Annotated in this window: 213 protein-coding genes, 1 tRNA gene and 1 riboswitch (2 of these 215 running past the window's edge); of the genes, 107 read left to right on the top strand and 107 right to left on the bottom strand. The window is 63.9% G+C overall.

Annotation, left to right across the window (positions count from 1 at the left end; all coding sequences use genetic code 11):
• Positions 1-885, bottom strand: partial view of a GGDEF domain-containing protein gene (locus tag HF690_RS05555; RefSeq protein ID WP_168608745.1) — the 5' portion only. The gene continues 99 nt to the left of window position 1, outside the view; 885 of the gene's 984 nt are visible here — the first part of the coding sequence; its start codon is at positions 883-885; its stop codon lies beyond the left edge, outside the window.
• 553 nt (positions 886-1,438) lie between these two features.
• Here HF690_RS05555 and HF690_RS05550 point away from each other — a divergent pair.
• The 4 genes from HF690_RS05550 (at position 1,439) to HF690_RS05535 (ending at position 4,443) form a co-directional block, all read left to right on the top strand.
• Positions 1,439-2,245, top strand: coding sequence for a hypothetical protein (locus HF690_RS05550; RefSeq protein WP_168608744.1), 807 nt, complete (start codon positions 1,439-1,441; stop codon positions 2,243-2,245).
• A 71-nt stretch (positions 2,246-2,316) separates the two neighbouring features.
• The gene (locus tag HF690_RS05545; protein ID WP_168608743.1) at positions 2,317-2,754 is read left to right on the top strand and encodes a hypothetical protein; all 438 of its coding nucleotides are present in this window, start codon (positions 2,317-2,319) and stop codon (positions 2,752-2,754) included.
• Positions 2,755-2,886: 132 nt separating this feature from the next.
• Positions 2,887-3,444 carry a DUF3228 family protein gene (locus tag HF690_RS05540; protein WP_168608742.1) on the top strand — a complete coding sequence of 186 codons (558 nt, stop codon included), beginning with the start codon at positions 2,887-2,889 and terminating at the stop codon, positions 3,442-3,444.
• A 261-nt stretch (positions 3,445-3,705) separates the two neighbouring features.
• On the top strand, positions 3,706-4,443 hold the full coding sequence (locus tag HF690_RS05535) for a hypothetical protein (RefSeq protein ID WP_168608741.1): 738 nt from the start codon (positions 3,706-3,708) through the stop codon (positions 4,441-4,443).
• 219 nt (positions 4,444-4,662) lie between these two features.
• Here the strand turns inward: HF690_RS05535 and HF690_RS05530 are convergent, their stop codons facing one another.
• Complete coding sequence (locus HF690_RS05530; RefSeq protein WP_168608740.1) at positions 4,663-4,869, bottom strand: Rossmann-fold NAD(P)-binding domain-containing protein; 207 nt, start codon at positions 4,867-4,869, stop codon at positions 4,663-4,665.
• A 470-nt stretch (positions 4,870-5,339) separates the two neighbouring features.
• On the opposite strand from HF690_RS05530, the gene HF690_RS05525 reads away from it, so the two are divergent.
• Positions 5,340-5,660 carry a hypothetical protein gene (locus HF690_RS05525; RefSeq protein WP_168608739.1) on the top strand — a complete coding sequence of 107 codons (321 nt, stop codon included), beginning with the start codon at positions 5,340-5,342 and terminating at the stop codon, positions 5,658-5,660.
• 163 nt (positions 5,661-5,823) lie between these two features.
• Positions 5,824-6,615 (top strand): M91 family zinc metallopeptidase, encoded by a 792-nt coding sequence (locus HF690_RS05520; protein ID WP_113064271.1) that lies wholly within the window; start codon positions 5,824-5,826, stop codon positions 6,613-6,615.
• 140 nt (positions 6,616-6,755) lie between these two features.
• Here HF690_RS05520 and HF690_RS05515 read toward each other — a convergent pair whose 3' ends face one another.
• The 3 genes from HF690_RS05515 to HF690_RS05505 all read right to left on the bottom strand — a co-directional run bounded on the left by HF690_RS05515 (position 6,756) and on the right by HF690_RS05505 (position 8,772).
• Positions 6,756-7,658 carry a M91 family zinc metallopeptidase gene (locus HF690_RS05515; protein ID WP_113064272.1) on the bottom strand — a complete coding sequence of 301 codons (903 nt, stop codon included), beginning with the start codon at positions 7,656-7,658 and terminating at the stop codon, positions 6,756-6,758.
• 345 nt (positions 7,659-8,003) lie between these two features.
• Positions 8,004-8,315: an HPF/RaiA family ribosome-associated protein gene (locus tag HF690_RS05510; RefSeq protein ID WP_168608738.1), complete on the bottom strand. Its 312-nt coding sequence runs from the start codon at positions 8,313-8,315 to the stop codon at positions 8,004-8,006.
• A 55-nt stretch (positions 8,316-8,370) separates the two neighbouring features.
• Complete coding sequence (locus tag HF690_RS05505; protein WP_113064274.1) at positions 8,371-8,772, bottom strand: host attachment family protein; 402 nt, start codon at positions 8,770-8,772, stop codon at positions 8,371-8,373.
• A gap of 273 nt (positions 8,773-9,045) precedes the next feature.
• Here HF690_RS05505 and HF690_RS05500 point away from each other — a divergent pair, with 273 nt between their 5' ends.
• The 3 genes from HF690_RS05500 (at position 9,046) to HF690_RS05490 (ending at position 12,467) form a co-directional block, all read left to right on the top strand.
• Complete coding sequence (locus HF690_RS05500) at positions 9,046-10,818, top strand: phospholipase D-like domain-containing protein (protein WP_168608737.1); 1,773 nt, start codon at positions 9,046-9,048, stop codon at positions 10,816-10,818.
• Between the two features lie 399 nt (positions 10,819-11,217).
• Positions 11,218-11,970 carry a hypothetical protein gene (locus HF690_RS05495; protein ID WP_168608736.1) on the top strand — a complete coding sequence of 251 codons (753 nt, stop codon included), beginning with the start codon at positions 11,218-11,220 and terminating at the stop codon, positions 11,968-11,970.
• A 221-nt stretch (positions 11,971-12,191) separates the two neighbouring features.
• Entirely contained in the window at positions 12,192-12,467 is a 276-nt protein-coding gene (locus HF690_RS05490; protein WP_168608735.1) for a hypothetical protein, read from the top strand.
• 230 nt (positions 12,468-12,697) lie between these two features.
• Here HF690_RS05490 and HF690_RS05485 read toward each other — a convergent pair whose 3' ends face one another.
• Both HF690_RS05485 and HF690_RS05480 read right to left on the bottom strand, forming a co-directional pair.
• Complete coding sequence (locus HF690_RS05485) at positions 12,698-12,886, bottom strand: hypothetical protein (RefSeq protein WP_168608734.1); 189 nt, start codon at positions 12,884-12,886, stop codon at positions 12,698-12,700.
• 194 nt (positions 12,887-13,080) lie between these two features.
• On the bottom strand, positions 13,081-13,599 hold the full coding sequence (locus HF690_RS05480) for a hypothetical protein (RefSeq protein ID WP_146742276.1): 519 nt from the start codon (positions 13,597-13,599) through the stop codon (positions 13,081-13,083).
• A gap of 300 nt (positions 13,600-13,899) precedes the next feature.
• On the opposite strand from HF690_RS05480, the gene HF690_RS05475 reads away from it, so the two are divergent.
• The 3 genes from HF690_RS05475 (at position 13,900) to HF690_RS05465 (ending at position 16,494) form a co-directional block, all read left to right on the top strand.
• Positions 13,900-14,856: an alpha/beta hydrolase gene (locus tag HF690_RS05475; RefSeq protein ID WP_168608733.1), complete on the top strand. Its 957-nt coding sequence runs from the start codon at positions 13,900-13,902 to the stop codon at positions 14,854-14,856.
• Between the two features lie 82 nt (positions 14,857-14,938).
• The gene (locus HF690_RS05470; RefSeq protein ID WP_168608732.1) at positions 14,939-15,511 is read left to right on the top strand and encodes a LemA family protein; all 573 of its coding nucleotides are present in this window, start codon (positions 14,939-14,941) and stop codon (positions 15,509-15,511) included.
• Positions 15,512-15,579: 68 nt separating this feature from the next.
• On the top strand, positions 15,580-16,494 hold the full coding sequence (locus HF690_RS05465; RefSeq protein ID WP_168608731.1) for a hypothetical protein: 915 nt from the start codon (positions 15,580-15,582) through the stop codon (positions 16,492-16,494).
• Positions 16,495-16,528: 34 nt separating this feature from the next.
• Here the strand turns inward: HF690_RS05465 and HF690_RS05460 are convergent, their stop codons facing one another.
• The gene (locus tag HF690_RS05460; protein ID WP_168608730.1) at positions 16,529-17,527 is read right to left on the bottom strand and encodes a M91 family zinc metallopeptidase; all 999 of its coding nucleotides are present in this window, start codon (positions 17,525-17,527) and stop codon (positions 16,529-16,531) included.
• Between the two features lie 184 nt (positions 17,528-17,711).
• Here HF690_RS05460 and HF690_RS05455 point away from each other — a divergent pair, with 184 nt between their 5' ends.
• Positions 17,712-18,341, top strand: a complete 630-nt coding sequence (locus HF690_RS05455) for a TIGR00645 family protein (RefSeq protein ID WP_113064282.1) — start codon at positions 17,712-17,714, stop codon at positions 18,339-18,341.
• A gap of 45 nt (positions 18,342-18,386) precedes the next feature.
• On the opposite strand, the gene HF690_RS05450 is transcribed toward HF690_RS05455, so the two are convergent.
• Together HF690_RS05450 and HF690_RS05445 are read right to left on the bottom strand one after the other, a co-directional pair.
• The gene (locus tag HF690_RS05450; RefSeq protein WP_168608729.1) at positions 18,387-19,040 is read right to left on the bottom strand and encodes a peroxiredoxin; all 654 of its coding nucleotides are present in this window, start codon (positions 19,038-19,040) and stop codon (positions 18,387-18,389) included.
• Positions 19,041-19,261: 221 nt separating this feature from the next.
• A complete protein-coding gene (locus tag HF690_RS05445; protein WP_168608728.1) occupies positions 19,262-20,128 on the bottom strand; it encodes an AraC family transcriptional regulator in 867 nt (288 codons plus the stop codon).
• A 326-nt stretch (positions 20,129-20,454) separates the two neighbouring features.
• Between HF690_RS05445 and HF690_RS05440 the strand changes: the two genes are divergently transcribed.
• On the top strand, positions 20,455-20,850 hold the full coding sequence (locus HF690_RS05440) for a carboxypeptidase-like regulatory domain-containing protein (protein WP_168608727.1): 396 nt from the start codon (positions 20,455-20,457) through the stop codon (positions 20,848-20,850).
• Between the two features lie 133 nt (positions 20,851-20,983).
• Here the strand turns inward: HF690_RS05440 and HF690_RS05435 are convergent, their stop codons facing one another.
• A complete protein-coding gene (locus HF690_RS05435; protein WP_113064286.1) occupies positions 20,984-22,600 on the bottom strand; it encodes a hypothetical protein in 1,617 nt (538 codons plus the stop codon).
• Positions 22,601-23,416: 816 nt separating this feature from the next.
• Here HF690_RS05435 and HF690_RS05430 point away from each other — a divergent pair.
• Positions 23,417-24,982, top strand: a complete 1,566-nt coding sequence (locus HF690_RS05430) for a hypothetical protein (RefSeq protein WP_168608726.1) — start codon at positions 23,417-23,419, stop codon at positions 24,980-24,982.
• Between the two features lie 81 nt (positions 24,983-25,063).
• On the opposite strand, the gene HF690_RS05425 is transcribed toward HF690_RS05430, so the two are convergent.
• From HF690_RS05425 to HF690_RS05390, 8 genes are all read right to left on the bottom strand, one after another.
• On the bottom strand, positions 25,064-26,674 hold the full coding sequence (locus HF690_RS05425; RefSeq protein ID WP_168608725.1) for a hypothetical protein: 1,611 nt from the start codon (positions 26,672-26,674) through the stop codon (positions 25,064-25,066).
• 271 nt (positions 26,675-26,945) lie between these two features.
• Positions 26,946-28,031: a threonine aldolase family protein gene (locus HF690_RS05420; protein WP_168608724.1), complete on the bottom strand. Its 1,086-nt coding sequence runs from the start codon at positions 28,029-28,031 to the stop codon at positions 26,946-26,948.
• Between the two features lie 104 nt (positions 28,032-28,135).
• Positions 28,136-29,452, bottom strand: a complete 1,317-nt coding sequence (locus HF690_RS05415; protein ID WP_168608723.1) for a GGDEF domain-containing protein — start codon at positions 29,450-29,452, stop codon at positions 28,136-28,138.
• Positions 29,449-30,243, bottom strand: a complete 795-nt coding sequence (locus tag HF690_RS05410) for a substrate-binding periplasmic protein (protein ID WP_168608722.1) — start codon at positions 30,241-30,243, stop codon at positions 29,449-29,451. The genes HF690_RS05415 and HF690_RS05410 overlap by 4 nt, the downstream gene beginning before the upstream one ends.
• Positions 30,244-30,455: 212 nt before the next feature.
• Positions 30,456-31,961, bottom strand: coding sequence for a tryptophan halogenase family protein (locus HF690_RS05405; RefSeq protein WP_168608721.1), 1,506 nt, complete (start codon positions 31,959-31,961; stop codon positions 30,456-30,458).
• Positions 31,962-32,138: 177 nt separating this feature from the next.
• Complete coding sequence (locus tag HF690_RS05400) at positions 32,139-33,176, bottom strand: hypothetical protein (protein ID WP_205300798.1); 1,038 nt, start codon at positions 33,174-33,176, stop codon at positions 32,139-32,141.
• A gap of 395 nt (positions 33,177-33,571) precedes the next feature.
• Complete coding sequence (locus HF690_RS05395; protein WP_168608720.1) at positions 33,572-34,792, bottom strand: MFS transporter; 1,221 nt, start codon at positions 34,790-34,792, stop codon at positions 33,572-33,574.
• 276 nt (positions 34,793-35,068) lie between these two features.
• Entirely contained in the window at positions 35,069-35,659 is a 591-nt protein-coding gene (locus HF690_RS05390; protein WP_168608719.1) for an NADPH-dependent FMN reductase, read from the bottom strand.
• Positions 35,660-36,037: 378 nt separating this feature from the next.
• On the opposite strand from HF690_RS05390, the gene HF690_RS05385 reads away from it, so the two are divergent.
• Complete coding sequence (locus HF690_RS05385) at positions 36,038-36,859, top strand: dimethylarginine dimethylaminohydrolase family protein (protein WP_168608718.1); 822 nt, start codon at positions 36,038-36,040, stop codon at positions 36,857-36,859.
• A gap of 34 nt (positions 36,860-36,893) precedes the next feature.
• On the opposite strand, the gene bla is transcribed toward HF690_RS05385, so the two are convergent.
• Both bla and HF690_RS05375 read right to left on the bottom strand, forming a co-directional pair.
• Positions 36,894-37,790 carry a class A beta-lactamase gene (gene bla, locus HF690_RS05380; protein ID WP_168608717.1) on the bottom strand — a complete coding sequence of 299 codons (897 nt, stop codon included), beginning with the start codon at positions 37,788-37,790 and terminating at the stop codon, positions 36,894-36,896.
• 224 nt (positions 37,791-38,014) lie between these two features.
• Positions 38,015-38,305 carry a helix-turn-helix domain-containing protein gene (locus tag HF690_RS05375; RefSeq protein WP_113064296.1) on the bottom strand — a complete coding sequence of 97 codons (291 nt, stop codon included), beginning with the start codon at positions 38,303-38,305 and terminating at the stop codon, positions 38,015-38,017.
• Positions 38,306-38,498: 193 nt separating this feature from the next.
• Between HF690_RS05375 and HF690_RS05370 the strand changes: the two genes are divergently transcribed.
• On the top strand, positions 38,499-39,050 hold the full coding sequence (locus tag HF690_RS05370; RefSeq protein ID WP_168608716.1) for a hypothetical protein: 552 nt from the start codon (positions 38,499-38,501) through the stop codon (positions 39,048-39,050).
• Positions 39,051-39,172: 122 nt separating this feature from the next.
• Positions 39,173-40,300, top strand: a complete 1,128-nt coding sequence (locus HF690_RS05365; RefSeq protein WP_168608715.1) for an acyltransferase family protein — start codon at positions 39,173-39,175, stop codon at positions 40,298-40,300.
• Between the two features lie 289 nt (positions 40,301-40,589).
• Here the strand turns inward: HF690_RS05365 and HF690_RS05360 are convergent, their stop codons facing one another.
• Positions 40,590-41,015, bottom strand: a complete 426-nt coding sequence (locus HF690_RS05360; RefSeq protein ID WP_113064299.1) for an organic hydroperoxide resistance protein — start codon at positions 41,013-41,015, stop codon at positions 40,590-40,592.
• A gap of 73 nt (positions 41,016-41,088) precedes the next feature.
• Positions 41,089-41,538, bottom strand: coding sequence for a MarR family winged helix-turn-helix transcriptional regulator (locus tag HF690_RS05355; RefSeq protein WP_168608714.1), 450 nt, complete (start codon positions 41,536-41,538; stop codon positions 41,089-41,091).
• 119 nt (positions 41,539-41,657) lie between these two features.
• On the opposite strand from HF690_RS05355, the gene HF690_RS05350 reads away from it, so the two are divergent.
• From HF690_RS05350 to HF690_RS05330, 5 genes are all read left to right on the top strand, one after another.
• Entirely contained in the window at positions 41,658-42,047 is a 390-nt protein-coding gene (locus HF690_RS05350; RefSeq protein WP_168608713.1) for an MAPEG family protein, read from the top strand.
• Positions 42,048-42,057: 10 nt separating this feature from the next.
• Positions 42,058-42,762 carry an SDR family NAD(P)-dependent oxidoreductase gene (locus HF690_RS05345; protein ID WP_168608712.1) on the top strand — a complete coding sequence of 235 codons (705 nt, stop codon included), beginning with the start codon at positions 42,058-42,060 and terminating at the stop codon, positions 42,760-42,762.
• A gap of 61 nt (positions 42,763-42,823) precedes the next feature.
• Positions 42,824-43,021, top strand: coding sequence for a CPXCG motif-containing cysteine-rich protein (locus tag HF690_RS05340; protein ID WP_113064565.1), 198 nt, complete (start codon positions 42,824-42,826; stop codon positions 43,019-43,021).
• 27 nt (positions 43,022-43,048) lie between these two features.
• Positions 43,049-43,708, top strand: a complete 660-nt coding sequence (locus tag HF690_RS05335) for a dienelactone hydrolase family protein (RefSeq protein WP_168608711.1) — start codon at positions 43,049-43,051, stop codon at positions 43,706-43,708.
• A gap of 9 nt (positions 43,709-43,717) precedes the next feature.
• A complete protein-coding gene (locus HF690_RS05330; RefSeq protein WP_113064304.1) occupies positions 43,718-44,131 on the top strand; it encodes a hypothetical protein in 414 nt (137 codons plus the stop codon).
• Here the strand turns inward: HF690_RS05330 and HF690_RS05325 are convergent.
• A complete protein-coding gene (locus HF690_RS05325; protein WP_168184672.1) occupies positions 44,116-44,655 on the bottom strand; it encodes a cytochrome b in 540 nt (179 codons plus the stop codon). The genes HF690_RS05330 and HF690_RS05325 overlap by 16 nt on opposite strands.
• Positions 44,656-44,884: 229 nt before the next feature.
• On the opposite strand from HF690_RS05325, the gene HF690_RS05320 reads away from it, so the two are divergent.
• Entirely contained in the window at positions 44,885-45,175 is a 291-nt protein-coding gene (locus tag HF690_RS05320) for a hypothetical protein (RefSeq protein WP_113064306.1), read from the top strand.
• Between the two features lie 99 nt (positions 45,176-45,274).
• Here HF690_RS05320 and HF690_RS05315 read toward each other — a convergent pair whose 3' ends face one another.
• Entirely contained in the window at positions 45,275-45,955 is a 681-nt protein-coding gene (locus tag HF690_RS05315; RefSeq protein ID WP_168608710.1) for an energy transducer TonB, read from the bottom strand.
• A 174-nt stretch (positions 45,956-46,129) separates the two neighbouring features.
• Positions 46,130-46,954, bottom strand: a complete 825-nt coding sequence (locus HF690_RS05310; protein WP_146742280.1) for a universal stress protein — start codon at positions 46,952-46,954, stop codon at positions 46,130-46,132.
• A gap of 146 nt (positions 46,955-47,100) precedes the next feature.
• Here HF690_RS05310 and HF690_RS05305 point away from each other — a divergent pair, with 146 nt between their 5' ends.
• Positions 47,101-47,538, top strand: coding sequence for a hypothetical protein (locus HF690_RS05305; RefSeq protein ID WP_168608709.1), 438 nt, complete (start codon positions 47,101-47,103; stop codon positions 47,536-47,538).
• A 118-nt stretch (positions 47,539-47,656) separates the two neighbouring features.
• Complete coding sequence (trhA, locus tag HF690_RS05300; RefSeq protein WP_113064310.1) at positions 47,657-48,352, top strand: PAQR family membrane homeostasis protein TrhA; 696 nt, start codon at positions 47,657-47,659, stop codon at positions 48,350-48,352.
• Positions 48,353-48,357: 5 nt separating this feature from the next.
• Here trhA and HF690_RS05295 read toward each other — a convergent pair whose 3' ends face one another.
• Both HF690_RS05295 and HF690_RS05290 read right to left on the bottom strand, forming a co-directional pair.
• Positions 48,358-48,837: a DUF456 family protein gene (locus HF690_RS05295; RefSeq protein ID WP_168608962.1), complete on the bottom strand. Its 480-nt coding sequence runs from the start codon at positions 48,835-48,837 to the stop codon at positions 48,358-48,360.
• A gap of 77 nt (positions 48,838-48,914) precedes the next feature.
• On the bottom strand, positions 48,915-49,691 hold the full coding sequence (locus HF690_RS05290; protein WP_113064311.1) for a ferredoxin--NADP reductase: 777 nt from the start codon (positions 49,689-49,691) through the stop codon (positions 48,915-48,917).
• Between the two features lie 119 nt (positions 49,692-49,810).
• On the opposite strand from HF690_RS05290, the gene dusA reads away from it, so the two are divergent.
• From dusA to HF690_RS05270, 4 genes are all read left to right on the top strand, one after another.
• Complete coding sequence (gene dusA, locus HF690_RS05285) at positions 49,811-50,848, top strand: tRNA dihydrouridine(20/20a) synthase DusA (RefSeq protein ID WP_168608708.1); 1,038 nt, start codon at positions 49,811-49,813, stop codon at positions 50,846-50,848.
• Positions 50,849-50,934: 86 nt separating this feature from the next.
• Positions 50,935-51,231 (top strand): PepSY domain-containing protein, encoded by a 297-nt coding sequence (locus HF690_RS05280; RefSeq protein WP_113064312.1) that lies wholly within the window; start codon positions 50,935-50,937, stop codon positions 51,229-51,231.
• A gap of 13 nt (positions 51,232-51,244) precedes the next feature.
• Positions 51,245-51,940: a response regulator transcription factor gene (locus HF690_RS05275; protein WP_113064313.1), complete on the top strand. Its 696-nt coding sequence runs from the start codon at positions 51,245-51,247 to the stop codon at positions 51,938-51,940.
• Between the two features lie 73 nt (positions 51,941-52,013).
• The gene (locus tag HF690_RS05270; protein WP_113064314.1) at positions 52,014-53,393 is read left to right on the top strand and encodes an ATP-binding protein; all 1,380 of its coding nucleotides are present in this window, start codon (positions 52,014-52,016) and stop codon (positions 53,391-53,393) included.
• A gap of 21 nt (positions 53,394-53,414) precedes the next feature.
• Here HF690_RS05270 and HF690_RS05265 read toward each other — a convergent pair whose 3' ends face one another.
• Complete coding sequence (locus HF690_RS05265; RefSeq protein ID WP_240151596.1) at positions 53,415-53,786, bottom strand: hypothetical protein; 372 nt, start codon at positions 53,784-53,786, stop codon at positions 53,415-53,417.
• A 200-nt stretch (positions 53,787-53,986) separates the two neighbouring features.
• Here HF690_RS05265 and HF690_RS05260 point away from each other — a divergent pair, with 200 nt between their 5' ends.
• The 4 genes from HF690_RS05260 (at position 53,987) to HF690_RS05245 (ending at position 57,198) form a co-directional block, all read left to right on the top strand.
• Positions 53,987-54,949 (top strand): biotin--[acetyl-CoA-carboxylase] ligase, encoded by a 963-nt coding sequence (locus HF690_RS05260; RefSeq protein WP_168608707.1) that lies wholly within the window; start codon positions 53,987-53,989, stop codon positions 54,947-54,949.
• Positions 54,946-55,701 (top strand): type III pantothenate kinase, encoded by a 756-nt coding sequence (locus HF690_RS05255; protein ID WP_168608706.1) that lies wholly within the window; start codon positions 54,946-54,948, stop codon positions 55,699-55,701. Before HF690_RS05260 ends, HF690_RS05255 begins: the two co-directional genes overlap by 4 nt.
• A gap of 40 nt (positions 55,702-55,741) precedes the next feature.
• On the top strand, positions 55,742-56,410 hold the full coding sequence (locus HF690_RS05250; RefSeq protein ID WP_168608705.1) for an SPOR domain-containing protein: 669 nt from the start codon (positions 55,742-55,744) through the stop codon (positions 56,408-56,410).
• A 287-nt stretch (positions 56,411-56,697) separates the two neighbouring features.
• Complete coding sequence (locus HF690_RS05245; RefSeq protein WP_240151595.1) at positions 56,698-57,198, top strand: hypothetical protein; 501 nt, start codon at positions 56,698-56,700, stop codon at positions 57,196-57,198.
• A gap of 28 nt (positions 57,199-57,226) precedes the next feature.
• Here the strand turns inward: HF690_RS05245 and HF690_RS05240 are convergent, their stop codons facing one another.
• The 9 genes from HF690_RS05240 to HF690_RS05200 all read right to left on the bottom strand — a co-directional run bounded on the left by HF690_RS05240 (position 57,227) and on the right by HF690_RS05200 (position 68,144).
• The gene (locus HF690_RS05240) at positions 57,227-57,682 is read right to left on the bottom strand and encodes a very short patch repair endonuclease (protein WP_168608704.1); all 456 of its coding nucleotides are present in this window, start codon (positions 57,680-57,682) and stop codon (positions 57,227-57,229) included.
• A complete protein-coding gene (locus HF690_RS05235; protein ID WP_168608703.1) occupies positions 57,633-58,490 on the bottom strand; it encodes a hypothetical protein in 858 nt (285 codons plus the stop codon). Before HF690_RS05235 ends, HF690_RS05240 begins: the two co-directional genes overlap by 50 nt.
• On the bottom strand, positions 58,487-59,662 hold the full coding sequence (locus tag HF690_RS05230) for a DNA cytosine methyltransferase (RefSeq protein WP_240151593.1): 1,176 nt from the start codon (positions 59,660-59,662) through the stop codon (positions 58,487-58,489). The genes HF690_RS05235 and HF690_RS05230 overlap by 4 nt, the downstream gene beginning before the upstream one ends.
• A 430-nt stretch (positions 59,663-60,092) precedes the next feature.
• Entirely contained in the window at positions 60,093-62,414 is a 2,322-nt protein-coding gene (locus tag HF690_RS05225) for a DotA/TraY family protein (protein WP_168608702.1), read from the bottom strand.
• 42 nt (positions 62,415-62,456) lie between these two features.
• Positions 62,457-65,099 carry a MobF family relaxase gene (mobF, locus tag HF690_RS05220; RefSeq protein ID WP_168608701.1) on the bottom strand — a complete coding sequence of 881 codons (2,643 nt, stop codon included), beginning with the start codon at positions 65,097-65,099 and terminating at the stop codon, positions 62,457-62,459.
• Positions 65,100-65,102: 3 nt separating this feature from the next.
• Positions 65,103-67,184: a type IV secretion system DNA-binding domain-containing protein gene (locus HF690_RS05215; RefSeq protein WP_168608700.1), complete on the bottom strand. Its 2,082-nt coding sequence runs from the start codon at positions 67,182-67,184 to the stop codon at positions 65,103-65,105.
• Positions 67,181-67,642 (bottom strand): hypothetical protein, encoded by a 462-nt coding sequence (locus HF690_RS05210; RefSeq protein ID WP_168608699.1) that lies wholly within the window; start codon positions 67,640-67,642, stop codon positions 67,181-67,183. The genes HF690_RS05215 and HF690_RS05210 overlap by 4 nt, the downstream gene beginning before the upstream one ends.
• On the bottom strand, positions 67,639-67,911 hold the full coding sequence (locus tag HF690_RS05205) for a hypothetical protein (RefSeq protein WP_168608698.1): 273 nt from the start codon (positions 67,909-67,911) through the stop codon (positions 67,639-67,641). The genes HF690_RS05210 and HF690_RS05205 overlap by 4 nt, the downstream gene beginning before the upstream one ends.
• A complete protein-coding gene (locus HF690_RS05200; RefSeq protein WP_168608697.1) occupies positions 67,908-68,144 on the bottom strand; it encodes a hypothetical protein in 237 nt (78 codons plus the stop codon). Before HF690_RS05200 ends, HF690_RS05205 begins: the two co-directional genes overlap by 4 nt.
• Before the next feature lie 363 nt (positions 68,145-68,507).
• On the opposite strand from HF690_RS05200, the gene HF690_RS05195 reads away from it, so the two are divergent.
• Together HF690_RS05195 and HF690_RS05190 are read left to right on the top strand one after the other, a co-directional pair.
• Positions 68,508-68,696, top strand: a complete 189-nt coding sequence (locus HF690_RS05195) for a hypothetical protein (protein WP_168608696.1) — start codon at positions 68,508-68,510, stop codon at positions 68,694-68,696.
• Positions 68,693-69,211, top strand: coding sequence for a hypothetical protein (locus tag HF690_RS05190; protein WP_168608695.1), 519 nt, complete (start codon positions 68,693-68,695; stop codon positions 69,209-69,211). Before HF690_RS05195 ends, HF690_RS05190 begins: the two co-directional genes overlap by 4 nt.
• Here HF690_RS05190 and HF690_RS05185 read toward each other — a convergent pair.
• The 3 genes from HF690_RS05185 to HF690_RS05175 form a co-directional block, all read right to left on the bottom strand.
• The gene (locus HF690_RS05185; RefSeq protein WP_168608694.1) at positions 69,177-69,518 is read right to left on the bottom strand and encodes a hypothetical protein; all 342 of its coding nucleotides are present in this window, start codon (positions 69,516-69,518) and stop codon (positions 69,177-69,179) included. The two genes, HF690_RS05190 and HF690_RS05185, sit on opposite strands and share 35 nt — an antisense overlap.
• Before the next feature lie 86 nt (positions 69,519-69,604).
• Entirely contained in the window at positions 69,605-69,787 is a 183-nt protein-coding gene (locus HF690_RS05180; protein ID WP_168608693.1) for a hypothetical protein, read from the bottom strand.
• Between the two features lie 45 nt (positions 69,788-69,832).
• On the bottom strand, positions 69,833-70,657 hold the full coding sequence (locus HF690_RS05175) for a DUF4190 domain-containing protein (protein ID WP_168608692.1): 825 nt from the start codon (positions 70,655-70,657) through the stop codon (positions 69,833-69,835).
• Positions 70,658-70,783: 126 nt separating this feature from the next.
• On the opposite strand from HF690_RS05175, the gene HF690_RS05170 reads away from it, so the two are divergent.
• On the top strand, positions 70,784-71,068 hold the full coding sequence (locus HF690_RS05170; protein ID WP_168608691.1) for a helix-turn-helix domain-containing protein: 285 nt from the start codon (positions 70,784-70,786) through the stop codon (positions 71,066-71,068).
• A 66-nt stretch (positions 71,069-71,134) separates the two neighbouring features.
• On the opposite strand, the gene HF690_RS05165 is transcribed toward HF690_RS05170, so the two are convergent.
• Together HF690_RS05165 and HF690_RS05160 are read right to left on the bottom strand one after the other, a co-directional pair.
• Entirely contained in the window at positions 71,135-72,709 is a 1,575-nt protein-coding gene (locus HF690_RS05165; protein ID WP_168608690.1) for a DNA primase family protein, read from the bottom strand.
• 53 nt (positions 72,710-72,762) lie between these two features.
• Positions 72,763-73,056 (bottom strand): hypothetical protein, encoded by a 294-nt coding sequence (locus HF690_RS05160; protein ID WP_168608689.1) that lies wholly within the window; start codon positions 73,054-73,056, stop codon positions 72,763-72,765.
• 501 nt (positions 73,057-73,557) lie between these two features.
• Between HF690_RS05160 and HF690_RS05155 the strand changes: the two genes are divergently transcribed.
• Positions 73,558-75,024 carry a type 4 pilus major pilin gene (locus tag HF690_RS05155; RefSeq protein ID WP_168608688.1) on the top strand — a complete coding sequence of 489 codons (1,467 nt, stop codon included), beginning with the start codon at positions 73,558-73,560 and terminating at the stop codon, positions 75,022-75,024.
• A 164-nt stretch (positions 75,025-75,188) separates the two neighbouring features.
• Here HF690_RS05155 and HF690_RS05150 read toward each other — a convergent pair whose 3' ends face one another.
• Positions 75,189-75,674, bottom strand: coding sequence for a JAB domain-containing protein (locus HF690_RS05150; RefSeq protein ID WP_168608687.1), 486 nt, complete (start codon positions 75,672-75,674; stop codon positions 75,189-75,191).
• A 476-nt stretch (positions 75,675-76,150) separates the two neighbouring features.
• Here HF690_RS05150 and HF690_RS05145 point away from each other — a divergent pair, with 476 nt between their 5' ends.
• On the top strand, positions 76,151-76,864 hold the full coding sequence (locus HF690_RS05145; protein ID WP_168608686.1) for a DUF6988 family protein: 714 nt from the start codon (positions 76,151-76,153) through the stop codon (positions 76,862-76,864).
• 3 nt (positions 76,865-76,867) lie between these two features.
• Here the strand turns inward: HF690_RS05145 and HF690_RS05140 are convergent, their stop codons facing one another.
• Positions 76,868-78,229: a tyrosine-type recombinase/integrase gene (locus HF690_RS05140; protein ID WP_168608685.1), complete on the bottom strand. Its 1,362-nt coding sequence runs from the start codon at positions 78,227-78,229 to the stop codon at positions 76,868-76,870.
• 125 nt (positions 78,230-78,354) lie between these two features.
• Here HF690_RS05140 and HF690_RS05135 point away from each other — a divergent pair.
• Positions 78,355-78,430 (top strand) — tRNA-Thr (locus HF690_RS05135).
• Positions 78,431-78,510: 80 nt separating this feature from the next.
• On the opposite strand, the gene HF690_RS05130 is transcribed toward HF690_RS05135, so the two are convergent.
• Positions 78,511-78,708 carry a hypothetical protein gene (locus HF690_RS05130; RefSeq protein WP_168608684.1) on the bottom strand — a complete coding sequence of 66 codons (198 nt, stop codon included), beginning with the start codon at positions 78,706-78,708 and terminating at the stop codon, positions 78,511-78,513.
• 163 nt (positions 78,709-78,871) lie between these two features.
• Between HF690_RS05130 and rocF the strand changes: the two genes are divergently transcribed.
• Positions 78,872-79,792: an arginase gene (gene rocF / locus HF690_RS05125; RefSeq protein WP_168608683.1), complete on the top strand. Its 921-nt coding sequence runs from the start codon at positions 78,872-78,874 to the stop codon at positions 79,790-79,792.
• Positions 79,793-79,858: 66 nt separating this feature from the next.
• Here the strand turns inward: rocF and HF690_RS05120 are convergent, their stop codons facing one another.
• Complete coding sequence (locus HF690_RS05120) at positions 79,859-80,188, bottom strand: YegP family protein (RefSeq protein WP_113064321.1); 330 nt, start codon at positions 80,186-80,188, stop codon at positions 79,859-79,861.
• A gap of 119 nt (positions 80,189-80,307) precedes the next feature.
• Here HF690_RS05120 and HF690_RS05115 point away from each other — a divergent pair, with 119 nt between their 5' ends.
• A complete protein-coding gene (locus HF690_RS05115) occupies positions 80,308-81,669 on the top strand; it encodes a tryptophan--tRNA ligase (RefSeq protein ID WP_168608682.1) in 1,362 nt (453 codons plus the stop codon).
• Positions 81,669-81,983 (top strand): hypothetical protein, encoded by a 315-nt coding sequence (locus tag HF690_RS05110; protein WP_113064323.1) that lies wholly within the window; start codon positions 81,669-81,671, stop codon positions 81,981-81,983. Before HF690_RS05115 ends, HF690_RS05110 begins: the two co-directional genes overlap by 1 nt.
• A 108-nt stretch (positions 81,984-82,091) precedes the next feature.
• On the opposite strand, the gene HF690_RS05105 is transcribed toward HF690_RS05110, so the two are convergent.
• The 4 genes from HF690_RS05105 to pdhA all read right to left on the bottom strand — a co-directional run bounded on the left by HF690_RS05105 (position 82,092) and on the right by pdhA (position 89,159).
• Complete coding sequence (locus tag HF690_RS05105) at positions 82,092-85,448, bottom strand: S41 family peptidase (protein ID WP_168608681.1); 3,357 nt, start codon at positions 85,446-85,448, stop codon at positions 82,092-82,094.
• A 230-nt stretch (positions 85,449-85,678) separates the two neighbouring features.
• Positions 85,679-87,022 (bottom strand): dihydrolipoamide acetyltransferase family protein, encoded by a 1,344-nt coding sequence (locus tag HF690_RS05100; RefSeq protein WP_113064325.1) that lies wholly within the window; start codon positions 87,020-87,022, stop codon positions 85,679-85,681.
• Between the two features lie 61 nt (positions 87,023-87,083).
• On the bottom strand, positions 87,084-88,064 hold the full coding sequence (locus HF690_RS05095; RefSeq protein WP_113064326.1) for an alpha-ketoacid dehydrogenase subunit beta: 981 nt from the start codon (positions 88,062-88,064) through the stop codon (positions 87,084-87,086).
• A gap of 3 nt (positions 88,065-88,067) precedes the next feature.
• Positions 88,068-89,159: a pyruvate dehydrogenase (acetyl-transferring) E1 component subunit alpha gene (gene pdhA / locus HF690_RS05090; protein ID WP_168608680.1), complete on the bottom strand. Its 1,092-nt coding sequence runs from the start codon at positions 89,157-89,159 to the stop codon at positions 88,068-88,070.
• 407 nt (positions 89,160-89,566) lie between these two features.
• Here pdhA and HF690_RS05085 point away from each other — a divergent pair, with 407 nt between their 5' ends.
• The gene (locus tag HF690_RS05085) at positions 89,567-90,415 is read left to right on the top strand and encodes a tryptophan 2,3-dioxygenase (RefSeq protein WP_168608679.1); all 849 of its coding nucleotides are present in this window, start codon (positions 89,567-89,569) and stop codon (positions 90,413-90,415) included.
• Between the two features lie 66 nt (positions 90,416-90,481).
• Positions 90,482-91,954: a peptide MFS transporter gene (locus tag HF690_RS05080; protein ID WP_168608678.1), complete on the top strand. Its 1,473-nt coding sequence runs from the start codon at positions 90,482-90,484 to the stop codon at positions 91,952-91,954.
• A gap of 22 nt (positions 91,955-91,976) precedes the next feature.
• Here the strand turns inward: HF690_RS05080 and HF690_RS05075 are convergent, their stop codons facing one another.
• The gene (locus tag HF690_RS05075; RefSeq protein WP_113064330.1) at positions 91,977-92,411 is read right to left on the bottom strand and encodes a MarR family winged helix-turn-helix transcriptional regulator; all 435 of its coding nucleotides are present in this window, start codon (positions 92,409-92,411) and stop codon (positions 91,977-91,979) included.
• Between the two features lie 119 nt (positions 92,412-92,530).
• On the opposite strand from HF690_RS05075, the gene hppD reads away from it, so the two are divergent.
• Positions 92,531-93,625 (top strand): 4-hydroxyphenylpyruvate dioxygenase, encoded by a 1,095-nt coding sequence (hppD, locus tag HF690_RS05070; RefSeq protein WP_113064331.1) that lies wholly within the window; start codon positions 92,531-92,533, stop codon positions 93,623-93,625.
• A 51-nt stretch (positions 93,626-93,676) separates the two neighbouring features.
• Here hppD and HF690_RS05065 read toward each other — a convergent pair whose 3' ends face one another.
• The gene (locus tag HF690_RS05065) at positions 93,677-94,045 is read right to left on the bottom strand and encodes a DUF5362 domain-containing protein (RefSeq protein ID WP_113064332.1); all 369 of its coding nucleotides are present in this window, start codon (positions 94,043-94,045) and stop codon (positions 93,677-93,679) included.
• Positions 94,046-94,195: 150 nt separating this feature from the next.
• Here HF690_RS05065 and hmgA point away from each other — a divergent pair, with 150 nt between their 5' ends.
• The 5 genes from hmgA to tpx all read left to right on the top strand — a co-directional run bounded on the left by hmgA (position 94,196) and on the right by tpx (position 99,008).
• On the top strand, positions 94,196-95,509 hold the full coding sequence (hmgA, locus tag HF690_RS05060; protein ID WP_168608677.1) for a homogentisate 1,2-dioxygenase: 1,314 nt from the start codon (positions 94,196-94,198) through the stop codon (positions 95,507-95,509).
• A 34-nt stretch (positions 95,510-95,543) separates the two neighbouring features.
• Entirely contained in the window at positions 95,544-96,527 is a 984-nt protein-coding gene (locus HF690_RS05055; protein ID WP_168608676.1) for a fumarylacetoacetate hydrolase family protein, read from the top strand.
• 103 nt (positions 96,528-96,630) lie between these two features.
• Entirely contained in the window at positions 96,631-98,031 is a 1,401-nt protein-coding gene (gene hemN / locus HF690_RS05050; RefSeq protein WP_168608675.1) for an oxygen-independent coproporphyrinogen III oxidase, read from the top strand.
• 196 nt (positions 98,032-98,227) lie between these two features.
• Positions 98,228-98,389 carry a SirB2 family protein gene (locus HF690_RS05045; RefSeq protein WP_168608674.1) on the top strand — a complete coding sequence of 54 codons (162 nt, stop codon included), beginning with the start codon at positions 98,228-98,230 and terminating at the stop codon, positions 98,387-98,389.
• Between the two features lie 118 nt (positions 98,390-98,507).
• Positions 98,508-99,008: a thiol peroxidase gene (tpx, locus tag HF690_RS05040; RefSeq protein WP_113064337.1), complete on the top strand. Its 501-nt coding sequence runs from the start codon at positions 98,508-98,510 to the stop codon at positions 99,006-99,008.
• A gap of 19 nt (positions 99,009-99,027) precedes the next feature.
• Here tpx and HF690_RS05035 read toward each other — a convergent pair whose 3' ends face one another.
• The 6 genes from HF690_RS05035 to HF690_RS05010 form a co-directional block, all read right to left on the bottom strand.
• Positions 99,028-99,450: a group III truncated hemoglobin gene (locus tag HF690_RS05035; protein ID WP_168608673.1), complete on the bottom strand. Its 423-nt coding sequence runs from the start codon at positions 99,448-99,450 to the stop codon at positions 99,028-99,030.
• Positions 99,451-99,514: 64 nt separating this feature from the next.
• The gene (locus HF690_RS05030; RefSeq protein ID WP_168608672.1) at positions 99,515-100,693 is read right to left on the bottom strand and encodes a lipase/acyltransferase domain-containing protein; all 1,179 of its coding nucleotides are present in this window, start codon (positions 100,691-100,693) and stop codon (positions 99,515-99,517) included.
• A 24-nt stretch (positions 100,694-100,717) separates the two neighbouring features.
• A complete protein-coding gene (locus HF690_RS05025; RefSeq protein WP_113064340.1) occupies positions 100,718-101,596 on the bottom strand; it encodes an SEL1-like repeat protein in 879 nt (292 codons plus the stop codon).
• 111 nt (positions 101,597-101,707) lie between these two features.
• Positions 101,708-102,721 (bottom strand): type I glyceraldehyde-3-phosphate dehydrogenase, encoded by a 1,014-nt coding sequence (gene gap, locus HF690_RS05020; RefSeq protein ID WP_113064341.1) that lies wholly within the window; start codon positions 102,719-102,721, stop codon positions 101,708-101,710.
• A 121-nt stretch (positions 102,722-102,842) separates the two neighbouring features.
• The gene (locus HF690_RS05015) at positions 102,843-103,289 is read right to left on the bottom strand and encodes a protein tyrosine phosphatase family protein (RefSeq protein WP_113064342.1); all 447 of its coding nucleotides are present in this window, start codon (positions 103,287-103,289) and stop codon (positions 102,843-102,845) included.
• A 25-nt stretch (positions 103,290-103,314) separates the two neighbouring features.
• Positions 103,315-103,635: an ArsR/SmtB family transcription factor gene (locus HF690_RS05010; RefSeq protein ID WP_113064343.1), complete on the bottom strand. Its 321-nt coding sequence runs from the start codon at positions 103,633-103,635 to the stop codon at positions 103,315-103,317.
• A gap of 213 nt (positions 103,636-103,848) precedes the next feature.
• On the opposite strand from HF690_RS05010, the gene HF690_RS05005 reads away from it, so the two are divergent.
• From HF690_RS05005 to HF690_RS04965, 9 genes are all read left to right on the top strand, one after another.
• Positions 103,849-105,129 (top strand): NAD(P)/FAD-dependent oxidoreductase, encoded by a 1,281-nt coding sequence (locus tag HF690_RS05005; protein WP_113064344.1) that lies wholly within the window; start codon positions 103,849-103,851, stop codon positions 105,127-105,129.
• Between the two features lie 23 nt (positions 105,130-105,152).
• Complete coding sequence (locus HF690_RS05000) at positions 105,153-105,359, top strand: YgaP family membrane protein (RefSeq protein ID WP_168608671.1); 207 nt, start codon at positions 105,153-105,155, stop codon at positions 105,357-105,359.
• A 54-nt stretch (positions 105,360-105,413) separates the two neighbouring features.
• The gene (locus HF690_RS04995) at positions 105,414-106,496 is read left to right on the top strand and encodes an efflux RND transporter periplasmic adaptor subunit (RefSeq protein ID WP_240151592.1); all 1,083 of its coding nucleotides are present in this window, start codon (positions 105,414-105,416) and stop codon (positions 106,494-106,496) included.
• Positions 106,493-109,756: an efflux RND transporter permease subunit gene (locus HF690_RS04990; protein ID WP_168608669.1), complete on the top strand. Its 3,264-nt coding sequence runs from the start codon at positions 106,493-106,495 to the stop codon at positions 109,754-109,756. Before HF690_RS04995 ends, HF690_RS04990 begins: the two co-directional genes overlap by 4 nt.
• Positions 109,757-109,758: 2 nt before the next feature.
• Positions 109,759-110,211, top strand: a complete 453-nt coding sequence (locus HF690_RS04985; RefSeq protein ID WP_168608668.1) for an OsmC family protein — start codon at positions 109,759-109,761, stop codon at positions 110,209-110,211.
• Between the two features lie 71 nt (positions 110,212-110,282).
• Entirely contained in the window at positions 110,283-111,143 is an 861-nt protein-coding gene (locus HF690_RS04980) for a S1/P1 nuclease (protein ID WP_205300797.1), read from the top strand.
• 65 nt (positions 111,144-111,208) lie between these two features.
• Positions 111,209-112,675: a pyruvate kinase gene (gene pyk / locus HF690_RS04975; protein WP_113064349.1), complete on the top strand. Its 1,467-nt coding sequence runs from the start codon at positions 111,209-111,211 to the stop codon at positions 112,673-112,675.
• Between the two features lie 79 nt (positions 112,676-112,754).
• Positions 112,755-113,192 carry an energy transducer TonB gene (locus HF690_RS04970; protein ID WP_168608667.1) on the top strand — a complete coding sequence of 146 codons (438 nt, stop codon included), beginning with the start codon at positions 112,755-112,757 and terminating at the stop codon, positions 113,190-113,192.
• Positions 113,193-113,340: 148 nt separating this feature from the next.
• Positions 113,341-114,345, top strand: a complete 1,005-nt coding sequence (locus HF690_RS04965) for a class I fructose-bisphosphate aldolase (protein ID WP_168608666.1) — start codon at positions 113,341-113,343, stop codon at positions 114,343-114,345.
• An 84-nt stretch (positions 114,346-114,429) separates the two neighbouring features.
• On the opposite strand, the gene HF690_RS04960 is transcribed toward HF690_RS04965, so the two are convergent.
• The 4 genes from HF690_RS04960 to HF690_RS04945 all read right to left on the bottom strand — a co-directional run bounded on the left by HF690_RS04960 (position 114,430) and on the right by HF690_RS04945 (position 117,526).
• Entirely contained in the window at positions 114,430-115,041 is a 612-nt protein-coding gene (locus tag HF690_RS04960; protein ID WP_240151591.1) for an outer membrane beta-barrel protein, read from the bottom strand.
• 188 nt (positions 115,042-115,229) lie between these two features.
• Entirely contained in the window at positions 115,230-115,844 is a 615-nt protein-coding gene (locus HF690_RS04955) for a porin family protein (protein WP_168608957.1), read from the bottom strand.
• A 195-nt stretch (positions 115,845-116,039) separates the two neighbouring features.
• Positions 116,040-116,624, bottom strand: a complete 585-nt coding sequence (locus HF690_RS04950) for an outer membrane protein (RefSeq protein WP_168608665.1) — start codon at positions 116,622-116,624, stop codon at positions 116,040-116,042.
• Positions 116,625-116,935: 311 nt separating this feature from the next.
• The gene (locus HF690_RS04945; RefSeq protein ID WP_113064354.1) at positions 116,936-117,526 is read right to left on the bottom strand and encodes a porin family protein; all 591 of its coding nucleotides are present in this window, start codon (positions 117,524-117,526) and stop codon (positions 116,936-116,938) included.
• A 255-nt stretch (positions 117,527-117,781) separates the two neighbouring features.
• Between HF690_RS04945 and tkt the strand changes: the two genes are divergently transcribed.
• Complete coding sequence (gene tkt / locus HF690_RS04940; RefSeq protein WP_168608664.1) at positions 117,782-119,782, top strand: transketolase; 2,001 nt, start codon at positions 117,782-117,784, stop codon at positions 119,780-119,782.
• Positions 119,783-119,818: 36 nt separating this feature from the next.
• Here tkt and HF690_RS04935 read toward each other — a convergent pair whose 3' ends face one another.
• From HF690_RS04935 to HF690_RS04910, 6 genes are all read right to left on the bottom strand, one after another.
• Entirely contained in the window at positions 119,819-120,157 is a 339-nt protein-coding gene (locus tag HF690_RS04935) for an FmdB family zinc ribbon protein (RefSeq protein WP_168608663.1), read from the bottom strand.
• 9 nt (positions 120,158-120,166) lie between these two features.
• Positions 120,167-121,093 carry a dTDP-4-dehydrorhamnose reductase gene (gene rfbD / locus HF690_RS04930; protein WP_168608662.1) on the bottom strand — a complete coding sequence of 309 codons (927 nt, stop codon included), beginning with the start codon at positions 121,091-121,093 and terminating at the stop codon, positions 120,167-120,169.
• Positions 121,090-121,647: a dTDP-4-dehydrorhamnose 3,5-epimerase gene (rfbC, locus tag HF690_RS04925; RefSeq protein WP_168608661.1), complete on the bottom strand. Its 558-nt coding sequence runs from the start codon at positions 121,645-121,647 to the stop codon at positions 121,090-121,092. Before rfbC ends, rfbD begins: the two co-directional genes overlap by 4 nt.
• Positions 121,644-122,531 (bottom strand): glucose-1-phosphate thymidylyltransferase RfbA, encoded by an 888-nt coding sequence (gene rfbA / locus HF690_RS04920; protein WP_168608660.1) that lies wholly within the window; start codon positions 122,529-122,531, stop codon positions 121,644-121,646. The genes rfbC and rfbA overlap by 4 nt, the downstream gene beginning before the upstream one ends.
• Entirely contained in the window at positions 122,528-123,589 is a 1,062-nt protein-coding gene (gene rfbB / locus HF690_RS04915; RefSeq protein WP_168608659.1) for a dTDP-glucose 4,6-dehydratase, read from the bottom strand. Before rfbB ends, rfbA begins: the two co-directional genes overlap by 4 nt.
• 116 nt (positions 123,590-123,705) lie before the next feature.
• Positions 123,706-124,890, bottom strand: a complete 1,185-nt coding sequence (locus tag HF690_RS04910; RefSeq protein WP_168608658.1) for a phosphoglycerate kinase — start codon at positions 124,888-124,890, stop codon at positions 123,706-123,708.
• Positions 124,891-125,064: 174 nt separating this feature from the next.
• Between HF690_RS04910 and maiA the strand changes: the two genes are divergently transcribed.
• Entirely contained in the window at positions 125,065-125,727 is a 663-nt protein-coding gene (maiA, locus tag HF690_RS04905) for a maleylacetoacetate isomerase (protein WP_113064363.1), read from the top strand.
• 54 nt (positions 125,728-125,781) lie between these two features.
• Here the strand turns inward: maiA and HF690_RS04900 are convergent, their stop codons facing one another.
• Positions 125,782-126,894, bottom strand: coding sequence for a PilT/PilU family type 4a pilus ATPase (locus HF690_RS04900; RefSeq protein ID WP_113064364.1), 1,113 nt, complete (start codon positions 126,892-126,894; stop codon positions 125,782-125,784).
• A 202-nt stretch (positions 126,895-127,096) separates the two neighbouring features.
• On the opposite strand from HF690_RS04900, the gene HF690_RS04895 reads away from it, so the two are divergent.
• The 5 genes from HF690_RS04895 (at position 127,097) to glmS (ending at position 132,546) form a co-directional block, all read left to right on the top strand.
• A complete protein-coding gene (locus tag HF690_RS04895; protein ID WP_168184674.1) occupies positions 127,097-127,504 on the top strand; it encodes a DUF4398 domain-containing protein in 408 nt (135 codons plus the stop codon).
• Positions 127,505-128,467 (top strand): OmpA family protein, encoded by a 963-nt coding sequence (locus HF690_RS04890; RefSeq protein WP_168184675.1) that lies wholly within the window; start codon positions 127,505-127,507, stop codon positions 128,465-128,467.
• A 312-nt stretch (positions 128,468-128,779) separates the two neighbouring features.
• Complete coding sequence (locus tag HF690_RS04885; protein ID WP_113064366.1) at positions 128,780-129,007, top strand: HP1242/YdcH family protein; 228 nt, start codon at positions 128,780-128,782, stop codon at positions 129,005-129,007.
• 234 nt (positions 129,008-129,241) lie between these two features.
• Positions 129,242-130,612, top strand: a complete 1,371-nt coding sequence (locus HF690_RS04880) for a pyridoxal-phosphate dependent enzyme (protein ID WP_113064367.1) — start codon at positions 129,242-129,244, stop codon at positions 130,610-130,612.
• A gap of 104 nt (positions 130,613-130,716) precedes the next feature.
• Positions 130,717-132,546, top strand: a complete 1,830-nt coding sequence (glmS, locus tag HF690_RS04875) for a glutamine--fructose-6-phosphate transaminase (isomerizing) (RefSeq protein ID WP_168608657.1) — start codon at positions 130,717-130,719, stop codon at positions 132,544-132,546.
• A gap of 75 nt (positions 132,547-132,621) precedes the next feature.
• Here the strand turns inward: glmS and HF690_RS04870 are convergent, their stop codons facing one another.
• Entirely contained in the window at positions 132,622-133,974 is a 1,353-nt protein-coding gene (locus HF690_RS04870; RefSeq protein WP_113064369.1) for an MFS transporter, read from the bottom strand.
• Positions 133,975-134,206: 232 nt separating this feature from the next.
• On the opposite strand from HF690_RS04870, the gene cyoA reads away from it, so the two are divergent.
• The 8 genes from cyoA (at position 134,207) to HF690_RS04830 (ending at position 142,678) form a co-directional block, all read left to right on the top strand.
• Positions 134,207-135,178 (top strand): ubiquinol oxidase subunit II, encoded by a 972-nt coding sequence (cyoA, locus tag HF690_RS04865; RefSeq protein ID WP_168608656.1) that lies wholly within the window; start codon positions 134,207-134,209, stop codon positions 135,176-135,178.
• A 23-nt stretch (positions 135,179-135,201) separates the two neighbouring features.
• Entirely contained in the window at positions 135,202-137,211 is a 2,010-nt protein-coding gene (cyoB, locus tag HF690_RS04860; protein ID WP_168608655.1) for a cytochrome o ubiquinol oxidase subunit I, read from the top strand.
• A complete protein-coding gene (cyoC, locus tag HF690_RS04855) occupies positions 137,208-137,825 on the top strand; it encodes a cytochrome o ubiquinol oxidase subunit III (protein WP_113064371.1) in 618 nt (205 codons plus the stop codon). The genes cyoB and cyoC overlap by 4 nt, the downstream gene beginning before the upstream one ends.
• Positions 137,822-138,208: a cytochrome o ubiquinol oxidase subunit IV gene (gene cyoD / locus HF690_RS04850; protein ID WP_113064372.1), complete on the top strand. Its 387-nt coding sequence runs from the start codon at positions 137,822-137,824 to the stop codon at positions 138,206-138,208. Before cyoC ends, cyoD begins: the two co-directional genes overlap by 4 nt.
• Complete coding sequence (locus HF690_RS04845; RefSeq protein WP_338042877.1) at positions 138,205-138,990, top strand: SURF1 family protein; 786 nt, start codon at positions 138,205-138,207, stop codon at positions 138,988-138,990. The genes cyoD and HF690_RS04845 overlap by 4 nt, the downstream gene beginning before the upstream one ends.
• 250 nt (positions 138,991-139,240) lie before the next feature.
• Complete coding sequence (locus tag HF690_RS04840; RefSeq protein WP_168608654.1) at positions 139,241-140,407, top strand: cystathionine gamma-synthase; 1,167 nt, start codon at positions 139,241-139,243, stop codon at positions 140,405-140,407.
• Positions 140,408-140,493: 86 nt separating this feature from the next.
• Positions 140,494-141,318, top strand: a complete 825-nt coding sequence (locus HF690_RS04835; RefSeq protein ID WP_168608653.1) for an ABC transporter permease — start codon at positions 140,494-140,496, stop codon at positions 141,316-141,318.
• Entirely contained in the window at positions 141,308-142,678 is a 1,371-nt protein-coding gene (locus tag HF690_RS04830) for an ABC transporter ATP-binding protein (RefSeq protein ID WP_168608652.1), read from the top strand. Before HF690_RS04835 ends, HF690_RS04830 begins: the two co-directional genes overlap by 11 nt.
• A 26-nt stretch (positions 142,679-142,704) precedes the next feature.
• On the opposite strand, the gene HF690_RS15075 is transcribed toward HF690_RS04830, so the two are convergent.
• On the bottom strand, positions 142,705-142,995 hold the full coding sequence (locus HF690_RS15075; RefSeq protein ID WP_240151674.1) for a hypothetical protein: 291 nt from the start codon (positions 142,993-142,995) through the stop codon (positions 142,705-142,707).
• Between HF690_RS15075 and HF690_RS04825 the strand changes: the two genes are divergently transcribed.
• The 6 genes from HF690_RS04825 (at position 142,879) to HF690_RS04800 (ending at position 149,699) form a co-directional block, all read left to right on the top strand.
• Positions 142,879-145,983 carry a glycosyltransferase gene (locus HF690_RS04825; protein ID WP_240151643.1) on the top strand — a complete coding sequence of 1,035 codons (3,105 nt, stop codon included), beginning with the start codon at positions 142,879-142,881 and terminating at the stop codon, positions 145,981-145,983. The genes HF690_RS15075 and HF690_RS04825 overlap by 117 nt on opposite strands.
• Positions 145,984-146,003: 20 nt before the next feature.
• Positions 146,004-147,008: a GHMP family kinase ATP-binding protein gene (locus HF690_RS04820; protein ID WP_240151590.1), complete on the top strand. Its 1,005-nt coding sequence runs from the start codon at positions 146,004-146,006 to the stop codon at positions 147,006-147,008.
• Positions 146,993-147,592 (top strand): D-sedoheptulose-7-phosphate isomerase, encoded by a 600-nt coding sequence (locus tag HF690_RS04815; RefSeq protein ID WP_275690253.1) that lies wholly within the window; start codon positions 146,993-146,995, stop codon positions 147,590-147,592. Before HF690_RS04820 ends, HF690_RS04815 begins: the two co-directional genes overlap by 16 nt.
• On the top strand, positions 147,579-148,292 hold the full coding sequence (locus HF690_RS04810; RefSeq protein WP_168608649.1) for a nucleotidyltransferase family protein: 714 nt from the start codon (positions 147,579-147,581) through the stop codon (positions 148,290-148,292). The genes HF690_RS04815 and HF690_RS04810 overlap by 14 nt, the downstream gene beginning before the upstream one ends.
• Positions 148,293-148,294: 2 nt before the next feature.
• Positions 148,295-148,834, top strand: coding sequence for a D-glycero-alpha-D-manno-heptose-1,7-bisphosphate 7-phosphatase (locus HF690_RS04805; RefSeq protein WP_168608648.1), 540 nt, complete (start codon positions 148,295-148,297; stop codon positions 148,832-148,834).
• A gap of 91 nt (positions 148,835-148,925) precedes the next feature.
• Complete coding sequence (locus HF690_RS04800; protein ID WP_168608647.1) at positions 148,926-149,699, top strand: class I SAM-dependent methyltransferase; 774 nt, start codon at positions 148,926-148,928, stop codon at positions 149,697-149,699.
• Between the two features lie 854 nt (positions 149,700-150,553).
• On the opposite strand, the gene HF690_RS04795 is transcribed toward HF690_RS04800, so the two are convergent.
• From HF690_RS04795 to HF690_RS04745, 11 genes are all read right to left on the bottom strand, one after another.
• Complete coding sequence (locus tag HF690_RS04795) at positions 150,554-151,273, bottom strand: sulfotransferase family 2 domain-containing protein (RefSeq protein ID WP_168608646.1); 720 nt, start codon at positions 151,271-151,273, stop codon at positions 150,554-150,556.
• Positions 151,274-151,289: 16 nt separating this feature from the next.
• On the bottom strand, positions 151,290-152,861 hold the full coding sequence (locus HF690_RS04790) for a hypothetical protein (protein WP_168608645.1): 1,572 nt from the start codon (positions 152,859-152,861) through the stop codon (positions 151,290-151,292).
• Positions 152,858-153,799 (bottom strand): glycosyltransferase family 2 protein, encoded by a 942-nt coding sequence (locus HF690_RS04785; protein WP_168608644.1) that lies wholly within the window; start codon positions 153,797-153,799, stop codon positions 152,858-152,860. The genes HF690_RS04790 and HF690_RS04785 overlap by 4 nt, the downstream gene beginning before the upstream one ends.
• Positions 153,800-153,837: 38 nt before the next feature.
• Positions 153,838-155,793, bottom strand: a complete 1,956-nt coding sequence (locus tag HF690_RS04780; RefSeq protein ID WP_168608643.1) for an acetoacetate--CoA ligase — start codon at positions 155,791-155,793, stop codon at positions 153,838-153,840.
• A gap of 289 nt (positions 155,794-156,082) precedes the next feature.
• Positions 156,083-157,063 (bottom strand): lysylphosphatidylglycerol synthase domain-containing protein, encoded by a 981-nt coding sequence (locus tag HF690_RS04775; protein ID WP_168608642.1) that lies wholly within the window; start codon positions 157,061-157,063, stop codon positions 156,083-156,085.
• Positions 157,060-157,857, bottom strand: a complete 798-nt coding sequence (locus HF690_RS04770; RefSeq protein ID WP_168608641.1) for a class I SAM-dependent methyltransferase — start codon at positions 157,855-157,857, stop codon at positions 157,060-157,062. Before HF690_RS04770 ends, HF690_RS04775 begins: the two co-directional genes overlap by 4 nt.
• Positions 157,835-158,995: a glycosyltransferase gene (locus tag HF690_RS04765; RefSeq protein ID WP_168608640.1), complete on the bottom strand. Its 1,161-nt coding sequence runs from the start codon at positions 158,993-158,995 to the stop codon at positions 157,835-157,837. The genes HF690_RS04770 and HF690_RS04765 overlap by 23 nt, the downstream gene beginning before the upstream one ends.
• A 34-nt stretch (positions 158,996-159,029) precedes the next feature.
• On the bottom strand, positions 159,030-159,974 hold the full coding sequence (locus HF690_RS04760) for an electron transfer flavoprotein subunit alpha/FixB family protein (protein WP_168608639.1): 945 nt from the start codon (positions 159,972-159,974) through the stop codon (positions 159,030-159,032).
• Between the two features lie 88 nt (positions 159,975-160,062).
• Positions 160,063-160,809 (bottom strand): electron transfer flavoprotein subunit beta/FixA family protein, encoded by a 747-nt coding sequence (locus HF690_RS04755; RefSeq protein WP_168608638.1) that lies wholly within the window; start codon positions 160,807-160,809, stop codon positions 160,063-160,065.
• Between the two features lie 118 nt (positions 160,810-160,927).
• Positions 160,928-162,169: an MFS transporter gene (locus tag HF690_RS04750; RefSeq protein WP_168608637.1), complete on the bottom strand. Its 1,242-nt coding sequence runs from the start codon at positions 162,167-162,169 to the stop codon at positions 160,928-160,930.
• Between the two features lie 43 nt (positions 162,170-162,212).
• Positions 162,213-163,814, bottom strand: coding sequence for an electron transfer flavoprotein-ubiquinone oxidoreductase (locus HF690_RS04745; RefSeq protein ID WP_113064391.1), 1,602 nt, complete (start codon positions 163,812-163,814; stop codon positions 162,213-162,215).
• A gap of 181 nt (positions 163,815-163,995) precedes the next feature.
• Between HF690_RS04745 and HF690_RS04740 the strand changes: the two genes are divergently transcribed.
• The 6 genes from HF690_RS04740 (at position 163,996) to HF690_RS04715 (ending at position 170,116) form a co-directional block, all read left to right on the top strand.
• Positions 163,996-165,408 (top strand): amidase, encoded by a 1,413-nt coding sequence (locus tag HF690_RS04740; protein WP_168608636.1) that lies wholly within the window; start codon positions 163,996-163,998, stop codon positions 165,406-165,408.
• A gap of 15 nt (positions 165,409-165,423) precedes the next feature.
• Positions 165,424-166,035 (top strand): alpha-ketoglutarate-dependent dioxygenase AlkB family protein, encoded by a 612-nt coding sequence (locus HF690_RS04735; protein ID WP_338042876.1) that lies wholly within the window; start codon positions 165,424-165,426, stop codon positions 166,033-166,035.
• 70 nt (positions 166,036-166,105) lie between these two features.
• On the top strand, positions 166,106-167,206 hold the full coding sequence (gene gcvT / locus HF690_RS04730) for a glycine cleavage system aminomethyltransferase GcvT (protein WP_168608635.1): 1,101 nt from the start codon (positions 166,106-166,108) through the stop codon (positions 167,204-167,206).
• Between the two features lie 66 nt (positions 167,207-167,272).
• Complete coding sequence (gene gcvH, locus HF690_RS04725) at positions 167,273-167,668, top strand: glycine cleavage system protein GcvH (protein WP_113064393.1); 396 nt, start codon at positions 167,273-167,275, stop codon at positions 167,666-167,668.
• 369 nt (positions 167,669-168,037) lie between these two features.
• The gene (metJ, locus tag HF690_RS15185; protein ID WP_168608634.1) at positions 168,038-168,817 is read left to right on the top strand and encodes a met regulon transcriptional regulator MetJ; all 780 of its coding nucleotides are present in this window, start codon (positions 168,038-168,040) and stop codon (positions 168,815-168,817) included.
• A gap of 294 nt (positions 168,818-169,111) precedes the next feature.
• Positions 169,112-170,116: an energy transducer TonB gene (locus HF690_RS04715; protein WP_240151589.1), complete on the top strand. Its 1,005-nt coding sequence runs from the start codon at positions 169,112-169,114 to the stop codon at positions 170,114-170,116.
• Positions 170,117-170,185: 69 nt separating this feature from the next.
• Here the strand turns inward: HF690_RS04715 and HF690_RS04710 are convergent, their stop codons facing one another.
• Positions 170,186-171,421: a serine hydrolase domain-containing protein gene (locus HF690_RS04710; RefSeq protein ID WP_113064576.1), complete on the bottom strand. Its 1,236-nt coding sequence runs from the start codon at positions 171,419-171,421 to the stop codon at positions 170,186-170,188.
• A gap of 51 nt (positions 171,422-171,472) precedes the next feature.
• Between HF690_RS04710 and HF690_RS04705 the strand changes: the two genes are divergently transcribed.
• The 3 genes from HF690_RS04705 to HF690_RS04695 are packed head-to-tail and all read left to right on the top strand — an operon-like array spanning position 171,473 to position 175,404.
• Positions 171,473-172,060, top strand: coding sequence for a LemA family protein (locus tag HF690_RS04705; RefSeq protein ID WP_113064396.1), 588 nt, complete (start codon positions 171,473-171,475; stop codon positions 172,058-172,060).
• A 46-nt stretch (positions 172,061-172,106) separates the two neighbouring features.
• The gene (locus HF690_RS04700) at positions 172,107-174,098 is read left to right on the top strand and encodes a M48 family metallopeptidase (RefSeq protein ID WP_113064397.1); all 1,992 of its coding nucleotides are present in this window, start codon (positions 172,107-172,109) and stop codon (positions 174,096-174,098) included.
• A gap of 16 nt (positions 174,099-174,114) precedes the next feature.
• Positions 174,115-175,404, top strand: coding sequence for an NTP/NDP exchange transporter (locus HF690_RS04695; protein ID WP_193568416.1), 1,290 nt, complete (start codon positions 174,115-174,117; stop codon positions 175,402-175,404).
• A gap of 30 nt (positions 175,405-175,434) precedes the next feature.
• Here the strand turns inward: HF690_RS04695 and HF690_RS04690 are convergent, their stop codons facing one another.
• From HF690_RS04690 to mtgA, 3 genes are all read right to left on the bottom strand, one after another.
• The gene (locus tag HF690_RS04690; protein ID WP_168608633.1) at positions 175,435-175,863 is read right to left on the bottom strand and encodes a CBS domain-containing protein; all 429 of its coding nucleotides are present in this window, start codon (positions 175,861-175,863) and stop codon (positions 175,435-175,437) included.
• 63 nt (positions 175,864-175,926) lie between these two features.
• On the bottom strand, positions 175,927-176,901 hold the full coding sequence (locus HF690_RS04685) for a glycosyltransferase family 2 protein (protein ID WP_168608632.1): 975 nt from the start codon (positions 176,899-176,901) through the stop codon (positions 175,927-175,929).
• Positions 176,902-176,928: 27 nt separating this feature from the next.
• Positions 176,929-177,672, bottom strand: coding sequence for a monofunctional biosynthetic peptidoglycan transglycosylase (gene mtgA / locus HF690_RS04680; protein ID WP_113064400.1), 744 nt, complete (start codon positions 177,670-177,672; stop codon positions 176,929-176,931).
• 113 nt (positions 177,673-177,785) lie between these two features.
• On the opposite strand from mtgA, the gene hslO reads away from it, so the two are divergent.
• Positions 177,786-178,685 carry an Hsp33 family molecular chaperone HslO gene (hslO, locus tag HF690_RS04675; RefSeq protein WP_168608631.1) on the top strand — a complete coding sequence of 300 codons (900 nt, stop codon included), beginning with the start codon at positions 177,786-177,788 and terminating at the stop codon, positions 178,683-178,685.
• A gap of 9 nt (positions 178,686-178,694) precedes the next feature.
• On the opposite strand, the gene HF690_RS04670 is transcribed toward hslO, so the two are convergent.
• Positions 178,695-181,526, bottom strand: a complete 2,832-nt coding sequence (locus HF690_RS04670; RefSeq protein ID WP_338042875.1) for a bifunctional diguanylate cyclase/phosphodiesterase — start codon at positions 181,524-181,526, stop codon at positions 178,695-178,697.
• 311 nt (positions 181,527-181,837) lie between these two features.
• Here HF690_RS04670 and HF690_RS04665 point away from each other — a divergent pair, with 311 nt between their 5' ends.
• A complete protein-coding gene (locus HF690_RS04665; RefSeq protein ID WP_113064578.1) occupies positions 181,838-182,827 on the top strand; it encodes a hypothetical protein in 990 nt (329 codons plus the stop codon).
• A 30-nt stretch (positions 182,828-182,857) separates the two neighbouring features.
• On the opposite strand, the gene HF690_RS04660 is transcribed toward HF690_RS04665, so the two are convergent.
• The 5 genes from HF690_RS04660 to HF690_RS04640 all read right to left on the bottom strand — a co-directional run bounded on the left by HF690_RS04660 (position 182,858) and on the right by HF690_RS04640 (position 187,566).
• Positions 182,858-183,754, bottom strand: coding sequence for a DUF4097 family beta strand repeat-containing protein (locus HF690_RS04660; protein WP_168608629.1), 897 nt, complete (start codon positions 183,752-183,754; stop codon positions 182,858-182,860).
• Between the two features lie 42 nt (positions 183,755-183,796).
• Positions 183,797-184,222 (bottom strand): hypothetical protein, encoded by a 426-nt coding sequence (locus tag HF690_RS04655; protein ID WP_168608628.1) that lies wholly within the window; start codon positions 184,220-184,222, stop codon positions 183,797-183,799.
• Complete coding sequence (locus tag HF690_RS04650; protein ID WP_113064405.1) at positions 184,219-184,767, bottom strand: RNA polymerase sigma factor; 549 nt, start codon at positions 184,765-184,767, stop codon at positions 184,219-184,221. Before HF690_RS04650 ends, HF690_RS04655 begins: the two co-directional genes overlap by 4 nt.
• A gap of 109 nt (positions 184,768-184,876) precedes the next feature.
• Complete coding sequence (locus HF690_RS04645; protein WP_113064579.1) at positions 184,877-186,664, bottom strand: phosphoenolpyruvate carboxykinase (GTP); 1,788 nt, start codon at positions 186,662-186,664, stop codon at positions 184,877-184,879.
• A 323-nt stretch (positions 186,665-186,987) separates the two neighbouring features.
• Positions 186,988-187,566, bottom strand: a complete 579-nt coding sequence (locus HF690_RS04640) for a TetR/AcrR family transcriptional regulator (RefSeq protein ID WP_113064406.1) — start codon at positions 187,564-187,566, stop codon at positions 186,988-186,990.
• Positions 187,567-187,799: 233 nt separating this feature from the next.
• On the opposite strand from HF690_RS04640, the gene HF690_RS04635 reads away from it, so the two are divergent.
• Together HF690_RS04635 and HF690_RS04630 are read left to right on the top strand one after the other, a co-directional pair.
• Positions 187,800-188,597 (top strand): alpha/beta fold hydrolase, encoded by a 798-nt coding sequence (locus HF690_RS04635; RefSeq protein ID WP_338042874.1) that lies wholly within the window; start codon positions 187,800-187,802, stop codon positions 188,595-188,597.
• An 84-nt stretch (positions 188,598-188,681) separates the two neighbouring features.
• The gene (locus HF690_RS04630) at positions 188,682-191,168 is read left to right on the top strand and encodes an acyl-CoA dehydrogenase (RefSeq protein WP_168608627.1); all 2,487 of its coding nucleotides are present in this window, start codon (positions 188,682-188,684) and stop codon (positions 191,166-191,168) included.
• A gap of 73 nt (positions 191,169-191,241) precedes the next feature.
• Here the strand turns inward: HF690_RS04630 and HF690_RS04625 are convergent, their stop codons facing one another.
• The 3 genes from HF690_RS04625 to HF690_RS04615 all read right to left on the bottom strand — a co-directional run bounded on the left by HF690_RS04625 (position 191,242) and on the right by HF690_RS04615 (position 195,074).
• The gene (locus HF690_RS04625; protein ID WP_168608626.1) at positions 191,242-192,147 is read right to left on the bottom strand and encodes a CPBP family intramembrane glutamic endopeptidase; all 906 of its coding nucleotides are present in this window, start codon (positions 192,145-192,147) and stop codon (positions 191,242-191,244) included.
• A 72-nt stretch (positions 192,148-192,219) separates the two neighbouring features.
• Positions 192,220-193,824, bottom strand: coding sequence for a peptide chain release factor 3 (locus HF690_RS04620; RefSeq protein ID WP_113064408.1), 1,605 nt, complete (start codon positions 193,822-193,824; stop codon positions 192,220-192,222).
• Between the two features lie 116 nt (positions 193,825-193,940).
• Positions 193,941-195,074 (bottom strand): fatty acid desaturase family protein, encoded by a 1,134-nt coding sequence (locus tag HF690_RS04615; protein ID WP_168608625.1) that lies wholly within the window; start codon positions 195,072-195,074, stop codon positions 193,941-193,943.
• A 203-nt stretch (positions 195,075-195,277) separates the two neighbouring features.
• Positions 195,278-195,397: riboswitch (SAM riboswitch) on the top strand.
• Positions 195,398-195,480: 83 nt separating this feature from the next.
• Here HF690_RS04615 and metX point away from each other — a divergent pair.
• The 5 genes from metX (at position 195,481) to HF690_RS04590 (ending at position 202,236) form a co-directional block, all read left to right on the top strand.
• Positions 195,481-196,515, top strand: coding sequence for a homoserine O-succinyltransferase MetX (gene metX / locus HF690_RS04610; protein ID WP_168608624.1), 1,035 nt, complete (start codon positions 195,481-195,483; stop codon positions 196,513-196,515).
• 1 nt (position 196,516) lies between these two features.
• On the top strand, positions 196,517-197,707 hold the full coding sequence (gene metB, locus HF690_RS04605; protein ID WP_113064410.1) for a cystathionine gamma-synthase: 1,191 nt from the start codon (positions 196,517-196,519) through the stop codon (positions 197,705-197,707).
• Positions 197,704-198,831, top strand: a complete 1,128-nt coding sequence (locus HF690_RS04600) for a homoserine dehydrogenase family protein (RefSeq protein WP_168608623.1) — start codon at positions 197,704-197,706, stop codon at positions 198,829-198,831. Before metB ends, HF690_RS04600 begins: the two co-directional genes overlap by 4 nt.
• A 234-nt stretch (positions 198,832-199,065) precedes the next feature.
• On the top strand, positions 199,066-199,254 hold the full coding sequence (locus tag HF690_RS04595; protein ID WP_168608622.1) for a DUF6229 family protein: 189 nt from the start codon (positions 199,066-199,068) through the stop codon (positions 199,252-199,254).
• A gap of 6 nt (positions 199,255-199,260) precedes the next feature.
• Complete coding sequence (locus HF690_RS04590) at positions 199,261-202,236, top strand: type 2 lanthipeptide synthetase LanM (protein ID WP_168608621.1); 2,976 nt, start codon at positions 199,261-199,263, stop codon at positions 202,234-202,236.
• A 44-nt stretch (positions 202,237-202,280) separates the two neighbouring features.
• On the opposite strand, the gene HF690_RS04585 is transcribed toward HF690_RS04590, so the two are convergent.
• Entirely contained in the window at positions 202,281-203,954 is a 1,674-nt protein-coding gene (locus HF690_RS04585) for an APC family permease (RefSeq protein WP_168608620.1), read from the bottom strand.
• A gap of 239 nt (positions 203,955-204,193) precedes the next feature.
• Between HF690_RS04585 and HF690_RS15215 the strand changes: the two genes are divergently transcribed.
• Positions 204,194-207,103, top strand: coding sequence for a diguanylate cyclase domain-containing protein (locus tag HF690_RS15215; protein WP_168608619.1), 2,910 nt, complete (start codon positions 204,194-204,196; stop codon positions 207,101-207,103).
• Positions 207,104-207,238: 135 nt separating this feature from the next.
• On the opposite strand, the gene HF690_RS04575 is transcribed toward HF690_RS15215, so the two are convergent.
• Positions 207,239-208,621: an L-serine ammonia-lyase gene (locus HF690_RS04575; RefSeq protein WP_168608618.1), complete on the bottom strand. Its 1,383-nt coding sequence runs from the start codon at positions 208,619-208,621 to the stop codon at positions 207,239-207,241.
• Between the two features lie 57 nt (positions 208,622-208,678).
• On the opposite strand from HF690_RS04575, the gene HF690_RS04570 reads away from it, so the two are divergent.
• A complete protein-coding gene (locus HF690_RS04570; protein ID WP_168608617.1) occupies positions 208,679-208,921 on the top strand; it encodes a glutaredoxin family protein in 243 nt (80 codons plus the stop codon).
• 63 nt (positions 208,922-208,984) lie between these two features.
• On the opposite strand, the gene HF690_RS04565 is transcribed toward HF690_RS04570, so the two are convergent.
• From HF690_RS04565 to HF690_RS04540, 6 genes are read right to left on the bottom strand one after another with little or no spacing between them, the layout of a single operon-like run.
• Positions 208,985-209,182: a hypothetical protein gene (locus tag HF690_RS04565; protein WP_168608616.1), complete on the bottom strand. Its 198-nt coding sequence runs from the start codon at positions 209,180-209,182 to the stop codon at positions 208,985-208,987.
• A gap of 44 nt (positions 209,183-209,226) precedes the next feature.
• The gene (locus tag HF690_RS04560; RefSeq protein WP_240151588.1) at positions 209,227-210,597 is read right to left on the bottom strand and encodes a GTP-binding protein; all 1,371 of its coding nucleotides are present in this window, start codon (positions 210,595-210,597) and stop codon (positions 209,227-209,229) included.
• The gene (locus tag HF690_RS04555; protein WP_168608615.1) at positions 210,594-211,142 is read right to left on the bottom strand and encodes a YceI family protein; all 549 of its coding nucleotides are present in this window, start codon (positions 211,140-211,142) and stop codon (positions 210,594-210,596) included. Before HF690_RS04555 ends, HF690_RS04560 begins: the two co-directional genes overlap by 4 nt.
• On the bottom strand, positions 211,139-211,729 hold the full coding sequence (locus HF690_RS04550) for a cytochrome b (protein ID WP_168608614.1): 591 nt from the start codon (positions 211,727-211,729) through the stop codon (positions 211,139-211,141). The genes HF690_RS04555 and HF690_RS04550 overlap by 4 nt, the downstream gene beginning before the upstream one ends.
• A complete protein-coding gene (locus HF690_RS04545; protein WP_240151587.1) occupies positions 211,713-212,408 on the bottom strand; it encodes a YceI family protein in 696 nt (231 codons plus the stop codon). Before HF690_RS04545 ends, HF690_RS04550 begins: the two co-directional genes overlap by 17 nt.
• A complete protein-coding gene (locus HF690_RS04540; protein WP_168608613.1) occupies positions 212,405-213,880 on the bottom strand; it encodes a GTPase in 1,476 nt (491 codons plus the stop codon). Before HF690_RS04540 ends, HF690_RS04545 begins: the two co-directional genes overlap by 4 nt.
• Positions 213,881-214,022: 142 nt before the next feature.
• Here HF690_RS04540 and HF690_RS04535 point away from each other — a divergent pair, with 142 nt between their 5' ends.
• Positions 214,023-217,565 carry an ATP-binding protein gene (locus HF690_RS04535; RefSeq protein ID WP_168608612.1) on the top strand — a complete coding sequence of 1,181 codons (3,543 nt, stop codon included), beginning with the start codon at positions 214,023-214,025 and terminating at the stop codon, positions 217,563-217,565.
• Between the two features lie 45 nt (positions 217,566-217,610).
• On the opposite strand, the gene HF690_RS04530 is transcribed toward HF690_RS04535, so the two are convergent.
• Entirely contained in the window at positions 217,611-218,033 is a 423-nt protein-coding gene (locus HF690_RS04530; RefSeq protein WP_168608611.1) for a DNA polymerase III subunit chi, read from the bottom strand.
• 111 nt (positions 218,034-218,144) lie between these two features.
• Entirely contained in the window at positions 218,145-219,626 is a 1,482-nt protein-coding gene (locus HF690_RS04525; RefSeq protein ID WP_168608610.1) for a leucyl aminopeptidase, read from the bottom strand.
• A gap of 186 nt (positions 219,627-219,812) precedes the next feature.
• Between HF690_RS04525 and lptF the strand changes: the two genes are divergently transcribed.
• Together lptF and lptG are read left to right on the top strand one after the other, a co-directional pair.
• Positions 219,813-220,925, top strand: coding sequence for an LPS export ABC transporter permease LptF (gene lptF, locus HF690_RS04520; protein ID WP_168608609.1), 1,113 nt, complete (start codon positions 219,813-219,815; stop codon positions 220,923-220,925).
• Positions 220,922-222,028 carry an LPS export ABC transporter permease LptG gene (lptG, locus tag HF690_RS04515; RefSeq protein WP_425495902.1) on the top strand — a complete coding sequence of 369 codons (1,107 nt, stop codon included), beginning with the start codon at positions 220,922-220,924 and terminating at the stop codon, positions 222,026-222,028. Before lptF ends, lptG begins: the two co-directional genes overlap by 4 nt.
• An 89-nt stretch (positions 222,029-222,117) precedes the next feature.
• Here the strand turns inward: lptG and HF690_RS04510 are convergent, their stop codons facing one another.
• Positions 222,118-222,615 carry an RDD family protein gene (locus tag HF690_RS04510; protein WP_168184680.1) on the bottom strand — a complete coding sequence of 166 codons (498 nt, stop codon included), beginning with the start codon at positions 222,613-222,615 and terminating at the stop codon, positions 222,118-222,120.
• A 41-nt stretch (positions 222,616-222,656) separates the two neighbouring features.
• Between HF690_RS04510 and xerD the strand changes: the two genes are divergently transcribed.
• The 3 genes from xerD to HF690_RS04495 all read left to right on the top strand — a co-directional run.
• Entirely contained in the window at positions 222,657-223,568 is a 912-nt protein-coding gene (xerD, locus tag HF690_RS04505; RefSeq protein ID WP_168608608.1) for a site-specific tyrosine recombinase XerD, read from the top strand.
• A 79-nt stretch (positions 223,569-223,647) separates the two neighbouring features.
• Positions 223,648-224,607: a glycosyltransferase family 2 protein gene (locus HF690_RS04500; protein ID WP_168608607.1), complete on the top strand. Its 960-nt coding sequence runs from the start codon at positions 223,648-223,650 to the stop codon at positions 224,605-224,607.
• Positions 224,604-224,795, top strand: the beginning of a protein-coding gene (locus tag HF690_RS04495; protein WP_168608606.1) for a hypothetical protein. It continues 1,428 nt past the right edge of the window; 192 of the gene's 1,620 nt are visible here — the first part of the coding sequence; the start codon lies at positions 224,604-224,606; the stop codon falls past the right edge of the window. The genes HF690_RS04500 and HF690_RS04495 overlap by 4 nt, the downstream gene beginning before the upstream one ends.

The raw sequence follows: 224,795 nt of genomic DNA, 5'->3' as shown, positions 1-224,795 counted from the left end.
GCCGGGTCCGCGGCTCTGGGCGATGCCGATGCTGATGGTCATCGGTCCATCCGGGCGTTGCACCATCAAGCGTACGGCCCGCCGTACTGTCTCCATTCGATACTGCGCCGCCGCCAGGTCGATGTCCGGCAGCAGTATGGCGAATTCTTCCCCACCCACGCGACCGATCAGATCGTGTGCGCGTACGTGGGCGCGCAGAACATCGGCTAGGCCGATCAGCACCGCGTCGCCGGCGGAATGGCCGTAGTGGTCGTTGATCCGCTTGAAGCGGTCGGCATCCAGATACGCCACGCACACTGGCGTGCGCTGCGCGTGATGCTCCTCCAGAACACGCTGCGCTGCATCGAGAAAGCGGTTGCGAAGTAGTACCCCGGTGAGGCCATCGAACGTCGCCTGTTCGCGCAGTTGCAACTCGAGTTGCAACTGTCGGCGCGAGGTGTGCTCCATCACTGCGTGCATCATGGCTGACAAGGTGACTGCCACGCTCATGTAGACAGCGAACTGCAACTGCTGCAGCTCGCTCCCCTGCATCAGGAGCATCGGCAGCGGTCCGAATGCCGTCAGCGCCATTGCCGTCAGAAAACTCCAGCGCGCAGGCCAGAACACCGAGGTGACCACCGGCAGCAGGAGGCTTCCGGGCATTGCCCAGGTCAGTCCCTCGGTCAGGCCGATGCCGGCGAAATTGATCGTCACCTCTGTGAACAGCACGGCGCACAGTGCCACCACACTCAGCGACACAGGCCCTTTGGTGCGGCCGGCCAGCAGTGCCAGCAACAGTAGCGGTAGCGCGGGTGCAAAGCGCAGAACTGGAGGCAGTGTCCAGGCATCCGCCTCCACCGCCGTGATGTACACCGTTACCGTGGCAAGCAGGCTCAGCGGAATCATCGGCCTCAGATTGGCCGCCTGATACCCTGCATAAGCATGTCTCAGCTTCATATCGGTCCCGGCCCGACCACCCTGACCACGGGGCATACCTGCCCCTGAAGCGCCGCCCGCTGATTGCGTGACGTGCGCACGGATGAAGCACAACCCGACGGAAAGATGGTTCAAACGCTTTGCCGTCGGCTACAGACTAACCAAACCCGAGTCCGTGTGCACTTTGTGCGTTCGGGTCGAAAAAAGCGGGGGTACTTTGGGGCAGGCATGAAGAGTTGCTGGGTGCATGCGTTTCCGCAGAAATGGAATCTCCCGCCATTGGCCCAGATCTATCGCATCGACAGCATGTGTGCGAGCGACGGATTGATGACAGCCTTAGTGCTTGCTGGCAGCCGTGTGCCCTGTTCGTCCTGCGGTGGACTTGAAAAAAAGAGGCCAGGACCATTTTCGGGATCGCGGGAATTTTCGCCAAAATCCTGATTGGATTGCATGAATGCGCGTTGCTTGAACGGCAGATATCTTCGCTATACTCGGAAGAGTATCTGCATGACAGGGGGATTTCATGCTGTTTATCTGGGGCCGCCGTGTGGTTCGGCGAAAGTTTGGTTACGTCGCGGATTTTTGTCCGATCTGCCGCCAGGCGCGCATCTTTATGCTTAGGGATGTTCGGGTCTATCGGCATGTGTATTACATCCCTGTGAGCGCTTTCGAGAAGCTGGGATACGAGCGCACCTGCATGACATGCAAGCAGCGATTGAGCGGGGCACCAGCCGAGTACACGGCTGTGCGAAGGATGCCGGCTCATGCGGCTTCTTTCATTCAGACGAGTTTCCCGCGATTACGCGACATATACGCCGAGCGATTGCGCATCGAGGATGAAGTGCGTCGTTCGCCGCTTTCATTGGCCAATGAAATGCGGCTTCGATTGATCCGCGAACCGTTCGTGCTTCAGTCACCATTCGTCGATGCACGGCGTCGCCGTACATCGTTGGATGTGTATTGTTTGCTGGCGTTGATCGCAGGAGCTGGGCTGGTGACTTTGACGCCCATAGTCAGCGGGATGTTGCACATGTACGAAGAAGGTCCGGTCTTCGGTGTCATGGCCTTGTTGGCTCTTGCTCTGATCGCTTGGGTGTTCTCGACTGAGCCGCGCCGTTTCACACGGCGAAAATTACTGCCTCGCATCGTTCAGGCGCTGCGCCCCTTGAAGCCTTCTGAGAGCGAGTTGACAGCGGTGGTGAAGAGCATGATAAGCGAAGGCATTCATGTTGCGACATATTTGCGTTCAAGCCTTGTGTTGAAGGCTCTGGCGAAGCCTTCGCATTCGAGGGCGTGGGGCAGCGCGGACCTTTCGAGAGGGCGGGGTTAGAAAGTGAGTGCTGATCTCCTACTCTCTCTTGTTTCGGAAACCGCTTCTTACCTGGAGACATACCATTGGAAATGGCCAATCTGAATCTTGAGGCAGTCTCGAACACGAGGCGGGTCTATTCCCCGATCCAGTCTTCTTTTGCGGCCTTTCTGGGCGGGCCGTTGGCCGCCATCTGGTGCATGCGCAGGAATTTTCAGGCGCTCGGCAAAGCCGAGTCGGTAAGGAAGACGAGCTTGTACGGCGCCCTCGTGATGCTGGCGATGTTCCTTGTATTGCCTTTTCTTCCGGACAAGTTCCCGAGCTTCGTCATCCCCGTGATCACAATCGGCGTTACGCAGACTTTGGTGCAGCGCCTCCAGTTCACCAAACAGGTCATCATCGAGTCCCGGACGCTGGATTTTCATTCGAATTGGTTGGTGGTCGGGGTTGGGTTGTTGGCGATGGTCCTCACGTTGGCCGCCTTCGTGGCATGCGTGTTCGCGCTTCAGTATCTGGGGATTGTTCGGTGATCGTGGCTTCGTGTGAAACCGGGACACGTCCTGAATGAGGCGCAGGGCTTGACCTTCGGGTGCCTTCCGCGCACGACGGACAGGTGACAGAGCGCGCGTTACTCTTGTCGCTGGTTTCCTTGGCGGCTGTCCATGTCCATCGTCCTCACTCCCTTTGCCTGCACCCGGCTGTTTCCTGACGCATCGCGACGCAACACCATCCAGGACTGCACTGCTGATGCGTTCGAGCGACGCCTGAACGAAGAGGCGCCGCTCGCGGTGCTGGAAGGCTACGCGCCGTTCTGCCGTCTGCATGTGCACCGCAACTGGACGTCGACGCGCTGCATGGCGGTGCCGATCACCGACGACAACCGCCACTTGCTGCACTCGGCCTACGAGGCCCGCTCGGCGGACGAGCTGCCGGTGCTGGTGCGCTGGTTCGAGGATGTGGACCCGCCCGTTGCCCGCTACTTGCTGCCGATTCTCTACAGTGCCGAGCAACTCGAGAAAGAGGGCTCGCCCATCGATGCGGACTGGGGCGTGGTCGGCTGCCTGTACTCCATGGAGCCGGCCGAGACGCCGATGGCGCCGATCACCATGATGCGCAATGCCGTCGGCGTCGACGAAGGCGGTTCGGGCGTGCCGCTGGATCGCGCGGCATATCAGCAAAGCGTGGCCTTCTGGCAGGAGCATGCGAACTGGCGGGGTTGAGTTGACGAAGCCTGGATGGATGCAAGAAATTTTCGACATCACACCTCGCATATGTTATCTGCTTGAGCGGCGATGCTCCTGAGAATATGTTTGTGCGTGTAATTGTTCCTGCTTTGCGTGTAGGTTTCTAATGCCTTTAACAAAAAGAGTAAGGCAGTGAGTGGGAAGTTATTGCGGCCGTAACTTTTATTTCAGTGCGCGTCTTATCCATGAGATGTATTCCAGTTTTTGGATGAATGGATTCGCAAAGGGGGTTATGCGATGAAGATTTTTGCAAAGTCGTGGCTCAAAGATAACAAGATCTATTTCGAGATTTTTGCCATGGTGCTGCTCGGGATCATGGCTCTTGCGGTTTCTCTTTCGCAGCTATTTGTGTCCATAAAGGAAATGAAGCTGATGTCCGCGCAGCTTCGTGTTGCCGAGCGCGGGGTGGATCCTTTGATTATTCCAACATCCAAATACGTGGATAAAAGCGATTTGGGTGTGTACGCCGGAGATGTGCTCAATATAGTGGACGAGGGGGCGCCGGTATTCGAATTCCACCCAACATGCAAAGTTATGCTGGGCGTTACGATTAAAAAAATCAGTACAGGAGAGGTGGTGCTAAATAAAGATTTTGCATTGAGGTTGTACTATGACTCGTATGTTCCGGGTGATGGGCGGAAAGGTGTGGTTGCTGTATACAGTAGGTCGGGGAATAATCTAAAAATTTTCGATCTTGAAAAATCTATTGAAGGCTATGCTAAGTTACGAGGGTATTCCGCAAATATAGCTGTGCGTAGATACTTGAGGGTTTCGTATCTTGGGTCTTCGGGTTCGAAAGTCACGAAGTTCTTTATCGTTGGGGCTGCAGGTACTACAGAGCTGATGCCTCAGGAAGAAGGTCGGAGAAAATTTCATGCCTACGATCAGGCCGTTCGAAAGCATGATTTTCTACGTATAGATAAAGTTAATGCGGGCGGATTCGTGGCCTCATTGTTTTCAGGCTTGCGATCATAGCAATACATAGGGCTTTTATTCGTACTGAAAAGTTCAGATGCGAACAAGTCAGGTTATCGCCTCTGCCTTCTGCTTGCTTCAATTCTGTTATTTTTTAATGAGCGCGTAGTCCCTGTTTTCCAGGTCCTCGATCAGGCCCGGCTCGGTGGGATGCCAGTCCAGTGTTTTGAGCGTGCAGGTGCTGGCGGCGGTGAGGTTCATGTTGGCGAACGGCGCCACTCAGGCGACGTACACTGCGGCCTCGTCGGCGCGGATCGATTTCGCCGGCAGGTGTAGCCCTTTGCCGAGCGTCCGCGCGATGTCCCGGGGCGCGATGCCTTCCTCGGCACCTGCTTGGTAGCTCGCGCCGGGCTGATTGCTTTCCATGACCTGACGGTAGAGTTTCGCCGCGTCGAGTACGAGAACAACCGCCCAGCGGTTAAGCACATCCAGCGCCCGGAACTCGGGCTGCTGGCCTTCGAGTATTCCATCTTCGCGGTGGACGGCCGCCCGATCTGAGCATGATCGTGTACAACCCGGCGACGCCCGAAGACAGGGGGCGTATTGTGCCCGGCCTGCGAATGATTGAATCAGCTGATGATTGAATCAGCCGAGGACGGAGGAAGCGTGGCAGTTGTCCGTTCCGTAGAGCCATGCCGGGAAGCTTGTTCCATGAGGCAGAGTTGGGCATACGCAGCTTGGCTGGCACCAGTGAAAGCGGCATTTGACCCCGTACGCGCAGCGGCCCCTAGCCGGGCCCGGCAGTCTGAGTGGGCGCGGGCTTTGCTCCAAGGGTGAGTCCCTGATGCCGCGGATCAACGCGCTGCTCGTCCATTGGTAAGTCGGTCAAACGGCTAGTTCAATCCCGCTCGCTGCCATGTTAACAAGCAGCATGCTTCCAGGAAGGAGGGATCATCATGCCCAAGACGTTGGCTGGCTTCCTGTTGCTTGCCGGACTGATCCTTCTGGTCTGGGCCGTCATCGGCAAGCCGATGAAAATCAAGGATATGGAACTCCAGGAATTGTTGGGTTGGCAACGTATCCTGATTGGTGGCCTGGGGGTCACTTTCATGATCGTGTCGACGGTGCTATTCGCGACGAGGACGGATCGAGGGCCGATCCCAATGATGGCGCCTCAACCTTCGTCTTCGCGGCCTTGGGCCGAAAATGCACTGACGCACGAGCACAACGCTACCCGAGTCCAGTCCGACAATCCGGATAGCGAGAGGCCGCCGTAGCATCCAGCAGACGAGGACTTGCCTGGCGTGGATGCGACCGGTGCGCCCTCCCTCATTATCCGAGGGCGGTTCGCGACCGGAGAGTTGATCTGCCAGCGACCGACAGGGATACTGCAAAAACAAACGGTTGGATGTCCGATTCTTGCATGCAGGGAGGTGCGCAATGTCCGGTCCATGGAAACCCCGGCAGGTGATGAGCTACGCGGATGTGGCGCGTGGCAAGCATAAGCAGTTGGGCGTCGAGCCTATTCACCCGAATCACGGTCGCGCCAAGATCACCGGGCAGGAACTGACCGGACAGAAGAGCCAGCTGCGGAAGGTCGGACTGATGCCGGCCATGTCCGGCTACGACCACCTCAGTCTGCAGCGCAAGAGAGGGCAGAGCAGTCACGGGTTCACCGATTTCATGGTCGATACTCGTCGCGCGTTGCATACGCTCGACAGCCAGCCGCAAGGCAAATCGTTGCTGAGTCAACTCAACAATGGCCCCAGTCCATCCATGGTCGATTTCCATTCGACGGTGATGATCGCCGACGCCCGTACGCGCGACGACCAGGGCAACACCGCCAAGCCGCAAGGCATGCTGGCGTTTCGGGACAAGCCACTCAAGCATGACTCGCCGGGATTCGGCGAGGCAACGACCGTGCACTACAACCCGGACATCAAGAAATCCGACGGTTCGCGTCCGGCCTTCATTGGCCTGGGGCACGAGCTGGTCCATGCCTTGCGCAACCAGACGGGCATGGCGGTCGATACCAACGCACTCGATCACATGCCCAAGCGCAAGCTGCTGCACACGCAGATCGAGGAGTTCGAGACCGTCGGCTTGCTGAAGGCGCCGCAGGGGATCACCGAGAACTCCTTGCGCAAGGAGCACGGCATTGCGCCACGCACCGAGTACTCGGGCATGACGCCCATGCCGAAGATGAAAGAGCTGATCAACAAGAACAAGTGACGGCGCTGAGGCCCGGGCAACCGGAAAGCGGCAGAGTCATGGCACGCTGCTCTGGTCTTCTCTCTGCACGCTGACGCATCCCTGCAAGCCCGATGACGGGACCGAGCCGATAGAAACGATCAGGATCGGGTGAACAAGCGCTAGTCCGTCAGATTCTTGATGATGCGCCGCATCGGCGACAGCGGAGTCGGGCTGTCCCAGTATTTCTGCTTCATCGAGCGCGTATCGGTGAACCGGTCCGCCACATCCAGGTCACCATCCATGCTGCCCGGCCGGTAACCGGAATAGTGCCGTCGGGCGGTCAGCCCGTGTTCGTGACGCAGCAGGTTCTCGGTGGGCTGGAAGCGGTGGCGCATCCTGGGCGTCGGTTCCAGTCCCACGGTTTCGAATTCCTCTTTCAGGCGCATGCCCATGTCGAGGATGTCCTTGGCCGACTGTCCGTGCTCGTTGGTCGGATGGAGCAGGGGTTCATGGCGGTCCATGCTGACCTCGGGCGGGCTGACCGCCATGCCGTGCGAGGCGCGCCACGCGTGGACCAGTTCGTGCCCCAGACCGATCGCGCGCCGCTGAGGACCCACGAAGGCATCGCCGCGGTCGTTGGTCGCGAAGGCGTCGAATTTCACCTCGCTGGCCTGGCCGGGACCGGAAACGCCCTTGTAGCGATAGGCCATCCGCGCCTCGGCCGCCTGCAGATCCGCACCGCCGAACATGGTGGTGCGCGGTGCGTGGTGGTGACCGCGGCGATCATGGGCGTAGATGTCGACGGACGTATTGGGCGTGTACGCATTGTGTCGGTCCGTGGGAGGCGACACGGTCGAAGTGCGGCTGTTGAGCTCGCTGAGCATCCGTGAACCGACGGGCTTGCTGTCCAGGCGTGTGATGGCCCGCCGGGTCTCCAGCATGTGGTCGTAGTACTCGGCGGCGGACTGCACCATGCCGCGGCGTGCGCGGATGCCGCTGTACTTGGGGCTGACCACGCCATGGTCGGCCGCCCGAAGATTCCGGCGGCCTGCTTGCAGCTGTTCCTTGGTCACGTTGGGCATGCGAGGCGTCCTTGTCGGTGATGCTTCGGTGGGCCGGTACGACACGATGGGCGGGAGCTTCCGCGTCGCGCATCCTTGCCGAGTGTGCCGTGCCGTGTCGAGGTCCGGAATCGCAGCCGGCGAGGTCCCCTCGACGGGGCGATTCTTGTTTCAAGAAAAGCTTTCGGATCAAGCTACTGCGCGTCGAGTTCGTTCGTCAAGAATCCGTGGAGAGCCAGGTCGGTGGCGGTCTGGAACGGCAGGCCCGGAGCCGGTCCGCGCCGGTCCGGCTTCGGATGCCCGGGCCGTCGCCGCAATCATGGAAGCGCCGGGATGGCAGAGATGCTTCGCATCCCGGCGTTGCGCTCAATGCCCACGCTTGCCGATGCGACTGTCGAGGCGGGAGCGCATCTTCTCGCAGGCGCCGCGAATGGCTTTTTCCATGGTTTCATCGTCATGGTTGACGCCCATGGATGGGCCGTTGCTCATGCGCGCCTCGATGGCGCACTGCTTGTCGTGACCGCCGCCTTTGGTGCCGTTGGCATCGGCCAGATGCACTTCGATGCGCGTCAGGTAGGGGAAGAAACGTTCGAGGTGCTGCGTGACCAGACTGTCGACGCTGGCCTGCAGCGCCTCGCCGCCGGGAACTCGGTCGTCGGTGTTGAGCTGAATCTGCATGTCGTGCTCCTTGTACTGTCGTGTCGCCGAGGCATGCGCGTCAGGCGAAGACGGTTCATTCCGCCTGCAGTGCGCTCTGGATGTCCGCCAGGGGCGCGTTGGTGAAGGTCTTGGCGACTTCCATGAGAAGGCGTCGCTGGGTTTCCTTGTGCAATTGCGGTCGCATCTGGCCCAGCGTCTGCGGATCGGCCACGAGCACGAGATGTGCGTAAGTGTTCTGCAGTGCGGCGGCGTTGAGCCGATTCGCCAGTTGCTTGGCAAAAGTGGCTTCATCGGTGGATTGCTCGTCGGACTCGGGCGGCCGGTGACCGGAAGGGCCTTCATCGAGCAGATCACGGGGCTGGATGAGTTCGATCTGTTCCAGCGAAAGCCTGTAGTCGGTTCCGGCGTTGCGGAACAGGCGTGCTTCCGCGCCATCGGCGACCAGGATCCATGTATCAGTGGGTATCTTTTTCATCTGGAACTCCCTTGCAAGAGTGACGAAACGATTGTGCTACAGCAAAGCACAGTTGCGCTTTACTTTCGCAAACTCCAGAGGCGATGACATTAAGACCCTCAGCGGCTTCAGGTCCACGGCGTTCTTGTGTGCCGCATGAACCGTGACTGGGCTCACGGTGCCGGGAGCCGGATGGCCCGATAGTTCCGGTTGTCACCGCGTTGTCAAACGTCCCCACGAGACTCCCTCGGTCATTTTCGCAGCCAAGAGCTGCTTTAGAGGGGAGTATCGACCATGAATCGTGCCGTTCACGCGGTACCGCGTGCGCTTGTCTTTCTTTTCGCGACCGTCGTCGCTTCCGCCAGCCTGTTCCCTTCGTGGGCAAGGGCTGCGGATGCCCGTCAGGTGGTCATTTCCGAAGTGTCCTGGATGGGCACGACGAACAGTTCGTCCGATGAATGGATGGAGCTGTACAACACCACGGCCGCGCCGATCAGTCTCAACGGCTGGACGCTGCAGTCGCAGGACGGCACGCCGTCCGTCAGTCTGAGCGGAACCATTCCGGCCCACGGGCATTTCCTGCTCGAGCGCACCGACGATACCTCGGTCCCGGGCGTGGCCGCGGACGAAATCTACACCGGTGCGCTGGGCAATGGCGGCGAGACGCTGGTGCTGACCGACAGCCAGGGCACGGTGCAGGACCAGACCGCTTCCGCCTGGGCGGCTGGCGACAACACCACCAAGGCCACCATGCAGCGCGCCAAGCTCAGCGGCGACGGTACGCTTGCCAGCAGCTGGGCCACGGCCACCACCGGTTACGGCTCCGGTCTCGGCTACGGTACGCCGCAGGATGCGGCCGACACGCCGCCGCCGCCGATGATCAGCGAGGCGTTCCACTATGATCTGAAGTTCGCCGGCGGCCTGTCGGGTAGTACGGTGACCGACCCGTACGGGGAACCTTCGTCGAGCGACAACCTGCCCATGGCGCAGGCCATGCTGGCGCGCATCAATGCGGCGACCAAGACCATCGACTTCGCGGTCTACGGTTTCCGCGATCAGTGCGCATTCGAGGATGCGCTGGTCGCGGCGCAGGCGCGTGGCGTCGTCGTGCGTGGCGTGGTCGACCAGAATTCGGACGGCAGCTTCACGTACCACGACAACAACGGCTGCGATACGCAGGCCGTGATCACGGCGCTGGGCAAGGACAGCTCCGGCAATCCCTGGGTCCGCGTCGACAAGAATCCGTCGACGGGCGAGGGCTTCGGCTACATCATGCACAATAAGTTCTTCGTCATCGACAGCGACTGGGTCTCGACCGGCTCGACCAACTACAGCGACACCGGCATCGGCGGCGAGTACAACGCCAACTGGACCATCATCATCCAGTCCGCGAATCTGGCCAGCGTCTACACGACCGAGTTCGACGAGATGTGGATGGATGGACTGACCCATCACCTGAAGTCGGACAACACGGTGCACCTGCTGCCCGTCTATACCGACGGCACCCAGGTCGAGAGCTACTTCTCGCCGACCGATGACGCTACCAACAACGCCATCATCCCGGCGATCAACGGCGCCCAGCACACGTTGGACATCGCGATCTTCTATCTGACCAGCCAGCCGATCACCGATGCGATCCTGGCGGCGAAGAACCGCGGCGTGACCGTGCGCGTGATTCTGGACAGCAACGGCGCCAGCAACACCTACAGTACGCACGACCAACTGTGTGCGGCGGGCATTCCGGTGAAGATCGAGAACTTCAAGGGCCGCATGCACATGAAGGCGCTGCTGGCCGACAACAACAGCATGATCATCGGCTCGCAGAACTTCACGGGCGCGGCCAACGCCGACAACGACGAGAACACGCTGTGGATCCGCAACGGCGCGGTCGGTGCGATGAGCTACGACTACGAGACGTACTACAACAACCTGTGGGGCGCGATCCCCGACATGTTCATCTGCAAGAATCCGGGTTCGGAAAGCAAGTATGTCGGCAACACCTGCTCCGACGGCATCGACAATGATTTCGACGGTTACATCGACGGTGCGGATTTTGGGTGTCAATGAGTGAGCGCGTTGATCGGTTATCTGCAATGTGATCGATAGCCGTATCCATGCAAAGCCCCGGCATTCGTATGCCGGGGCTTTTTTTGTTCATGAGATGGAAGCGATGTCGGGTTCGCCGGCTGTCGTTAGGGGCAGCAGATTCGATCGCTGATCAGTGGTCCGTTCTGGCGGGTCCGCTGTGTCCAAATGATCGGCGATACGGTCTGTATTCGATTGCGGTAGACCCGAATGGGACCCGGACAATTCTGAAATCGGCAGATCATTCCATGGCCCCCATCGCATTTTTCGATCCAGAGTGGAGTAGTCTGGTAGCGTTTCATCGCGAAATCAGGGACGGATGAGGCTTGTACAGAGGAGAGGGCGGGATTTAGAGATTGGTACATTCAGGGGGAAGGGGACATGAAATGGTATACATGCCTGGCGATATGCGTCATGGGCACAGTAGCGCTGCAAGCGAGCGCCGAGGCGGCTGATCGGTCGCCGGAGAATTTCGACGCACTGCTTGTGCAGATAAGCAAGGTGAGTTCGACTGCATCCCAGTCGGCATACTCACGCGAGTTGCAGAAATCCGTCAATGCAGATGCCGTGCGACGCGTGGAACAAGCATGCGCCCGCAAGCATCATGCGAGCGTCAAGACATTCAGCTTGCTGGGCATCATGCGACTGGACGGGATGCTCAAGGCGCCCGTTCCGCTGCCGGACAACGCCTTTACCGCATGCGTGGCCGATCAAATTGCTTCGGTGACGTTTCCGCTGCCACCCGGCAAGGGGAATGGCTGGCCGGTGGCCATGCAGTTCGACGGCAAGTCGGGGCGGGTTCTGTACATGGCCGGGGATCGGCAACGCTCGATGTACCTGCCTCGGCAGCGTGCCACGGCGACCAGAAAGTGGGTGTACACCCCGGCTCCGCGTATTCCGGCGAATCGGCATCAGGCATGCGAGATGAGCGTGTGGGTGACCGTGGGCGTGCATGGACGCGTGCAAGAGGTGGACAAGGGGAATTCCAGTTGTTCCCCCGTGGTGGGGCGGTATGTGACCGAAGCCGCGCACCAATGGATCAACGCGAACATGCATGGCGCTGCGGAATCCGAGCCGAGGGATCTCCGGATTTCCTTCAGCGTCGGCAAGCGGAGAGTCCGGGTAAAGCTTTGATGTGAGCCGGGAGACGCTCCCGGCTTCATGCGTATTCGTTCAATCCGATCGTGGATTCCACGTCGTGCGGTGGAGTCCGCGTGGTGGTGGATGGGTGCATGTCCCGTCGGGCTTGCATGACGGTCGACGTTTCATGGCATGCCATGTCCAGGAGGGCGTCCTGTGAGATGTGTGGCGGGTCCGTCGGGCGCCAGCCAGGAATGTGGTCGCAGAATGCAGTGATGTTCGAAGACGACCCGTTCGCGCTGCGCTTTCGACATGGTGACATCGGCGCCGGCCTGGACGCAGGCCGGGTCCGCTGCATCCAGGACGGAGTGCGTGATGAAGTGCAGCACTCCGGCGATCCCGCGTTTTCTCGGATCGCGCATGGCGAAGTGCGGCATGCCGGGAATGTCGTCATCGTGAGGCACACCGCGTTCTGCTTCCAGACGTGCGCGACGAAGCCGCTGCTGAAAAACTTGGCCGCCGGCGATGTAGCGGGGCACGGGGGCGGGTGAGCTATGCGCGTTGCGGTGGTGTGGAGAAGGAAGTCCGAGTTCGAGGCGATGGGGCGAAGCGATGGGGTGAATCGGGCCCGTCGTGCGGATTCGTGGCGTCTTGAGGCGCCTTGATGGTGGGTGTGGCGGTTGTACCGAGCCCCGTTTGTTGACGGCTTTGGTCTGGGGTGAGTGTGGAGATTTCAACGGCAGCTCAGCGTGCCGTTCGTTCGATTTCAGGAAGACTGCGATCAATCCTCTTGGGGTCGAGTGCGCGCGAGCGCGCAAGCGCGCAATCGCGGAACGAACCGCCGTGGCGAGGCCGGAGCAAGCAGCAACAGTCCGAGCATGCCGTGGCCGAAGACGATCCAGGCCATGATCGTGGCCCGTCGGAGTGAAAACGCCTGTTGATGATCCGGCTGCAAGCGGGTGACTTCCATGAGCCGGATTCCTTCCTTCGAGCGTCGTCTGACAAAGGATGGACCGCTCGATGAAAGCTGCGTTCCCCGCAGTGTTCGCGGTGCGCACGGGATAGGTGTGCGTCGAGTGCCTCGTGTGGTGCCGCGGCTGCGGACCATCGAGATCCGCAACCCTGGCGATTCCGTATGCGGGCCGGCTTCGGCTTGGGTTGTGGTCAGTCGAAATCCAGGCGCATCTCTACGGCATCCGGTTGCTCAGAGACCGGGGCCGGCTTCGGAGGCGGAGCCGGCTGGGGCGGCGCCTTCACGGCTGCTCTCGCAGGCGTGTCGTGGGCGGGGGCGTTCGCGTTGTGCGGGGCCTCTTCCTCGTACGTCTCGGCATCGTCCGCGATCGGAGGCGGCGAGAAGTAATGCCGGAACTGACGGGAGCCGATGGCGATCAGGTAAGCGTAAAGCACGCTGGCGATCACGATCTGCGCATGCGCAATCTTCCATTGCATGCGGGATATCGGGAAGATCATGTACTGGTAATCCGCACGCAGATCGAAGGCCGCGAGCGTTGCGGCGAGCACGAGCAGCAGGCTGAAGCTGATGCACAGCCCATGTCCCCAGCGCGGACGACGGATGACGCCGTAGATCACCAGCCCAAGATAGATCGAGAATGCGAGCTGGAAGATGAGTGCGACCACGGCCTGGTGCGATACATGCACGGCGCCGAGCATGTTGAACAGCATGTGAAAGAAGCCGAAGACTGTCGGCAGCAGAGCAAGTGCGCTAAGGCCCAGCGTGAGCCAGACCAGAAATGGGTGTTTCATTATTTTCCCCTACACGTCCTGTGTGTGGAGATAACCTAACGGAAGCGATTTGAATGCGCCAACAGAAAATCGCTTGAGGCCATGCGGAACGAGTTTGCATCCGGGCCGCGAATGGCCATGTATTTGCCCGCGTTCGGCCTGATGGTCATGCACAATGAACGGGATTCACCGACGCGAATGCGACGCGAGGCGTCGATCAGTGATGGACTGGAGATGAGCATGAAATCGTGGTGGGTGATCGTGTTGTGCCTGTGTGTCGTCGTGGCCCCGGCTGCACAAGCGAAGTCGAAGGTCTGGTCGCCGACGGTCGGGCATAAGCAGGTACTTCTGTGGCCCGGCAAGGCGCCTGATCTGAAGCCGGTTCCGGGTCCGGAAACCCTCACGCAATCCAGCGGGAACGTGGCGGGGCGGCCGTGGATGGCCGTGACCAATGTGACCCGACCGACGATGACGGTGTATGCGCCCAAGGGAAAGAATACGGGTGCAGCGGTGGTCGTGTTTCCGGGCGGCGGGTTCGAAGTGCTGGCCATGGATCTCGAAGGTACCGAGGTCTGTCACTGGCTGACTTCTGCCGGCGTGACCTGCGTACTGCTCAAGTATCGGGTTCCGAGTATTCCCTATCGCTGGTCATGTAACTGTCGGCCGCACAATTTCGAAGTGCCGGTGCCTGCATTGCAGGACGCCCAGCGAACGATCCGGCTGGTGCGCGCGCATGCATCGAAGTGGCATATCGATCCGCACAAGATCGGCGTGATCGGATTCTCGGCAGGCGGGTTTCTGGTCGCCGAGATCAGTACGCAGTTCGATGACCGCTTGTACGCGCCGGTCGATGCGGCCGATCGCGAGAGCGCCCGGCCGGATTTCGCCATGGCGATCTATCCGGGGCATCTCGCGGACGATGCGTGGAAGCTGAATCCGAACGTCCCCGTGTCGCATGCCACGCCGCCCACATTTCTGGTGCAGGCCGAGAACGATCATGTCGATGGCGTGAGACAGGCGCTGGTCTACTACACCGCGCTGACGAAAGCCGGTGTACCGGCTGAGATGCATTTGTATGCCCACGGCGGGCATGCATTCGGGCTGCGCCGGACAAAGGCGCCGATCACCCGGTGGCCCGCATTGGCCACAAAGTGGATGCGAACGATCGGCGTGCTCGCCGGACACCACGCCGGATAACGCATGTGACCCAGGTTGCCGTGAGACTGCGCTATATTCCGCGTGCATGGCAGCATGGAACAAAGGGTAGGGAGCGCTCGCAATGGGGATCAGGGAAATCGTGGAAGGCGCCATCGCGCTGCTTGTTCTTTCCTACGTGGTGTTGATCTACAACAATCTTGTGCAGCTCAAGCACAACGCTGCCAAGGCCTGGGCCAACATCGACGTGCTGCTCAAGCAGCGGCACGACGAACTGCCCAAGCTGGTGGAAGTCTGCAAGCAGTACATGCGTTACGAGCAGAGCACGCTGGAGCAGATCGTGCAGGCGCGTGCCGAGGTGTTCTCCGCGCGCGCCGCGGCCGATCTGAAGGAACTGGGACAGGCCGAGCAGATGCTGCGAGACGGACTGACGCATCTGTTCGCACTGGCCGAGAACTATCCCGATCTGAAGGCGGACACTTCGTTCAAGCATCTCCAGAGCCGCATCTCGGGGCTGGAGAACGCCATTGCGGATCGCCGCGAGCTGTACAACGACTCCGTCAATCTGTTCCGCGTTCGCATCGATCAGTTTCCCGACCTTCTTGTCGCGCGGGTGTTCCGTTTCCGTCCGCCCGAGATGCTTCGATTCAGCGCCCGGGAGACTCGGGACGTCGATATCAAGGCACTGTTCGGCTGACGCCATGGCGACGGTTTCAGGAAGCGTCGGCGCCTTCGTGGTCACGGAGGCGCTCGCGGGAGGTCGGCATGTGGCATGAGCTGAATGGTTACGTCACGCTGGGCATGCTCTATTTCTGCATGGCGCTCTGCGCCTTGATGACCTATGTGTTCCTGCGGGGCTGGTATAACTCCTTGAAGTGCGCGCGCCGGATCGAGGACATTCCCACGTCCAGGATTCCCTCTGCTGCGCAGGGCTATGTCGAGCTGATCGGGCGTCAGTACGTACCGCCGGATCAGACGGTCGAGGCTCCGCTGACGGGCACGCCCTGCACGTGGTGGCGCTACCGCATTCAAGTGCAGAAGCGGGGCCTCGACGGCAAGAAAAGTCTGACAACGCTGGAGGAAGGCACCAGCTCGACGCCGATTCTCTTGAAGAACCGGGGCGGAGAATTGCTGGTGGATCCAGATGGCGCCGAGGTCACGCCATCGATCACGCATCGCTGGCGAGGCCGTCTGGCATCGCCGCCGCGCCCCATGGATGTTCGCGACCATGTTCGCAATGGACGCTACCTCTATACCGAAGAGCGCATGCGCGTGGGCGAGAAACTCTACGTGGCCGGCGAGTTGCACACGTTCTCGGGTCATCGGCAGGGGGAGACGTTCGAGCGCGCGGTGGCCGATCTTCTGGCGCAGTGGAAGCAGGATCAGGGGCGCTTGGTCGAACGTTTCGACACGGATCAGGATGGCCGTATCGACATGGCCGAGTGGGAGGCTGCGCGCGAAGCGGCCCGAACCGAAGTTGCCGCACGGATGCGGCGAAGCGAGGCGGAGCCGGAAGTCGACGTCGTGCGCAAGCCCGAGAACGGCGAGCCGTTCATGCTCGGCGGCGGAGGGTCACAGATCGACATGGCCCGGATCTATCGTTCGAAGGCGGCCGATGCATTGATGGTGTCCATCGTGTTCGGCGCGATGCTGATCTACCTGATTCACTTGATTCCGTGACCGCTCGCCGGTCTGCACTGGATGGGACGCGTCGTCAGTCTTTGTAGCGCTTGACGAGATTGCGAACGGGCGTCGGGGCTGGCGAGTTGCCAGAGATTCCGTGCCAAATCTTGCTGGCCGTCGAGCGACGATCGAACAGCGCATCCGACCGGTTCACGGTGTCGTCGAACTGCCCGGGCCGCATGCGGCTGTAGTTGTCTCGCAGCGGCTTGTTGTGCTCCTGGCGCAGCATGTTCTCGGTGGGATTGAATGCGCCGCGCGGTGTGGGACTGAGTCCGACGGTCTCGAATTCTTCCTGCAGGTGGTTGGCCTGCTGCACCACGTTCATCAGATGCGTGCCGAACGCCACGTTCTGGCCGGAATCCACAGACGCGCCGACGGACCTGGGGTCGGTGAACAGCGGATTGCCGGACTGATTGAGTTGGGGCACACCGACGGCCTTGCCGTGTGCAAGCCGATGCGCATGCACCATTTCATGGCCCAGGCCGATGAAGCGGTTGGCGGTCGACGCACTGGGGTCGTAGCGCACCTCGCTTCCCCAGCCGCGTCCTTCGTGACCGTCGAACCGATAGCCTTCCTCGACGCCCGGTGCCGCGTGTGGGGAATTCATGTTGCTCGTGTCGGTAGGCTTGAGCGAGCGGATGTACACGTTGGCGTGGGTGCCGGCGTGAGCGCGATTGCGGCCGATCCGGTCGTCCAGCTCGGTCATCATGCGATGGCCGCCGGGCTTGCTCATCACCTCGTGCATCGAGCGTCTCGCATCCGTGGCGAGATCGACGAACGAACCCACATCCTGCGCGCTCGTGCGCTTGACCTGCACGTTGTTCAGCGAGCCATGGACATTCACTTCCTCGACGCGGCGCAATGCGCCCTTCTGGCGTTGCAGGAGTTCCGGCGTGAAACCGGCCCGCGGCTTGCGGGCGAGGCGTGGCACGAATCGTTCCTCGCGTTTGGCGAGCTTGGGTGCCTTGCCGGTCCGGTTGGCTTCGGCGAGCTTGTTCGCCACGCGGGTGCGCAGACTTTCCTTGGGCATCGGTCGACTCCTTGCGAAGAGCACATTCCCTGTAGTCCGGACGCTCAGCATCTCTCCATGTCGAAGCGGATGCAAGCGAATCGGCAACCCGATTGCACCGGGCTTTTACGCAGGTTCGATTCGGTGCTTGGAAGGTAGCGCGCGGACCGCTACGCTTGCGTCGGTTCCGTTACGGGTCGCATCGATGCACGAGTCCACGAATGGCGGTTTCAAGCCGCTCCGTTTCCTGATCTTCGGTTCGCGCTGGCTGCAGCTTCCGCTGTATCTGGGGTTGATCGTGGCGCAGTGTGTGTACGTGTTCCTGTTCGTCAAGGAGCTGTGGCACCTGATCCACGACGCGCCGCACCTGGGTGAGCAGCAGATCATGCTGATCGTGCTGGGCTTGATCGATGTGGTGATGATCTCCAATCTGCTCATCATGGTGATCGTCGGGGGCTACGAGACCTTCGTCTCGCGCCTGCGGCTGGAGGGGCATCCGGATCAGCCCGAGTGGTTGTCGCACGTCAATGCATCGGTGTTGAAGGTGAAGCTGGCGATGGCGATCATCGGCATCTCTTCGATTCACTTGCTGAAGACCTTCATCGCCGCGGGCACCATCGGCGGGCTGCCGTTCTGCACGCCCGAGGCGCTGGCGGCGGCGCAGGCGCTGGACCCGAACCAGCCGCTGGCTTGCGGCACGCTGACCTCGACGGGCGTGATGTGGCAGACCATCATCCACGTGGTCTTCATCTTGTCGGCTATCGGCATCGCCTGGACCGACCGCATCATGCATGCAGGGCTGGCGCGCAAGGCCGCGGAGGCGGGGCATGCCTGACTCGGTGCCGGACCGCTCCGCATGGCGGAGCGGTCCGGATTCGCGTCAGAGCGCTTTCTTGCAGAAGTACCAGTCGGTGCACTCGTAGCCTTCGTCCATGCGCGCCTCGGCGGCCTCGGCCGTGGCCGGCGGCGGCACGATGACCTTGTCGCCGGGAGCCCAGCTCTCGGGCGTCGCCACGCCGTTTGCGTCGGAGGTTTGCAGGGCGGAGACCAGGCGGATGAATTCCGGAATCGAGCGGCCGTTGGTCATCGGGTAGTAGACCATGGCGCGAAGTATGCCCTTGTCGTCGATGACGAAGGTGGCGCGCACCGCCGATGTGTCCGCCGCGCCCGGATGGATCATGCCGTAGGACTGCGCGACCTTCATGCTGAGATCCTCGATGATCGGGAACGGGATCTCGACACCGAACTTCTCCTTGATGTTGCGCACCCAGGCGACGTGCGAGTAGTAGCTGTCGATCGACAGACCCAGCAGCTCGCAGTCGAGCTTCTGGAATTCCGGATAGGCCTTGGCGAAGGCCATGAACTCGGTGGTGCATACCGGCGTGAAGTCGGCCGGGTGCGAGAACAGCACCAGCCACTTGCCCTTGTAGTCGGACAGCTTGCGCACGCCGTGCGTGGTGCGAGCTTCGAAGTCCGGCGCCGGCGCATTGAGCTGGGGCATGCCGAAGGTCTTGGTTTCGATCTGATCGTTCATGGACGTTGCCTCATTGGAAAGGGGGAGTCGTGTGTACGATCTATTTATAAGAAAAATCTAATATAGATTCCAATGAAAGTTTCTTATGGGCCCGATAGGTGCCTGCTATGGCTCATGGGAGGTAGAGCATGCGGTCAGATACACGCGTTATGGTCGCGCACGCGACCCGCGCGGATCGGACGAAGAGCTTCACGATCCGCGCGGGTTGCAGGGGGCGACGACTAGCGCAGGGGCAGATGCACGTCCGTGATCAGCTCGTGCTCCGGCGTGTCGGGAATCAGGTTGCGGTAATGGAAGAACAGCGGGTAGTCGCGCAGTTCCTCGCCGCTTTCCGGCAACCAGTCGCGATACAGGTAGTAGGCCACTTCGCCCAGACGCTCGTGTGAACCGTGATGGCGGGCCACCGCACAGCGTCCGCCGGGAATGTAGCGTGTGACGACGCCTTGCGGATTGGCTGGCACGTCATCCTCGATCGAGCCGCAGATATCGAAGCGGAAGGCGGCCGGATGGGTGGTGTCGGGGTCGTCGTAGGCGATGCCGAAGGTGTCGCTGCTCGCCACGGGCGACAGGCCGGTTTCCTTGCGCCATTCGATGAAGGTGCGGGCCGTGTCGTTGACGCGTTCGGGTGCGTCCCGGTGTTCGAGCGTGGCGACGCGGGTGGTGGGGAAGTCAATGATGTGTACGTCCATGGAAGGTCTCCGTTCGCGGACAGGAAGTCGATAGCGTTCGCGCCACGGCTGCCAGGCCGGGCGCTTCCTGAATTGCGAGGGCGATTGACCGAACGCGGTGCGGAACGCTCGCGAGAACGCGGCAGCGCTTTCGAATCCCGCTTCCAGGGCAATGTCGATGATCCGTCGCCGGTCCTCGAACACGAGCCGGTACGAAGCGTTGCGCAGTCGCGTCAGCTGGATGTAGCGGCTGACGCTGATGCCGGCGTATTGCGTGAACTGGCGATGGAAATGGAAGCGGGAAAAATGCGCGACTCGGCTCAGCCGTTCGACGGTGAGGTTTTCGGCGAAGTGGCGTTCGATGTGCGCGAATACCGCCTCGAACCGTTGCGCGTAGGCGTCGGCCTGGGTCGATTGCATGGTCTGCCCTCTCAAGTCAGGCCGGCACTATGGCGGCTTCGGGATGGCGCATCTTTGCGCATCTTGCGGTATCGGCGCATGTCCGAGAACCATGTGCAACGCCCCTGATGTCGGGTGCCGCATGACGCAGGACAAGCATCCGTATCAAACGAGCATGTCTCGATGATGCATGCTTGTTTCGCCAATGGCTCGGGTTGGTGGTCTGTACACAGGAAGCGCGTTCTATATATCCTCAATCTGTTGCTATCCGGGCGCGCAACGAAAAATGTCCCGGGTAACAGCGAAAATCGCGCACAGGAGCGCGATCAGAAAATCAACGAAAACCGATGGGGATTTACATGGAAGGCAGGAAGCAGAAGAACGGTTTGCATGGCGGCCGAGTGCGTGGGATGTCGGCCGTGCTGGCGGTGGCGGTTGTCACCTGTGCCGGAGCATTACTACCCGCGACCGCAGTGCGGGCGCAATCCACGGCTGGCATGATCCACGGCCAGGCCCCGGCGGGGGATGTGGTTCTCGCGCATAGTACCTCCGGCGTGCGCCGGACCACCGTGGTCAAGAAGAACGGTCAGTTCGAGTTGCGGCATCTTCCGCTCGGCGTCTACAGCGTGACGTTGAAGAAGGGCGACAAGGTCATCGATATGTACCACCGAGTGCCGTTGACGGTCGGGCGTGGTCTGGAAGTGAACTTCGCCTGTCCGCACGATCAGTGTGCTGCGCCGTGACGGCGAGGGTTCGCCGGCATGAACGGTACTCGCCGTACATGCCGCGTTGAACAAAAAAACGGGGCCGCGATTGCGGCCCCGTTTTTCGTTTCATGCGACCGTCCGGCGAAGGGCTGGACGGTCACGGAAGGACTCACTGCGCATTGAGCGTGATGTCGTCCAGGACAAACGAGGTCTGGTTCGACGAGTCCTCGGTGCCGGTGAACTTGATGGTCACCGTCTGGCCGATGTAGCTGCTCAGGTCGAAGCTGTGCTGCACATAGCCCGACGCAGCATTGAGGTTGGAGTAGGTGTGCAGCGTCGCGAGCACGGAACCGCTGCTGTTGAGCACCTGCACCTTGAGCGTGTCGTAGGCCGTCGAGCTGGTCGTCTCCGCCGTGTCGATGTGGAGGTAGAACGCCAGCGTGGCGGAGGTGTTGCCGCTCGGGATCGACACCGACTGCGAGGCGGTATCGGTGTGCGAGGAACCGTAACCGTCCAGCCACGCGAACCAGGAGCCGTTGTGGGCGGACTGGCCGCTGCAGGTGCTGTTGCTGCACAGAACGCCGGAGCTCAGCGACCACGGTGCGGCCGAACCACTCTCGAAGCCGGTGTTGCTCAGCAGCTGACCGGAGCCGCCGCCGCCACCGCCACCGCCGCTACCGCTGCCGGTGACGATCGGATGGCTGATGTCGCACTCGTTGGTGTCGTTGGACCAGGTGCTCTGCATGGCATACGAACCGTTGCCCATGCTCACGTTGGCGCTGGCGCCCTGACCGGACGAGATCCAGGCGCACTCGTCGCCGTTCTCCTGACCGTTGGAGCTGCTACCGGTGTGGTTGGTCCAGCCGCCGGCCGGATTCTGGTCGGTGACGGTCTCGGCGTACTCGTGGCCTTCGACGATCGAGAAGCCATCCAGCTTGCCGGCCGAAGAGCCGTTGACGAAGCCCTGGCCGCAGCTGGTGCCCATGTCGGCCACGTACGGCATGTTGGTGAAGGCGATATCGCCGTAGGACGAGGACACGCCCGCGTCGCCGTTCCAGTCATGCCATGCGCAGAAGCCGCTGCCGGAGGTGTTGAAGCCGTCCGGATGCGTGCCGGTCGGCGACAGGATCACGTACTGCACGTAGCGGTTGGAGGCGGCGGTGGTGTTGCCGAAGTGCGCGGCTGCCTTGATCGCTTCCTGGGCCAGCTGCGCGGCCGTGGCGTTGCTCGGCGAAGACACCGAGTTGTCGTACCAGATGCCGGCAAACGCGCCACCGGTCGGATAACCGATGTAGTTGGCGTTCGACGGGCACGAGGTGGCGCCGGAGCTGACGGCCGAGCCGTCGCAGTACTGGGTCATGACGCCCGACCACAGTTCGCCGCCGGTGCCCAGGCCCTTGAACATGCTCTCGAGGTACGGAACCGCACCCAGCGAGTCACCCGACAGGGTCATGTTGCCGTTGGCGTCGGTGCCTGCGCTGCCCCACTGGCTGCCGTAGACGACCAGGTAGACCTTCGGCGTGCCGCTGGTGACACCGATGCCGTCGACGCCGCCGCCGTAGCTCAGCGTCTTGGTGCCGGTCGCTGCGGTAGTCGCAGAGGCGTGCGTATCCTCGAAACGACGCATCTGACCCCAGGTCTCGCGGGTCGGCACAGCGCCGTGACGGTAGGTGTGGCCGTAGGCCGGCGAATACGGGTTGTGGATCTTGTTGGAGTGACCGGTACCCGCGTAGGCCGCGCTGGTCATCAGACCGAGCACGGCAGTCGCGACTACCGTTTTCATCATATTCAAAGCCATGGATATTCGACTCCCCAATGAAGGTTGGATCGCCCGGTGCCCGGAACGCAGGCAAAGCCGTTCCTGCCCCGAACGCATGAAGTACACGCTTCGGATGGTGATGGACTGCGTGTTTGCTCTTGTGCGGGTTCCGCCTGGATGCACGTCCTGTGTACGTCCCTCCCTGACGACAGTTCGTGCATCTTGAAGACGTCGCGGCGTTCGTCGCGCAGCGGACCATCTCTCCAGAACCACCCATCCAGAACTTCTCCGAGTCGGTGGGTGCATTGACCTTAGGAATCATCCCCAGGATGGGTAAATAAGAAAAATGGCTATAAGTGAAAACTAAGAGAAATCTGTATCAGCGATGTTTTCCGGATGTTTTGTTATCTATTTATTGTAATATAAACAGTTATTTACGTGATCCATTTTTGACGAATCCATACTGCTTGGGATGGATTTGTGTGCGGAAAAATGGCTTGTGGCCACCATGCGCGAATTCGGCAAACTTCAGGTAAAGCGTGATCTGCGTCTCTTTTGACCACCAGAGGACCGGTAGAAGGAGCGCACTCCACAGATAACGGCGCAAGGGCATGAGGCGTATGTGTCCCGGGCGTGCACTTGTAGGCGAACTGCATGAGCATGCAAGCTCACTGGGCGACGATGGACGTGCCGGGGACGGAGTACATGGATCGGTCCAACAACAAGAAACGCGCACGGACAACGGCCAGCACGGGCCTGCCGGAGTCATCGGGCAAGAGGAGCCGGCGCAGTCATCCAGAGGACGCCGGGACGTCGTCCGATGGTGCGCTCCATCCAAGGCCGATGCCGTTGTTTCGCACGCTGGAAGAGGCACGGACGGCATCGAAGCACGGACAGAGTTTCGGTCTGCGGTCGGAGGGCAGTTCGTTCACGGTGTACCAGGGTACCGCGACCCACGTGACCAGCACCGAGGGCACGACCTGGACGCAGCAGTTCGCCAAGCCGTCGAAGCGCATGAGTACCAAGTACACGGCGCTGTTCGGCAAGATCAGGGATGTGTCCGAGCTCACGCGTGCGAACAAGGCCCTCGTCAGCGGCAAGGCCGGGACGGATCGGCAAGGACGCCCGCTGAGCAAGGAGGCGCAGATGACGGCTTCGCTCATGCGCGTGAACGAGGCGAGCACGGCGTTCGGCTCGGCGTCGATGGGCGTGGATGGCGAAGATGCGGGCACGGGCATGATGGCCGAGACGCTGGCGCTCAAGTGGTCCCACAAGCAAGAGCAGGGTAGGACGAGCAGGCTCGGCGGTCGCCGCGCATTGAGCAAACTGAATCGCCGTTTCGCGCAGCTCGACACGACCGAAAAAATGCGCGCGCAAGGTGAAGGCGGCCTGCGCGCGAAGATCGAGGATTCCCGCATGCGCGCCGCCAAGGCAGCGCGGGCCTGGGGGAAGTCCAAGGGCAAGCGCGGCGACGACCTGGATGCCTATGTGCAGGGAAAATTCGAGAAGCACGGTCTGGGCGAGGTGCCGGATGCGCACGGGTTCCGCTCCTCGCTCAAGCGGGGGCGTGAAGAGGACGGCGAGAGCGAAGATCGCCGTTCGGCGTATACCGGCGGCTTCGGCGGTCGCCGTCCGAGACGCTTCAAGAGCCTGCGCCGTGCGCGACAGGGGTTGCGCAAGCAGCCGGAGAAACTGGAGTCGGCCTTTGTTCGCCCCGGCGGAAGTCAGTCCGGCGTCTATGAGGGCTTTACCTCGCAGCTCGCGCCGAGCAAAGGAGAGGTGTGGGATCAGTGGAAGCTGACCGCGCCGGATACCGCCAGCACAAAGTACACCCGGCTGTTCGAGAATCTGGAGGGATTGTCCGACCTGGGACGTGCCAACAAGGCGTTCGTCAAGGGAGGTAGCGACATGCTGCAACCCACCCCGGGCCTCAGTCTCTGGCGCGGCAAGCCCTACAGCAGCGAAGCGCAGGCGACCGCCGTGCTGTTTCGCGTGAATGAACCGCATACGGCACTGGGTGGGTCGTCCATGGGGTCGGAGGAGAGCGACGCGGGCCTAGGACTCATGGCCGAGGCAATGGCGCAGAAATGGAAGCACAGCAGCCGGCAGCAGCATCTGCCGCGCGAGGACCGCACCCAGGTTTCGCCCACGAAGGCGCTAAAGCATCTGACGAAGCTCTTCCCGCAGCTGGACAGCGTGCAGAAGCTGCGCAGGCAGGGCGAGCAGGGACTGGTCGACCAGATCGCAGCATCGCGCATAAAGGCGGCGAAGCATGCGGGCCGGCTCGGACAGGCCAAGGGCGTCCCCGAGCACCGGCTGAGCGAGCATGTGCAGCGCAAGTTCAACAAGCACGGTCTCGGGCAGGTGCCGGGTGGATGGAAGAGCAAACTGTCGAAGCCGAAGAAGTGATCTGTGGCCTGCGGGCGTCCGGTGCGGATGCCGCCCCGGCGAAGCGCCGGGGCGGTGGTACGTGCAGCGAAGGCTGCGGGCTTACTGGCAGGTCGGGAACTTGAACGAAGCGATGCGCGTGTGCCAGTTGAACGAGCCGTCGTTGACCAGGTACTCGGTCGTGTACCAGAACGTACAGTCGTCGACCGGGTCGACCGTCATCGCGCTGTAGTCGCCCCAGCGGCTCAGGTTGCCGGTCTGCGAGCCGGTGCCGGCGAGGATGGTCTGCTCGGCCTGCATGGTGTCGAGCGGGTCGCCGACTTCACGACCGGTGTAGCGGATCGCCGGATGGATACTGCTGCTGGATGCGCTGTAGCCCAGTGCCATGTCTCCCAGCTTGTCCATCGCGATCGAACCCATCCAGCGATAGGTGCTGTCGGGCGCATAGGTCGATTGCTGGTAGACCACCGGTGTGCCGGCCGGGTTGCGGATCTCGTACCAGCGGATGCCGGTGTAGTTGTTCTTCGTCGGATTGCCCTTGCCACTGCCGGCGAGCACGGTGTGGTTGAGCACCAGCGATTCGTGATCACCGAAGTTGCGGTAGGCCAGGCGGAACATCAGGCGATCGGCCAGTGAATCGAGCTTGTTGCGCGTGCCGCTCTGCGGGATGCAGGTGCCGCCGCCGCTGCAGCCGGCGCTGAACCCGGCCACCGGGATGTTGATCGGTCCGGTCAGCGTGGTGTTGCCCGGATTGCTCCAGTCGACGTGGAACCGCCACAGGTTCAGCGCATTGCTGGTGAAGTTCATCATGTAGTTCGGCGAGCCGGAGGGCGGCAGGGTGCTGCCGTCCAGGTCCGAGGGCAGCACGCCACCGTAGCTGGACGAGAGCTGGAAGCACTGCTGCGTGGCCGGCTGTCCGTTGAGCATCGCGCTGCGATCGTACGCGCACAGCTTGGCGCCCTGGAAGGTGTTACCGAACATGTTGAAGGTCTCGTAGTAGGCGTCCGGCCAGACGCCCATCTTCGGGTAGTCGGGGAAAACGCTGCCGTACGAGAACGAGTAGCGATACCAGGCGCCGGTAGCGTCGCTGGTCGCCGACACCGCCACGCACTGCAGATACGGCGTGGTCGACACCGAGAACTGCGAGACGACCCAGCGTCCGGCGATCTGGTCGTAGACCACCACCGGATCGCCGTCGTTGTTGTTCTCGCAGCCGCCGCCGAAGCCCTGCCATAGCGTATTGGTCGGTACCGGGCCGTAGACCACAGCCTTGGTCGACTTGTCGAACACGGCCAGCGCGTCGTTGACGACCTGCACGTATTGCGTGGCGCCGACGGCGCCGACGGTGTCGGGCGGCGCGTACTGGATGGTGAACGCGCCCTGCGGTCCGCTGAAGCCCTCGCCGATGCCTTCGAAGCCGGCGCCTGCGGCCGGGAGTGCGCTGACGATGGCGCTGGTCTGGAGGGCCCCGTCGCCCAGATTGCCTTTCTGTACCAGGAACGGGATCGGACGCGCGGGGTGCGCCTGGCCGTTGGAGAAGTCTTCCGGACGCGGCAGCAGACCGCGCAATGATGGTAGTCGGTCGTGGTGTACGGCATCCTGCGGAGTCGCGCCGGTGGTGCTTCCTGCAGCGTGCGCGGGTCCGGCGCATGCCAGGAGCAGGGCGCCGGACAGTACGCTGCCGACGAGGATCGAGCGGTGGAATGCAGACATGATGAATCCTCCTTGAGATCACTGATCGTCAATGCGAATCGAGATCGTGCGAAGGAAGCGATGCAACGCGAAGGCGGACCGCTTCCGTATCCCCTGTCTGCCATGTCCATGGCCGGGCGCGTCCGAACCAGAGCGACGGCTCCGGCTGGAAATGACCGATCCAGCATATCGCTGTTTCGCGCCGGAAACGAACGAACGGCCACGGTTTTGCCGTTTTCGTGCAACGTTCGTGCGCTTGCCGCGTGTCGGCGGGCGCGGCAGGCGCCCCGGGTCAGGCGCGAATGAATGTCAGGAAGTGGGCGATGTGCTCCATGGCGTCGGCGATGACATAGCGATCCGAGGCCGGCCCCATCTCGATCTCGGCCATGGCGTAGCCGGTCAGTGGCGCTTCGCCGAAGCGTTCGAACAGCCATGTCTTGCGCTCGTGCGCGAAGCGGCGATGCTGCTCGGTCAGCGCCGCGGGCGTACCCGGCAACCAGACTTGGAAGGCGTTGGTGTGCGGACGCCGGGGATGCACGATCAGGTCCGGAAGCTTGTTCAGCGCGTCCGCCAGCTTGCGTGCGCGTTCGACGTAGGCGGGCAGGTGCGGCGCGCGCTGCTCCAGCCCGTCCAATGCCGCGATGGCATAGGGATAGGCCGTGAACAGATTGCCGCCGTAACGCGTCTTCCACACGCGCAGTGTGCGAATGAAGGACTCGCTTCCCGCCACCAGCGCACCGCCGAGGCCGCCGAGTCCCTTGTAGTAGGAAACGTAGACGCTGTCGGCCAGTGCGGTCAGCTCGGCTTCGGTCACGCCATACCCGGCGGCGGCTTCCCACAGGCGTGCGCCGTCGAGGTGCAGCGGCACGTCGCGCTCGCGGCACCAGGCGGAGATGGCGTGGAGTTCGTCGAGATCGGGAAGCAGATATCCGGCCCGGCGCAGAGGCAGTTCGACCACCACGGCGGCCAGCGGTTCGGTCACGTCTTCCAGCATGGCGGTCGTGAACGGTGCGTGATGACCGAGGCGGATGGCGTGCAGGTCGGCGACGCGCTCGATGGCGTCGGATTCGTCCATGCCGAGGTGGCTCAGCGGATGGATGACGACGTTGCGGCAGTTGCGCGCCTCGGCATAGGCGCGCAGCACGCACAACTGCGCGGTCACGCCCTTGATGAAGAAAAGGCCGGTTTCCTTGCCGAGGCGGTCGGTGGTGACGGCTTCGAGACGCTCGACCGCGCCGCCTTCCCCGTACAGGTCGATGCCGTCCTCGGAGGCTGCGTGGCGGGCCAGTCGGTTCAGGGTTTCGGCGGCGCTGGGCGGCGACAGTCGCGAGAGCACAAAGGTGCAGGCCTGCTTGAGCGCTTGATCGTTCGGGGTCATGAAGTCGTCCGGATTACGGGGGCGGACGCAGAGTATGAAGCACCGGACGGACCCGGGAAAAATACGGTGTCGGACGGGTATGGAGGAACGGGGATGGGTTCGAATCAGAGCGTCGATTCGTCGTCGACGCAGACGCGATTGCGGCCCGAGTGCTTGGCGCGGTAGAGCTGGGCGTCGGCGCGTGCGATGAGGGTGTCGGGTTTCTCGTCCGGGTGGACCAGTTCGGCCACCCCGATCGAAACCGTGATGGAGATGCGTTCGCCCTGATCGCTCTTGATCACGAGTGCCTCGATCGCTGCGCGCAGCCGCTCGGCTGTGACGGCTGCGCCGCGCCGATCCGAGCGCGGCAGCAGCACGGCGAATTCCTCGCCGCCAAGACGTCCGAGCACATCAATGCGGCGCAGCTGCTCGCGGCAGCATTCGGCGATGCGCACGAGCACGCGGTCACCTGTGGCATGACCGTGTGTGTCGTTGATGCGCTTGAAGTGGTCGACGTCGAACATCAGCACGGTCATGGCGGCGCCGCCGCGCTGCGCACGTGCAAGTTCCTGGTCCAGCAGTGCGAGGAACTGGCGTCGCGAACAGACGCCGGTGAGGCTGTCGGTGTTGGCCAGTTCCTGCAACTGGCGGCTTTTTTCTTCCAGTTGGCGCGTTTTGTCCTCCAGCTCGGCGGTGCGTGCCCGGACCAGTGACTCCAGGCGCTCGCGGTGCTGCTGCAATTCGCGCTCGTGGCGTACGCGTACTTCGAATTCCTCGAGCATGCGCTCGCGCATCTGATTGAGGGCCTGTGCGACCAGATCGAGGTCGTCCGCATGTCGACTGGGACGCTTCGGCCATTCCAGGGGGGTCTGCAAACGCTCGATGTCCAGTTCGCTTGCGTAGGTGGCCATGGTTTTGAGGCGTTGTGTCACCCAGCGGCGGAATAACCACAGCAGCAGCAGCGACATGCTCAGCAGTGCAGCGGTCGTGGTCAGCAATTCGCGCGCGATGGCGTTGCGCAGCCGCGTCATTGTGCTGCGGCTGTCGATGACGACGCGCAGCGTGCCGAGATCGAAACGTTGGCCGTCGTCGTGGATCAGCGGATAGCTGCGCTCGAGTAGCACCGGGGCATCGGCCTGCCCGCGGGTCACATGCCGTCCTTCGCTGTCGAGTTGCACGTAGCCGATACCGGGAGTGTGGGCCAGTGCATCGAGCAGCAGGCGGGTACGGCCGCGGTCGACCTGCCAGAGTCCGGCTTCCAGGCTCGGCACCAGGCTTTGCCGAATCTCGTCGAGTTGCTCCCGTGCACTCTCGACCTGGTTGCGGTAGATCACATGGACTTGAAGGGCGGTCACAGCCACGGAAACGATGAGTCCGAGCAACACCGTGGCGGCAGCCAGCCGCAGACTGATCGAATGTCGATTCTTCGCGCGGGCGGTCATGGGCGCTTTTCCGGGTGGAACCACAGGTTGTGACGTTGCAACGGAGCATCGCGCGGGAAATCCGGATTGCGCAGTTCGATGATATGGCGTCGGGCCAGATCGAGTCGGGCGAGATCCCGGTCGTAGGTGCGGTGGAACAGGCGCAGCAGGCTGCCATCGTCGAGGCTGCGTTCGAGGCCGAGGCGGATGGCGTCGGCCAGGGCCGTGTTGCGCGGATTGACGAAGAAATACAATGCAGAGGGATAGTGCAGCAGCAGATGCGGTTCGAGTTCGATCGGCAGTGCCGCGTTGTGCACCCGTTCACCGTCGACCTCGGCGATCGATCGCGGGAAGTAGTCGATGTGGCGGCGAGCCAGCATCTGGAACAGGCCTTCATAAGTTGCCGCGGCGTCGACGCGCAGACCGTTGGCGCGAAGAATGGCCAGATCTGGCCAGTCATGTCCCTGCCCGCCACGCAAGTCGGAGAGTTCGTGCAAGGTCTTGATGTCTGCGAAACGCGCACGATCGCCGCGATGAATCAGCAGTACGCGCCAGCCGATCATGCCGCGGTCGATGGGGAATCGGATGGCGCGCAGGTGTCGCTCGCGTTCGCGGGTGGTGACGGTCCATACGACATCGAGGGCGCGTCCGGCTTCGAGCATGCGCAGGCTGCGTGCTTGCTGCATGTCGGTGTGGCTGGGATGCAGCCGATAGGCGACGCCGCTGTGGGCAAGTGCCAGCCGCAGGACTTCCAGAGGATACCGTTGGCGCGCGTCCTGCTGCGATTCGGCGCGCGGATAGATCACGCGCAAGGGGCGTGCCGCCCATGCGCTGGCCGATGTCAGCAGCGCAGCGCAAGCGAGCAAAAGTGTCCGCAGGCAGCGCCGGCTTGATCGCATGCAATACATCCTGTGCTTTGAAGACCGGGTGATCCAGCGCCGCTGTGCGAGGCGAGGTGTGCCATCGCGACGCATCCACGGACCCTATCATCAAACTGCGGCGCAGACCGTGCGCCGCAGTTTGACTATTTCCCCGGTTGCGCGCGGCAGTAACGGTCGATGTACTCGCGTTGCGTGGGCATGGCATCGACGGCCTGGCCGATCACGTCGCGCAGACCGGCGAGGATCTGCGGGGCGTCGACTTCGCTGCGCAGGTCGACGAGTGGGTCGTATCGCTCGGGCCAGACCTCCTGGCCGACGAGGACCGCCAGCCAGTTCGGATTCTGGAACAGTTCGTGGTTCTCCGCGACCAGGCGCCCATGGCCACGAAAATGTGCCAGCTTGTAGGCCAGTGGTTGCGGGATATCCATGCGTGCAACGTGGCGCCACATCGGTTCCTCGCGTTGATTGGCACAGTAGTGAAGGATCAGGAAATCGCGCACGCGCTCGTATTCCTGGCCCGTCAGCCGATTGAATTCCGCCGTGGTGTACGGATCGAAGTCGCGGTCCGGGAACAGCGCCAGCAGGCGTGTGACGGCGGACTGGATCAGATGGATGCTGGTTGATTCGAGCGGTTCGAGGAAACCGGCGGAAAGGCCGATGGCGACGCAGTTTCGATGCCAGAAGCGTCGCCGTCGGCCGGTCGTGAAGCGCAGCAGGCGCGGTTCGGTCAGGGCGGGGGCTTCCAGGTGATCCATCAGCGTGGCGGCGGCTTCGTCATCGCTGATGTAGTGGCTGCAGTAGACGTGTCCGTTGCCGACGCGGTGCTGCAGCGGAATGCGCCATTGCCAGCCCGCGGCGTGCGCGGTGGAGCGGGTGTAGGGCACGAAGGCTTCGCCGTGCTCGCACTGCACGGCCACCGCGCGGTCGCAGGGCAACCAGTGCCGCCAGTCCTCGTAGCCGGCGTGCAACGCGCCCTCGATGAGCAGTCCGCGAAAACCGCTGCAATCGATGAACAGATCGCCTTCGAGATGTTCGCCGCTCTCCAGCGCCACGCGGTCGATGAACCCATCCTCGCGCAGCTGTACGGAGGTGACCCGGCCTTCGGTACGGCGCACGTTGTGCTGCTCGGCATAACGACGCAGGAATGTCGCATACAGGCCCGCATCGAACTGATAGGCGTAGTCGAAGGTGGACAGTACCTGGCGTGGATCTTTCGACGGCGTCATGAACTTGCCGGCGCGCGCGGCCATCCAGGCCAGGGCGTAGTCCTCCAGCGGTGTCGCGTCGCCGCGCGTCCGTTCGCGCAGCCAGTAGTGGTGCAGGGGCACCTTGTCGAACTCGGCGCCGAACTGGCCGAACGGATGGAAGTAGCGGTGGCCCTTGCGTGACCAGTCGACGAATTCGATGCCGAGTTTGAAGGTGCCCTGGGTGGCGGTGATGAAGGCGTTCTCGTCGATGCCCAGGCGCTGGTTGAACAGCTTGATCGGCGGAATCGTCGCCTCGCCCACGCCGATGGTGCCGATGCGATCGGACTCCACGAGATCGATGCGGCAGTTGCCCTGCAGCGCCTGGCCCAGGGCGGCGGCGGTCATCCAGCCGGCCGTGCCGCCGCCGACGATGACAATGCGCCGGATACGTCTGTCGTTCATGTGGCCGTGTTCCGCCCGTTGCGATGAGGTGACGCGGTCATTGTAGGAAGCGTCACCGCGTTTACAAACGACGCGGAGAACCGCTTGTCGCGAAGCCGTGGATGCGTTCGGTGCGGACATAAAAATGCCGGCGATGCACGAGGCATCGCCGGCGCCGATCACGAGGGGAATTCGCGATCAGTACGACAACACGCAACCGCCTGCGCCGCTATTAAAGGCGTTGCTCCACAGCGATTGCACCGGGTAGGTGGTGCCGCCGGAGAGCGTGACGTTTGCGGATGCGCCTTGACCGGAGGAAATCCAGGCGCACTTGTCGCCGTTCTCTGCGCCGCTGCCGTCGATCCAGCCGCTGCTCGGGAACTGGTCCGAAATCGTCTCGGCCAGCTCATGGCCTTCGACGATGGTGATGCCGGCCTTCGAACCCAGGCCATTGAAGTTGGCGCCGCAGCTCGCACCGGCGTCGGTCATGTACGGCAGGTTGGTGTAGGCCACGTTGCCGTACGAGGAGCTGCTGTAGCTGTGGTACGCGCAGTACTGCGTGCCGAAGCCGGACGCGCTGTTGCCGGTCGCGGTGGCAATCACGTACTGGGTGCTGGCGTTGCTACCGGACGACGTGTTGCCGAAGTGCGCGGCGGCCTTGACCGCTTCGGCAGCCAGCTGCGACTGCGTCGGATGGCTCGGCGCGGCCGAGCTGTTGTCGAACCACACGTTCTGATAGATGTTCAGCGGATTGCCGGCTGCGGTGCCTGCACCGTTGCAGAACTCGGTGCCGCTGCTCACGCCCTGGCAGTACTGCGTGACGCTGTTCAGCCAGGAGCTGCCGCCGACGCTGCCGAGGAAGGACTCGAGGATCGAGACTTCGCCGCTGGGATCATTGTTGTTCCACTGCGAACCCCAGACCACCAGATAGACCTTCGGCGAAGTTTCCACACCGATGCCGCCGGTGCCGCCCTGGTAGATCAGGTTGTTGGTGGTGGTGGAGCCGCCACCGTGATTGCCGCCCTTGGCCTGGCCGCGGTTCGGATGCTGCGCGCGCCAGGCATCCATCGCATCCACGGTCGGATGCACGATGGCCACCGGCTGACCCTGTTCGAGCAGGCGGACGCCGCCAGGCGTGCCTTCGTAGTTCATGGGAGTGGGCGGCTTGGCCGCGAAGCTGGCGCTGGCCAGCAGGGTCAGCGAAAGGGCGGTCAGGATTTTTCCTGTGGATTTCATAAGGCTTCTCCTTTGAATGCGTCGAATAAGTTGATGTCCGATCACAGGCCGAACGAAGACACGCCGATGCAAACGCTCGACGAGCCGTTCGGCTCAAGTCGGTTCCCGCATTCACGCCTTCCTACTTAAGGCTTTTTCATATGCAAACTGCCCCCAGCCTTTCCGCGGCGTGAAACATAAGAGCGCGGACGCGCGCAACGAGCGGTCTCTCTAGGCGGAGACATACGCTGCGCGCAGGGGGATATAGCGGGATATTGCTTAGTATCCGCTTAGTTCGGTTTGGCGAGCTGCCGAGAAGGGGATGCAGTTCGCAGCGACGGATGTCGAGCGAAACCGGGGCGAGCGCGGCCATTGATGCAGCGGGAACTATCCGAAAAGCGTGCGCGTTCGGAGCGTCAGGCGGGGGCGCGTTCGAGGTCCGCATCGAGTGTGCGGCGCGATTCCGACCAGCGCATGGCGAGCCAGATCGCCACACCGCCGAGGGCCAGGGCGACGCCGACGCCCCCGGTCGCGCGCCAGCCCCATCCGGCCGTGAGCGCCATGCCGGCCAGCCACGGTCCGAGTGCGTTGGCCATGTTGAAGGCCGCATGGTTCATCGCGGCGGCGAGCGTCTGGGCGTTGCCGGCCACGTCCATCAGCCGCGTCTGCAAGGGCACGACCAGACCGCCGCCCAGGCCGATGATGAACAGCGAAGTGCCCATGAGGACGACGTTGCCGATCGAGAATGCATAGAAACCGCAGGCCAGACCCAGCACGATCTGCAGCGCCAGGGCGGCCTTCAGCAGGCGGCCGCCGGAGAATGCGCCGGCCACGATGTTGCCCAGCGTGGTGCCGACGCCGTAGATCATCAGAATGACGGACACGCCCCATGCCGGCGCATGCGTGGTCGCCAGGAAGGCTGCGCTGAAATAGGTGTACACCGCGAACATGCCACCGAAGCCGATGGCGCCCATGGCCAGCGTCAGCAGCACGTCGCGATTGCGGAAGGCGCCGATCTCGGCCAGCGGATGTGCGTCGGGATGCGGTCCCTTGTACGGTGCGGTGCGCCAGACCATGATCACGGTGAGACAGGCCAGCGCCGCGACCATCGCGAAGCCGGTACGCCAGCCAAGCAGCTGGCCGAGGTAGTTGACCACCGGGACACCCACGATATTGGCGATGGCCAGGCCCAGAATGACCTGGCTGACGGCCTGCGCCCGCCGGTGCTTCCCGGCGATGTCGGCGGCGAACAGCATCGCGATGCCGAAGAACGCGCCATGCGGCAGGCCGCTGAGGAAGCGCGCCAGGTCCATCGTCCACATCGACGGCGCCAGCGCAGTCAGCAGGTTGCCGATGGCGAACACACCCATCAGGGCCAGCAGTACGTGCTTGCGAGGCAGTCTCGAGGCGAACATCGCGATCAGCGGTGCGCCGATGACCACGCCCAGCGCGTAGGCGCTGATGGCGTGTCCGGCCACGGCTTCGGACGCGTGGAACTCCGCGGCGAAGTACGGCAGCAGACTCATGGCCGCGAATTCACCCGCGCCGATGGCGAAGGCGCCGGAGGCGAGCCAGAAGATGATCACGGCCAGGCTGGACCCGGCTGAAGTGGAGGGCGATGCGGTGTGACGCGTCATGGGGAACGGGGACGTGGTGGCGTGTGCATGAATCGAGTGCGCGAGCGACGTGCACGGTGGATGGTGGCGCTGGCCGTGGCATCGCACGTCGCGGACTGGGTGGTCCCGCGGAGCGGTCGCTCGGTGCAAGAAAGATTCGCAACGCGTCGGGCTTCACGTCTGCGCAGGACGCGAGGCCATGTGTCGACGGATCGCATGAACGCTCATGGTACCGCAGCCGGTCGCGTCGGCCGGGAAGCAAAGTGCATAACCGGCGCGTGCCTCGGCGTGAGCCGGTCAGTACGGCGGCTTGCGGCGCTGACGCTGCAGGCGCGCGGCTTCGGTCCACCAGGCCAGGTCGTCTGCAAAGCGCGCGAACGATTGTTCCAGGAACGCGCCGGCCTCGCCCTGCGGCCGGCCTTCTGTGTCGAGCGTCTGGCCGACCGAGCCGACCAGCACGGTGCTGGAGATCACGACCATGCCCATTTCAGACAGGGTGCCGTGCCAGAGCAGGTTGGCGCGCGCGCCGCCCAGTCGCCCGGCCGAATAGCTGACGATTCCGGCGGGACGCCAGAACCATTCCTCGAGGAAGTGATCGGTGAGGTTTTTCAGGCCGGGCTGCATGCCCCAGTTGTATTCCCCGGTCACGAACACGAAACCGTCGGCCGCACGGATCTTTTTCGCCAGGGCGTTCATCGCCTCGGGGGCCTCGCCCTCGGCATGCTCCTTGTACATGCGATCGAGCATGGGCAGGTCGATCTGCATGGCATCGATCAGTTCGGCTTCGGCGCCACGCGCGCGCAGGCCGTGCACGATGTAGTTCGCCAGTCGTATGCCGGCGCGATCGGAGCGGTAGGAGCCATACAGGACGAGAATGCGATCGGACATGGGCGGGCCTTGTGCGAGCGGAGCCGAGGCAGGGGCGAGGTCGTCGTGCAGTTCCATGCCATGATGACACGCACAGTGCATGGAGGCCTCGTGGGGCGTGAGAGCACCTAACAACCAACGGTGATAACGGCATCCGCTGCATTCGTGCAACAAATTATTCAAGGCTTCACGCTGAAATCTGCAGGACAGCGCCCTGCCACTTGAATTGCGGCGTTGAACCGGATCTGTCTGTCTGCATGTCTGCGCTGTACGGGCTGCTCGATCGGCTGCCGGCCCCCTTTGTCCGTATGCCTTGATCCGTTACGGTCGATCTGGCGACACGCATTGGACTTGTCCGCAGGTCCTTGAGTTCGACGATTCCCGCACGAGGAGGTTTGCATGACGCAACGACCCCGCATGTTGATGTGCCCGCCCACGTACTTCGAGGTTTCGTACGTGATCAACCCGTGGATGGCGCGTCATGTCGACGGCGTGCATCGGTCGCGGGCGCAGGCGCAATGGGACGCTTTGCATGCCCTGCTGAGCGCCCGCGCCGAGGTGCGGCTCATCGAGCCTGCGCCGGGCCTTCCGGACATGCCCTTCACCGCCAATGCGGGCGTCGTGCTCGGCGACACGTTCGTCCCCAGCCGGTTCCGTCATGCGCAGCGCAAGGGAGAGGAGCCGCTGTTCGAGCGCTGGTTCGCGCAGCAGGGCTACACGATCCAGGCCTTGCCCGAGGGACTTGATTTCGAGGGTGCGGGCGACGCGCTGCTCGATCGCGGACAGTCGCTGCTCTGGATGGGATACGGGCATCGCAGCGACGCGGCGTGTGCCGACATCCTGGGAACCATGCTGGATATCGAGGTGATTCCCTTGAGACTGAGCGATGCGCGTTTCTACCATCTGGATACCTGTTTCTGTCCCCTGCAGAACGGTGCACTGCTGTATCACCCGGCGGCCTTCGATGACGCTTCGCGTGCCTTGATCGAGGAGCGGGTGCCGGCGCACAGGCGTCTCGCCGTCGGCGCGGACGATGCCGCTGCCTTCGCCTGCAATGCGGTGGACGTGAACGATGCGGTGATCCTGAATCGGGCCAGCGATGCGCTGCGCGACGGCTTGCGCGGACTCGGCTACGACGTGATCGAAACGCCGCTGGGCGAGTTCATGAAATCCGGCGGTTCGGCCAAATGCCTGACCTTGCGCCTGGACGAGCCGCGCTGAGTGCGCGGCATCCGTCGGATGTCCGGAAGCACGATCAGCCGCGCAGCGTGACCGCGAGCCGTCCGACATCGGCGAGCACGCTCTCGCGGGCCGCTTCCGGTGCGATGGAGTCGGCGTAATAGGCGCAGACCAGCACGGGTTTGCCGTGCGGCGGCTCGATCAGGCCAATGTCGTGGATCTCGTTGGCGGCGCCGCGACCGGTCTTGTCGGCGCAGCGCCAGGCACGAGGCAGTCCTGCGCGCAGCAGTCGCGAGCCGGTTTGGCACGCGCGCATCCAGCCAAGCAGGCGTTGGCGCGAAGCCGGATGCAGCGCTTCGCCGATCAACAGGTCGCGCAGGTCGCTCAGCATGGCCTGCGGGGTGGTGGTGTCGCTGGGGTCGTCGGGCAGGGCGAGATTGAGCGCCGGTTCAGTGCGCGTGAGCAGCGTGACTCGGTCGCCCAGGCTGCGGGCATAGGCGGTCACGGCATCGGGCCCGCCCAGTGCGTTCAGCAGGAGGTTGTCCGCGGTGTTGTCGCTGAGGGTGATGGCGGCCTCGCACAAAGCTTCCAGCGTCATGCCGGGAGCGCCGACGTGGCGCCGGGTGACGGGCGCGTAATCGAGGAGGGCTTGATGATCGAAGATCACACGGCGTTGCAGGTCCTCGATGCCGCGGTCCACGCGCGCCAGCAGGGCGGCGACCACCAGCACCTTGTGCGTGCTGCACATCAGGAAACGGTGATCCGCGCGATAGCCGATCTGCCGACCGCTGGCCGTGTCCAGCATCGCCACACCAAGACGACCACCATGACGCTTTTCCAGCGCGGCAAGGCGCGTATGGATGTAGCGACGTGCGTCGAGTTGGCGTCCTTCGGGCGTGTGCGCGCGCACCTGCGGCATGGCCGCCATGCCGGCACCTACCGCTAGGCTTTTCAGAAGTTCACGACGAAGCATGCATGCATTCCCTGATAGCGGCGCGAGGCCGGATGCACGTAGTCTGCGAGGGATTCACGACGGATCGGAGCCGGGATGCGGGCGATTTGCGGGCGCGCAGAGCAGACCCGATGCCGATGTGGAGTGTGTCTCGCTGGGTTTCGGGGAGACGGTCATCCGGATGTAGCGCGGATGGCGTAGATGCCTGTCGATAACGGGCGTGGTAGGTTTTGCGCTAGTCAGGGTCAGGACTTGCGTCGTCGCCTCGGCGGTCGCGTCTCGCTGATTTTGTCCTTGAGGCGTTGTTCGAGCCGCTCGGCAAAGTCGGTGAAGGTGACGCCGTAGATGGCGCCCAGTTCACGGACCTGGACCAGATCCACGCCCCGTTGGCCGACCTCGATGGCCGAGACATAGGTCTGCGGACGCCCCAGCGAAGCGGCGACCTCGGCTTGCGAAAGTCCGGCTTCGAGACGCAGATCACGCAGTAGCGTGACCAATTCGGCATGCTCAGGGGTGTGGATCGAAGCTCTTTTCATGACCGTCGCTCGAAGGTCCGGCCATGGACGTTATTACCCGAGCATGCGTTAGACGAAACAAGAGATGTTACCTGTATAACGTGTATAATCGGAGCTGGATCGGTGGTCGTGCGGAGGGGCGCGATGCATCACTCGCGAACCGCGATCACGGATCGATGTCACATCAAACGCGAATGGAAGGGAATCGGGAGTGTTGGAGATGCACTACCTATCGACGAGGCAAAGGTTTGCGATTCGGCTGACGCTGATCGGGGCGGCGTTGGCGACATGTCTGGCGGCGATACTGATCTGGCCCAAGCTGGATCATGTCATTCAACGGCATGGTGACCTGATGCTCGGCGCGGCTTTGCTGCTGCTCCTGGCGAGTTTGCTGGCGTACCGTTCTCTATTGCGCTACGAACCCAGGTTTCCGAGCGGATTCCAGGCGTCGGTGCATCACCGGAACATCGCACTGGATCATGCTTCGGACCGGCTCTGGGTGCGCACGCCGGATGCACACGAATACATGCTTCGTAGCGAACAGGTCCGGCATTGGAAGCACGAGTGGACACATGCTGCCAACCGGCTGGGCCTGCAACGCAAGTCCGGCAATCGCATCGTGCTGGAGCTGGAACAACCTCAAGGTGCCCGTATTGGCGTCGATTTCGGGCGCGATCATGTGGCGGCCTCGCAGTGGCAGGCGCGTATCGCGTACTGGAAGCGGCGTGATTTACGCGATCTCGAGGTGCGGCGCACGTCGTTCTAGCGCGAGCCGGTTCGGCATGGCTTCCGGCGCCTGTCATGGCGTCGGCTCGAACCTGCCCGCCATTTGCCCGAATTGCCGACTAGGCTCGCCGCGTGCATCGGGGCACGCGGCAAGGGACAAGCATGCAACGGCAGCCGGGACTGGATCTGCTGCGAGCGATCGCAATTGTCTGGGTAATGGTGTTCCACAGCTATTACGCGGGGGGCTACAGCGGCGGCGGGATATGGCGCTGGAGCGGTTGGATGGGTGTGGACCTGTTCTTCGCGCTCAGTGGGTTCCTGATCGGATCGCAGGTGTTGAAACCGCTGGCGCGCGGCGAGCCGTTCTCGTTCGCCGACTTCTATCTGCGGCGTGCGTTCCGGATTCTGCCGGTGTATCTGCTGGTGCTCGCGATCTATGTGGGCTGGCCCTTTCTGCGCGAAGCGCCGGGGATGCGGCCAACCTGGGAATTCCTGACCTTCAGCATGAATCTGTGGCCGGCGCCGTCGTCCCAGGTGGCGCTTTCGCACGCGTGGTCCCTGTGCGTGGAGGAGCACTTCTATCTGCTGTTTCCTATGTTCGCCGTGGCGCTGGCCTGGCGACCGTCGCCGCGCCGTGTGGTGGCGACATGCATGGTGCTGATGCTCGGCGGCATGCTGCTGCGCGGGATGCTGTGGACCACGGAGGTCGCGCCGCTGCAGGCCGCCGGTCGCGCGGCGGGGCAGGCGTACATGCGCTATCTGTACATGCCGACCTGGGCGCGTCTGGACGATTTGCTGGGCGGTGTGGTGCTGGCCGGTATCCGCTGTTATCGACCACAGCTCTGGTCCTGGCTGCAGGCGCGTGCGTGGGCGCTGCTGATCGTGGGACTGGGTCTGGTGGGGCTGTGCATGGTGTGGTTCGCCGGTCAGCGGCTGGCGTTCGCGCAGAATGTGTTCGGATATCCGCTGCTGGCGCTGGGCATGATGGCGCTGGTGTGCGGCGCGGCCAGTCCGCACAGCATCGTCGGGCGCCGCCGCGTGCCCGGTGCGACCTGGCTGGCACTGGCTTCCTACAGCCTGTACCTGACCCACAAAGCGGTCTACGCCAACGTGCATCGCTGGCTGGGCGCGCGCGTCGAGGGGCATGGGTGGTGGACCGTGCTGGTCTACGCGGTGGCGGTGCTGCTGGTCGGAGCGGTGTTCCATTACGGCGTGGAGCGACCTTTCCTGCGCCTGCGCAGTCGAGTGCGGCATGCCCGGACGCGTGGGTTGTTGGGCGAAACCGGTTGAGCGAAGTACGGAACCGGTCTGTCATGCATCGCGCGTCAGCTGCCTGATGGTGGTGCGTGTCGGGGTGTCGCCGGCGTGAGCGGCGTGGCCCGAACGCATGCGTCCCGTAGCCAGGTTGCCGATGACGAGGGAGGGCTTGAGGTTGCATATGGGGAGGCTCCTTGCGCATCGATAGCCCTTGAATAGCGCGCTATTGAAGAACGGAAAAGCTCGGGCTGTGAGCGGTGCGGGATATCGGGGAGCGAGCCATCGTAATGCGGCGGGTAGACCATTCCGCCCGCCGCAGTGCTCAGATCACGGTCAGGGTGACGTCGATGTTGCCGCGGGTGGCGTTGGAGTACGGGCACACGGTGTGCGCCTTTTGTACCAGGGCCTCGGCGGTTTCGCGCTCCATGCCGGGTAGCTGGATCTGCAGTTCGACCTCGATCCCGAAGCCGGTCGGGATCGGGCCGATGCCGACGTGGCCGGTGATGGCGGTATCGGCCGGCAGGCGCATCTTGTCCTGGGCGGCGACAAACTTCATTGCGCCGAGGAAGCAGGCCGAGTAGCCGGCCGCGAACAGCTGTTCGGGGTTGGTGCCTTCGGCGCCATCGCCGCCCAGCGACTTGGGTGTGGTCAGGCGGATGTCGAGGACTTCGTCCGAGGACACGGCACGTCCGTCGCGACCGCCGGTGGCGGTGGCTTGGGCGCGGTAAAGGACATTTTCGATGTTCATGGAGGTTCTCCGGGGGGAATTGAAATAGCTGGCTATTAAATAGCGCGCTATTCAGTTGGCGAAAAGAACGCGATCATGCGTTCTCCGCGAGGTGGTTCCGCAGGCGTTGAAGTTGGTCGCGCAGATCGCCGAGTTCGTCGACGGAGCACTGGCTGGCACAGAACACGGCATCCTGCACGGCGCCTGCCCTGGATTCGAGTTCGCGTCCCTTCTCGGTCAGCGAGACGACCACGTGGCGCTCGTCCTCGCGCGAACGGGCGCGGGTCACCAGGCCAGCGGCATCCATGCGCTTGAGTAGTGGCGTCAACGTTGCCGAATCCAACTGCAGGCGTTCGCCGATCTCCGAGACACTGCGATGATCCTCCTGCCACAGCACCATCAGCACGAGGTACTGCGAGTAGGTCAGGTTCAGCGGCTTGAGCAGGGTCCGGTAGACCTTGCTCATAGCGAGATTGGCCGCGTACAGCGCGAAGCACAGCTGGGCGTCGAGGCGAGGCGTGTCGTGACGGGATTTCGTGTTCATGGCTGTGGATAATATATAGCGCGCAATTTAATTGCAAGCGATTTTATATGTGGCACGTACCGGGTGCGGCGATGCATAGTGGCGCCGGGCCATTCCGGCCTGCCGGGGAGGGTAAAGACATGAGTATGACGATCACGATGCTGGCCTGGAGCGTGGTACTGGGCTTGCTGCATATCGTGCTGGCGGCGACGTTCTCGGTCGCCCGCAACGGTCTGGGCTGGGCGCTGAGTGCGCGTGATGTGCCCAAGCCGCCGCTGGATGGCGTGGGCGGTCGGCTACAACGCGCATCGCTGAATTTCCTGGAGACCTTCCCGCTGTTCGCCGCGGTGCTGCTGGCGGCGCTGGCGATGGGGCGTACCGATGCCGAGCTTGCGCTGGGTGCGCAGTTGTACTTCTGGGGACGGCTCGCCTATCTGCCGCTCTACGCGCTGGGCATTCCCGTGCTACGCACGCTGGCGTGGGTGGTGGCGATGGTCGGACTGGTGCTCGTGCTGCTGACGCTGTTCTGAGGATCGACTCGTGCCGCGACTTCACGATCGCGTGATCGCCGTGACCGGCGCCAATCGGGGCATCGGCCTGGCCACGGCGCAGGCGTTGCTGGCGGCGGGGGGCATCGTGTGGGCGGGCGTGCGCGATCCGGTGCGCATGCCCGCGCTACCGGGTATGCAGGACGGATGCGTGCGGAGGCTGGATGTGACCGACGCGATGCAGTGTGAAGCGTTCGTAGCCGATGCGCTCGAACGCTTCGGCCGCCTAGACGGGCTGGTCAACAACGCCGGTATGCTGCCGGACGAGGGGCTCGATGCGCTGTCGCTGGACGAGGTGACGCTGCGTGAGGTGCTGGAAACCAATCTGCTCGGTGCATGGCGGTTGTGCAAGCTCGTTTTGCCGGCGATGGTGCGTGCCGGTCATGGGCGCATCGTCAACATCGGGTCCGGGTGGGGCGAGGCCTCCGCGGTGGCGGCGCCGGGCACGCCGCCGGCCTACGGGCTTTCGAAGCTGGCGCTGCACGCCGTGACGCGCCAGTTCGCGGCCTGCGTGCCGCCGAACGTCGATGTATGCGTGAACACGCTCGATCCGGGCTGGGTACGGACCGACATGGGCGGCCAGGCGGCGTCGCGTTCGGCGGATGCGCCGGCGAGCGAAATCGTGGCGGTGCTGTTCTCGCCGCCAGGAAGTGCGAATGGTGCGTTGCTGCGACGGGGAACGGTCGTCGAGGCGTGATCGCTGCGGACGCACGGAGTAAGCTGGAAGGCGAATGTCCGCAGGAACGGCGGAGGCCGCCATGAACGAACTGGAACCGGTCGCCGCGACTTGCCCGTATTGCGGCGAGCCGATCGAGCTGACCGTCGATTGCACAGTGGAAACGCAGCGCTACGTCGAGGATTGCGAAGTATGCTGCCGTCCCATCGATGTCGAAGTGCGCGTGCATCGCGCCAGCGGCCTGCCCGAGCTGACGTTGCGTCGGCAGGACGACGTCTGAAAGATCCCCACCCCACAAGGAACCACGATGGCTGAAAAGATTCGACTGCAGGACGGCCCGCCGGCCGTGAACGCATGGATGGCGCAACCGGAGGGCGCGCCCAAGGGGGGTGTGGTGGTCATCCAGGAAATCTTCGGCGTGACCGCGCATATCCGCCGTGTGGTCGACGACTACGCGCAGGCCGGCTACACGGCCATCGCGCCCGCCATCTTCGATTTGGTCGAGCCGGACGTCGAGTTGGCGTACGACGAGGACGGCGTGAAGCGGGGGCTGGAATTCGTCGGCCAGATTTCCTTCGAGGCGGCGCTGGATCTGGTCAAGGCCGCGGCGGACCGGGTCGCGCAGGTCGGCAAGGTCGGCGTGGTCGGGTATTGCTGGGGCGGCACGGTGGCCTATCTGTCGGCATTGCGCCTGGGGCTTCCGGCCGTGAGCTACTACGGCGGACGCAACACGCAGTTCGTGGAAGAGGAGGCGCAGGCACCGCTAATGTTCCACTACGGCGAGCGCGATGCGCACATCAGTGCGGCCGATCGCGACCGTGTGCGCAAGGCCAACCCCGATGCGGAGTTCCACGTGTACCCGGCCGATCACGGTTTCAACTGCAATGACCGCGGGAGCTACGACGAGATTTCCGCGGCGCTGGCGCGCAAGCGCACGCTGGCATTCTTCGCGCAGCATCTGGCCTGATCGCGCCGCATGAATCTGCGCTTTCTCGACATGGGCATGGCCGGCGTGCTGGAAGCGTCATTGATTGCTCTGGCGGCCGGCATTGTGGCCCTGCTTCTGGTACACGTCGTGGTCGGTCGGCGGCTGCGCTGGAGCCACGGCAAGCAGATCGGCTGGGCCTATCTGTTCACGTTGTTGACGGCATGCAGCGCGGACATCTGGAATCTGGTGTACATGGGTATCGTGCCCATGCAGTCGCCGGTGACCATCCAGCGCGTGCTGTCGGGCATCCACGATCCCGATTATCTGGGCATGCGCGTGGTGGGCGAGGTCGTGGCAGCCGGCCTCGGCGTGATGCTGGGCTGGCTGCTGGTCAGCGGTCCTCTGCGCCGGCGAGGGCGCCGGCGCAGCGAGCGAAGGTCAGCGCGTCAGGATTTGCCGTAGAACATCCGTCGCAGCGTGTTGTCCTTGCGTCCCCAGTGATGCCAGAAGGCCATGACGGCGTGGGCGACGACCAGCCACAGGAATACGTTTCCGGCCAGTTTGTGATAGCCGCCCAACTGGTGCGACAGCGCCTCGTTGGGCGACACCATCGTCGGCAACGGGATGCCGAAGAAGGCGATCGCATGGTCGCCGGCCTGCATCATCAACAGGCCCAGGACCGGCTGCAGGACGATCAGCGCGTAGAGCACGGCGTGCATGGCATGTGCAGGGATACGCTGCCAGAGCGGTGCGGGGGGCTCGATGGCCGGTCGCTTGCCGGCCAGGCGCACGATCAGGCGCGGAAGGAACAGGATCAGCACGGCAAGGCCGAACTGCATGTGGAAATACATCATGTTCGAGCGTAACGACGAACCGCGCGGGGCGAATTCATGCAGTTCCACCAGCGCCAACGCGGCGATCACCAGGGCAGCGATGAGCCAGTGGAGATTGCGCAGCCAGAAGCCGTAGCGTGTCGGGTTGTTCATGGTTGGGTCTTCCATTCATGCGGGGCGACTCGGACCGGAGTCGGGCGGCGTGCGCCGCTGCCGGAACGACCCACGAGTCTACTCAAACGCATGAGGCATGCGCAGCGATGACTTCCGGCCGATGCGGGGCGTTCGACGGAGGCGTAAGATGAAGCGTGACAAAAAGGGCTTTGGCAATGCTTAACTCGCCGCCCGATGCTATCCGCGCGAATCGCGCGAGGAGACAACGATGATCGAGCTGTTTGTGGTCGTGGCCGTGATTGGTGCGCTGTGGCTGGTCGGTTCGTTGATCGGCCTGATGTTCAAGCTGGTCTTCGGCCTGGTGGGTGGACTGTTCAGTCTGCTCGGCGGGCTGCTTGCGCTGGTTGTCGGGCTGGCCGTTCTGCCGTTTGCACTGCTGGCGCTGTTGCCGGCGGTTCTGCCGGTGCTGCTCGTGGTCGGCGTCGTCTGGCTGATCGCGCGCGCCGCGAGTCACTCCACGCCGGCGCATCCGCCGCACGAAAGTCATCGCGCGGCCTGATCCGCATGGGTCGACGGGCCGCGAAGAACGCGACCCGTCGGCGTCCTTGAGCCGTGAAGCCGCGTCACCTCGGCGGCGAGCGCGTGACGGCATGGATCGTCATGGACGCTGCAAACTGAAGACCACCGGCACCATCGCCCAGGCTGCGGAGGCGTGGCCGTCGACCGTGGCCGGCTGGAATCGCCATTTGCGCAGAACCTGCAGGCGTGCCGTGCGATCCAGTAGCGGATAGCCGCTGCTTCGTGCGACTTGCACATCCTGAGGCCGCCCCTGTGCGTCGACCAGCACGCGCAGCATCACCGTACCCTGCATGCCGGCGCGGCGAGCCGCGGTCGGGTAGATTGGTGCGGGCGCGAGCGCGTAGGCCAGGTTCGCGTGGACAGGCCCCGGGGGCGCGGTGGTCGGTGTCGTGGTCGGGGCGATGTCGCTGGGCATCGCGGGCGGCACGACATCCGGCTGTGGTGTGGACATCGGCGTCGGCGCAACCTGCGTCACAGGAGCCGGTGTCGGGGCAGGCCGTGTCTTGTGCACGACCGGCTTGGATTTGGGGCGTTTCGGCATCACCACTGGCGGAAGCGGTTTGGGCGTCGCCACCGGTTTGGGTTCGATGATTCGCACCTGCAGCACCGGCCGGGTGGGCGTCAGTTTCAGAACCGGCGACAGCGGACGCATGGCCATTAGTAGCAGGGCAGCATTCAGGCTGATGGCTGCACTGATCGCGACGATGCGCGCCAGATCCGGGTGAACGGTCGGAGTGCGTTCGAGAACGGTTGGGGACATGGCCACCTCCTTTGCATGAGGAACGAGGCGCGTGGTGCCCGGAGCCGACGCGATGCAACGCGCGAGCGGCGCCCGGTTTTCACCTGCGCTTCGTTCTTCATGGAACGCACATGAACGTCGAACGGGGTTAACGCATGGGCGTATGGATGGCCAGGTGTCCGTTCTCGGGGTGGATCAGTGCGCGACGAGAAGCGGAAAAGCGCGCTGTCCAAAAAGGTGGCGGGTCGCGCCGCCCAGCACCAGTTCGGCCAGGCGCGAGCGTCCCCAGGCGCCCATCACGATCAGGTCCGCGTTGTCGTCCCTGGCGCGTGCTTCGATGGCCGGACCCGATGCGCCGTCCGGCTGGAATGGTTCGATAGTCGCCTTGATGTCGTGGCGATCCAGCCATTCCTGCAGGTGCAGCGTCGGCGGGCGCATCGGATCAACGCGCTCAGCATCGCTGCTGCCGTCGAGAATGCGGACGTGGGTCGCGCGAGTCAGCAGCGGTCGCGCGCCGCGCAACGCGAGGGTCGATTCGCGACTGCCGTTCCAGGCCACCACGATGCGTTCGCCGCAGGTTTCGTTCGTCATGTCCTCGGGCAGGATCAGCACCGGGCAGCGGCAGCCGAACACGCTGCGCGAGATCGTGCCGTAGCCGAGCGGCGTGTCGCGATGCTCGTCGCTGCGGGCCAGAATGAGCATTTCGTACGCCGCCGCCATGTGGCAGAGCACGGTCGAGGCATCGCCCTGCGCGGCATGCCAGCGGCCGTTCAGATTCATGGACTCCAGTTGCTGCGCGAACCAGGCATCGCGTTCGCGCGCATGCGTGAACTGCCGCTGCACGGTGTCCATCTGCATGGGTACGGCCTCGGGCACGCTGAAGGCGGCGGGCGGCAGGGGCACGATCTGCACGCCGTCGAGGCCCGCGTGAAGGCGGTGTGCGACGTGTCCGGCGATGCGGAGCGCCGTGGTCGGTGCATCGTCCGGACCGACCCTGACCAGAAATTGCATACTTGGCATGGTGCTGTTCCCGATGGTCTGGCTGTCACTCTAGACCGATCCGCGCAGGCATTGAAGCCGCGTCGTGCATCCTGCGCGCGTTGCCTGCACGTTCATCTTCGAGTGCCAGAATGGAGCTTTCAACCATCCGTAGGGAGAGTGGCGACATGCGCAACTGGATGATTCCGACCTTGCTTCTGGCAACCCTTGCCTTCGCCGCGCCGCACACGGCCCGTGCGGCGGATCTTTCGTGCAAGCTGCGCTACAACCTTTCGGGCTGGTCGATCTTCTACAAGACCGCCAAGGGCTCGGGCACAGTGACCTGTTCCAACGGACAGAGTGTGCACGTGCGCATTCGCGTGAAGGGCGGTGGCCTGACGTTCGGCAAGACCGAGGTCCACAACGGCGTCGGCAAGTTCACCGGTCTGTCCTCGATCGATCAGGTGTACGGCCACTACGCCACGGCCGGCGCGCATGCCGGTGTCGACGACAAGAGTGCCTCGTCGGGTGTGGTCACCAAGGGCAACGTGTCGCTGGCGCTGGCCGGAAAGGGCAAGGGCTGGAACCTCGGCGTGGACGCAGGCGCATTCATCATCGAACGCTGAGGCGTCGCTTCGCGTCCGCGATGTGACGAAACATCGCATCGCGGGCGCTCGCAAGATTCCGTACGCTCGGGTATGTTGAAGTCGTGCCGCGCCTGGCGCGGCGTTTCGGAGTTTCGACATGACATCCTCGGCGCCTGCCGCCGCGCTGGACCGGTTCGACCTTCTCGACGAAATCGCCAGCAGCGTCACACATGGCATCGGCATCCTGCTCAGCATCGCCGGTCTGGTGGTGTTGGTGGCCTTCGCCATGCAGTACGGAGAAGCGAGAGCCATCGCTTCCTGCGCCGTGTTCGGCAGCACGCTGGTGCTGCTATACACGGCCTCGACGGTCTACCACACCACGTCGAGCGTGCAGCATCCGGAGCCTTCGCCGCGGGTGGAGCCTTGGCTGCGCCGGCTGGATCACATCGCGATCTATCTGCTGATTGCCGGAACCTATACGCCGTTCACGCTGCTGGCTCTTCCCGGTGCCTGGGGCTGGAGCTTGTTCGGTACGGTGTGGATGCTGGCGATCATCGGCAGCGTGGTGGAGCTGGGCTTCCTGCACGAGGTGCGCTGGCTGGCCTCGCTGCTGTATATCGCCATGGGCTGGATCGGGCTGGTCGCGATCGGTCCGCTGATCGAGCATGTCGCCACGGGTGGCTTGGTGCTGCTGTTCGCCGGCGGTGTGGCGTACACGTTGGGCGTGCCGTTCTACTTGAGCCGGCGGCTGCCATTCAATCACACCATCTGGCATCTGTTCGTGCTGGCCGGAAGCGTGCTGCACTACCTGGCCGTGCTGCTGTATGTGCTGCCGAACGCGCCGGCAGGCTGACGGATTCACCACAGCATCGCGAAGGCGAACAGCGCCAGCATCACGAACGACAGCACCAGCTTCGCCAGTGTCCCGAGCAGCAGTCCGATCCAGGTGCCGATGCCGACATGGGTCGAGCGCAAAACGCTGCTTCCCGACGTCAATTCGCCGGCGAGCGCGCCGGCGAACGGCCCCAGCAACAGGCCCGGGAGACCGAAGAACAGGCCGATCACGGTGCCGATGGCCGATCCCCACAGCGCAGCTGGCGTAGCGCCGACGCGTTTGGCGCCGAAGACGCTGGCGACCAGGTCCAGCAGCATCGCCAGCGCACCGATCAGGCCGATGATGATGAGCCACCAGAAGCCGACGTGGTGGTAGCCGTCGACGGCAGCCGCCAGCCACAGGCCGGCGTAGAGAATCGGAACGCCGGGCAGCGCCGGCAGGATGGCGCCGGCCAGGCCGATGACGACCAGCACGGCGGCCAGCACATACAGAAGGATGTCGATCCAGGGCATGACGTCATCATGCCCGTTTCGTCGCGGCGAGCGCTACCGCCATTCGGCACGATCGCCGAGGCCGAGGGTCACTTCTCGACGAAGGCGCGTTCGATGACGTAGTCGCCGGGTTCGCGGGTGCGCGGCGAGACCTGGAAACCGCGCGCATCCAGCATGGCGCTGGTGTCGTCAAGCATCGACGGGCTGCCGCACAGCATGGCGCGGTCTTCGTCGGGATTCAGCGGCGGCAGGCCGAGCGCGTCGGTCAGCGCACCGGTCTCGATGGCCGTGGTCAGGCGCCCGGTGTGGCGGAAGGTCTCGCGCGTGACGGAGGGGTAGTACAGCAGCTGTTCGCGCACCAACTCGCCGAGAAATTCGTCGTTCGGAAGCTCCTGCTCGATGTAGTGCGCATAGGCCAGATCCTCGACTTGCCGTACGCCGTGGCACAGGATCACCTTCTCGAAGCGCTCGTAGGTCTCCGGGTCGCGGATCAGGCTCAGGAAGGGAGCCAGGCCGGTGCCGGTGCCGAGCAGATACAGACGCTTGCCGGGCTTGAGGTCGCCCAGTACCAGGGTGCCGGTGGGCTTGCGGCTGACGATGATCTCGTCGTCGACCTTCAGGTGTTGCAGCCGCGAGGTGAGCGGACCGTCCGGCACCTTGATGGAGAAGAACTCCAGGTATTCGTCGTAGTGCGCGCTGGCGATCGAGTAGGCGCGCATCAACGGGCGTCCGTCGACCGGCAGGCCGATCATGACGAATTGTCCGCTGATGAAGCGGAAACCCGGGTCGCGCGTGGTCTTGAAGCTGAACAGCGAATCGTTCCAGTGGTGCACGTCGAGAACGCGCTCCGTGGCCAGAGCTACCATGCCTTGATCTCTTATGATGTTTGAAGCCGGGGCGCGCCGCCGCCCGTTCGCGGCGCAGCGAGCGGGAGCGCATGTATCCTATGCAGCACGCAGCATCCCGTATTCCGCCGATGTCCGACATGACCGAAGTCAATTTGACGGCCCCGAATGCCGGTTCCGTCGCCTCGTCGCGGGGCGAGGACCACCCCTGGCGTCTGAGCGTCGCGCCGATGATGGACTGGACCGATCGGCACTGCCGCTATTTCCATCGGCTGCTGTCGCCGCATGCGCGATTGTATACCGAGATGGTCACCGCTGCCGCGCTGGTCCACGGCAATCGCCTGCATCTGCTCGAGCACAATCAGGAAGAACACCCGGTGGCGCTGCAGCTGGGCGGCAGCGAGCCGGACGAGCTGGCGCAGGCCGCACGGCATGGCGCGGAGGCCGGCTACGACGAGATCAACCTCAATGTCGGCTGCCCGTCGGACCGCGTACAGTCCGGGCGCTTCGGCGCCTGCCTCATGCTGGAACCGAAGCGGGTGGCCGATTGCGTGCGTGCCATGCGCGAGACGGTTTCGGTGCCGGTGACGGTGAAGTGCCGCATCGGCGTCGACGACCAGGACAGCGAAGCCGATCTGCAGCGGTTCACCGAATGCATGGTCGACGCCGGCGTGGAGATCCTCATCGTGCATGCCCGCAAGGCCTGGCTGCAGGGACTGAGCCCGAAGGAGAACCGGGAAGTGCCGCCGCTGGACTACGGCCGCGTGTACCGGCTGCGCGAAGCGTTCCCGCAGCTCAGCATCATCATCAATGGCGGCATCGTCGACGTCGACGCCACGGTGACGCACTTGCAGCACGTCGATGGCGTGATGCTCGGCCGCGCGGCTTACCAGCATCCGTGGATCCTGGCCGAGCTGGACGCGAGGCTCTGGGGCACCCCGTTGCCGGATCGCGTCGAACTGCTGCGCCGCATGCGACCGTATGCCGAAGCCGAGATGGCCCGTGGCGGCCAGCTCAAGCACATCGTGCGGCACATGCTGGGGTTGTTCCACGGCGCTCCCGGCGCACGCCGCTTCCGTCGCGTGCTGAGCGAGGGTGTGCATCGTCCGGAGGCCGACTGGGCTTTGGTCGAGAAGGCGATTTCCGCGCTTGGTCCGATGCGTCAGGATGCGGCCTGAAATACGCGGTTCAGCACGAATTCAATGCCGCCCGTCATCATGGACGCGGCATTGATCCGTTCGTACGCATCCCGCAGGGGGTTTAGATGACTGCCAGCGCACGCATTCTGGCTATCGCACTGCTCTGTTCCATCGGCGTCGCCGCCATGGCCGCGCAGCACGCGCCTGCGCGCACGCACGTAACCAAGCCGCAGTCGAAGGCGCCGTTGACGCTGGAACAGGCCGTGGCGCGCGTGCAGAATCAGACTGGCGGCAAGGTGCTGAAGGCCGATTCGCGCAATTTCGGCCGGATCGTCGAATATCGGATCAAGGTACTCACGCCCAAGGGGCATGTGCGCGTGGTGACGCTACGCAGCGACCAGCGCGTCACGGAATCGAATTGAAGGAGAGACATCCATGCGAATCCTTTTGGTAGAGGATGAGGCGCCGCTGCGCGAGACGCTGGCGGCCAGGCTGAAGCGCGACGGTTTCGCCGTCGATGCGGCGTCGGACGGCGAAGAGGGCCAGTATCTGGGCCGCGAGGTGCCGTTCGATCTGGCCATCATCGACCTCGGCCTGCCGAAGATGTCGGGCATGGAGCTGGTCAAGTCGCTGCGCGAGGATGGGCAACGCTATCCGATCCTGATCCTCACTGCGCGCTCGAGCTGGCAGGACAAGGTCGAGGGCCTCAAGCACGGCGCCGACGACTACATGATCAAGCCGTTCCACGTCGAGGAGCTGCTGGCGCGCATCAATGCGCTGGTTCGTCGTGCCAGCGGCTGGTCGCGCCCGGTGCTGGCCTGCGGTCCGGTGCACCTGGATACCACCGCGCAGACGGTGACGGTCAACGGCAAGCCGGTCGATCTGACCAGCTACGAATACAAGGTGCTCGAATACCTGATGATGCATGCCGGCGAGCTGGTCTCGAAGGCCGACCTGACCGAGCACATCTACCAACAGGATTTCGACCGCGATTCCAATGTGCTCGAGGTCTTCATCGGCCGTCTGCGCCGCAAGCTGGACCCGGACGGCGAGATCAAGCCGATCGAGACCGTGCGCGGTCGCGGCTACCGTTTCGCGATTCCGCGCGACGAGGTCGTCGAAGACGAATGACGCCCTTGTCCAGGCGTCCTGAACGTGTCCGCGCCTTGCTGCGCGGGCGCGTCGCTTCGGGCATCATTCCGACATGAGTTCCCGCCGTCCGCTCTCGCTGATCACGCGCTCGACGCTGGCCACGGGGCTGGCCCTGATCGCCTTTCTGGGGCTGGCCGGCCTGTCGCTGGATCGTGCCTATTTCGAGAGCGCGCGCGCCGCGCTGCGCGATCGTCTTCAGGGATACGTGTACGCCTATCTCGCCTCGACCGATGTCGGCCGTGGCGGCCGCGTACTGTCGCCTGATTCGCCGCCACCGCATTCGGATTTCCTGCAGCCGGGTTCGGGTCTGTACGCGGTCATCGACGGCGGCGACGGCTACCACTGGGAGTCGCCGTCCGCGGTAGGCCGGCGACTGGGACTGCAGGAGCACCTGCAGCCGGGACAGAGTTCGTTCCGCGGTCCGGTGCAGAGCAGTGTCGGCGGCATGTACATCTACAGCCAGGGTGTGGCCTACGACGGTCCGCGCGGCAAGCCGGTCGATCTCACGTTCACCGTGGCGCAGACACAGACGCAGTTCGTCAGTCAGCTGAGCGTCTATCGCAGAACGCTGTTCACCTGGCTTGCGGCGCTGGGACTGGTGCTGTTGTTGCTGCAGTTGCTGTTGCTGCGCTGGAGTCTGTTCCCGTTGCGTCGGGTGTCGTCCGATCTGGCGCGGGTGGATCGCGGCGACAGCGACCGGCTGGAGGGCGAGTATCCGATCGAGCTGTCCGGCCTCACCCACAGCCTGAACAATTTCATCGAGAACGAGCGCCGCAGCCTGACCCGCAACCGCAATATCCTGGCCGACCTGGCACATAGTCTGAAGACGCCGCTGGCGGTGGTGCGCTCGCGTCTGGAGCTGGGCGACGTGCATGACGAAGCGCGCAAGGACATCACCGATCAGGTCCAGCGTATGGACGACATCGTCGCCTATCAGTTGTCACGCGCGGCATCCTCGGGCGTGCAGACCTTCGTCGCCCCGGTCGAGGTGGCGCAGCATGCGGAGGATCTGGTGCAGGGGCTGGAAAAGGTCCACGCCGCGCGCAACGTGCTGTGCGAATTCGAGATCGAGGTCGAGGCGCGTTTCTACGGCGAATCCGGCGATCTGCTCGAGATTCTCGGCAACCTGCTGGAGAACGCCTTCAAGTGGGCCGATCACCGTGTGCTGCTGAGCGCCCAGCCGTTGCCCGAACGAGGCAAGCGTCGCCCGGGGCTGGAGATTTCGGTGGAGGACGACGGTCCGGGCATCGACGCCGATCAGGTCGAGCGCATTCTGCAGCGCGGCGTGCGCGGCGACGAGCGCGTGCAGGGGCACGGCATCGGTCTTTCCATCGTGCAGGACATCGTCCATTCGCACAACGCGACGCTGGAAGTGACACGCTCGGAGGAATTGGGCGGGGCCCACTTCCGCATCCGTTTCAGTGCGGCCTGAGCGGGAGGCGGGGCTACGGGTTTACTGGATCGAGCCGGGCAGCAGCGATTGCCAGCCGAGGCTCGGATGCGCGTCACCGGAACTGTCCGACCCACCGTTGCGGCTGCTGCCGCAGCGCCCGATGCTGGAAGATGCGGTGGCGGACGAGCTGTCTTCGCAGCCGATGCCACTGTCGCTCGACGCATGGCTGGACGCGCTCGTCGATCCGGAAGGGACGCTCAGGTCGCCCGTGGCGCCGTTGGCGCTGTCGTCATGCGTGGCATTGCGGCTGCTGTGCGCACTACCGTGCGTGGTGCCGTGACCCAGCAGCCCATCATTCTTGGCGTAGGCGCCCGGCGCCGCGAGAAACGCGCCGCTGAACAGCAGAACCAGCAATGCTTGGGTGGGTCGCATGGGCCAACCTCGGAACCCGGGTCAGACCCCGAATACTCGCAGAATGCCCTGCAAGATGCCAGTGGCCGGCAAAAATGGCGTGCGTCTCTTCCGTCTGCGAGTCGGGCGTGGTGCAATCGGTGTCTTCCGCCGGAAACATCCCTTTAGCTTTATGTCGCGTTGTAGTCCGAACCGTTCGATGCCGATGCAGGGGCGTACGCATGCAGCCACGTGAACTGCTGGCTGCGCTGGCCGACGGCGCGCCGTTGTCTGGTGCGGATCTGGCGCGTCAACTGGGGTTGACCCGGGCGGCCGTGTGGAAGCAGGTCGAGCAGTTGCGTCAGCAGGGGCTGCCGATCGAAGCGCAGCGTGGTGCGGGGTACCGCTTACCTTGGCCGGTTCAATTGCTGGATGCCGAGCGCATTGCCGAAGGCTGTACGCCGAGTCCGGCTGCGCTGGAAGTGCATTGGTCGCTGGATTCGACATCCAGCGAGTGCCAGCGTCGGGCCTCGACGCTGCCCGATGCAAGCATCATGCTGGCCGAGACCCAGCACGCTGGCCGAGGGCGACGCGGACGCAGTTGGCTGTCGCCCCCGGGCTTGAACATGTATCTATCCTGCCTGAAGCGCTTCGAGCGCGGATTCGCGGCGTTGTCCGGCTTGTCGCTGGCGGTCGGCGTGGCGTTGGTGCGCGCCCTGACCGCGCTGGGGTACGACGATGTCGGCCTGAAATGGCCCAATGATGTGCTGGTGCGCAGTCGGGGTGCCAAGCTGGCCGGCATCCTGGTCGAACTCAGCGGGGAATACCAGGGGCCGAGTACGGCGGTCATCGGTGTCGGATTGAATCTGCGCTTGCCCGATGCGTTGCGTTTGCAGGCCGGGCAGGCGGTTGCGGATCTGGCCGAACTCGATGTGGAGCTTCCGGATCGCAATCGCGTGGTGGCCGAAGTGATCGGGCAGTTGCTGCGTGCCCTGCAGACGTTCGACACGCAGGGTTTCGAGGCATTCGTGGAGGAGTACGCCGCGCGCGATCTGCTGCGCGAGCGCCATCTGCGCTTGAGCGATGCGCGCGGCCAGTACGAGGCGTTCGGCGATGGCGTCGACGCGCGTGGTGCGTTGCGCGTGCTTCGCGAGGGGCAGTCCGTGCTGGTCGACAGCGCCGATGTCACGGTGCGCGCGTCATGACGGTGCTGCTGGATCTGGGCAACACGCGCTTGAAGTGGGCCGTGCGCGATCACGCGATGCTGTCTGCATCGCAGGCGATACCGTGGAACGCACTGGACGATGCCGGTGCGCTGCAGCCGCTGATCGACGCGGTCCGCTCCGAAGGTGGTCGCATTCTGGCGGCTTCCGTGGCGGGCGAGGCGCGCGAGACGCGAATCGTCGAGGCGTTGGCCGCGCAGGGCCTGCCGGCGCCGCGCTGGGTGCGTACACCGGCCAAGGCGTGCGGCGTGCGCAACGGCTACCGCGATCCATCGCGACTCGGCGTGGATCGTTTTCTGGCCATGGTGGCGGCGCTGCATGCCGGCGCCGCGCCGTGCGTGGTGGTCAGTGCCGGGACGGCGCTGACGCTGGACGCGCTGGATGCCGAGGGGCATCATCTCGGTGGGCTGATCGCTCCCGGTCCGCGCTTGATGCAACGCGCGTTGCATGAGGCGGCGGCCCAGCTGCCTCCGCCTCAGGACGCGCCGATCCAAGAGCGCGCGGACGGAACCGAGTCGGCCATCGCCTCGGGTTGCTGGCAGGCGGCCTTGGCGCTGATCGAGCGATTCCATGCGCGCAATGTGGGGCTGCTGGGCGATCACGCAGGCTTGCTGCTTTCCGGCGGCGACGCGCGGGCGCTGGCCGCGCATCTGGACATGCCGGCGCAGATACAACCGGATCTGGTTCTTCACGGTTTGGCGGCATGGGACGCTGCACAGTCATCCGCATCATGAGCGTGGTCGCTACAATGGCTGCCTCGACCGAGGGTGTTCGATGTTCGTCCGACTGCTGTTTCTGTTGTTGATCGCGCTCAATGTCGGTGTCGGTGCGTGGCTGGCCTTCGGCGATGGCGGCAAGCGGCCGATGCCGGTAGCCGCCGATCCCGGCGTGCCCGAACTGCATCTGCTTTCCGAGGGTCGCGGCCACGCCGGTGTCCCGCAGGCGGTGTCACACCCGAGCGAGGCCAGGAAACATGCCGTGCAGGCGGGCAGTCGTTGCCTCAGCATCGGTCCCTTCGACACGCAGTCCGACACGCGTGACGCCGTGCGTGCGCTGACTGCGCACGTGGCCGACATCCAGTACCGCCAGGAGCAGACCACGCAGTCGAGTGGGTGGTGGGTTTATCTGCCGCCGCTGTCGTCGCGCGACCAGGCGCTGGCGATGGCCCGCAAACTGTCCGCCAAGGGCGTCAGCGACTACTACGTGGTCACGGCCGGGGATCGCCAGAACACCATTTCGCTGGGCCTTTTCCACGATCCGGACAATGCTCGTCGCCGGCAGCAGAAGCTGATCGATCTGGGCTTCAAGCCGGAGCTCAAGGAGCGCACCGAGACATTGCCCGAATACTGGGTCGACATCGCACTGCCCGCCGACCCGAAGTTCGACTGGCGCGTCTACGTGCCGCGCGCCGACGTCAGCGCCAAGCCGGTCTCGTGCTTCTGAGCGCCGGGGAGTCCGCAACGCGCGTCTGTGCCTGCTAGAATGCCGCGCCATGCCGGCATAGCTCAGTTGGTAGAGCAACCGCCTTGTAAGCGGCCAGCTCACTTTTTTGCGGCGGGGCAGAAGATGGCTCAAAGCCTTGCTATTGCTTGCTTTCAGCGTTATTAAGCGTCTCATGAAGCGCTGAGAAAAACACCGAAAAGCACGCAAAAACACCCCTTTTTGTCCCAGATTTGTCCCAGCCTTCCGCCTCGCCCGGTGGCGCGCTCGGGTCGTGTAAGCTTCTGAGCATGTCCGCCCGCTCCCTCGACCATCTGCGCCAAAGCTTCCCCGGACGCTGGGGCCTGACGCCTGCCGAGGTTGCGGAAGTGCTCAAGGGGAGGCGGTCGCGCGGCGTTGTTCAGCGCGTGCGCGAGCGCATGAAAAGCGGCGACTTGCCGGGCGCGCGAAAGATAGACGGCAAGCTTCAATTGCCGTTGCCTGACCTCGCGGAAATTCTTGAGCCGACGACCTGCGCGCCGGTCGTCGCACGAACATCAGCGAGCGGCTCAGCGCCCAAGCCGAGCCGCCGCCGCTCACGCATTGGGCCACGCGTGGCGTTTATCCGCGCCGGTCAGTTTTGGGAACTCGTCACGCGAGGGTTGGGGCTTGATGACCTGGCCGCAGAGCTTGCGGCCAAGTGGAAGAGTGAGCGTGACGAGATGAGGCGGGAGTATGCCGAAAGCGTCGCGGAGCGGTTAGCGGGAGAGTTGCCGGAAGGGGCAGAGAGAGAGAAGCGGGGGCCGATCTAGAGGAAGGCCGGCACGTTCGCCTTCCACATCATTGAGCCATGAAAGCCCGAAGCTTGTCGGCTAATTCTTCGGTGTTCCGCAAGTCACACTCCCAGACCGTCAAGACAGACCATCCTTGCTCAACTAGAGCGGCAACATGCTCCTTGTCGCGCTCGCGGTTGCGCTTGATCTTTGGCAACCAATAGTCACGGTTGGATTTGGGTATGCGCGCTCCCCGTGGACAATCATGGCCATGCCAGAAGCAGCCATGGACAAAGATTGCTTTCCTTCTCCCAAGGAAGGCCACGTCTGGCTTTCCCGTCAGCCTCTTATGGTGTAAGCGGTAGCCGGTGAATCCAAGGGATCTGAGCGTCCTACGGACAATGAGTTCAGGTGAAGTGTCCTTTGAGCGAACTGCCCGCATTGTGCGGGAGCGCTGCTCTTCGGGTGACTCTTTACGACCGCTTGATTGGTGTGAAGTCCGACTCACGCTGCACCACACCATCGCGAACCACGCGAGTTTTTCTCTCGGTCTCACTATTCTTGTAGCGGACCTCAAAATCAACGTAATTGACCTCGCTATCCTTACCCTTGAAGCAGTCATGAAATGCCTTCAAGAGTTCCACGTCATTCAGACTCTGTGGCTTGGGGCTTGGGTTGTTGCGCGGACTTGGAATGGTTGCGGGGAACACGTAGAGGCAGGGTGGCGGCAGGTTGAATGGCCCTAGTTCCGTGAGGTGGCCACCGCCACCCACAACCTTTGGGCATGGTCGACCGACCGTTCCGCAAATCATGTCCCAGACAATGAGGCCGTCAACGCGCTGATTTCTGGAGATGATTTCAGCACTCAAGCGAGTGTGGATTCCGGACCATACATTGTGCTGGGGGTCGGCGCCTGGGTTCGTGCATACACTCCACATCACAAATTCATGTGCGTGTGGTGGTCGTTCAAAAATGTTGGTGTTGTTGCCGTCAAGGCATCCTTTCAACTCTATGGCCGCAATGCGATCTGAGTTGAGGGTAACGACGTAATCGTGTCGATTTGACTCTCCCGCAGATTCCCAATCACTGATGAAGCCACCGTCTTGCATGTGGTTCAGTATGTGTCGGACGAATTCGCGCTTTTCGCGCATCGAGGCAGAGAATTGACCTCGGATACGCTCGATGGCACCACGAAACAAGCCGCTGTTGTAAAACTCCGACTCGCTTAGCCCGTGAGACCCCACCTTATGGGCTTCTGTTTTCAATTCCTCTGCGTAATCTTCGATTCGCTTCCTTAGCGCCTTGTCCTTGTTGCAGGGAATGATGCTCATGCCGCCGCCCGCTCCATCGTTGGTAGTGGCGTCAGGATAAGTGAAAAAAGATTCTCAGCGATATAGCTGACGACAGGAACCGCCACTCCATCGCCCGTTAGGTGATATGCCTCGTTGTAGTTTTCAGGCAGGTCATAGGTCTCCGGCAACCCCATCAACCTTGCCGTCTCTCTACTAGAAATAAGGCGTGACCGAACCCTCGCACCATCAATCACGATGATAAGTTGTCGGCTCGAACCTCCCGCAGGCGTGCGCAAGCACCCGGCCACGTCATCAAAACGCACCTCAGCCCTTTGGACCTTATCCCCATTCTCGTCGCGCCGGGTCCGTTTGTAGATGGCACCGACCATCCTCTTGCCAGTTTCCTTGGATAGCTTTTTGGCGCTTTCCACTTTTGCACGGTTGACCCGGCTCATCATGGCGAGAAGCTTCTTGGTCTCCGCTTGTGTGTGCCACTGAACACTTGAAGGCTCATCTTCAATCAGGTCAGAAAAAGCTTTAGACCGCGCTGCTGGCTCGGGCATGTCCCACCAAATCCAGTCTTTGCGGAGACTAGACGAAAGGCTCTGATATGCAGTTTGCAGCGTTCTTGAATGCCAAATCGCCCGTGGGGCGCTGCACTGAATCAGCTGCGGCAGTTGCACGTCTTCACGAACACCGATGACGAACAGCCTGGGCCGCGACTGCGGAACAAATAGCGCGGCATCAATCACCATCGCCCCATAGCGATACCCAGCGCCACGCAGGGCTGAGCAAATGGCAGCAAAATCTTTCCCCTTATGGGAGTGCAAGGTGCCAACCACATTTTCAAGGGCAATTATTTCAGGGGCGCGCCCGTCGGCAACCAGCCCCTTAACAATGTCCCAGAAGGGCCAGAAGGTGCCGGACCGGTCACCTTTAAGACCTGCCCCAGCACCTGCCAAGGACAAGTCTTGGCAGGGAAAGGAACCCCAAATGAGGTTCGGTTCCCCGGGCAACTCTTCGGGCCTTATGCGCCGCACGTCGCCAGTGAGCAACTCACCATCGCCCCAGTTGTTCCGATAGGTGACGCCTTTTTTCCGGTCGAAGTCGTTGGCAAACAGGCAGTCCCAATCTGTCCCGAGACCTGCCCTAGCCATGCCGCCGCCCGCAAAGAATTCGTAAAAGCTAGGCATTGGTTTCCCCTTTTGCATGCACCTTCCGAGCTACGAACAGGCGAGATTGCCTGCCGCCTTGATGCCTGTCCGCGTAAGTGCGCATGAACTCTCGGAGCACGTCCGACGCTTGGCGGTTTTCAGCGCGACAAGCGGCTGAGAATGAGGCCCGAAGCTCTCGTTCAACCCGGATTCGAATCGCTGCATCTTTCATGGCGTCTAGAGTAGCCCATGGATACACAAATGTGTATCCATGGGGACTGACGCCAAGCGTCGGTGCGCCACGGTCATCGGTTCCGCCTGACACATGCGCCGGCTGGAAGCCAGGCACAAGCAGTCGGCTCGGGCCAGACTCGCGCGGCAAGTTCAGCGTCTCACGTCTTCAGACGACTATCTGTAAGGGTTCGCCGTCTCATATCGTCAGAATCCGAACCCGTGCGCGCGAGAGCGCTTGCGCACGCGCTTCGGTTCAGTCTTCATCTTCACGCGGGCGCGGCAGTTCTTTGTCTTGAGTGTCAGCCTTGGCTTGTGAGTCCTGCGCTGAGCGCTTGAGCCGTTCACGCCGCTCTTGATTCCTGCCGCGCGCTGCTGAGTTGGCCGCATCGCCCATCAACTTCATGCCACCCATGGCGGTCAAGACGCCACGCTCAGACTGGCCGGCATGTTGCGCACCTTCGCCCAACTCGCGGCCACCAGGGCCACCAATCCAGCGCAACACAGCATCCGGCACAATGTGGATAAGGTCGAAAACGCGCCGCGTGATGGAAACCATGACCGTGGCATAGATGAACAAGCCCGCCAGCGTGGCCGTCAGGCCCATAATGCCGCTGAACGCCTGACCTGAAGAATCGGTGGTCGCAATGGAGAAGGCGTTGAGGAAACTGGCATTGACCAGTCTGCCGAGCGGGTCCATGAGCACGATGGAGAAAATCAGACCCAAGACCATCAACGCGGGTTTGAGCATCAAAGACAGCACCAGCATGTAGCCTTGGCCTGCGCGACCAACCACGCCGTCGCCATCGGGAGACAAGTGGGACAAGGCCCACATGGGCGCGCCGATCATGGCTTCGAGCAACAGAGTCAACCAGCCAATAAACGCGCCAATCCAAAGGATGTAGGGCAGCATGGGGATGTAGAAGGCGAATGTGGCGCCGGGCACGATCAAGAGGGCAAACAACCCCAGCAGCAAGTTGCCCAACACATCTGAGAAGATGCCAGCCGTGACACCCGCGCCAAGAGCGGTCCAAGCCGAATAAATCATCCCCTCGCCCAGGTTCTGAATCAGCAGAATCGGGTTGGCGCTGCCAGATTTTTTCGAAGCATTGCCCAAGCCATCGTTCAGCCCCGCCATCTTCATGATGGACAAGATTTTCTTGGCCACCGAGTTCGTTGCACCTTCTCCGTCCCCGCTGCTGCCGTCCTTGTAACCCAGCGCGCTCATGTCCGAGTTGCCCAGTTGCGCGCCTTGCGCAGCAAGACTGACAAGGCTGGACTTCATGATTTGTTGGGCGTAATTGAAGGGGTCGGTCTGGTAGTTTTTCGGCGCGATGCCTTGCGCTTGCGCATAAGACCCGGCGCTTGAATCAAACGCCGAAGGCTGACGCGGGGCGGTGGCTTGAGGCAGGTTGTGCGCCGCTTTGGAGATGGCACTGATGGCATGGACGATATACATGTAATAACCGCCGGCCACGGCCCACCCACCCTTGGCCAGGTCGCCCATGGGGTCGTAAGCGGTGAAGGCCATCGAGAATGACCCTGCGGCCACAGTGTTGATGTCTTGATTGAACCCTTGCACTTGTTGAGCGATGACCGAATACAAATGGCTCTCTGCTGCTTGCAGATTCTGCTGTGCGGCGGGGGAGTTGTCGCCATAGGCATCAACCACCTGCTGCGTCGCATTGGCGATAGCGAGATTCATGCCGTTCATGTCGCGGCGCATAGCCGCGTTGACATCCGAACCCATATGACTGGTCGCCTGAAACAACTTGGTGATGGGCGACAAGGTCGGGTCGATAAAGCCGTCTGAAATGTCCTTTGCCGTGGGCAAGGGGGCGTCTAGTGCAACCGAGCCGCAGTTAGTCCAATTTTTGTTTGGGCCATAGGTGATGGCGTTCTTATCCCCGCTGACTTCGAACGCATAAGTGGGCGCACTCAGGGGTTGGAGAATGTTGGAAGCATATGAAGGGCCGCCGCTGCTGGTCTTGTTCGCATTGTCGTAATACTTCATCACGCCCTGAGCGCAGAGGTTCGATTGCGCCATGCTGTTGGCGACTTTGTATAGCTCGCTGGTCAAGTCGACATGAAAAACGCCGGTGGCCGCGATGGAGTTGTCTGCTGAGGTGTAGTTCGTCCACACCTTGTCAGCCAAGCCAATGCCCTGCATGGCCAGCCAGATGACGATGGCCTGAATCACACAGAAGCCGCCCAGCCCCGGAACGGGCAGCAAGACAGAAGAGGCGAGAGTGATGCGCAAGGGCACCCACATGGTTGACCAGCGCTTGCCCAGCATATGGCCCTCATGGGCACTGTTGAGGGTGCCGGCCAAGAGGTTGTAGGACACCATCACGCCGCCGATCATCAACACCGCAGCAGAGAAAACACCCAAGACGGAACCGAAGGGGTTGCTGCCGGCGCTCGCGCCGACTAAGGGGCCGAAGAGATAGTCGATGAAGAGTTTTTTTGAAATGTCGCCATCGGGAACCGTGAACAAGTCCGGCGTAGCGGCCCAAACTGCACTTGGAATCAAGGACAGCAGGGCGGTCAGAGATAAAATTTTTGCAATGCGTTTCATGGGATGACTCCTTTGGTTTTTGTTGTTATTTGCGTTCATGTGTCACCGCCCGAACGCATGAGCGCGTGAGCGCTGGCGTGTCTGTTTCTGCTGTTCTTGTGTCTGCTCGCGTTTGCGCTTGAACGCGCTGACCAGCTCGCCCAGCTTGTCGAACGCTTGCGCGAGCGCACCGCGTGCCTGCTCGTGCTGCTGTTCTTTCTCCTTGAGCATGTCCACCGCGTTGAGCTTGTCGCGGAACTCGTCCAGCGATTCCGCGAGCTGCTCGCGCCCTTCGGGCGTCGTGAAGACTTGCAAGCGCTCTTTGGTGCGCGTAAAGGCCACAAGGCCAAGGTTGCGCGACATGCTGCGGCCTTCGGCCAGCCAGAACACGGACGCCTTGCCTTGCCCTTGGGCTTTGTGGACTGTGCCGGCGTAGCCGTAGCCCAGCGCGTCCATTTCTCGCGTGCTGAACTCGACCAAGCGCCCATCTTGCGCGGGTATGTCGCTCTCAATCCGCACGCTCAGGCGGTGCCCGCCTTGCGTGTCTGCTTCGATGCGTTCGACGGTGGCCACGGTGCCGTTTGTCACGCCAAGCGCTCTGTCTCGCTTGCCGAAGCGCACGCGGTCGCCCGCCGCCAGGTCAAGCGGTTGCCGCTGACCTAGCAGGCGGCCCCGCACTTCCACGGGCTGCGAATCTTGCAGCTCGCCGCGCTCTTTCCGCGCTTCGCGCAGTGCGTGCGTGAGTGCGTCGCATTGCGCGTTTGTCGGCGCGATGATGAGCTTGTCACGCGCTGCCGCCGGGTCTGCTAAGTAAGCCGCGACAAGGGCCGCGCGGGCTTGCTCTGTGTCTTCGTGTTGCGTGAGCTGCTCGCGCTTCTCCATCGCTTCAACAAGCGTTTGGCCACTGGTCCCCGCGTCGTAGAACATGCGGGCAAGCGCTCGGTCTTGCTCGTGCTTCTGCCTTCTGATTTCTCCGAGCCGGGCCTCGCCCGTCTCGCGCATCGCGAGCACGAAACCCGCGCCAGCCTCCACGGGCTGCAACTGCTGGGCATCGCCCACCAACACCAGCTTGCCCCCGGCGGCATCGACGGCTTGTTGAATGTCGCGGATGGTCCGCGCGCCCACGGTGCCGGCCTCATCGACAACAACAACGCTGGACGCGCTCAGCTTCAGCTTTTCTTGTCGAATCTGTGCGAGCAGTGACGCGGCAGAGAAGCACTCAAGTCCCGTTTCTGCTGCGAGCTTGTCCGCTGCATCCCACGCCAGCGCCGTGCCAATCACTTCGCGCCCGGCATGCTGAAACGCTTTGATATAGCCGCCAGCACTGGCGGTCTTGCCTGCGCCGGCTTGGCCGGTCACGACAGCAACGCCGCCAGTTTTCAGCGTCACGAACTCGACCGCCGCGCGCTGCTCTTTGCTCAGCTTGAAGCCTTGCGCCTGCTCGTGCTCTTTGATAGCCCGCGCGACGGTTTCAGCGTCAAGCCTCACGCTCTCGTCATTGAGCCGCGCCCGGGCTGCGTCTCCGATTGCGCGCTCTGTTTCGATTTGCTCCACGCTGGCCCAGCGCTCCCGGCCCTTATGGTCGTGCCCAAGTTCGCGAACCTGGGCACGCTCTAGGATGCGGTCAGCTTCGCGCAGACACTGCGCAGCGTTGAGCGCGCCGCCGTGTTCTTTGGCCACCTGCTCGATAAGCTCAGCGCGGCCAAATGCCGCTTCTGTCTTGTGCAGCCGACGCAAAATTGCCGCATCTGAAACGGCTTCTTGGTGGCTCTCGCCCTTCAAGTCTTCCACGCTCTGCCATTGAACTTGGCCAGCGTTGCGCAAGTCTTGCAGCGCTGCCTTGGCGCGCTCCATGGTCTGGCTGAATGTCAGCTCTTCTTTGCCCTTGCGGGTGGCCAGACAAGCGGCCTGAGCGCTCAAACCCTGCTTGCTCATGGCTTCTTCAATCTGCTGGCGGCGCGTGCTGAACTTGCGCTCTACATCAGACGAGACGCCCGCGAGCTTGTGCCAGACTTGCCCCGTCTCGCGCCCTTCAGCGTCACGCTCGCGTTCTTTCGATACTTTGAAGCCGCGCGTCCGCATGCGGTGCGCGAACTCCGCGCGGAAGAGTGCCCCGCCCGCTTTCACTAGCTCTAACAATTCGCGGTTGTCCATCGCGGCCCAAGCGCCCGATTCACTGAGCGCGGCATTGATAACGGCGTTGTGGAAATGAAGGTTAGGCTCACCTTCGCGGCTGCTGAAATGTGCGAAGCGCGCGACGACGAGGCCGGCGACTTTCTCGCGCCCGTCGCCTTTGCGCTTGTATGTGTGCGCCTGTTTGGCCATCCAATCAAGCACGGCATCGCAAGCGGCGTTGCCGTCTTCAATCATCTGCTGCTGCGTCTGCTCGTCTGCTGCGGCAAATGCGAGGCTGTAACTCTTATCTACGCTGAAAGTGAAGTCGTCGCCCAGCCGTTTGCGGCTCGGCTGGCCCGCGTTCTTGACGAGCTTCTGAGTTCGCTTCTTGCCGAACCCTTCGAGCAAATTTCGAAAGTGTTGAGCTTTCACTTTGCCCCGCAAGTTCTGCGCCTCAGCGCCTGCGCCGGCCCACTGACTGACGCCAACAGCGTGGCCTTCGGCGTCAATGTAGTATTCGCTGAGCATGTATTGCACGACTGCCAACGCGTCCTTGCCCTTGCTCTGTTTAAGCGTGCTGTGACTGAGCATGAGTTAGTCCCCCGGCATCTGCTGAATGGTGGGGGAAGGCTGAGGCGGCGCGCTGGCGTTGAGCAGCTCTTGAAGCACTTCAAGCCCTGCCGTGGCTTCGTTCACGCCGTGAACGCCCAGCGCCTCGGCCCCCATCTTCGCGCTTTCTTCCATTGCCTCGGGGCTTGTCATTTCGCGCTTCGGCGCAGGCTTCGCGCCGACCACGCGCGGGCGTGCCTGCTTATCTGGCTCTTGTGGCTGCGCTTCACGCTGCCGCGCCGGCTCGTTCTCGCGCTCTTGCTTGTGGGGTTTTCCACCCGCCAAACCCGCTTTGCTGCTTGTCGCTTCGGCTTCGTCCTTGCCCAAAGTCCAAGGCGCAGGGATGCGACCCTCTCGCCGCTTGGGAGCCGGCACGCCCGGAAAATCCAACCGGCCACAAAATCCGCCGGTTGTGACCAGCGCCCGCACGAACCACGGCCCCTTTTTGCCGCCGCGCGGGCCGAGGGTTTCGGTGAGGTCTGAGGCTAAGACGGCGTCGCGCTCTGTTTCGTGATAAGCCGTCGATGCGCTGACCCCGGCGTAACTGCTGCTGAGCGTCTCTGACATGGCCGCAACGCGCACGCGGCCCAAACGCTTGGCCAGCATGTCGCGCGTTGGCCCCGGCGCAATCTGAAAGTAGGCATGAGTTGCGCAAAGGCCAGGCAGCGCGTGCGCGTCTTCGCGCCCGTATACCTTTTCAATCTGCGCGAAGTCTTGGAAGCCCAAGAACGCATGAACGCCCTTGCTCCGGCCCTTGTCGAGCAGCGCGCTGAGGCTGTTCAAGCGGCCCAGTGCGGGCAGCTCGTCGAGCAGAAAGAAAAGGGAGCGTTCGCGGCTGTCCGGGGTGTTGGGTGAGATGAGGTCTTGCGCGACAACATCTAAGATTGCGCCGATGAACGAGGCTTCGAGGCCGTTTGTCTGCAATACCACCCGGCGCGGGCCTTTGTATTCATCACGCGCCCACGCGCGTGCGCTCCACTTCTTGCGCTTCTGGCCATCGCCCCAAGCTTTCGCGAGCAAGCCGACAAAATCGGTTTCTGACAGCAAGTTGCCGTGGTTGATGCTCGCTTGCTTCTCCGCTTCGGGGTCGATGTGCTTTGCTGCGCCGGGGTCTGTCGTGCTGAGCAACTTATACAGCTCTGCGGGGTCTTTGCTGCGCAGCGTGTCTAAGTCTTGCCAGCCCCACTCCCGCCCCTTCGTCTCAATCAGATAGCAGACCATCGCGCGCAAGAGCTGGCGCGCGGTGTTGCTGAAATACGCTTCTTTGCCGGGCTTGATGCACGCACACGCGAACGCGTTCGCGTGCTCGTATGTCGTCAAGTCTGCCGCAATGTCCCAAACCGCTGAGCGCTTGTCCCAAGGGCAGACAAGGGCCAAAGATTTGCTGCGCAAGCCTGCGGCAAAGTCGCCCTTCGTGTCTGCAATAAGCGCCTTGTGATTAGCCCGCTCGATTTGCTCGATGACTGGCCAAAGGGCCGTGGTCTTACCCGAGCCGGGCGAACCGACCAGCAGCACGCCGCGCGCGATTTGCGAGCGCGTCAGCGTCAAGTCTGGATGCAGCTTCAAGAAGGCCGGGTCATCCTTGCGCACCAGTCCGCGCGAGTAAGCTCGCGCGGCTTTCTCTGCTGCCTTGCTGCTGAGCACTTGCACGCCGCCCACTTGAAACTCAGCCGCGACCGGGGTTAGCGAAGCGGCGAACACTGCGCTGCCCGATACAAGGCCCACCGCTGCGGCGATAAGCTGCCGGCCCCACACGCGAGCAAACCCCACCTCATGCGCCCAAGCAATCACCGCCTGGGCGTTGGGTGAGTGGGGTTCAGCAGCGAGCAGCCAAAGAGCCTTGAGCAAAGCCCAAAGGCCGCGCAGGCCGCCGGGGGCGGGCGGCAGGCCGAGGCTGCCGGGGAGCGGTCGCCAGAGCACAACGAGCACGAGCGCGAAAGCCAGCAGCGCAGTGAGCAAGCCGCCGAGGGCGGCAGTGTCCCAGCGGCGAACGAGGGCAGACGGGGGGATGTGCCGGGGCCGAGGCCCGAGATAGATGTTGTAAATCTTGTCTTCTTGAAGCCTCATGCGTCACCGTCCCGCCAGTCCTTGCCAGCGTCGAGCGTCTCGGCGTCGAGGTCGTCCGGCAGGTCTTCGCGCTCCGCGCTGCACCTGCGCCAGCGGAGCCGCGCCGCAAGGTCAAAAGCGCTGAGCACATGAGCGAAGGCCCACGCGCGCGCCGCTGCTTTGCGGTCTGGATGGATGAAGCCGCGAACGCGTGCGCGCTGAATCTCTTTGAGTGCGAACCGCTCAAGAAACCAGCCGGCGCGTCGGCTGAGTTGCTGCTCGTTGTCGAGTTCTTCGAAGAGCTGCGCAAGCTGCATTTGTGCGCGAGCTTGTCGCGCGAAGGCTTGAGCGCGTTTCTTGTCGTAGTCGCTGACGCTCTCCCCCGGCAGCTTCAAGCGCGAATAATCCCAACGGTCTGCGTTGTGTTCACAGACTTCGAGCAAGTGCAGGAAGCGCTGGAAGTGTTGGCCGTTTTTCATGCGTCACCCCCGAGCCGGTCGATGACCAGCGCGAGCTTGTGCGCAAATGTGCTTTGCTGTTCAGCGACAGCATCGAGCGTCTGCGCGCGTTGCTCTTGAAGTTCTGAGCGCAACAGCTCAGCGAGCGTTTGACCATCGAGCCGGGCGCGGATTGCTTGTGCAATCCAGCCGCTGACGCTCTCGCCTTTCTTGCCGGCTTCGCGCTGCACGCGCTCGGCTTCGTCGTGTGAAAGCAAAACGGTTTTGTATGTGCGGTTTCTGCTGCTCATGCCTCACCCCCTTCGCTTTCTTCTTGCTCGCCGGCCAGCGCGTCAAGAAAACGATTGACGGCGGCGAGGTCTTCAAATCCCATCGCACCGGCCCAGCTATCAGCGCCCGGCGCGAGCAGTTGGAAGGTTGGAGGTGGGCCAATTTGGCGCTTTGAAAAATCAGCGAATTTCGCGGGCGCGAGCGTGTAGCCAAACGAGCCGGCACGCTTTCTTGTTTCTTGGTAATTGCTCATAACAATGCTCCTTTTTCTTATTGTTATATTTCCAAGATGCTTTAGTTTTAAAGTTTGTCAATGGGGTAAATGGGTTTTTTTGAAAAACCCTTTATTTAATGCGCTTTTCAAGCACATAAAAAAGCGATTTGAAAAACCAAGAAAAACCCCTGAAAGCGAGTCACAGCAAGGGTTTGAGCAATACACCAAATGGCCACGCAGTGGCCGTTTGGTGTGTCCTCTTGTGCTGTTGTTTTTTGCTTTTGTGCCCGGCATGTGGGTGCATATGCTTTTGATTATGTGGGTGCAGATAATGCGCCGGCATGTGGGTGCATATTGACAGCACCCACACCCGCGTTAATGTGGGTGCATAGGAGTTTGAAAATGAAAACGAAAGAAAAACAGAAACAAAATGCTGCCCGCGCTGCTTCTAAGCGCTGGCGCTCGAAGCGTCACGCGGTGCGCGTGTGGCTCTCAGAGTCTGAGTTTTTCGCGCTCGCGCAGCACGCTGACGCGAGCGGCGAGACGCTCGCGGGGTTCGTCAAGCAGCGGGCACTTGAGGCCAAGTCATGACCTGGCCATCCTCGCTTGACGGGGACTTCTTAGAGCGCATCGGCGCGGAGAATTTCGCGCGGCTTGTGTCTGTTGAAGTGCGCGAGCTGGGGCACGATGTGGTCGGCGAGGTAGACCACGACCGCCAGCGGATCTTGCTTGCCCCTCTATGTGCGGCAAATTCTGACCAGTGCCGCCGTGTGTTCTGTCACGAGCTTGCGCACCTCGTGACCCGTGGCGATGGCCATGGCGTGCGCTTTCTCGCTGTCTACGCGACGCTTCTTAAGCGCCTGCACTCCGATGCCTGCCCGGCTTACCTTGTGACTCTGTATGAAGCGCAAGGGGCGCTTGAGCGCGCCTCCGAGGCGTTCGCGTTTGCGTCTGAGTTTGCCCGTTGGCCCGTGCCGGTTGAGCTGCTCGCGCTGTTCGCTGTGAACCGCTTTGGCTCACAGCAAGAGCAGCAAGATCTGGCGCAATCAGTGCCGCGTCTAGTTGATGACTTCAACTCCAGCTGCCTCGATGCGCCTCAGCAATGATCTGCTCAATTTCCGCTGCGCGTTCCTTCTTGCTTTCAGGGTCGTTGAACTCGTCTTCGATGCTTTGAAAAAGAGCGGCCCGTAACACCTCAACATCGTTGAACCACGCGTCGTCTTGCTCTGTGTAGTGTTCACTTTCGGGGTTCGGCTTCCATGCCTTTCGTAGATGCCTCAGCATCGCCATGATCGCCGTGCGCCGCGCTTCCAAGCGGTCAATATATTTCTTCAGCGCGGCGTTCTCACGCTCCAGACGCTGCAAGCGAGCACCAACCATCAAAACCATGTCGTCCGCCAGGTCATCGCTCATCGCATCCTTCCTTTCCCAGTCTGTTACGTAAGTGCTTCGCGCCCTTGAATGCGGTTCATGGTTCAACCGCTCAGCGGGGACAAGTTTCAGTGGTGCGTACCAAAAAATTGCACAGTCAGCAGCCAGACGGCCCACAAGGCCCAAGGGACTGAGATGACGGCTTGAGCCGCTAGGATGGCGTTCCCCAGCACGTCTGACGTCGTCATATCAGCAAGCTTGTTGGTGCCCCACAAGAATACGAGCAGAACGATGAAAGCAATGATGCCCATGGATGGTTTGCCTCCTTGGCTATAGACGAGGCCTGCACGTCGATGTCACTGCATGAGGTGAAGGAACGAAAAGACCGCGCCGCCGAAGATCACCAAAGCCACGATTCCAACCGCCAGCGCAATGGCGCCGAGCACCACACCGGCTGTGGCCATGCCGCTCCCGGTCAGGCCGGGACTGGCCCGCATGTGTTTCTTGGCGGTGAGGCCGAAGGTCAGCGCCAGCACGCCGAACAGCAGGCCGATGCCGGCGAACGATGACAGCAGGCTCAACAGGCCAAAGACCAGGCTGGCGATGGCCATGCCACTGTTGCGGCGGTCAATGGGGGCAATCTGCGCTGGGCCATTCGTGGGGGAGGGCGTTGCCGTGCTTGCGTCCCGACGCTTCGCCGGCATCTGTTTGAGCAACATGACCAGGCAGGCCACGAAGATGAGCAGAGTCGTGATGTTGCCGATGACCCATAGTGCGTATGCAGTAGAGGGTAAATACAGTGAATATCGATGGAGAAGATTGAAGCCTTGGATGGCGTCAATCGGCGATGGGGCAATGAAGAAATAAGTGGTTCGAACTATGCCCAGATGGGGGTTGAGTTGGTTGAGAATCTGAAGGGTCAGGCCAACAGCGCCCGTGCCCAGTAGAACCACCAAGATCCACTTGGCTACTTTGCTGGTGAGGAACATCGCGCAGCCGATGGCAGCCCCATAGACCATGTCCAAGACAACGTTCCAAATCTGGGCTGTCGTTACGATGTTTGACGTTGGGTGCAGGCTCATCACCAGCAGGTTAATGTCGGTAACCAAGCGGGCGATGACGCCAAACATAAGCAGGCTGAGCAAGCCCAGATAGAGCTTCCGTGCGGTCGGTGCGGTCATGCGTGTTGTCCCCTGTGTATGCGCGGAATCGAGCTGATTCGTGTATCTATAATATAGGTATTAAATCTGAATTACCTATAACTCTAACTCAGGTATAGCTTCGAGAGCCGTCCACAAGGTGCGGCCATGAAGCGAACCTCTCTCTACAGCCAGCAACACGCTGTTCTCGTCAGCTATCTGAGAGAGTTGCGCGTGCTGAGGGAACTGACACAGGCCGACGTGGCGCGGGCCATCGGCCGACCACAGACCTACCTCTCCGATGTGGAGAAGGGCAAAAGGGGACTGGATCTTCTCCAGGTCAAGGAGCTGTGTGACGCCTACGGGCTGCCGTTTCCTGATTTTGCCAAGGAATTCGACAAGCGTCTGAAAAAGGCAGGGGTTAAGCCTGCGGCGAAAGCTTCCCGCTCCTAAGAGCTGCTCGCGCTGCTCGCTGTGAACCGCTTTGGCTCACAGCAGGAACAAGGAACGCTTGCGCGCTCAGTGGCGCGTTTCGTTGCTTGAAGCTTCCGAGCGCGTGCAGCGGGCGGGCGTCGGCAGGCTGGCCAGCTCGTTGAACAAGTCGTCACTCTCTGCCCAAACCACACCGGGCAACTCTTCCGCCTTGGCAGGTGCTGGGGCCTCCGTGCTGGTCGCGGCTGGGTCGTGGTCTTCGTCGTAACTTACATTGACCAGCCGCGCCCGCTTGCCGTTCACCGTGCCTTTCCGCTCTGTGAGCTTGTTTGCGAAGTCTGGCTTGCGGCTCAGCTTGCTCCAGAACACAGACTCTTTGAGCGGTTCGGCCCCCGTCTCTGCACAGAAGCGCGCATAAGCGGCGAAGACCTCAGCCTTCGGCGTGTCAGTCCTGTTCGTGCATTCGACGACCTGCGCCACGCGCCACGCTTCCACGCTGTCCAAGTTCTTAGCCTTAGTGATGGCTTGGACGCACAGCTCAGGCCATTCGTGCCGCGCAAGCATGCGCCCGCGCATGACGACGCGCACAGCCCCAGCGAGCAGCCAGTCCAACACAATGGCCGCTTCTTGCTCGAATATGTCGTCAACGAGCATGTCGTTTTGCTCATGCTCGGGCACTGTGTGCCGGAACGGCACAACACCGATTCGCCGCCAGACGCCGTCTGAGTTGTCCCGAACGAAAGGCAGCGAATTGGAACAGATGAGCCATTTGGCCGCTGGCTTGTATTCGACCGCATCGCGGTGCTTGCGCTCAATGCTCAACGACTGGCCGGCAACCAGCGACTTGAAAACGCCCTCGTTCCACTTTCCGTCGCTGACTTCGTCAGTGTAGAAGAGCGACGCGCCAACGATTTTTTCAAGAGCGAAGCGGTCGCCGATTTCATGCAGCGACAGCGAACAAGAGCGCGCATGAAAACGCTTGACCAGCTCGGCCAAGGTGCTCTTGCCGTTCGCGCCACTGCCGACCCACCACGCCGCATGAGAGAAGACGCGCGGCAACAACGACGCGCCGGCCTGCTCCTGGACGAAGGATTGCAAGTCTTCCTCCGGAAGGCAGCGCGCAAGGAAGCGTCCAAAGAGCGAGTCGGCGGGGACGGGTTGGGGCTGGTATTGCTGTCCGTGCTTGGCGTGCGTAGTGGCTGCGATGGCATAGGTCAGGCCAAAGGTGGGGTCTGGCGCATGTGCGTGAATCGTACCGTTCGGCAGGATTTCAAGCGTGGCATCGTTGCATGGAATCAGCGTGCGGCGCACGTCGCGCTGAGGGAGCGGCGCATCGTTGCGCAGTTCAAGAATCGCTGTATCTGCGCAGGTTGTCGCTGTGTTCTTGTCTGCCTTGTCGCTGCTTTCAGAAAGAAGCCATTTGAACGCAGCATCCACCAAGCTGCCTTTTCCTTTCATCGGCAGCGCTGACCAGTGCGAGCCGGCCCACTTGTAAGCAATATCGAGTTCACCAGCCAGCCTCCCGGCAACAAGCCCGGCGAGGCAATCCCCGGCAAATCGTGCTTCTGTTTTGTATTCCATCCCGCGTCTATTTAGCGTTTGTTTTTGTGGGTGATTGATGTTGACAACATTGTTTTGTTGTGTATTCTGTTGTTTAGACATAGTTTTTCCTTTATTTGATTGTTGACCCCGCCCGCATTGGCGGGGTTTTTGTTTTAGTGCTTCTTCTTTTCTGTCTGTTGCGCGAGCACTCCGCGCAAATACTCGCTGACCGACTGCCCAGCCGATGCCGCCTTCTTTATAATCGCAGCGCGCACGGGTGCAGAGACACACACTGTCAATCTTGCATATTGATGCTTTTGAATTTGTTTCATTTCTTTCCCCTTATTTTCAGGTTTTGGTATATATACCGATAACCCACCAAAATAGTATGTCAACCCCATTTGTGAAAATAATTTAATTTTCTTTCTTTCTGTAATGCGTCCGGGGTGTCCGGGTATGTAAACCACCCCGGACACCTTCGAAACCCGCGCCGTTGTTGACTTCGTCCGGGGTGTCCGGGGTGTCCACCCGTTTTAACTTTTGTATGCGCATGCGCATGCGCGGGCGCGGGCGCGCCCGCGTAATAAGTTGTTAGGCCCGGACACCCCGGACACCCTGGACAAATCCAGTGTTTATAAGGCTTTCAGCCCGTCCGGGGTAAAAATCGACCCCGGACACCCCGGACACTTTGGCTTTGTTTTCGGCTTTTCTTGTGCGCTTCGTCACGCTTTCAATCGCACCTCAGCGCGTTAGCGCTCTCCCATTTTCCAAATAGCTTGGGGGTTGGGTGGTGAAACCCCCATCAAAGGCACAAAAAACCCCGCCTTGGGGGCGGGGTTCGTTCTCTGGTGGGTAAACTTTCAAACCACCCTCACATGAGCAAAGCGGGGAAAGGAGTAAACCACTTTGCTTCTTCACTCTAACGCGCGTTTCCCTCTTGTCAACGCTTCTAAAACTGTTATGAATAAATGAGTCTTCATAAAAATAAAAAGGAGGAAGACATGAAAACGAAAAACAAAATCACACGCCCCTCGCGCGGCTACACACTCGTTGAACTGCTGATCGTCAGCGGCATTGTTGCCGCTGTTGGCGTTGGCGCGCTGACTGCTTACATTCATGCGAGCAGAAACACGCAAACGCACGAAAGCGCGCAAAGCGTGCAGAGCATCGCGCAAGCCGTTCACGCTGTTTACGACGCTGGCGGAAACTACGACGGCTTGAGCGCGTCTGACTTGCTGCACGCCGGCCCCCGCTTTGACTCTGCAAACATCGCGCCGAACGGCGACGCGCTCGTGAACCGCTTCGGCGGCGCAATCACGCTTGAGCCGGCCAGCGCGGGCGCGGCGTTCACTCTGACGACGACGCAAGTGCCCCGCGCCAACTGCGCGGGTGTCGTGGCACAGACACAGAGCGGCTTTGGTGCTGTCAGTGTGAACGGCAAGGCCGTGAAGTCAGACTTGCTCACTTACACCGCGCCCGCTGCTGCTGACGCTTGCAGCAAAGACGTGAACACCATCGTTCTAACTTCGAAAGCTAACGCGCCGCAAGCTGCCTCAGCCACTCCGCTGGGCAGCGGGAACGGCGGCACGCTGCCGGCGCAGCCTCAGCCACTTTCCGCCTCTCTCCCGCCGCTTCAGAACACGTCCGTTGGCGCTCTCGCTGTCGCACAGCCAGCAGCGCCGCAAGTCGTCGCATACGCCACGGCACCGCCAGCGGTCGGCTCAGCAAGCGCGCAAGCTGGCCAAATTTCATCCGCGTCTCTCAGCGCCCCCGCCCCCGCGCTGGCACCAGCCACGGCCACGCCGCCCGCCACTTGCGTGGCTGGCAATACGCTCGTGAGTCAGAAGGCCACAGGCACACAGAGCACCGGCAAAACGCAAAGCGCTTCTTGCCCGAGCGGCTACACTGGCAGCAAGACGCAAACGCAGTTTGCGACTGTCTACGCCGACACCTACCAACAAACCACCTGCCCGGCGGGCGCGTGGGGTTCGCCCAGCACGAGCACAAGCACGACAACGAGCAGCGGCGCGCCTTATAGCTGGCAAACGACAAGCAACACCTGCAAGAGCGCCACGCCGTTGCCTTCGAATGTGTCGCTCAAGTTGGCGATGTGGGGCGGAGAAATCGACATTACGCCGACGACTTCAACAGCCTCTTCGTATGAAGTCGGCGTCTCTTGTCAGCCCACTGCCACGGCTCCAGCGCATTCGCACAGCGTCAGCGCGTCGAGTTGGTCGCAAGCCGCTTCAACGATGTTCGTGCCTGAGTCTCATTTGAAATACAGCGACTCTTACATTGCTGGCACACTCTCGATCAGCTCTTGCACCTCCGGCGTCGTGACTTACCCAGTCAAATACTGGGTTCGGGCCTGCAACGCGGGCGGCTGTTCGGACTGGTCAACGCTTGGCGCGATGTGCTCTTGGAACCACTGCTAAGCGCCCCGCCGCTGGTTTTGCTGTCCTGTTTTTCCTCCGCATGGGAGGCTTAGAAGTAACAGACGAAACCGAAAGATTCGGCAAGTCATTTTGCCACCGAGCAAGGTGGAAGACAGCAACCGGGGGCCGCGAAAGCGGCCCCCTTCTTGTGTGCTGGTTGGGCCTCAAATGAGGCCCCGGCTCGCCATGCTGGTGCAGCCTTCGGTCCCGACCACGATGTGGTCAAGGATGCGAACGCCCACCAGCTTCAGCGCAGAGCGAAGCTCCTCTGTGATGTTGCGATCGGCGCGACTGGGTTCGGCCATCCCGCTGGGGTGGTTGTGGGCCAGGATGGCGGCGGCTGCGTTGCACTCAAGGGCAGCGCGCACCACTTCACGGGGATGGACTGAGGCACCGTCAACGGTGCCGTTAAAGAGCCGCTGGCAGTCAAGAATGCGGTGGCGATTGTCGAGCCAGAGGACGTGAAATTCCTCGTGAGGCAGACCCGCTATGCGCATGCGGAGAAAGTCGGCGGCATCGGCGGGGTCTGAGATGGCCCCGAGCCGTTCGAGCTTGCTGCGGAGGAACTGTTCGGCGGCTGCGAGTATGTCCGTTTCGGTGGTCTTGCCGGTGAGGCGGTAGTTGCCGGCGCTGTCTTTGGCGATGCCCATGTCTTGTCTCCCCGACGCGGGATTGCGCCGTGGGTCCGACAAGAGCGAAGCGGGAAAGGCAGACAGCACCTGGAAGCGACCGCACTGCGGTCGATGGAAGGCGGGAACAACGTGGACGAGGCCCTGCGCCTTGCTCATGCCGACGCGAAGCGATGATGGCCCACGACAGGCGCAAGGCTGCGGCGGGTGATGGTGGGTGGAGTTCAGCACGCGCGACCAGCTGTGGCGGCGCGCTTACGCCTTCGCCCGCGCTGCGAACAACTGCGCGCCTGCAACGCTGGGGGCTGCTCGAACTGGTCCGCGTTGCAGGCGATGGGTTCGTGGTCGATGCTGTGACGCTTCACCACTCCAAGCAAAGGGCCCGCTAATGCGGGCCTTTTTTTCGTGATGCGGGTGCGAACACTTGGGCCTTGGTAGGCTTGCAAGCTGACAATGTGGCAGAACTGTTCAGCGCTCAATTATGGGAGGAGCAAGAGATGCCAGACAACATCGAAATCGTGAGGGATGTTGCAAATCGCGCCATGGAACACATCGAAACGATACCAGCGGCAATGAATCGATTTTCATATGGCGCGAGAAACCCGCGAATTGATTTAGCCGCCAAGCTCTCTCGTGCTTCAGTTGACTATGGCAGAGCCATCACCATTCTGGCAGCGGACTGCTACTTGGACCTTGGCGCACCAGCCTTAAGCTTGCACCGCATGCAGCTTGAGCAATTACTCCGCGCGGCCTTTTTTGCAGGGCCAGCGTCTGAGGAAGAAGTCGAATTTTTCATCCGCAATGACAAATTGCGCTGCCGACCGCGAGCAAACGGCAAAACCTATCCAATGACCCTCAATGAATTGGCTGAGATTGTAGAACCTCAGCTAGACGAAGAAGTCGAAGGAAGGTTGCCGCGAATAGTCCGAAATTCCGCACAAAACCTAAATCCCTTAATCCATGGCGGCCATGCCCTCATAAACCTTTATTCGGGTCCAGATGGTCTCGTCGGTTTCCACGCAGGGCCCGAGGTAATGTGGAACACCTTGGACAACGCCGTGGGCTTTGCGAATTTCTCCCTAGCAATAGCGGCCAAAATTTCAGTCAATACTAGGGAAGAAGTCTCTGAAATCCTGCAAGAACCGTTCGCAAGCCTGCATCGCTGGCAAGAACATATCAGGAGTAGGAGAGAAGCCGGCGCGGATGCCTGAGAGCTACTTCGCCCGCGCCAAAAGCGCCGCCGCCAGCGTTTCATTGAACCCCACCTCATCAAGCGCCGCCAGCGCGCCGACCAAGTCGCCCCCAGCACCTGGTGGCGCGCTTTTGCCCTTGCGCTGGCTCTCGCCCGCGTAGAGTTTCGCGCCCAAATCCTCGGCCTTCGCGTTGAAGTAGCGGGCCAACATCTTCAGGTCATCGTGACCGCTGATTTTCGCCGCTTCCAGCGGGTTCAGCACGCCAGCGATTTCAGTGATTCGCGTATGCCTCAAGTCGTGCAGGCGCACGCCCTCAACGCCCGCTTGCGCGCAAATACGTGTCCACGCTTGGCTGAGCGTGTCAGCCGCAACGCGCTCGCCCGCGCTGGTTTGAAACACTGGTGCGGCGTCGCTGTAGTGCCCTGCTTCTTGCTGCTCTCGTTTGAGCATTTCGAGCATGTCGCGCACATCTGGGCCGAATGGGACGCGGCGGTTTTTCGGGCGGTAGCCCGGCTTTTGCTTGTTCTTCGTCTTCGTGTCGCGCAAGTGCGCAACACCCGCCTCAAGGTCGATATCTGGCCAATCGAGCTTGACCGCCTCGCCCCTGCGGGCCGCCGTGTGGCGACAGAAGAGCAGGGCGGCTTTGGTGCCGCCGTGGATGTTGGAGCGCGCCAAGGCTTCGCTTATGCGCGCTTCTTCGTCCGCCTCAAGCGTGCGCTCTCTGCCTGTGTGCGGGCTGGGCAGGTCCAGCGCTTTCCAATCTGCGCAGGGGTTCGCGCAGGGTATGTCCCACTCCGTGCGCGCTCGCTGAAACAGCTTGGAGCAAAAGCTGATGACATGCCGCACGCTGTCCGCCGAAGCCGGACCGCCTCCGCGTCCTCGCAGCTTGAGCGCCAGGGCGTCGGGGTGGCCGGCGAAGTGGGCCGGCTTGAGGTCTGTGAGGCGCAACCGCCTCAGCTCTTCAAACCGCGTCTTGCCCGTGTTCTCGCCTGTAGTTGCCAGCCCTAGCAGCATCCGCGCGATGCTGAGCGCGTTCTTGTCGTAATGGTTCAGCGCGCCCGCGTTGGCTTCTTTCTTCGCTGTGAGTTCGTTGAAGTAGCGCTTAACAAGATCGCCAAATGTCAGATGATCGGGAAGCTCAGCGGCGGGCTTGTCGTGTTTGTGCAGCGCTGCCCACTCGCGCGCCGCGTAGGCTTCAGCGTTGGCCAGCGCTTTGCCCTTGTCGCCCGGCATGTCGGGGTCGAACGGGTAACGCACTGTTGGCAGGTATCGCTTGCGCCCGTCGGGGTCCGTCCAGCGTATGCGAACCTCAAACCTCGGGCGGCCATCAGTGCGCTCGTAGACGCCGCGCACGCCCCGCCGGTTCTTCTGCTGCCTTGGCATGCTGTATCCTACCCCGCGCTATGCGAGTGCTATTGCCGGTCCATTTGTCTCAGAAATGTCCCAGCTTTTGTGGCGGATAGCAAGAAAGACAATTAATGCTAGAATCATCAAGCATTTATAGCCGTGCCGGCATAGCTCAGTTGGTAGAGCAACCGCCTTGTAAGCGGTAGGTCCTCCGTTCGAGTCGGAGTGCCGGCACCATGTTCGAGCAGAGGGCGTGAGGACGCGTGTTCAGTGCCGCGCTCCACGTTTTCCAGCAGCGCTTTGCTGAATCCGTGTTCTCAGTGGAACCACGGAATCCAGTGCAGGAAGTACGCCGCGACCCAGTACAGGGGCCAGATGCTGGCCAGGAACACGTTCAGTGGAATCTTGATGAACCAGTTCCAGCCTTGGTAGAGGCCGTGTTTGTCGAAGAACATCAGGTAGACGAAGGTCGCGATCGTGCCGACCGTGTACAGGAACGACAGCAGGCGTTTCATGATGGCTCCTCGACTCCCCGGGCAAGGGTGATGATACGTCAGTCCTCGCCGCCACGCGCTGTGCGCGTGCTGTGTCGGGAGGTCGTGGAGACGGGTGCTTTATAATGAACGGCTATGACGCGGTTGCCGACGCGCCGCGCAAACCCAGATCCATGGAGGTTTCATGAACCGATTTCCGCCCATTTCGCTGATTGGCGTACCCACCGACATCGGCGCCGGCCATCGTGGCGCGCTGATGGGGCCGGATGCCCTGCGCGTGGCCGACATTGACAAGGTGCTGCGCGCGCGCGGCCTGGAAGTGGCCGATCGCGGCAATCTCAGCGGCCCGGTCAATCCGTGGCTGCCGCCGGAGGATGGCTACCGTCATCTGGACGGCGTCATCGAATGGAATCGGCTGACCATGGAGGCGGTCTACGCCGAGCTGAGCGAGGGGCGCCTGCCGATCATGATGGGCGGCGACCACTGCCTGGCGACCGGTTCGATCACCGCCGTGGCGCGCTACTGCCGCGAGCAGGGGCGCAAGCTGCGCATTCTCTGGCTGGACGCGCACACCGACTTCAACACCAGCGAGCTGACGCCGTCGGGCAACATCCACGGCATGCCGGTGGCGTGCCTGTGCGGGCACGGCCCGAAGGGCCTGACCGAACTGGGCGGCAGCAAGCCGGCGATCGATCCGTCGATGGTGCGGCAGATCGGCATCCGTTCGGTTGACGAGGGCGAGAAGAAGTTCGTCCACGAGGCCGGGCTGGAGGTGTACGACATGCGCTACATCGACGAGTTCGGCATGAAGCGCGCAATGGAAGAGGCGCTGACCGGTCTGGACAAGAACACGCACCTGCATGTCAGCTTCGACGTCGATTTCCTCGATCCGTCGATCGCGCCGGGCGTGGGCACCACGGTGCAGGGCGGGCCGAACTACCGCGAAGCGCAGCTGTGCATGGAGATGATCGCCGACACCGGGCGCATGGGATCGCTCGACGTGGTCGAGCTGAATCCGGCCTACGACGACCACAACCGCACGGCGGAAGTGGCCGTGGACCTGGTCGAGAGCCTGTTCGGCAAGTCCACGCTGATCCGCGGCTGATCTGCGCAGCCGCATGCGCGGCGCTCTGTCCAGAGCGCCGCGCCAAGCCCCTGTCGTGCGGTGCGATCAGCCGTCGGCCAGCTTGGCGCCCGGCGCGTTCTTGGAAACCGAAGCAATGCCGTTGTCGCGCGCGCGCTCGGTCTCGTACATCTCGCTGTTGCCGATGACCTGGCTGTTGCGCGCCTTCAGCACGAAGTAGTGCTTGCCGTTCTTGGCCGTCTTCTTCTCGAAACGCTTGGCGTCGCCGGCGTTCTTGCGCACCGACTCGATGCCGTTGCGCGCGCCGCTGCGCGAGGCGTAGCCCTGGCTGGCCAGAATGACCTCGCCGTTGCCGGCCTTGAGGTGGAAGTGGGTCTTGCCGTTCTTGGCGGTGAACAGTTCGAACTTGCCTGCCATCGTGAATCTCCCGGTGGTGGAAACGACGTGGATACAAGGACTGCTTCGGATCGCAACCGCGCGGCGATTGCATGGACCATGGTATGCCGTAAACTCAACGGCTGTTTGCGCGACGCAGCATGATTATGCGAGTTCTGACCGGCATCACCACCAGTGGCATTCCACATCTTGGCAACTACGTGGGCGCGATCCGCCCCGCCGTGGCCGCCAGTCAGCGCGAGGATGTGGACGCCTTCTACTTCATGGCCGACTACCACGCGCTGATCAAGTGCGACGACCCGGCGCGCGTGCAGCACTCGCGTCTGGCCATCGCCGCGACGTGGCTGGCCTGTGGCCTGGACCCGGACAAGGCGACGATCTATCGCCAGTCCGACATTCCCGAAATTCCCGAGCTGACCTGGCTGCTGACCTGCGTCACCGCCAAGGGCCTGCTCAACCGCGCGCACGCCTACAAGGCGGCAGTGGACGCCAACACGGTCTCCGGCGAGGACCCGGACGCCGGTGTGACCGCGGGTCTGTACATGTACCCGGTGCTGATGGCGGCCGATATTCTCGCGTTCAACGCCAACCGGGTACCGGTCGGTCGCGATCAGGTGCAGCACATCGAGATGGCGCGCGACATCGCACAGCGCTTCAATCATCTGTACGGGAAGGAGTTCTTCGTCCTGCCCGAGGCGGCCATCGAGGAGCACGTGGCGACGCTGCCGGGCCTGGACGGCCGCAAGATGTCCAAGAGCTACGACAACACCATTCCGCTGTTCGAGGGCGGCGCCAAGGCTACGCGCGCGGCCATCATGCGCATCGTCACCGATTCGCGTGAGCCGGGCGAACCCAAGGATGCCGACGGCTCGGCGCTGTTCACCATCTTCCGCGCCTTTGCTGAGCCGGACGAGACCGCGGCGTTCCGCGCCGATCTTGAGGGCGGTCTGGGTTGGGGCGATGCCAAGCAGCGCCTGTTCGATCGCATTGACGCCGAGCTGGCGCCGATGCGTGATCGCTATGCGCATCTGATGGCGCATCCGAACGAGGTCGAGGAGATCCTCATGGCCGGCGCCACGCGCGCGCGTAAGACGTCCGAGCCGCTGCTGGAAACCCTGCGTGAAGCGGTCGGTCTCGGCCGCGGTGCCGTTCAGGCGCCCGCGAAGAAGGAAAAGCGCAAGAAGAAGGGCAAGCAGCTGCGCATGGTCAGTTTCCGCGAGAAGGACGGCAGCTTCCGTTTCCGCATCCTGGCCGCGGATGGCGAAGAGCTGGCGCTTTCGCGCGGCTTCGCCGACCCGAAGGCCGCCGGTGCCTGCATCCAGGAAATCATGGCCATGGGCGAGACGCTCGCCATCGCGCCGGCCGAAGGCTCGTTCGTGGTCACGCTCAACGGCGAGTCGGTGGCCGAAAGTCCGGTTTTCGCCGACGCCTCGGCGCGCGATGCCGGCATGGATCGCCTGCGTGCCGAACTGGCCGCGCTGGCGGCCGAGGGCAAGGACTGATGGAGTATCTCGGCCTGATCCTGTTGGGGCCGTGGTTGCTCATCCTGGCCTGGGCCTACTGGCGTTTTCCGAAATCCCTGCCGCGCACCGTGGGTCGTCGCCTGTTCGATGCCGGCGTGCTGATCGCGGCTATCGTGGTCGCCTATGCACTGACTCGCTACGGTTTCATGGCGGCGGCCGATCCTGCACGACCCGGCCGGGTCGGTGTCTGGCAAATGGTGGCGCCGGTGCTGTATGCCTACGGCGGATTCTCCCTGGTGCTGTTCCTCGGGCTGTGGCTGCGCCGGATGCGCTGGGGACGGCCCTCGGCTTGACTCCGGCGATTCCCGTTCCGGACAAGAAAAAAGGGGCGCATCGGCGCCCCTTTTTCGTGGCTGCATGCCGGCGCCTGTTCCTGCTACCGGCATCGCGGGTGCGGCTTGTCAGCCGCAGGTGGTGTGGTTCATGTGGTCGGTGCACTGGGGATAGACCGGCTGCTTCGGGAAGGCCGGTGTCCACGGCGGCGGCGCCGGCAGCGTGCGCGGTGCGGCCTTGATCTTCTTCATCAGCATGTCGACCGCTGTCTGCAACTGGGCGTCGTGGCCGCGGTTGAGCTGGCCCGGCTTGTCGTGCACGGTGACGTCAGGTTCCACGCCGATGTTCTCCACCACCCATTTGGAGTGCAGCGAATACATGGCGTTGTCCGACACCGTCAGGTGGCCGCCATCGAGCAGGCTGAACGGACCGTCGTAGCCGCGCACGCCGGCCCAGCTGCGATCGCCGATGATCGGACCCAGATGCGCCTGCTTGAACATGTAGGGGAACATGTCGCCGTTTGAGGCCGAGCCGCGGTTGTAGATCAGCGCCTTGTAGCCGTAGGACGCCGTGGGTCCGGTGAAGGTCCAGCCAAGGCGGGTGGCGAACATGTTGGTCAGCTTGCGCGCGATGCGCGAGAACACGCTCATTTCCAGCGCGTCCGAGCCGCCCAGGTTCCAGCGGTCGTCGAAGACGATGCCCTGCTTGTGCATCTGGCTGGCGTACTGGCGAATGAACTCGTGTGCGCCGGTGGCTTCGAAGTCGTTCAGGTACACATAGCCGACCTTGCCGTTGGAGAGCTTGCTGACCATCTCGCGGTTATGCCGAATCCACGCCAACAGGTGCAGTTTTTCGGCATTGGCGATCGGCTTGACGTGGATGGTCCAGGCCTGACGGCCCGAAGCGTGGCGTGACAGCCGCAAGCTGACGGTGGTGCCGTACGTGCCATTGAGCAGCGCGTAGGGGTTCATCGGCGCTTTCAGCGATTGGCCGTTGATGGCCAGCACGTAGTCGCCGGTGGACACCTTCAGGCCCGGCTGCGCCAGCGGCGCCCGGTAGCCGGGGAGGGTGTTGTCGCCATGATAGATGCGCGCCAGCTTGTAGCGACCGGAGGCCGTGTCGAGGGCGAAATCGGCGCCCAGGTCGGCGGTCTCCGAGGCCGGGCTCTTCCAGCCCTGGTCACCGCCGCCGACATACATGTGGCTCTCGCCGAAGGTGGCGATCATGTTGCCGATCAGCCAGTTGACGTCATTGCGGCTGGTGGCCCGGGGCAGCAGCTTTCCGTAACGCTGTCCCATGGCGTCCCAGTGGGCCTTGACCAGTTGCGGATTGAGGAAATAATCGCGCACGTCGCGCCAGGATTCGCCGAAAATCGTCGCCCATTCGGCTCGCGGTTGGACCCAACGGCGCATGTGCGAAAGGTCTAGTTTTTGCGTCTTGGCTTTCTTGTCGAAGCTGGTGGGACGCAGCACCCAATGTCCCTTGGACTCATACATCAGGGTCGAGTCATCCGCGGACAGGGTCAGGTCCTGGCCGCCGTCGTCCAGGGTCAGGTCCTTGCGCTTGTCCAGATCGTAGGCGCGCAGTTGCGGCTTCTCGCCAGTGAGATGACCGCCGAGGACGTAGTTGGGCTGGGTGCTGTAATAGACCACGCCCTTGGCCGCGCGTACTCGGTCGATATTGGTTGCCGGTACCGGCAACTGCACGGCGCGAGACATCAGTCCTGCGAGGTCGATGTGCAGCGGCCCGGTATGCGTCGATGCCTTTTTCTTGTCGTTCTTCTTGGGTTTGTCGGTGGGCTGGCCGGCGGCCTTGGGCTGACGTGGCGCCAGCGGTGAAGCCGTGTCTTTGTCCAGGGTCGCGGCATACAGGCCGCTGCTGTCGAGATTGGTCGTGCTGCTCCAGTCGCTCGTGCCGCCGGCCAGATTGACCAGGCGGTCGGAGGCGAAGAACAGGTACTTGCCGTCCGTCGAGAAGGCCGGTGCGTCGTCGTCGAACTGACCGCTGCTGATGCCGTGCAGGCTGTGGTCGGTCACGTGGTAAAGGAACAGGCCGCGTTTGCGGTCAGCGAGCATGCGCGAGAAGGCGATCCAGTCGCTGCCGGGCGACCAGGTGACATCGCCGAAGGCCCCGCGGCCGCTACGGTCAGTGGCCACCTTGTAGCGCTTGCCGCTTTGCACGTTCTGCAGCCACAGATGCTCGTCGGCATCAATGTAGGTGATCCAGTGGCCGTCGGGACTCCATGTCAACGGTCCCTGGTAGCTGAGCTTGGAGTCGTGCGTCAGCAGGGTCGGCGCACCGCCGGTGGCATTGCGCAGGGCAATTTCGTCACTGCGGCCTTTGGCCAGGATGTAGGCGATCTGCTTGCCATCGGGTGACCAGGCGGGATCGCGCTCGTCGGCGGCTGGGTCATGGGTCAGGGTCTGTGTGCTGCCATGCTTGGCCGGCACGGTGAACAGCGCACCGCGTCCCGAGAATGCGGCGAGCTTGCCGCTGGGTGCGATGGTGGCGCCAGCGAGCGTCTTGCTGGCATCGGCCCAGTGCGGTTGCGCGTGTTTGTCGTTCATGGGCACGCGCACGTCGATTCGGTGGAGCTGGCCGTCGTTGAAGGTATAGACGTACAGGTCACCGCCGTCGGACAGGGCGATGCCGTCGTGGCCCAGTGTCGGCGAGTCGATGTCGTAGGCGTCGAAGTGGGTCAGCTGAGTGAACTGGTTCTTGCTGAACGAATACGACCACAGGTTCTGCACGCCCTTGGCGCCACGGTCGGAGGTGAAATAAATCGTGTCGCCGTGCCACATCGGCCACACGTCGGCGCCTTTCCAGTGGGTGATCTGGCGGCTTTTGCCGGTCTTGAAGTCGTAGGTCCAGATGTCCTGCGCCTGACCGCCGAAATAGTGTTTGCGGTGGAACGGGCGGAATACGCGGGAGAGCTTGTTGTAGGCCACCTCGGTGCCGCTGGCATTGAACGACAGCGGGCCGGTCCAGGGCAGGGGCAACTGCTTGGGCAGGCCGCCGTCCAGCGGCACGGTGAAGGCGTGCATCACCTGCGGATTGAAGCTGGTGCGGCGCGACAGGAAGACGACGTTCTTGCCGTCTGGCGTCCAGCCCAGCACGATGTTGTCCAGGCTCGTGCGGAGCTTGCCCTCGCCGACCTTGCGGTTGATCGAGTGGTACGTCAGCCGCCGCACCGCGCCACCCGCAGCCGGAACCACGTACACGTCGGTGTTGCCCTGGTACCAGCCGGTGAAGGCCACCCATTGGCCGTCCGGCGAGAAGTGCGGCGCCATGTCGAAGCCGCTGTCGGAGGTGAGCTGCGTGGCGGTCCCGCCCTGCATCGTGGTGCGCCAGAGGTTGCCGCCGGCTTCGAAGACCACGCTGTTGCCGTGCATCGTGGGGTAGCGGATCAAGGCCTTGATCGGGCCATTGGCGGTCGGTGGGGATGCCGCCGTTGCACTTGCTGTCAATGTCAGGCCTGCTGCCATGCACAGGCACCCAATCCATGCTTTCAGCCGTATCGTCATCACGCAATCCTCGCTAAAGAGCCGTGGCCTGTCGCAGGCGCACATCCCTTCTAGCTTTGAATGGCGAGCAAATATCCTCAAGTGGAGGAAGTCATGCGCAGGCGGTGCGGCGCCGCGTGGTGGGCGTTGGTTCAGCAAAAAAAAGAGGGGCCGAAGCCCCTCTTTGCGTGGTGCAGGGATGCGATCGATCGTTACTGCGGCAGCGCCAGATCGTCCAGCAGCGCCTTGAGGAAGCGCGCGGCTTCGCCGCCGGTGGCGGCGCGGTGGTCGAAGGTGATGCTGATCGGCATGCGGCGATGCACCTCGATGCCGCCCATCACCGCCACCACGTCGTGGCTGAGCTTGCCGGCGCCGATGATGGCCACGCACGGCGGCACCACGACCGGGGTCGCGTAGCGGCCGGCGAACATGCCGAAGTTGGACAGGCTGATGGTGTAGCCCGACAGTTCCGAGGATGGGATCGAACGGTCCATCACCTGGTTGCGCAGGCGGTTGATGCCCTGGCGCACGCCGTTGGCGTCGAGCATGTCGGCATTGCGCAGCGCCGGCACGAACAGGCCGTCGTCGGTGTCCACGGCGATGCCGATGTCCACGTGCGGGTGCAGCGTGCGGGTCAGGTTGTCACCGTCGAACCAGGCGTTCAGCGCCGGCACCGCCTTGCAGGCGGCGACGATGGCGCGGATCAGGCGCGCGGTGATGTCCTGCTTGCCGATCCAGGCGTGCAGATCGGCGTCGTCGGCCAGCGTGGTCGGGACCACGTTGGCGTGCGCGTCGGCCATGACGCGGGCCATGTTGCGGCGCACGCCCTTGAGCTGCTCGGGCTGGCCGGTGGCCTGCACGGTCGGCGGCGCGGTGCGCATCGGCTTGCCGGACTGCGACACGGCGGTACGCTGACCGTTGCCCATCGGCGCGGGCGCGGCCGGCGCCGGTGCGGCGGCACGGGCCGGGGCGGCGCCCAGCGGCGCGCTGCCGTCGGCGGCGGCCTGCTTGACGTCCTTCAGCGTGATGACGCCGCCGTCGCCGGTGGCGCGCACGCGGGTCAGGTCGACCTTGAGCTTCTTGGCCATGGCGCGCACGGCCGGCACGGCCTTCACGCCACCGGCGCTGCTGACCTGCTCTACATGCACGGTGTTGCCGCTGGTCATGGCGCCGACCACGGTGCCCTCATCCTCGCGATCGCTGCTGGCGGGCGCGGGAGCCGGGGCGGATTCGGGTGCCGGCGCGGCGGCCTTCTTCTTCGGGCCGTGGCTGTGGCCGGTGTCCTGCGATTCGGCGCGCTGCTTGGCGTTCGGGTCCGGTTCGAAGTCGCACAGGGCGGCGCCGGTCTCGATCACGTCGCCCTCGGCACCGTACAGTTTGACCACCTTGCCGGTGTAGGGAGACGGCACGTCGACGACGGCCTTGGCGGTTTCCATCGAGGCCAGCGGCGCATCGAGCTTGATGTCGTCGCCTTCCTTGACGTGCCATTCGACGATGGTGGCGTCGGGCAGGCCTTCGCCGAGGTCGGGCAGTTTGAAAGTCTTGATATCGGCCATGGTCTTGGGTCCGGATGAAAATGGATTGGGCCCGCCGCCGCGTGGACGGCGGGCGTCACGATCAGCTGACGGCCAGCGTCTTCTGTGCCGCGGCGACGATGCGCTCCACGCTGGGCAGGTACTTCATTTCCAGGCGGAACAGCGGAATGTGCGTGTCGTAGCCGGTCACGCGCTGCACCGGGGCGAGCAGGTCGTACAGGCACTCCTCGGCCAGGCGTGCGGCGATTTCGGCGCCGAAGCCCGCGGTCTTGGGGGCTTCATGCACAATCACGCAGCGGCCGGTCTTGCTGACCGACTCGGCGATGGTGTCGAAGTCCAGCGGCGTCAGTGTGGCGACGTCGATGACCTCGGCGCTGATGCCCTGTTCGGCCAGCTCGTCGGCGGCTTCCAGCGTTTCCTTCACCTGCGCGCCCCAGGTCACCAGGGTCACGTCGGTGCCGTCGCGCAGCACGAAGCACACGTCCAGCGGCAGCGCCTCGCCGTCGTCCGGCACTTCTTCCTTGTACTGGCGGTAGATGCGCTTGGGCTCGAGGAAGATGACCGGGTCGGGGTCGCGGATCGCCGCCAGCAGCAGACCGTAGGCGCGCGCCGGCGAGGACGGAAGGACCACGCGCAGGCCCGGTACGTTGGTGAACAGGTGTTCGTTGGCTTCCGAGTGATGCTCGGGCGCGCGGATGCCGCCGCCCCACGGGGCACGGAACACGGCCGGCACGGACAGGCGACCGCGGGTACGGTTGCGCATGCGTGCGGCGTGGCAGTTGATGTGCTCCATCATCGGGTAGATGAAGCCCTCGAACTGCGCTTCGGCGACCGGCTTCATGCCCTGCACGGCCAGGCCGACCGTGGTGCCGGCGATGGTGGTCTCGTCCAGCGGCGTGTCGAGCACGCGCAGCGGACCGAACTTTTCCTGCAGCCCCTGGGTGGCGCGGAACACGCCGCCGTTGACGCCGACGTCCTCGCCCAGCACGACGACCGAATCGTCGTGCGCCATTTCGTAGGCCAGCGCCTGGGTGACCGCTTCGATGAGAGTGATCTGTGCCATCGGTCAGTGCTCCTTGGATTCCAGCGAGATGGCCTCGGCGCGCTGACGCGCGAGGTCTTCGGGCAATTCGGCGAAGGTGTAGTCGAACATCGCCGTGACCGGCTGGGCCTCGGTTTCCAGGTAGGCGTTGACCTCGTTGTCCATCCACTCGTCGCACTCGGCCTGCCAGGCGTCTTCCTTGGCCTGGTCCCAGACCTTCTTCGACTCCAGGTAGGCGCGCAGGCGCTTGACCGGTTCTTTTGCACGCGCTTCTTCGACTTCGTCGTTCTCGCGGTAGCGGCGCGCATCGTCGGCGGTGGTGTGGTCGCCGAGGCGGTAGGTGACCGCTTCGATGACGCTGGCACCCTCGCCGTTGCGGGCGCGCTCGAGCGCGTCCTCCATCGCCTTGCGCACGGCGATGATGTCGTTGCCGTCGACCTGGATGGTCGGCAGGCCGGCCGCGATGGCCTTCTGCGCCAGCGTTTCGGCACCGGTCTGGATGCTGCGCGGGACGGAGATGGCCCACTGGTTGTTGACGATCACGGCGACCAGCGGCAGCTTCTGCGCGCCGGCGATGTTGATGGCGCCGTAGAAGTCGGCCTTGGACGAGCCGCCGTCGCCGACGGTGCACACGGCCACGCGCTTCTCGTCGCGGATCTTGAAGGCCAGCGCACTGCCAGCGGCGTGCAGGCACTGCGTGGCGATGGGCACCGACCAGGCGAAATCGTGGCGGGCCGGTTCCTTCTGGTAGTCGTTGCCGCGTTCGTCGCCGCCCCAGTAGGTGTAGACCTCGCGTGGCTGCACGCCGCGATACAGCTGGGCGCCGTATTCGCGATAGCTGGGCGCGTATACGTCCTCGTCCTTCATCGCGCTGCCGATGCCGACGTGCGCGGCTTCGTGGCCCAGGCAGCTGGCGTAGGTGCCGAGCTTGCCGGTGCGCTGCAGGGCGATGGACTTGGTGTCGAACACCCGTGTGGAGACCATCAGCTTGTACAGCTCGACCATGTGGTCGAGGTCCTTGGCGAAGGCCGGCAGGTCCTTCTCCTTGACGACCAGCTTGCCCTCGGGATCGAGGTACTGCAGGTATTCGATTTCAAATTTGGCGGCGATGGACACGAGATCCTCCCGGAACGGTGATACGGAGCGGGCCTGCGTCGACACGGCGGGCGAGCGCGTACGCAGTGCGCGGAAACCGGCGCTGCGCGGCCTGCTGGGTTGTTGTGAAGACAGACGATTATCCCACGCCCGGAGGCGCGAGAGGTCGGGAGGCAAGTCGGCGGCCCATCCAGCGGAGCCGGCGCGGGGCTTGCCCGGTTGGCCGCCCTTGATAACAAATCGGCATGCTGCATCGCAAGGTACGGCGCAACATTTGCGCGCGCTGGTCTGCAAGAATTCTGATGGAAAGTCATTGTATAACATGAACTTGAAGACGGCTTTCGGAAATTGGTCTGGTTGCGGCGTACCGGAGGCCGAAACTTGCTGATACGCTTCCGGACTTTCCTTCCGTACGGAAATCGAGCGCCATGGCCGAGCACAATCGTCGCGATCTGGAAGACGGTATCGAGCGTGATCTGGAGCGCCGCCTGACCTATGCCGGCTATCTGCGACTGGACACCTTGCTGTCGGCGCAGGCTCCGGTCTCGCAGGAGGCGTATCACGACGAGATGCTGTTCATCATCCAGCATCAGGTGTCCGAGCTGTGGATGAAACTGGCAATCCATGAACTGCAGGCGGCGTTGCGCCTGCTTCGCGAGGACAAGGTCGGTCAGCTGCTGAAGGTGCTGGCGCGTGTGAAACAGATCCAACATCAGCTCTACGAACAGTGGGGTGTGCTGGAGACGATGACGCCCTACGAATATCTGAAGTTCCGCGACCAGCTCGGTCCCGCCTCGGGGTTCCAGTCGCTGCAGTATCGCTTGCTGGAATTCCTGCTCGGCAACAAGCACGCCGACATGCTGGACGTGTTCGCGCACGATCCCGATGGCCAGGCCCGTTTGCGCGCCGTGCTGGAAGCGCCGAGCCTGTACGACGAGACGCTGCGCTGGCTGGCGCGCAAGGGCCACGATGTGCCCCAGGCCAGTCTGGAGCGCGACTGGACCCAGCCGCACGAGCGCGATGAGGCCTTGCTGCCGGTGTTCGAGCGCATCTACCGCGATCCTGAACAGCACTGGCCGGAATACCACCTGTGCGAAACGCTGGTGGACATGGAGGAGAACTTCCAGCTGTGGCGTTTCCGCCACATGAAGACGGTCGAGCGCATCATCGGCCACCGACGCGGCACTGGCGGTTCGTCCGGCGTCGGCTTCCTGAAGAAGGCACTGGACCTGACGTTCTTCCCCGAACTGCTGGATGTTCGCGCGCAGCTGGGCTAAGCGAACTTTGTGCCAACGTGTGCAGTCTGATCGTGGGCCGCACTCTCACCACGACAGGACCTTTGCATGCATGCCACCGATGACGCCGGTGTTCCGGAACGCCTTCCCCAGGAACGTTTCTGGGGCCACCCACGTCAGTTGTGGATGTTGCTCGGGGTCACGGTCGGGCTGAATTTCGCTTTCTACGGGTTTCGCGCGTTCCTGACGCCGTACATCGCCGATACGTTCTTCGCGCATCTTGGCGCGTCGGCGGCGCAGAAACAGGCCGACCTACTGGCCAGCGGATTCCTCGCGCTGATGTATGCCACGCCCATCATCGGCGGATACGTGGCGGACAAGGTTCTCGGTGAGACACGCGCGCTGGCGATGTCCCTATGGCTGGGCACGATCAGTCTGTTGCTGATGGCCTCGCCGAGCCTGTCCGGTTTCGAGATCGGGTTGTCGTTGTTCGCACTGGCCGCGGGACTCGGGATTCCGCTGACGGTGCTGATCGGGCGCAACTACGCCAAGGACGATTCACGTCGCGAGGGCGGTTATACGCTGTATTACCTGGCGATCAATCTGGGCTCGTTCGTCACCCCGTTCATCTGCGCGGACCTGATCGGCCAGCGCTACGGCTTCCGCTGGGGGTTCGTGGCCGCGGCGGCGGGCATGCTGCTGGCCGCCGCGGTGTTCCAGTGGCGCAAACACAAGCTCGCCCCGATCCTGCCCGACGGTTCGCATCTGCATGGCCGCATGGCGACGGTATGGGTGCTGCTCGCGACGCTGGCGCTGACCTATCCGGTCGCGTTGCTGCTGGCCTACCCGACGGTGCTGCGCACGGCCATGTACGTGCTGATGGCGCTGCTGGTGATCTATTTCGTGGTGCGCTGCATCCAGCGCGGCGACCGCGTGCAGACCCAGCGCTATCTGGCGCTGCTGCTGCTGTTCGTGGCGATGGTGGTGTTCTGGGCGTTGAGCCTGCAGGGCGTGACGTCGCTGAATTTCTTCGCTCGCGATCACGTTGTCGCGCCGTTCCACTACACGCTGTTCCAGTCGGCCAATCCGCTGTACATCCTGCTGTTCGCACCGTTCATGGCCATGCTGTGGCCGTGGCTGCAGCGGCGCGGACGCGATCCGTCGACGCCGCGCAAGTTCGGCATCGGCGTGCTGTTCGTGGCGTTGAGCTACGGCTTGCTGGCCTGGGCGATTTCGCATGCGGCGGGCGACCGCGTGGGCTGGATGCCGCTGGCCCTGTGCTATCTGCTGCAGACGCTGGGCGAACTGGCCCTGTCACCGATCGGCTACGCCCTGGTCGGGCAGCTGGCCGCGCCCGAGGAAGCCTCGCTGGCGATGGGCGGCTGGTTCTTCGGCACGGCGCTGGCCTATCAGCTGGCCGGCTGGATCGCGACGCAGACGGCCTCCAGCGGCAACGCCCTGCAGGGATTCGCCGATTACGGTCACGTCTACGCGCGCCTGTTCTGGGGCGGTCTGGTCGTGGCCGTGGTGTTCCTGCTGGCCGCGCCGGGCATCCGGCGGCTCATGCACGGCGTGCGCTGAGGCGCATCGCCCTCCTGCGGAATCAGACCGGCGCCAACTTGTCCAGGATGCGTGCGAGGGTATCGATTTCCTCGCGGGACAACTGTGCCAGCATCTCGCGTTCGTGATTGCGTGCGCGCGGCGCGACCGCGTCGTGCACGCGCCAGCCTTCCTCGCTCAGGCGCAGCACCGAGCGGCGACGGTCGTTGCCGTGGCGTTCGCGATCCACGCGCCCGGCCTCGACCAGTCGCGACAGCGCGCGACTGACCGCGACCTTGTCCATTGCGGTGTGTTCGGCTACCTCGCGCGCCGACAGCGGCTCGAACCGCGCCAGCACCGCCATCACGCGCCATTCGGTCATCGACAGGCCGAATTCCTGCTGGTATTCGCGAGCAATCGCCTGGCTGACGGTGTTGGACAGGATCGACAGCCGGTAGGGCAGGAACCGTTCCAGTTTCAACGGAGCGTGGTCGGTCATGCGGCGCTGCGCCTTGCAAATGGTTACAGATGAAACTATAACGGCGGTCTGCGATGCGCAAGCCCGCGAACGATCGCCGGTGTGCGCTCATCACCCACTCAAGACACAGGAGCCGCCTCATGAGCGCACAACCCAATCTCGGCATGCAGGTCACCACGTTCGAGAATCCGATGGGCATCGACGGTTTCGAATTCGTCGAGTTTGCCGCGCCGGGCGAGCAGGCGGCCGAGCTGCACACGCTGTTCGAGCGCATGGGCTTCACCGCCGTGCTGCGTCACAACAGCCGTCCGATCACGGTGTATCGCCAGGGCGGCGTGAACCTGCTGGTGAACGAGGACCCGGATTCCTTCGCCGCCGATTTCGCGGCCCAGCACGGCCCGTGCGCCTGCGGTTTCGCGATCCGCTTCCAGAAGCCGGCCGGCGAGGTCTACGACACGGTGCTCGGCAATGGCGGCGAAGCCGTCGAGCACAAGGAAGCCAGCAAGGCGGTGAGCGCGCCGGTGGTCAAGGGCATTGGCGACTGCATGCTGTACCTGGTCGATCGCTACGGCGACAAGGGCAGCATCTACGACGGCGACTTCTCGCCGATCGAGGGCGCCGATCAGAACCCGAAGGGCTTCGGGCTGACCTTCATCGACCATCTCACGCACAACCTGTACTTCGGCAACATGGCGAAGTGGTCGGACTACTACGAGAAGCTGTTCAACTTCCGCGAGATCCGCTATTTCGACATCAAGGGCGCGAAGACCGGCCTGGTGTCCAAGGCCATGACTGCGCCGGACGGCATCGTGCGCATCCCGCTGAACGAGTCGGACAACCCGAAGTCGCAGATCAACGAGTACCTGGACGCCTATCACGGCGAAGGCATCCAGCACATCGCCTGCTTCACCGACGACATCTACGAGACGGTGGAGAAGATGCGTGCGGCCGGGATGGAATTCCTGGATACCCCGGACACCTACTTCGAAGTCATCGACGAGCGCATCCCGGGCCACGGCGAGGATGTGCCGCGCCTGGCGAAGAACAAGATCCTGATCGATGCCGACCCGGAGACCAAGAAGCGCCTGCTGCTGCAGATCTTCACGCAGAACTGCATCGGTCCGATCTTCTTCGAGATCATTCAGCGCAAGGGCAACGAGGGCTTCGGCGAGGGCAACTTCCAGGCCCTGTTCGAGTCCATCGAGCGCGACCAGATGAAGCGCGGCGTGCTCTGAGCGATCTGCGTGCGCTGCGCAGGCTTTCGCGCCTGCGCAGCGCGAGCGGACTCAGTGGAACTTGCCGCTGCTGAGCATGGCCGCGAAGATCGCTCCATACAGCAGGATCATCAGGACGCCGAGAATGATGCCGATCAGCATCAGTACTCCCTGGATCACGAAGTAGCTGCGCAGTTTGTCCAGCGACAGGCGGAAGGCAGCTTCATCGCCGGACGCATGGGCTTGCTCCAGTGCACCGGCGGACTGGTTCAGCAGTACGCCGATCCAGATCGGCAGCCAGGCGATCAGGATGCCGACAATGGACAAGGCGGTGAAGACACCCTGGATGATGAACATGATGCCCAGAAACTTCATCCAGCCCTTGGCGCCGGCCAGCGGCGTGCTGAGGTCGCGCACGATGGCGCTGCGGTCGTCGTTCATGGATCGAGCTCTCCCCTCGGTTCGAAGTGGCGCGGCCCCCCGGCCGTCAGCTGTCCTCAAGAGTAAGCGGGCGGGCATGGGGTCGCAACGCAGGTTCGTGATTCACCCTTCAATCCAGTACGCCTTCGGGCGCGGAAGGAATCTCCCAGCATGAACAGCACATCCCTGCAGTACCAGACCGGTTTCGGCAACGAGTTCGCTACCGAGGCGGTGCCGGGCGCATTGCCGGAAGGGCGCAACTCGCCACAGCGCGTGGCGCATGGCCTGTACGCCGAGCAGATTTCCGGCACCGCGTTCACCGCGCCGCGGCACACCAATCGCCGCAGCTGGCTGTACCGCATCCGTCCCGCGGTGATGCATCCGCCGTTCGAGCCGCTGGCGCACGCCACGCTGCACAACCGCTTCGACGAGGCGCCGGCCACGCCCAACCAGCTTCGCTGGGGGCCACATCCGATGCCGGAGGGCGATGCGGATTTCGTCGACGGCCTGTTCACCATGGCCGGCAACGGCGGCCCGGCGGCGCAGACGGGCATCGGCATCCATCTGTATGCCGCCAACCGCGACATGCAGGATCGCTTCTTCTACGACGCCGACGGCGAGCTGATGATCGTGCCGCAGGCCGGTCGTCTGCGCATTGCCACCGAGATGGGCGTGCTGGAGGTCGAACCGCAGGAGATCGCGGTGATCCCGCGCGGCGTGCGCTTCACGGTGACGCTGCCTGACGGCGGCGCGCGCGGCTACGTCTGCGAGAACTTCGGCGCGATGTTGCGGCTGCCCGAGCTGGGGCCGATCGGTTCCAACGGCCTGGCCAATGCGCGTGATTTCCAGACACCAGTCGCGGCCTACGTGGACGAGGAAGGCGAGTTCGAGCTGGTCGCCAAGTTCCAGGGCCAGCTGTGGCGCACGACGCTCGGCCACCATCCGCTGGACGTGGTCGCCTGGCACGGCAACTTCGCGCCGTACCGCTACGATCTGCGCCGCTTCAACACCATCGGCTCGATCAGCTACGACCATCCCGACCCGTCCATCTTCACCGTGCTGACCTCGCCCAGCGCCGTGCCGGGCACGGCCAACATGGACTTCGCCATCTTCCCGCCGCGCTGGCTGGTTGCCGAGGACACCTTCCGTCCGCCGTGGTATCACCGCAACATCGCTAGCGAATACATGGGGCTGGTGCACGGCGAGTACGACGCCAAGGAAGCCGGCGACGACGAGGACGGTTTCGTGCCGGGCGGTTCGTCGCTGCACAATTGCATGAGCGGGCACGGTCCGGACGCGGCCAGTTTCGAGAAGGCGTCGGCCATCGACACCTCCACGCCGCAGCACATCACCGATACCATGGCCTTCATGTTCGAGACCTGCGCGGTGATCCATCCGACGCGTCAGGCCATGGAATCGCCACGGCTGCAGTCGGATTACTACCGCTGCTGGCAGGATCTCAAGAAGCATTTCAAGGCGCCATGAGCGCCGCAAGCCACACCCAGAAAAAGGATTCGCGATGAAACTCGGTTCCCTGAAAGCCGGCGGCCGCGACGGCACGCTGATCGTCGTCAGCCGCGACCTCACCCGCGCCGTGAAGGCGGACGGCATCGCCGCGACGCTGCAGGCCGCGCTGGAGGACTGGTCCAACGCCGCGCCGCGCCTCAACGCGTTGTACGACGCGCTGAACGAGGACAAGGCGGACGGCGCGTTCGATCTCGACGAGACCGCGCTGGCCTCGCCGTTGCCGCGTGCCTACGAATTCCTCGACGGCAGCGCCTACCTGCCGCACGTGGCGCGCGTGCGCAAGGCGCGCGGCGCCGAGGTGCCGGAGACCTTCTACACCGACCCGCTGATGTACCAGGCCACCAGTGCCGGTTTCCTGGGGCCGCGCGACGACGTGGTCGTGCCCAGCGAGGACTACGGCATCGATCTGGAAGCCGAGGTCGTGGTGGTGGTCGACGACGTGCCGATGGCATCCACGCCAGCCGAGGCAGCCGAGCATATCCAGCTGATCGGCCTGGTCAACGACGTGTCGCTGCGCGGCCTGATCCCGGCCGAACTGGCCAAGGGCTTCGGTTTCCTGCAGTCCAAGCCGCGTTCGGCGCTGTCGCCGGTGTTCGTCACCCCGGACGAGTTGGGCGACGCCTGGCAGGGCAACAAGCTGCATCTGCCGATGCGCACCTGGATCAATGGCGAGTGGTTCGGCGAGGCCGAGTGCGGCGTCGACATGCAGTTCGACTTCGGTCAGCTGGTCGCGCATGCGGCCAAGACGCGTCCGCTGTCGGCGGGCGCCATTGTCGGCTCCGGGACCATCGCCAACGAGGACACCTCCAAGGGTGCTTCCTGCCTGGCCGAACAGCGCACGGTGGAAAAGCTGCGCGACGGCGAACCGAAGACCCCGTTCCTGAAGTACGGCGATCGCGTGCGTATCGAGATCACCGACAAGGAAGGCAAGAGCATCTTCGGCGCCATCGAGCAGACCGTCGCACCGATGCGCTGAATGCATCACGCCGCCCGCACCGAACCATAGTGCGGGCGGTCTTTGCGCCTCGACTTGACCAGAGTCAAGGTCGCCGAGGAGCGTCGAGCGCAGACTGCGCTCCATGATGAACGCCACCGACGCCCCCGTTTTCGATTCCGAACTGATCGCACGCTACGACAGCAGCGGTCCGCGTTACACCAGCTATCCGACGGCGCCGCATTTCGTCGACAGTTTCGACGAAACGGCCCTGCGCACGGCGATCCGCATCTCCAATGAGGAGCCGATTCCCAGTTCGCTGTCGCTGTATGTGCACGTGCCGTTCTGCTTCAGCCCGTGTTTCTACTGCGGCTGCAACCGCATCATCACGCGTGATATCGGACGTGCCGACGCCTATCTGGAGCGGCTGTACCGCGAGATCGAATTGACCGGCGAGTTGTTCGACCGCGACCGCGTCGTGCGTCAGCTGCATTTCGGCGGCGGTACGCCGAACTTTCTCGATCTGCCGCGTATGCGCGAAGTGCTGCACGTACTGGGCAGCCACTTTCATCTCAGCGGCGATGCGCATCGCGAGTTCGGCATCGAGATCGATCCGCGCTACGTGGACACGGACTACATCCGTGGTCTCGGCGAAGCGGGCATGAACCGCATGTCGATCGGCATCCAGGATTTCGACCCCGAGGTGCAGCGCGCCGTGAACCGCGTGCAGAGCGTGGAGCAGGTCGCTGCCATCATGCGTGCGGGGCGTGAATGCGGCTTCGGTTCGATCAGCGTGGATCTGATCTACGGTCTGCCGCATCAGACCGTGGAACGCTTCACGCGCACGCTGGACCAGGTCATCGCGCTGGGGCCGGATCGCATCGCGACCTACAGCTATGCGCATCTGCCGGAACTGTTCAAGGCGCAGCGCCGGCTGGAGCGCGAGGCGCTGCCGGACGCACAGACCAAGCTGGCGCTGTTCGGTCGCACGCTGGAACGGCTGACCGCGGCCGGCTACGTCTATATCGGCATGGATCACTTCGCCCGCGCCAACGACGACCTGGCCCGGGCGCAGCGCGCGGGCACGCTGCAGCGGAATTTCCAGGGGTATTCGACGCACGGCGATTGCGATATTGCGGGTCTGGGTGTCAGCGCCATTGGTCGCGTCGGCTCGACCTATAGTCAGAACGCGCGTGATCTGCCGACCTATTACGCGGCGCTCGATGCGGGCCATCTGCCCGTCGTGCGCGGGCTGCAATTGAATACGGACGATCTGGTGCGGCGTGAACTCATCGGCGAGCTGATGTGTCACGGCGAGGTCGACAAGGTCGCCTTCGGCGATGCGCACGGACTCCGTTTCGACGATTATTTCGCCGAGGACCTCAAGCGTCTTGCGCCACTGGTTGCGGACGGTCTGGTCTGCGACGCTACCGATGCCTTGCGTGTCACCGCGCGCGGACGGTTGCTGATCCGTCACGTGGCGATGTGCTTCGATGCCTATCTGCGCAGCAATACGACATCGACCAAGTACTCGCGCGCCATCTGAGCGAGGCCGCTGGGGCCTGGCTGCCCCCGTGCGCTTGGTTGATGCTGCCATGTCTGATGTTGCGGATTCGACACGGCGCGCGATGAGTTCCGGTCTGTCTGTGTGTGCTTTTGCCGTACCGACGCCGTCTCGGGCGCATGCGTTCCGGTGGACTGCACCAAGCTGAAACGGGCCGATCTGCATGGCCTGATTGAACATGTCGGCCTGTTCCTGGCCGGCACGTATGCATAGCGCCGGGGGGCGTGCCCGTCGTCAGCGCGCGCTGTGCTTCGTCGCCGCGATTGCGGTCTTCCTGTTCATGGTCAGTGCGGCGCGCGCGCATGCGCCGCTGGGTATCTTCCGTTTGCTGATCCAATGACGCGTCCGACGCGCACACGGTTTACATCGGACCGGTTGGTCCCCATATGCTGAGGGATGATCGCTGTCCCGATTCTCCGGGATAGTGCACCCATCCAACCCACCCCAAGAGGTACACGATGTCCCAGGTCACATTGCAAGGCAATCCGGTTCGCGTCGATGGCGATTTTCCGTCCGTCGGGGCCGTGGCGCCGGATTTCACATTGGTCGACAAGGAACTGAACGACATCGCGTTGGCCAGTTTCGGCAGCCGGCGCAAGGTATTGAACATCTTCCCCAGCGTCGACACCGGCGTGTGTGCGGCTTCGGTGCGGCGTTTCAATGAGTTGGCCGCGAGCCTGGATAACACAGTGGTGCTCTGCATCTCCGCCGACCTTCCGTTTGCACAGGCGCGCTTCTGCGGCGCCGAAGGGCTGGATCAGGTGCAGACACTGTCGACGCTGCGCGGCGATGCATTCCTGACCGACTACGGCGTGGCCCTTGCCGACGGTCCGCTAGCGGGCCTGGCCGCGCGTGCGGTGGTGGTGCTGGACGGCGACAATCGCGTGCTGCATGCGCAGATGGTGCCGGAGATCGCCCAGGAACCCGATTACGACGCCGCGCTCGCCGCGCTGTCCTGATGTCTTCCGGCCGGCCGTATCAATGCGGCCGGCCGCGTTCCCAGCGCCCGGCCAGCGGCACGCCCAGGTCGCGCCCGCGCGGTCGCAGGCCCATGCCCAGCATCAGGCCATGGCCGATGCGCTCGGCCAATTCGATCATGTGTGCGGCGGCGGAGGCCGGGAGTAGTGATTCGACGGTGTCGCGCCACAACGTCAACCAGCGCGTGAAGTGCGACGAGGTTGCTGGCAAGTCGCGATGCAGCGCCATCGGGTTGCCGCGGTAGTCGCCGGCGCGCAGCGCTGTGCTGCACCAGAAATCGACGAGCCTGCGCTTGTGCTCCGACCAGTCGCGTACGCGTGACTCGAACACAGGACCGAGTTCGGCGTCTTCGCGTACGCGGTCGTAGAAGCGGTCGACGAGGATGGTCAGGGCGGGTCTGTCGAGGCCGGGAATGTCGTTCATGGCGATAGGGTAGGGAGCGTGTCGACACGTTCGCGTACGTCGATCGCACACGCCATGATCTGCGTCAGACGATGTGCGCGGCGAAGCTGGACGGCTTGCCGTCCCAGGGTTCGAAATGGCTGCGGCCCGGGCGGTCCACCGAGTGCTGGGGGCCACGCCGGGTCATTTTCAGCGCCTTGCGGCCTTCGAGCCAGAGCGAAGTCAGGTTGGTCACGCGTTCGTCGCGGCACAGCAACGCGTGCTCCCCGGCATCGTCGAATGCGGCCAGGGTCACGCCCTTGAGCGCGGCGCTGAGCAGGTGCACGCGGCCGTCGCCGTGCATGTCGGCGGCGGCGTGAGCGAAGTCGAACCAGTTCGGGTTGCGCGGGTTGTTCGTCTGCACCGGCAGCGTGTGATGGGTCGGCTGCCCTGCGCCGCACAGCACCAGCACCTTGTCAGCGGCGCGTGCCAGCGCCGCATCGCTCAGCATCGGCGCGTTGCTGTGACCCTTCTGACGAGCACGCCGGCCGCGAATGAAGGCTTCCGCGTCGCGGAGAAAGCGCGATTGGAATTCGCTTTTGTCGCGGACATTGGCCTGCCAGCGCCCGGGGTCGAACAGATCGACGTCGCGGCCGTCCTCGTCCACCGCGGCATGCGTCCAGGAGGGCGTCATCTGGTACACGGACGGGAAGGTGCGGGCGATGCGCCGGTAATCCTCGTCGGTGCCGAACCAACCGTCCTTCTCGCCGACCACCAGGGCGTAGGGCGCACCGATCGCGCCGCGGAACGGTGGGGCGATGAACACGATGCGGCCGACGCCGGCGAATGGATCGCGTGCGTTGCGCAGCGCCAGCGCCGAGCGCAGCAGCAGGCCGCCCAGGCTGTGGGTCACGAATTGCAGTTCGCCGGAGCGTCCCGCGGCCCGTTCGCGGCCGGTCAGTTCGTCCATTGCGCGTACCAGTGCGGCAGCGGACATCTCCAGCGGTTTGCGCCAGTCATAACTGAACGTGTAGACCGGCTCGGGCTGCTTCCACGCGCGCAGCTTGCTGACGATCGCTCCGTAGGCGTAATGGAGCAGCCGCGAAGGACGCATCCAGTGACCGTCCTGGGCGTCGTAGCGACCCTCGGCCAGGCTGAAATCCAGTGGGTCTTCCAGCACGTCGCCGATGGCCATGTCTTCCAGTGACCAGCGGTGCGGCCAGTCCATCGGATAGGTATCGACGAGTTCGGAACCCTTGATGCCCGGAAGAAAGACGATGGCCACGGTGTGGAATCCTGGAGTGGGTGCTCAGTGGACAGGGCGCAGCACGCGGAATTTCTGGGCGTTGTGGACGATCGAAACGCGCAGGTAGCGCGTGCCCTCGCTTTCCGCGACCGAATTGGCCAGGGCATGATCGAGATAGTGTCGAAGCATGTCGTCCATCGATGCCTTGGGCACGGCGTCGAGCAGCCAAATCTTTCCGGGCTTCCCGTCGGGCTGGAAGGCAACCATGTACTCGGCCATGCCGTTGACGTTGACGTTTTCCGATGCGTCGACGCCGGCAGGATCCTGCACGAGTCGAGTGCGGCCGGTGCGGCGATCCTTGTTGTAGGCGTCGATGCCGCGTCGTATCGAGGTGTCGAAGCGCGCGACCATAGCGCCGACGTGCTTCGAAGCGGCCTTGTCGATCTTGCCGCCGGCATCGGTGATGCGCTTGATCAGGTTCGACGCATAGGCCGAGTCCTGGCCGCGCTGATCGCGCTGCAGTGCCAGGGGGTCGTGATACCGGGCGTACATCTGCGCCCAGACCATGGCCTGCGCCAGGCGACCGGCCTGCAGTTCCAGCTCGCCGAGCTTGGCCATGGCCATGACGTCGCCGTGCACGGCCGCGTTGCTCAGGAGGATGCGCGCCTGGCTCAGATCGCGCTTGACCGGAGAACCCTTGATCCCGGCTCCCTGCCAGTAGAACGTCCCCGCCAGATCCTGGGCGCGGACCTGGCCGCTGTTGGCCAGCGCAATCATCTGCGCGAACAGCTTCAGGCGCGCGGCGCGGGGAGCGGAAGCATCCAGCATGCGCGGGTTGAATCCGTTTTCCGTGTAGGACGGAGCGGGTTGTGCCATGAGTGGGCCGGTCGCGGCCAGCAGGATCAGGGCGAGAGAGGCGAGCAAGCGGGTCTTCACGCGCACGGCGAATCCTTCCTTTTGTTGATGTCGATAAAAAAACCCGCATGCCGAACGGCATGCGGGTTCACTTTATCGCTTTCCGGCGTTGAGAAAAACGGCGGTCGGCGGGGTGCCTCAGCCGGCGTTGACCAGCGCCACCGTCATGTCGAGCATGCGGTTGGAGAAGCCCCACTCGTTGTCGTACCACGACAGGACCTTGACCAGGGTGCCGTCCATGACGCGGGTCTGCGTGGCGTCGTAGGTGGACGAAGCCGGGTTGTGGTTGAAGTCGACCGACACCAGTGGCTTGGTGTTGACGCCGAGGATGCCCTTCAGCGGACCGTCCGCAGCCGCCTGGATCACGCTGTCGATCTCTTCCTTGGTGGTTTCGCGCGCGGCGACGAAGGACAGGTCGACGACCGACACGTTGATGGTCGGCACGCGCATGGCGAAGCCGTCCAGCTTGCCGTTCAGTTCCGGCAGCACCAGGCCGACCGCGGCGGCGGCGCCGGTCTTGGCCGGAATCTGGCTCATGGTGGCCGAGCGGGCGCGGCGCAGGTCCTTGTGGAAGACGTCGGTCAGCACCTGATCATTGGTGTAGGCGTGGATGGTGGTCATCAGGCCGTGCACGATGCCGATGCCGTCGTGCAGCGTCTTCGCCAGCGGCGCCAGGCAGTTGGTGGTGCAGCTGGCGTTGGAGATGACCTGATGGTCGGCGGTCAGCTGGTCGTGGTTGACGCCGTAGACGAAGGTGCCGTCGATGTCCTTGCCGCCCGGCGCGGAGATGATGACCTTCTTGGCGCCCGCGGCGATGTGCGCGCCGGCCTTTTCCTTGGTGGTGAACAGACCGGTGCATTCCAGCACCACGTCCACACCCATCTCGCCCCACGGAAGCTTGGACGGATCGCGCTCGGCGCAGACCTTGATGCGGTCGCCGTTGACGACGATGTCGCCGCCCTCGACGCTCACCTCGCCCGGGAACTTACCGTGCGCGGTGTCGTACTGCGTCAGGTGTGCGTTGGTCTCGGCATCGCCGAGGTCGTTGACGGCGACGATCTGGATCTCGTTCGTGCGTCCGCTCTCGTAGAGCGCGCGGAGCACATTGCGACCGATGCGGCCGTAGCCGTTGATGGCAACCTTGATGGCCATGGAGCAGCTTCCTCTGATGCGGTGAAGGCGAATACGGCCCCGGAACGGACCGCGCAGATGGCCATTTTAGCCGGAACGGACCGCGCGCTCACCCCACGCGGTCCTATCGTCTCCGGACGGTTCAACCAGCCTGTAGTTTCGCGCGCACCACCGGCTCCAGTCGGTCGAGTCCGGCTTCACGACCGGTGGCGATCGCCTCGTCGACGGACTGGCCGTCGATCCATCCGGCCTTCAACGCCACCAGTGCGCCGACGCGCTGGCCGCTGGCGCAGTGGATCAGCATGCGGCTGACGTCGTGCTGCTGCGTGGCCTGCGCCAGCTTCGCGGCGGCATCGCGCGTCAGGTCGTCGGGGTTGGCGACGGGAATGTGCACATAGGTCATGCCGTGCGCCTTCACGGCGGCGGCTTCGTCCCAGCCGGCCTGTTCGGCAAGCGGGCGCAGGTTGATCACGCATTCACCTCCCTCGCGGGCGAAGGCGGCGATCTGCTCATCGGTGGGCTGGCCGCCGCAGTAGGCGCCAGCGCCGGGGCGGCACTGGTTCGGAGCAAAGTGAAATTCGTTGTTCATGCGTTCTCCGCGAGCTGGGTGTGAATCAGTTGTGCACCGGTGCGCAGAGGCCGGCCTCTGCGTCCGGCGCGCAGTAGATGCCGTACAGGGTGGCGATGATCTGCTGTGCCGGTCCGGTTTCCAGGGCGTACCAGATCGACTGCGATTCGCGCCGGGTGCGCACCAGATGGTCTTCGCGCAGACGCGCCAGATGTTGAGACAGGGCCGACTGGCTCAATTCCGGCAGCTGCTCGTTGAGTTGACCGACCGACATCTCGCCGTTGACCAGCAGGCAGAGCAAGCGCAGTCGTTGCGGATTGCCCAGCGTTTTCAGTAGCCGCGCCGCCTCATTGGCGCGTTCCTGCATATGGGTCGGGTCAAAATCGTCAGGCAGGCCCATCGGGGGCGTTCCTCGCATCAGTGTGACATCCGGCTGTGCCGGCGAGAGGGGAATTTATCACGCTTGCTAAATAAGTAAAAGCTAATTTAGAATTGATCTCACAAAACGCGGGGGATGTCGAACGCGCCCTCCGCGCAACCTGAAGTCCATTCATTCGAGTGGACGCGGAGGAGAAAAGACATGTCCAAGATCGTGGTGTTGGGGGCAGGTATCGGCGGCACGGCCGCTGCGTACGAGCTGCGCGCCGAGCTGGGCAAATCGCATGAGATCACGGTGATCGGCGATGGTCCGCGATTCAGTTTCACGCCGTCCAACCCGTGGGTCGCGGTGGGCTGGCGCCAGCCGAAAGACATCCAGATCGATATGACCGATCCGCTGGAGCGTCGCGACATCGGCTTCATCGACGTGCCGGCCGCTTCGGTGCATCCGCAGGAGAACCACCTGCTGCTGACCGACGGGCGTCGCGTGGACTACGACTATCTGGTCATCGCTACCGGCCCGAAGCTGGCCTTCGAGGAAGTGCCGGGGCTGGGGCCGGAGGGCGGTTTCACCGAGTCCATCTGCACCACGCCGCACGCCGAGGAAGCCTGGGCGAACTACCAGAAGTTCCTGGAGAATCCCGGCCCGATCGTGATCGGCGCCGTGCAGGGCGCGAGCTGCTTCGGTCCGGCCTACGAGTTCGCGATGATCATCGATGCCGACCTGCGCAAGCGCAAGTTGCGCGATCGCGTGCCGATGACCTTCGTCACCTCCGAGCCGTACATCGGCCATATGGGTCTGGGCGGTGTGGGCGATTCCAAGGGATTGATGGAGGCGGAGATGCGTCAGCGCCACATCAACTGGATCACCAACGCGCGCGTGACCGACATCGCCGAAGACAAGATGAAGGTCGATCAGGTCGACGCCGAGGGCGAGGTGGTGAAGCAGCACGAGCTGCCGTTCGCGTACTCGATGATGTTGCCGGCCTTTCTTGGCGTGGATGCCGTGCGCGGCATCGAGGGACTGGTCAATCCGCGCGGTTTCGTGCTGATCGACCCGCATCAGCGCAATCCGAGCTTCAAGAACATCTTCTCGGCAGGCGTCTGCGTGGCGATTCCGCCGGTCGAGGCCACGCCGGTGCCGACCGGCGCGCCGAAGACCGGCTTCATGATCGAGTCGATGGTGACGGCGATTGCGCACAACATCCGTGACGACATCAACGGCGGGCCGGCCGACACGCGCGCGACCTGGAATGCGATCTGCCTGGCCGACATGGGCGACACCGGCGTGGCCTTCGTGGCACTGCCGCAGATCCCGCCGCGCAACGTGACGTGGGCCAAGGTCGGCAAGTGGGTGCATCTGGCCAAGGTGGCGTTCGAGAAGTACTACCTGCGCAAGGTGCGCAACGGCAACACCGAGCCGGTGTACGAGAAATACGTGCTGAAAGCGCTGGGCATTCTGCGTCTGAAGACGCCCAGCTGACGATTCCTGCGAGGAGAACACTGATGAACATCGATCGCGTGGTTCTGGCGTTCGCCGGCACGGTGGTGCTGGTGAGCGTGGCGCTGGCGCACTTCGTGTCGCCCTGGTGGTTGCTGCTGACGCTGTTCGTCGGCGCCAATCTGTTGCAGTCGTCGTTCACGGGCTTCTGCCCGCTGGCGATGATTCTGCGCAAGCTGGGCGTAAGGGCCGGGTGCGCGTTTCCGCGTTGAGTTGTTATTGGCGGCCGCTGTCGGTCCGCGTACATGATTGAAAGGATGAATCCGATGATCCGCAGCACACGACTGGCGCTCGCCGCGCTGTTGCTGACCGCGCTGGCCGGCTGTGGCGACAAGACGTCGCCGCAGACGGCCTCGTCGCGCGCGCCTTCGCTGTCCACCGTGGTGGTCAAGCCGGAGACCGCGCATCGCGAACAGGTCTGGGACGGCGTGGTCGAGGCCGTCAACGAGGTCACGCTGACGGCGCAGACCAACGCGCGCGTGCTGGAACTGCCGTACGACGTCGGCGACACCGTGGCCAAGGGCGACGTGCTGGTGCGTTTCACCGACATCGAGCAGAAGTCGGTGCGCCGCGCCGCGCAGGCGCAGATCGCCTCCGCGCAGGCGAACTTCCGCAATGCCGAGGCGCAGTACAAGCGCATCGCCGAGGTCTTTTCGAAGGGCCTGGTCGCGCGTTCGGATCTGGATCAGGCGCGGATGCAGCGCGACGCCGCGCAGGCGGCGCTGCACGCCGCCCGCGCGCAGTACAGCGAGGCGGGTCAGCAGGTCGACTACACCGTCATCCGCGCACCGTACGCGGGCATCATCACGCATCGCTACGTGCATGTGGGCGAGGCCGTGCAGGCGGGGCCTCCTTCGCCGCAGCCGCTGATCGGACTGGAGTCGCTGAAGGATCTGCGGGTGACGGTGCAGGTGCCGCAGAGCGCCGTCGACGCGATCCGCAACCATCATCATGCCGAGATCATGCTGGGCGACGGCAAGCGCCTGGCGGCGAGCAAGGTCATCGTGTTTCCGTACGCCGACCCGAAGACGCACACCTTCAACGTGCGTCTGCTGCTGGACGGCTCGCATGCATCGCTGTATCCGGGCATGACCGTGAAGGTGGCCTTCGCGGTGGGCGCCGCGCAGCGTCTGCTGGTACCGGTCGCAGCGCTCTGGCATCAGGGCGAGATGACCGGGGTGTATGTGGTGCAGGGCGATAGCGTGCGCCTGATGCAGGTGCGCGTCGGCGAGCGCTTCGGCTCGCGTGTGGAGGTCGTGTCCGGCCTGGCGCCGAACCAGCATGTCGCCACCGATCCGGCGGCGGCGGCGCGGTACCTGTCCAGCGAGCGCGCGGAGCCGAAGGCATGAAGGGCGGACTGGGCTTCTCCGGACGCATCGCGCGCGCCTTCCAGAACTCGCCGTTGACGCCGATCCTGGCGCTGGCGGCGCTGTTGCTGGGCCTGACTGCGGCAATCATCACGCCGCGCGAGGAAGAGCCGCAGATCGACGTCACCATGGCCAACGTGATGGTGCCGTTTCCCGGCGCCGACGTGCATGACGTCGAGAATCTGGTGACCTACCCGCTGGAGAAGAAGCTCTCCGAACTGCAGGGCATCAAGCACGTGTATTCGGTCAGCCGTCCCGGCATGGCCATGATCACGGTCGAGTTCAAGGTCGGCGTGCCGCGCCAGACCGCCATCGTTCGGCTGTACAACCAGGTTTTCCAGAACCGTGATTTTGTGCCGAAAGGGCTGGGCGTCGGGCAGCCGCTGATCCGGCCCATGGGCATCGACGACGTGCCGGTGATGGGGCTGACGCTGTGGAGTGACGATCCGCACCAGAGTCCGACCCAGTTGGCCGAGGTCGCGCATTCGCTGGAGACCGTGCTCAAGCGCATCAAGGGCACGCGTGACGTCTACACCATCGGCGCGCCCGACCGTGCGGTGGTGGTGCAGCTCGATCCCGCGCGATTGGCTTCGTACGGCTTGTCGGTCAACGATCTGTCCTCGGCGCTGAAGGCGGCCAATCTGGTCACCCAGGCCGGCGACCGGGTCAGCCACGATCGCGACATTCCGGTCACCGCCGGCACTTTCCTGGCTGATGCCCATCAGATTCGCCATCTGGTCATCGGCCTGCATCACGGGCAGCCGGTGTTCCTGTCCGATGTCGCCAGCATCCATCGTGGCGCGGACCTGCCTTCCAGCTATGTCTGGTACGGCGCGCCGAAGGGGCGGGCCGGGCCGGCCACCGGCAGCGCCCCGGCGGTCACCATCGCCGTGGCCAAGAAAGCCGGTACCAATGCGGCCGACATCACCACAGCCATCCGCGCGCGACTGAAGGCACTGCGCGGGGTGGTGATTCCCGACAACATGCACGTCACGGTCACACGTGACTATGGCCGCACTGCCACGGACAAGGCCGACAAGCTCATCCACAAACTGATCTTCGCCACGCTTTCGGTGGTGCTGCTGGTGCTGATGACGCTCGGCTGGCGCGAGGCCATCGTGGTCGGCAGCGCCGTCATCATCACGCTGATGCTGACCCTGTTCGCGTCATGGGGGATGGGCTTCACCATCAACCGTGTGTCGCTGTTCGCGCTGATCTTCTCCATTGGCATCCTGGTCGACGACGCCATCGTCGTGGTGGAGAACATCCATCGGCACATGGCGCTGGGCGGACGAAGTCTGCGTCAGGCGATTCCGGAGGCGGTGTCCGAGGTCGGCGGGCCGACCATCCTGGCCACCTTCACCGTGATCGCGGCGCTGTTGCCGATGGCCTTCGTGTCCGGCCTGATGGGGCCGTACATGCGGCCGATCCCGATCAACGCCTCGGCCGGCATGCTGCTGTCGCTGGCGGTGGCGCTGATCGTCACGCCGTGGCTGGCGCTGAAGCTGCTGCGCCATCACAAGCACGAATCGTCCGAAGGCGGCAGTGACGGCGATCACCATGTCGCTGCGCCCAAGGGCAGTCGTCTGCACCGGCTGTTCCATCGCCTGATGCACCCGTTTGTCTCCGGCGAGCGCGCGGCACGCCGCCGCCGGGTCCTGTTCGCGGTCATGGGGGCGCTGGTGCTCGGTGCGGCTGGACTGGTCGTGGTCAAGGCGGTGATCCTGAAGATGCTGCCGTTCGACAACAAGTCCGAATTCCAGATCGTGGTCGACATGCCCGAGGGCACCACGCTGGAGACCACCAACGCGCTGCTCGGCGATCTGTCGCGGGTCATCGCCAAGGTGCCGGAGGTGAAGGCCTACCAGGGCTATGCGGGCACGGCGTCGCCGATCACCTTCAACGGACTGGTGCGCCAGTATTACTTGCGGCGCGGCCCGATCGTCGGCGATCTGCAGGTCGAGTTGGTCAACAAGCACGAGCGTGACCGCCAGAGCCACGAGATCGCGTTGGCCGTGCGTCCCGCGCTACAGAAGATCGCCAAGCGGTTCGGCGCTTCGCTGAAGGTGGTGGAGGTGCCGCCGGGACCGCCGGTGGTGGCGCCCATCGTGGCCGAGGTCTACGGCCCCGACTACACGTCCGTGCGCAAGGTGGCGCGGGGGCTGGAGAAGGACTTCAAGGCCAACCCGGACATCGTCGACGTCGACACCAGCGTCGAGGCCGATTCGCCGCGCGAGATCGTGGTGGTCGATCGCGCCCGCGCCGCGCGACTGGGTCTGAGCCAGGCCGCCATTGCGCAGACCCTGCGCACGGCATTGTCCGGCGAGGACGCCACGTATGTGATGGATGGGCACGCCCGCTACGCCGTGCCGGTGCGCTTGCGCCTGTCCGCCGCGGATCAGGCGTCGCTCAGCCATCTGCTCGCGTTACGCGTGCGTGCGCGCAGCGGCAAGCTGGTGCCGCTGTCGGAAGTGGTTTCGGTGCGCAAGGCGAACTGGGAGAAGGCGATCTACCACAAGGATCTGCTGCCCTACGCCTACGTCACCGGTGACGACGCCGGTGCTACCGACAGTCCGCTGTACGGCATGTTCTCGCTGGTCGGCAAGCTCGACGACAGCAAGATCGATGGCCACAAACTGTCGCAGTACTTCATCGATCAGCCGCCCAGCACCACGCACTACGCGGTGAAGTGGGACGGCGAGTGGCAGATCACCTACGAGACCTTCCGCGACATGGGCATCGCCTATTCGGTGGGTCTGATCCTGATTTACCTGCTGGTGGTCGGTCAGTTCCGCAGCTACGTGGTGCCGCTCATCATCATGGCGCCGATTCCGCTGACGGTGATCGGCGTGATGCCTGGCCATGCGCTGCTGGGGGCGCAGTTCACCGCCACTTCGATGATCGGCATGATCGCGCTGGCCGGCATCATCGTGCGCAACTCGATCCTGCTGATCGACTTCATCAACCACGCGGTCAGTGCAGGACGGCCGCTCAGCGAGGCGGTGATCGACGCCGCTGCGGTGCGCGCCAAGCCGATCGTGCTGACCGGCGTGGCAGCAATGCTGGGTGGGTTCTTCATCCTGGACGATCCGATCTTCCAGGGCCTCGCGGTCTCGCTGATCTTCGGCATCCTGGTGTCGACGGTGCTGACCCTGCTGGTCATTCCGCTGTTGTACTACGCTTGGCTGCATCGCCAGGGCGAGCATCCGCGCTTGCCGGGCACTGTGGTCGAGGAGGACTGAGCATGAGTGATACGCAGACGTTCGCCCTGTCGCTGGAGCAGGTCGACAACTACGAGTTCCGCGTGCGTTTCGACGACACGTCGGTGCCCGATCTCCTCACTGACGAGTCCGCGCCGCTGGGCGGCGACGCCGGGCCGAATCCGTCGCGCCTGCTGGTCACGGCGGTGGCGAACTGTCTGGCCGCGAGCCTGCTGTTCGCCCTGCGCAAGTTCAAGAACGATCCGGGGCCGTTGCGCGCCGAGGCGAAGGCGACCATGGACCGCAACGACAAGGGGCGCTGGCGGGTGGCACGCGTGGCGGTGGACCTGCAGCTGTCCGACGCGGCCGAATCGCTCGAGCATCTGCCGCGCATCCTCGAGCAGTTCGAGGACTTCTGCATCGTCACCCAGAGCGTGCGCGAAGGGGTTGAGGTGGACGTGCGCGTCACGGACGCGCAGGGCGCCGTGGTGCACTGAACGCGCATCACGGCGGCGTCACGGGGCTGTGCAATAATCGGCCACTTGTCTCCCACCCGATCCCGTCCATCATGTTCAGACGTCTTCGTTCGCTCGCCGTGGTCGCGGGCCTGCTGCTGGCCGCTCCGGCCGCCTTTGGCTGGGGCCCCGAGGGGCATGCCATCGTCGCCGACATCGCGCAGCGTCACCTGACGCCCGCGGCTGCCGCCGAGGTCCACCAATTGCTGGCGCTGGAAGGCAAGACGCGCCTCGACCAGGTTTCTTCCTGGCCGGACGAGATCCGCCGCGATCATCCCGAGACCGGACCGTGGCATTACGTCGACATTCCGTTGCGCGCGCCGGACTACAGCCGCCGTCGCGACTGCCCGCATGGCAACTGTGTCGTCGCCAAGCTGCCGCACTTCGTGCGTGTGCTGGCAGACCGCAAGGCTTCGCCGAAGGTGCGCCTGGAGGCGCTGAAGTGGGTCGTGCATCTGGTCGGCGATATTCACCAGCCGCTGCACAACAACGATCACGACGACAAGGGCGGCAACACTGTCAAATTGGTCTACTTCGGTGAACAGACCAACCTGCACCGGATCTGGGACACCGGCATCCTGGAGCAGGCCACAGGGCTGCGCATGAAGCCGGACTACAGTTTCGATCACGCCGCCACGCGCAAGCTCGCCCTGGGCATGGATCACGACATCGGCGCCGCGCAGCGCGCGCGCTGGACGCCGGCGCATGCCTGCAAGAATATCGATGCGGAAGCCGTGCGCTGGTCCGACCATGCGCATACGCTGGCACGCGATGTCGCCTACGCCGACCTGCCCGCGCGTCGCGTCGGCGACTGGGCGAAGGGCTACCAGGCCAAGGCCTGGCCGGTGGTGCGTACGCAGCTGGAGGCCGCCGGTGTGCGTCTGGGCGCCGTGCTCAATGCCGCGCTGCGCTGAGCGCATTTTCCGAATTTCGACGTAGCAAGGCCGACACCCGATCGGCCGTTCCGCAGGACAGTTTCATGACCCAACAGATTCGCCGCACCAAGATCGTCGCCACCCTCGGTCCCGCCACGGACGCGCCCGGCATGCTCGAGGCCATTCTCGAGGTCGGCGTGGACGTCGTTCGCTTGAACCTCTCGCACGGCACGCACGACGATCATCGCAAGCGCGCCGCCGCAGTGCGTAGCGTCTCCGCTGCCGTGGGTCGCGAAGTCGGCGTGCTGGCCGACCTGCAGGGACCGAAAATCCGCATCGAGCGATTCGCCGATGGTCCGGTGCAGCTCGAGCAGGGCGCGGCCTTCGTGCTCGATTGTCGCGACGATGCGCCGCCGGGCGATGCCACGCGTGTGGGCTGCAGCTACCTCGGTCTGCCCAACGACGTGTCCGAGGGCGACATGCTGTTGCTCGACGACGGCCTGGTCGCACTCGAGGTGAAGCATGTCGAGGGCACCGAGATCCACACCGAGGTCTCTGTGCCGGGCAAGTTGTCTGATCGCAAGGGGCTGAACCGCCAGGGCGGCGGTCTCAGCGTCGACGCGTTGTCGGACAAGGACCGGGCCGACATCAAACTGGCCGCCGAGATCGGCGCCGACTTCCTTGCCGTGTCCTTCGTGCGCACCGCGCAGGACATGCACGAGGCGCGTCGCCTGCTGCGTGAAGCCGGCGGCGAAGCCTCGCTGGTGTCCAAGATCGAACGCGCCGACGCGATTCCGGTGCTGGGCGAGATCATCGAGGCCTCGGACGTGGTGATGGTGGCGCGCGGCGACCTGGGCGTGGAGATCGGCGATGCCGAACTGCCCGGTCTGCAGAAGAAGATCATCCGCGAGGCACTGCGTCTGAACCGCGCGGTCATCACCGCGACGCAGATGCTGCAGTCGATGGTCGAGGCGCCGATTCCGACCCGCGCCGAAGTGCTCGACGTGGCCAACGCCGTCATCGACGGCACGGATGCGGTGATGCTGTCGCAGGAGACCGCGGCCGGCGCGCATCCGGATCTGGCCGTGCAGGCCATGCGCCGTATCTGCCTGGGAGCCGAGCGTCAGTTCGAGCCGCAGGACGATCTGCGTGCGGAATCCCACAACCTGGATCGCAGCGATCAGGCGATCGCCCTGGCTGCGGTGTTCCTGGCCGCGCGGCTGGGGGTGCGCGCGATCGTCGCGCTGACCGAATCCGGCGCCACCGCGCAGTGGCTGTCCCGCTACCGTTTCGCGGTGCCGATCTACGCGCTGTCGCCCAGTGCCGAGGCGCGTCGCCGCATGCTGGTGCTGCGCGACGTCAAGCCGATCGCGTTCGACCATGGCCGCATGGACCCCGCGCACTCGGCGCGCGCCGCGGTGCAGAGCCTGTTCGAACTCGGCAAGCTGCAGCAGGGGGATCGCGTCATCCTCACGCACGGCGATCACACCGGTCACGGCGGCGGCACCAATACGCTGAAACTGCTTCACGTCGGGGCCCAGGGCATCGCCGAGAGTCTGAAGGACCTGTGAAGACCCATATCCCGGCTGCCGTCGCCGCGCTCCGCGCGCGCTAGACTGAAGCCGGAGATCCATCTGCCGGAGGCATGCCATGCATCGCACATCTTCTGTTCTGCTCTCGCTGATCGGCGCCATTCTGGTCGCCGCGCCCGCCTTTGCCCAGACGCGCACGGTCGCGCCGGACCGGCTGCCCGGCTATTGGAACATGACCAAGAGTCAGGTCGACGGCCAGATACCCAATGTCGGACGAAAGCTCGACCAGCCGGGCTGTGCGTCGGTCAGCTACCTGATCGGCAGCGACGGTGTACCGCGGGACGTGAAAGCGCGCAAGGTCGTGCCCGCCGACAGCGACTTCGGCGCCATCGCCGTCAGCCTGGTGCGCAATTTCCGCTACGCCGCCAGCAGCGACAACACCGCCGATGTGCCGGTGTCGACCTATTACATCGTACGTTTCAACATGCCGCGCGACGCCGCTGCGCGCGAGGCCCTGCTCGCGCGGTGCAAGCTGCCCGGTTACGACAACGGCTGAGTGGGTCGGCGGCGGCGGTGAAGTCGGTCGTCAGGAAGGTCGAGAATGGCGCCGTTCTGGCCTATAATCCGCGCCTTTCCCACCCCATCCCAGGGGTGGTGTCCACGTTGCCAAGCGGTCTGACCGCAGTCACACCGACGGAGTCGTCATGAGCATCGAAGATCTGGAAAGCATCGCGCAGGCGATGGTCGCGCCCGGCAAGGGCATCATCGCCATCGACGAATCCACCAACACCATCCGCAAGCGCCTGGAGTCGGTGAACGTGGAGAACACCGAGGAGCATCGCCGCGCCTACCGCGAGATGCTGCTGACCACGCCGGATCTGGGCGATCACATCTCCGGCGCGATTCTGTATGACGAAACCTTGCGCCAGTCCACCAAGGACGGCGTGCCGTTCACGCGGGTCATGCGCGAAGCCGGCATCATCCCGGGCATCAAGGTCGACATGGGCGCGAAGCCGCTGGCCGGGTTCCCAGGCGAGCTGGTGACCGAAGGTCTGGACGGCCTGCGCGATCGCCTGGCCGAGTACGCCAAGTTGGGTGCGCAGTTCGCCAAGTGGCGCGCTGTGATCGGCATCGACGAGGACAGCCCCAGCTCGACCTGCATCGAAGCTAACTGCCACGCTCTGGCGCGCTATGCCGCGCTGTGCCAGGAAGCCGGCATCGTGCCGATGGTCGAGCCGGAAGTACTGATGGACGGCAACCACGACATCGACCTGTGCTATGAAGTCACCGAGGCCACGCTGCGCAGCCTGTTCGGTGCGCTGTACGAGCACAACGTCATGCTGGAGGGCACGATCCTCAAGGCCAGCATGGTGATCTCTGGCAAGAACTGCGAGCAGCAGGCCAGTCGCGAGGAAGTGGCCGAGGCCACCGTGCGCTGCCTGAAGTCCACCGTGCCGGCTACGTTGCCGGGCATCGTGTTCCTGTCCGGCGGTCAGTCCGACGAGGACGCCACGGCGCATCTGAATGCCATGAATCAGATTGGTCCGCATCCGTGGCCGCTGTCGTTCTCCTACGGCCGCGCCATGCAGCAGGCGGCGTTGAAGCTGTGGGGCGAAGACATGCGCGGCAACTATGCCTCGGCGCAGAAGACCGTGGCGCAGCGCGCCCGCGAGAACGGTCTGGCCGCACTGGGTCAGTGGGAAGGCTGATCGCGTTCGATTCGATCCGGTTTTCACATAACAAAAAGGGCGGCCTGCAGGCCGCCCTTTTTGTTTTCCATCGACGCAGGTCGATCAGAAGCGGTACTCGAAGTTGACGGTGTAGACACGGTTGCCGATGTCGATGCCGTACTTCTTGATCTTGTAGTAGTCGAAGTTCACGCCGAGGCTGGTGTGGCGGCTGAAATCCACGCCCGTGCCCACGCCGGCATACCAGTCGGTGGACTGCTTGCTGTAGGAATAATGCTGCGTGGTGCCCATCACGGGAACGTCGCTTTCCTTGTAGTGCACCTTCCACATGAACAGGCCGCCGCGCGCCGAGATGTACCACATCTTGGTCGGGTTGAAATGGCCGTTCAGGCCCAGCGTCCAGCCGTCTCCGGACAGCTTGGCTTTGGCCGAGCGGTAACCGGTGCCGTACAGGTCGCTCGCGGAGAGCGAATCGGTGATGCCGCCCAGGTCGACATAACCGGCTTCGACGCCGATGAACTGGGAGCGCCAGCCGGCATTGACCTGGAAGCTGGTGTCCGAGTCACTGCCCAGGTCGTAATTGTCGTACGTCGCGTGGTAGTGGGCCGAGCCCGCGCCAGCGTTGACGAACCAACCGGTGAGATCTTTGGCCTGGGCAGATGCCGTCACGCACGCACCTGCGCACAGCAGCGCGAGCGCCGTCATTTTCTTGTTCAAGATGAATTCCCCTTATGTAGTAAGTTCCGTAAACATCCCGACCTTGCGTCGGGTTCCGTCCTTTCCGTGACGGTAGGTGGATTCTAGATCAGCGCTGTGTGGCTCACAACACCTCTTTAACGAATGCACATGAAAAGAGGCGGCCTTGTTGCCGCCTCTTTTCGCATGTCGACGACATATGGCCGGACTCAGAAACGATATTCGAAATTCACCGAATACATACGGTTGCCAATATTCAGGGAATCTTTTTTCATCTTGTAGTAATCGAAATTCACGCCCAGACTGACGTGACGATTGACATCCATGCCGGTACCGACACCCGCATACCAGTCGGTGGAGCGGTTCGTGGACGAATATCGTTCTGCCGTGCTGCCGGTAGGTACGACGGTTTCATTACTTCGGGCTTTCCACATGAACAAGCCGCCGCGCGCCGAGACATACCATTTATCGGTCGGATTGAAGTGGCCGTTCAGACCCAGTGTCCAGCCATCCGTCGACAGCTTGTAGTTCACCGAGCTGTAGGGCGTGCCGTACGGGTACTTTGCAAAGTCGTTTGAATCCAAAGAATTGTGGAGGTTTCCGAGATCCACATAACCGGCTTCCACGCCGATGGTCTGCCAGCGCCACCCGGCGTTCATCTGGAAGCTGGTGCTCGAGTTGCTGCCGTCGACCTTGAAGCCATTTAATTTCGCATCGTAATGAGGGGTGCCGACGCCTGCATTCACGAACCAGCCATTGGGGTTCTGAGCCTGTGCCGTGGCGGTGGCGCAGATTCCTGTGCACAGCAGGGCAAGCGTGATCATATCTTTATTCAAAGCGATCTCCTTATCTTCATCGTTATCGTTTCTTGGATGGCTGGTCGGTTCAGTTGAGTGCCGGCTTTTGATTTTTCTTCAGACTGCGGGTAGTCATCCGCAGGAACAAGGAGCGGGCATTATGAGGCCACGCTCCTTGTTGTGTTGCCAACGCAATATGTACGGTGCAACCGAAGAGTGGTCTTAGAACCGCGCTTCGAAGCGCACGGCGACCTGGTTGCTGCTCAGGTCCAGATGCGTGCCCTGGTCGTTGTACTTGTCGTCCATGTAGTTGTAGTTGAGGCTCAGGCTGGTGTTGTTGGCGAAGTCGTAGCCGAAGCCGACGCCGGAATACCACGTGCCCTTGGTCTTGCTGTCGCTGTAGCTCAGACCGCCACTCTGGACGCCGACCTTGTTGTGGGCGTTGAAGTAGCCGCCCTGGACCATCAGGAACCAGTTCGGGGTGAAGTTGAACTTGGCGTTCACGCCGGCCTTGGCGCCGGACACCTTGGCCGTCACACGGCTGCCGAGGTAGTTGTCGGCGAAGGTGCCCTGGTTGAGGTAGCCGACCTCGAAACCGACCTGTGCCATCGGCGACACGGCCCAGCGATAGCCGACGTCCATGCCATAACCGGTATCGGTGTCGTTGGAGGCGCTCATGCCCTGCAGGCGGGACTGGCCGGCCTGGACGCTGACGAAGGCGCCGTCGCCGGGCTGTGCAGCCATGCTGATGGCCGGGGCTGCGGCGCCGGCGGCGATCAGGGCGAGAGCGAGCATGTTCTTGTTCATCGTGGAGTTCCTTCTGTGGTTGTTAGTAATGGGCTATGGCGATGGTCGTCGGACGCGATGCGTTCGAGTTGTCTGCGGTGGTTTTTCGAATCATGGCGGAGCGTGCGATGGCCGTGCGCCATGCGGAACCGAGTCGGAGAACCGAGCCCGTTTCGGGGCGCGGAGTATAGCCAGACCGGATCGTCTTTTTTGCAGAACGCGTTCACACAAGCGGGCGAACGCCGTGATGCACGGCGCTCGCCCGTCATGTGCGTCAAGCCGACCGCTCCGGCCGCAGGGGCGCGGGGCGGTTGGTGACGGCGTGGACTGGATCAGAACCGGTATTCGGCGCTGACTGACACCAGATTGGTGCTCAGGTTCACGTGGTCCTTCTTGGCCTGGTAGTAGTCGTAGTTCAGGCCCAGGCTGAAGTTGTTGGTGAAGTCATAGCCGAAGCCGACGCCGCTGTACCAGTCGGTTTTGTCCAGGCTGCGATACAGCGGGTTCTGATCGTTGCTCAAGCCGTGGCCCTTCCACTGGTAGATGCCGGCGCGAGCGCTGGCGTACCAGTTCGGGGTGAAGTTGTACTTGCCGTTCACGCCGAAGGTCCAGCCGTGCAGCTTCGACTTCGGATTGGCGACCACCGGGTTGCTGTTGAAGGCGTTCTTCAGCTTGATGTTGCCGAGGTCGTTGTAGCCGGCCTCCACGCCCAGCGCCGTATTCGGGGCGACGGCCCAGCGGTAGCCGCCGTTGATGGCGTAGCCGGTGTCGTTGCCGTCATACGGACCCTTGTTCAGCTTGGCCTGGCCGACCTTGGCGCCGAGGAACCAGCCGCCGTTGTCGGTGGGGGCGTTCTGCGCGAAGGCGGGCACGGTGGCCATGCCGGCAGTGACGAGTGCGAGAGCAATCAGCGTCTTTTTCATGGGGGATGTCTCCTTCGATCTTTTTTGTGTCGGCTCGGGGTAGCCGGTGGGCGGATGAACTTCGGCCGTCGGCCCACGGCGACGGCTTCGGATGGATTAGATAGGGGTCCGCATGAATGGTTCCAATACCGATCGGTTTAGAATTAAGTGAGCGTTAATCAGCCTGAACAGGTCGCCCGCACGGCGACAGCGACGGTCATATCGGCGACAATGGGCGCTTTCGTTGCCACGCCCCTCGCATTCTGGAGATTGACGATGCCGAACCGCCGCGAACTCGCCAACGCCATCCGCGCTCTTGCCATGGACGCCGTGGAGAAGGCCAAATCCGGCCACCCCGGCATGCCCATGGGCATGGCCGATATCGCCGAGGTGCTGTGGAACGACTTCTACCGTCACAACCCGGGAAACCCGGCCTGGTTCAATCGGGACCGCTTCCTGCTCTCCAACGGTCACGGTTCGATGCTGCAGTACGCGCTGCTGCATCTGGCCGGCTACGACCTGTCGATGCGCGAACTGGAGAACTTCCGCCAGTGGCATTCGAAGACACCGGGACACCCCGAGGCGGCGGACACGCCGGGCGTCGAGACCACGACCGGCCCGCTGGGTCAGGGCGTGGCCAACGCGGTCGGTTTCGCGCTGGCGGAGAAAGTGCTTGCCGAACGCTTCAATCGTCCCGGTTTCGATCTGGTCGACCACCACACCTGGGTGTTCGCGGGCGACGGCTGCCTGATGGAGGGCATCTCGCAGGAGGCCATTTCCCTGGCCGGCACGTGGAAGCTGGGCAAGCTGGTGATGGTCTATGACGACAACAACATTTCCATCGACGGCGAGGTGCCGGGCTGGTTCACCGACGACACCGCCGCGCGTTTCGAGTCCTGCGGCTGGCACGTGATCCGCGATGTCGATGGCCATGACGCCGCGCAGATCAAGACCGCACTGCAGGCGGCAAAGGACGAGACCGGCAAGCCGAGTCTGGTCATGTGCAAGACCCTGATCGGTTTCGGTTCGCCGAACAAGGAAGGCAAGGAAAGCAGCCACGGCGCCGCGCTGGGCGCGGACGAGATCAAAGCGACGCGCGACATGCTGGACTGGCGTCATGAGCCGTTCGAGATTCCGCAGGACATCTACGACGGCTTCGATGCGCGCGAGGCGGGCAAGCAACGCGAGAGCGTGTGGGGCGATCTGCTGGCCAAGTACGCCGAGGCCCATCCCGAACTCGCGGCGGAGTTCACGCGCCGCATGAATGGCGAGTTGCCGTCCGATTGGGCGGCGAAGGCCCAGGACTACATCGCCAGGACGCAGGCCGAGGGTCCCGAGGTCGCCTCGCGCAAGGCGTCGCAGATGGCGCTCAATGCATTCGGTCCGCTGCTCCCCGAGTTGATCGGCGGCTCGGCCGACCTGGCCGGTTCCAACCTGACGATCTGGAAGGGTTCGCGCAGCGTCACCGAAGCCGGTCCGGACGTGAACTACATTCACTACGGCGTGCGCGAATTCGCGATGACCGCGATCGGCAACGGCCTGGCGCTGCATGGCGGCTTCATTCCGTATGACGCCACCTTCCTGGTGTTCTCCGACTACGCGCGCAACGCCGTGCGCATGAGCGCGCTGATTCCGGCGCATTCGATCCACGTCTATACCCATGATTCCATCGGTCTGGGCGAGGACGGGCCGACGCATCAGCCGATCGAGCATGTTGCCAGCCTGCGCTACATCCCCAACAACCATGTCTGGCGTCCGTGCGACGCAGTGGAGTCGGCGGTGGCGTGGAAGGCGGCGATCGAGCGCGGCAACGCGCCGTCGTGCCTGGTCTTCTCGCGCCAGACGCTCAAGCACGAGCAGCGTTCGGACGAGCAAGTGGCGCAGATCGAGCGCGGTGCATACGTGCTGCATGACCCCGCCGACACGCAGTTCCAGGCGATCCTGATCGCCACGGGTTCCGAGGTCGGCCTAGCCATGGAGGCGATGCGTCATCTGGCCGATCAGGGCGTTCCCGTGCGAGTGGTCTCGATGCCGTGCGCCGAGGTCTTCGATGCGCAGCCGCTGGAGTACCGCGAAGGCGTGCTGCCGGGCCACTGCCGCGCGCGCGTCGCGGTGGAGGCCGGGACCGCCGACTACTGGCGCAAGTACGTGGGTCTGGACGGTGAAGTCATCGGTATGACCACCTTCGGTGCCTCGGCGCCGGCCGGTGTGCTGTTCGAGAAGTTCGGCTTCACGGTCGCGAACGTGGCCGACGCCGTGCGGCGCGTGATCGGCTGAGTCTTTCGCTGCATCCGGTCGAGGGTGCGGATCGAATCAATCGGCGTCGTCTGCCACGCTGGCAGGCGACGCGAATCGTCTGTATGTGACGACGAAAGTCCTGGCTTCTTCGAGTGTGTCTGGGTAGGGCACGGTGTCGTGATGGCCGGGGCCGGTGCGAATTTTCTGGAAACGGAATCCGTGTTCGATGAGGAAGCGCACCTTCTTCCACTGTTTGATGTCGTCTTGCCTAGGCGCTTTGAAATGACGGCCGAAGTCGTGCATCGGGCCGCCGCATTCGGGGCAGGGCGCATGCTCCGGCATGTTCTGGAGGTGCACGGGTCTCTTGAATGCCTTGCGGCAATCCAGGCATGCATAGGAGATGTTGCAGGGCATGCAGCGCCTTCAGCGCACAGAGACCATGTCCGCGATGACCTGATCCAGCCCGATACGCCAGTCGGGCAGCGTGACATCGAATGTCTCGCGGATGCGTGCGGTGTCGAGCACCGACCAGGCCGGACGCTTCGCCGGAGTCGGAAAATCCGCGGTGGTGATGGGCTCGACCTGCGGTGCGCGATCCAGTAGACCGGCTTTCGCGGCCCGCTCCATGATGGCGCGGGCGAAACCGCACCAGGTGGTCTGGCCATCGGCGACCAGATGGTAGACGCCGGACTGCGCGCGTCGGGTCGTCGTGTCAGCGTTCAGCCAGCGTCGCAGCACGTGTGCCGTGGTGGCCGCGATCAGGTCGGCCGAGGTCGGGGTGCCGTGCTGGTCGTCGACCACGGTCAGGCGCTCGCGCTCGGAGCCCAGGCGCAGCATGGTGCGAAGAAAATTGCGGCCGTGTGCGTCGTAGACCCAGGCGGTGCGGAGGATAAGGTGATCCGCGCCGCTGGTGGCAAGCGCCTGTTCGCCGGCCAGTTTGCTACGGCCGTAGGCGCCGGCCGGTCCCGTGGGGTCATTCTCGCGCAGGGGGCGATCGCCGACGCCGGGGAACACGTAATCGGTGGAATAGTGCACGACCGGGACGCCGGCCTGTGCGGCCCAGCGGCCGAGCGCACCGACGGCATCGGCGTTCACGCGCTGCGCCAGCGCTTCCTCGCTCTCCGCTTTGTCGACAGCCGTGTAGGCGGCCGCATTGACGATCACGTCCGGTCGCGCGGCGTCGAGAACCGTCGACAAGGATGAAGGTTCGCTGAGGTCGAGCGCGATTGCGGGAGTCGGGCGGTCGAGCGTCCCGTCACGGGTGGCCGCGACGAGTTCGCCGAGCGGAGCCAGCCGGGTCAGCAGGGCCGAGCCGACCTGGCCACGCGCGCCGGTCACCAGAATGTTCATGCAGCATATTCCGGGAGTCGCTCCGCCGTCACGTCGGCCAGCAGCGGCGCGCGCGCGTCCTTGTCCGAGAGCAGCGGGTCGCTGAGCGGCCAGTCGATGCCCAGCGCGGCGTCGTTCCAGCGGATCCCGGCATCGGCCTTGGCGTCGTAGAGCGCCGTGCACTGGTAGGTGAAGGTGGCGTGTTCGGACAGCACGCAGAAACCGTGCGCGAAGCCTTCAGGGATCCAGAAGTGGCGGTGGTTCTCGGCGCTGAGCATGGCGGCGGCCCAACGGCCATAGGTGGGCGAGCCGCGGCGGATGTCGACGGCCACGTCGTAGACTTCGCCTTCGAGCACGCTGACCAGCTTGCCCTGCGGATTCGGCCACTGATAGTGCAGGCCGCGTAGCACGCCCCGCGTTGAGCGGGAGACATTGGACTGCACAAACGTCGACTCGATACCGAGATCGGCGAAGACGGCCTGATTGTAGCTTTCGTAGAAGAACCCGCGTGCGTCGCCAAAGACCTTCGGCTCCAGCACGCAGACCTCCGGGAGATTCGTATCAATGCGTTTCAATGTACGACTCCCTGTTTGACCAGGTGCTTGAGGTAGCGTCCATAGCCGGTCTTGGCCAGCGGTTCGGCGAGTTTCAGCACCTGTTCGGCGTCGATCCAGCCGTTCAGGTAGGCAATTTCCTCGGGACAGCAGACCTTCAGGCCCTGCCGTTTCTCAATGGTGGCGATGTAGTTGGAAGCCTCGACCAGCGAGTCGTGGGTGCCGGTGTCGAGCCAGGCATAGCCGCGGCCGAGCTGCTCGAGCATCAGCGAACCGTCATCGAGGTAGCAACGGTTGAGATCGGTGATCTCCAGTTCGCCGCGTGCAGAGGGTTTCAGGTCGGCGGCGAAGTCGCTGACGCGCTTGTCGTAAAAGTACAGTCCGGTCACGGCGTAGTTGGAACGCGGATCGGTCGGTTTCTCTTCCAGACCGACGACGCGGCCGTCGCGATCGAATTCGGCCACGCCGTAGCGTTCCGGGTCCGTCACGTAGTAGCCGAACACAGTGGCGCCATGCTCGCGCTGGGTGGCGCGACGGAGCAGGTCGGTCAGACCGTGGCCGTAGAACAGGTTGTCGCCGAGGATCAGGCAGCTCGGGTGGCCGTCGAGGAAATCGCGGCCGATGTGGAAGGCCTGTGCCAGGCCGTCCGGGGAAGGCTGCACGGCGTACTGGATGTCGAGTCCCCACTGCGAGCCGTCGCCAAGCAGACGTTGGAACAGAGCCTGTTCGTGCGGAGTGTTGATCATCAGCACTTCGCGGATGCCGGCCAGCATCAGCGTGGCCAGCGGGTAGTAGATCATCGGCTTGTCGTATACCGGCATCAGCTGCTTGCTGACGGCCTGGGTGATCGGATACAGCCGCGTTCCGGAGCCGCCGGCGAGAATGATGCCGCGCGTGTGCTTCATGCCGTCTCTCCTTCGCCCAGGCGCTGCATGCGGTAGCTGCCGTCGAGCACGTGCCGGACCCAGTCCTGGTGCTCCATATACCAGTCGACGGTGCGACGCATACCGGAGTCGAAGCTCTCGCTGGGGGTCCAGCCGAGTTCATTTTCCAGCTTCGATGCGTCGATGGCGTAGCGCCGATCATGACCAGGTCGGTCGGTGACGAAGGTGATCAGCTCTTCGCGCTTGCGTCCGTCGGCGAGCGGCTGATGCTCGTCGAGCAGCGCGCAGAGCGTCTTTACGACGACGATGTTCTCGCGCTCGGCATTGCCGCCGACGTTGTAGGTTTCGCCGACCCGACCGGCGTCGAGCACGCGGCGGATCGCAGCGCAATGGTCGCCGACGTAGAGCCAGTCGCGCACGTTGCGGCCGTCGCCGTAGACCGGCAGCGACTCGCCCGCCAGCGCCTTGTGCAGGATCAGCGGAATGAGCTTTTCGGGGAACTGGTACGGGCCGTAGTTGTTGGAGCAGTTGGTGGTCAGCACCGGCAACCCGTAGGTGTGGTGGAACGCGCGCACCAGATGATCCGAGGAGGCTTTCGAGGCCGAGTAGGGCGAGTTGGGCGCGTACGGCGTAGTCTCGGTGAACTTGCCGGTATCGCCCAGCGAGCCGTAGACCTCGTCGGTGGACACGTGCAGGAAGCGGAAGGCATTGCGGGCGTCGCCTTCCAGTTCGCGCCAGTAATCGCGCGCGGCTTCCAGCAGCGCCAGAGTGCCGACGACGTTGGTCTGCACGAACTCGGCCGGTCCGTCGATGGAGCGGTCCACGTGCGATTCGGCGGCGAAATTGACGATGGCGTCGGGACGATGCTCGCGCAGCAGGCGTGGCAGCAGCTCGCGGTCGCCGATGTCGCCCTGCACGAAAACGTGCGCGTCGTTGCCTTGCAGCGACGCCAGGGTTTCCGGGTTGCCGGCGTAAGTGAGCTTGTCCAGATTCACCACGCGCAGGCCGTCCGCCACCGCCTGCAGTACGAAATTCCCGCCGATGAAGCCGGCGCCGCCCGTTACCAGAAGAGTTTTCATCAAGCTCGGTCCTCAAGCCTTGTCATGCGCGGATGGCATGATCCGCGTCGTGTTATCCGTTCAGTGAAACACACTTTCGCTGAAGCGGGCGTATCGCACGTCCCGCTTCGGACGGCTCAGCGCGCGCCGGTGCCGCGGACGCGTAACGCGGCCACGGCCGGCAGTTCCTTGCCTTCGAGGAATTCCAGGAAGGCGCCGCCGCCGGTGGAGATATAGGACACGCCGTCGGCGATGTCGTACTTGTCGACAGCCGCCAGCGTGTCGCCGCCGCCGGCGATGGAGAACGCGTCCGAGGCGGCGATGGCGCGCGCCAGGGTTTCCGTGCCCTTGCCGAAGGCGTCGAACTCGAACACGCCGACGGGGCCGTTCCAGACCACCGTGCCGGCGGCCGCGATGCGCTCGGCATACTGGCGCGCGGTGTCCGGGCCGATATCCAGGATCATTTCGTTGTCGCCGACCTTGTCGACGGGTTTCACGGTCGCCTTGGCCGTGGCCGAGAAGGTGTCCGCGACGACCACGTCGACCGGAATCGGCACTTCCGCGCCGCGTTCGCGGGCTTGTTCGATGACCTTGCGCGCGGCGTCGATCAGGTCCTTTTCCATCAGCGATGTGCCGACGGCGTGTCCGGCCGCGGCTATGAAGGTGTTGGCGATGCCGCCGCCGACGATCAGCTGATCGACGCGGCCGACCAGATTCTCCAGCAGCGTCAGCTTGGTCGAGACCTTGGAGCCGGCGACGATCGCCAGCAACGGGCGACGCGGATCGTCCAGCGCCTTGCCCAGCGCATCCAGTTCGGCCGACAGCAGCGGGCCGGCGGCGGCCACCGGCGCAAAGCGGATCACGCCGTGCGTGGAGGCCTGGGCGCGATGCGCAGTGCCGAAGGCGTCCATGACGAACACGTCGCACAGTGCGGCGTATTTCTTCGAGAGCGTCTCGTCGTCGGCCTTCTCGCCGACGTTCATTCGGCAGTTCTCCAGTAGCACGACCTCGCCCTCGGCCACGTCCACGCCGTCGAGGTAGTCGTGTTCCAGGCGAACGGGTGCGCCCAGCGCCTCGCCCAGCCATTCGGCGACGGGAGCCAGCGAGGCCGCCTCGTCGAACGCGCCTTCCTTCGGACGGCCCAGATGCGAGAGCACCATGACCTTCGCGCCGGCGTCGCGCGCGGTGCGCAGCGTGGGCAGCGCGGCCTGCAGGCGCTGGGTGGAGGTGATCCGGCCGTCCTGCAGCGGTACGTTCAGGTCTTCGCGGATCAGCACGCGCTTGCCGCGCAGATCGAGGTCGCTCATGCGGATGATGGACACGGAAATTTCCCTCGCAAAACAAGGCCGGAGGCCGTAGAAGCGGACTATTGTCGGCGGCCTCGGTGCGTGGATGCAAATGGATGCCGGCGGTCGCGAGGGCGACAGCGCCGCGGGGACATGCGTAGAATGCCGCGATCTGCACTTTCACCGCATGGCAGGGATCGGGAGCGACCCATGAACAACGATCTGACGCTGTACGGATACTGGCGTTCCAGCGCCGCTTATCGCGTGCGTATCGCGCTGGAGCTGAAGGGACTGACGTACGAGAATCGACCGGTGCACCTGGTGCGCGACGGCGGCCAGCAGCACAGCGAGGACTATCGGCGGATGAATCCGCAGGAACTGGTCCCGACGCTGAAGCACGGTCAGCGTGTCATCACGCAGTCGCTGGCCATCATCGAATATTTGGACGAGATCTGGCCGGACGGCCCGCCGCTGCTGCCGGCGGTGCCGCGCGATCGCGCACATGCGCGGGCCATGTCGCTGCAGCTGGCCTGTGACGTGCATCCGCTGGGCAACCTGCGGGTGCTGCAGTATCTGGAAAGCGAATACGCAATGCCGCAGGTCGAGCGCGAGAACTGGGTCCGGCACTGGATCGAGGTCGGTTTCCACGCGCTCGAGGCCATGCTGACGCAGAGTCCGAACACCGGAACCTACTGCATGGGCGACAGCCCCGGACTGGTCGATATCTGCCTGGTGCCGCAGGTCTACAACGCGCACCGGTGGCGGGCGTCGATGGATCCGTATCCGACTATCCGCCGTATCCACGAAGCCTGCCAAGCGCTGCCGGCGTTCCGCGCCGCGGCTCCCGAGGCGCAGCCGGACGCGGCGCGATAGCCCGTCGTGCCCCGTGCGCTACTCGCCGCGGGGCATGACGGATCCGAGCGTTCCTCAGAACGCTCCGTAGGGGTCGGATTCGCTCAGTTCGGCGCTGTCGTTGCCGCCGCCCTCGGCCAGACGCACCTTCAGCGCCAGGCCGTCACGGGAATCGGCCTTGGACAACGCTTCTTCCAGTTCGATGCGGCCTTCCTTGTACAGCGTGTACAGGGACTGGTCGAAGGTTTGCATGCCGTCCTGCAGGCTGCGGTCCATGGCTTCCTTGATGTCGTGCACCTGGCCACGGCGGATCATGTCGCGGATCAGCGGCGTGTTCAGCAGTACTTCGACCGCCGGAATGCGGCGCCCGTCCTTGCCCACCACCAGACGCTGACTGATGACGGCCTTCAGGTTCAGGGCCAGGTTCATCAGGATGTTCTTGTGCGCCGATTCGGGGAAGAAGTTGAGAATGCGCTCCAGGGTCTGGTCGGCGTTGTTGGAATGCAGCGTCGCCAGACACAGGTGACCGGTCTCGGAGAACGAGATCGCCGCCTCCATGGTCTCGGTGTCGCGGATCTCGCCGATCATGATCACGTCCGGCGCCTCACGCATCGCGTTGCGCAGGGCCTCGTGGTAGCTGTGCGTGTCCAGGCCGACCTCGCGCTGGTTCACGATCGACTTCTTGTGCCGGTGCAGGTATTCGATCGGATCCTCGATGGTGAGGATGTGGCCGGGCTTGTTGGTGTTGCGATGATCGATCATCGCCGCCAGCGTGGTCGACTTGCCCGAGCCGGTTGCACCGACCACCAGGATCAGGCCGCGCGGCTCCATGATGATGTCCTTGAACAGCGCGGGCAGCTGCAGTTGCTCGATGTCCGGGATGTCGCTCTTGATCGCGCGGATCACCATGCCGACTTCGCCGCGCTGCTTGAACACGTTGATGCGAAAGCGGCCTGCGTCCTTCACCGCCAGCGCCATGTTCAGCTCCAGGTCACGCTCGAACTGCGGAACTTGACCCTCGTCCATCAACGAGTAGGCGATCTTCTTGACCATGCCGTTGGGCAGGCCGGTGTTGCCGAGGGGGTACAGCTTGCCCTCGACTTTGATGTTGACTGGAGCGCCTGTCGTCAGAAACATGTCCGACGCCCCCTTGTCGACCATCAGCTTGAGAAAGTAACCGATGTCCATTGGCGACCGTGTGGATTACCTGATTGATGATGATAGATTGTGCGGGTTCACCCTACGCGCAAAACGTCGCAAAGGTCACGTTTTCATGCTCCGAAAGCACGCCAACGCTTCCATCCCGTTCCGCGCCCTGTCCTGGGCGACCGCGACGGCCATCGTAACGCTATTGGCCTCTTGCGCCAGTATACCGCCGCCGACTTCGACCATGAGTCGCGCGCAGTCCAGCTTGCAGGCTGCGCAAAAGGCGGGAGCCGGTGACGCCGACCCGGTCGATCTGGAATTCGCTCGCGGCAAGTATCAGCAGGCGCAGACGGCGCTCGGCAACGGCAAGAATGCGCTGGCGGCCGATCTGGCGAACGAGTCCATCGCCGATAGCCAACTGGCGCTGACCAAGGCTCGTCTGGCCACCTTGCGTGGGCAGATCAGCGCACAGACCAAGGAAAACGCCCGGCTGCGCAAGCAGCTGCTGGAGCGTGCCGCCAAGGCGCGACCGGCGGCCGTGCCGCAAGCGCCATCCTCCTCGGATGTGCAGGAGCTGCCGCAGACCGTGCTGCCTGCGCCGGCCAGCCCCGCGCCCGCCAGTTCGTCCGATGCCGTGCAAGAGGGACAGTAAATGAATCTGCGCATGATCCGTTTGCTGGCCGCCGCCAGCCTGGTTCTGCTGTGTGCCAATGCACTGGCTGCACACAAGGACGATCTCGATGTTCAGCGTCTGACCACCAGCCTCAATCAGCTCGACAACGATCCGAGCCTGGGGCACTACGCGCAGGCCGAGCGCTCGCTGGCCCGCGTGGCCGTGCAGCGTCTGGCGGATGCCAGTTCGCGCGAGCGTCCGCATGCCCTGTATCTGGCCGAGCGCAGCGTCGATCAGGCCAAGGCCTCGGCGCAGCTCGAGGACGCCCAGCACCAGCTCAACCAGCTCGATCGCGAGCACGACAAGATCCTGCTTCAGGCCAGCCGACAGGATGCCGAGGCCACGCGTCGCGAGCTCGAGCGTCAGCGTCTGGAGAACCAGCTCGCGGCCGAAGAGACGCAACGTTTGCAGGCCGAGGGGCAGGCGTATTCCGAGGCGGCCGAGCAGGCGCGCGCGGAAGCCGAGCAGGCCAAGAAGCTGGCGGCGGCGCAGTCGCGCTCCGCGGCGCTGGCGCGCAAGCAGGCCAGTCTCGCCGTGGCCGCCGCGCGCGCCCTTCGTGCGCGCATGGAGGGCATGACCGCTCACCAGGGCAGCAAAGGCAAGCAGATGACCGTGACCGGCGATGCCTTCGCGCCCGGCCAATCGACACTGCGTCCGGAGGCGCGCCAGCATCTGGGCAAGCTGATCCAGTTCGTGAAGAGCCAGCCGTCCAAGCCGATCCGCATCGAGGGCTACACCGATGCCACGGGTTCGGCCTCGGCCAACAAGGCGCTGTCGCTGCAGCGCGCACAGGCTGTGCGCAATGCCCTGATCGCAGCCGGCGTGCGGGCGTCGCGCATGAGTACGGTGGGCATGGGCGAAGCCGATCCCGTCGCCTCCAACGCCACGGCGTCCGGTCGTGCCATGAACCGTCGAGTCGTGGTCATTCTGCGCGATCAGTAGGCGGTTTCGGCCGCTGCGGCCTATGGTCGCGGCGGCATTGCAAGTGCATGATTTAACGCGTTATTCACACGGTTCGTGATGCTGCGCTGCAGGCTTGCGCGTCGTCGTCGAGCGGAGTAGGGTCGAACTGCCGCGGGCCATTTCTGCGTCCGCGGGTTTTGAGGCGACACCCATCATGCATGTACCCGTCCAGCATTGCGTTCTCGACCCGGTCCGGGTGCGAGACGCGGCTGCGTGCATGCCTTTCTCCCCATGCGTCGACGCGGCCGGCTCCCGGACTGCGGGCGCACTTGCACGACAGGAGAACGATCCATGTTCGAAAACCAGTCTCACGAGGATCTGGAAGCCTTGATGAAGGCCGATACGGAATTCCGCCGTCTGTATCGGCATCACCAGGAACTGGACAGCAAGGTCCAGGACGCGGAACTCGGCGTGCTACCCATGGATGACGTCACGCTAGCCTGCATGAAGAAGGAAAAACTGCAGGCCAAGGATCGACTACTGCGAATGTGGGGCGAACGATACGCCTCCGTACACTGATTCGAGCATTTCTGGATCTCGGCAGCGTTCCCGTTGCCGACTCGGATTCACGTAGCGCCGGGCGCCGATTGCGTCCGGCGCTTGTGCTTTCGGCCTTTGTTTTGCCATCGAATGGTCAGCAAGTGCGCGCGGCGGTCGGTTATGATGCCGTGCCCGCTTTCATCGCGTTCGTTGCGCCGCCTACGGCGCGTCACGGACCGACTCAGCGCGATTCATGTCTTCAAAGGAGCCCGTATGAGTGTCCAATCCAGCGTTCTCGAATTGATCGGCAACACGCCCATGGTGCGTGTGCAGCACCTGGATACCGGGCCGTGCGAACTGTTTCTGAAGCTGGAGAGCATGAATCCGGGCGGCTCGGTCAAGGATCGCATCGGTCTGTCCATGATCGAAGGCGCCGAGCGCGCCGGCAAGATCAAGCCGGGCGACACGTTGGTCGAGGGCACGGCCGGCAATACCGGCATCGGCCTGGCCCTGGTGGCGCAGCAGAAGGGCTACAAGCTGATTCTGGTGGTTCCGGACAAGATGAGCCGGGAAAAGATCTTCAATCTCAAGGCGATGGGCGCCGAGGTCGTGCTGACGCGCTCGGACGTGGCCAAGGGGCATCCCGAGTACTACCAGGACATGGCTGCGCGGATTGCCGAGGAGACGCCGGGTGCGTATTTCATCAACCAGTTCGGCAATCCGGACAATCCGGCCGCTCACGAGGCCACGACCGGACCGGAGATCCTCGAGCAGATGGATGGTCGCGTCGACGCTGTGGTGTTCGGCTGCGGCTCCTCGGGCACCATGACCGGATTGTCGCGCTTCTTCGCCAAGGCCTCGCCGGATACCGCGCTGGTGCTGGCCGATCCGGTCGGGTCGATCCTGGCCGAGTACATCAATGACGGCACGTTGTCGGAGAAGTCCGGCAGCTGGCTGGTCGAGGGCATCGGCGAGGATTTCCTGCCCGGCATCAGCGATTTCTCGCGGGTGAAGAAGGCTTACGCGATTCCCGACAAGGAAAGCTTCCTGGCCGCGCGTGAGCTGTTGGCGAAGGAGGGCGTGTTCGGCGGTTCGTCCACCGGGACGCTGCTGGCCGCGGCGCTGCGTTACTGCCGCGAGCAGACCGAGCCTAAGCGTGTGGTCAGTCTGGTCTGCGACACTGGCAACAAATACCTTTCGAAGCTCTACAACGACTACTGGATGCTCGACAACGGCTTCCTGGAGCGCGAGCAGTACGGTGATCTGCGCGACCTGATCCTGCGGCCCTACGCGCTGCGCGACACCGTCGTGGTAGGACCGAAGGAGCAGCTGATGACGGCCTACACGCGCATGAAGCTGTACGACGTCTCGCAGCTGCCGGTGATGGACGGCGACCAGATCGTCGGCATCCTCGACGAGTCGGATCTGCTGTTGCATGTGCATGCCGACGAAGCGCGTTTCAACGATCCAGTGTCGGCGGCGATGGTCACCGAACTGGAGAAGCTGGACGTGAAGTCTTCGATCGAGGACCTGATGCCGGTGTTCGACCGCGGTCACGTCGCCATTGTCATGGACGGCGACGCCTTCATCGGTCTAATCACGCGCATCGATCTGCTGAACTATCTGCGTCGAAAGGTGAATTGAACGTCCCCTGCCGATCGGTAACATGATCGGCGTGCGGAACACTGCAACACGGAGTCCGCCGCATCGGCACGGGCGCGGCTCCCCGGACAACGGACGGATAGACCATGTGCGGAATCGTCGCCGCCGTCGCGCAACGCGATGTCGCTCCCATTCTCATCGCCGGCCTCAAGGCGCTCGAATACCGCGGCTACGACTCGGCCGGCATCGCCGTGCTCGACGGGACGGAGCTGTACCGTCTGCGCGCCAAGGGCAAGGTGCGCGAGGTCGAGGCGCTCTACGAAGCGTCGCCGTTCGCCGGGGGCACCGGCATTGCGCATACCCGCTGGGCCACGCACGGCGTGCCCAACGAGCGCAACGCGCATCCGCATGCTTCCGGTCGCGCCGTGGTGGTGCACAACGGCATCATCGAGAATCACGCCGAGCTGCGCGAGATGCTGCGCAAGAATGGCCGGACGTTCGAATCCGATACCGACACCGAGGTCATCGCGCACCTGGTCGACGAAGCGCTGAACCAGGGCAAGCCGCTGCGCGAAGCGGTGCGACACGCCGTGGGTCAGCTGCATGGCGCCTATGCGATCGCCGTACTGGACGCCGCCGAACCCGGTGTCGTGGTCGGTGCGCGACGCGGCAGCCCGCTAGTGGTCGGCGTTGGCATCGGCGAGCATTTTCTCGCCTCCGACGTGCAGGCGCTGATCCAGGTCACGCGTCGCGTGATCTATCTGGAAGAGAACGACCTGGTCGAGATCCGGCGCGAATCGGTCGAGATCTTCGACCTGGACGGCGCGCGCGTGGAGCGTGCGGAGCAGAAGAGTGAGCTGTCCTCTGACGCCGTCGAGCGTGGCGAATACCGCCACTACATGCAGAAGGAAATCTTCGAGCAACCGCGAGCCGTGGCCGACACGCTGGAAGGCCGGTTGGGCGAGGATGGCGTGCTGCCGAACATCTTCGGCGTGGAGGGCGAGGACCTGCTGACGCGGGTGCAGGGTCTGCACATCGTCGCCTGTGGCACCAGCTATCACGCCGGCATGGTGGCGAAGTACTGGATCGAGTCGCTGGCGCACCTGCCGGTGTCGGTCGAGGTGGCCAGCGAATACCGCTACCGCGACGTGGTGGTGCCCGATGACACGCTGTTCGTCGCCATTTCACAGTCGGGTGAGACCGCGGACACGTTGTCGGCGCTGCGCGAGACCACGCGACGTGGCTACCTCGGCACGCTGGGCATCTGCAATGTGCCCGAGTCCTCGCTGGTGCGAGAGGCCGATCTCAAGCTGATGACGCGCGCCGGTCCCGAAATCGGCGTGGCGTCGACCAAGGCGTTCACCACCCAGCTCACCGCGTTGGCGCTGCTGGCGCTCGAACTGGGTCGTATGCACGGTCTGGATGCCGCGAGACAGCGCAGTCTGGTGGCCGAACTTGCGCATCTGCCGATGGCGATTGAGGACGCACTGAAGTGCGAGCCGGCCATCGCCGCACTCGCCGAGCATTTCGTGCACCGTCAGCATGCGCTGTTCCTGGGGCGCGGCGCGCAGTACCCGGTAGCGCTGGAAGGTGCGCTGAAGCTCAAGGAGATTTCCTACATCCACGCCGAGGCCTACCCGGCTGGCGAGTTGAAGCACGGCCCGCTGGCCCTCGTCGACGAGGAAATGCCGGTTATTGCCGTGGCGCCGAACAACGCCATGCTCGACAAGCTGAAGTCGAACCTGCAGGAAGTGCGCGCGCGCGGTGGAGAACTGTACGTGCTTGCGGGCCGAGACACCGGCATGGAGGTCGATCCCAGCCGCGGCGAAGTGATCGAAGTGCCGCTGGGCGGCCATTTCGTCGCTCCGGTGGTATTCACTGTGCCGCTTCAGCTGCTGGCCTATCACGTCGCGGTGCTGCGCGGCACCGACGTGGATCAGCCGCGCAACTTGGCCAAGTCCGTCACGGTGGAATGAAAAAGCCGCCGCCCGGAAGGGCGACGGCTCAAAGGTGCTTGCTTGCGGCCGGGGCGATGCCCCGGCCGTTTTTCGTTACTTGGCCCGCGCCTCTTCTTCCTGCGGCCATTCGTTGGGCAGGCCGCCCGCACGGCTGATCCACAGTGCGCCGAGGGTGCCGACCGCGCCCGAGAGCAGGTACAGGCCGACGTAGCCCACGCCGAGGTAGACCGAAAGCGCCAGCGCCACCAGCGGTGCGAAACCGGCACCGATCAGCCAGCCCAGGTCGGAGGTGATCAGCGCACCGGTGTAGCGGAAGTAGGTGCGGAAGCTCGAATTCACCGCGCCCGCCGCCTGTGCATGGGAGAAACCCAGCAGACCGAAGCCGAGGATGATGAACAGGTAGCCTTCGGTGGTGCCGCCGTTGAGCATCACCGGCGTCCAGCCGCTGTAGATCGCGATCAGCACGCCGAACACGGCCAGCGTCATGCGGCGGCCGAAGCGGTCGGCGATGCGGCCGGAGATGAACATGCAGGGGATCGCCACGGCGGCGCCGACCAACTGCACCAGCAGGAAGGTGGCCACCGACTGCTTGGTGAACAGCAGCGCCCAGGACAGCGCGAAGATGGTCACCAGGTGGAACAGCGCGTAGCTGGCCAGCGGCGCGAAGGCGCCCAGCGCGATGGCGCGACCCTGCGAGCGCACCAGCTCGCCCACCGGCGAAGGCTCCAGGTCGCGCAGCTTCAGCAGCGTGGCGTATTCGGGCGTGACCACCAGGCGCAGACGGGCGAACAGGGCGACCACATTGATGGCGAAAGCGACGAAGAACGGATAGCGCCAGCCCCAGTCGAAGAATTCCTGCTGCGTGAGGTTCATCAACAGGTAGGCGAACAGGGCGGCGACCAGGATGAAGCCGATCGGTGCGCCCAACTGCGGAATCGACGCATACCAGCCACGGCGCGAGTTCGGTGCGTTCAGCGCCAGCAGGGAGGCCAGGCCGTCCCAACTGCCGCCGATGGCGAAGCCCTGGCCGAAGCGCAGCACGGCCAGAGCCACGATGGCTCCGGTGCCGAGCGAATCATAGCCGGGCAGGAAGGCGATGCCGGCCGTGGTCGTGCCGAGCAGGAACAGGGCGACGGTCAGCTTGGTGCCGCGGCTGAACTCGCGCTGCAGCATCAGGAAGAACAGCGAGCCCAGCGGCCGCGCGATGAACGCGAGCGCGAAGATCATGAACGAGTAGAAGATCCCGTCCAGTTCGCTGGCGAACGGGAAGATCACCTTCGGGAAGACCAGCACGCAGGCCAGTCCGAATACGAAGAAGTCGAAGAATTCGGAAATGCGCCCGATGACCACGCCGATGGAGATTTCTCCGGGCGTGACATGCGAGGAATGGTGCTCGTGAGAATGCGCAGGCGGTTGACCGGCGGACGTGGCGTGAGGGGTCGACATGGTGTTTCCGTGGAGTCGTTGCCGGCCGGCGGCCGGCGTGGGATGCATGACGGTGCGCGATGGAGACGACAAGGGGGAAGTCTCGACACGCGCGCTCTATAAGTATGCACCCACAGGCGCGGATCGAACATGAGACAAATTGTCCAATCGGAAAAAAAGCCAAAACGGCTTATCATTGGGAAGTCGTCCCCTCCCCCATACTTGTCCCATGTCCGTGAAAAGACTCCGCGGCATGTTTTGGCTGTTCCCGGCGCTCGCGCTGGGAGGCTGCCATCTCGTGCTGCTCGATCCCTCCGGCGACGTCGCGCGCCAGCAAAGTGACCTGATGATCGCCTCGGCGGTCCTGATGTCCCTCATCATCGTGCCGGTGCTCATCGCCGTCGGCGTGATCGCCTGGCGTTATCGGGCGTCCAACAAGAAGGCCGTCTACGACGCCGAGTGGGATCACTCCACGTATCTGGAGCTGATCGTGTGGGCGGCGCCGCTGCTCATCATCATGGCGTTGGGCGCGATGACCTGGATCGGCACCCACCAGCTCGACCCGTATCGTCCGCTGACGCGCATCGCGGAAGGCCGCTCGGCGCATGTGAAAGCCAAGCCGCTCGAGGTCGAGGTGGTCTCGCTGAAGTGGAAGTGGCTGTTCATCTACCCCCAGTACGGCATTGCCACCGTCAACGAGCTGGCCGCGCCGGTGGATCGCCCGATCCACTTCAAGCTCACCTCCAGCGACATGATGGACTCGTTCTTCGTGCCGTCGCTGGCGGGGCAGATCTACACCATGCCAGGCATGCAGACCGTGTTGAACGCGGTCATCAACAAGCCGGGTGACTACGACGGCTTCTCCGCGAACTACAGCGGCCACGGCTTCACGGACATGCGATTCCGTTTCCATGGCCTCAGCGCCAAGGGTTTCGACCAGTGGGTGGCCAAGGTGCGCGCCAGTGGCCATGACCTCGATCGCGCGGCCTACGAGAAGCTGCACAAGCCCAGTCGCGACGAGCCTGCGCACTACTATGCCCAGTATGCCTCGGGCCTGTACGACCGCATTCTCAATCGTTGCGTCGAACCCGGTCAGATGTGCATGAGCCAGATGATGGCGATCGACGCCGGGGAAGCGCATGCCCCGCGGGCTCGGCATGGCGCGGACGCCATGACCGCCGAACCTTCGTCGCAGGCGCCCGCGCATGACGCAGCGGCGCACTGAACCGAATTTCCGAGATACAAGTCATGCCTAATCGTTCCGAATTCTGGAATTTCCTGCTCGGCCGCCTGTCGCTCGACTCGTTGCCGCTGCACAACATGATCGTCGTCGTCACGTTCATCGTGGTGGCGACCGGCGGTGCAGCGTTGCTGGGCTTCATCACCTGGAAGCGCCAGTGGGGCTACCTGTGGACCGAGTGGTTCACCAGCGTCGACCACAAGAAGCTCGGCATCATGTACATGATCCTGGCCACGGTGATGCTGTTCCGCGGTTTCGCTGACGCCATCATGATGCGCGCGCAGCAGGCCATCGCCTTCGGCGACAACATGGGCTATCTGCCGCCGCACCACTACGACCAGATCTTCACCGCGCACGGCGCGATCATGATCTTCTTCGTGGCGATGGCGTACATCGTTGGCCTGATGAACTACGTCATGCCGATGCAGATCGGCGCCCGTGACGTGGCGTTCCCGTTCCTGAACAATTTCAGTTTCTGGCTGACCGTGTCCGGCGTGCTGCTGTTCATGGTCTCGCTGTTCATCGGTGATTTCTCGCATGCGGGCTGGCTGGGCTATCCGCCGGTCTCCGAGCTTCATCAGAGTCCCGGGCCCGGTGTGGACTACTACATCTGGGGTCTGCAGCTATCAGGCCTCGGCACGCTGCTCACCGGCATCAACTTCGTCGTGACCATCCTGAAGATGCGCGCGCCGGGCATGTCGCTGATGAAGATGCCGATGTTCACCTGGACCACGCTGTGCACCAGCGGCCTGATCGTGGTGACGTTCCCGATCCTGACCGCCACGCTGCTGCTGCTGTCCCTGGACCGCTACATCGGCACGCATTTCTTCACGGCCGGTATGGGCGGCAACGTGATGATGTACATCAATCTGATCTGGATCTGGGGCCACCCGGAGGTGTACATCCTGATCCTGCCGCTGTTCGGCGTGTTCTCCGAAATCGTCTCGACGTTCTCCGGCAAGCGCCTGTTCGGCTACTCGTCGATGGTCTACGCGACCGTGTCGATCATGATCCTGTCCTACCTGGTGTGGCTGCATCACTTCTTCACCATGGGTTCGGGTGCGGACGTCAACTCGTTCTTCTCGTTGACGACGATGATGATCTCGATTCCAACAGGCGCGAAGATCTTCAACTGGCTGTTCACCATGTACCGCGGACGCGTGCGCTTCGACGTGCCGATGCTGTGGACGATGGGCTTCCTGTTCACCTTCACCATTGGCGGCATGACCGGCGTGATGCTGTCGGTGGCTCCGGCCGACTTCTTGCTGCACAACAGCCTGTTCCTGATCGCGCACTTCCACAACGTGATCATCGGCGGTGTGGTGTTCGGCATCTTCGCCGGCATCAACTACTGGTTCCCGAAGGCGTTCGGTTTCCGCCTCGATCCGTTCTGGGGCAAGTGCAGCTTCTGGTTCTGGCAGATCGGCTTCTGGTTCGCCTTCGGTCCGCTGTACATCCTGGGTCTGATGGGCGTGACGCGCCGCCTCAGCCACTTCACCGATCCGAGCCTGCAGAAGTGGTTCATCATCGCCGCGTTCGGGGCCTTCCTGATCCTGCTCGGCATCCTGTCCTTCGTGATGCAGATCTACGTCAGCATCCGCAACCGCGAGAAATACGCGGTGGGCCACGATCCGTGGGGTGGTCGCACGCTCGAGTGGCAGACTTCGTCGCCGCCGCCGCCGTACAACTTTGCCTTTGTGCCGAAGGTGCACGAGCGCGACGCGTGGACGAACATGAAGGAGTCGGGCTACCAGCGTCCGCTGCAGGGCTTCAACGACATCCACATGCCGAAGAGCACGGCGACTGGCGTGGTCCTGTCGGCGCTGGGCTTCGTATTCGGCTTCGCCATGGTCTGGTACATCTGGTGGCTGGCTGCGGTGTCCTTCGTGGCGCTGATCGCCTACGCCATCTTCCACACGTTCAATTACAACCGTGACTACCACGTGTCCGCCGATGAAGTGAATCGCTTCGAGCACAGCGGCAACTGGGCGTCGGATCCGCAGGAGGCCCGCGCATGAACACCATCGCGACTGAATCCAGCGCGCAGGATTTCTACTGCCGCGAAGAGCCGCACGGGCACAACGGAACCCTGCTCGGGTTCTGGATCTACCTGATGAGCGACTGCTTCATCTTCGCGGCGCTCTTCGCATGCAACGCGGTGCTCGGCACCAGCTATGCCGCCGGTCCGACCGGGGCGGACGTGTTCGATCTGACCGGCTTGGCCGTGAACACGGCGCTGCTGCTGATCTCTTCGGTCACCTTCGGCTTCGCGATGCTGGAGATGGCCCGCAAGCGCAAGCGTGCGATGCTCGGCTGGCTGGCCGTGTCCGGCCTGCTGGCGGCTGCGTTCGTGGGGCTGGAGATCCACGAGTTCGTGACCATGATCGCCGAGGGCGCGGGACCGGATCGCAGCGCGTTTCTGTCCTCGTTCTTCATCCTGGTGGGCACGCACGGTCTGCACGTGACCGTCGGTATCCTGTGGTTGATCGTGCTCATGGTGCAGCTCGGCAAGCACGGCCTGCACGAGGCCAACATCCGCCGTCTGCAGTGCCTGAGCATGTTCTGGCATTTCCTCGATCTGATCTGGGTCGGCGTCTTCAGCTACGTCTACCTGGTGGGAGTGTTGCGATGAATTCTTCGTCCCATACCGAACACGCGCATGACGATGCCATGCACGCGCACCATGGCAGCCTGCGCGGTTACCTGACCGGCTTCGTGCTGGCGGCCATCCTGACCATCATCCCGTTCTGGCTGGTGATGGGGCACGTGATCGAGAGCCGTCAGGCGACGATCCTGATCGTGCTGGGGCTCGCTGCGGTGCAGATCCTGGTGCACATGATCTTCTTCCTGCATCTGGACACGCGCTCGGAGAGCGGCTGGAACATGCTGGCACTGATCTTCACCGGTGTGCTGGTGGCGATCGTGCTCGGCGCGTCGATCTGGGTCATGTACAACGAGAATGCGAACATGATGCCGATGTCGCCGCAGTACATGCACCACAAGCAAGGATCGTGACCCCGACGCCGCCCCCCGCATCGCTCCCGCGGCGGACGCGGCGCGGCGTCATCAAACGCGTTTCCCTGGCGACGCTGGCGCTGGCCGCGTTCATCGGCTTCATTCTGCTGGGCAACTGGCAGGTGCGGCGTCTGCACTGGAAACTCGGTCTCATCCACGACGTGAACACGCGCGTGGATGCGCCGCCGGTGAACGCGCCCGGTCCGGGACAGTGGTCCCGGATCGCCGCCGGTCATCTGCAATATCTGCACGTCCGCCTGCACGGCCATTACCTTCCCGGCGCGCAGACGCTGGTGCACGGCACCAGCAAGAAGGGATACGGGTTCTGGGTGATGGCGCCGCTGCGCACGGATCGCGGCTTTGTGGTGTGGGTCAACCGCGGCTATATTCCCGCCGACATGCCGGATACGCCGGCGTACCGGCAGGCCGCGCCGCCGCAAGGCGAAGTCGCGTTGACCGGGTTGCTGCGTTTCAGCGAGCCGGGCGGCGGATTCCTGCGGCCGAACCAGCCGACAAAAGACCAGTGGTACTCGCGCGATGTCGCCGCCATCACCGCAAAGCGCGGGCTGAGCGAATCGCAGGTTGCGCCGTACTTCATCGATGCCGCCGCCCGGGAGGGAGCGGGGCCGTGGCCCGTGGCCGGTCTCACGGTGATCCATTTCCCCAACCATCACCTGAACTACGCCATCACCTGGTATCTGCTGGCGCTCGGCACGGCGCTGGGCGTGGGGCTGGCGATCCGGCGCGAGCGCAAGGCGCGGCACGAGGAGAGCGCCGACTAGTTCTTCAGGGAAAAACCGCGTTCAAGGCGGTTTGCGAAGCCCTTGCTCTGATCCTGGGGGACGGCCGAGGCGACGTTGGCCATGAAGGTGTTTTTGTCGTGGAATTCCGGGTGCAGTTCTGTTTTCCCGCGCGATGTGGGGCATGCGTCCCGCGCGCCGTTCGCGGCTGCGGACGGGGCACTTCGAGGTGCGTCGGACGCATGTCATAATGTGCAATTGCCGTTCGAAGCCGATTGCACAGGATGTACGCATGAATCGCAAGAAAATGTCGTTGAAACAGGGTCTTGGAACCCGGGCCATCCACGCCGGTCAGGAGCCTGATCCGACTACGGGGGCGATCATGACGCCGATTTATGCGACCTCGACCTATGTCCAGGAGAGTCCTGGCAAGCACAAGGGCTTCGAATATTCGCGTTCGCAGAACCCCACGCGCATGGCCTACGAGCGCTGTGTGGCCGATCTGGAAGGCGGCGTTGCCGGTTTCGCCTTCGGTTCGGGACTGGCGGCGGCGTCCACCGTGCTGGACCTGCTCGATTCGGGCAGCCATGTGATCGCGATGGATGACCTGTACGGCGGCACCTATCGGTTGTTCGAGCGGGTGCGTCGACGTTCGGCGGGCCTGGATTTCAGTTTCGTCGATCTCAACGACACCAAGGCGCTGAAGGCGGCGCTCAAGCCTGAGACGCGGATGATCTGGGCGGAAACGCCGACCAATCCCATGCTCAAACTGGTCGATCTGAAGAAGGTGGCCGCCTTTGCGCAGAAGCACGGGCTGATCCTGGTCGTAGACAACACCTTCTGCTCGCCGATGGTGCAGCGACCGCTGGAATACGGCGCGGACCTTGTGCTGCATTCGGCGACCAAATACCTGAACGGCCACTCGGACATCGTCGGCGGCGTGGTCGTGGCCGGCAGCGACGAGTTGGCCGAGCAGATGGGCTTCCTGCAGAACTCGGTCGGCGCCATCGCCGGCCCATTCGATGCCTTCCTCGCCATGCGCGGCCTGAAGACCCTGCATCTGCGCATGCGCCAGCACTGCGAAAGCGCACTGGATCTGGCGAAATGGCTGGAGAAGCATCCGCAGGTCGAACGGGTGATTTATCCGGGATTAAAGAGCCATCCGCAACATGCATTGGCAAAACGCCAGATGGACGGCTTCGGTGGCATCGTCAGCATCGAGGTCAAGGGCGGCTTGCGCAAAGCCAAGCGCGTGCTGGAACGGTGTCATCTGTTCGCTCTGGCCGAGTCGTTGGGTGGTGTGGAGAGTCTGATCGAGCATCCGGCCATCATGACGCATGCATCCGTGCCTGCCGCGAATCGCAAGCGTCTGGGCATCAGCGACACGCTCATTCGCCTGTCGGTAGGCGTGGAAGATATCGAGGACCTGAGGGCGGAACTGAACGACGCGCTGGCTTGAGGCGCGTCGATGGCAAACCGATTTCCTCTTGCAACGTGCGTTGACGGCCCTTTGTTGGCCACGCCCGTGATCCGATTGCAGTGAACATGACCACCAAATATCAGTTAGCGAATCCCGCGGCACCCTATATCGCTCTACGGCGTCATTTCCGACTTGTCATGCAGCTCAGCTGGCGTGACGTGATCGGCCGCTATCGCGGCTCGTTCATGGGCCTGTTCTGGTCGTTCTTCAATCCGCTGTTGATGCTTGCCGTATACACATTCGTATTCGGTGTCATCTTCAAGTCGCGCTGGAATAGCCAGGTTACGAGCCATTTCGAATTCGCCGTCGTGCTGTTCGCGGGTCTGAACATCAACGCCTTTTTCGCGGAATGCGCCAATCATGCGCCGACGCTGATCATCGAGAACACCAACTTCGTCAAGCGCGTGGTTTTCCCTCTGGAAACGCTTGGCTGGAGCGCGCTCGGTGCGGCGTTGTTCCATCTGGGCATCTCGACCTTGGTGCTGCTGGTGTTCGAGTGGGCCGCGAGCGGCAGTGTTCCCGCCACCGCCGTGCTCTTCCCGCTGGTGGTGCTGGCCTTCGTTCCGTTCGTCGTCGGTTCGGTCTGGCTGTTGTCTGCGCTCGGTGTCTTCCTGCGCGACCTCAAGCAGGCCATTGCGATCGTCACCATGGTGATGATGTTTCTGGCGCCGGTCTTCTATCCGCTGTCCCTGATTCCGGTGCGCTTTCGCATTTTCATCTATCTCAATCCGCTGACTCTGATCGTGCGCGAATCACGCGCCGTCTTGGTCTGGGGTACACAGCCGGACTGGCTCGAACTGGGCATCTATCTTGTCCTTGGCTGCCTGTTCGCGTGGGTGACGTTCGTGTGGTTCGAAAAAGCACGCAAGGGGTTTGCAGATGTCCTCTGACGAACTGGCCATCAGCGTCCGTGGGCTCGGCAAGCGCTACGAAATCTACGAACGCCCGAAGGATCGACTCAAGCAGATGATCATGCCGCGTCTGCAGCGGCTTACGAAAGCGACGCCGAAAGCTTACTTTAGGGAGTTTTGGGCCTTGCAGGACCTGTCGCTCGAGGTGCGTCGCGGCGAGGCTGTCGGCATTCTGGGACGGAATGGTTCAGGTAAGTCGACCTTTCTGCAGCTGGTGTGCGGCACCCTTCATCCCACCACCGGCGAAGTGAAGGCATCGGGGCGCGTGGCTGCCTTGCTTGAGCTTGGCGCAGGGTTCAATCCGGAGTTCACCGGCCGGGAAAATGTGTTCCTGAGCGGACTCATCTACGGTATCGCAGAGAACGAGCTCCGTGCGCGGTTCGAGGAGATCGTCGAATTCGCGGAGATCGGCGAATACATCGATCAACCGGTCAAGACCTACTCGAGCGGCATGTACGTGCGCCTAGCCTTTGCAGTCGCGGCCTTCTGCGATCCCGAGATTCTGATCGTGGATGAAGCGCTCGCAGTCGGCGACGTCTATTTCCAGCGCAAATGCTTTCGCCGTATCGCCAAGTTGCGCGAACGTGGTTGCACCTTGCTCTTCGTGACACACTCGATCGATGTGTTGCTGCGTCTGTGCGATCGGGGCGTGGTGCTTGATCACGGGCGGATGATCTACGACGGCGAGGCCAAACCTGCGGTGGCGGCCTACCTGCAAAGTGTCTTCGGCACGCACACGACGAAACCGAACGAAGCCGAGGACGAGGTTTCATCATCCACCTCTCTCGAAGCGGAAGACGTGGACGAGAGCACGACCATCCCGCGCGGCTCGAACGACACGTTTGCGGTGCGACCGGGATATAACCGCGACGAGGTTCGAGTCGGCGATGGCAGCGCACAACTCATCGATTTCGCTTTCAAAGGCGTGGATCAGGGTTCGCCGGTGCTCCATGCCGGGGAACGCTTCGCACTGCAGGCGCGCTACCGATTCCGCGATGCCGCCGAAAAACTGATCTTCGGTGTGCAGGTTCGTACTCGGGATGGGATCAGTGTATACAGCGCAAACACGTTCACGTGTGACGGAAGCGTGCATCAGTTCGATGCGAAAGCCGTTGTGATGGCCGAGTTCGACATGGTCAACACTTTGCTCCCAGGGCAGTATTTCCTCAGCGTTGGGGTATCCCGTTTCGACGAGGCGGGCGAGATTGTCGCGCTGGATCGACGCATCGATGCCATCGTTTTCACCGTGATCGGCGAACCCAGGCACGCCAGCGGTTTGGCCGACATGAGATTGCAGGTCGAGGTGGCTGCCGAAGCGGATGTGGGAGAGGCGCGGTGAGCCCTTTCCAGCATACCCTGCTGGTTTCATGTCCGAATGATGGTGGTCTTTTCGCCGTCCACGCAGGGAAGGCATGGCGACTGACATCCGCCGATAGCACCGGTCTGCTGATTCACGGGCGTTTGCTCATGCGTTCGCTGCAGGCGGACGGTGCCCGTCGCCTCGGACTGTACGAGGATGCCGGTTTCCGCGTTGTCGAACTGGCCGACGAGCCGCTGGATCTGCACGATCTGCGACGTGACCGGGATGGATTTCTCGCTGTATGCACGCAGCAGAATGCGGTTCTCGATTTGGATGAACATTTGCAGCGCCGTCATGCATGGATGCTTGAGGGCGAACCCGATTCGCGCCACGTCAATTCCGTATGTCGATATCAGGGCAGGCTACTGGCTTCGCTATTCGGCGATTTTGCGACGCATCGTGGCTACAAGGGGCGCACGCAGGGCGCCGGTGAGGTGCGCGATCTGGATACTGGCGAGCTCTTCCTGTCCGGTCTGTCGCAACCGCATTCGCTGACGCCATGTGGCGACGAGCTCCTCGTGTGCAATTCCGAGGCAGGCGAAGTGCGTTGCTATCACGGGCATTCCCTCAAGGAAACCTGGAGGTGCGGCGGATATCCCCGGGGCCTGCTGGTGGCTGGGGATCTTGTCTATGTGGGCATCAGCGCCTCGCGCAACGCCGATCCGGGTGAAGTGGATGCTGCGCGTATCGTCGTGTGGTCGCGGTCGCGCGGTGAAATCGTCGCCAGTCTTCCCCTCCCGTGCAGAGAGATCTACGACATCGCCTTGCTGGAAGACACATCGAATCTGCAGTATCTGGCGATGGCTGCATGCGAAGAGGCCGCAACGGATCGCGCGGCTTTCGCGGCCTTGGCCGACGAGCGTACGCGCTGGGCGCAATCGCTGGATGGCGAACTCGACGAGCGTTCGCGCTGGGTGCAATCGCTGCAAGGTGAACTCGATGATCAGGCGCGCCGGATAACGACGCTTCAGGCTGAAATCGAACAGCGTGCGAAAAACCAGCAGGCGCTGGAGCATCAAGTCGAAACTTTGCGTGAGGACGCGCAGCGCAGGCTTGCAGAGAAGGGCGCTCGAATCGAGTTCCTTTCGGAACAGTTGCAGCAGATCACCGATTCGCGCTCGTGGCGATGGACCCGACCGGTACGGTTCTTCATGCGTCTTATGCGTCGCGACTGGAAGGGGGTGCTGGACGGACTCCGGGGTTCGGCGCTGGCGCGTCACCCGTTAAGTGCAAAGCTCCGGGCACCGGCAAGACGCTGGCTCATGCGCCGCGTCGGATCCGAGGTGCAACCTGCGCAATTGCGCGAGCGCGAGCCGCGGCACGTTGATGTGATGTTGACCGAGCTGGCTTTCGCGCCGGTATCCAGTCCTGAGGTCAGCGTCATCATTCCGACGTACGGTCGATTGGACTACACCGTGGCTTGCCTGCACTCAATCATGAAGCACCTGCCTCGCTGCTCGATCGAAGTGCTGGTGATGGAGGATGCATCGGGAGATACCCAGATCCACCGTCTGCGCGAGGTTCCCGGACTCCGCTATGAGGTTAATCCCGAAAATCTCGGGTTCGTGCGCTCGTGCAACCGTGCATCCACGCTGGCGCGAGGCAGGTACCTCTATTATTTGAACAACGATACGGAAGTCACGCCGGGTTGGCTCGACGCGATGCTGGATGTTTTCGGGCGTTACGAGGACTGCGGCATGGTCGGCTCGAAGTTGATCTATGCGGACGGGACGTTGCAGGAAGCCGGTGGCATCATCTGGCAAGACGGCAGCGGCTGGAACTACGGTCGAGGCCAGGATCCGTCCGCGCCGGCGTTCAACTACGTGCGCGAGACCGACTACTGTTCCGGTGCGTCGCTGCTGATTCTGCGAGAGGACTTCCTCGCGCTGGGTCAGTTCGAACCTTGCTATGCGCCTGCCTACAACGAGGATTCCGATCTTGCCTTCAAGGTGCGAGCGTCCGGCAAGCGGGTCTACTACACCCCGTTTTCGACGGTGGTGCATCATGAGGGCGTGTCGAACGGCACCGACACCTCGAGTGGCATCAAGGCGTACCAGGTGCGCAATCTCGAGACGTTCCGTGAACGCTGGAATGCAGTGCTGGCGGCCGAACATCTGGCCAATGCGCAGTCGCCCTTCCTGGCGCGCGAGCGATCGCAGAGACGCGGTGTCGTGCTGGTCGTGGATCACTATGTTCCCCAGCCGGACCGCGACGCCGGTTCCCGCACCATGGTCGCGTTCATCGAGCAACTGCAGGCCAGCGGTCTTGCCGTGAAGTTCTGGCCGGCCAATCTCTATTTCGATCCGGTCTACACGCCACGCCTGCAGAATATGGGGGTGGAGGTGCTATACAGCCATCCCTCAGTTTCCTCGTTTGAGGCGTACATGTCCGAGCACGGAGATGAAATCGACTGCGTCCTGCTGAGCCGTCCAGATGTCGCGCAATCGCACGTGGAAGAGGTTCGTCGGCATTCGCGTGCGCGTGTGGTCTATTACGGGCACGATCTGCATTTCGAACGCATGCAGCGGCAGGCCGAGATTGATGACGATGCCGGCTTGAAGGCCTCTGCCGCACGCATGGAGTCCGTCGAACGAAGTCTCTGGCGCGTCATGGATGCCGTGCTGTATCCGTCTACGGAAGAGGTTGTTCGGGTCCGCGAACTCGAACCCGAGGCACATGCCGCCGTCGTGCCGCCTTATGCCTACACCACGTTCGGGCGCAGCGATGTGGCGGGGCCGACTGGTCGGACCGACGTACTGTTCGTTGCTGGGTTCGCACATCCGCCGAACGAAGATGCGGCGATCTGGCTGGTCGAATCCATCATGCCGACGGTGTGGGCGCGCCACCCCGAAACCAAACTGTATCTTGTCGGCTCGAATCCGACCGCCAAGGTCAAGGCGCTGGCCGAGGCGCGAGTGGTCGTGACCGGGTTCGTCGAGGATGATGAACTGCAGCGCTTCTACCGCACATCGCGCGTGGCGGTCGTACCCTTGCGTTACGGCGCCGGGGTCAAGTCCAAGGTCGTCGAGGCACTGCAGCAAGGCCTGCCGTTGGTCACGACGGAAGTCGGTGCACAGGGTCTGGATCGTCTCGACGAGATCGTGACGGTCAGCGACGATGCCGGCGCACTGGCTGACGCCGTGCATCGCTTGCTCGAGGATGACGATGCCTGGCGCGCGGTTTCCGACGCAGGCGCTGAATTCGCGGAGAAACACTTCTCGCCCATGGCCATGCGCACGTCGTTGCTGACGGCCTGCTGGCCCAACCGGGAGACATCGGTTTGATCGTACGTGCACGCGCACCCTTGCGTCTTGGTCTGGCCGGCGGCGGTACCGACGTCGCGCCTTACTGCGACGACTTCGGTGGTCAGGTGATGAATGCGACCATCGACAAATACGCCTACGCCTCGTTGGAGGAAGGCGACGGTCGATCGGTCGAATTCGAGGCTGTCGACCACGACGCGCAGGAAACGCATGCCAGTGGTGCAGCAGTACCGGTTGGTGGCCGCCTGCAGTTGCTTAAGGGCGTCTACAATCGTATTTCGCGCGATTATCTGGACGGCGCATATCCTTCCCTGCGACTGAAGACCTTTTCCGACGCGCCGCCCGGTTCCGGACTGGGATCGTCGTCGACGATGGTCGTGGCGCTGGTGCAGGCCTTCGTGGAGTATTTCTCTCTGCCGTTGGGAGAATATGAAGTAGCGCATTTGGCCTACGCGATCGAGCGCAATGACCTTGCGCTGGCGGGTGGCAAGCAGGATCAGTACGCCGCCGCCTTCGGTGGTTTCAATTTCATGGAGTTCCACAAGGACGATCGGGTGATCGTGAACCCACTGCGGATCAAGGAGTGGGTGTGGGCCGAGCTCGAGGCTTCGCTGGTGCTGTACTTCACGGGGGTGTCGCGTTCCTCGGCGGCGATCATCGACGAGCAATCCAAGAACGTCGCCTCCCGCAAGATGGCGTCCATCGACAGCATGCATCGCCTGAAGCGCGAAGCGACGGCCATGAAGGAAGCCTTGCTTCGTGGAAACCTCGACGCCTTTGCGCGCACACTGCAGGCTGGCTGGGAAGCCAAGAAAGGCATGGCAGCCAGCATCACCAATCCCTTGATCGACCGTATCGAGGTGCTGGCGCGCGATTACGGCGCGTTAGCCACCAAGGTATCGGGCGCAGGTGGCGGCGGGTTCATGATGTTCATGTGCACGCCGGAGAATCGCCTGGGTCTGATTCGAGCACTTTCGGGTGAATCCGGTCGAGTCATGGAGTTCCATTTTTCCCACAGAGGGGCCATGTCATGGCAGACAAAATGACCCAATTCATCCGCCAGGAGCTGTCCAGCAGTCTCGACCTTGTGCGCAAGCTGAGCGAAGACAACGCGCTGCACAGACAGATTGAAGCGGTGGTGGGTTTGTGCACACGTGCTCTCCGGGCTGAAAAGAAGATCCTTTTCGCCGGTAATGGCGGAAGTGCAGCTGACGCGCAGCACTGGGCGGGAGAACTGGTGAGCCGGTTCTACTTCGATCGCCCGGGCTTGCCCGGCATCGCGCTGACAACCGATAGCAGCATCCTGACCGCGATCGGCAACGACTACGGTTACGACTACGTCTTCGCGCGGCAGGTCGAGGCGCTGGGTTGCGAGGGTGATGTCTTTTTCGCGATCTCCACCTCGGGAAACTCGGCAAATATCCTCCGCGCCATCCACGCCGCGAAAGAACGGGGCATCACGGTGGTCGGATTCACCGGCGCCGGTGGCGGGAACATGCTCGAGCATTGCGACGAATGCTTTCGTATGCCTTCGGACTCGACGCCGAAAATCCAGGAGGGGCATGAACTTCTCGGTCACATGATCTGCGCATTGATCGAAAAGGACATGTTCGGGCATGACAGGGACTGACGAGGCACTGGTCCTCGCCGGCGGGCTGGGTACCCGTTTGCGGAGCGTGGTGCAGGACGTGCCCAAGCCGCTGGCGCCCATCGATGGTCGTCCTTTCGTCGCGTGGCTTCTGGACGCATTGGTGGCCCAGGGGATGCGTCGCATCGTGCTTGCCACCGGATACCTCGGTGACGTGGTGGAGCGTGAGCTCGGTACGACATGGGCTGGCGCTGCGCTGGCGTATTCGCGCGAGACCGAGCCACTGGGTACCGGAGGGGCGATCGCTCTGGCAGTCAATCTGATCGAGGGTGACAGCTTTTTTGTCTTGAACGGCGACACCTGGCTGGGCATCGACTATCGAGCGTTCGACGCGCAAAGCGAAGATGACCGAGCGCCGCTCGCGATGGCGCTGGCGCATGTGGACGATACGGCCCGTTATGGCGCCGTGCGTGTTCAGGATGCGCACGTCGCGGGGTTCGTGGAGAAGGGTCAGTCCGGTCCGGGCTACATCAATGCGGGCGTGTACCGCCTTACCCGTCGCATGCTCGATGCATTTCCCGGGGAGAAGCGATTCTCCTTCGAGAAAGATGTGCTTGAGCCGGCGGTAGTCCGGGGCGACGTCGGCGCGTATACCCGCACGGAAGGGTTCATCGACATTGGTGTTCCGGAGGACTACGCGCGCGCAGCTTCGGTCCTTCCCATTTCCGGCGGTGCTCCGTGACGATGCACCGGCGCGCTCTTTTCCTGGATCGCGACGGTGTGATCAATGTCGATCACGGGTATGTCTGGACACCGGAGCGGACCGACTTCATCGATGGCATCTTCGAGGTGATTCGTGACGCCAGGGCCAGGGACTATCTGGTCATTGTGGTGACCAATCAGGCGGGAATCGCCCGCGGTTACTACACCGAGGCGCAGTTCAAGACGTATATGGCGTGGGTTGAGCGCGAGATGGAAGCGCGCGGTGCGGCGTTGGATGCGGTCTATTATTGCCCGCATCATCCCACCGCGGGCACGGGAGCATATCGGCGAATTTGCGAATGCAGAAAACCCGCGCCGGGCATGCTGCTGAGGGCTCAGCGCGAGCATGGTCTCGATTTGCCTGCTTCGATATTGATCGGTGACAAGGTTTCCGACATCGAAGCTGCATCGTCGGCTGGCGTCGGTGTACCTTTGCTTCTTGGTCCGCAGCAGACGAACAGCAATCTGCAAACAGCATTCATCACCGATGTGCGGGAGGCGCGCAATTACATCCTGCAGTAGAAGGGGAAGGAGAGTGCTGGAAGGTTGCTGCCCTCCAGTTCGCTCGGCCACGGATACGTAACATAGCCACTCTACCTTGAGGCGAATTGCAATGATTTTTTCATGGAAGGAAGATCGTGCGGTCGAACCGGATGCTGCAAAAGTCGATGAAATTGTCGATTGGTTCGCTCGGGAGAGAGAAGCGCACCTTTCAGAGGGACGCTGCCTGGAGCTTGCGCAGCTTTTTCACCCACGGGTGATCTTCCTTAAGACCTTGCGTCACGCCTCCAGAGTGCTCGATGTGGGAGCGGGCGACGGTTCGCTGCCGATCTTCAAGAGTTGGCCGCAACCTGTTCGTGAGGATTTGCGCATGTATGCCTTTTCGCTCGAGAAGGGAGCCAATTTCGATGCCTACGAGGGATACGAGATCGGAAATTGGGAGAAAGTTAGGCCCGATTTTGGCGGTATGAAGTTCGATGCGATTTTCAGCTCGCATTTCATCGAGCACATCCGCGACCCCCTGGAGTTCATCTCATGGTCGGCCGAACGGCTCAGTCCGGGAGGGCGGTTGTACGTGGAATGGCCGAGCGACGAGTCCTTGGGCATGCCGTCGCGGGACGAGCTTGTGGCAAGAGGCGTGGACATCATGATTTCGAACTTCAGGGATGATAAGACGCATCGTGAGTTACCGATCGCACACGAGGTTGCCACACGCATGCGTGCAGCAGGTCTCGAAGTGGATCTGCAAGGAAAGGCCCGGAATCCTTATCTGGAAGAAGAGGTTATGGCGCTCTTCGGCAAGAACGGTAAAGATGCATCCGCGGTGCAATTGGCATTCTGGTCTAAATATCGCTGGGCCCAGTACTTTGTCTCCACACGGACATAGTGCGGGCGTTACGGTGCCGTGGAGGTGCAGGGTGGACGCGTCACAGGGCTCTGGAGAAGGCGGCTCGGCCGGGGGGCATCAACGTGGGCGTGTGTTGCCTGCATTGGGCACTGCTTGCGTCCTTTTCCATCGGTGAAGGGTTTTCCCTGGAGCATGACGTTCTCGTGCCGAATGTCCTGAAGGAGCCGGTGGCCGCATTCACGGATACCTCGCAATTCATCGACATCGGCATGCCGAAAGGCTACCAGCGGGTGCAGGAAACCTTCGCTGCTCGGAACTAGACATGAGGCATCCCGGCGTCCCGCGCTGTTCCTGGATCGCGCCGGTGTGGTCAATGTCGATCACGGCTATGGCTGTTTAGCGCATCGGACACGGTTTATCCCTGGAATATTCGACTTGTGCAGCCGTGCACCTTCACTGGGGTTCCTGATGGTCTTGTGACAAACCAAGTCGGCATAGCCCGCGGCTTGTACAGTGAGAAGGACTTTGCATCCAACATGGACTGGGTGCGTGCCCGGTTTGCCGAACACGGGCACATGTCGATGCAGTCTATGATTGCCCACATCACCCAGAAGAAGGCATGGGTTCGTACTTGATGCGTTGCTCGTGCCGCAAGCGCCCAGAGGCGGGCATCTTGCTGCAGGCAGCCGGCAAACATGCATCGATTTGTCCCACTCGATCATTCGGGGACATGGTGAGCGACATGCAGGCGTGTATTCGTGCTGGAGCGGGGTGGTGTGTCTATTTCGATGCCCAGCTACCCGAGCGTGCGGCGGTTGGCATCAGCTTGCCGACGCAGCTCGACGTCATGCATCTGGGGGGCACACGGATAAGCGGCTGACCGGCCAGTCTTGTTAGTTGCTTAGCCGTCTGGCGAGATACGGCGGCAACATGTGCATCGAGTGATAAGTGCGGACCGCGTGCAGATAAATGGCGTAATCTTCAGCGTGATGCTTTACGAACCGGTCGATGAAGTCGTCGTTGAACGACGGATAAGCAATCCCGTTCCGGGTCCTGTTCTCGACCGGTATCTCGCATGACTCGTGCGAGACGCCCATCACGCGCATGCACTTTTCAACCGATACAGGGAAATTCTCCAGGATTCCAATATAAGTGAATTGCTCAAGACTGATCCGGGTCAGGTATTGCGCATAGAAATTCTGCATCGGTGCGCCCAGCGCAAATGTTTCGAAGGACCATGCCCCCGCATGCATGAGCGACCAGACATGGTTTTCCGGGTGTTCGTGTGTTTGCCAGAATCGATAGTGCGAAACCATCCGTTCCAGGGGGTCTCGAAGTATGGTGACCATGCGGAAATCATCTCCCGCCGAGGCGGGTTTCATACCGCCGCCCAGGTATTTGACCGGGTAGAAGTGTCCGTAGACGATCTTCCCCGGGGGTGGGAGGGCTGGCTGTTCCGCAGCAGCTTCTATCACCGTGTTCCGGTCCGCGGGCGGCAGGGCAAATAGGGTGTCGTTGTCTATCACCACTCGATCGCCCGCGCACTCAAGCAGCATCTTCTTTACGCTGGAACCAGCGCATTTGGGCATGTGGAGAAATAGCTTCGATGGCATGCGAGGCTTCTTTGGTTCAGTGCGGTGATCCGGGAGGGAGCAAGCGGCCTGTGCCGTCCTTGTTGAATGCCAATACTGGAAGATCTGTGCGCGCGTTCAACCGGGCAAGCGACTCAACCTGGACTTTCCCGGTCATCTTGCGCGTAGATTCACCCGCGGAATCTTTGCTTGAATGAACGCTGGGCGATGCCGATGGCACATAAAGAATCCAGTTGGAGTCCAGGCCCAGGTTGCGCGTCAGGTACGAGGAAAATTCACCGTTGTTTTGCCAGGGTGTGTAGCCTATATCCTTGCGGGCAATGCCAGTAATGGCGACAGTGTCGTAGGCGTTCAGCGCCAGGCGATTCCTCTCTAGCGTTTCCTTCATGTTTCTTGAGATATTGAAGTGCGTGCGAAGGTAGGCGCTCTGGTAATACTGGTACGCGCGGTGTTGCATGATGCCGAGTATCGTGAGGGAAAATGCAGCGGCGGCAAGGCCGGCCGTTAGCGCGGTGGCGATGGTTCGCTGTGGGCAAATCAACTTGATCGCGACCGGAACAAGCATGATCTGCCAGGCAATCCACTTGGTCGCGTAATAGTCAAAGACGTGGTTTGGCATGATCAGATACGGCGCCATGAGCCCGCCGATGATCAAGGCAACGAGAATGTTTTCTCGGCGATGCTTGCCAGATATGAATAACGCGACGGCCGCCAGCACATAAACGATGAATATCGCCGCCAGGGTATCGTCGAAGCCCACGATGTATCGCTTGGCGACCCGGAAAAGGCTGGAGGGCGAGAGGGACATGAAGTATGGCGATCCATGCACGTTCACCGGATCGATGAAGGCATGGCCCTTGATCAGCCATTCGTTGTAGATCAGGAAAAAGAGCAGCACTGCGCCGGCCGATATCAGCATGTACTTGTACGTGCGGACCTGATCGAGGATGTTGCCGTTCCGGACGAGCATCCACCCAAGCAGTAACAGAGGCGGTAGCGCAAAGTCCTCCTTGGAAAAGATCGATAGCGCGTATAGGAAGAAGAACCCGGCTGCCTGGATGTGCTTGCGGTCCCTGTCCCACCGCATCAAGACAAGCAAGGATAATCCGCCGAAAAGCATCGAGCGTGAGCCGACTATGGTCTCAAGTTTGTAGATGCTGCTGATAACCTCGGGCGACATCGCGAAGACGCCGAATCCGGCCACCAGTGCGAGTACGCCAAGGTTCGCCTTGAACAGGTAGTTGATCGTCGAAGCGACACAGAAAAAGTAGACAAATACTGCCAGGTACTGGGTCAGATAGAGCCCGTAACTGGTGTCGCCGTGAAGAACCGCGATCGCGAATCGGGTCTGGAAAAAAGAAAGTATCCGGTTGACCGGTCGTGAGTCCGTGACTGCGTTCAGCAAGCTGTCGCCGCGTGAAAGGGAAGCGGCGATGTAGTCAATGCGAAAGGTCGGCGTGCCGATAAACGGAAGATTGCACAGGACAAAGTAGTACCAGCAGAAATATAGGATCGACACGACAAGTGCGATCAAGGTCGCTTTTTTGTACGAATCCAGATTTGTGAACGTCGCAAGATAGCCGGGTCTCGTGGCTGTTGTTGGACTCATCGCTCGTCTCGGTCCTGTTTGATGCCGAGGCTGATTTTCTCGAGCAGTTTCCGGTTGGTCGCGATGAGGTCAGCCATCAGTCCCATCATGAAGGAGAGCACGCCCAGCGTGATGCACAGCGATGCCAGGATCAGCGACTGGACGTGACCCTCGCCACCCGAGGCGATGTAGTAGTAGATGAAGCGACTGCCAATGCCCACACCCGTCAGCAGGAATACCAATCCTGTGTAGATGAAGAAGGCCAGCGGCCTGTAGATCACGAACACTCGCAAAATGGTCAGGAGCGAGCGCTTCACGTAGGTTGGAATATTCTTGACCAGCCGCGAAGGACGTAAATCAGCATTGGTGCGTACGGGCACCGAGGCGATGCGCAAATTGCTCTGCCCGGCCTGGATGATGGTCTCGAGGGTATAGGTGTACGCGCTGAACACATTCAATCGCAGTGCAGCCTCACGAGATATGGCGCGGAAGCCGCTAGGCGCATCCACGACGTCGGTCTTGCTGGCAATCCGCACCGCCCAACTGCCCAGACGCTGGAGTTTCTTCTTGATCCAGGAAAAATGCTCAGTCTGGTCGATGGGGCGGGCGCCAATGACAATGTCGGCTTCGTGGGCCAGCACGGGTGCGGTTAGCTTGCCCACGTCAGCACCGCAGTACTGATTGTCCGCGTCAGTGTTGACGATCACGTCAGCACCCAGCTTCAGGCAGGTTTCGATCCCTGTCATGAAGCCGACGGCAAGTCCCCGGTTCACCGGGTGGCGGACAATATGGTGGACGCCATTCTCACGCGCGATGCGGGAAGTGTCATCGGTTGATCCATCATCGATGATCAGCCATTCAACGGTATCGAAGCCATCTACCTCGCGTGGTAGGTCAGCCAAGGCGATGGCCAGAGTCTCTGCCTCGTTCAGGCATGGTATCTGGATGATGAGTTTCATGGGCGTAATCCTTGCGGCCTTCGATTCCGGGCTCGAATTCAGTCCTCGAGTTCAGCGCGGAGTCGCGCATACTCTTCCAAAGCCCTAGGGTTGGCTAAGGCTTCAGTGTTCTTAACGGGTTCTCCGTGAATTGTCGCACGGATGGCGAGCTCAGTGACCTTACCGGAAATCGTACGCGGGATGTCCTGAACCTGGATAACCCTCGCTGGGACATGACGCGGCGTGGTGTTGGCGCGGATCCGTTTACGGATCCGGTCGCGCAGGGCATCGTCGAGCGTGATGCCTTCGCGCAGCCGCACGAACAGGATGACGCGCTCGTCGTCTTCCCATTTCTGACCGATGGCAACGCAGTCGAGAACCTCTTCGACTTGCTCGACCTGGCGATAGATCTCGGCGGTGCCGATGCGCACGCCGCCCGGGTTGAGCGTGGCGTCGGACCGGCCGTAGATGATCACACCGTTGTGTTCGGTGATCTCGACATAGTCGCCGTGACTCCACACATTCGGAAACTTGTCGAAATAGGCCTTACGGTACTTTTTGCCGTCCGGGTCGTTCCAGAAACAGATTGGCATCGACGGGAAAGGCTTCAGACAGGAAAGTTCGCCGGGTTCGCCGCGCACGGGTTGGCCGTCTTCGTCGAGCGCCTCCACGGCCATGCCCAAGCCGCGGCATTGCAGTTCGCCGCGGTAGACGGGCAGCAGCGGGTTGCCCAGCGCGAAGCAGGAGACGATATCGGTGCCGCCGGAGATGGAGGCCAGCAGCACGCGCTCCTTCACGTCGCGGTAGACGTAGTCGAAGCTCTCCGGCGCCAGCGGGGAACCGGTGGAAAGAATCGTCTTGAGCGCGGTCAACTTGTGCGTCTCGCGCGGTTTCACGCCGGCCTTCTCGATGGCAGCGATCCATTTCGCACTGGTGCCGAAGATGCTGATGCCGACCTCGTCGGACAGGTCCCATAGGGCGTTGCCGTCGGGGTGGGACGGGGACCCGTCGTAGAGTACGACGGCTGCACCGACGGCCAGGCTGGACACTAGCCAGTTCCACATCATCCAACCACATGTGGTGTAGTAGAAGATGCGGTCCTCGCGTTTGAGGTCCGTATGCAGGACCAGCTCCTTGAGATGCTGCAGCAGCGTGCCGCCGACGCCGTGCACGATGCATTTGGGCACGCCGGTGGTGCCGGAGGAATACATCACGTACAGCGGATGGTTGAACTCGGTGGGCACGAATTCCAGCGTGTGTTCGTCCGTGCCGGCGAAATCGGGCCAGGACACGGCGTCGCGCAGGCCGTCCAGCTCCAGCGAGGCGTCGCTGTAGGGAATCACGACCAGCTTCTGGATCGAGTCGATCTTGTCGAGCACGCCGCGAACTTTGTCCAGACAGCCGAACGTCTTGCCGCCGTAGGGGTAGGCGTCCGCGCAGAACAGCACCTTCGGTTCGATCTGGCCGAAACGGTCGACCACGCCGTTGATGCCGAAGTCCGGCGAACACGACGACCACACCGCGCCCAGTGAGGTGGTCGCCAGCATCGCGATCACGGTTTCGGGCATGTTGGGCAGAAAGCCGGCCACGCGATCGCCGACGCCGACGCCAACCTGCTTCAGCGCATGCGCCATGCGCGCGACTTCCGTATGCAGTTCGGCGTAGCTGTATTCGCGCTGATGGCCCCACTCGTTGCGGAAGATCAGCGCCGGCTTGTCGTCACGGAACCGCAGCAGGTTCTGCGCGAAGTTCAGCTTCACGTTGGGGTAGAAGCGTGCCCCGGGCATCTGTTCGGGATGCTCCAGCACGGGTTCGTACTGTCCGCTGGCGCGGATGCCGCAGAACTCCCACACCAGAGGCCAGAACTTCTCGGGCGAACGGATCGAGAAATCGTACAACGGACCGTAGCGCTGGATGTCGTCGTTGCCGGTCTGCTCGCGTACGAATCGCACAAAGCGATTCATGTTCGCGCGGTCGATGCGGTCCTGGCTGGGCTCCCACTTTGGTGAGTTCATTGCTCGTAGAGTCCTGCGTGCTGATGCGAATGTCATTAGATCGCGAAAGATAACAGCTGTACTGCTCCACAGCGATAAGCCGCTAGCGGGATGCCGCACTGATGATGTGCGTTACTCAAGTCGCAACGTTCCATGGGTGACAGTGCTTGGTCGATGCCTTTCCCGATCTGGGTCAAACAGATTGGGCTTCGATGTGAAGTGACAGCGGTCTCGCCATCCGAGGCGCTATCGGCATATTCATGGCTGTTCATGCATGAATCAGCGGTGCGCGAACTATCGGTCGGCGGAGTCAACCCGAGGGATGGGGAGAGACGGATTTGCGCAGGCGTAGATTGAGCACGAAGCCGAAGCAGAAATTCAGCAGGTCGCCCAGCGTCGTTGCAATACGCAGGCTTACGATGAGAATGACTGCACTTGCCGGTGCGAAATAGGTGCCCAGTATGATGGTGAGCAGAGCTTCACGCACCCCAAGTCCAGCCGGCGCACCGGGTGCGAGAAATCCCAGCACCCAGCTGGCAGCAAAGGCGCCGGCGAAAAACACGGGGTTCGTATGTGCCGACTCGACGGGCGCAAGTACCCGAGACAGCCACCACAAGCCGATGCCGATCAGAAGAAAATTCAGCACATACATGGCGTAACATGATGCTGCGCGCTTCCAGCCTGGGTGAAACGTGTTTACAAGTTCGTTCGATGCAGTGCAGGGGTGTAGTGCGCCGAGACGGCGATGGGTGATCTTGGAGGCCAGCCTGGGAAGAATCGACAGAGCGATAAGAGCGCCAAGCGTGACGGTCACCAGCAGGGCCTGTCGGTGATCACCGAGGGGTAGTCGGCTCAGGACGCTATGCGGTGCCCACAATAGCGTCAGGGTGGCGACGTGCGCGCATGCCACAATGGTCAAGAGTGTTTCGTAGGTCATCGACAGCACGACGGGTGTCATCGGCATGGTGCGCCGGGCCATGGCCAGGCGACCGATGTGTTGGGCCACATTGCCGGGCATGTATTTGCCGAATTGGGTGACCGCAAGAATGGCCAACGTGGAGAGATAGGCAATACGCTGGCCGAGGCCACGCAGTAGCCAAGTCCAGGCCAGGGCCGTGATCGGAATCAAGCACACGTAAAGCAATACGAGCGTAATCAGTGCCCCGATCACGTTGGCTTGCAGTAGTGCGCTGAGGTCGTGGCCGTGTATGGCGCGCTTGGCGTACAGGATAAAGAAAACACCTGTGGCGAGCGCAATTGCGATACCCGCCAAGCGAAAGACGCGTTTCATCCCCGCCTCCGTGCGCGGACCAGATATCCGTTTCCGAAGGGCATGGTGCTGAAGGCTGCCTGCGCCGCGAAAGCACAGCGTAAGGCAAGCTTCCCGGGCATGCTTTTCATCCATGGGAAATAGCGCATGACATGGTTGCGCTCGATTCCGCTTCGTGCGTTGTTGGCCTCGTGGGTGGCATGCACCGTCTGCGATTTCGCGATACTGCGCGCTTGAATTCGTTCGGTTAGGTTACCAAGTGGGAATCCGAAGCATTCGATATGCTCGACCTCAAACCCACATCGCGTAAGCAGTGAGAGCAGGTTTTTTTTACTGTAGCGGCGATAATGCCCAGCCCAGACATCGGCAGCGCTCCAAAGCCTGGTGTGTGCCGGGACCGACATCAGCATCAAGCCATCGGGCTGCATCCACGTCCGCCACTCTTCAAGGGCGAGCGCATCGTCTTCAATATGTTCGAGCACTTCAAAAGCCATCAGCAGTGGAAACATGCCTGCCCATGTAGGGGATGGGGCGTCGTGAAGTGCTACGGCGTGGCCGGATCGGCGTCCGATCTCTTGGATCAGTTTTCGCGCTTGCGGCGAGGTTTCCAGTGCCGTGCATTGCACACCTTGTTGGCTCAGTTCCTGCAAGAGCATTCCTGCTCCGCAGCCAATCTCCAGTACCCGCGCGCAATGCTGTCGGCGCAGTTGACGAAGGATGCGTCGGCGACGAAGAAGGTAGCGTGGAGCTGGAACCCAGCCCAGGTCGGGGGCGAATGGCCCGAGCAAGGGGTCAATGTCTAATCTGTCGGGCATGATTCACCAAGGTGTTTTCGAGGACGCGGACGAATTGGGTGCCGATGGCCGATTCGTCGAATTGGAGTATGGCCTGCTCGTGGCAGCAATGCGTATCGGTATGCCCATCGGCGATCTGCTTTTGATGTGTGCGCAAGGCGTCGGCCAAGGCTTCGGCATCACCCATGGGCACAAGATAGGTACAGGGCGGTGCTGGCGAGAGCAGTTCGCGAATCGCCGGTGAGTCGCCGGTGATTAGCGGTTTGCCGGAAGCCACGATCTGGAACACCTTATTGGGTATGACGCACGAAGCCTTTTCCGAAGTACCGAAGATGCCCAGGCACACGTCGGCCTTCGCGATCCAGCCTTCCAACTCCGGATAGGGAACCCAGTCGATCCAGGTGACGTGCTGCAAAGGATCGTCATCAAGCATCTGCCGGACGCGGCTCGACTCCTGGCCTTTGCCAATCAGAATCCAGTCGAAAGGTTCTTCGCGCAGGATCCCGGCAGCGCGCACGATCGTTTCGATGCCATGCAAGGGAATGAACTGCCCGTAGAACAAGACGGTGATGCGGCCATCGTTCGTGGTCGTATCTGCGGCCGGTGCAGGTCGGGTGAAAACCTCGCGCTCGACACCGACCCACACGCTCGCGCAACTGCTTGGTGCGAGTCCAAACAAGGTTTCCAGTCGCCTGGCATGCGCGGCAGTGTCCATGCATAGTCTGTCTGCGCAATGCATGCCGAGTCGTTCCAGGTGCATCAGCAGGCGCGCTTTGATGCTGTTGATGGCGAACAGCTTCCGATCCATGACCACGGTGTCGTACACCGATATGAAGACGTCCCAGACAAGAGGAATCTTGCGTAGACGTGCGATCGGCCATGCGAGCAGTACATCCAGCAAACCGGGGTATCCGACCACGATGACGTCCGGCTTGCGCGTGCGTGCCAGACGCCATAACAGCCGTGGATAGGAACCGAGCCAACGCAGGCCGAGGCGCATTTTCGCCCCGAGTCCGCGAACCTGGGATTTGTCTTCGATGTTCTGCCAGATCGGTGCGCAGATTTCGTCCACATCGACGCCACGAGAGCGCAATCCGGCGATCAGGATGCGCGTCCTAGGCTTGCCCTTGTCGTAGCAACCCCAGAACAGGACCTGCATGGGTTGGCCATGATGATGCACAGCGGTGTGCCGGTCAGCCCAGCGCGGCCTCGATCTCTGGAATGATCTTGAACAGATCGCCGACCAGGCCGATATCGGCGATCTCGAAGATCGGCGCGTCGGCGTCCTTGTTGATGGCGACGATGGTGCCGGCGTCCTTGATGCCGGTCAGGTGCTGGATGGCGCCGGAGATGCCGAAGGCCATGTACAGCTCCGGTGCGATGATCTTGCCGGTCTGGCCGACCTGCATGTCGTTGGGCACGTAGCCGGCGTCGACCGCGGCGCGCGAGGCACCGACGGCGGCGTTCATCTTGTCGGCCAGCTTGTAGATGACATCGAAGTTCTCCTTCGAGCCGACGCCGCGGCCGCCGGAGATCACGCGCGGGGCGCTCTGCAGGTCGGGGCGGTCGCTCTTGTCCTGCTTGAGTTGGACGAAGCGGGTGTGCGTCGGCAGCTCGGCGTCCAGCTCCAGCGCTTCGACCGGCGCAGCACTGTCGCCGCTGGCGGCGGCCTTCCACGAGGCCGAGCGGATGGTGGCGACCACGGTCTGGTCGGCCGGGGCTTCGACGGTGACGATGGCATTGCCGGCATAGATCGGGCGCGTGAAGACGTGGCTGCTCTCGACGGTCATGACGTCGCTGACCTGGGCCACGCCCAGCAGCGCGGCGACGCGCGGCATCAGGTCCTTGCCGGTGGTGGTGGACGGGCCGAACACGTGGCTGTAGCCCTCGGCAGCCTTGGCGATCTGCGGTGCGGCGGTGGCGGCCAGCATGTGCGCGTTCTCGGCGCGGGTCACGGTCAGCACGCGGCTGACGCCTTCGATCTTGGCGGCTTCGGCGGCCACGGCGTCGGGCGCGTCGCCCAGGACCAGCACGTCGATGGCTTCGGCGCCGACGGCGGACGCGGCGCTGACCACGCGCGCGGTGGCGCCGTTGAGCGTGCCGTCGAGATGTTCGGCGATGACCAGGATCTTGCTCATGATGATTGTCCTTCGTGTCTCGTGAGGCTTCGTTCCGCAGGCGGCGCGATGCGCGGCCGGCCCGCGGCGAAGCGGGATCAGGGTGCGGTTACAGCAGGCCTTTCTGCTTCAGGGCGGCCACCAGTCCGGCGGCGTCTTCGACCATCTCGCCCTTGCTGCGCTTCGGCGGCGGGGCATAGTTCGTGGTCTTCAGGTGGTCACCGCTGTCCACGCCGAGGCTGTCGAACTCGATCACGTCGATGGGCTTGGACTTGGCCTTCATGATGTCCGGCAGCTTGATGAAGCGCGGCTCGTTGAGGCGCAGGTCGGTGGTGACCACGGCGGGCAGCTCGGCCTCGATGGTCTCCAGGCCGGCGTCGACCTCGCGGGTCACCGTGGCCTTGCCGTCGGCGATGGCCAACTCGCTGGCGAAAGTGGCCTGCGGACGCCCCCACAGCGCGGCCAGCATCTGGCCGGTCTGGTTGGCGTCGTCGTCGATGGCCTGCTTGCCCAAGATCACCAGGTCCGGCGATTCCTTCTCGATCAGCTTGAGGAAGGTGCGCGCGGCCGTCAGCGGTTGCGGTGCGCCGTCGGTGGTGACGTGGATGGCGCGGTTGGCGCCCATCGCCAGGCCATTGCGCAGGTGTGCGGTGAGATCCGCCGGACCGATGCCGACGATCACGATTTCTTCCGCCACGCCTTTCTCGCGCAGGCGCAGCGCTTCTTCCAGCGCGATGTCGTCGAACGGGTTGGCCGACAGCTTGACGCCGTCGGTGGCGACGCCGGAGCCGTCCGGCTTGACCTGCACGCGTACGTTGTAGTCCACAACACGCTTGTAGCCGACCAGGATCTTCATCAGCGATTCCTTCGATATCTCGGGTTCGGGTGCCCATGCTTGCGCGGCACCGTTAATTCAAACGCTTATTCTAACCCGAGTGACGGGTCGGCCTGAACTGCGCGCGCGAAGATGTCGTTCAGGAAGCGCGGACGATGCCCGCCCGTGCGGCTGGGTGCTTGCCGAAGAAGCGCACGTAGAGCAGCAGGTACAGCCCCTGCAGCACGGCGCCGATGAGGAAAGGAATGGTCAGATAGCCGGCATGGAAGAGTGCGCCGCCGAGTACGGGGCCGATGGCGCGGGGAATCTGCAGGGAGATGTTCTGCACGCTGCTGACCAGGCCGCGGCGTTCGGCGCCAGTCAGTCCGACGGTCAGCGCCTGGCGCACGCCGATGGTGCCGCGATTGCAGGCGCCGCGCAGGACGTACAGCGCCATGGCGACCCAGAACCAGGGCACCAGGGGCATCGCCGCGAGCAGCAATAGTCCGGTGCCGCGCAGCGTGACCACGGTATGCACGACGCCGCGCCGGCGCGCCAGGCGGCTGGCCAGCATGGCGCCGAATGCGCCGAGCACGAAGCCGAGCGCGAGTCCCGGGGCGATGACGCTGAGGTCACGATGGAACTTCACCGCGAACCAGTAGGCGATCAGTGGCCCGGTCAGTCCGATGGCCAATCCATTGAGGACGTTGACCAGCGCCAGGCGGCCGATAAGGCGGTTCTCTTCGCGACGTCGGTCGCCGGCCTGGGCCTCGGTCTGCTTCACGGCGGGCGGCATGCGCGGTTCCCGCGCCGCGAGAAGCAAGGCCAGGCTGACCAGCGAACTCAGCAGCGGCAGCAGGAACAGTAGGCGGTAGCTCTGGACGTCCAGCGCATGCCCCATGATCCAGGCCGGCAGGGCGGCGAGCAGCGCGCCGGCGGCCATGCCGCTGAAGCCGAGCGCCATGTTGCGGCTGAACACGCTGCTGCGGCGCTCGGCGGGAAGCTCGATCGACATCCACGCCTGTTCGACCGGTGAAAACGGACCGGCTGCGCCATTCGCGCCGCGGCCGAAACCGCCGAATATGGCCGCGGCTACCAGCAACCACGGCGTGACGGTGAACATCGCCACCAGGGCTGCGACGATCTGCAGCAGGTCGTAGCCGATCAGGAATGCGCGGCGCCGTCCGCGATCGCTGAGCGGGCCGACCGCCATGGTCAGCACGCTTCCGACCAGCAGACCGCCCATGAGCACCGCGCCGATGGCGGTGCCGGTCCAGCCCATCGCGTGCAGGTAGAGCGCGAAGGCCGCCACCATCGCGCCCTGGCCGAGGCTGCGCGCCGTGCGCATGCCCATCAGCAGGCGCACATTGCGAGGCAGCGGCGTGGCGCGGGAGCGAGTCATGCGCGCGGGTGAAGTGCGGGGCGTTCGTCGCGGTGCGGAACGGTCACAGGTTCTGGTAGCTCGGCCCCGAGCCGCCCTCCGGCGTCACCCAGTCGATGATCTGATAGGGATCCTTGATGTCGCAGGTCTTGCAGTGCACGCAATTGGCCGCGTTGATCTGCAGGCGCTTGCCAGCTTCGTCCTCGACGATCTCGTAGACATTGGCCGGACAGAATCGCGTGCACGGATTGCCGTATTCCTCGGCGCACTGAGTGATGCACACGTTGGTGTCGGATACCTTCAGGTGCACCGGCTGGTCTTCGTCGTGCTCGGTGGCGGCAAAGTACACGCTGGCGAGACGGTCGCGAGGTGGCAGGTCGCGGTCGACATAGTCGCGTTTCGGACTCTCGTACTGTCCCAGCCGGTGCAGCGAGGACCAGTCGGCGCGGTTCTTCAGCGTCCACGGCGACAGGCCGCCGGTGACGGTTTCCCAGGCGGCGTTGAACAGGCCAAACCACAGACCCTTGTGGAAGCCCGGGCGGATGTTACGCACCTTCTTCAGTTCGGCGACGGCGGCCGACTCGCGCAACGCGCGGTCGAAACCTTCGCTGCTGCCGTGCTCGGCCACGTGCTCGGCGGCGAGCATGCCGGAGCGGATGGCCTGGTGCGTGCCCTTGATCTTGGGCACGTTGAGCAGGCCGGCGGCATCGCCGATCAGCATCGCGCCGGGCATCTCGGTCTTCGGCAGTGACTGGTAGCCGCCCTCGACCAGCGCGCGTGCGCCGCCGGAAAGGATCTGGCCGCCTTCGAGCAGCGCCTTCACCTTCGGATGATGCTTGAGTTGCTGGAACGCCTCGAACGGCGAGAAGTTCGGGTCCTCGTAGTCGAGGCCGGCGACGAAGCCGATGGCGACGCGGTTGTCGTCCAGATGATAGATGAAGCTGCCGCCGTAGGTCTTCGGATCCAACGGCCAGCCCAGCGTGTGCACGACCTTGCCCGGCGTGACGCGGCCCTCGGGCACCTGCCACAGTTCCTTCATGCCGATACCGTAGGTCTGCGGGTCGCTGTCCCGGTCCAGCGCGAACTTCTTGATCAGCTGCTTGGACAAGTGTCCGCGGCAGCCTTCGGCCAGCACGGTGACCTTGGCCTTGATGTCGATGCCCTGGGTGTAGCCCGGCTTCTCGGAGCCATCGCGGGCCACGCCCATGTCGCCGATGCGCACGCCGGCCACGGCGCCGTGGTCGTCGAACACCGGTTCGGCCGCGGCGAAGCCGGGGAAAATGTCCACGCCCAACGCTTCGGCCTGCGGCGCCAGCCACGCGCACAACGCGCCGAGACTGACGATGTAATTGCCGTGGTTGTGCATCTGCGGCGGCGTCGGCAGCTTGCTGGCGTTCTCGTGGTCGCGCAGCATCCAGAGTTCGTCCTCGGCGACCGGCACGCAGATCGGCGGCGGGTTCTTGCCCCATTCGGGCAGCAGGGCGTTGAGCGGCTCGGGCTCGATCACCGCGCCGGAGAGAATCTGTGCGCCGACGGTGGACGCCTTTTCGATCACGCACACGTTCAGCTCGGGCTTGAGCTGCTTGAGCCGGATCGCGAACGCCAGCCCCGCCGGGCCTGCGCCCACGGTGATGACGTCGTATTCCATCGTTTCGCGTTCGCTCATGTCAGGCTCCGTGTGGACGTGGATGGCGCGCGGCGCGGAAGACGCCGTGCGGATCGCGCGACAGCGCGGGCAGACGGTAATTGTCCGTGTTCGCGGCCCGACCGGCAAATGCTTGCGTTGCGCGGCGATTTGCGCGTTCATGGAAATGGGCCGCACGGGCGGTCTGCACCACGGGAGTCCCATGAATACATCTTCGTCCTTGACCGCCAGCGATCTGCGTCGCGCCAGCATGTGCCAGTTGCTGCACTGGCTGGCCATCGGTCGCACCCGCCCGCAACTGCTGGCGGATGCCTGCATGGAAGCCATCGAGCGCTTCGATCCGCACATGAACGCGTTCGTCGACTTGCGTTCCGCGCTGGTGCAGGACCAGGTCGTCGGTGCCGAGAAGCGCCGCAAGCAGAGCGTGATCGGCCGGCTGGACGGCATTCCCGTGGCGATCAAGGACAACATCGACATCGCCGGCTGGCCCACGCGAGCCGGCATGCCCAGCCGTGGCGAGCAAGACGTCGCGCAGGATGCGCATGTGGTCTCGCGTCTGCGCGCCGCCGGTGCGGTGATGCTGGGAAAGACCAACATGGACGAGGGCGCGCTGGGCGCGGTGACCCACAACGCGCATTACGGCGCCACACAGAATCCGCATCGTGCGGGCTACACCGCAGGCGGTTCGTCCGGCGGTTCGGCCGCGGCGGTCGCGTCGGGCATGGCCGCGGTCGCCATCGGCACCGACAGCCTGGGCTCGGTGCGCATTCCGGCCAGCTATTGCGGGATCTATGCACTCAAACCCACGCACGGCGAGATTTCCGCGCGCGGCGTAGTGCCGGCGGCACGCCGGTTGGATGCAGTCGGACTGCTGGCGCGCAGCGTCGATGATCTGACCGTGCTGTTGCAGGTCCTGGCCGGATACGACGCCGACGACCCGCGCTCGCGCCACCGTCGCGTGGCGTTCTCGCCGCCGGACTGGGAGCCGGGTCGGCTGCGCAGCGGCCTGCTGCCGGATCTTCGCGGCATTGGCGTCGACGATGAGGTCGCCGAGTTGTTCGATGCCGCCGTGGGCCGGCTGCCGTTCGAGCTGGGCGAACGTCGCACCGTCGATTTTTCCGACTGGGACTTCGCCCGTACGCGGCGTGCCGGCTTGCTGCTGATGGAGGCAGAGATGCTGGGTACATTCGCCGGGGACCTGGCGGACACGGCGCATCCGGTTTCGGAAGATTTCCGTTCGATGATTGCCTACGCGCAGGGCTGCTCGGCCGCCGACTACGCGGCAGCCGATCGCGTGCTCGACGCCGCCGTGCTGAAGATGCGCCGTCTGTTCGCGCAGGTCGACGTGCTGGTGCTGCCGACCACGCCGCAGACGGCGTTCGCGCTGGATGCGCCGGTGCCGGCGAATCAGGCCGATCTGACCAGTTTCGCCAGCCTCGCGGGCTGTCCTTCGGTCAGCATTCCGATGGGCATGACCGCGTCGGGGATGCCGGCTGGTCTGCAGTTCGTGGGACCGCGCGGTTCGGACCTGCGTCTGCTCGAACTGGCGCAGGTATGCGCGGCCAGTCTCGATGCGGAGCCGATGTATCCCATCGAGCCGGCACAGGGCGCCTGAGGCAGGGGGGGCATCGTGCAAGGCTCGCTCCTGGTCGAACATGAAACGTGTCTGCGCCCCGACCTTCCGGGGGCGGAGCTGACGCTGTGGCCGCAATGGCTGGCCATCGACGATGCCGACCGGTTACTGCATGGCCTGCACGGTGAAATTCCCTTCACGCAACATCGTTTGCGGCTGTTCGGGCGCGAGGTGTTGGCACCGAGATTGAGTTGCTGGATCGGCGATCCCGGGACGGACTATCAGTATTCCGGCGTGCGATTTGCGCCGCATGCATGGACGCCTGCGCTGCTGGAGCTGCGTGAGCGCGTGCAGGAAACTTGCGATGTGTCGTTCAACAGCGTGCTGGCGAATTTGTATCGTGACGGCGATGACGCCATGGGCTGGCACAGTGACGACGAACCCGAACTGGGCTCCGAGCCGGTGATCGCCAGCGTCAGTCTCGGCGTGACGCGGCGCTTCCGTCTGCGCGCCCGCGACGATTCCCGGCGCAGCCTGGATCTGGAGCTCGCGCATGGAAGTCTGCTGCGCATGGCGGGCGCGACGCAACGGAACTACCGGCACGCTCTTCCGCGCAGCAAACGCGTGGCCAGGGCCCGCCTCAACCTTACCTTTCGGCACATCGGCTGACGCCGGCCCTTGGAATTGCCGTGACGGGGCGGCGATAATGCCCGCCCGTTCCACGATTGACGAGCAAGGCATGACCGCAAAGACCGTTCTCAACGAGGCGCATCGCGCACAGGGCGCGCGCATGGTCGACTTCGGCGGCTGGGATATGCCGATCAACTACGGGTCGCAGATCGAGGAACACCATGCCGTGCGCCAGGATGCCGGCATGTTCGATGTCTCGCACATGACCGTGGTCGACCTGCACGGCGAGCGCGTGCGTGATTTCCTGCGCCGCTTGCTGGCCAACAGCGTCGACAAGCTGACCGAGCACGGCAAGGCGTTGTACACCTGCATGCTCAACGAGCGCGGCGGCGTCATCGACGACCTGATCGTCTATTACCTGGGCGAGCATTTCTTCCGCATCGTGGTCAATGCGGCCACGCGCGAGAAGGATTTGGCGTGGGTCGAGCGTCAGGCACAGGCCTTCGAGGTCGAGGTCCGCGTACGCGACGATTTCGCCATGATCGCGGTGCAGGGCCCCCATGCGCGCGAAAAGATGATCGGTCTGCTGGCCGAGGTCGACCGCGAACGCATCGAGGCGATGGGCAAGTTCCACGCCGCTGCCGCGCAGGCGTTGCATGGCGTGCCGCTGTTCGTCGCGCGGACCGGCTACACGGGCGAAGACGGCTTCGAGGTGATGGTGCCCGAAGAGCACGCCGTCGAATTGTGGCAGGCGCTGCTCGATGCGGGCGTGCGGCCGGCCGGACTCGGCGCGCGCGACACGTTGCGGCTGGAGGCCGGCATGAACCTGTACGGTCAGGACATGGACGAGGACGTCTCGCCGTGGGAAGCCAGTCTCGGCTGGACCGTCGCCATGGACGAAGGGCGCGACTTCATCGGGCGCGGCGCACTCGAGGCCCAGAAGGAGCAGGGCGTGAAGCGCCGCATGATCGGACTGGTCCTCGACGAGAAAGGCGTGTTGCGACACGGCCAGACCGTTCTGACCGAAGCCGGCGAGGGCGAGATTCTCTCCGGCAGTTTCTCGCCGACCCTCGGCAAGGCCATCGCCTTTGCGCGTGTGCCGAGCGGCGAGCTGGGCGATGTGCGCGTCGCCATCCGCAACCGTGAGCTTCCCGTGCGCGTGGTCAAGTATCCGTTCGTGCGCGACGGCAAGCCGCGCGAAGGCATTTGAACTCGCCTGCGCCATGCGCCAGGCACTAGAATTGTTTCCATTCATCCGACCTGACAGGACCGATCCATGAGCGAGATTCCCGGCGACCTGAAATTCATGAAGTCCCACGAGTGGGCGCGTCTCGAGGACGACGGCCTGGTGCGTGTGGGCATCTCCGACCATGCGCAGAACCAGCTCGGCGATCTGGTCTACGTCGAACTGCCCGATATCGGTTCGCGTGTCGGACCGGACAACGGCTGCGCCGTAGTCGAGTCCGTCAAGGCGGCATCCGACGTGTATTCGCCGGTCAACGGCGAAGTGGTGGCCGTCAATGACGCGCTCGACGACAGTCCCGAATCGATCAACGAGGACGCGTTCGGTGAAGGCTGGATCTTCGTGGTACGTCCCGATGACAAGGCCGAGCTGGATGAGTTGCTCGATCCGGAAGCCTATGCGCAGTTGATCGAGGACGAGGATCACTGAGTTCCTGATCCCGTCTGTGAGGAGCGTTCGATGACGTTCTTCTGATGTCTTCGAAAACGCCGTCAGCCCTGGTCTGGCGGCGTTTTCGCATGTCGGTGGGGATCTCTGGCGCGGCGCATTCGTGTGGTTCGGGTGCCGTGGTGAGCGTGGCTTCTTCGTTGTTGTTTATTTTCGTATTCGCGTATAAACGTTTAGACGTCTATATAATTCACGCGCATTTGGTGATTCGATATGTGCGAAGTTCGCTTCAAGAAGCGCTTCGTGCACTGAATGCAGCCGTTCTTGCGGGATCATTCGGCACGTGAATTTTATTGACACCACGTTTCTACGGGTCTAGTTTTTGCGGCCAATGGTGGAGTGGTTTTGAAGATGGCGGGAACAAAGTACATCAAGCCGTATGTCGATCACGGCAAGAAGGCGGGGGCGGTGCGCAAGGTGACCGTGTCCATTCCTCTACATGTGCTGCGTCTGCTTTCCGACGAACGGACACGCCGCCAGGTGAGCAACCTCAGGCACGCGACCAATAGCGACCTGTTGGTTGAGGCTTTTCTACATGCCTTTACTGGGCAACCACTGCCAACTGATGAGGAGCTGAGACGAACCATGGCTACGACGAAGAAAGCTGCGAAGAAACCGGCTGCGAAAAAGGCAGTCAAGAAACCCACCGCGAAGAAAGCCACTAAAAAAGTCGTGAAGAAGACGGCCGCCAAGAAGGCTACGGTCAAGAAGGCTGCCGCCAAGAAGGCCGCTGTGAAGAAGACCGCACGCAAGACGGCGAAGAAGACCGTGAAGAAGGCGGCTGCTGCTCGCAAGTCCACTGCCAAGCGCGCGCCGGCCAAGAAGGCCGCAGCGAAGAAGACTGTGAAGAAGGCGGTCAAGAAGACGGTGGCGAAGAAGGCCGCCAAGAAAACCGCGGCCAAGAAGGCGACCAAGAAAACCGCCAAGAAAGCGGTGAAGAAAGCCGCCAAGAAAACTGCAGCCAAGAAAACCACGGCCAAGAAGGCGACCAAGAAGACCGCAAAGAAGGCGGTGAAGAAGGTCGCCAAGAAGCCGGCAGCGAAGAAGGCGGCCAAGAAGACGGCTCGCAAGGCGCCGGCCAAGAAGACCACTGCGGCTGCGCGCGTGTCGCGTCGCAGCAAGCGCAAATAAGATCGACTCCACGCGTGGTTCGCCACGAAGCTTCCTGTGGCTGCCCAGCGCAGGAAGCTTGCAGAGACTCTGCATTTGCCCCGGATTTCCGGGGCATTTCGTTTCAGGGAGCGGCGCCGGTGCGTATCCGCCTTGTCAAAAGAATGGCTTAGCTATTGGCAGTGGCGCGTGATGGGGGTACCTTGTTCCGGAATCCGCGCTGCAACAGACCGCAGGGTCTGGGTTCTTCTTCAGGGGAACTACAGGGGGCGCGGGTATCTGGTAGCAACGTAGCGAGTGACCATGGATACCCGAATGTCTATTTCAAATCGTCGTCGCGCGCGAGGCGCGGCCTCGTCCACCTTCATTTTTTCCGGCCTGATCGTGCTTGTGATCGCTGCGGCAGGCTGGTTCCTGGTAGTCAAGCCGCATCTTGATGCGACCAAGGGCGAAAGTCCGACGCAGGCCGCGACCAAGAAGAAAGTCGTGTCCAAGTCGACGCCGCCTCCGGCCAACGTCGCGGCGATGTCCACCGATCAGTTGCTCAACGAGGCCGGCAAGGCCGTGCGTGAAGAGCGTCTGCTTTCACCGGCGGGCAACAACGCTTTCGAGTTTTATCTGAAGGTTCTGGAGCGTCAGCCCAACAATCAGGTGGCGAAAGAAGCGCTCCGCGAAACTTTCCCGTTCGGCGCCAACGAAGCCGAGCAGGACATCAACAGCCGCAACTTCAATGAAGCACAGCGCGAGATCGACCTTCTGGCCAAGGCTGACCCGGACAACTACACGTTGACGATCCTGCGCTCCAAGCTCGATGCGCAGCGCAAGACGGCGACCAAGGAACAGCAGCAGGCGCAGGCGGACCTTCTGGCCAAGCAGCAAGCCGCGCAGAAACAGCGGGCTGCCGCCGAGGCGGAGAAGAAGCGTCAGGCAGCCGAGGCGCAGGCTGCGGATGCCACGTCCAAGCCGGCCACGACGCAACCGCAGGAGCAGCAGACCGCCCAGGCTCCGGCGCAGCCGAAGAAGCAGGCGCCAGCGCCGGTTCGTATCCAGAACGCGGTGCTCGTGAGCAGCGTCAATCCGCGTTATCCCAGCGTGGCGTTCCGCCGTCGTCAGGAAGGCTGGGTGGATGTGCAGTTCACGGTCGACGCCTCCGGTAATGTGAAGAACGCCACCGTGCTTGACGCCAAGCCCAGACATGTTTTCGATCGTGCGGCGATTTCCGCAGTGGAGCGCTGGAAGTACCGTCCGGCGCTGAACAACGGTCGCCCATTCCCGGTGACGATGCGGCGACGCATCAACTTCTCGTTGGGCAACCAGTAAGAATCGCGTTCCGCGACAATCTGCAAGCGACGAAGGGCGATGCATATGCATCGCCCTTCGTTCATGGGCTCAGCGGCGAGTATGCCGGCGTCGCTCGAGGTTGGCCCAGTCGCGTGGCTGCAGGCCCAGCAGTTGATCCAAGAACATGGGGAACAGTCCCGCGGGACGCGAAGTGCCGGCATTCCACAGCATCACGATGCCGACCTTCTGCGCGGGCAGGAATCCGATCATGGCGCGATAGCCATTGACGGCGCCGGCATGGAAGATCAGCCGCTGCCCGGCGTAATCGTAGATACGCCAGCCGAGCGCGTAGTGTGCGTCGTCAAGTCGAGCGCGTCGCCATGGTGTGGCATGCAATTCACTGGGCGTCGCGATGCCCGGCGTGTGCAGGGTGCGCAGCAGGGCGGCGGGCAGCACGTCCGGGCGACCGCCCATCTGCGCGATCAGCCACTGTTCCATGTCGCGCAAGCTCGCGTTGACGCCGGCGGCCGGCGCGACGCGGTAATAGGCTTCCCTCGGCGTGAAGGGCCGCCACCCAGCGCGTGTGCGGCGATGCGGTCGCGCCCAACTGGCGCTGTTCTCCAATCCTTGCAGTCCGTAGGTCGCGGTGGTCATGCCCAGAGGAAGAAACAGTCGCCGCTCGACTTCGTGACCATAGAAGTCGCCGGTGCGGGCGTGGATCACGTCTCCGATCAGGCTGAAGGCGACGTTCTGATAGCTGTAGCAGGTGCCGACCTGGCAGCGCAGGTGAACCTGATCCAGTTCGCGCGCAAGTTTCGGGTACGGCTCGTTCGCTTCCAGCAGCAGGTCGTAGGTGTTGCGTGGCAGGCCCAGACGCTGGCCGAGGATGTCGCCAACGGTCGCCTGCTGGGTCGCATCATCGTTGTTGAGGTCGAAAAACGGCAGCACGTCCGTCAGGCGTGTATCCCAGCGAAGGCTGCCGTTGTCCACCAGCAGGCCGGTCAACGCGGACGCGAATGCCTTGGAAAGCGAAGCGATACGAAAAACGGTGTTCGGCGTGACCCGGATGCCCGCACGCGCATCGGCGTAGCCAAGGGTGCGTTCATAGGCAACATGACCGTCGGCGATGACGGCCGTCGCCATGCCGGCGGTGTCGCGATGTTCTTCCAGCTGGATCAACCAGCGGTCGTAGGCCTTCAGTGCATGTCGCAATTGCGCGGGCGTCACGCGTTGGTTGTGAACGGGGTCGCGCACGGTTGCGCGGGCGTTGGCGGGCGGGCATGCCAGTGCTGCGAGCAGGGCTGCGCAGGGCGCCAGAAAGTGAAGGATCGAGCGGGCGGTCATGCTATGCTGCTTCGTGTTGCTCACTGCATTGCGCAGGGTGGGAAAGGACCGATGACTGGCATCATTCTCTTGATCATCGCGGTGCTGATTGTGGTGTACCTGGTCGGCATCTACAACGGCCTAGTGCGCGCCCGCAACGGCTACAAGAACGCCTTTGCGCAGATCGACGTGCAGCTCACCCGCCGTCACGACCTGATTCCGAATCTGGTCGAGACCGCGAAGGGCTATCTCAAGCACGAGCGTGAGACGCTGGAGGCGGTCATCCAGGCCCGCAATGGCGCGATGTCCGGTCTGGCCGGCGCCAAGGCCAACCCCGGCGACCCGGAGGCGATGAAAAAGCTTTCCGGCGCCGAGAACATGCTGACCCAGACACTCGGTCGCCTGTTCGCCCTGTCCGAAGCCTATCCGGATCTGAAGGCCAACCAGAACATGATGCAGCTGTCCGAGGAGCTGACCTCGACCGAGAACCGCATCGCGTTCGCGCGTCAGGCCTACAACGACGCGGTGATGACCTACAACAACCGCCGCGAAGTATTCCCGAACACCCTGATCGCCGGCAATTTCGGCTTCAAGCCGGCCGAGCCCCTGAAGCTCGAGGATCCCGCCGCCAAGCAGGCGCCGCAGGTGTCGTTCGCCTGATGCGTGCGGCGCGTTTTCCGCCGACCTTCGCGCAGAACTAGCCTCCGTGGATTTCTTCGCGCAACAGGCACGGGTGCGTCGCAGCAGCCGTTGGCTGGTCGTACTGTTCGTGCTGGCGGTGCTAGCCGTGGTCGCGGCGGTGGACGTGGTCGTTCTGGTGGTGGTCGGTTACGGTCGTGCGACCGAGAACGGTCTGGGCGTGGACCTGGGATCGATGGCGCTGATCAGTTTCGGTGTGCTGGCGCTGATCGGCATGGCTTCGCTGGCGCGCACGCTCAGTCTGCGCGGTGGCGGTGCAGCCGTGGCGCGAAGCATGGGTGCCACGGCGGTTTCGCCGGACACGACCAATCCGGCCTGGCGCAAGTTGCGCAATGTCATCGAGGAGATCGCCATCGCTTCGTCGGTGCCGGTGCCGGATATCTTCGTGCTCGAATCCGAACCGGGAATCAATGCCTTCGCGGCCGGGTACACGCCGTCGGATGCGGCCGTATGCGTGACGCAGGGATGCCTGGATCGGCTGACCCGCGACGAGTTGCAGGGCGTGATCGCACATGAATTCAGCCATGTGTTGAACGGCGACATGCGTCTGAACATTCGGCTGATGGGCCTGCTGTTCGGCATCCTGGTGATCGGCATCGTCGGTCGCATCCTGATGTACTCCGGCGGACGCGTGCGCACGCGCAAAGGCAATACCGCTTATGTCGCCCTGATCGGTCTGGCGTTGCTGCTGGTGGGGTATATCGGGTTCTTCTTCGGCCGCTTGATCCAGGCTGCGGTGGCGCGCTCGCGCGAATCGCTGGCCGATGCCTCGGCGGTGCAATTCACGCGCCAGACGCGAGGTATCGCCGGCGCCCTGAAGAAGATCGCGGCAATGGCCGAAGGCTCGCAGCTGCAGGCGGCGAACAGCCAGGAAGTCGCACACATGCTGTTCGGCGAGCCGGGGCGCTTTTCCAGCCTGTTCGCGACCCATCCACCCTTGCCCGAACGCATTCGCGCGCTCGGCGTACCCTACGACGAGAAGGAAATCGAACAGCTGGCGCGGGCCTGGCTGCAGCCGCAGCGTGCGCGTCACGGCGAGGATGCCTCGGCATCCATCTCCGGCTTTATGCCGACGTTCTCGACAGGGGGCGCGGCGGCGGTAGCGGAAACAGCCATGCCGCGTACCGATCGCCCGATGCCGGTGCAGGCGGAAGCGGTCAGTGCGCGTGTCGGCCGGCCGGGGATGCAGGATGTGCATGCTGCCGGACACCTGCAGCGGCAGTTGCCGGATACGCTGGCGCGTGCGGCGCACGACGCCTCCGGTGCGCTGGATCTGGTGTTGGCGCTGGCCGTATCCGACGACCCGCGCGTGCGTGACGCGCAACTGCTGCAGGTCGATAGCGGTTTTGGCAGCGATGCTGCAGAGGGCGTGGAAGCCCTGTTGCCAGCCCTTTCGATTCTGCATCCGATGCTGCATTTGCCGCTGGTGGCACTGGCGTTTCCGCAGCTCAAGCGGCAGCCGCGTCCGCGTCTGACGCAGCTGCTGCACACGCTGGACATCATCATTCATGCCGATCAGCGGATCAGCCTGCACGAGTATTGCCTGGTCAAGTTGCTGCGGTTGATGCTGACCGACGCGCTGGATCCGTCCCGTGGCTTCGTGCCCGGCGCGCGGCGGCTGCGCCAGGTCGAGGCTGATTACGCGGTCCTGTGCGCCGTCGTGGCGCATCATGGACATGATGACGGCGACGCGGCCCGGCGTGCCTGGGCGCGCGCCATGCACGAGGCGCTGCCCAATGCGCGTGCGGACTTCGCGGTGCCGGGCAACTGGCAGGCGGCGATGGATCGTGCGTTGGAACGCCTGGACCGCATCCGTCCGCTGGACAAGCAACTGGTGGTGCGCGGTCTGACTCTGGCCGTGGCCGAGGACGACCACGTCAACGTGGCCGAGGCCGAGTTGCTGCGCGTGATCTGCGCCGCGCTGCATTGCCCGCTGCCGCCGCTTCTGCAACACCTGACTACTTTCTCCGACGAGGACGAGGACGCGCACACCACGTGATGCGCGGGCCGTGACCATGGAACGCCCCGATATTCGAGATGCCAGTGAAGTGCGGCCGCTGCTGCTTTCCGCGACATGCTTCTTCCTGATTCTCACCGCCTACTACATCATCCGTCCGGTGCGCGACCAGCTCAGCGGTGCGGTGGGTTCGATCTCGTTGCCGCTGTTCTACGGCGCCACCTTCGTCGCCACGCTGCTGCTGACGCCGCTGATCGGCTGGCTGGTCGTGCGCTTCCCGCGGAGGCAGCTGATGTTGTGGAGCTTCAGCTTCTTCATCGTCTGCCAACTGGCCTTCGTGCCGGCCTTCATGTTTCAGGATCAAATTGGAGCGCGGCTGCTGGGCACGGTGTTCTTCGTCTGGGGCAGCGTGTTCAATCTGTTCGTGGTGTCGCTGTTCTGGAGTCTGATGGCGGACATCTGGTCCAGCCAGCAGGCGCGACGGCTGTTTTCGCTGATTGCACTGGGCGGCATGGCGGGAGCGATCGCCGGCCCATTGATCACGTCGCTGATGGTGAACCTGGTCGGCGTGGCGCCGTTGCTGCTGATTTCGGCCCTGCTTCTCGGTCTGTCGATGCTGTTGCTGCTGGTGGTGTCGGCCGAGGCGGAGCAGGCCGCGCCGACGTCGGCGGCCGCGATCGGCGGCTCACTGCTGGCGGGCGTCAAATACGTGTTCACGCAGCCGTTCCTGCGCTACATGGCGCTGCTGATGCTGCTTAACGACGGCATCGGCACGGTCGCGTACGCGCTCGTCGCCGATTACGCCAAGGCGCACTATGTCAGCGATGCGGCGCGCACAGAGATGTACGCGCACCTGGATTTCGCGATCAATTCGCTTGGCGTGCTGATGCAGGTGAGCGTGACGCGCTGGGTTCTGCAGCGCCTCGGCATGACATGGGGCATCGTGATTCCCGCCGTGGTCAATTTTTCCTTGCTGGTGCTCGTTGCGATCCTCGGTTCGAGGATCGAGCTCTGGGGTGCCGGTATTTCGCTGGTGCTGGTGCTGCAGGTGGTCGTGCGCGGCACGCAGTACGGGATGCTCAAGCCGGCCAGCGACGCGCTGTACACGCGCAGCGCCCGGGAAACCCGCTACAAGGGCAAGAACTTCGTCGAGACCGCCGTGTGGCGGTTCGGCGATCTGGTGGTGACCAGCGGCATCAATCTCCTGCGCGACGCTGCCGTGGCCTTGGGCGGACTGGCCGCCATCAGCGCGGGCGTCTCGGCCATTGCGGTCTGGGTCGGTTTCCGCGCGGGGCGTACGGCTGGCGATGAACCCGACGAGGCCGCGCATCGCGACCGCATCGCCTGATGCACCGTTCCTGTTCCCTGCGGCGCTGGATCAGCTGACGATGTAGCGCTGCAGGTGCTCGATTTCCTGCGCCTGATCGTCGATCACCGCTTTCACCAGATCGCCGATCGATACCACGCCGACGATGCGGCCGTTCTCGATTACCGGCAGGTGGCGCACCCGGCTGTCGGTGCACAGGCGCATGCACTCCTCGACGCTGGCATCGGGGCCAATGGTGAGGACGTTGGCGCTCATGATCTCGCTGACCGACGTACTGGACGAGGCGCGGCCGCGAAGGATGACCTTGCGTGCGTAGTCGCGTTCGGAAACGATGCCGGCCAGGGCATCGCCGCGTAGCACCAGCAGCGCGCCGATGCCGCGTTCGGCCATCTGCTTGATGGCGTCGAGCACGGGCGTGTCCGGTTGCACGCTGTAGACCTGGTTGCCCTTCGATTCCAACAGATGCCTGACGTGCTGCATGTGCTGCTCCCGTGGCGGCCGGTGGCGGTCGACTGTGAGTCTAGCGCGATCCCGGCGTCTGGGTCACGAGTCGATGCGGGGCGGTGTTTCGGTTGTGGTCGGAAGCCGTTCCTGCACGAAATACAGCGGGCGTTGCTTGCTTTCGGCATACATGCGGCCGAGGTATTCGCCGATCACGCCGAGGGCCAGCAGCTGCACGCCGCCGAGGAACAGGATCACCAGGATCAGCGTCGGGTAGCCGCGTACTGGATCCCCCCATATCAGGGCCTTCAGCAGCACCCAGATGCCGTAGACGAAGGCCATCGTCGCCGAGCCGAAACCGATCCAGGTCGCCAGGCGCAGGGGTGCCACGGAAAACGAAGTGATGCCTTCCACGGCCAGGTTGAGCAGGCGCCAGTAGTTCCATTTGCTCTGGCCTTCGTGGCGCGGATGGCGACGATAGGTTACGCCGGTCTGTCGGTAACCGATCCAGGCGAACAGCCCTTTCATGAAGCGCTGGCGTTCGGGCAGCTCGCGCAGCGCCAGCACGGCCTGTCGCGAAAGCAGTCGAAAATCGCCGGTGTCGCGCGGCAGCGGGGTGTCGGAAAGCCGCTCCATGACGCGATAGAAGGCGGCCGCCGTGAAGCGCTTGAATCGGCTCTCCCCCTCGCGTGCGCTGCGCGTGGCGTAGACCACGTCGAAGCCGGCGCGCCATTGCTCGACCAGTTGGGGAATGAGTTCCGGCGGGTCTTGCAGGTCGGCGTCGATCACCACCACGGCGTCGGCGTCGGCGTGATCCAGTCCTGCGCTCAGTGCGGCTTCTTTGCCGAAATTGCGCGACAGGCGCATGCCGCCGGTTCGCGCATCTTCCGCGGCGATGCCGCAAATCATGTTCCAGGTGTCATCGCGGCTTCCGTCGTCCACGTACAGCACGCGGCTATCCAGATCGAGCGAGTCGAGTACCGGGCGCACGCGCTGGTGGAAGGCGAGCAGTCCGTCGCCTTCGTTGTAGGCGGGCACCACGACGGTCAGCGTAGACTGAGGAGTGGTTTCGGTCATGGCGTCGATTCTGCCATGCGAACGGGGCTATGGCTGCGCGCGTGGGTGCGGGGGATGCTTTTCGGTCACGTAGGCGGTGCCGCCCAGTTGCGTCATCTGCTGCTGGATCCATGCCACACGCCGCTGCACGTAAGCGGAAGGGCGGTCGGCGTGCATGCGCCGGGGGTTGGGCAGGACGGCGGCCAGCAGTGCGCCCTGGTAGCTGTTCAGCTGCGACGGATCGGTATGCCAGTAGGCGTGACTGGCGGCGTCCACGCCGTAGATGCCGTTGCCGAGTTCGGCGATGTTGACGTACACCTCGAGGATGCGCCGCTTCGGCCAGGTCGTTTCGAGCAGGACGGTGAAATAGGCTTCCAGGCCCTTGCGGAAGAAGCTGCGTCCACCCCACAGGAACAGGTTCTTGGCGGTCTGCTGGCTGATGGTGCTGGCGCCGCGCAGGCGACCGCCGTCCTCGGCCGTGTCGATGGCCTTCTGGATCGAGGCCACGTCGAAGCCGTGGTGGAAGGGAAATTTCTGGTCCTCGGAGGCGACCATCGCCAGCGGCACCTGCTTGCTGATCTTGGACCACGGCACCCAGTGATAACGCAGGTGGAAATCCTTCTCGCCGTGACGCCAGGCGCTGAGCTGGCGCTCGACCATGAAGGCGCTCGTCCACGGCGGGACGAAGCGCAGGACGAGCACCATCGACTCGGTCACCACGAACCAGATCAGCAACGCCCAGAGGGCGCCGCGGAGCAGTCGTTTCCACAGAGGCCGTTTGCCGGATTTCATCGCTCCAAGTGTAAAGGACGCATGTGAATGCCGGCCGAGCCGTTATCCTTGGCATACCGATCTTGCGAACCCGCGCAGATGCCCCCACGTATGCGCGCTCTGGGAGAATTGCCGTGACCGAAGAACGCGATGTACTGCACCGTTTCCTGCTCGAGCGCGCCGGTGTGCGCGGCGTGCTGGTGCGTCTGAACGAAAGCTGGAGCGAGGTGGCCGGTCGCGCCGACTACCCGCAGGCCGTGCGCCGTCTGCTAGGCGAGAGTCTGACCGCCAGTGCGCTGCTCACCGGTCAGATCAAGTTCGACGGCGCGCTTTCGCTGGAATTGAAGAGCCGCGGCGATCTGCGCCTGCTGTTCACCGAGTGCACGGATGCCGGCCGTCTGCGCGGCCTGGCGCGGCACGACGAAGCGGCGGCCGATCATGAGGCCATCGACTTGTCGGCGCTGCCCGGCGCCACGTTGGCGATCACCATCGGCAACGTCGAGACCGGCCACCGCTATCAGGGACTGGTGCCGCTGGAGAGCGCGGGGCTGGGGGCGGCGCTGGAAGATTATTTCATGCGCTCCGAACAGCTTCCGGCGCATCTGGTGCTGGCGGTCGGCGAGCACGGCGCGGCAGGCCTGCTGTTGCAGCGCATGCCCGCCGAGGGCGGCACGGGCGTGCAGGGCGACGCCGACGGCTGGGATCGCGTGCAGCATCTGACGGCGACGCTGAGCGAGAAGGAATTGCTGGAACTGCCCGCGCAGACGCTGCTGTACCGGCTGTACCACGAGGAGAACGTGCGTGTGTTCGAGCCGCGCCCGCTGGCGTTCGGCTGCAGCTGTTCCGCGCAGCGCGTGGAGGCGATGCTGCGCGCGCTGGGCACGGAGGAAGCCGAGGCCGCGCTGCAGGCCAATGATGGCGAGGTCGAGGTGACCTGCGAGTTCTGCGCGGCGCAGTATCGCTACGACCGCGTGGACATCGAGCGCGTCTTCAGCGAGATGCCGGACGCGCCGGCGTCGACGCGCAGCCACTGAGGCAGCGCGTCACGACAGACCGGTCGCGCCGCGCGACAGCCAGTGCTCGGCCGGTTCGGCGCCCGAGTACAGGAAGCCCTGGCCGTAGCGGCAACCGAGTTCCAGCAGCAGGTCGCGCTGGGCGCCGTTCTCCACGCCCTCGACGATCACCTGCATCTGCATCGAGTCGGCCAGCGCCTGGATGGCGCGGAAGATCGCCGCGCCCTGCTTGTCGGCGTCATCGCTGGTGTCGATGCGCGCCGTGAAGGAGCGGTCGATCTTCAGCACGCCGATCGGATACTGGTGCAGATAGCTTAGCGACGAGTAGCCGGTTCCGAAGTCGTCCAGTGCGATGGCGATGCCATGGTCGCGCAGGCGGTCCAGGGTCAGCTTGATCTGCTCGGGGTTCTCCAGCAGCGTGCGTTCGGTGACCTCGATGCGCAGGTTCTTCGGTGCGACCCCGTGTTCGTCGAGCAGCGACAGCAGCCGGTGGTCGATGTCCTTCATGCGAAGGTGGCGGCCGGAGACGTTGATGCTGACGAAAGCGCCGTCGCGGGTCAGTGTTGGAGCGTGTGCAAAGACCTGCTCGAAGATCTGCCAGTCGATGGCCTCGATGCATCCGCTGTCCTCGGCCACGGTGAGGAAGGCGCCGGGCAGCAGCAGACCGCGCTCGGGGTGGCGCCATCGCATCAATGCCTCGTAGCCGAGGATGCGGCCGTCATCCAGATGCACGATGGGCTGGAAGAACGGTTCGAATTCGTTGCGCGTCATCGCGCGGCGCAGGTCGCCCTCGATTTCCAGGACCGACAGCGCATTGCGGCGCAGGCGGTCGTCGAACCACGCGGCGCGGTGGCGGCCGGAAGCCTTGGCGCTGTACATGGCCGAGTCGGCGTCGCGCAGCAGTTCCTCGGCGCGGCGGTAATGCGGAGCGCTGAGCGTGATGCCGATGGATGCGGAGGTGAACATTTCCTTGCCGCCGACGCGGATCGGGTTGTTCAGTTCGGAGATGATGCGTTCGGCGACGCGGAACACGGAGGGTTCGTCGCCCACGCTTTCCAGCAGCACGGCGAACTCGTCTCCGCCCAGGCGCGCGACGATGTCGTCGCTCTTCACACAGGTGCGGATGCGGCCGCCGACCTGGAACAGCAGGTCGTCGCCGATCAGATGGCCGACGGAGTCATTGATGACCTTGAAACGGTCCAGATCGATGAACAGTACGGCAAAGCGCCTGCTCTCGTCCTCGTGGTAGCGGCGCAGCGCCTGTTCCAGGCGTTGCAGCAACAGGGCGCGATTGGGCAGGCCGGTCAGCGCGTCGTGCAGGGTTTCGTATTTCAGCCGCCGTTCGATGCGTTCGCGTTCGGAAATCTGTTCGCGCAGATCGCGGTTGGCCAGGGCCAGCGCGCGGGTGCGCTCGGTGACGCGGCGTTCCAGACTGGAATAGGCCTTCTTCAGCGATTCCGCGCTGCGCTTGCGCTGCAGAGCGTTGGCGATGTGGTAGCCGACGAAGGTCAGCAGTTCCTGGTCCGGTTTCTTGTAGACGTACTCGGGCGTGTAGCTCTGCACGGCCAGCACGCCGACAGTCTTCTCTTCGCAGATCAGCGGCACACCGAGCCAGCAGAAGGCATTGCTGCCGCTGGGAATCAGTTCGCGTTGTTGCGTCATCTCCTGCATGCGCGCGCGGTCGGCCAGAAGCGCCTCGCCGTGGCGCAGCACGTACTCGGTCAGGCCGCGCCCCAGCGAGCGCTGCCGACGGTCGGCGTCGATTTCGTCCACCGAATAGGGGAAGTCGAGCTTGCGACCGTCGTCACTGAGCAGGGCGATGTAGAAGTTGCGCGAATAGAGCAGGCCGCCCACGACGCGGTGCACGGCGGCGTAGAAGTCGTCGAGACTGTCGGTGGTGTTGGCCAGCTCGGCGATGCGGAACAGCGCGGTCTGCAGGCGCTCGCCGCGCTGGCGTTCGATGACCTGCTGCTGCAGCACGCGATTGGCGTTGCGCAGGGCTTCGGTGCGTTCGGCAACGCGCCGCTCCAGATCCGCGTGTGCTTCGCGACGTTCGAGTGCGGTCTGGACGTGCTGGGCCACGTAGGCCAGCAGTTCGCGGTCCTGCTCGGTGTAGCGTGCGTGTTCGTGGTAGCTCTGCACCACCAGGCCGCCGACCACTTCGCTGCCGCGCAGCAGCGGTACGCCCAGCCAGTCGACCGGCGGCGGCCCGCTCGGGTGCAGGTCGCCCTGGACCTGCGCACGGATCTGTTCGAGGTTGCCGTACAGCGCATGGCCTTCGCGAATCAGATACCAGGTCACGCTCTCCCGGATGCTGTCCATCGACAGGTAGGTATCCGGCGGCGGCGGGTCGGTATCGGTGGTGTCGGCGTAGTAGGCGAAACGCAGGGCATCGCGCTGGCTGTCGTACAGCGCGATGTAGAAATTCTCCGCATACATCAGTGAGCCGACGATGCCATGCAGGGCGTGCATGGTCTCGTCCATGTCGTGCACGGCGCTGGCCTGGTTGGCGATGGCGAACAGCGCGCGTTGCAGGCGCTCGGCCTGGGCCAGGCGGGAGACGGCGTCGTACAGGTGACTCAGCTCGGCCTGCTGATGCAGGCGCACGTCGACCAGTTTGGCCAGCCAGGCCAACTGGGCATGATCGTCGCTGTCGAGCGTCGTCGGCAGACGTGCCATCAGGGTGCGTTGTCCCCGCGGGTCATGGCCCAAACGCAGGGTGCGGTCCTCGGGCGCCTTTTCGAGCGCTTCGAGCGGTTCTTCGAGCCAATAGACATGCAGACCGTCGATTGGCGCCAGGACCTCCGCGACGATATCGGCCACAGCCTGCGCGTCTTCACAGTCGAACAGGCGTTCGATCATGAAGTGGAGCGCTTTCGCCTCGGACAGAACCGGCGTGGCAGCGCGGGTTTGGGCGGCTGAGGTCATAGCACAGGGTGACAGGTATCGGCCTCGGCAGTGTATACCGGCATCTACGCGGATGTCGCGATACGGCGGGATTGTGCGCAATGTCTCACATTGCCTGATACACCTGTTCGAGGCCAATGAACTGAGATCTTCATCATCTGTTAGTAAAAGGTAAAGATGCGTATAATCGAAAGCGAGGGATGCTGCGCGAGGAACGTCCGTGTTCACGCGTGGTCAGAAGATATCGACACGATCCGGGGGCGCTGATGCGCAGAATGCTTTCCAGCTTGATGATGCTTGTGCCGTTGGTTGCGGCAGGGCAGACGCTGGACGGCGTTTCCCCGACCAAGGCCGCGGCCGAGCATGTGGCGGCCTATCGCAGCCTTCAGCGTGTCGACAGTCAGGGCAACATGCTGCTGCCGCTCTGGCGTGACGCCGATGGGCGCATGCTGGCGCTGGTGGGGTCTTCGGATGCACCGCAGGCAGGCGTGCCCGGCGCACTGGATTTCCGGGTCGTCGACGTCAGTCAGGGGTACAGCTCCGGACTGCGTTATGACATCGGTCCGCACGTGGCGGCCTATGCTCAGCTTGCGCAGCACAGCTGGTTGACGCCGAAGCCGGTGCGTACCTGCACGCCGGCCGAGGGCATCGGCTGCCCGGATGCCAACACCCTGAACGCGGCGCGTTTGCTCAGCGGCGAGATCGGCGCCAGCTACAGCGGCAGTGGTTACCGCTTCGATGTGCTGTTCAACAGCACTCGTCCGAGCGTTGCCACCTCGCCGTTGCTGCCGCGCGTGCTGCCGCAGTCGCCGACGGACGTGCTGCCGTTGTGGTCGCTCGATCGCAGCACCAATGTCGCCGCGCGTGGTCGCGTCGCATTGGGCAGTCAGACCGGCATCGACCTGGGCGCGAGCGTCGGTCGGATCCGTCTGCTTCCGGGCAATCTGCTCGGTGTGAACACCCTGGGACAGCGTTCGCTCAGTCTGGGGGTGGACAGCGGGCCGCTCAGCGGTCGCATCACCGGGCGCATGCTGCAGCCCGTGCCGGGCTCCGGCGATGCCGCGTCGTTGTCGATGGGTCCCGAGCGCCATTGGGCCACCATCGATCTGGGTGTTACTTGGCGACTGCCCTGGCAGGGCGAGCTGCGCTTCGGCGCACAGAATCTCTGGTCTTCGGGACAGGCGCCCAAGCCGGTCGAAGGCCCGGAGCCGGATCAGTCGCGGATCCCGTACGTGCAGTACCACCAGGATCTGTAATCGCCACCGTCCGCTCCGGGCGGGTTCCCATCAGTCGTTCTTCTCGATCTTCACGTCGCCGCTGAAGGTCTGCACATCGATGTTGCCGTCGCCCTGGCCAATGCGGCTGTTGAGCGAGGAGCCGGGACCGTGTGCCTTCTCGATCACCTGACCGAAGGCCGAGCGGATGTCGCCGCTGAAGGTCGATACGCGCATCTGCGCGGAGAGGGTGGCCGGAAGGCGCAGCTTGACGTCGCCGCTGACCGAGTCGACCTCGATGTGTCCGTCCTTCTGCAGACCACCGTCGACTTCGACGTCTCCGGACACGGTGTTCATGGAGATCTTCGCGAACGGGCCACCGTGAAGCCGGATTTCGCCGGACACGGTCTCAAGGTCGCCGCGCTGCGCGACCTTGGGCGCGATGATGTCGCCGCTGACCGTCTGGATGTCGGCCTGCTGCATGGCGCCGGAGAGCTCCACGCGCGCGCTCACGGCATCCACGCTGACCTTCGGGCTGTCGGCGTCGATGCGCACATCGCCGCTGACGCTGTTCACGTCGACCGTGCCGCCAGAGAGTCCGCGGATGTCGGTGGTCGCGCTGACGGCATCGACCGCCACTGAGGCGCCGCGCGGCACCTGTACGTCGAGCGTGCTCGGTTCCATGTTGTCATCGCCGCCCCAGTGGAACAGTCCTGATTTTTCGGGTGTCTTCACCTTGATCAGTAGCGTGTCGCCGTCCTTCTCGACCTGGAGTCCCGGTGATCCCTTGCCGAGGGTACCGCCGACGTGCACCTGGTTGCGGTCCCACGTGGTGACCTGGATGGAGCCTTTCACGTTGACGATCTTGACGTGACCGTCGGCGGCGAGGTCGCGGGTCTGATCGATGGGCTGGCCGGCCAGCGCGACGGCGCTGAACAGCAGGAGTGGAAGTACGAGCAGTCGTTTCATGGTGGATTCCTCCTCGGGGAGCGTTGTGTTTCGGAATGGCGGTCAGGGCGCGCGCTGCGTATAGCGTTGCAGGCGCCATTGCTGGACATGGGTGCGTTGCTGGATGCGGCGCAGGAAGGCGGCATCCGGTGCCTGCTGCAAGGCCAGGCGGATTTCACTGTCGGCGGCCTGGAACTCGATGGCGGCGCCGGCCAGGCGCGGATCACGCGGTTTCCAGCGCTGGCCGTGATCGCTGGCCAGGTGTGTGCCGTCGTACAGCGAAGTCGGCGCGCGCAGCAGTGCCGTGCCCAGGAAAAGGCCGATCAGGATCATCGCGGCCGCGGCGGTCATCGGCAGCCATGCGCGAGGTGCGCGCGTCGCGGGTGCGCGCGGTTCGAGTTGTGCGGCAATGCCGGCCCACAGGTCGCGCTGCGGGGCATGCGTTCGGTTCAGGTCGCGGGTCTGGCGCAGCCATTCGAATTCGTTCATGGTCGATCTCCCAGCGCGTCGCGCAGCAGCGCGCGCGCTCGATGCAATTGGGCCTTGGAGGTGCCGCTGGCGATGCCGAGTTCTTCGGCGATGTCGCCGTGTCGCCAGCCTTCGACGTCGTGCAGCACCAGCACGGCGCGGGCGCGCGGTGGAAGGTTCGCGATGGCGCGCTCCAGTTCCTCGCGTTCGGCGGGGCAGAAGGGTTCCTCGCAGGTTTCCGGCAGTTGGTCGCTGTCGAGATCGGTGACCGGGTTGGCGGCCCGCGAGCGCAGCGCCATTAGTGCCGTGTTCACGGCCAGGCGATACATCCAGGTGCCGAAGGTACTCTGGTGACGGAAACCTTCGAGCTTGCGCCAGGCTGTGACGAAGGATTCCTGCACCAGTTCCTCGGCGCGGCCGTGGTCATAGCCGGACAGGCGCAGGACCGTGCCGTAGATGCGCGGCACATGACGCCGATACAGCGACTCGAAGGCGCTGGCGTCACCGCGCACGGCGGCGTGCACCAGGTCGCTGTCGGACGTCTCGGTGGTGGCGTCTGCGGGCATGCTCGCGGGTTGGAGTAGGCAACTGGCGTTCATCGTGCCAGCTTTGATGCGCCCCGCGGCAAATGGGTTTGTATCGCCGCCTCGTTGCGAGGCGGCGATCGAGCAGGTCCTAGGAGGCGACCTTCTTCTGCGCGGGGGCGGCTTCGGCGGCGTCCAGCGCATCGGCGACACGCTGGCGCTCGGCCTTCAGCGCCGCCGGCATGCGGTCGCCGTAGCTGTCCAGATATTCACCGATGGCGACCATTTCGTCGCGCCAGCCGTCACGATCGACGGCGAACAGCTCGGCCACGGCGTCGTCGTCCAGGCCCAGGCCGTCCAGGTTCAGCTCACCGTCGGCGGGCAGGGTGCCGATCGGCGATGCCACGCCCTCGGCCTGGCCGGTCACGCGCTTGAGCATCCACTCCAGCACGCGCATGTTCTCGCCGAAGCCGGGCCACAGGAACTTGCCGTCGGCGTTCTTGCGGAACCAGTTGACGTGGAAAATCTTCGGCAGCTTCGCATCCGGCGTGTCGAACGACAGCCAGTGCGCGAAGTAGTCGGCGAAGTTGTAGCCGCAGAACGGTTTCATCGCCATCGGGTCGCGACGCACCACGCCGACCTGGCCGGTGGCTGCGGCGGTGGTTTCCGAGGCCATCGAGGCGCCGACCAGCACGCCGTGCGTCCAGTCGCGGGCCTCGAACACCAGCGGCACCAACGACTGCCGGCGTCCGCCGAAGACGATGGCCGAGATCGGCACGCCCTGCGAGGACTCGGCTTCCGGTGACCAGCTCGGGCACTGGCTCGCAGAGACGGTGAAGCGGGAATTGGGGTGCGCGGCCGGGCCGTTGGCCGGATCGACGTCGCGACCTTGCCAGTCCTTGACGGGCTTGCCGTCGGGCAGGCCTTCCCACCACGGCTGCATGTCCGCCGTGACCGCTACGTTGGTGAAGATGGCGTTGCGGTCGAGCATCGCCAGCGCATTCGGGTTGGTCTTGGCGCTGGTGCCCGGCGCCACGCCGAAGTAGCCGGCTTCCGGGTTGATCGCCCACAGGCGACCGTCTTCGCCCGGCGTCATCCAGCAGATGTCGTCGCCGACGGTCCAGATCTTCCAGCCGTTGTTGCGGTAGCCCTCGGGCGGAATCAGCATCGCCAGATTGGTCTTGCCGCAGGCCGACGGGAACGCCGCGGCGACGTAGTGGATCTGGCCCTGCGGGTTCTCGATGCCGACGATCAGCATGTGCTCGGCCAGCCAGCCTTCGGTGCGGGCCTGATGGCTGGCGATGCGCAGTGCGTGGCATTTCTTGCCCAGTAGCGCGTTGCCGCCGTAGCCGGAGCCGTAGGACTTGATGCTCAGCTCTTCCGGGAAGTGCATGATCCAGCGGCGCTCGGGATCGAGCTCGCCGGTCGAATGCAGACCCTTCACGAACGAGCCTTCGCGCTCGATGCGCTCCTGCGCGGCCTTGCCCATGCGCGTCATGATGCGCATGTTGGCGACCACGTACGGGCTGTCGGTGATCTCCACGCCGCAGCGCGCGATCGGCGAACCGATCGGACCCATGCAGTAGGGCACCACATACATCGTGCGACCCTTCATGCAGCCTTCGAACAGCGCGTCGATCTTGGCGTTGGCCTCGTCCGGCGCCATCCACTGGTTGTTGGGGCCGGCGTCTTCGCGGTTCGGGTGGCAGACCAGGGTCAGCTTCTCCACGCGCGCCACGTCCTTGGGGTCGGAACGGTGCAGGTAGCAGCCCGGGTGGGTGTCCTGATTCAGTTCGATCAGATCGCCGCGTTCGAGCATGAGTTCGACCAGGGCCTGGTTTTCGGCTTCGGAGCCGTCGCACCAGTGGATCTTTTCAGGGGTGGTCAGTGCGGCGACTTCGTCCACCCACTGATTCAGTGATGCCAGCTTGCTCGTCATGACGATCCCGTCCGCGTAGACATAACCGGGGCGCATAGGCGCGAGAAAGCCGGAACGGTAGTCGCCCGGTCATGCTATTGCAACAAGTGCGTGCACGACGCGCCGCCGCATGATTTGCATGGAAACGTTTGCAATCGTGACGGGAAGCCATTTGTGCGATTTTCGTCGATTCCGTGCGCACGAGCCGGATCGGGGGGCTTTGTGGCCACGCCGTTGCGCGAAGGGACGGGGGCTGGCCCGGACATGCCGGTTCGGGGCGGGCTGAGTGGCGCTCACTGGAAACCGGGGAAAGCGTTCGGACACGCAGCGTTGTTCGGGCGCGCCTAGTGGGGAATCAGGGTTTCGGCCACGTGCTCGACGTAGGCGTCGAATTCCTCGTGACTGAGGCGCGGCATGCCCAACGCGAGGTTCAGCTGTAGGAAACCGACGAAGGCGGCATAGGCCAGGCGCGCGCGGTGGGCGGCTTCTTCCGGCGGCATGGAAGCCTGCAGGTAGGCCTCGGTGAGAAACTGGATACGTCGCTGCGACACGCGCGTCATCAGTGGCAGCACTACAGGATGGTCCAGTGCCTTGAGCAGGGCGGCGTAGATGCGATGCGACGGCACTTCACGGGCGACGCGATGGAAGATCTCGCGCAGGCGTTCGCGCGGGTCGTCGATGGGTTCGATCTGCGCCAGCACGTCGGCCTCGTCGTGCTGTTCCCAGCGTTCCAGCGCCGCCAGCAGCAGGGCCTCGCGATTGCGGAAATGCCAGTAGAAGCTGCCCTTGGTAACGCCCAGGCGTCGCGCCAGGGCTTCCACGGCCAGTGCGTTCACGCCGCTTTCGGCGATCAGCTCCAGGGCGCCAAGTTCCCAGTCTTCGGCGGAAAGGCGCGTGCGTTCGGTCTTCTGTCGGGCATTCATGCGTTCATGCTAGCCGCTCCGGGGCGGGATGCAATCACTACGTGCGTCGGCGCACGGTGCGTCGGGAGCGGAACCATACGCATGCGCATTGACAGTGCTGCCCCGGGGCTTACATACTCATGCGTATGGTGGAACTAGGCGACCAGCGCGAACACGTCCGGAAAACGCACATCGAAGGTGCGGGTGGAATTCGTTTGGCTGCTGAAGTGCGCAATCCGGAGGGGACTCCGTGCGTGCTGTTCGCACATGGCTTCGGACAGACGCGGCACGCCTGGTCGGCCACGGCCGACGCCATGGCCGTGGCGGGATGTCGCTGTGTCAGCTTCGACGCGCGAGGGCATGGCGGCAGCGGACGGCCGGATGACGGATACCACATGCAGCAGTTCTTCGACGACCTGCGCGCGGTGGCCGAGGCGCAACCGCATAAGCCGATTCTGGTCGGCGCCTCAATGGGCGGCCTGCTGGGGCTTGCGGTTACGGGCGAATCCGATGTGCCGCCGTTCTCGGCGCTGGTCCTGGTCGACATCACGCCGCGCTGGGAGACCTCGGGCGTGGCGCGCATCCTCGATTTCATGCGCGCCTGGCCGGATGGCTTCGGCGACTACGACGAGGCCGCGCAGGCCATTGCCGCCTATCTGCCGCACCGACGCGGGCGCAAGAGTGCCGAACAGCTGCAGCCGTTGCTGCGGCGCGGTGAGGACGGTCGTCTGCGCTGGCACTGGGATCCGCGCATGCTGCAGCCGATTGCCGAGGAAGGCGAACGCCATCAGCCGCGCCTGATCGAGGCCACTCGCCGCGTGAAATTGCCGGTGCTGCTGCTGTCTGGTGGCCGCAGCGACGTGGTTTCGCAACGGACCATCGACGAATTTCTCGAATTGGTGCCGCATGCGCGGCACATCGAGTTGCCGCGCGCCACGCACATGGTCGCCGGCGACGCCAACGATGCCTTCACCCGCGCCATCGTCGATTTCATCGGCGTCGGTGCGGAGCAGGTGCACTCCATGATGGGCCAGCCCTCCGGGGCGGCCTGAAACCGCTGCGGCGGAACATTCCGCCATGGCACGATGAACGTACGGCTCTCCGGAGCCGGCAACGAAGAAGCACAGGTGATAGACATGTCCGCCTTCATTCCTCTTCTGGCCGCCCTGATCGCCTCCGGCGTATGCGCCTATCAGCGCGCCGGGTTGCGTACCTGGACCGCAGTGACCGCAGTCGCCATCGTGGTGTTCGGTCTGATCGCCTACGCGCCGGTCGCCACCGTCGTCACGCTGATCGTGTTCGGCCTGATCGCGGTGCCGCTGAACCTCGACAGCTTCCGTCGTACTCGGATCAGTGCGCCGTTGCTGAAGATGTTCGCCAAGGTCACGCCAAAGCTGTCCGACACCGAGCAGACGGCATTGGAAGCCGGCACGGTCGGGTTCGAAGGAGAGTTGTTCTCCGGCAAGCCGAATTGGTCCGAATTGCTGAAGCAGCCCAAGCCCGAGCTGTCTGCCGAGGAACAAGCCTTCCTCGACGGGCCGGTGGAAGAGCTGTGCGGCATGCTCGATGACTGGCAGGTTACCCATGAGCTGGCCGACCTGCCGCCGGAAGTCTGGGATTTCATCAAGCAGAACAAGTTTTTCGGCATGATCATCCCGAAGCGCTACGGTGGTCTGGAATTCTCCGCGCTGGCGCATTCGGCGGTGCTGCAGAAGGTTGCCAGCATCTGCTCGACGGCGGCCTCGACCATTGCCGTGCCGAATTCGCTGGGGCCGGCCGAACTGTTGCTGCATTACGGTAGCGAGGAGCAGAAAGATCACTTCCTGCCGCGCCTGGCGGATGGTCGCGAGATTCCCTGCTTCGCGCTGACCGGCCCGACAGCCGGTTCCGACGCCACCTCGATTCCCGATTTCGGCATCGTCTGCAAGCAGATGCACGAGGGTGAGGATGTGCTCGGCATCCGCCTGACCTTCGACAAGCGCTACATTACGCTGGCACCGGTCGCGACCATCGTCGGCCTGGCGTTCCGCATGTACGACCCCGAGCACCTGCTCGGCGAGACCGAGGATCTGGGCATCACCCTGGCGCTGATTCCGCGCGAGACCGAGGGTCTGGAAGTCGGTCGCCGCCACTTGCCGCTGAACGTGCCGTTCCAGAACGGCCCGGTGCGCGGCAAGGACGTGTTCGTGCCGCTGTCGACGCTGATCGGCGGTCCGGACATGGCCGGTCACGGCTGGCGCATGCTGGTCGAATGCCTGTCGGTCGGTCGCGCCATCTCGCTGCCGTCCAACGCCACTGGCGGCGTGCGCGCGGCCAGTGCGGCGACGGGCGCGTATGCACGCATCCGCAAGCAGTTCGGCCTGGCCATCGGCCGGTTCGAGGGTGTCGAGGAAGCGCTGGCGCGCATTGGCGGCTACACCTACGCCACGGCCGCGCTGTCGCGCGCCACGGCCGCCGCCGTCGATCGCGGCGAAAAGCCGGCGGTGCCGTCGGCCATCGCCAAGTACCACGCCACCGAGTGGGGCCGCGAGGTCTCGCGCGACGCGATGGATGTGCATGGCGGCAAGGGCGTCCAGCTTGGTCCATCGAACTACCTTGGCCGCGCCTGGCAGGGCGTGCCGATCGCCATCACGGTGGAAGGCGCGAACATCATGACGCGCAGCCTGATGATCTTCGGTCAGGGCGCGATCCGCTGCCATCCGTACGTGCTTAAGGAGATGCAGGCGTTGTCCATCGAGGACAAGAAGGAGCGCCTGAAGACCTTCGACCGCGCGCTATTCGGCCACATCGGCTTCGGCTTCTCCAACGCCGTGCGCGCGTTCACCCTGGGTCTGACCCACGCCAAGATCGGCAAGGCACCGGGCGATGCCTACACCCGCCGCTACTACCGCAAGCTCAACCGCTATTCGGCCGCGTTGGCGCTGTGCGCCGACGTGTCGATGGGCGTGTTGGGCGGGCGCCTGAAGTTCAAGGAGAAACTGTCGGCGCGTCTGGGTGACGTGCTGAGCTACCTCTACATTGCCAGCGCGATGCTGAAGCGCTATGAGGACAGTGGTCGTCCCGAGGCCGACCGTCCGCTGCTGGCGTGGGCATTCCATGCCTGCGTGTGGCGCATGCAGATGGCGCTGGACGGCGTGATCCGCAATTTCCCGGTGCGTCCGGTGGCGTGGCTGCTGCGTGCGCTGGTGTTTCCGTTCGGCCGGCGCGAAGTGCCGCCGTCCGACCGTCTCGGCCATCGCGTCGCGGCGCTGCTGATGTGTCCCAGCGAGGCGCGCACGCGACTGCTGGAGTGGTCGTTCATGACGCCGACGGCGAACAATGCGATCGGCCGCATGAACGCCCTGCTGCCGGACGTGATCGCTGCCGAGCCGATCGAGCGCAAGTTCCTGAAGGCGCTCAAGAGCGGCAAGATCACCGCGCACGAATACACCGAGAAGCTGGCGCAGGCTGAACAGCAGGGGGCCATCAGCGAAGCCGAGCGCGAACTGCTGCAGCGTGTGCATGACGCCACGCTCGAGTTCATCAACGTGGATGATTTCGATCCGTCGGAGCTGGTCGCGGCCAAGGTCCGTGACGGCAAGTCCGGCAAGGAAAGCGGCAAGGGCAGCAAGCAGGCCGCTTGAGGGAAAGCGGGGAGAGAGGGGCACGATGCGCCTTCCGGCAACGGGAGGCGCATCGTCGTATCTGGCGCCTGGATCAGCCCGGGCGGCGTTTCCAGAATGGCGGCACGATGCTGTTCCGGCGCAGCGCGATGAACAGGAACACGCCGGCCAGTGCGAGGCAGCACAGCGGCGTGATCAACGAGGCTTCCGGACCGAAGGTGCCGCCACTGAGCCAGTTCGGTCCAGTCAGTTCGGCCTGCAGCCAACCGTGCGGCGGAAGACCGGAAACCGGCGTGCCGAAGACCGGACCCTCCATCACGTTCCAGGCAGCGTGAAGCCCCATGCACAGCCACAGCGAGCGGGTCACGTGATAGACCAGTCCGAACAGCACGCCGGCCTCGATGGCGATGGCCAGACCGCTCCATAGTGTGGCGTTGGGATTGCCCAGGTGGATCGCGCCGAAGGCCAGCGCAGAGATCAGCACCGCCAGCCACGTGCCCAGGCTTTCCTCGACGATGCGAAACAGCGCGCCGCGGAACATGATCTCCTCACTGATACCAGCGCCCAGGCCGAACATCAGGATCGACTCCAGCCACGGCACCTGGGCGTTCGTTCCCAGCACGCGGTAGCTGCCGGCCAGCCACAGGATGCCGATGACCACGCTGAGCAGGGCCATGCCGAGCAGGACGCCGCCGATAAAGTGCGCGGGGAGCTTGCGCCAGGCCAGCTCGGTGGGCCATCGGCGTTCGATGACGCGCGTCAGGATCAGGTAGGCGATCACGGCCGGTAGCGCGCGAATGATGAGCTGCGCCCAGCCCTTGATGTTCGGATTGCCCGAAGATGGGCTCCACCCGAGCAGGTGCAGGGCCATGCCGGTGAGGAACGCGGCGGCCACGAACAGCAGCGCGAAGAGGATCAGTCGCGCCAGCGCGGAGTAGATCAGCCAGCGTTTCCAGCCGCTCGCGTTGGCGGGCGTCTGAAAGGCGAGGTTCTTGTACATGTCCGTCCCCCTGATGGTCGAGTGGCCAGATTAGCAGCCGCACTCGACATCAGGTAGGCGGAGCGCGGCTCGCTAGCCGACTTCGACCGAGCTGGCGTGTTCGCGCGTCGCGGCGAAGGTCACGTCCGGCCAGCGCTCCTGCGTCAGCTGCAGGTTCACGCGGGTCGGCGCCAGATAGACCAGCGCGCCGGAGGCGTCCACGGCCAGGTGCTGCGCATTCTTCTCGCGGAACTGTTCCAGCATCTTCTCGTCGTCGCAGTAGATCCAGCGCGCGGTGGCAACGGTGACGTTGTCGAACACCGCCTCCACGCCGTATTCGTCCTTCAGTCGGTAGGCGACCACGTCGAACTGCAGCACGCCGACGGCGCCGAGGACGAGATCGTTGGACATCAGAGGACGGAAGAACTGCGTCGCGCCTTCCTCGGACAGCTGCGCCAGTCCTTTCTGCAGCGCCTTCATCTTCAGCGGATCGCGCAGCCGCGCACGGCGGAACAGTTCCGGCGCGAAGTTGGGAATGCCGGTGAAGTTCAGCGCCTCGCCTTCGGTGAAGGTGTCGCCGATGGAAATGGTGCCGTGGTTGTGCAGGCCGATCACGTCGCCCGGGTAGGCCTTGTCGACGATGTCGCGGTCCGAGGCCATGAAGGTCAGCGCGTTGGCGATGCGCACATCCTTGCCGGTGCGCGTCTGCAGCATTTTCATGCCGGCCGAGTAGGTACCTGAGCACACGCGCATGAAGGCCACGCGGTCACGGTGCGCCGGATCCATGTTGGCCTGGATCTTGAACACGAAGCCGCTGAGCTTCTCCTCGTCGGCCTCGACTTCGCGCGTGGTGGTGGCGCGCGGCTGCGGACCGGGCGCGTGTTCGACGAAGAAGTCCAGCAGCAGCTGCACGCCGAAGTTGTTCACCGCCGAGCCGAAGAACACCGGCGTCTGCTTGCCGGCCAGGTACTGCGCCGGGTCGAACGGTTCGACCGCGCCGGTGACCAGCTCCAGCTCGTCACGCAGTTCGGCCAGCGCCTCGGCGCCGAGGGCGGCCGCCAGTTCCGGATGGTCCAGGCCCTTGAGCACCTTCGCTTCCTGGCGCTCGTAGTTCTTGCCGGCCTCGTACAGATGCACCTCGTCGCGGACCAGGTGGTAGACGCCCTTCAGGCGCTTGCCCATGCCGATGGGCCAGGTGATCGGCGCGCACTGGATGCCCAGCACCGATTCGACCTCGTCGAACAGCTCCAGCGGCGAGCGGCCCTCGCGGTCGAGCTTGTTGATGAAGGTCATGATCGGCGTGGTGCGCAGACGGCAGACCTCCATCAGCTTGATGGTGCGCGCCTCCACGCCCTTGGCACAGTCGATCACCATCAGCGCCGAGTCGACCGCGGTCAGCACGCGGTAGGTGTCCTCGGAGAAGTCGGCATGGCCCGGAGTGTCGAGCAGATTGACGATCCTGCCGCCGTACGGGAACTGCATGACGGAGGAGGTCACGGAGATGCCGCGTTCCTTCTCCAGCGCCATCCAGTCGGACGTGGCGTGGCGCGCGGCCTTGCGGCTCTTCACCGAGCCGGCCATCTGGATGGCGCCGCCGAACAGCAGCAGTTTTTCGGTCAGCGTGGTCTTGCCCGCGTCAGGATGGCTGACGATGGCGAAGGTGCGCCGACGCGCGGTTTCGGTGCGGTGGCTGGACATGGGCGTGGGCCGCAGCGTTAAACCACTCATGATAGCGCGCCGCCGACCTGCCGCGCATCTGCGCGCAGGGTGCGTTCGGGCCGGGTCCCGCTCGGGGTGGTCGAGTGCTGGGCTTGTCAGGCGGGTTGCAGGCTCATTCTGCGCAGCCATCGGTAGTGCGAGGCGATGCTCGCGGCGAACGAGGGGCTGACATGGTAGGGCAGCCCGAATTCGCGGCAGGTTTGTTCGACCACGCGCGCCACCGCCGGATAGTGCACATGGGCGATGCGGGGGAACAGGTGGTGCTCCACCTGGAAATTGAGCCCGCCGATCAGCCAGGACAACGTCCGGTTGTGCGGCGCGAAATTGACGGTGGTGTGCAGCTGATGGACGGCCCATGACGTGTCCAGATGCGGCGTTTCGCGGGCCGGTTCCGGAAACGACGCGGCCTCCACGACGTGCGCCATCTGGAAGACCAGGGCCAGCAGCAGGCCGGAGACGGCGGCCACCACCGCATAGCCGGCTACGACCACGGTCCACGGATGGAACGCCAGCGGCACGCCGAAGGCGAGCATGAAGAACGCCAGTTTGCCGAGCACGAACACGGCCAGGTCCGCGCCGCGCGGACGTGGGAAGGGTCGACTGCCGATGGTGCCGGTGAGCAGATCACGGAAGTCGCCGTACAGGTGCCAGCGCAGCACGGTCACGGCATACAGCGGCCACAGGTACAGATGCTGCCAGCGGTGCCAGGGGCGTCGCTGCTGACTGGGCGAAAGACGCGCCAGCACGCCCAGGTCGATGTCGCTGTCGTGGCCGTCCACATTCACCCAGGTGTGATGGAAACGACCATGTTTCCATTGCCAGATGTAGGAGCTACCGCCGACCAGGTCGAGGGTCATGGCCATCAGCCGGTTGACCCAGTGCCGTTTCGAATACGCCAGGTGCCCGCCGTCGTGCATGATGTTGAAGCCGATGCCGGCAGTCGCCGCGCCCAGCGCGACCGCCAGCGGCAGCGCTTGCCACCAGGTCTGCGCCAGGAACACCAGGGCGACGTAGGTCAGTGCGAAGGCCGCCAGGATGATCGCGGTCTTGGCATACATGCGCGCATTGTCGCGGGGATCGCAGCCGCGTTCTCGCAAGTCCGCCAGGACGCGACGCTTGAGTTCGTGATGAAAGGCGTTGTCGCCGTTGAAGCGGAGCGGTCCCGCCTGTCGGCCTGTGGGCGAGGGGGCGGTCGCTGGGCCGTGGCGCGATGCAGCGTTGCGGGACATGGGGACATCGTCTGATTGGGAGTTTCATGGTACTCCGTCCGGCGTCAAGCGGATGTTCGGGCGGTCGGTGTGGGCTTTTCGGCAGTTCATGGTCTTCCGTGCATGTGTCGGATTGAGTGTGGTCGAGGGGAGTGATGTTTTCGAATATGGACGTATAGACGTCTATTGACATGCATCATTCGCCTCGATAGAGTTCTTCGCAACACTCATCGAGACCGGCTGAGGGACAGGCCCGACGAAGCCGGGGCAACCCGCGGACACCGCAAGGTTCCGCACGGTGCCAACTCCTGCGGGGGCGCGAAGCGCTCACCGAGAGATGAGTCGAAACGTTCCGGTGCATGCGCCCGGGGCGTGACGATTCTCATCCGGTGCTCCGCAGGTCGATGTCGACACGCCGGAGCGCCGCATGACTCTTCAAGCCGTCCCCACCGCCGAACCGCCTGCCTCGCTGTGCGAGGCAGGCGGCCTCGAGCGGAACGCCTTCCCATTCCAGCGGCATGTACGCCATGTCCGATTCGCGCCCCGGCATGCGGAGGGTGCGCGCGATGTGGCCGTGCGCTATCTGTGGATCGGTGCTCCGGGTGCGCCGACGGTGATCGTGCAGGGCGGTATTTCGGCCGATCGCGACGTCTTCGCCAGTGATGCGGCGCCGCGCGATGGCTGGTGGCAGGCACTGGTTGGCGTCGATCGCGCGATCGATCTTCGACGGTTCCGCGTGCTGGCGATCGACTGGCTGGACGCTCAGGACCTGGGCGCTTCGGCGGTGTCCACGGCCGATCAGGCCGATGCGCTGGCGGCCTTGCTGGACGCGTTGCAGATCGGGCGCGCGCAGGCCTTCATCGGCGCGTCCTACGGCGCCATGGTCGGGTTGGCCTTCGCTGCACGACACGGTCATCGCGTCGGGCATCTGGTTGCGCTGGCCGGCGCGCATCGTCCGCATCCCCTGGCCACGGCGCAGCGCTCCGTGCAGCGCGAGATCGTCCGCTTCGGTCTGCACTCGGGCGAAGTCGATCGCGCGTTGGCGCTGGCGCGACAGCTGGCATTGACAACCTATCGAGGCAGCGAGGAATTCGCCACGCGTTTCAGCGGTGAGGCGCGTTTCGCTGACGGCCGTTTCCGTCTTCCGGTCGAGGACTGGCTCGAACACAACGGCCGGCGCTTCGTCGAGCGTTTCGATGCGCATCGCTATCTGTCGCTGTCCGAGTCCATCGATCTGCATGCCGTCGATCCCTCCGCGGTGCGTGTGCCGACGACGCTGATCGGCTTCGCCACCGATCGTCTGGTGCCGCTCGCCGACCTCTGCATGCTGCAGCGCGCCCTCGGCGCGCCGGCCACGCTGGAAGTCATCGAAACCGTCTACGGGCACGACGGATTTCTCAAGGAAACCGCCCAGCTCGCGCCGTTGCTGCGCGAGACGCTGAACGCCTGCTGTGGAGCCTGACATGACCCATTCCGCCCCGTCCGCGACCCGCGCCGTGCGCGCCGGTATCGAATCCGACACGCAGCATGGCGCCGTGGTGCCGCCGCTGCACCTGTCCACCAACTACAGTTTCGCCGGATTCGGCCAGAAGCGCGCCTACGACTACTCGCGCAGCGGCAATCCGACACGCGATCTGCTGGCCGAGGCACTGGCCGAATTGGAGCAGGGCGCGGGCGCGGTGGTCACGGCCAGTGGCATGGCGGCCGTGGCGCTGGCCTTGGAGTTGGTCCCCGCCGGTGGCCGTGTGCTGGCCGCGCACGACTGCTACGGCGGCACCTGGCGACTGCTCGATGCCTGGGCGAAGAAGGGACGTTTCGAGGTGATCTTCGCGGATCTCACCGATCCGGCGAGCCTAGGCGAGGGCCTGGCGCGCAAGCCGGATCTGGTCTGGGTCGAGACGCCGTCGAACCCGCTGCTGCGCATCACCGATGTGCGCCATGTGGCGCAGGCGGCGCATGCCGTGGGTGCGCTGTGCCTGGTCGACAACACCTTCCTGTCGCCGGTCTTGCAGCAACCGCTGGCGCTGGGTGCGGACGTGGTGCTGCATTCGACCACCAAGTACATCAATGGGCACAGCGACGTGGTCGGTGGCGCAGTCGTCGCACGCACGCCGGAGCTGGCCGAACAGCTGAAATGGTGGGCCAACTGCCTGGGGCTGACCGGCGCGCCGTTCGACAGCTTCCTGACCCTGCGCGGCCTGCGTACGCTGGATGCACGTCTGCGCGTGCATCAGGAGAACGCCGAGCGCATCGTTGCGTTGCTGGACGGTCATCCGGCCGTGGCGAAGGTTCACTATCCGGGCTTGGCATCGCACCCGCAGCATGCGCTCGCGGCGCGTCAGCAGCGCGGCTTCGGCGCGATGCTCAGCTTCGAACTGCAGGGCGGCGAGAACGTCATCTGCGCCTTCCTTGATGGTCTGCGGTATTTCTCGCTGGCCGAGTCGCTGGGCGGCGTGGAGAGCCTAGTCGCGCATCCGGCCAGCATGACGCATGCCTCGATGGCGCCGGAAGCGCGGCGCACGGCCGGTATCGCCGATTCGCTGCTGCGGGTGTCGGTGGGCATCGAGAGTGCCGAGGATCTGGTCGATGACCTTCGGGCTGCGCTCGATCGCGCGCAGCGTGCGGTAGCGCGCAAACCTGCGGTGTCGGCATGAACGCGGTACTGGCTCCACATGGGACGAATCCGGCCTTTGAAGCGCCAGCGCGCGAGGACACCGTGGCCGTCGTGCTGTTCGGCACCGGGGTGGTCGGCGGGGCGTGGTTGCGTCTGTTGAACACGCCGGCCGGTGCGCGATTGCGTCTGGTCGGCGCCGCCAACTCGCGCTGGCAGACCACCGATCCGAACTGTCTTGCGGATCGCGGCCTGCGCGAGAATCTCGACCGCGGTGGCGATCGGCGCGACGACGCGGCGCTGCTGGCCGCGCTGGATGCCAGTGCTGCGAAGACAAAAGTCATTCTCGATGCAACCGCCAGCGATGGACTTGCTGCCACACATGCGGTCTGGCTGGCGCAGGGTTATCACGTCGTGACGGCCAACAAGGCCGCGGCAGGGGGCGCGCTGGAAGTCTGGCGCGCGCTTTCGGAGGGGGCGCGATGTCGCAACCGTCGATATGGCGATGCGGCCACAGTTGGTGCGGGATTGCCGGTGATTACCACCTTGCGCCGTTTGCGCGCGTGCGGTGACGAACTGCTGAATCTTGAGGGCGTTTTCTCCGGTTCATTGTCTTGGCTGTTCAGTCGCTACGATGGCATCGTTCCGTTTTCCGAACTGCTCCGTGATGCGCGTGAGCGGGGTTATAGCGAACCGGACCCCCGTGCTGATCTGTCCGGGCAGGACGTGGCCCGCAAGCTGCTGATCCTCGCGCGCAGCGCCGGGTTCGAGCTCGAGCCCGGCGATATCGAGGTCGAGAATCTGGTGCCGGAAACGTTGCGCGGGTTGCCGCTGCAGGATTTCATGGCGCGCACGCACGAGCTGGATGCGGCTCTCGCTGCTCGTCATGCGGACGCCGCGTCCCGAGGCCGGCGTCTTCGTTATCTGGCGCATCTGGATCGCGATGGCGTGGCCCGTGTCGGTCTCCGTGCCGTGTCGGAGGATCATCCGACAAGCGGTCTACGCGGCACCGATAACTTGTTCGCGCTGACGACGACCCGCTACCAGACACGGCCACTAGTGATCCAGGGGCCGGGGGCGGGCGCAGACGTCACGGCGCAGGCCTTGCTGGGGGATATCTTGTCTCTTTCCGGAGACGGAAAGGCAGTAATTTCCGAATATGTGTAGGGAGTTAGGTGTTTGTGCATGAAAGACGCGCACATGTGATGCATACGTCTATACAAGCTTCCTGCAACCTTGCTAAGTTCGTCATGGGGTGTCGGGTCCGATATCCCGCATTGCGTGCTGGAAGCATTACAGGAAGTGGCAGTCCCGCGCACTCATCCGTTCACGGGTCTGGCTCCTCCTGAAAGGGTTTCTTGCACGAAGTTCTCAACTTCATTTTTTGCAGGAGGCTAAATCATGAGCAACGAGAACCAGATGGACAACGCCGCGCAGTGGCGCGAAGAGGCTGGCACGAACAATCCGGCCGGTCCGCTGTTCGCCGGTGACGGCTTTGTCGAGTCCGACATCGCCGGTGAGGCCAGCATCATCACGCTGGATGGTTGCGGTACGGCGTGTACCGGCTCGGTCACGCGTTACTGCTGCTAAGAGGTCGTGGCGTCATCTCAAGACGCCCCTGACTTCGACGCGGCCCTGGGTTGTCTGCTCCTTCCTGCATTGGAGGGGCTGGCAACCCAGGCCGCACGAATCCCAGGATTCGATCCCGAAGAACAGGAGGCCCTGCTTTCCGCAGCGCGCGAGTCGCTGCTGGCCACGTTGCATCGCAAGCTCGGGCGACTGTTGTTGCTGGAGTTGAATGCGGCGCGCGAGAACGGTCAGCTGCAGGGCGAGGACACGCAGCAGCGCTGGCAGGATTTTCTGCGCAAGGCTTCCCGGATCGAGTTCTGGGAAGACATGAATACACATTACCCGGGGCTGCGGCGACGTCTCGATGCGGTCATCGAGGGGCGCTGTCAGGCCGCGCTCGAACTGGCGCAGCGCTGGGTCAACGATCGCGAGCGACTGGCGTCGCTGTGTGGCGCGCCCGTCGGCCGTCTGCGGGAGGTCGGCCTCGGTGCCGGCGATACGCATCTTCAAGGTCGTAGCGTGGTGCTGCTGCGCTGCGATGCCGGACGCCTCATCTACAAGCCGCGTTCGTTGAACATCGATGCGGCGTTGCGGGCACTCGTCGACGACCTGAAGGTCGAGCATGACGAATCGAGCAGCATGCGCGTCCCCGAAGTGCATGCCGGGGAAGGCTATGGCTGGAGCGCATGCGTCGAGCATCGCTATGCGTCCGGCGACGACGAGTTGCGCGCGTTCTATCGCGGTCTCGGCCACTGGCTGGCGGTGATGCGCCTGCTGGGTGGCACGGACATGCATGCGGAGAACATGATCGCGTGCGGCCCGAGTCCGGTCGTCATCGATTGCGAGACGCTCTTCACTCCGCCGCCGCCGCCTCGTGATTCGGGGTTCGGCGCGGCGATGGATCGGGCGGTCGAACGCATTGCCGGCACGACGATGGGGGTCGGCATCCTGCCCGGTCGAGGCGCAGGACTGGGCTGGAAAGGCGTGGACACCTCGGCGGCGGGCTCGCTGCCCGGGCAGCAGCCGCGCATGCTGCAACCGGACATCGTCGACGCGGGCACCGACCGTGCGCGCCTGGGCGAAGTCTGGGTCGAGGTGCCCGTGGCGCAGAATCATCCAAGCCCCGAACCGGCCCTGGCTCAGTACTGGCCGCATGTGCTGGAGGCCTTCGACGGCATGACGGCCACGCTGCGTCGACTCGATGCCGAGGGTCGTCTGCGGCCCCTGCTCGAACCGTTCCTGGACTGCCGTGTGCGCATCGTGACGCGCGCGACCGAGGTGTATGCGCAACTGGCGCGCATGCTGTGGCATCCGGTGTCGCTGCATCGCGAGGCGCCGGCGCGCGAACGCGCGCGGGATCTACTCAAGCGCATGGCCGACAACGTGGCCTCCGCGCCGGGGCAGGCGGATGTGATCGAGGCCGAGATCGACGATCTCGAAGAAGGCGACATTCCCTATTTTGCGACCTGCGTGCGCGACGGCCGCATCGTTGGACCGCGCGGTACGCGCTGGCGCGATACCGGACCGCGTATCGAGGCGGCGTTGGCGCACTGGCGTGCCATGGACATGCCGTTGGAGCGTCAGGTGATCCGCTCCGCGCTGGTCAGCGCCTACGTCAACGACGGCTGGAGTCCCTCGCAGGTCTCGCTATGGCCGTCTCGGGAGGCCATTCGCCACGCCGATCTCGATGTTCGGCGGCGCGCGCAACTGGCCGATATCATGCAGCGTCTGCGCGCCACCGCGATCGAGAGCGACGACGGCAGCGTGGCCTGGATCGCGCCCTCGTTCGATCCGGCGACGGGCTGGTCGGTACGCCCGCTGGGGCCGGATCTGTACGGCGGCATGTCCGGTGTGGCGATTCTGGTGGCAGGCTATCTGCGCGAGATGCGCGCCGGGCGGGTCGATTTCGTCGAGGGACTTGAGACGCTGCGTGCGCGGATTGTCCACACGCTCGATCTGGGCGAGGCGCGCAATGCGCGCGTTCGCGCGGAAGGAGCGAAGATGCGGCCGGCGTCCTTGGGTGCCTATTTCGGTCTGGCTTCGCAGGTCTGGGCGCGTCTTTTGCTGCAGCGCTGGGGCTTAGGCAGCGAGGTCAGCCTGGAGCGCGCCTGTCGGCTTGCCGACGGCATGGTCGAGGCCGCTGCGGCTGCGCCGGAGTCGCACGATGTGCTGACGGGACGTGCGGGCGCGATTCCTGTTCTGCTGGCGCTGGCCGAGTGCACCGGTCATGAATGCTATGCCGCGCAGGCCGTGGATTTGGGCAACGAGCTCTGCGCGCTGGCCCTTCGAGAGGGCGGCCGGGCGCACTGGAAGAATCCGATGTGGCCCGACGGTATCGGCGGTTTCGCGCATGGGGTGACCGGCGTGGCGTGGGCGCTCGAGCAACTGGCGCGCGCTACGGGAAGCTCCGTTTATCGCGATACGGCGTTGGAGGCTTTCGCCTTCGAGGATGCGCTTTACGATTCCGAGGAGCGTAACTGGCTCGACCTGCGCAAGATTGAGGATTTCCGCAGTGCGGCGGCCTGGTGTCATGGCTCCGTCGGTATCGGTCTGGCGCATGCGCACCTGGATGCGACGATGCAGGATGGCCGCACGCGAAGCATCCTGCGACGCGCGGCTGCGGCGACGTGGCGGCTGGGGCTGGGCTGGAATCATTGCCTGTGCCACGGAGATGCCGGTTCCTGGGAGCTGCTCAGGGCCGCGATTCGCGCTGATGAAGGGCCGGATGGACTCTCGTTGGCGTCGCTCGATGCGGCGCTGCTCACCAGCGTCGAGGATCACGGCGTCTCCTGCGGCATGACCCGCGATACGTTCTCACCGGGACTGCTGCCGGGCGAGGGCGGTCTGGCCTGGCAACTGTTGCGCATGCATCCGGAATGCGACCTGCCGTCGCTGCTGATGCCGGGCGATGGCGTATTCGGCGCACAGGGCCAACCGATGTCCTCTACGAGGACAGCCGCGAGGAATGCAAGGGGACGGGCCGCGCAAACGGAGACAACCTGACGCGACGACCGACGTCGCGTCAGGTTGCAGAAACGCTCTTCCGATCAGTGCTTGTGCGCGACGATGGCTTCGGCCTCGTCTTCCTCCGGCGGCACCAGGATGGCGTCCGGATGCTCGTGCGCCTCGATGCGGATGGCTTCCACGGAAGGCGTGCGCCAACCGGACTTCACGCCCCACAGGAAGAACACCAGGCCGATGACGGCGACCACGGCGAGATCCCAGCCGTAGGGGATGTAGTTCCGGCCGCCGAACTGGGTGCTGCCGAGGTAGGACACCACGGCCAGGGAGATCAGGTAACCGACCAGCCACCAGGCGCCCTTCATCTGTCGTCCGAAATCGTGCCAGCCGTGCTTGTGCTGGTAGTACAGATACAGCGGCAGCGCAGCCACGATCAGCAGGATGATCTGGCCGGTCAGCGGCCACTTGGCCCAGTACAGCAGTTCGGCGGACATGATGAAGGCGATGCCGGCGATGATCGAAAGGCCGTGCAGGCGGAACGGGCGGTGCAATTCCGGCGCGGTGCGGCGCAGCGTCATCACGCTGACCGGACCGGTCAGGTAGGAAATGATCGTTGCCACCGAGATCACCGCCGCCAGCGAATCCCAGCCGCGGAAGAAGAACAGGAAGATGAAGGCCACCACCAGGTTCAGCCACATGGCCGGACGCGGCACGCCCCACTTGGGGTGGATGCGGCCGAAGATCTTCGGCAGCGTGCCGTTGCGCTCCATGCCGTAGATCATGCGCGCGGTGGAAGCGGTATACGTCATGCCGGTGCCGCTGGGGCTGACGAAGGCGTCGGCGAACAGCATCGTGGCCAGCCACTGCAGACCCAGGATCTTGGCCAGGTCGGCGAACGGCGAGCTGAGGTTGATGCCGTGCCAGCCGGCCTTGGCCAGCAGTTCGGACGGCACCGCGCCGATGTAGGCGACCTGCAGCAGCACGTAGATGATCGTGGCCAGGATGATCGCGCCGACGATGGCGAAGGGAATGCTGCGCCCCGGGTTGCGTGCTTCGCCGGCCAGGTTCACCGGGCTCTGGAAGCCGTTGAAGCTGAACACGATGCCGGCGGTGGCGACGGCGGTCAGGATGGCGGCGAAGTCGTTGGTGTGGGTGCCGCCGTGCACGCCCACGTTGAAGTTGGCGTGATCGAAACCGCTGGCGATCAGGGCGACGCCGGTGGCCACCGGAATGATCATCTTGACGATGGTGATGGCGCTGTTGGAACGCGCGAAGAGCTTCACGCTCCAGTAGTTCAGCAGGAAATACACCACGATCAGGATCGCCGTGAAGGTCAGGCCCAGGTGGCTGAGCGTGTCCGTGTGCGCGTTGTACAGGTCGTGGACCCAGTTTCCGACCCAGTCGCCGTCCCAGCCGGCCATGTACTGGATCGAGGCTTCGGCCTCGACCGGAATCACCGAGACGATGGCGATCCAGTTGGCCCAGGCGGCGATGAAGCCGACCAGTGAGCCGTGCGAGTAGTGGCCGTAGCGCACCATGCCGCCGGTTTCCGGAAACATCGCGCCCAGTTCGGCGTAGGTCAGGGCGATGGTCATGATGATCGCCGCGCCCAGCAGCCAGGCCCAGATGGCGCCGGGGCCGGCCAGCCTGGCGGCATTCCAGGCGCCGAACAGCCAGCCCGAGCCGATGATGGAACCCAGGCCGGTGAACATCAGCGCCCAGGGGCCGACGTCGCGGCGGATCGAGGAGTCTTGGGTCATGCGCGTTCCTTGGTTTCCGTCGCCGGGGCGATCGTGGGACACAAATCGAGCCATTCTTCCAGAGACTCGGCCATCTGTCCCGTGCCGCAGGTCATGGCAAGCACCGGCTCGCGATAGGCGGGACCCGTTCGCATCGGGCACAATGACGTCCGGGCGACAGTATCGGGAACGGATACCGTCACTTCGCCGACGACAGCGGCGGAATGAGGGTTTCGTACATGCGGTGGCGATGGCGCCGAGTGCGCTCGAATAGCATCGGGCATTCGTCCGGACGTTGGGTCTGGTTGCATCCGGGTCTGCTGGGTGGCTCGCTGCTGGCGGTCTTTCTGGCCGTGCCCGGGGTGTGCGCCGCAAGCGGCGAAACGCGCATTGTCGCGATGCAATCCTTCACGCGGGAACAGGGGTTGCGCAGTCTGGCGGCCAATGTGCTGCTGCGCGATCGCCAGGGCGTGCTGTGGGTCGGTACCGACAAAGGACTGTATCGCTACGATGGGCGCGAATTCGTGCCTGTCGAGGACGGCGTGCGCGCGCCCTTGCGCGTGAATGACCTGTATCAGGCGAATGACGGGCGCATCTGGATCGGCGCATCGCAAGGCCTGTATGTCTGGCGTGACGGCCGGGTCGAAGCCGTGGCCGATGTGCCCGTCGACGATTTGCGCCGGATTGCCGGCGATGGCGCGCAGGGCGTTTATGTTCGGCATCAGCGTCGTCTGGTACACGTCGAGGCCAGTGGGCGCGTGCAGCCGGTGGCGTGGCCGAGGGCTCTGCGTCCGGGCGTGCTGACCGATGGGCCGGTGCTGTGGCTGCATGGTCGTCTGTGGACGACTTGCGGGCCGCAGTTGTGCACGCGAACCGCAGACGGCGAGCAGTCGGTCTGGGGTGTCGACAATGGCGTGCCCGCGGATCAGTGGATCACATTCCATCGCGACGATCATGGCGAGTTGTGGGTCGGCGGCATGCACCATCTGCTGCGCCTGACGGCCGGCAGCGACCGCTTCCGGGCCATCGACAGCACGGACCCGGTCGAGGTGATCGACAACGACAGTCAGGGCCGTGTACTGGCGGGGACGGCCGGTCACATCAGCCGCTGGGACGGGAAAGGCTGGACGCAATTCGCGGACGACCGTCGGCTGCAATCGGCGCAGATCCGCGATCTGGTGTTCGATCCCTCCGGGGCGGTATGGCTGGCCACGGGCGGGCGCGGCGTACTGCGCTGGCGCGGGTATGGGCGATTCCAGAACTGGCTGGGTGCGCAGGGCCTGGACAGCGCGCCGACCTGGGCCATCGCGCGCGATGGTGACGGGCGACTCTGGCTGGGCAATCAACGCCATGGGAACTTGCTCGAGCCCGGTGCCACGCGACTCACGCCGTGGCCCAGTGCGCTGCGCCGGCGCGACTGGGTCGACGCCATTGCGCTGCTGCCGCAGGGGCGGCGCATGTGGATCCTGTTCAATCGGGGCATCGTGGTGCGCTACGACCTGGACACGAAGCGCGCGCAGCAAGTCGTTCGGAATGCGGGCTGGGCGAAGTTCGCCCTGTTCGATGCGCAGGGACGTCTCTGGTTCGGCACGCACGGCAGCCTGTGGCGGATCGACGACGTGGATGCACCGCAGCCGCAGGTGCGGCGCGAGGAGACCGGTCTGCCCGAGGACACCCGCTACATGGGGGCGGCGAGCGCCACGGGCGGTGGTCTGTGGTTCGCCACCAGCCGGGGTCTGCTGCGTTTCCGGCAGGGACGGTTCGAGCGCATGCGCACGGTGACGCCCATGCCCGAAGGGGGCTTCGCGGATGTGGCGCGGACGGGCGATGGCCGTCTGTGGCTGGCGCCGGTGGCGGGCGGCTTGTACTGGACGCATCCCGACAGGCCGGGCGCATTGCATCTGCACAGTGTGAACGATGCATTGCTGCAGCACAGCCTGGTGTATTCGCTGGCGGTGGATCGTTCCGGTCAGTTGTGGGTGTCCAGCGCGGACGGCCTGGATCGCTACGATGGCCGTGACTGGCGACGCTACGATCGCAACGACGGCCTGGTCTGGGACGACATGTCGGCGCATGCGTTCCACCAGGATCGCGACGGTTCGATCTGGTTCGGTACCAGTGGCGGTGTTTCGCATCTGCTGCATCCGCAGCGCAGGCATCGCGTCATGCTTCGCGCACCGTCGGCACTGCAGGTGCAGTACGGGTCGCAGCGTCTGGTGCCGGGACAGTCCGGTTCGTGGCCATGGAGTCGCCAGGCGCTGACCATAGCGCTGGCGACCACGAGCGACGTGCATGCGGGAGCGGCTCGTATCGAATACCGACTGCTGTCGAGTGATGAAGAAGCCGATGCCCGCGCGTGGGATACCTCGGTTTCGCGCCAATTGCGCTACGCGGCGCTGGCGCCCGGCCGGTATCGCTTCCAGGCACGCGTGGCCGACCCAGGTCTGCGCCTGCTCTCACCGACATGGTCGTTCGATTTTGTCATTGTGCCGCCTTGGTGGCGCACGGGATGGGCGCGTGCGGGCTACGTGCTGCTGGCGTTGATCACGCTGTTGCTGACCTGGCGTCTGCGCAACGCGCAACTGTTGCGGCGTCAGCGGCAACTGGAGCGCATGGTGGCCGATCGCACCGCTGAACTCGAAGCCGACAAGCGTGAGTTGGAGGCGGCTCGTCTGGCGCTGCAGCACGAGGCCAGCCACGATGCGCTGACCGGTCTGCTCAACCGCGGCGCGGTGGTCGATATTCTGGTCGAGGCGCTGCTGAGCATGCATGAAGACGGGCGGCCATTGGCTGTGGTGCTGTTCGATCTGGATCACTTCAAGCAGATCAACGACACGTATGGACATTTGACCGGCGATGCGGTGTTGGTCCAATGCGCGCAGCGACTGCGTCGACTGGCTCCGGACGAAGCGTCATTGGGGCGTTACGGCGGCGAGGAGCTGCTGGCGGTATGGCCGGGTTTGAGCAGCGATGGCGAACTGGCGCCCCGCTTCGCGACGCTGCTGGAGGGGTGCTACACCGATGGCGATCGGCAACTGCGCGCGACCTGTTCCATTGGCGTCGCCTGGGCGCGCCATGGCGACGACGTCGGAACCCTGCTGCGCCGCGCCGACGCCGCGCTGTATCGCGCCAAGCGCTCCGGCCGGGCGCGGGTCGAGCGTGCCGACTAGCTCAAGTGGGCGTTGACGACGTTCGGCGGCATGGGCGGATTCCGGTCGTCGCGTGAGGTCGTACACGTGAGGTCGTAGCGGTATCGCGCGGACCAGTCATGAAAGAGAGAGCGGGAGGTGTGCCCGTTCTCGTCGTCAACACTCGATGACGTTGACGGCCAGACCGCCGCGCGAGGTTTCCTTGTACTTGTCCTTCATGTCGCGGCCGGTGTCGCGCATGGTGCGGATCACCTTGTCCAGCGACACGCGGTGTTTGCCGTCGCTACGCAGCGCCATGCGGCTGGCGTTGATTGCCTTCACCGAGGCCATGGCGTTGCGCTCGATGCAGGGGATCTGCACCAGCCCGCCGATCGGGTCGCAGGTCAGGCCGAGATTGTGCTCCATGCCGATCTCGGCGGCGTTCTCGACCTGGCTCGGCGTCGCGCCCAGCGCCGCCGCGAGGCCGCCGGCAGCCATCGAGCAAGCCACGCCGACTTCGCCCTGGCAGCCGACCTCGGCGCCGGAAATCGAGGCGTTCTCCTTGTACAGGATGCCGATGGCGCCCGCGGTGAGCAGGAATTCCAGCACGCCGTTCTCGTCCGAGCGCGGTTGGAAGCGGTCGTAGTAGTGCAGCACGGCGGGGATGATGCCGGCCGCGCCGTTGGTCGGCGCGGTGACGACGCGCCCACCCGCCGCGTTCTCCTCGTTCACCGCCAGCGCGTACAGATTCACCCAGTCGAGGATGCTCAGCGGGTCCTTCAGCGAGGCTTCCGGGCGGTCGCGCAGCTCGGCATACATGGCCGGTGCGCGGCGCGACACGTGCAGGCCGCCAGGCAGTTCGCCCGGCGAGCGCACGCCGCGCGCGACGCAGTCCTGCATGGCCTGCCAGATGGTCAGCAGACCCTCGCGGATCTCGGCCTCGCTGCGCCAGACCTTCTCGTTCTCCAGCATGATCGCAGCGATGGACATGTCGTGCTTGGCGCACAGCGCCAGCAGCTCGTCGCCGGTGTTGAACTCGTACGGCTGCGGCGTGGTGTCGGCGACGATGCGGTCTTCGGCGGCCTCGTCGTGGTTGACCACGAATCCGCCGCCGACGGAATAGTACTCGCGGCAGGCCAGCTCGTTGCCGTCGGCGTCGAAGGCCTTGAAGCGCATGCCGTTGGTGTGGAACGGCAGTTTCTGGCGCTTGTTGAACACCAGGTCGCGCTTTTCGTTGAACTCGATTTCGTGGGTGCCGAGCAGGCGGATGTGGCCGCTTCCGCGGATGCGGTCGAGAATGCCCGGGATGGCGTCAGGGTCGACGCGGTCCGGCCACTCGCCCTCGAAGCCCAGTAGCACTGCCTTGTCGGTACCGTGGCCGCGGCCGGTCATGGCCAGCGAGCCGTGCAGTTCGCAGCGCACGCGCGCGACCTTGTCGAGCAGGCCGTGATCGCGCAGCCAGTGCTCGCCGAAACGCGCGGCGGCGCGCATCGGCCCCACGGTATGCGAAGAGGACGGCCCGATGCCGATCTTGAACAGGTCGAAAATGCTGACAGCCATGCGTGCGGTCCGGCGGGTTCGCTAAAATAGGGATTGTACGAGCACTACCGGCCTCGAATGAACCGTTCTCCCGAACTGATTCTCTACCAGCGTGACGACTGCCACCTCTGCGACCAGGCGCTGGAGGTGATGGCGGCGGCGCGCGCGCCCGATTTCGTCAGCCTTTGGGTGGACGACGACGCGGCGCTGGAGGCGCGCTACGGCACGCGTGTGCCGGTGCTGCGTCATGCCAGCAGCGGGCGGGAGCTGGACTGGCCGTTCGATGCCGTTGCCGTTGAGAACCTGGTTGCCGGAAAGTGACTCCGTAGCGCTTGCCCGGCGTGTCGCGCGAAGCCCGTACGGCTTGACGGCAGGTGGAAGCACCTACAACCGTTTGCCACGCTTGTGCTTTTCGCAGTTCGGCTGAGGGCAGGTCTGCCCTTGTTCCAGCGACGAATAGTGCAGGCAAGTGGCGACGTCGCAACCCGGTGGCTGCGGAATGTCCGTCTCCAGGTTTCCGCGCTGGACACGTTCGCGGATGCCCTTGCTCTTGATCTGGTCGGAGATCGATGTGCCGGTCATCGGAGATGATTTCCTTGTCTGTGTCGCGTGATGGGCGGTGTCCTTCAGGATCTTGTTTTCCCGCGTTGCTTCAGTCGCTTGAGGATTTCCTCGCGTGCCTCGCGCAGGATCGAGTCGCGATCCAGTGTGCCGACGATGTCGGCGACGGCGCGCTTGGCGCCGTGTTCCCCCCAGTTCTTGCCGTTGACCAGATACTGCTCGGCAGCGCGGCCGATCAGCACGGTGGCATACCACGCCAGTGCGCCCTGGGCGGCGGCCGTGACCACGGTCGACAGTCCCGCGCTGAGGCCCTTGAGCGCTGAAGAAACCAGCTGCACGCCCCAGATCGCGCCCATCAGCGCCGCCAGTTGCGCGCAGATGGTGGCGACCAGCCGGCCCGATTCGCGGCGCGTGAGCGGCAGGCCGTAGACGCGCGAGAGCTGCACGACCATCGCAGCGTCCAGGCCTGCGGCGGCAAGCAGATCGGCGACCGGAATCGGGTTCAGCGCCACCGCCACGCCCTTGGCGATGCAGTACTGGCGAATCACGCGTGCCGCCAGCGCGCGGCGGGTTTCGGCGATGCGCGCGGTGAGCTGATCGCTGAGGCGCCCGGCGAACAGGCCGGCATTGATGGCCGATAGCGTTTTGCCCTCGCGCTCGGCGATGGAGACGAGACGTTCGCGCAAGGCGGCGACCTGTGGTGGACGCGATGCCTTGGTGACGTGTTCGTGTCCGTCGGTGTCGGTCTCGACGATGCGCTGCGGTGCGGGCAGCGCGGCCACGGGAATCACATCCTCGGCGCGCACCAGTCCGGCGGTCTTCGTGCGCAGGTGCTCGAGCAGGTCGCGAAGCTCGTCGTCGCCGTAGCGATCGGTCTTGTTCAGGGCCAGCAGCAGCGGGCGTTGCGTGCCGGCCAGCAACGTCAGTGCATCCAGTTCGTCCCGGGTGAGATCCGCATCGGCGACGAAGACCACCAGATCGCTGACTTCGGCCACGTCGAACGCCAGGCGCTCGCGTGTCTCACCGTCCAGTTCGTTGATGCCGGGCGTGTCGATCAGCACCAGGCCCGGCGCGGAAGCCTCGTCCAGCGGTGCGTGGGCAGCCTGGGTGGTGGTGCCATGCAGCACGCCGACGCGGAAGGCCTGGTGGCCGAGTAGGGCGTTGCCGAGTGCGGATTTGCCGGCGGACACGCGCCCGAACACGGCCACATGCAGTTCTCCGCGTTCGAGCTTGTCCAGCATGTGCTCGACGCGCTCGAATTCGTGCGCGAGTTCGGCGCGCACGGCATCGGGTACTCCGGGATCGTCGAGGAGCGTTCGCAGGCTGCTGGCGACGCGCGCATCGGCCTGCACGTCATCCGGGGAAGAGGGCGAACGCGCCGGATCGTCGCGATCCGCGCCATGCCACAGACTCCGGAGGCGATCGATCAGCTTCAAGAGCCGGCGTGCAGCAGCAGATGGGCGTGCACCGGGATCTTCTTGCTGATCGCATCCCAGTCCGCGCTGGCGCCCAACTTGAAGTCGAGACGGTTCAGCGTGGTATCCACGTCCAGCGTGGCGTCACCGCCGTTGGTCTTGAAGGTCACCTTCAGCGTGACCGGCCTCTTCACGCCGTGCAGGTCCAGGGTGCCGTCGGCCGTGACGTTTCCGTCGGCGGCGCGGTGAAAGGCCGTGGTGACGAAATGCGCCGTCGCGTAGTCGCCGGTGTCGAAGAAGTCGCTGCCGGTCAGGGTCTGGTCGCGCTCGGCGCTCTGCGTGTCGACGCTGGCCAGTTTTACCGTGACATCGAACTTCGCCGCGTCCAGATGCTGCGGGTCGTAGCGGATGGCGGCGTCGAATTGCTTGAACACGCCGTGGAAGGCGTCGCCCTGGTAGCTGCCGGAGAATCCGAGCGTGCTCCGGGCTGCGTCGACCTTCCAGTCTGCGGCGTGTGCGGTCAGCGGCAGGGTGGCGAGCAAAAACAGGGGGAGAAGGCGTTTCATGCGGACGAACTCCGTGATGCGCGACGACGGGATTTGCCACCGAATCCGGGCAACATACGGCGCAGAGTGTCGTCGCGGTCGATGAGATGGTGCTTGATGGCGGCGGCGGCATGCAGCGCGGCCAGCGCGATGAGCGCCCAGAACAGCACTTCGTGCAGTTCCTCGAACAGCTCGCGCAGATGCGGCGCGGCGCCGCCGGTCAGGCTCGGCATGCGCAGTACGCCCCACCAGAACAGCGGTCGCAGGCCGGTGGCCGAGTCGAACAGCCAGCCCGACAGCGGTACCGCGAACAGCAGCACGTACAGTGCCCAGTGCATGATCTCCGCGCCCAGATGCTGCCAGCGCGGCATCGGCACCGGCTTCGGGCGGCGGTCGAAGACGCGCCACAGCAGACGCAGCACGGCCAGCGCAAGAATCGTCAGGCCGATCGATTTGTGCAGGTTGTAGACGGCGAAGACGCTGGGTCGCTTGGGCAGTTCGACCATGACCAGGCCGAGCACGCCCTGGCCCAGGATCAGCAGCACGATCAGCCAGTGGAACAGCTGCGGCACGGCGCCCCAGCGGTCGGACTCATTGCGCAGTGGCATGGGACGTCTCCTGACGGTACTGGCGGCGTGCGTCGGTGTCGCGTTGTGCCTCGATCTCCAGCCGCACGGTGACCCGGCGGCCAATCGATCCGGGGTTGCGCGTGATGCCGAAATCGGTGCGGTCCAACTGGGCGCTGCCGGAGAAGCCGGCCACAGTCTTCATCTCGAAGATGGTCGCGCCGATGCGGTTGAGGCGGAACTGAATCTGCACGGGGCGGGTCACGCCGCGCAGGGTGAGTCGGCCATCGAGCAGGCCGGTGTCCGCGCCGGTCTTTTCGACCGAAGTGCTGACGAAATGGGCCGTGGGATGCGCCTTGGCATCGAGCAGGCTGGCTCCCTGAACAGTGCGGCTCCAGGCATCGTCGCCCATGTCGGCGCTGCCGACATCGATGTCCAGTTCGGTCTTTGCCGTGGACCAGTCGTCGGGATCGAAGCGCAGCCAGCCGCGTGCGATGTGCAGACGACCGATGGCATGCGAATAGCCGTTGTGGCTGACGCTGAAGAATATCTGTGAATGCACCGGGTCGAACCGGTACAGATGCGATGCGGCCTGTGCGCCGGCGGAAGTCAGCGCAAGCAGCAGGACACTGGCGAGGCGGAGGCGGATCGACATGGTGCGGTCAGTGTGGCGGATCGTTGCGGGGGCTTCCAGTACGCGCTTGGCGAACAGTACGTTCATTCGTTGGCGTCGTTGTCGCTGCGCGCGGCGTCGACGGTCAGCTTCGCCAGACGTTTCAGGCGCGCGTTGCCGGTTTCGCCCAGCCATTGCTTGAGCCGTGCATCGGCGGCATTCGCGTCCAGCGCGTGGCGTTCGGCCAGGGTGGCCGCGAGTGCCTTGCCGAGGCTGTCGAAGATCAGCGCATAGGCGAAGGCGTGCAGTACGCCACCACCCAGTGTGCCGAGGCCGGGGAAGGCCTTCAGCGCGTTGCCGGCAATGGCCAGCACCAGCGAGGCACTGGTGCGCACGGTCATGCGTGTGCGCTTGAGGAATGCCTCGATCTGCACGTCGCTGACGGCGACATCGTGGATGCGGCACAACTCGCGGACCAGTCCCGTCGCCAGTGCGCCCTGGATGATCAGGTCGCTGCCCGGCGCGACAGCGGCCATCGCGCCGATCACCGCGCGGCGTGCGTAGCGATGCACGGCATCCTCGGCCTGCCTGCCGCGCAGTGCGGCTTCCGCTTCGTGGACGTCGCGATCCACGCGCGCCAGCACGGCGCGCTCGCGTGCCGGTTCCAGGTGTTGCGCAGAACGGTGCAGCAGGTGTTCGAGGGTCTGTACGAGTTCATCGACGTCGACCGGTGCGCGGCGTTCGACGATTTCGCTGCCGCCGTCGACCAGCCGCCGTTCGAAGCGTTCGCTGCCGCCGGCGCGGATGGCGACCACCGCGTCGGCCTGCGGTGCGCGTCGGCGTAGCGAGGCCAGCACCTGCTCGCGTTCCTCGCGCGACAGCCGGTCGGTCTTGTTCAGGGCCAGCAGCAGCGGTTTGCCGAAATCGGCCAGCCAGGCCAGTTCCTCGCCCTGGCTCCGGTTGAGATCGCCATCGGTCAGGTAGATCACTACATGTGCGCGAAGCGCCTCGTCGCGGGCCATTGTTTCGCGGAGTTCGCCGCTGGTTTCGCGAGTGCCGGGTACATCGGCCAGCGTGACCCGCGAACCATCGGCGAGCACGGTGTCGACATGACGCACGCTGCGTGTGGTGCCGCCACGCACATCGGTGGCAAGCGCTGCATTCGGTGCGAGCGCAGCGATCAAGCTGGATTTTCCGGTGGAGATTTCGCCGAATACGGCCACGTAGAAGCGACCGCTGGCGCCGCGTGCATCCAGGTCGCGCAGTTCGGCGCGCAGGGATTCGGTTCCGGCGCCGTCGGTTTCGAGGCGGTCCAGTCGCGCGTCGAGATGTTCGCGCGTTGGCGCTTCGACGGTACGGGAGCGCCGCGGTCGCCGTCGGGGACGCAGCAGATTCCAGGCGATCAGGGTCGCCGCCACGGCGAACAGGGCCAGGGCGACGCCCAGCGTCCACTGCAGCCACGGCGGCAGGGCGAGGAAGCGCTGCGCCAGCAGCAACGCGCGTTCGGCCGCAGCCAGCAGCAGCCACAACAGGGCGGCACTGGCCAATGCCGCGAGTAGAAGGCGGAAACGGCGGTTCATGGAGACATGGTTGGCATTTGCCCTCGCTGGTGCAAGTGCGGATGGTGAGCGCGCGCGCCGGCATGCGGCGATGCCGTTTCAGCCGTTATCATCGCGCGGTGGTCCCATCGGGGACACGGGGATTCGCAAGGAGGGGATTTTGGTGATTCGAGCCGTGCTGTTCTGCGCCATTCTGATTTCTGCGTCGCTCATGGCGCCGTTTGCGCATGCCTCGCTGCCGCCGTCCACGGATGCGGCGAAGACCACGCGGATACGCCCGATTCCGACGCCCCAGTTCCGCTACTACGGTGTGGCCGACGGTTTGCCCAGCAGCTTCGTCTACACCATGGCGCAGGACGCGCGAGGCGTGATCTGGATGGGCACGAACAACGGACTGGTGCGGTTCGACAGCGCCCACTTCCGGGTTTTTCGGCACGACCCCCGCCAGGCGCATTCGCTGCCTGCCAACGATGTTTCCGCGTTGCTGGTCGATCATCGACAGCGGCTGTGGGTGGGGGGGGAGGGCACCGGCTTGAATCTCTATCGCCCCGCGACCGGCGATTTTCGAACCTGGCGGCACGAAGATGGCAACCCGGACAGCCTGGCCGGCGACGATGTCGGCGCTCTGGCCGAGGGCAAGGACGGTTCGATCTGGGTCAGCGTCTACACCAAGGGACTGGATCGTCTGCGCCCGGACGGGCACATCGAACATTTCCGTCATCGGAGTGGAGATCCGCAGAGTCTGGCCTCGGACATCGTGCTCTCTCTTCACGTGGCCGAGGATGGCTCCGTGCTGGTCGGTAGTTTGCGCGGCCTGGATCGTGTGCAGCCGAACGGGCGTATCGAGCACATTTCATTCATCGGGCTGAAGCAGGCTCCGCGCGTGTGGAGCATCGACAGGCACGGAAAGCAGTGCTACCTGTCCACCAGCAAGGGGCTGTTCGTGTTGGGCGGGGACGAGGAGGCACGGCCCGCGTACGTGGGCGTCACGCAACAGCATCCGATCTTCAGCATGACGGCCAGCGAGGACGGCAGTCTCTGGCTGGGCATGTCGGACGGCATGGTCTGGGTTGGCGCGAACGGGCGTCATCGTCGTTTTCCCTTGCATCAGGATGCGCCCGATACGGCGCCCGGCGCGCTTGTGTTGAAGATCATGGTGGATCAGGAGGGAGGGCTCTGGGCTGCCACGCGTGACAATGGCGTGGCCTATCTGGGGCCGAACTGGCGACAGTTTTCCGTATTCCGTCATCGACCGGGAAGCGCAGACAGCATTGCAACCAACCGGGTGATTTCACTGGGGCACTGGCAAGGCAGGCTGTTCGTCGGCGGCCAGGATGGGGTGTTGGATAGCATCGACCTGGCCACGGGCAAGGTGAAGCACTTCCGCACCGACCTGGGCCACGAGGGCGTGACGGGACTGGCCGATGCCGGGCATGACGCGCTGTGGCTCGGTCATACCAATGGGCTGTCCCTGTACCGGGGGGGACGCATGCATGCGGTGAATCCGAGCCGCATGCGCGACGGCGTCAATCGCATCGTGGTCGATGCCGGCGGCAACGCGTTCGTGAGCATGACATCCGGCGGTGTGGTGCGCGTGGACCGGACCACGCTGAAGGTCCGCGCGATCGGGACACGCGATGGCACCACGGCCGACCGTGACGTGACCAAACTGGCCTATCACGCGGGCCGGGTCTGGCGTTCGAGCATGGGGGGACTGGCTCGACTGAACGCTCGAGGCGATGAGTTCGTCGATGTTCCGGGTGTGGGGCCGGGACGCATCTTCAGCTTCGCATTCGGGGCCAAGGGTCTCTGGGTCGTGCGTCAGGACGCGCTCGAGCACTATCGGCTGGAGTCGGATGGCGATGCGATACGCGATGATGTGATCGGTCTGGCCGAGGGCTGGCCGGAGATCAGCGTCGTGGACATGGCGCGCGGTGCCGGCGGGCGCATATGGATGATCAGCCGTACCGGACTGTGGAGTTATTCGCCGGTATCAAGAACCTTTCATTCCTATGGCGTCGAGGACGGACTCCCGGATCCGGAATTCATTGCACGGCGTCTGCTGCATATGCCCGATGGAAGTCTGTTCGCGGGCACCATCCGCGGCGTGGTTGGCTGGAATCCGCGGGACATGCACGACAAGGCGCATGTCCCGCGTCTCATGCTGACGCGGATTACGGTCAAGCGTGACGGGCATCTGCACGCCATGCCCGTCGACGGGCACGCGCTGCATCTGCGCTGGAACGACCGCGAGCTGCACGTCGCGGTGCAGGCGTTGTCGTATCTCGATCCGTCGCGCAACCATTACCGTTTCCGTCTGCAGGGGCTGGATTCCGGATGGGTCGATACGGGCAATCGCGGCGAGCGCGATTTCACCGGACTCTCGCACGGGGATTACAAGCTGCACATCCAGGCTTCCGGTCCTGGAGATGTCTGGGCGGGATTGCCGCCCTTGTCGATCCAGGTCGATCGTCCGCCGTGGCTGACATGGTGGGCGTGGGCGATCTACGCGATGCTCGTCGTCCTGTTGTTCTACGCCGTGCTGCATCTTGTGCGACGGCGCATCGAGCAGCGTCATCGCATGCAGTTGGCCGAGCGCGAACGTGCCATGGCCGAGCAGGCCAGCGCCGCGAAGACCAGTTTCCTGGCCACGCTGGGACACGAGATTCGTACACCGATGACCGGTGTGCTGGGCATGGCCGAGCTGTTACTGCGTTCCCCGCTGCAAACGCGTCAGCGCGAATACGCCGAGGCCATCCAGCGCTCGGGCACATTGCTGTTGCGGCTGGTCAACGAGGCGCTCGACATGGCGCGCATCGAGGCCGGGCGGTTGGAGCTGGATGTCGCGGCGTTCGACCCGCGCGATGTGCTCGGCGATGTGCTGCAGCTGGAGCGTGCGGTGGCCGGCGACAAGGGGCTGACGCTGGCCTCGCGCATGGGCGAGAACGTGCCCGTGCAGGTGCGGGGCGACGCCTTGCGCATCAAGCAGATCCTGCTGAATCTGGTCAACAACGCCCTGAAGTTCACCGCGAGTGGCGGGGTCGAGCTGGCGATGGACTGGGTGAACAACGGTCTGGCCATCACGGTTTCCGATACAGGTCCCGGCATTTCCGACAAGGATCGCAAGCGCCTGTTCCAGCGTTACGAGCAGGCCGACAGTCCGCAGCGCAGTTCCGGGAGCGGGCTCGGGCTGGCGATCTGCCGGGAATTGACGCAGCTGATGGACGGACGCTGCGAACTGGTGGAATCCAGCGCGCGTGGCAGCACGTTCCGCGTATGGCTGCCGCTGCCCGTGGTCGAGGCCGAGCCGGTGGCGGCCGCGGACGAGACCACGGCCGGGGAGAGCTGGAATCTGCTGCTGATCGAAGATGACGCGACCGTTGCGGGCGTGATCCAGGGGTTGCTGGAGGCCTCCGGACACCGGGTGCGCCGAGCGCCGGACGGCCTGGCCGGCCTTGCCGAGCTCGAGAACGGCCGCTTCGACGCACTGCTGCTGGATCTGGATCTTCCCGGGCTGGACGGCTTCGGCGTGGCGCGGATGCTGCGTGATCGCGAGACCGACACGCGCCTGCCGATCATCGCCATCACGGCGCGTTCGGGTGGCGATGAGGAAGAGCGGGCGCGGGCTGCCGGCATGGACGGTTTCCTGCGCAAACCGGTCAGCGGCGCTCAGCTGCAGGCGGCGCTCGCGGCCTTGCTCGACTGAGGCTGGCGCCGATCGTCGGCCCGTGCCAGTCGCAGACGGGCCGTGCTACATGTCGTGCTTGCGCAGTTCGAAGCCCAGTCGCTGATATTCGCGCCAGCGTTCACGTGATCCGGTGCGCGCGTCCGGGTCGGCGGCCACCACTTCCAGCACGCGTTCGTAGCGGCCCGGCGGCACGGTGTCGCGCAGATTGATGACCAGCGGACGGTCGGCCGTCTCCTCGCCCGGCGGCACGATCAGCACGGCGGTGTTGGCATCGTCCTCGTCACCGGCCAGCTGATGCGGGATGAAGGCATCCTCGTCGAATTCCCACAGTGCGCCGTCCAGCGCCTCGGCTTGGGGGAAGTCGCGAGTCAGGATCAGCGTCGGCTGCTGCGCCGAATAGGCGTGCTGGGCGAGCTTGCACACCAGCAGCAGCGGATTCTCGCGGAATTGCGGCTTGTCGATCAGGTAAAAGTCGGCGCGCGGCATGATGGTCGGCGAGTGGCGGTGAGGACAGCGGTCGAGGATAACAGCGGCGCCGCACGACCGGCGGCGCCGTGATGCGGACCGGGCGCATGGCCGCCCGGTCCGCGTTCGGTCTTACTGGCAGCGGTCGATCAGCCACTGCGCCAGCAGGGACACCGGGCGGCCGCTGGCCAGTCCCTTGCGGCCCGATTCCCAGGCGGTGCCGGCGATGTCCAGGTGCGCCCAGCGCTGGCCTTCCGTGAAGCGCGACAGGAAGCAGCCCGCCGTGATCGCTCCGGCCGGTCGGCCGCCGATGTTGGCGAAGTCGGCGAAGGCCGATTCCAGCATCTTCTGGTAGTCGTCCCACAGCGGCAGACGCCAGGCGCGATCCAGTGTGTTCTCGCCGGCGGCGAGCAGTTCGTCGGCCAGGTCGTCATGCTTGCTCATAAGGCCGGTGGCGTGGCTGCCCAGGGCGATCACGCAGGCGCCGGTCAGCGTGGCGGCATCGATGATGACCTGCGGCTCGAAACGCTGCGTATAGGTCAGCGCGTCGCACAGGATCAGGCGGCCCTCGGCGTCGGTGTTGAGCACCTCGACGGTCTTGCCGGACATGGTGTTCAGCACGTCGCTGGGGCGGTACGAGTTGCCGTCGGTCATGTTCTCGACCGAGGGCACCACGCAGACCAGGTTCACCGGCAGCTTCATCTTCACCGCGGCGACGAAGCCGCCGAGCACGCCGGCCGCGCCGCACATGTCGAACTTCATCTCTTCCATCGAACCGGTCGGCTTGATGTTCAGGCCGCCGGCGTCGAAGGTGACGCCCTTGCCGACGAAAGCGTAGGGCTTGTCGCCGTCCTTGCCGCCGTTCCACTTCAGCACGATCAGGCGCGGCGCATTGGCCGAACCGCGCGCCACGGCCAGCAGCGAGTGCATGCCCAGCTCTTCCATCTGCTCGCGCTCGAGCACTTCGACGTCGACGCCGTCGTGGGCGTTGGCGAACTCGGTGGCCTGCTCAGCGAGCCATGCCGGCACGCAGATGTTCGGTGGCATGTTGCCCAGATGACGGGCGAAGCGCACGCCCTCGGCCATGCCCTCGGCCTGCGCCAGCGCGGCGTCCTGGCCTTCGCCGGCCAGCGCCAGCGACTTCAGCTTGGTGTCCTTGGATTCGGCGCCGGCCTCGAAAGTGGCCGTGTAGCGGTAGGCGGCATGATCGAAGGCCAGCGCCGCGGTGCGCACGCGCCAGGCGGCGTCCTTGCCCGGCACGTCGAGCGCGCTCAGCCAGCTGGCGGCGCGATCGACGGAGAGCCCGGAGACGGTCTTGCCGGCCGCCAGGCAGGCTTGCTGGAAGCGGCTGGCGTTGAATTCCGCCTTCACGCCGAGGCCGACCACCATGACGCGCTCGGCCTTCACGCCGTCGAGGTCGTAGAGGCTGTGAACGGTGCCGACCTTGCCGGTGATGTCACCGCCGTCGATGCGACGCTTGATCGCACCCTTGGACGCGACATCGATGGATTCGGCCGCTTCCGACAGCACGCCGGTGGTATACACGCCGACGATGATGCAAGGCGTGTCGATGGATTCGGGAGCGCCGGTGGCCAGGCTCAGTTGCAGGGTCATGGGATGTCCTTCTGTACGATTTGGAACCGGAGGTCCGCGACAATTCGGGGATGCGGTGCGGTATCCGGCTGAATGCGGCATGGCCGCATCGATGACCGGCCTGCCGACAATGTGCCGGACCGGCTACACTTCGCCTTCGACCGCACGCGTCCGTCGCGACGCGAACATTTCACTCGCCATTATCGCATGCTGCGCATCCTCGACCGTTATTTCCTGCGCGAACTCGTTCTGAGCGTGCTCGCCACCACCATCGTGCTACTGGTGATCTTCACCGGCGGTACCTTTGCGCGCGTGTTGCAGCAGGTGGCCAACGGCAGCTTTCCGGCCAGCGTGATGTTCCAGGTGCTGGGTCTGCGCATCGTCAACGCGCTGCCGGGTCTGCTGCCGCTGTCCTTGTTTCTCGGCGTGCTGGTGGCGCTGGGGCGCATGTGGCGCGACAGTGAAATGCACGTGTTGGCTGCCGCCGGCATGGGGCCGGGCGGCCTGATGCGGCCGGCGCTGATGCTCGGCATTCCGGCGACGGTGCTGATCGCGGTGGTATCGCTGTGGCTGGGGCCACTCTCGGCGCGCACGGCCGACCAGCTGGTGGCCGAGGCCAACCGCTCGGTGATCGCTGCCGGTCTCGACGCCGGTCGCTTCACGGAACTGCCGGGCAAGGGCGGCGTGATCTTCGTGGCCGGCATGAACCGCAAAGGCACCAAGCTGGATCAGGTTTTCCTGGCCAGCGATGAAGCCGCGACGGACACGCATCCGGCGCGGGTCAAGCTGATCACCGCCAAGCGCGGCGAGCTGTACCAGGGCAGCGAAACCCACGGGCGCTACCTCGCGCTGATGGACGGCTGGCAGTTCCAGGTGCCGCTCGGTCGCGAGAACTGGCAGCGCATGCGTTATCGGCGCAACGACGTGGCGCTGTCCGAGGTGCGGCCGCAGAGTGACGACGACAGCGATCCGCTGAGCAGTGTGAGCACGCTGGACCTGATCGACTCGAACAATGTCGATGCGCGCGCCGAGCTGGCCTGGCGCACGGCGGCGCCGGCCACCGCGCTGGTGCTCTTGCTGCTGGCTCTGCCGCTGGCGCGGCAATCGCCGCGCGAGGCGCGCTACGGCCGTCTGCTGCTGGCCGTGCTGGCGTACTTCCTCTATTTCCTGCTGCTGTCGCTGGGGCGCGCGCTCATTGATCGCGGCACGGTGAGCAACAGCGCGCCGATGTGGGTGCTGCACATCCTGGTGACGCTGGGTGCGCTGTGGATGTTCCGCCGTCAGTTCAGCGCGTGGCGCGTGAAGGGAGCCGATGCATGAGACTGCCGATGCCGCGCGTGAAGCAGGTCGACCGCCTGATCGCGACCAGCGTGCTGAGCACGCTCGCCATCGTCTGGCTGATCCTGGTCGGCTTCGACACGCTGGGCCAGTTCCTCCGGCAGCTCGGTCACGTCGGCGATCACGGCTACACCCTCAGCAAGGCCGCGATCTACATCGCCGACACCATCCCGCGGCGCATGTACGAGCATTTTGGCAACGCGGCGCTGATCGGCGGTCTGCTCGGTCTGGGCGGTTTGGCCGGCAGCGGCGAACTGACGGCGCTGCGCGCGGCGGGCATGTCCAAGCTGCGCATCGCCGTCTCGGTGACGGCGGTGGTCGCCGTGCTGACGGTGGCGGTGATGCTGATCGGCGAGACTCTGGCTCCGGCCGGCGATCAGCGCGCGCAGGCCATCCAGCTGGCACTGCATTCGGACAACATCGGCCTGACTACGCGCAGCGGCCTGTGGGCGCGCGACGGCGACGACGTGGTCAACGCCAAGCGCGCGCAGGCGGTGCGCGTAGACGGGCACCAGCGCGTGCAGCTGGTCGACGTGCGCGTGTTCAGCTTCGACGACAGCGGCCAACTGGTGAAATTCCGCCGCGCCAAGAGCGCCGAGAACAACGGTCGCGACTGGACCCTGAAGGATCTGCGCATCAGCACGCTGGACGCCGATGGCGTGCACAGTCACGAGGTTGCCTCGGTGCCGTGGAAGACGCATCTGGACGCGCGCGTGCTGGAGCAGTCCATCGTGCATCCGCAGTATCTGTCGATGCGCGATCTGTACGCCAACATGCAGTACCTGCGCGCCAACGGCCAGAATCCGGGCGCCTACGCGGTGTCGTTCTGGTCGCACGCGCTGTATCCGCTGAACGTGCTGGTGCTGGTGCTGTGCGCGATGCCGTTCGCCTTCGGTGCGCTGCGCTCGGGCGGTCTCGGCAAGCGCCTGTTCATCGGCGTGCTGCTGGCCATCGCCTGGTACTTCCTGCAGCAGTCGATGACCAACTTCGGCACGGTCTATGGTCTGTCGCCGATGCTGGCGAATTTGCTGCCGGCCATGGTGCTGGTGATTGTGGCGACGCTGTACTTCCGCCGGCACGGCTAGCGTCCCCGAAAACGGTGGGGCCCGTCCGTAACGCGGAACGATTCGATCGAATCCTGAAAGGTCGCGGTTTCCGCGCGGCGCGGAAAGGTTCAGTTCTTCGGGGCAGGCCGATACACGATCCAGGTGCCGGCGAGCATGTCGTGCAGCGCGCGATGCCGGCGGTCGAACAGGGCCGGAAGCAGGAACAGCGCCCAGGCGGCGAACGGCGCGATCATTGCAGCCACCGGACCGGCGAACGGTGCGATGGACAGCAGCAGCAGCGGCGTGGCGAGTATCGCGAAGCGCAGGATTGAGCGGCGCAGGTCGGGTGCCGTGCCGGCGTCGGTACGCAGATAGAGGCGCCAGGGGCGCATGCCCAGGCTCTGTCCGCCGCGCGTCCACGAGATCAGGAAGTACGCCGCCGGCGCCAGCAGCAGTGCAGCGCGGTACCACGCGGCGTGCGGATCGAGCTGGCCGCGGGTGATCAGCAGGCAGACCATGTCGGTCACGAACAGGATCGCCAGCACCGCCAGCAGTTCGTAGACCAGGGCCAGCAGGCGCCGCCAGAACGGCGCGGGCAGCTCGGAGGAGCGGGTCGTTTCATTCATAGGCTTGCGCCGGGTGCGTGCTTGCATCCAGCATCGCGGTCATGACGGACAAGACCGACAGTATCGCCGATGTGGACCGCGACAGCATCGATGTTTTCATCGAACGACTGTGGTCGGAGGACGGCCTGGCCGCGCGCACGCTGGATGCCTATCGACGCGATCTGGAAGGACTGGCGCGCTGGCTGAATGGGCATGGCACCCATCTGGACACAGCGGGGCGTGCCGATATTTCCGGGTATCTCGGCGCGCAGCGCGTGTCCGCACGCAGCATGGCGCGGCGACAGACCACGTTTCGCCGCTACTACGCGCATGTGGCGCGGCATCGCCCCGGTTTCGAGGACCCGACGCTGATGCTGCAGCGCCCCAAGCTCCCGCGAAGTCTGCCCAAGGCGCTGGCCGAGCGCGAGGTCGAAGCGCTGCTCACCGCGCCGGACGTGACCACGCCGCTGGGTCTGCGCGACCGCGCCATGCTGGAGCTGATGTACGCCTCCGGGCTGCGCGTGTCGGAGTTGGTCAACGTGCCGATCGCGGGCCTCAATATGCGCCAGGGCGTGCTGCGCGTCACCGGCAAGGGCGACAAGGAGCGTCTGATTCCGGTCGGCGAGACCGCGCTCGACTGGATCGAGCGCTACCTGAACGAAGCGCGCCCCGAACTGGCGCGCGGACGACAGCCGGTGGCGCTGTTCCTGTCCAACCGCGCCGCGGCGATGAGCCGGCAGATGTTCTGGACGCTGGTCAAGCGCTACGCGATGCAGGTCGGCATCGCCGCCAAGCGCATTTCCCCGCACGTGCTGCGGCATTCCTTCGCCACGCACCTGCTCAATCACGGCGCGGACCTGCGCGCCCTGCAGATGCTGCTGGGGCACAGCGCGCTCAGCACCACGCAGATCTACACGCTCGTTGCGCGCGAGGGACTCAAGCGACTGCATGCCCAGCATCATCCGCGCGGATGATACGGCCGGTGAGCGGCATGGCCCGCGCCGTGCAGTCCCGCTACGATAACGGCCTTGATTGGTTCATGGATGGAAACGCATGCCGGAACAACCCGGACAAGCGCAGGGGGAAGATGCCGCGGTTGCGGTTCTGATTCCGTGCTACAACGAGGCGGCGACCATCGCCGATGTCGTGCGCGACTTCGCGAAGTACCTGCCGCAGGCGACGATCTACGTCTACGACAACAATTCCGTCGACGACACGGCCGGCCGGGCCGAAGCCGCCGGTGCGGTGGTGCGGCGCGAACCGCGGCAGGGCAAGGGCAGCGTGGTGCGGCGCATGTTCGCGGACATCGAGGCCGATTTCTACGTGCTGGTGGATGGCGACGACACGTATGACGCCGGCGCCGCCGAGACGATGGTGCAGCGGCTGGTCGATCAGCAGTTGGACATGGTCGTGGGTGTGCGCGTCAGCAGCGAGGACGAGGCTTACCGCTTCGGCCATCGCTTCGGCAATCGCTTCTTCACCAGCACGGTGGGTTTGCTGTTCGGTGGGAGCACTGGTGACATGCTCTCCGGGTACCGCGTGTTCTCGCGCCGGTTCGTGAAGTCGTTCCCGACGCAGGTCGACGGCTTCGAGATCGAGACCGAGTTGACCGTGCACGCACTGGAATTGCGCATGCCCACGGACGAGATCCGCACCACCTATCGCGCCCGTCCGGAAGGCTCGGAGAGCAAGCTTAGTACGTGGAAAGACGGGTTGCAGATCCTGCTCCGACTGCTGCGCCTTTCCAAGGATGCTCGCCCGCTGGCGTTCTTTTCGATCCTTAGCGCATTGACCGCAACAGCGTCTGTTCTACTGGCGATTCCGTTGATCATGACGTGGCTGGACACCGGTCTGGTGCCGCGTTTTCCCACCGCGATCCTGTGCGCGGCGTTGATGGTCGTGGCCATGCTTTTCCTGGCTTGCGGCATCATCCTGGACACGGTGACCCGCGGGCGTAGCGAGACGCGTCGTCTTGCCTACCTGTCGATACCGTTGCGGTCGTCGCGGACATGATCGACGGTTTCGTGCGGCGCGTGTTCGGATGGTCCGCCCGGCATCCGCTGGGTGCGCTGGCGCTCTGCCTGCTCGTCGGTGCGCTGACTTCGGTGCTGCTCGGGCAGGACATCAACTGGGACCTGCTGAATTATCACCTGTACAACCCGTGGGCCTGGTTGACCGGTCATGCAAACGACGACGTGGCG

The sequence above is a fragment of the Oleiagrimonas citrea genome (genome assembly GCF_012395255.1).
In the GTDB taxonomy this organism is placed as follows: Bacteria; Pseudomonadota; Gammaproteobacteria; order Xanthomonadales; family Rhodanobacteraceae; genus Oleiagrimonas; species Oleiagrimonas citrea.
The sequence above is the reverse complement of the archived record's forward strand: the minus strand, read 5'-3'. Positions and strand labels throughout refer to the sequence as shown.

What these genes read in the sequence shown, in the direction of transcription:
- HF690_RS05420 (WP_168608724.1), bottom strand. Translation starts at nt 28,031, where the DNA reads ATGACCCCGAACGATCAAGCGCTCAAGCAGGCCTGCACCTTTGTGCTC.
- HF690_RS05510 (WP_168608738.1), bottom strand. Translation starts at nt 8,315, where the DNA reads ATGCAGATTCAGCTCAACACCGACGACCGAGTTCCCGGCGGCGAGGCG.
- HF690_RS05210 (WP_168608699.1), bottom strand. Translation starts at nt 67,642, where the DNA reads ATGAAAAACGGCCAACACTTCCAGCGCTTCCTGCACTTGCTCGAAGTC.
- HF690_RS04510 (WP_168184680.1), bottom strand. Translation starts at nt 222,615, where the DNA reads ATGAATGAAACGACCCGCTCCTCCGAGCTGCCCGCGCCGTTCTGGCGG.
- pyk (WP_113064349.1), top strand. Translation starts at nt 111,209, where the DNA reads ATGACCCAACAGATTCGCCGCACCAAGATCGTCGCCACCCTCGGTCCC.
- HF690_RS05010 (WP_113064343.1), bottom strand. Translation starts at nt 103,635, where the DNA reads ATGCAGGAACGCGCCAATGAGGCGGCGCGGCTACTGAAAACGCTGGGC.
- rfbD (WP_168608662.1), bottom strand. Translation starts at nt 121,093, where the DNA reads ATGAACATTCTGGTGACCGGCGCGCGTGGCCAGGTCGGCTCGGCCCTG.
- hmgA (WP_168608677.1), top strand. Translation starts at nt 94,196, where the DNA reads ATGAACAGCACATCCCTGCAGTACCAGACCGGTTTCGGCAACGAGTTC.
- HF690_RS05195 (WP_168608696.1), top strand. Translation starts at nt 68,508, where the DNA reads ATGAAAACGAAAGAAAAACAGAAACAAAATGCTGCCCGCGCTGCTTCT.
- HF690_RS05385 (WP_168608718.1), top strand. Translation starts at nt 36,038, where the DNA reads ATGACGCAACGACCCCGCATGTTGATGTGCCCGCCCACGTACTTCGAG.
- HF690_RS05165 (WP_168608690.1), bottom strand. Translation starts at nt 72,709, where the DNA reads ATGTCTAAACAACAGAATACACAACAAAACAATGTTGTCAACATCAAT.
- HF690_RS05490 (WP_168608735.1), top strand. Translation starts at nt 12,192, where the DNA reads ATGTTCGAAGACGACCCGTTCGCGCTGCGCTTTCGACATGGTGACATC.
- HF690_RS04630 (WP_168608627.1), top strand. Translation starts at nt 188,682, where the DNA reads ATGTCCGCCTTCATTCCTCTTCTGGCCGCCCTGATCGCCTCCGGCGTA.
- HF690_RS05340 (WP_113064565.1), top strand. Translation starts at nt 42,824, where the DNA reads ATGAACGAACTGGAACCGGTCGCCGCGACTTGCCCGTATTGCGGCGAG.
- HF690_RS05350 (WP_168608713.1), top strand. Translation starts at nt 41,658, where the DNA reads ATGAGTATGACGATCACGATGCTGGCCTGGAGCGTGGTACTGGGCTTG.
- HF690_RS04870 (WP_113064369.1), bottom strand. Translation starts at nt 133,974, where the DNA reads ATGTCGACCCCTCACGCCACGTCCGCCGGTCAACCGCCTGCGCATTCT.
- HF690_RS05130 (WP_168608684.1), bottom strand. Translation starts at nt 78,708, where the DNA reads ATGAAACGCCTGCTGTCGTTCCTGTACACGGTCGGCACGATCGCGACC.
- HF690_RS05515 (WP_113064272.1), bottom strand. Translation starts at nt 7,658, where the DNA reads ATGCCCAACGTGACCAAGGAACAGCTGCAAGCAGGCCGCCGGAATCTT.
- HF690_RS05400 (WP_205300798.1), bottom strand. Translation starts at nt 33,176, where the DNA reads ATGAAATCCACAGGAAAAATCCTGACCGCCCTTTCGCTGACCCTGCTG.
- HF690_RS05360 (WP_113064299.1), bottom strand. Translation starts at nt 41,015, where the DNA reads ATGAACATCGAAAATGTCCTTTACCGCGCCCAAGCCACCGCCACCGGC.
- HF690_RS04600 (WP_168608623.1), top strand. Translation starts at nt 197,704, where the DNA reads ATGAACGCGGTACTGGCTCCACATGGGACGAATCCGGCCTTTGAAGCG.
- metX (WP_168608624.1), top strand. Translation starts at nt 195,481, where the DNA reads ATGACTCTTCAAGCCGTCCCCACCGCCGAACCGCCTGCCTCGCTGTGC.
- HF690_RS05325 (WP_168184672.1), bottom strand. Translation starts at nt 44,655, where the DNA reads ATGAACAACCCGACACGCTACGGCTTCTGGCTGCGCAATCTCCACTGG.
- HF690_RS05455 (WP_113064282.1), top strand. Translation starts at nt 17,712, where the DNA reads ATGCACGAGTCCACGAATGGCGGTTTCAAGCCGCTCCGTTTCCTGATC.
- HF690_RS05500 (WP_168608737.1), top strand. Translation starts at nt 9,046, where the DNA reads ATGAATCGTGCCGTTCACGCGGTACCGCGTGCGCTTGTCTTTCTTTTC.
- HF690_RS05415 (WP_168608723.1), bottom strand. Translation starts at nt 29,452, where the DNA reads ATGACCGCCCGCGCGAAGAATCGACATTCGATCAGTCTGCGGCTGGCT.
- HF690_RS05460 (WP_168608730.1), bottom strand. Translation starts at nt 17,527, where the DNA reads ATGCCCAAGGAAAGTCTGCGCACCCGCGTGGCGAACAAGCTCGCCGAA.
- lptF (WP_168608609.1), top strand. Translation starts at nt 219,813, where the DNA reads ATGCTGCGCATCCTCGACCGTTATTTCCTGCGCGAACTCGTTCTGAGC.
- HF690_RS05405 (WP_168608721.1), bottom strand. Translation starts at nt 31,961, where the DNA reads ATGAACGACAGACGTATCCGGCGCATTGTCATCGTCGGCGGCGGCACG.
- HF690_RS04945 (WP_113064354.1), bottom strand. Translation starts at nt 117,526, where the DNA reads ATGAAAAAGACGCTGATTGCTCTCGCACTCGTCACTGCCGGCATGGCC.
- tpx (WP_113064337.1), top strand. Translation starts at nt 98,508, where the DNA reads ATGTCCCAGGTCACATTGCAAGGCAATCCGGTTCGCGTCGATGGCGAT.
- HF690_RS05390 (WP_168608719.1), bottom strand. Translation starts at nt 35,659, where the DNA reads ATGTCCGATCGCATTCTCGTCCTGTATGGCTCCTACCGCTCCGATCGC.
- trhA (WP_113064310.1), top strand. Translation starts at nt 47,657, where the DNA reads ATGACATCCTCGGCGCCTGCCGCCGCGCTGGACCGGTTCGACCTTCTC.
- HF690_RS04500 (WP_168608607.1), top strand. Translation starts at nt 223,648, where the DNA reads ATGCCGGAACAACCCGGACAAGCGCAGGGGGAAGATGCCGCGGTTGCG.
- rfbB (WP_168608659.1), bottom strand. Translation starts at nt 123,589, where the DNA reads ATGAAAACTCTTCTGGTAACGGGCGGCGCCGGCTTCATCGGCGGGAAT.
- HF690_RS05200 (WP_168608697.1), bottom strand. Translation starts at nt 68,144, where the DNA reads ATGAGCAATTACCAAGAAACAAGAAAGCGTGCCGGCTCGTTTGGCTAC.
- HF690_RS05105 (WP_168608681.1), bottom strand. Translation starts at nt 85,448, where the DNA reads ATGGCAGCAGGCCTGACATTGACAGCAAGTGCAACGGCGGCATCCCCA.
- HF690_RS04710 (WP_113064576.1), bottom strand. Translation starts at nt 171,421, where the DNA reads ATGACCGCCCGCTCGATCCTTCACTTTCTGGCGCCCTGCGCAGCCCTG.
- HF690_RS05240 (WP_168608704.1), bottom strand. Translation starts at nt 57,682, where the DNA reads ATGGTGTGGTGCAGCGTGAGTCGGACTTCACACCAATCAAGCGGTCGT.
- HF690_RS04655 (WP_168608628.1), bottom strand. Translation starts at nt 184,222, where the DNA reads ATGAACGAATTCGAATGGCTGCGCCAGACCCGCGACCTGAACCGAACG.
- HF690_RS04980 (WP_205300797.1), top strand. Translation starts at nt 110,283, where the DNA reads ATGTTCAGACGTCTTCGTTCGCTCGCCGTGGTCGCGGGCCTGCTGCTG.
- HF690_RS05275 (WP_113064313.1), top strand. Translation starts at nt 51,245, where the DNA reads ATGCGAATCCTTTTGGTAGAGGATGAGGCGCCGCTGCGCGAGACGCTG.
- HF690_RS04800 (WP_168608647.1), top strand. Translation starts at nt 148,926, where the DNA reads ATGATTTTTTCATGGAAGGAAGATCGTGCGGTCGAACCGGATGCTGCA.
- HF690_RS05205 (WP_168608698.1), bottom strand. Translation starts at nt 67,911, where the DNA reads ATGAGCAGCAGAAACCGCACATACAAAACCGTTTTGCTTTCACACGAC.
- HF690_RS04740 (WP_168608636.1), top strand. Translation starts at nt 163,996, where the DNA reads ATGAATACATCTTCGTCCTTGACCGCCAGCGATCTGCGTCGCGCCAGC.
- HF690_RS05145 (WP_168608686.1), top strand. Translation starts at nt 76,151, where the DNA reads ATGCCAGACAACATCGAAATCGTGAGGGATGTTGCAAATCGCGCCATG.
- HF690_RS04570 (WP_168608617.1), top strand. Translation starts at nt 208,679, where the DNA reads ATGAACCGTTCTCCCGAACTGATTCTCTACCAGCGTGACGACTGCCAC.
- xerD (WP_168608608.1), top strand. Translation starts at nt 222,657, where the DNA reads ATGACGGACAAGACCGACAGTATCGCCGATGTGGACCGCGACAGCATC.
- rfbA (WP_168608660.1), bottom strand. Translation starts at nt 122,531, where the DNA reads ATGAAGCACACGCGCGGCATCATTCTCGCCGGCGGCTCCGGAACGCGG.
- HF690_RS05540 (WP_168608742.1), top strand. Translation starts at nt 2,887, where the DNA reads ATGTCCATCGTCCTCACTCCCTTTGCCTGCACCCGGCTGTTTCCTGAC.
- HF690_RS04545 (WP_240151587.1), bottom strand. Translation starts at nt 212,408, where the DNA reads ATGAACGTACTGTTCGCCAAGCGCGTACTGGAAGCCCCCGCAACGATC.
- HF690_RS04665 (WP_113064578.1), top strand. Translation starts at nt 181,838, where the DNA reads ATGCGCAGAATGCTTTCCAGCTTGATGATGCTTGTGCCGTTGGTTGCG.
- HF690_RS04810 (WP_168608649.1), top strand. Translation starts at nt 147,579, where the DNA reads ATGACAGGGACTGACGAGGCACTGGTCCTCGCCGGCGGGCTGGGTACC.
- HF690_RS05120 (WP_113064321.1), bottom strand. Translation starts at nt 80,188, where the DNA reads ATGGCAGGCAAGTTCGAACTGTTCACCGCCAAGAACGGCAAGACCCAC.
- HF690_RS04955 (WP_168608957.1), bottom strand. Translation starts at nt 115,844, where the DNA reads ATGATCACGCTTGCCCTGCTGTGCACAGGAATCTGCGCCACCGCCACG.
- HF690_RS05225 (WP_168608702.1), bottom strand. Translation starts at nt 62,414, where the DNA reads ATGAAACGCATTGCAAAAATTTTATCTCTGACCGCCCTGCTGTCCTTG.
- HF690_RS05175 (WP_168608692.1), bottom strand. Translation starts at nt 70,657, where the DNA reads ATGACCGCACCGACCGCACGGAAGCTCTATCTGGGCTTGCTCAGCCTG.
- HF690_RS04935 (WP_168608663.1), bottom strand. Translation starts at nt 120,157, where the DNA reads ATGCCCTGCAACATCTCCTATGCATGCCTGGATTGCCGCAAGGCATTC.
- hppD (WP_113064331.1), top strand. Translation starts at nt 92,531, where the DNA reads ATGAGCGCACAACCCAATCTCGGCATGCAGGTCACCACGTTCGAGAAT.
- HF690_RS04775 (WP_168608642.1), bottom strand. Translation starts at nt 157,063, where the DNA reads ATGAAACGCGTCTTTCGCTTGGCGGGTATCGCAATTGCGCTCGCCACA.
- metB (WP_113064410.1), top strand. Translation starts at nt 196,517, where the DNA reads ATGACCCATTCCGCCCCGTCCGCGACCCGCGCCGTGCGCGCCGGTATC.
- HF690_RS05075 (WP_113064330.1), bottom strand. Translation starts at nt 92,411, where the DNA reads ATGACCGACCACGCTCCGTTGAAACTGGAACGGTTCCTGCCCTACCGG.
- glmS (WP_168608657.1), top strand. Translation starts at nt 130,717, where the DNA reads ATGTGCGGAATCGTCGCCGCCGTCGCGCAACGCGATGTCGCTCCCATT.
- HF690_RS05150 (WP_168608687.1), bottom strand. Translation starts at nt 75,674, where the DNA reads ATGGGCATCGCCAAAGACAGCGCCGGCAACTACCGCCTCACCGGCAAG.
- HF690_RS04990 (WP_168608669.1), top strand. Translation starts at nt 106,493, where the DNA reads ATGAAGGGCGGACTGGGCTTCTCCGGACGCATCGCGCGCGCCTTCCAG.
- HF690_RS04565 (WP_168608616.1), bottom strand. Translation starts at nt 209,182, where the DNA reads ATGACCGGCACATCGATCTCCGACCAGATCAAGAGCAAGGGCATCCGC.
- HF690_RS05550 (WP_168608744.1), top strand. Translation starts at nt 1,439, where the DNA reads ATGCTGTTTATCTGGGGCCGCCGTGTGGTTCGGCGAAAGTTTGGTTAC.
- HF690_RS04755 (WP_168608638.1), bottom strand. Translation starts at nt 160,809, where the DNA reads ATGAAGATCCTGGTCGGCTACAAGCGTGTTGTGGACTACAACGTACGC.
- HF690_RS05180 (WP_168608693.1), bottom strand. Translation starts at nt 69,787, where the DNA reads ATGGGCATCATTGCTTTCATCGTTCTGCTCGTATTCTTGTGGGGCACC.
- HF690_RS05100 (WP_113064325.1), bottom strand. Translation starts at nt 87,022, where the DNA reads ATGGCCGATATCAAGACTTTCAAACTGCCCGACCTCGGCGAAGGCCTG.
- HF690_RS04760 (WP_168608639.1), bottom strand. Translation starts at nt 159,974, where the DNA reads ATGAGCAAGATCCTGGTCATCGCCGAACATCTCGACGGCACGCTCAAC.
- HF690_RS05035 (WP_168608673.1), bottom strand. Translation starts at nt 99,450, where the DNA reads ATGAACGACATTCCCGGCCTCGACAGACCCGCCCTGACCATCCTCGTC.
- HF690_RS04950 (WP_168608665.1), bottom strand. Translation starts at nt 116,624, where the DNA reads ATGAACAAGAACATGCTCGCTCTCGCCCTGATCGCCGCCGGCGCCGCA.
- HF690_RS05430 (WP_168608726.1), top strand. Translation starts at nt 23,417, where the DNA reads ATGCCGTTGTTTCGCACGCTGGAAGAGGCACGGACGGCATCGAAGCAC.
- HF690_RS05355 (WP_168608714.1), bottom strand. Translation starts at nt 41,538, where the DNA reads ATGAACACGAAATCCCGTCACGACACGCCTCGCCTCGACGCCCAGCTG.
- HF690_RS05085 (WP_168608679.1), top strand. Translation starts at nt 89,567, where the DNA reads ATGGCCGAGCACAATCGTCGCGATCTGGAAGACGGTATCGAGCGTGAT.
- HF690_RS05155 (WP_168608688.1), top strand. Translation starts at nt 73,558, where the DNA reads ATGAGTCTTCATAAAAATAAAAAGGAGGAAGACATGAAAACGAAAAAC.
- HF690_RS04780 (WP_168608643.1), bottom strand. Translation starts at nt 155,793, where the DNA reads ATGAACTCACCAAAGTGGGAGCCCAGCCAGGACCGCATCGACCGCGCG.
- HF690_RS04595 (WP_168608622.1), top strand. Translation starts at nt 199,066, where the DNA reads ATGAGCAACGAGAACCAGATGGACAACGCCGCGCAGTGGCGCGAAGAG.
- lptG (WP_425495902.1), top strand. Translation starts at nt 220,922, where the DNA reads ATGAGACTGCCGATGCCGCGCGTGAAGCAGGTCGACCGCCTGATCGCG.
- HF690_RS05140 (WP_168608685.1), bottom strand. Translation starts at nt 78,229, where the DNA reads ATGCCAAGGCAGCAGAAGAACCGGCGGGGCGTGCGCGGCGTCTACGAG.
- HF690_RS05080 (WP_168608678.1), top strand. Translation starts at nt 90,482, where the DNA reads ATGCATGCCACCGATGACGCCGGTGTTCCGGAACGCCTTCCCCAGGAA.
- HF690_RS04995 (WP_240151592.1), top strand. Translation starts at nt 105,414, where the DNA reads ATGATCCGCAGCACACGACTGGCGCTCGCCGCGCTGTTGCTGACCGCG.
- mobF (WP_168608701.1), bottom strand. Translation starts at nt 65,099, where the DNA reads ATGCTCAGTCACAGCACGCTTAAACAGAGCAAGGGCAAGGACGCGTTG.
- HF690_RS15075 (WP_240151674.1), bottom strand. Translation starts at nt 142,995, where the DNA reads ATGACGGCGCTGCAAATGTTCATCCAAATCGAGAACCGCATTCTGCTG.
- HF690_RS05305 (WP_168608709.1), top strand. Translation starts at nt 47,101, where the DNA reads ATGCGCAACTGGATGATTCCGACCTTGCTTCTGGCAACCCTTGCCTTC.
- HF690_RS05045 (WP_168608674.1), top strand. Translation starts at nt 98,228, where the DNA reads ATGTCGGCCTGTTCCTGGCCGGCACGTATGCATAGCGCCGGGGGGCGT.
- HF690_RS04715 (WP_240151589.1), top strand. Translation starts at nt 169,112, where the DNA reads ATGTCTATTTCAAATCGTCGTCGCGCGCGAGGCGCGGCCTCGTCCACC.
- cyoB (WP_168608655.1), top strand. Translation starts at nt 135,202, where the DNA reads ATGCCTAATCGTTCCGAATTCTGGAATTTCCTGCTCGGCCGCCTGTCG.
- HF690_RS04660 (WP_168608629.1), bottom strand. Translation starts at nt 183,754, where the DNA reads ATGAAACGACTGCTCGTACTTCCACTCCTGCTGTTCAGCGCCGTCGCG.
- HF690_RS05280 (WP_113064312.1), top strand. Translation starts at nt 50,935, where the DNA reads ATGACTGCCAGCGCACGCATTCTGGCTATCGCACTGCTCTGTTCCATC.
- HF690_RS05095 (WP_113064326.1), bottom strand. Translation starts at nt 88,064, where the DNA reads ATGGCACAGATCACTCTCATCGAAGCGGTCACCCAGGCGCTGGCCTAC.
- HF690_RS04885 (WP_113064366.1), top strand. Translation starts at nt 128,780, where the DNA reads ATGTTCGAAAACCAGTCTCACGAGGATCTGGAAGCCTTGATGAAGGCC.
- HF690_RS04830 (WP_168608652.1), top strand. Translation starts at nt 141,308, where the DNA reads ATGTCCTCTGACGAACTGGCCATCAGCGTCCGTGGGCTCGGCAAGCGC.
- HF690_RS05425 (WP_168608725.1), bottom strand. Translation starts at nt 26,674, where the DNA reads ATGTCTGCATTCCACCGCTCGATCCTCGTCGGCAGCGTACTGTCCGGC.
- HF690_RS04765 (WP_168608640.1), bottom strand. Translation starts at nt 158,995, where the DNA reads ATGCAGGTCCTGTTCTGGGGTTGCTACGACAAGGGCAAGCCTAGGACG.
- HF690_RS04785 (WP_168608644.1), bottom strand. Translation starts at nt 153,799, where the DNA reads ATGAAACTCATCATCCAGATACCATGCCTGAACGAGGCAGAGACTCTG.
- HF690_RS04550 (WP_168608614.1), bottom strand. Translation starts at nt 211,729, where the DNA reads ATGCCACTGCGCAATGAGTCCGACCGCTGGGGCGCCGTGCCGCAGCTG.
- HF690_RS04645 (WP_113064579.1), bottom strand. Translation starts at nt 186,664, where the DNA reads ATGACGAGCAAGCTGGCATCACTGAATCAGTGGGTGGACGAAGTCGCC.
- HF690_RS04795 (WP_168608646.1), bottom strand. Translation starts at nt 151,273, where the DNA reads ATGCCATCGAAGCTATTTCTCCACATGCCCAAATGCGCTGGTTCCAGC.
- HF690_RS05190 (WP_168608695.1), top strand. Translation starts at nt 68,693, where the DNA reads ATGACCTGGCCATCCTCGCTTGACGGGGACTTCTTAGAGCGCATCGGC.
- HF690_RS05235 (WP_168608703.1), bottom strand. Translation starts at nt 58,490, where the DNA reads ATGAGCATCATTCCCTGCAACAAGGACAAGGCGCTAAGGAAGCGAATC.
- HF690_RS05520 (WP_113064271.1), top strand. Translation starts at nt 5,824, where the DNA reads ATGTCCGGTCCATGGAAACCCCGGCAGGTGATGAGCTACGCGGATGTG.
- HF690_RS05290 (WP_113064311.1), bottom strand. Translation starts at nt 49,691, where the DNA reads ATGGTAGCTCTGGCCACGGAGCGCGTTCTCGACGTGCACCACTGGAAC.
- HF690_RS04985 (WP_168608668.1), top strand. Translation starts at nt 109,759, where the DNA reads ATGAGTGATACGCAGACGTTCGCCCTGTCGCTGGAGCAGGTCGACAAC.
- tkt (WP_168608664.1), top strand. Translation starts at nt 117,782, where the DNA reads ATGCCGAACCGCCGCGAACTCGCCAACGCCATCCGCGCTCTTGCCATG.
- HF690_RS04695 (WP_193568416.1), top strand. Translation starts at nt 174,115, where the DNA reads ATGGAACGCCCCGATATTCGAGATGCCAGTGAAGTGCGGCCGCTGCTG.
- HF690_RS04835 (WP_168608653.1), top strand. Translation starts at nt 140,494, where the DNA reads ATGACCACCAAATATCAGTTAGCGAATCCCGCGGCACCCTATATCGCT.
- HF690_RS04650 (WP_113064405.1), bottom strand. Translation starts at nt 184,767, where the DNA reads ATGCCCGCAGACGCCACCACCGAGACGTCCGACAGCGACCTGGTGCAC.
- HF690_RS05255 (WP_168608706.1), top strand. Translation starts at nt 54,946, where the DNA reads ATGACGGTGCTGCTGGATCTGGGCAACACGCGCTTGAAGTGGGCCGTG.
- HF690_RS04705 (WP_113064396.1), top strand. Translation starts at nt 171,473, where the DNA reads ATGACTGGCATCATTCTCTTGATCATCGCGGTGCTGATTGTGGTGTAC.
- HF690_RS04770 (WP_168608641.1), bottom strand. Translation starts at nt 157,857, where the DNA reads ATGCCCGACAGATTAGACATTGACCCCTTGCTCGGGCCATTCGCCCCC.
- HF690_RS05270 (WP_113064314.1), top strand. Translation starts at nt 52,014, where the DNA reads ATGAGTTCCCGCCGTCCGCTCTCGCTGATCACGCGCTCGACGCTGGCC.
- HF690_RS04750 (WP_168608637.1), bottom strand. Translation starts at nt 162,169, where the DNA reads ATGACTCGCTCCCGCGCCACGCCGCTGCCTCGCAATGTGCGCCTGCTG.
- HF690_RS04685 (WP_168608632.1), bottom strand. Translation starts at nt 176,901, where the DNA reads ATGACCGAAACCACTCCTCAGTCTACGCTGACCGTCGTGGTGCCCGCC.
- HF690_RS05435 (WP_113064286.1), bottom strand. Translation starts at nt 22,600, where the DNA reads ATGATGAAAACGGTAGTCGCGACTGCCGTGCTCGGTCTGATGACCAGC.
- mtgA (WP_113064400.1), bottom strand. Translation starts at nt 177,672, where the DNA reads ATGAAATCCGGCAAACGGCCTCTGTGGAAACGACTGCTCCGCGGCGCC.
- HF690_RS05335 (WP_168608711.1), top strand. Translation starts at nt 43,049, where the DNA reads ATGGCTGAAAAGATTCGACTGCAGGACGGCCCGCCGGCCGTGAACGCA.
- HF690_RS05525 (WP_168608739.1), top strand. Translation starts at nt 5,340, where the DNA reads ATGCCCAAGACGTTGGCTGGCTTCCTGTTGCTTGCCGGACTGATCCTT.
- HF690_RS04640 (WP_113064406.1), bottom strand. Translation starts at nt 187,566, where the DNA reads ATGAATGCCCGACAGAAGACCGAACGCACGCGCCTTTCCGCCGAAGAC.
- HF690_RS04890 (WP_168184675.1), top strand. Translation starts at nt 127,505, where the DNA reads ATGAATCTGCGCATGATCCGTTTGCTGGCCGCCGCCAGCCTGGTTCTG.
- HF690_RS05320 (WP_113064306.1), top strand. Translation starts at nt 44,885, where the DNA reads ATGATCGAGCTGTTTGTGGTCGTGGCCGTGATTGGTGCGCTGTGGCTG.
- dusA (WP_168608708.1), top strand. Translation starts at nt 49,811, where the DNA reads ATGACCGAAGTCAATTTGACGGCCCCGAATGCCGGTTCCGTCGCCTCG.
- HF690_RS04805 (WP_168608648.1), top strand. Translation starts at nt 148,295, where the DNA reads ATGCACCGGCGCGCTCTTTTCCTGGATCGCGACGGTGTGATCAATGTC.
- HF690_RS05065 (WP_113064332.1), bottom strand. Translation starts at nt 94,045, where the DNA reads ATGAACGACGACCGCAGCGCCATCGTGCGCGACCTCAGCACGCCGCTG.
- HF690_RS05535 (WP_168608741.1), top strand. Translation starts at nt 3,706, where the DNA reads ATGAAGATTTTTGCAAAGTCGTGGCTCAAAGATAACAAGATCTATTTC.
- HF690_RS04525 (WP_168608610.1), bottom strand. Translation starts at nt 219,626, where the DNA reads ATGACCCTGCAACTGAGCCTGGCCACCGGCGCTCCCGAATCCATCGAC.
- HF690_RS04530 (WP_168608611.1), bottom strand. Translation starts at nt 218,033, where the DNA reads ATGCCGCGCGCCGACTTTTACCTGATCGACAAGCCGCAATTCCGCGAG.
- HF690_RS05055 (WP_168608676.1), top strand. Translation starts at nt 95,544, where the DNA reads ATGAAACTCGGTTCCCTGAAAGCCGGCGGCCGCGACGGCACGCTGATC.
- HF690_RS05315 (WP_168608710.1), bottom strand. Translation starts at nt 45,955, where the DNA reads ATGTCCCCAACCGTTCTCGAACGCACTCCGACCGTTCACCCGGATCTG.
- HF690_RS05495 (WP_168608736.1), top strand. Translation starts at nt 11,218, where the DNA reads ATGAAATGGTATACATGCCTGGCGATATGCGTCATGGGCACAGTAGCG.
- HF690_RS05110 (WP_113064323.1), top strand. Translation starts at nt 81,669, where the DNA reads ATGGAGTATCTCGGCCTGATCCTGTTGGGGCCGTGGTTGCTCATCCTG.
- bla (WP_168608717.1), bottom strand. Translation starts at nt 37,790, where the DNA reads ATGCTTCGTCGTGAACTTCTGAAAAGCCTAGCGGTAGGTGCCGGCATG.
- HF690_RS05115 (WP_168608682.1), top strand. Translation starts at nt 80,308, where the DNA reads ATGATTATGCGAGTTCTGACCGGCATCACCACCAGTGGCATTCCACAT.
- HF690_RS04815 (WP_275690253.1), top strand. Translation starts at nt 146,993, where the DNA reads ATGGCAGACAAAATGACCCAATTCATCCGCCAGGAGCTGTCCAGCAGT.
- HF690_RS04690 (WP_168608633.1), bottom strand. Translation starts at nt 175,863, where the DNA reads ATGCAGCACGTCAGGCATCTGTTGGAATCGAAGGGCAACCAGGTCTAC.
- HF690_RS04965 (WP_168608666.1), top strand. Translation starts at nt 113,341, where the DNA reads ATGAGCATCGAAGATCTGGAAAGCATCGCGCAGGCGATGGTCGCGCCC.
- HF690_RS04970 (WP_168608667.1), top strand. Translation starts at nt 112,755, where the DNA reads ATGCATCGCACATCTTCTGTTCTGCTCTCGCTGATCGGCGCCATTCTG.
- HF690_RS04575 (WP_168608618.1), bottom strand. Translation starts at nt 208,621, where the DNA reads ATGGCTGTCAGCATTTTCGACCTGTTCAAGATCGGCATCGGGCCGTCC.
- HF690_RS05265 (WP_240151596.1), bottom strand. Translation starts at nt 53,786, where the DNA reads ATGCGACCCACCCAAGCATTGCTGGTTCTGCTGTTCAGCGGCGCGTTT.
- HF690_RS04620 (WP_113064408.1), bottom strand. Translation starts at nt 193,824, where the DNA reads ATGTCCAGCCACCGCACCGAAACCGCGCGTCGGCGCACCTTCGCCATC.
- HF690_RS05470 (WP_168608732.1), top strand. Translation starts at nt 14,939, where the DNA reads ATGGGGATCAGGGAAATCGTGGAAGGCGCCATCGCGCTGCTTGTTCTT.
- HF690_RS05475 (WP_168608733.1), top strand. Translation starts at nt 13,900, where the DNA reads ATGAAATCGTGGTGGGTGATCGTGTTGTGCCTGTGTGTCGTCGTGGCC.
- HF690_RS05440 (WP_168608727.1), top strand. Translation starts at nt 20,455, where the DNA reads ATGGGGATTTACATGGAAGGCAGGAAGCAGAAGAACGGTTTGCATGGC.
- hemN (WP_168608675.1), top strand. Translation starts at nt 96,631, where the DNA reads ATGATGAACGCCACCGACGCCCCCGTTTTCGATTCCGAACTGATCGCA.
- HF690_RS05395 (WP_168608720.1), bottom strand. Translation starts at nt 34,792, where the DNA reads ATGACGCGTCACACCGCATCGCCCTCCACTTCAGCCGGGTCCAGCCTG.
- HF690_RS04555 (WP_168608615.1), bottom strand. Translation starts at nt 211,142, where the DNA reads ATGAAACGCCTTCTCCCCCTGTTTTTGCTCGCCACCCTGCCGCTGACC.
- HF690_RS05260 (WP_168608707.1), top strand. Translation starts at nt 53,987, where the DNA reads ATGCAGCCACGTGAACTGCTGGCTGCGCTGGCCGACGGCGCGCCGTTG.
- HF690_RS04585 (WP_168608620.1), bottom strand. Translation starts at nt 203,954, where the DNA reads ATGACCCAAGACTCCTCGATCCGCCGCGACGTCGGCCCCTGGGCGCTG.
- HF690_RS05365 (WP_168608715.1), top strand. Translation starts at nt 39,173, where the DNA reads ATGCAACGGCAGCCGGGACTGGATCTGCTGCGAGCGATCGCAATTGTC.
- HF690_RS05185 (WP_168608694.1), bottom strand. Translation starts at nt 69,518, where the DNA reads ATGAGCGATGACCTGGCGGACGACATGGTTTTGATGGTTGGTGCTCGC.
- HF690_RS04790 (WP_168608645.1), bottom strand. Translation starts at nt 152,861, where the DNA reads ATGAGTCCAACAACAGCCACGAGACCCGGCTATCTTGCGACGTTCACA.
- cyoC (WP_113064371.1), top strand. Translation starts at nt 137,208, where the DNA reads ATGAACACCATCGCGACTGAATCCAGCGCGCAGGATTTCTACTGCCGC.
- metJ (WP_168608634.1), top strand. Translation starts at nt 168,038, where the DNA reads ATGGCGGGAACAAAGTACATCAAGCCGTATGTCGATCACGGCAAGAAG.
- HF690_RS05480 (WP_146742276.1), bottom strand. Translation starts at nt 13,599, where the DNA reads ATGCTGTTCAACATGCTCGGCGCCGTGCATGTATCGCACCAGGCCGTG.
- HF690_RS04900 (WP_113064364.1), bottom strand. Translation starts at nt 126,894, where the DNA reads ATGGACATCGGTTACTTTCTCAAGCTGATGGTCGACAAGGGGGCGTCG.
- cyoA (WP_168608656.1), top strand. Translation starts at nt 134,207, where the DNA reads ATGTTTTGGCTGTTCCCGGCGCTCGCGCTGGGAGGCTGCCATCTCGTG.
- HF690_RS04615 (WP_168608625.1), bottom strand. Translation starts at nt 195,074, where the DNA reads ATGTCCCGCAACGCTGCATCGCGCCACGGCCCAGCGACCGCCCCCTCG.
- HF690_RS05230 (WP_240151593.1), bottom strand. Translation starts at nt 59,662, where the DNA reads ATGCAAAAGGGGAAACCAATGCCTAGCTTTTACGAATTCTTTGCGGGC.
- HF690_RS05445 (WP_168608728.1), bottom strand. Translation starts at nt 20,128, where the DNA reads ATGCAATCGACCCAGGCCGACGCCTACGCGCAACGGTTCGAGGCGGTA.
- gap (WP_113064341.1), bottom strand. Translation starts at nt 102,721, where the DNA reads ATGGCCATCAAGGTTGCCATCAACGGCTACGGCCGCATCGGTCGCAAT.
- HF690_RS05330 (WP_113064304.1), top strand. Translation starts at nt 43,718, where the DNA reads ATGAATCTGCGCTTTCTCGACATGGGCATGGCCGGCGTGCTGGAAGCG.
- maiA (WP_113064363.1), top strand. Translation starts at nt 125,065, where the DNA reads ATGAACAACGATCTGACGCTGTACGGATACTGGCGTTCCAGCGCCGCT.
- HF690_RS05505 (WP_113064274.1), bottom strand. Translation starts at nt 8,772, where the DNA reads ATGAAAAAGATACCCACTGATACATGGATCCTGGTCGCCGATGGCGCG.
- HF690_RS04745 (WP_113064391.1), bottom strand. Translation starts at nt 163,814, where the DNA reads ATGAGCGAACGCGAAACGATGGAATACGACGTCATCACCGTGGGCGCA.
- rocF (WP_168608683.1), top strand. Translation starts at nt 78,872, where the DNA reads ATGAACCGATTTCCGCCCATTTCGCTGATTGGCGTACCCACCGACATC.
- HF690_RS05170 (WP_168608691.1), top strand. Translation starts at nt 70,784, where the DNA reads ATGAAGCGAACCTCTCTCTACAGCCAGCAACACGCTGTTCTCGTCAGC.
- HF690_RS05250 (WP_168608705.1), top strand. Translation starts at nt 55,742, where the DNA reads ATGTTCGTCCGACTGCTGTTTCTGTTGTTGATCGCGCTCAATGTCGGT.
- HF690_RS05375 (WP_113064296.1), bottom strand. Translation starts at nt 38,305, where the DNA reads ATGAAAAGAGCTTCGATCCACACCCCTGAGCATGCCGAATTGGTCACG.
- HF690_RS04895 (WP_168184674.1), top strand. Translation starts at nt 127,097, where the DNA reads ATGAGTCGCGCGCAGTCCAGCTTGCAGGCTGCGCAAAAGGCGGGAGCC.
- gcvT (WP_168608635.1), top strand. Translation starts at nt 166,106, where the DNA reads ATGACCGCAAAGACCGTTCTCAACGAGGCGCATCGCGCACAGGGCGCG.
- HF690_RS05465 (WP_168608731.1), top strand. Translation starts at nt 15,580, where the DNA reads ATGTGGCATGAGCTGAATGGTTACGTCACGCTGGGCATGCTCTATTTC.
- HF690_RS05215 (WP_168608700.1), bottom strand. Translation starts at nt 67,184, where the DNA reads ATGAGGCTTCAAGAAGACAAGATTTACAACATCTATCTCGGGCCTCGG.
- HF690_RS05545 (WP_168608743.1), top strand. Translation starts at nt 2,317, where the DNA reads ATGGCCAATCTGAATCTTGAGGCAGTCTCGAACACGAGGCGGGTCTAT.
- HF690_RS05485 (WP_168608734.1), bottom strand. Translation starts at nt 12,886, where the DNA reads ATGGAAGTCACCCGCTTGCAGCCGGATCATCAACAGGCGTTTTCACTC.
- HF690_RS04540 (WP_168608613.1), bottom strand. Translation starts at nt 213,880, where the DNA reads ATGAACCGCCGTTTCCGCCTTCTACTCGCGGCATTGGCCAGTGCCGCC.
- HF690_RS04840 (WP_168608654.1), top strand. Translation starts at nt 139,241, where the DNA reads ATGAATCGCAAGAAAATGTCGTTGAAACAGGGTCTTGGAACCCGGGCC.
- HF690_RS04625 (WP_168608626.1), bottom strand. Translation starts at nt 192,147, where the DNA reads ATGTACAAGAACCTCGCCTTTCAGACGCCCGCCAACGCGAGCGGCTGG.
- HF690_RS05015 (WP_113064342.1), bottom strand. Translation starts at nt 103,289, where the DNA reads ATGAACAACGAATTTCACTTTGCTCCGAACCAGTGCCGCCCCGGCGCT.
- gcvH (WP_113064393.1), top strand. Translation starts at nt 167,273, where the DNA reads ATGAGCGAGATTCCCGGCGACCTGAAATTCATGAAGTCCCACGAGTGG.
- HF690_RS05245 (WP_240151595.1), top strand. Translation starts at nt 56,698, where the DNA reads ATGTCCGCCCGCTCCCTCGACCATCTGCGCCAAAGCTTCCCCGGACGC.
- HF690_RS05450 (WP_168608729.1), bottom strand. Translation starts at nt 19,040, where the DNA reads ATGAACGATCAGATCGAAACCAAGACCTTCGGCATGCCCCAGCTCAAT.
- HF690_RS05005 (WP_113064344.1), top strand. Translation starts at nt 103,849, where the DNA reads ATGTCCAAGATCGTGGTGTTGGGGGCAGGTATCGGCGGCACGGCCGCT.
- HF690_RS04880 (WP_113064367.1), top strand. Translation starts at nt 129,242, where the DNA reads ATGAGTGTCCAATCCAGCGTTCTCGAATTGATCGGCAACACGCCCATG.
- HF690_RS05000 (WP_168608671.1), top strand. Translation starts at nt 105,153, where the DNA reads ATGAACATCGATCGCGTGGTTCTGGCGTTCGCCGGCACGGTGGTGCTG.
- HF690_RS04670 (WP_338042875.1), bottom strand. Translation starts at nt 181,526, where the DNA reads ATGATCGAACGCCTGTTCGACTGTGAAGACGCGCAGGCTGTGGCCGAT.
- HF690_RS05310 (WP_146742280.1), bottom strand. Translation starts at nt 46,954, where the DNA reads ATGCCAAGTATGCAATTTCTGGTCAGGGTCGGTCCGGACGATGCACCG.
- cyoD (WP_113064372.1), top strand. Translation starts at nt 137,822, where the DNA reads ATGAATTCTTCGTCCCATACCGAACACGCGCATGACGATGCCATGCAC.